Origin of the sequence: Paenibacillus illinoisensis NBRC 15959, from assembly GCF_004000925.1 — a bacterium.
Taxonomy (GTDB): Bacteria; Bacillota; Bacilli; order Paenibacillales; family Paenibacillaceae; genus Paenibacillus; species Paenibacillus illinoisensis.
Window position 1 is genome coordinate 173,015 of the sequence record NZ_BIME01000001.1, and the last position, 230,686, is coordinate 403,700.

Below are 230,686 nucleotides of genomic sequence, written 5' to 3' on the forward strand. Positions count from 1 at the left end.
ACGTATCTGGCAACGATCGGTTCTCCGCCTTCCGGCGTAATCAGCACTTGTCTTGCCTGCATGGATGAGATAATCTGATACGTTTGGCCTCCAGCTTGTTCCTTCTCATCCAGCACGAACGCATTAGCTCCTCGACCACCGCTGTATGCCGAAATAATATAGCCATAATCAACGACACCGTTTTCCTGCAATGCTTCAATCTCGAACGTATCGTTCGTGACCTGACTAACCTTCGTCATGTTTAATTTTGTTCCACTGCCTTCGAAGGAACCCGCATCTTGCCCTTTATAAGTAAGGTTATATACCTCGCCAGCTTTTTGAACAGATGTTGGAACGATGTAAGTTGCAATTGATCCTGTTTTCAGACGAGGCATATTGGTTAATGTCAATCCGCCACTTAGCGCAAAATCCGTTTGTGCTTTGGCAAATACTTCATCTGCTGCTGTAAGTGGTTTATCAAAAGTCACAATCAACGTAATGGCATTCAGTGATCGTACACTCTCGATCTTAGCCTGCTCGGAAGGAATGGCCTGGCGGGCCGTGTTCAGCAGCACCGCGGTTTCACCGCGAGTAGACGACCCATTCTCGGCATAGAACGTGCTCATCCAATGGTGAACGGATTTCACGTCACGCTGCATTGCTTTGGATACAACCTGCTCAAGTTCTACATCGGATACTTGGCTTTGCGGATTAAAGTGACCCTCATTTGCCTCCATGATTCCCAGTTCAACAAGCTTCGTTGCATAAGGAGCATACCATGCAGCCGGATTAACGTCCGTTAATTCTACGATTTCTCCACTCTTGTCTTCCAGACTGAAGGTTTTGTAAACCAGTGAAGCTAGTTCTGCACGGGTAATGGCTCTTTGTTCACCCATGGATTGATCGGCATATCCATTCATGATCCCCAAGCTGTTCAGTTCCTTGATGGCAGCGTCGATCTGCTGAATGCTAAGCTGTGCCGTAGTTCCGGCAGCGTTTGTAACGTATGTAGCTGCATGTACTTGGTTCGCAGCAAGCGGGAATACTGCTGTACCTAATGCAGTTATGGTCAGAAATGTTGCGATTTTTCGGGTTGTCGGATTCATGGTTGAATTCCTCCTCTATAGGTTGGTCTTGCTTGTATCTATAGAATAGAGGACAAAAAGAAACTCCCAAGGTCAAAATGATTAACAAAATATAAACTGAAGCTAATTTTTATCGAAACTTATACCGTAAACCGGTAGCCCGCACCCCATACGGTCTCAATGTAATCGGGATTTTTGGGATCTGTCTCCAGCTTACCGCGCAGCTTGCGAATATGAACCGTAACTGTTGCGATATCTCCGCTGGAATCCATGCCCCAGATCCGCTCGAACAGATCGGATTTACTGAACACACGGTTCGGATGACTCGCCAAGAACACAAGCAGATCGAATTCCTTGGTTGTAATCGCGACCTCTTCCCCGTTCAAGAAAACGCGGCGTGATCCTTTGTCGATATGCAGTCCACGAATGTGAATCTCATCCTGCTCAACCGGTTTGCTCATGCCCAGCAGTCTCTCGTAGCGGGTTAGATGAGCCTTTGCTCTAGCAACCAACTCGCTTGGGCTGAACGGTTTGGTAATAAAATCATCGACACCCAAGTTAAAGGTTCGGATCTTGTCTATCTCTTCTTTTTTGGCAGAGACGACCAGAATCGGTACTTCCTTCACCTCACGAATACGCCTGCAGCATTCGAAGCCGTCAAGCCCCGGAAGCATCAGGTCAACAATGATCAAACTGTAATCTCCCTCCAGAGCCAGCTTCAAGCCTTCCTCTCCGTTATGACAGAGCTCCACAGTGAATCCGTTAAGCTCAAAATAATCCCGTTCCAGTTCGGCAATTGTTGTTTCGTCTTCAATGATTAATATGCTTGTCACTGCCGCTACTCCCCTTTGTCCATCAGCCTTTTCAATTGAATATAAATCGTTGTACCTTCACCAGGCATACTTTCTGCCCAGATGAATCCTCCGTGTCCATCAATAATTTGACGGGCAATCGCCAGTCCTAATCCGCTTCCCCCGGTTGAGGAATTGCGAGATTGCTCTGCCCGATAGAAACGCTCGAAGATGTAAGGCAGCGCCTCTTCCGGTATACCTTTACCATTATCCTTAAACGCCATCGTAATCCATTCGTCATCTGCTTGAAGTGTAATACTGAATTGCTTGTGTTCATTCTCCATGTACTTCAGTGCATTATCGACTACATTGACGACAGTCCGTTTTAGTTTGTCGAGATCCACTGAAGCCATAACAGGACCTGACGACTGGTTATCCCAATCGAGTGCGACCCCGTTATCCTCCAGATCGTATCTCAGCTCTTCAATGCTGTCTTCAAGGAAATCAACAAGGTCTACGACCTTAAAGAGGAAAGGCTCCTGATTTAAATCCAGCTTGGAATAGAGGAACAACTCATCCACCAACTTATCCATGCTGACTGCCTTCGAGTGAATGATATTGACGTAGGTCTCCATTTTCTCGGGCGTGTTCGCCACTCCATCACGAATCCCCTCAATATAGCCTTTAATATTGGTGATCGGTGTCCTTAGATCGTGCGAAATGTTGGAGATGAGCTCTTTGCGATTGGCTTCGTCCTGCTGTCTGAGTTCATTGGAACGCTGCAGTTGGTTCCGCATACTCTCAAACGCTTCGCTAAGCTGGCCTACCTCGTCATTGGAATGAAGCTGGAGCTTGAAGGAGAGGTTCCCTTCCTTAATCTGCTCTGCGGAGTTCCTCAGCTTGTTCAACGGCTTAATGAAGCTGCGAGTAATCCAGCGGAACAGCAGCAGATTTGCAATAATGAGCACCCCGATGAGCAGGATTGACATCACGGGCAGCAGCTTACGGGTCAATTCGGCAAAAGGACTCCGTTCACGAATGACGAAGATGCTTCCCCGTTCCCCATTCGTGTACTTAAAGTCAAATTTGGCATAGGCATAAAAGCGTTCACCAATATTAAACGTACTGCGAATCTGGTAGTTGTTCAGATCATAGGCAGGCAGTGCCTGCTTCAGTTCAGGCTGGTTGAAGGTCAGTGATTCAAAGATCTGGCTGTTCTCACGTCTGACATAGAGACCTGATTTCTCGGCTCGAAGTTTCATGTCGTATTCACGCAGCAAATCTTTGTTTTGCAGCTCATCCGGTTCATTTTTGGCCATAAACTTCATCTCTTGAAAGATCGATTCTCCCTGTTCAGTCAGTGGGTTAATCTGATAATGCACCTTATAAATATCACGAAAACTCTGCAGATCTCCTGTTGCCGCAATCGTATACAGACTTGCCGTAAGCAGGATAAACAGCAAACTTATCACGAGCATGCCCGTGAAGGACAGCAGCATCTTTATTCGAATGGACATGGGTTCCCCTTTATCAGCATGGTATAGGATTAGTTAGTGCACATGTTAACACAAGATGGATTCACTTGCCCAGATGCAAAAAAGCCAATATGGAACGCTCTCCATATCGGCTTAGATTTATTTCTATCATCCCATCATGCAGATTTAGCTGTCTACCACGAATCTCAAAAATCAACAAGCTGTTACATAGATATGCGTTCTCAGCTTTCAATACAGCATAGGAGGTACTGCGAAACTTCAATGTTCTTGATCACCTTGGCTGGATTTCCTCTAACAACCACGTTGTCCGGAACGTCCTTGGTTACCACGGCTCCGGATGCAATGACTACATTATTGCCAATGGTGACTCCAGGATTGATGATCGCTCGTCCGCCTACCCACACGTTATCTCCGATTGTTACTGGCTTACCATATTCAGGGCCTTCATTTCTTTCCAAAGGATCTATCGGGTGTGTCGCTGTGTAAATATGAACTCCTGGCCCAAACAAGCAGTGACTGCCGATCCTCACCTCACATACATCCAAGATGGTGCAATCGAAATTGGTGTAGAAGTGATCACCCACATGGATATTGAAGCCATAATCGAAACGGATATTGGGCTCCATGCTCAGGTGCTCACCCGTTGTGCCCAGCAATTTTTTCAAGATGTCTGTTCGAAGGTCCTCATCCGTTTCGGTGCTCTGATTATACAAACGAGTCATCCGTCTTGCATACGCTCGATCACGCGTCAGTTCAGGGTCCCAAGCTTTATAGAGCTCTCCAGAGACCATCTTCTCTTTTTCCGTTTTCGTATCCATATCTAACATCCCTCTCCATATGGTAATAGTCTACGTTACCTCCGTTTTTCCACAAGCTGCAGCGAATATGAGAGGCTTTCCAGAGTCATTGATATTAATCCAAACATATAATTCTCATCCGGGTCATTCAATAGTCTCATCTGAGGCATATGCATCTCTGGTATGTACTTCAAACATTCATTCCGGATAATCTCTACATCCTCCGGCTGTACTAACGTGCCAGTCAATGCAAGGGTCTCGGGGTTCATCACAGCAATCAGACTTGATACGGCACGTGCTGCAATCGAATGGAATGTATTCCGATTATGGAGTAATCTGAACTGCTCATCATGGGAGAGACCGAATGGCAAAAAAGCGATCTCCCCGGCAAACTGGGTATTCCCCCTGTGAATATGCCCATCAATCATGATTCCTGCACCTGGTAAGGAGCCTTCAATGAAGGTCGCCACAATAATAGACTTCTCATTTTCATATTCCTGTTTCTGATATAGACCGTACACCGTCAGGTTCATGTCATTCTCTACAATAACCTCGACCCCATGTCTTTCTCGGATCGAATCGGCCAGTGGAACATGGACCAGCTCGGGGATATCCGACACATTAATGATGCCTTGATGAACAGCACCTGGAACACCGATACCCACAGCTCGGATCTGCGGATGGTTATCGATGAGGCGATCAATGAGCTGAATGATGAATGCTTCATTCATTTGATCCGTTTCCGTATGCAGTTCCCCTTTTTCCACAGTTTCCCCTGTCAGATTAACCACGCCATAGGTGATGGAGTGATGGCTGATTCCTGCCTTCACGATGAGACCAACAATGTAGGCATAGTTTTCGTTGTACTTATAGATCTGAGCAGGCCTGCCCCCACTCGATTCCTCCATATCCAGTTCCACAAGTTCACCTGCATTCAAGAGTTCGATTAATATGCTGCGGCAGGTAGCGATACTCAACCCTGTTGCTTGTGCAACCATAGATTTGGTACCTTGTCTCATTGTCCTTAATGTTTGCCGCACCAATTCCTCATTCATCTTCTTCACTCGCATGGTGTTGTTAGTAATAGGTCCTTTTGTAATCCTTCTCGCCCCTCACACTTATGAAAATACTTTCGTTAAGTATTAACATAATTGATTTTCATATCGCTGTCCACAAATTTCATCAAGCATCGTCTTAACAAAACGATTAAATTCCTTTTGCGCAAAATTACCCTTTGGGTAAAATTGCACAATGGGCAATGAGTTGATATGATAGAACCATTCACACATTCAATGCGGAACTGGAGGTGAGACCATTTGAAACAAAGCTTGCGAGCCATTAAAAAGGAAGCGACTGCAAGTGCCCTATCTGAAGCTGCATTCCAACTCGCATTAGAGCATGGAATGGACGGATTTGTGGTTGAGGATGTTGTGCAGCGTGCCGGATACTCGCGAAGAACGTTCGCCAATCATTTTTCCTGTAAGGAAGAAGCCGTCGTCATGGCCGGTGAGCACTTTCACAGGATGGAGGAATACTTCGATATGATCAGTCAGCTGCCTGAGGATACAACACCGCTTGAGGTGATGTATCAGTTCATTAAGATGCAGTTGACTGAAGAAGTCCTTCGTCGAATTTATCAGATTTTAGAACTGTCAAAGATCTATCCAAGCTTAATGCCTCATACGCTCACCCTGCTGAATCGCTTGCAAAACGGTGCTAAATTGATGTTAAGTGAATTATTCGGAGATCGTTACCCCGCGGGTTATAATCACTTTCTTGCTGGCGCTGTTTGTGCGGCAATTATCCCTATGCTGGATGGGAGTGTACACGTACAACTTCCTGGGCTTCCTTCAGGAGATAAGGAAGAATCTATTTCATTCGATGAGTACATAGATTCTATGTTTACGTATTTGCGAGATGGATTTTAGAAGAGGCGAACATTAGAGATAGAAGGAGAGAAATCATTTCGATGTCAAAATTACTCTACAGGCTGGGGAAAACAGCCTACGATAAACCGTGGTATTTCATTATGGGTTGGATTTTGGTGCTCGGCATCGTCGGAACGGCACTTGGCATAAACGGTGTGCACGTGTCTTCAGACATCAAACTTGAAGGAACCGCATCCCAGAACGTCTTGGACAAATTGGAAAAGGAGCTTCCTCAAGCCTCTGGTGGTCAGGGAAGCGTAATCTTTAATATCCCTGAAGGCGAGCGTTTGGATACGCCTGAGAATTTGGCAGCCATCAGTAAGGCAGTAAGTGAAGTTTACAAACTGGATTATGTCATTAACCCTGCTGAGCTCGCTGCTGCAAGTGGCGCGGATGCTTCAGCTATGCAGGAACAGGCCAGTCAGAGTGCTGCTGGAGCAGGCGAGCAAAGTGCGGATCCAAGCAACCTGCCTCTTTATGGACCACTCATGATTGAAGGAATGCCAGTACCTGGCGTGTTGATCTCAAACGCTGGAGATGTTGCTCTGTTCCAGTTCCAATTCACTGTGCAGCAAAACTCCCTGCCTAAAGGTGTCACGGATTCGGTTGTGAATGCAGTAAGCGAAGCCGAACAAGGTACAAACATCTCGGTTCTGCCAAGTGATTCCCTGAAAGAAGTGGGCATACCGATTGGAACCAACGAAATCTACGGATTGGTCATTGCGGCAATTGTGTTGTTCATGACACTGGGATCCGTTGTTGCCGCAGGTTTGCCGATTGTCATTGCCCTGTTTGGGGTTGCGGCTGGTGTTGGTGGAGCATTTGCTGTCTCCAACTTTGTCAGCATGACATCCTTTACCCCTGTACTCGCTCTCATGATCGGGCTTGCCGTTGGTATTGACTATGCATTATTCATCGTCAATCGTCAGCGTAGACTTATTTTCGACCAGAACCTGAATGCACGCGAAGCGGCCAGCAGAGCTGTTGGAACAGCAGGAAGTGCCGTGTTCTTTGCTGGATTAACGGTTATTATTGCACTTTGTGGAATGCTGGTTATTGGTATCACCTTCCTGAGCATGATGGCTATCGTCGCCTCGGTTACCGTACTGTTCAGCGTACTGATTGCCCTTACTCTTCTCCCGGCATTGCTGGGTCTCCTGGGTGAGCGCATCTGTTCTCGTAAAGCAAGAGAGAAAAATCTGGCGAACGCACACAAAAAATCAAACGGGTTTGCAAATCGCTGGATCTCTGGTGTCGTTAAATTCCGCTGGCTTGTCATTGTAGCTGTTATTGTCGTTCTGGGTACGGCTGCAATCCCGGTAGCCAAAATGGAACTGGGCATGCCTTCTGGCGCTACCGCTAACCTGGATACGACTGCACGGCAAAGTTACGATGCCATTACAAAAGGTTTTGGTGAAGGATTCAACGGTCCCCTGCTCATTGTTGCTGAACCTACTGATGCTTCCCAAACCGTGTCATTACAAACATTGGGCGCCATCGCCCAGGATCTGCAACAATTCGAACATGTCTCTGTCGTCACACCGGCTGGTGTGAGTGAAGATGGCAAAATGGCCATTCTAAGTCTTATTCCAGATTCGGGTCCAACCGACGCAGCAACCAAACAGCTGGTTGAAGAATTGCGTTCTCCTGACTCTACCATTGCAACCAATCACGATATGAAGCTTGGCGTTACCGGACTTACTGCGGTCAATATTGATATGTCAGCCAAATTGGCTGAAGTCTTCCCTGTATATATCGGAATTATCGTTATTCTGTCTCTGGTCATCCTGCTCCTGGTCTTCCGCTCCATCCTGGTTCCGATCAAGGCAACGATTGGATTCCTGCTTAGTATTCTGGCTACATTCGGTCTGACCACTGCCGTATTCCAGTGGGGTTGGGCAAAGGCGTTATTTGATTTTGACACGGGCGGTCCTCTGCTCAGTTTCATTCCGATCATGGTAACAGGAATTCTCTACGGTCTGGCTATGGATTACCAGGTCTTCCTTGTTTCTTCGATGAGAGAATCTTACGTACATGGTCATCGCGGGAATCAAAGCGTAATGAACGGCTATCAGATGGCAAGCCGAGTTGTCGTTGCAGCTGCCGTTATTATGGTATCCGTATTTGCAGGCTTTATTTTCACGCATGATATTATGATTAAACAGATTGGATTTGCCCTGGCCTTGGGTATTCTGATTGATGCATTCGTTGTTCGGATGGCGCTGGTTCCGGCAGTCATGTCTCTCTTCGGGGATAAAGCCTGGTGGCTGCCAAAATGGCTGGATCGTTCGCTTCCTAACCTGGATGTTGAAGGTGACAAGCTCATTGCTGAACTGAATGCTAAGGAAAAACAGTAAGACAATTAGGATCGGATTTCACCTGTCTATTGCATCATTCCTGGGCTAATCTCGTAGGTTATTTGCACTTCGTTTGTTGTATTTATTAGCAGTTTTCAAACCAAAATAAAGCACTTTCTTGGCCTCTACTTGTCGTACGACAAGCTAAAAGCCTTGAGAGTGCTTTATTTATGCATTTTTCTTGCGCTGTTAATATTCCTTCAATTCAATTATTTATAAAATGTTCATTCATTTTGATTGTTCATTACTTTTGCCATTTCAATTCACTCGCTGATGCACCAAATCTTTCTGAAAAGCAAGAACCCTGTCCCAGTCGCCACTAAAAATCGGAATGCTGTAATACCCTACTCTTTCATATAGCGCTGCAGCTTCTGGCTGAAGTGGCCCTGTCTGAAGCTTCAGATTGGTATAACCAAATTCCGCAGCAAGGCGCTCGGCTTCGGCAAGTATGGTCTGAGCAACTCCTTTACGGCGATAACCGGGTCTGGTGTACATACGCTTAACCTCAACGGATTGATCATCCAGCGGCCTAATGGCTCCGCACCCAACCGGATGCCCATCCAATCTGGCTACAATAAAGGCAGCACGAGGCGTTTCGACGTCCGATGGTTGAAAGCCTGCGGTTCCATCCCCGCCATATAACAAGCCCAGCTCACTGCTTAATTCCCGGATCAACTGTACTGAATCCTCGCTGCGTACGTCCTCAGCAGCCGCTTGTACAACCAACGACATATGTCAAATCCCCTTTACTCTATTGGTTTTATTGGCATTACGGATGTGTATAAAATAACACCTGGTGATCACAGCGTCAATCATTCCATCGATAGATCTTTTGTATAAGTCAGACAATTATTTCAACCATACAAAAACAGCAATAATTACTACGATAACCACGCCTGTACCGATCCATCCCAGACTACTTGCCAGTTCTCCCAGATTACCAAATTGCGCACGCTCCAATCCATTCTTGAACGTACCCGCTGCATGATCGTGCTGCTCTTCTCGTTGTAGTCGCTCTCTCATCATCTCGGGAGTTTCTTGATCTTTATTCATCATTTCCCCTCCAATGGTTCAGATCAATGACTTACTCTCATCAGAGTCAATGTTTGTGTATGCGTATAGGTAATCATACCATATGGAGTAAACTTCCAATTCTTTTTTCGCCAATCTCCCCTCTTCTGATATAGTCTCAGGCTATAGCTAGATATAATTTAATGGAATTACGTTATAACTTCACAACTGTGATAACTTTTCTGTAACACATTTGAAGAGGGGTTATGTAAATGACTAAAAGTAGTGTATTGGGTTACCCGCGAATTGGCGCTGATCGCGAATGGAAAAAAGCTCTGGAAGCCTTCTGGTCAGGCAAACTGGATGAACCCACGTTTCACACCCGTTTACAGGAGATCCGGTTAGACCATTTGCGCAAGCTGCATGATCAAGGAATTGATCTCATTCCAGTCAACGACTTCAGTTATTATGATCACATTCTTGATACTGCCGTGATGTTCGGTATCGTTCCCAAACGATTTACATATGATGGCGGGGCCGTTCCTTTGTCCGTGTATTATGGCATCGCACGAGGCACCAAGGACGCTGCAGCCAGCGAAATGACGAAATGGTTCAACACCAACTATCATTACATCGTCCCAGAGCTAAATGACGTAACTCCCGCACTTACCGAAAATAAACCTCTTATCGCTTACCGCGAAGCCAAAGAAAAGCTCGGGATTGAAGGCAAGCCGGTGATCGTCGGACCCTTAACCTTCCTGAAGCTCTCCAAAGGATACGACAAATCCGAGACGGAAGCCTGGCTGGAACGTTTGCTTCCACTCTACACGCAGGTGCTTCGCGAACTTGCAGAAGAAGGTGTACAGTGGGTTCAGATTGACGAACCTGTTCTGGTTACCGAATTAAGCAAGGATGACTTACAGCTTCTGCAAAACATCTATACGACGTTTGCAGCCGCAGTCCCTAACTTGAACATTTTATTACAGACTTACTTTGAATCTGTGGAGAATTATAGCGACATTATAAGCCTTCCGGTACAGGGAATTGGACTAGATTTCGTACAAGGGCTCTCCGGCAATCTGCAATCCATTAAAACTAAAGGCTTCCCGGCTGACAAAATTTTGGGCGCAGGCATTATTGATGGTCGTGGAATTTGGAAGGCTTCACTTCAAGAGAAACTGTCCCTGCTTGATGTGCTGATTGAGCAGGTCGCACCTGAACGTTTAATTGTGCAATCGTCCTGCAGTCTGCTGCATGTGCCTGTTACAACAAAACGCGAGTCGAACCTCGACCCTGCGCTCAAGAGCTCGCTCGCCTTTGCAGATGAGAAGCTGAAGGAAATTGCTCTTCTGACAAAAGCATGCACATCAAGACATGCCGACATTCTGGAGGCGATTGATAAAGCAGATGAGGCGCTGCTGCCTCTTAAGCAGTCACAGGAACGTAATCGCATTGACGTGCAGCAGGCTGTTGCAGCATTGCGTATACAAGAGCCAGTGCGCTCTCTCCCGTTCGCTAAACGTCATATTGCTCAGCAGGAAAAATGGAAGCTGCCTCTTTTTCCGACAACTACGATCGGCAGTTTCCCTCAATCTGCAGAGGTACGCAAGACCCGGCAGCTATGGCGCAAGAGTGAGTTGAGCAACGAGCAATATGCCCAGTTTATTCGCGAGCAAATTGATGCCTGGATTCAAATTCAGGAAGAGATCGGCCTGGACGTCCTCGTTCACGGAGAGTTTGAGCGTACAGATATGGTGGAATTCTTCGGTGAGAAACTCGCAGGATTTGCCTTCACTCAGTATGGCTGGGTACAATCCTATGGTTCCCGGTGTGTAAAACCACCGATCATTTTCGGTGACGTTGCGTTCGTTCAGCCAATGACGGTTGAAGAAACCAAGTACGCTCAGTCACAGACCCAGCAACCGGTAAAAGGCATGCTGACCGGACCGATAACCATTATGAACTGGTCCTTTGTCCGGGATGATATTCCGCGTGAGCACATTGCTTATCAGCTGGCATATGCACTCAGACAGGAAGTGGAAGCCCTTGAGCAGGCGGGTATTGGCATGATCCAGGTGGATGAACCTGCTGTTCGTGAAGGCCTTCCACTCAAGCAAAATGAGCAAGCTGATTATCTGGCCTGGGCGGTCAAAGCTTTCCGCATCTCCACATGTACGGTACAAGAAACAACGCAAATTCATACCCATATGTGTTACTGTGAATTCCATGACATGATCGATTCCATTGAAGCCATGGATGCTGATGTCATCTCCATAGAAACATCACGAAGTCACGGTGAGCTCATTCACAGCTTTGAATTGAATACGTACAAACTCGGCATAGGGCTTGGTGTGTACGATATCCATAGTCCTCGTATCCCGAGCGTGGAAGAAATGACAACCATGATTGAGCGCGCCCTGCGTGTGCTGGATCCCAAGCTGTTCTGGATTAATCCCGATTGCGGCCTGAAAACCCGTGGACGTGAAGAGACGGTCGCTTCCTTGCGCAACATGGTTCAGGCGACCCTAATCGCACGCGAACAACATCATGCCATCAAAACGCTTTAAATTGAAAAAGAGCAGGAACCCCCTTCCTTCTTATGGGGTGTCCTGCTCTTTATCATTTCTTGTTTTTACTGAAATCTTCAGTCCAGTTAAGCTTAACCCTGTAAAAAATCAATCAATGCTGCATTAAATTGTTCAGGGTGAGTCGCATTAAATCCATGTGGCCCACCTTCTACAACCACCAGACGGCTGCCAGGGATCGATTCATGTGTACGTTGTCCGCTCACTTCGAGCGGAACGATGGCATCGGAATCACCATGGATAACCAGTGTCGGAATACTGAATTTCTCCAGATCCTGACGGAAATCGGTAAGGGCAAAGGCAGCGATACAATCCAATGTCCCTTTAGGAGAAGCCAGAGCTGCAATGTCCCGGTTATAGATACGGAACGGTTCGCTCACAAGGTCCTTACGGTCTCCTGCGGCGAAAAAGTTAGTTGTGAAGCCTTCCAGGAATGCCAGACGATCCCCTTTTACGCCATTTTGGAATTCTGCAATCGTTGCATCATCCAATCCACCTTGAGGATTGTCTTCAGTTATATAGAGATAAGGAGGAACTGCTCCCGCAAATACGGCTTTGGAAACACGTTCGGTTCCGTAAGTTCCCACATAGCGAGCTACCTCGCCGCCTCCCATGGAGAACCCAACCAGTGTAACCTCATGCAGATCAAGGTGCAGAATCAATTTATGTAAATCCGAAGCAAAGGTATCATAGTCATAACCATCCCAAGGTTGGGAAGACTGACCAAAGCCACGACGGTCATACGTTATAACACGGTAGCCTGCTTCGATCAGGGAAGGTACTTGCTTCTCCCAGGATCGTCCGCTCAAAGGCCATCCATGAATAAGGATGATGGGTTTTCCCGCGCCATGATCTTCATAATACAGTTCAATTGGTTGTGCATTCTCTTCGCCTACATTTACTTTAGCCAAGGAAAATCCCTCCGTTAGTTATTATATTTTTGTTTGTTACTATTTAAATGTTACATATGTAAACGTTAATTGTCAATCGTACCCAAGAATTAGATGGAGTATGCCATTTGAACTGAATACAGTGAAAAACCTTTGAAATGACACCTGTCATTCTAGCAAAAAAAGCCGCCTGCTAGGCGACTTATCATGCAAACATATTCTTATTTCTGTTCGTATATATTGCTTGTCATGTTTAATGAGCGTTAGTAGTTGCAACGCCAGGTGCTGGTGCTCTATGCAAAGCCACACGTGCGCAGCTTATTCCCCATGTAACCAGTGCAATCAAAATAAGATTAATCACGATTGAAGTCACTGGTGCTCCGCTATAGATAAGTCGGACGTATCCCCGGACAGCGTTGGATGCAGGCAGGAAATCCCCGATATGACGATAGAATGGTGTGAGCATTTCGGTTGCGATAATGTTGCCTGCTGTCATGAGCTGGAAAGGAATCAAGGCTACGTTGAACAGTGCGCCCAATCCACCAAATAATACAAATGACATTTGAGTCAGGCATACGCAGGCGATGTATACGAGAATATGGAATCCCCACATTTCCCAGAAGGAAGCGACAGGTGTGACAAACAACATGGCTACAGTCGTTATAATGAGAGGCGCTACGATACACACCATCAATAACAGAAGCTGTCTGGCCCAGAAAATTTTCCATCGGTCGTACTTATGGCTAAGGATCATCGTTGAAAGATTCAATTGAATATTCATGGTCATCACTGCGATATATGTGATAAACCCAAGGATCATGGGCAGCATGCTGAGTGCAAAATTGGTGATGTTGTTAGACTTGACCACATTTGTCGTGACCACTTCTTTTTGAACGATTCCTGATAGCTGAGCACCTACGCTGGTAGATATCCCTTCAGCTGAACCTTCCAATATGGATCTGGAAACTTCCGAAGCTGCCTGATTGACATAATACGTTAATTGCCCTTCCCCTTTGTCCAGGTTCGCAGCGAATTGGGCAGGAATGCTTACGATCATACCAATATCCCCATCATTCATGACTTGCTCAGCTTCCTCAAGAGATGAATAGTTTTCTGTTTTGAAAGGGACTGTTTCCTGAATGATCTTTTCTATTCTCTGTCCATTCGCTCCGTCCGAGTTAATAATACCTATTTTAAGTTGGTCCACTCGTTCCGTTGCTCCGTTGTATCCCGTCAACCAGACAATGGTGAATATCAATGGAACGACCAAAGCAAAGACCAATCCGATCTTGGTTTGTAGAATTCTCATAAAATCTTTTAATACTGAAAAAACAGACATGTATTTCTCTCCTTCTTGGATATGGCTCCAATTTCAAATTAATAGGCTAACATATAATAGGCTATGCATGTATATCCGCAAAAAAAGTCAGCTGACGAATCAGCTGGAGATTCCTTCATAAATTTTGTTGAGCAGTACGGCAAGTTGTTCTGCCCCTTCCGGGGTAATTAACTCCCTCAATGACTGATCCATATCATTCATCAGAGGAACTACCTGTAAATAAAGCTCTTTCCCTTCCTCGGAAAGCCGCAGCAGGATGGCTCGCCGATCAACAGGATCGGTGCTTCGAATAATAAGATCCTTATGTTCCAACCGCTCCAATGTCTTGCCGACACTCGTTTGATCTTTACCGTGGAGTTCGGATAACTTCTTCTGTGTAATGCCTTCGTTCTGATACAGTTGTTCGAGCATCCCATATTGTTCAGGTGTTATGCCGTAATCCTGCAGTAGATGGGTAACTCTTTTTTTGTGGACAAAATAAGTTCTGGATAATAGCAATCCAATGGGATCTATCTCTTGATGAGTTGACATCAGGTTAAGCCCTCCCTGAAATACTAGCATAGCCTATTAATATTATTTAAGAAGAATATCCTTAATTTGAACCTTTGTCAATCTAATGTTTCTGAGCCATACGTCTTTCTCGTTTAAAAACGAAAAAGCCGCCTTGAAGGCGGCCCGCTGTTCTTCCGTTAGTAGGGTAAGCTATTTTACTCGAAGCGATACGTCCAGAATGCTTCTCTGCCGAACCTGCGCTGGATTTCTTCATCATCCAATTTCCGGTTACCGACCAGCTCTGCTGCCTGGAATTGCGAACGGTGAGCCTGAATGGCTCCCATTTTTTGCTCCAGATATCCCCTTACATCGACATGTACATCTGGCTTTCCGATGGCTTGCTCATGGTTTTTGGAGAAAGCAACACAATATACGATGGGTCTCTCTTCTGCCGGAAGCCGGGAAATCGTCCGTATGACTGCAGCACCCGTAGCATCATGGTCGGGATGCACGCTATAACCTGGATAAAAGGTAAATACGATGGTAGGTTTGAGTTCCTCTATCAAATCCATGATGCGGCTATCGAGCAGATGTGCATCCTCGAATTCGATCATCTTGTCGTGAAAACCAAGCATTCTCAAATCATGAATACCAATTGCCTTAGCCGACTCTTCGAGCTCCACCTTGCGGATCGCAGGCAGAGTGACTCTGTTTGCAAATGGCGGAATGCCCATATTGCGCCCCATTTCGCCTAAAGTCAGGCAGGCATACGTAACGTACGCACCGCCATCAATATATTTTGCAAGCGTTCCGGCAACGGAAAAAGCCTCGTCGTCAGGATGGGGATATATCACCAAAATGCGTTCATTTTCGTATGATTTATTGTTCATGCTGTTTCGATCCTCCGCTTCCATCAGAAACTCTCCCGACTAAGTTGAAAGGCCACAACCAATTTTCCCTGGCTGTCATGACCAGCCAAAATCAGTCGATCCTTTTCATTTTCATCAATATGGGTAAGGCCTTCCGCATAAACCCAACCCGTCGTCGTTTTTAAGCCTACCCGGTATGGGTTCGTACCTGAAATTGATCCCTGTGTGTATCGAATGGCCGCATTGGAAATGAAAGCCGAAGCAGGGTGACGTGTACTATCGTAGTGATTGGCGTACGCACCTGTCGTCATTTCGAGGTGTAAGTATAGATCCTGATCAATGAAACCATTGAGCCGGGCTTGGACATCTTGAGGTTGTATAAGTTGCATAGTGATCTCCTTATGTGGTCTGAAAGATAAATACTTCATCCATTTTACCATATGTCCATAGAGAATTAACAATTCGAAATCACCTGACCACTTACTTTACATCGGTGAGCACAAATATTCCCTCTAAATGAGCCTCTAAGTGAATAGGTTTATTGCATTACTTATGCTGTATACGTACCGAATTCCGCAGTGAATGTAATTGCGGTCCCGCGCACAGTCGGATCTTCCGCTTCAATATCAATTTCACCATTCATTAACTGTACAATCCGATGACATATCGCTAATCCGAGACCTGTACCTTCCGTCCGGCGAGTAACACTGTTATCAACTCGGTGAAATGGAATAAACAAATGACTCCGTTTATCCTGAGGAATTCCGATCCCTGTATCCCTGACTGTACATTGAAGCCGGATCCTACCAGCATCTATGGAGAGCAGTCTGGCCTCCAAGGAAATGTCACCTTCATCCGTGAATTTCACTGCGTTTCCCAGCAAATTAAGAATCACCTGTCTGAATCTTCCATCATCCCCAATCAGAATCTCTGGAATATCCGGATCAATGGAAACGTTAACTTGCAGTTTCTTATTCAGAATTCCAACCCTAAGAATATCCAGCGTATCCGTTACGGCTTCCCTGATGCTAAAGGCTTCCTTCAGGAGCTGTTCATGATTTGAATCCAATTTGCTGTAATCCAGAATATCATTGACGATACGCAGCAGAGACTTCCCGCTTTTTTGCAGTGTGGCTACATATTCCTTCTGCTTATTGGTAAGATCGGTTGCAGCCAACAGATCCGTGATTCCCATCACGCCATTCATCGGGGTCCGAATCTCATGATTCATGGTGGTAATAAACTCGCTCTTCACCTGGTTGGCCATTTCCATGGCTTCCTTCTCGATTAAGAGATGCTTCTGTTCGTTAAGCAATCTTCTCTGTACTGAAAGTGAAGGGAATACAACCTCGTCCGAAGGCAGATGGCTATATAAGGGTGATTTCACAAATTCCACGTCAGTCATCATATACTCATGCTCTCTCATCATCTTCAGCTGCAAGGACGAAGAAATGGCGGAAGCGTTATATGCGCATACAGATACCATCCCGTATTCACGGACTACGCCGCAAGTTTGTCGCTCATAATTGACCAAATTCCCTTGGATCTTGTCTTCGCTATGCTCCCCCCACGTCATTACATTGGCCCACGTACGAATGGACATGTTATTCTCTTGTACCATCCCCATTACATGGTGAAAATGAGTGAGAATATGCTCAAAACTAAAATCTCCCCGTGATCCGTAATAATCCACGTTGTTAGCATAATGAAGATACTGAAGCTGGTCACCGGAAATAACATCGTTGAGCTTGTTATAAATATCATGATATGTGTCTGCTTCTTCTATCAATAAAATGTGATGACCTTGGTCTATACCCGTTAGAATATAGGATACCGCATTATCAACATAACGATCGAAATCCTCGAACAAATAAATGATATGGCCTCCATCCGTGACACTGGTCAACGAATTTAACGGTACTGCTTGTTTGTTCATATAAGGACTCCTCGGATCTTGCTTTTATTTTCTACTATAAAGGATATAAATTCATACGTCACATCTATTATGGAAAAAATACGAAACTGTCGACGTAATCGAAAAAAAGCCGCCATATCGGCGACTTATTTCGTAGCTATCTTTGCTTCTTGTTGCTTATTGGACATCATATATCCTTCAATAACATGTCCTTGTTTATTCTCTGAACTCTGTCATGATTTTGATCAATTCCTCAAAATGAGGCTTCATTGTTCTCATAGTTAAAATCTTCAATTGCTCCGTGGTCGCAAACTGTCCCCATACCAACTCGTGTGCGGCCATTTCCTTGAACTGTAGAAGGGTGTCATCCATAGCTCGTAGCTCTTTGGCTATGGAAGCGAACGTATTTTTTGTTTTCTGCGGGATTTGCTTTGGCTTATCTTTCCAATAACTGTAACTGACTTCGTACATGATCGTGAATACATCCGCTTGCATTGCAAGGATAAACAAATCCTCCTGCTCCTTGGAAGTCATCACTGTTTGATTCACCATAAACTGAGGGGCAGTATCGTTCACATAATTATCACTAAACTCTACAAGCGTAATCAGAAATTGTGTAGCTTCGTCCGCTTGGCTCTTGGCACGTTCGATAAGCTTCTGCACTTTAGCAGGATCTTCCTGATCGGTTACTTTACTGATTTTCTCGAGTGTTTCGGCCAAGGGAATAACCGAATGTCCTTGTCTCAAAAGTGTCAGAAAACCACTATTATTTTTCGCTTGGTAAAGTTTCTTCAAATTTTCCGATTCTTCTCTCGCCGTATTGAGTTGATAGTTGTAAAACCCAACAATGAGTAAAATAAGGACTGCGAATATCCAGACCAACTTGGATTTTTTTGTAATCAAATGATCATCTGCCGTTTCTAGAGATATTATATGCCAGAATATGAATGCAATAATTGGCACATTTGAGAATTGTAGCATACGGGGCGGACCGTCTAATACAGGAGATTATTGCCATATGTTTTGTCTAAAAATAACAATCCTGACAACAAGATTGCCCAGACCAGTTTTCCTTATCGTAACTGCCCTACTTGTCATTCATGGTCACAATTAGCGTTCGTGGTGTCCCGTTCTTAACGTCGATTGAATAGCGACCCTCATTAAATTCAAATTTCTTACTTTCCAACGTCTCCACATCAATGTCCTTATAACTCTTCAGGATTTGATTAATGATTTTCTCACTTACGTTCAACGCATGTAACACCAAATCCTAATTTTCTCTCATGAAGAAAATTTTGTATATAGATTTAAACTAGTTTAGGTCATTTGACACGTGTATTGTATATGCCTAAACGAAAACAAGAAGAGATTCATCATTTAATTTCTCTTTTTTCTTCGGTTTCGTCTCTGTATGATTAACGGTAGCTCTACATATGTACTTATAGAAGGCAAATATGAATTTTAGGAATAGGCCCGGAAGGAGATCTCCCGATTTGAAAGCTTTTATTCAATTGTTGCATTTCGGCTATCATCAGGCGATGAGCTGCATTTTCCCTGTGGCCATCTTCGGAACCCTAGCCATCACCAGCGTGATCGAGGTTCCATTCTTTCATCGCTATGATGCCATTCTACTGATCTTGCTTGGTGTCCAATATCTCATGTACCGGAGTGGGTTGGAGACCTGGGATGAAATTAAAGTCATATGTGTGTTTCATATGATTGGCCTGGTACTTGAACTGTACAAAGTAAGCATGGGTTCATGGTCATATCCAGAACCTGGATTCACCAAAATATTTGGAGTTCCGCTGTACAGCGGCTTCATGTATGCGAGTGTGGCAAGCTTTATGTGTCAGATCTGGCGCAGATTACGCATGGACATGACAGGATGGCCTGGTTTTGCACCCTCCTTTCTGCTCGGAGGAGCCATCTATCTCAACTTCTTCACCCACCATTTCATTCCTGATTTTCGTTGGTGGCTCACGGCTCTGGTCTTTATCGTATTTTGGAAAACATGGATCATCTACCGGGTACGGACCAAGACATATCGAATGCCTTTATCGCTCGCATTTGTCATTGTAGGCTTCTTCATCTGGGCTGCCGAGAATATTGCTACATTCTTTAATGGCTGGAAGTACCCTGACCAGCACGATGCCTGGCAATTGGTTAGTTTCAGCAAAATCAGCTCCTGGTTCCTGCTCGTAATCATTAGCGTCATCATTGTCGCCCAGCTTAAATATGTCAAAGCCAATCGAACAAGCACTGGCCCCAACTAAGTATTAAGACTGACATTAGAAATGGTCTAACCGTCCAACAATTACTCCTTTAACAAAAATTAGGAGACTCATTCCAGTCTGAAACGTATAAGATGGATAGTCATTCTAGTCGAAAGGAGATTTTAATGGATGAAGCGACATTCTTGGCTCTTTGTGTTCATGTTGTTGTCTATCATTTTAATGATGACAGGGTGTCTTCAAACCGAGGCAACGAACGAAACCGAGCAATCCGTACCTAATGAAATTGCCATCATGACACCTACACAAGAAGCCACCATTGCAGCGGAAGTCTTTAAGACAAAAGAATATACGATCGGCGATATCCCGGAATCGCCCTTACCTGAAGATGTTGTTCTGGAGCGGTATGCTGCGATGGAGCCTTACTATGCTGAACGTTATGCAGATAAACCAGTGAATTATAGTTACGTATTGCTTGCTTTGAAGGCAGCACAGATACAACAAGCCTCACTTCAACCCGAAAATATGAAGTTCACTGTGTATCAGGAGCTCGAAAATTATGTCGATCTGGACTACACGATGGATCTCGTGTTGGATCAGCAAAACGGAAATCTGGAACGTGTTCCATTGGAAGGACGACTTTCCCTTATAAAAAAAGATGGTAAATGGCTAATACAAGCTGACGATTTCGACAGCAAAGCTTTCTTAAAGCTTATTCCTCAATAACATCACCAAAAGGGCGCCAATGCAGGCGCCCTTTTGGTAATTGAATTCCTTTGTAGAGATTAATCGTTATGTCTGACTCACTCAGATCGCTCTTCATGACAGTAATACAGCATTCATCACCGTTTAACAACGACTTTAACAGATGATCGTGATGTATTCCCTGCTTGATCTGCTGCCTCATAAGTAATTGTATACACACGGTCCTGACCTTTACCTTTTCCTGTACGTTCAGCCCGAAGCTTGAATTCGAAATCGGGAGTACCGTATGCTGCTCCCTGGATGTCAGGTGACTTGTTACCATGTCCCTTGCCTTTATCCGGTTGGTTGCTTGTAATGGATATGAGTTTGACAGAGGCTACCCCTGTTCCTTGATCGGTGGCATCCGCTGTAACACGGATAGTCTCCATTTTGTTTGCATTTTCTTTCAGAAAGGGTTTATTCACTTTGAGCTGCAGTACAGGTGGCGTGGTATCTCTAACGGTTTCCGTCCGGAAGTTGATAATATAGGATTTCACGCCACCATCTTGCCCCGTAACCTTGACCACGGCCTGACCCGGTACTGCCACAGCTTGCTTCACTTCCACGACCGATTTGCCGGATAGAGCATCCGCTGAAACAAGCGGCAGCGCGCTGCCTGTATTAACTTCAACCTCATAGTTCTTCTGATATGAGTTAAATTCTGACAGAGGCTTTCCATTCACGGATAAACTGGCCAGATCCCGATTTGCATGAACCAATGAAACGTCTAACGATGGATTCCATGCATCAGACCCTGCAAAATGCGTAGCCGGAAGGTATTTTTCCGCTTCTTCAGCAGTCAGCTGAGTGGACCAGTTACTTCTTCCTTTGGCATTGGCACCAGGTCCATAACTGGCATACTCGGCGAAACGTGCAGTCTTTTCATTATCAGGATTGCTCCAATTGTTCCATCCTGCCGGGCTGATATGATCATCCATATAACTGTTTATATAGGCAACACTCGCGTTCGGCCGCCACGGTCTACCAAGAGCCACATTGCCTGTCAATCCGGATTCGGCAGTAATTCGGCTGTTTAGAAAAACATACCCTGGCTTGCCTTCGGCTGTGGAGGCCGCAGTCACATAACCATTACTCAGACTATGAATGATGCTGTTCTCAAAGAGAGCAGCGGCGTTCCCAAATATGAAATCAACATCGCCTTCAATGTAACTGTCAACATAGTACTGTCTGCCGTCGTTGACATACAACGTGTCCTGCCAGCCCTTCAGGCTGACATCACGGAACACAAGGCGATCCCCGCGTGCAAAAAGGGCTACCGCTTGCCCGGCATTGTCACCCGCATCATTCTGTATCGTCAGATGTTCAGCTGTAAAGTCATTCGTTTGAACGCGGAAGCTGTAGCTGTTCGATGTACCAAGAGGATTGCCGTTCCCGTCTAGTGTGCTAGCCGAATCCCCGTAGACCAGGATGGTGCCTTCACGACTCTCTCCAATCATCCGTAGGTGGGTTTTACTCGAAGGCACATTCAACTTTTCACGATAGATCCCATCTTTGATTCGGATAATGGTAGGGATAGTCGCATGGTCAGGACTTGCATCTATGGCTTCCTGCACTCGCTTGAATTCCCCACTACCATCGGAAGCAACAGTCAAAGTGACCGCCGGAGTTTCGAATACGGGAACAGATGACATCCCCTCTCCAGCTTCATTATTTGCCGTAACCAAATAGTAGTACGTCCTCCCGTTGGTTAGCCCTGAATCGGTATAAGACGTTTCGGTCACCTCCGCAGCAATGGAAGCATACGGCCCATCAGGGGAGTCACTGCGTTTCACAGCATAGCTGTCTGCTCCCTGTAAGCCTTCCCAGCTCAAAGTAATTCCACCATCTTCCGGCTCTGCATGCAATCCTGTTGGAGACATGAGGGTTCCGTCATCAGCGGACGGTCTTGCTCCTGTTGGGGCAGACTCGAGACTATGCGTATCTCCGTTTACAGCAATAATTTTGTAATAGTAAGGTACACCGTTCGTGAGCCCTGTATCTGTGTATGAAGTTTGGGACTGCGCTTCAGCTACGACTTCATATGTTCCGTTTAATTCGGTGGAGCGCTTGATCTGATAAGTTGCCGCTCCCTCAATCGGTTGCCACTCCATCTCGATTGAATTCGGCTGCGGTTTTACGACAGGCTCAGGCGTAGACAACGCTCTTGATGGCGTAACCGCAACAGGCGCTGAATCCGCTCCTTCACCACCAATACCAGTTGCCGAAACTACATAATAATAGGTGACCCCATTATCCAGTCCGCCATCTCGGAAGGATGGTTGCGTCAGTTTCGCTGCTACAGAAGTAAATGGGCCATCTGCCTGAACGCTGCGTTTAACCGTGTAATGGCTCGCCTGTTCAATGGGCTGCCATGCCAATTCGGCCTGTGCATCTCTGGATTTCCCCTCCAGTTTCTCTGGTGCATCGGGTTTCACGGCATCCTCTGAAGGTGTGACTTCCACTTTGTTGGAAGGTCCGCTTTCTCCTGAAGCACCTAGTGCAGTGACGACATAATGGTACGTTGTACCATTTACAACCGTTTCGTCGATAAAGCTGGTGTCTGCGACTTCAGAAGCAATTAGTTCGTAAGCTGACTCATCCTCTGTGCTTCGTTTAATATTGTAGGTTGATGCTCCTTCGGCTTCGTCCCAATTGAGTTTAACCATACCGTTTCCTGGCTGTGCAGTGAGCCCTTTAGGTGCTGCCACAGGCTCAACGTAGAGATGAAGGTTATCATAATATATGGTCCCTTTGCCTGTGCCAGGTGTTTTGGCCAGAATGCGGCCAATTCCATCGGTGAGCACATCCGCCTGGAACGGAATGTTATCCGCTACTCGTACATTGTCGATATAGATATCCGCTTTTTGCATAGCTACATTGCCAGTAATCTTCAGGTTGTACCATTGATTGTTTGCTGGTGCATCCATCAGTTTGTGATCCACCCCGTCTCTCTTGTAAACGAGTGTATAGCTATCTTCTGCGGCGGGAGCAGCAGGTTTGCGTATTTCTATCGAAAGCGGCGTACGGTTTCCGGCGTTATTTTGCAGCTGCAATACATATGCTGTCCCTGGCCAGGAAGGTGACATGAGATCCGTTTCCAATACAAAGCTGCCGAGTTGAGGTTGAAAAGAACGTATAAATTGTGTTGTGCCTGGGGCATTATCATACAGTTTTAATGACTTTGTCGACGGATTACTGCTGGTTTCAGAAGGGACTTCCGCCACCTCGACCCGATGATCTGCATCCTGGGGATCAGGGAGCACGGCGTAACCAGGTGGTGTTTGGCTAATCTCAAGTCCTTCAAAGTCATCACGGATATACTCAATGGTTTCAAGCTCCCCTTCGGGTACTGCTTGCGCTTCTTCCGAGGAGAAGCTGGTTCCTTTCTCATTCACCGCTTTAATGACGTAATAATAGGTCTTTCCAACAGTCAGGTCAGAATCTGTGTACGAAGCAGATGTTATTCCGCTCTGCAGCTCCGTGTACGGACCACCGGATATCTCGGCTCGGAAAACCGAATACGAAGCTGCATTGTTCACCTCTTCCCAGGATAATACGACTGATTTCGGTCCTGCTTCTGCGATGAGTTGGGTTGGGTTCGTAGGGAAATCAGCATCCAGTTGCTGAACAGCAGCACCGGAGAAAACAGATGTATTCAGTTTATCCACTTCGTCGTCCGGTTTGGAGGCATCTGCCGCAAGTCCGACGTAAACCGTGCTGCTCACGGGAAAATCTGTCGTACTCACCACGGACCAGTCTGCTCCGTCTTTGGACACGAGTGATGTTACCTGATCACCCAGTCGGACCAGCTTCACCCAGTAAGGAAGTGTGATGAATGTCTCTGGTTCCTGAAAGGTGACATCTGCCCCTTGGGATTCACGCGTCAAATTTACTGCTTTTTGCCCGCCTTTGACATAGGACGTCATCAGCGCGATAAATGGCGAGGAATCGCCCAAGCTCTCACGGATCATTACACCTGCTTCTGCTCCGTCATCCGTGGCGGTCACCCGATCGACCCGAGCAACGATCTCGCCATTACCCTCCAGTGTCTGGTAGGCATAATGAAAATGATCCGAAGCACCAGCAATATCACCTGCAGATTTGACGATTACATCCGTTTCTGCAGCACCCAGCTGTGTATGGCCTGCAATGCCAGGTGTTCCGACGTCTGTTGAAGTCCAGGGCGAAATACTTCCTTCTTTATTAACATGAACGGAGACATTATCCGATTGCGTGGCCGTTCCCGTATTGTCAATTGCACGAACGGTGAGATAATGTGTACCGTCCTCTACACTGTCCCAGGTCAAAGAATAAGGAGCGGTATCATCTTCGCCCAATTTAATATCGTTTTGATAAAATTCCACCTTGGAGATGGTGCCGTCCGGATCGGAGGCCGAGGCCACAATTTCAATGGAATCCTCCTCTGTCGCAATCGTATGGTTGGAAGGAGAATCAATAGAGACTACAGGGTTCAATGATCCATTGCCTGTAATGCTGTTCAGATACATTTCAAGATGGGTATAACCCGATTCGTGAATTTCATTTCGGTCTGAGGCATCGTTCGGATTCAGCCCTTGAGCGACTTCCCATTCGTTCGGCATTCCGTCATGATCATCATCGGGCTGCGTGGATAACACCTCTTCAAACTCCAGATATCCTCCCACTTCTTTTTGGGAATTGATATGCTGACCGGAACGATTTTTAACATCATTAACGATTCTTGCATCAATCGCATCCCTTCTCGGCAGGACAGCACCAGCTTCGGCAAGAACACGGTCATACGCCGTTTCCGCATCATCCATAGGCGATGGATTCGCCATGACTACCGGAGAATCAAGCTGGGATTCAGGATTCGCGAGAGTCCCGACACCAAGCCAGTTATCCGCAGTAATCTCGGGAAATCCGTCTACGATATTGCCGCCTACATGGAGACGCGTATTGGCACTCACATCAAGGAATAGCTGGTCCCTCACGGAACGATACGTATTGGGGCCGTATTTGTAATAATTGTTCATCAAATTGTAGTTGCCTTCCTCACCGCCATAGGCAGAGAAAAAGCCCCAGTTGTACACGACATTGTTGTATGATTCGGTATTAAATCCGGGAGCCCCGGCAAATCTCGGATTACGGCTTACGTTGTGGGCGATGATATTATGATGAAATGAGGTATTATTTCCGCCCCAAATGCCGGCATATCCATGCCTGCCCTTTTGGTGGGTCGTCATCAGCATGCTCTCGGCAATGACGGACCACTGCACGGTTGTATTTTCGTTTACATACATGCTAAGGACTTCATCCACAGACCAGGTGAATGAACAGTGATCGATGATGATGTTTTTATGATATCGCCCTCCAAATACATCATCCTCACTTGGGTGTTTGTCTCCAAGCCTGAAGCGCATATGTCTTACGATAATGTTATCTGCCTGAAATGTGGTCCAATAATCGGAGACGGTGATCCCTTCTCCAGGCGCAGTCTGTCCAGCCAGGGTAAGATTGGAACCTGTTATAACCAGAGGAGCTTCCAGATGAATGGTTCCACCCACTTTGAATACGACGGTTGTATCATTTTGACTAACGGCTTCGCGAAGAGAGCCAGGGCCCGAGTCAGCTAGGGTAGTTACTTCGTAAACAGAACCTCCCCTGCCACCAGTCGTATACATCCCACCGCCCTCAGCTCCAGGAAAAGCAGGCAGCATACCTGAATCTCCTGTTTCTTCCGCAGCAGCCATTCCCGGCAAAACACTGAACAGCATCGATACGATCAAGATGAGCGACACAATCCTTTTCAATAAAATCTACCTCCTCCGGTTTCGTATACTCCAATTGGCAAATGCAGTACTGTGAGGCGATTAACCTTTCAGCAGACCCAATCACCCCCTTTATCCAATGTAAGCGTTATCACAATTGATCAAATTGAATAACCATATTGTCCTGTGAACAAAAAGGTGTAAGGAGTATGTTATGCCCGTATCATTTTGATTCATTTAACGGATACGGGCAATTTACAGGTGGAATGAACTAATCCTTTCGATTTAACAAATATTCATATTCGGTGCAGGCCAGCAAGAAAGCTCCCAGCCCCTTTTGATCGTTGGTAATGATCGGTTCACTGATATAATAAGCGTAGGTACCGTCCCGTCTCGGTTCTCCTCCAAGACCTGCAACCTGACAGTTTTTGTACAGATTGACCCAGCCTTCTTTGGTTTCCATGACAAATTCTGAAATTAAACCGGCATAGGCATGCATCAGCGAGTTGAGCCAGCTTTCGTCCTGTAGCCAACCCAGTCGAATGCCTTTGGCCATGGCATACACGATCATGCTGGAGGCAGAGGCTTCCAGATAATTTCCTTTTCGAGTTCCTTCATTAACCACCTGATACCATACCCCAGTAGAAGGGTCCTGGAAACTTCGAAGTGCTAACATCGACTCATTTAGAATCTCAATCAGCTTCGGGCGGTCCTGATGAGTGTCCGGAAGCAATTCCAGTACATCAACCAGCGCCATGACGAACCAACCCATGGACCGGCCCCAGAAGTTTGGCGATTGTCCGGTATTGGGGTCACTCCAAGCCTGCATACGCTTCTCATCCCAGGCATGGTAGAGCAGACCCGTTTGCCCGTCACGGTTGTGTTGTGCACAGAGAATAAATTGCCTTGTCACATCATCCAGATTCTGCTCGTCTTCCTGTTCGAACCGAAGCATATATTCAAGATAAAACGGCGCGCCCATATACAATCCGTCCAGCCAAATCTGATAAGGGTACACTTGCTTATGCCAGAACGCGCCTTCTGACGTACGGGGGTGACTGCGAAGCTGCTCCCTCAGTTGAGAGGCAGCCATCTTGTATTTTGCATCGCCAGTTAATTGGAACAATCCAAACAGCAGCTTGCCGTTATTCAGATGATCAATATTATGCTCATCCTGACGGTACCCGCGGATCGTTCCATCACTTTGTATAAAGTAATCCATATTCTCGCGGATGTACGCCGCATATTTGCTTTCGCCAGTCACTTTCCACAGCAGCTCAAATCCCTTCAGAATGACCCCGTAATCATAAGACCATTTCCCATGATACCCGTTTGCCTCATACAGTCTGGGCGTACGCTCCATAATGGTTTCTGCGGTATGCACTGCCCAAAGGCATGGAGACTGAATATCAATCATGGTTTCTCTTCCTCCTTCGATAAGTCATGATATTATTTGTTCTGCACAGCTTGGTACGCTGCCTCATATTCCGTTATAATCTTGTCGCCGCCGGACTTTCTCCAAGTCTGAACCGCGTCCTGGAATCCTTGCAGATCCAGCTTGCCGAGAATGTATTTATACGTGGCATCCGTGATGATTTTTTGCAGTTCCGATCCTTGCTCCGAGAACGTCGCAGATTCCAGGGAGTACATTGGATTAAGCACTGCATATTTCGTGTTTTCCTGAATCAAACGATCGGATTCCACTCGCAATGGGTCCGAATCATGAATATCATATCCATTCTCATTCGGACGTGAGGAAGAGAAGGGCTGCACTTCCTGCTCCCAGAGCTTGGTGTCGGTGATCGTTGCCGCATTGCCCTCCAGGCTGTAATGCACACCCTCGATACCATACGTCATCAACGTGTAGACCTCTTCACTCATGAGATCGTCCATGAATTTCAAGACCTGCTTTAACTCAGCCTCGTCCTTTACTTCCGATTTGGGGAATGCCAGCAGCCCGCCTACGCCATTGGATGTGGACCAGATTGCACGATCACTTTCTTTACCTGTTGAAGTAATGTCGTTCACCATGATCAAATCCATGTCATCCTGTACACCTTTGGCCAGATTGAGCAGGTTTTTGCTATCAAACAGCGCACCAACATAGATTCCTGCTCTTCCCTGTGCAAAGCCCTCCTGCTGATCTTTTTTTGCCGTTACTGCGAAATCCTGATTGATATATCCGTTATTGTACAGCTCCTTCATATAATCCATCGCCTTAACGTAACCTTCGGATTCAAACTCGGGTGTTACCTTCCCATCCTCACTGACCGCCCATCCGCTCGGAGTTCCAAAGTATGAACCCAGTGTCTTGAAAGCACCGAATACAAGATCGCTGCGATCAATAAAACCGGTCGTATCTTTGCTGCCATTACCATCAGGGTCCTGCTCGGTAAATGCCTTGGCGACTTCCATCAGCTCTGCAGTTGTTTTGGGTACAGGTAATCCCACTTTATCGAGCCAGTCTTTACGAATGATGACTCCATTACGGGAAACCTGCTTCTGCATCGGAATCCCATACAACTTGCCATCGATCGAAGCCGAGTTTCTCATGTCCGCGGAGATCTCTTTCAAATTCGGGAATTCGTCCAGGTAAGGCCCCACTTCCCAGAAAACACCGGCCTTCAATGCATTTCGAACCGACGAATTCTCCAGAATGGTGAGTGAAACAATATCAGCCAGAGAGCCGGAGGCTAAAGAGGTGTTCAAACGCTCCTCTTTCGAGGCATCCGGAATCCAGGAAAATTGAATATCCGTATTCGTCAGTTCCTCGATTTTGTTCAACACGGTATCCGTCGGCGGCGAAGCAGAATGCAGAATGTTCAACCAGCTAATAATAGGCTTTCCATCCGCATTCGTTTGTGGCTCTGCATTCTCTCCTCCGCAGGCACTAAGCAGCAGACTGCCACAAATGGTAAGCGCTATCAACTTTGCATAACGGAATTTCATGTTCATATCCCCTTTTTCATGTTTTAAGTTTTGCTGTGATCTATTACAGCGATTCTAAGCCAGGTTAATAGACCCCATCTTCACCAAACTTTTTGGCAAGCTTGTTGGCTATGATCACCAGAATCAATCCAACCAGGCCTTTGAACAATCCAACAGTAGTGCTGAAGCTTAATTGTCCGTTCTTCAGGCCGGCTGTGAAGATATACGTATCAAAAATTTCTCCGACCTCCCGATTGAGCGAATTCAGCAGCAGATACATGTGCTCAAAGCCAAGCTCAAGCGTATTACCGATTTTCAGAATCAACAACGTAATAATTACAGGGCGAATGGCTGGAAGAGTCACATGCCACATTTTGCGTAACCGGCTCGCTCCGTCCATATCTGCTGCTTCGTAGAGTTGCGTGTCCACCACCGTAATGGCAGCGAGATAAATGATGGTTGACCATCCGGCCTCTTTCCAGATAATCTGCAAAATGTACATGGGACGAAGCCATTCTGGCGAGGTGAGGAAGCTGATTTTGGTTCCGCCAAAAGCAGCAATCATTTCATTAACAACTCCGCCATCCACACTCAGAAATACATAAGTTATGGATACGATGATGACCCATGACATGAAATGTGGAATGTACACGATGGTCTGAATCGAATTTTTGAACATCTTATGCCTGACCTCATTCAGCATAAGGGCGAGAATAATGGGAATTGGGAAAAAAAGAATCAATTCAAGTGCAAATAACAGTAGTGTATTGCTGAGCAGCATGGCAAAGGTTGGTTCGGTAAACAGCCGTATGAAATGCTTGAAACCGACCCATGGACTATCCTTGATGCCGAGATACGGCTGATAGTCCTGGAATGAAATGATCAGTCCACCCATCGGAAAATACTTGAAGATTACGAAGTAGACAAACCCCGGAAGAATCATCAGATATAGAAGTTTGTTGGTGGCTACACTCCTTAATTGATGACCGATTCCCGTTTTTCGGTGCAGTTTGCCTTGTAACGAAACAACTGGGGAATTGGAATCTTTCACTGCTCGCTGACCTCCTTGATCGGTTAACATGTGTTCGAAGTCAAGCATATCCCCTGCGGTTCATTCCGTACATAATCATTAGCTATCATGCTTCCTGCAATCCGAATAGAAGGGCTTGTGACAAGGCTTTTTCCCGTATGGATTGTAGCTTATGATTATTAACTCGGTTAATGATTATCCTGTTAATCCCCCTGGAATTTCCCTCTCATACCTGCTGCAGCAAGGTCTTAGGATATGATTATATACGTTATACAGAACCCTTGATATGGTGGGAAGAGACCAATTATTAAGGAGGAACTCATCGACATGTCAAAAGCCGCACTCAAGAAGGAAACGCTCGGAAGCGTCATATTTAACGTAGTGAACTATACACTTCTGCTCCTCTTTGCCCTTGCCTGCCTCCTGCCTTTCATTAATGTGGTAGCCAGCTCGTTTGCGTCAACCCAGGAGATCGTGCAGAAGAAATTCATTCTGTTTCCAACGTCATTTTCGCTCGATGCCTATCGGTATATCCTGTCCACTCCGACCATCTTTAAAGGGCTCGGCGTTTCCATCTTCATCACCCTCGTCGGCACCGCAGTCAGCATGACACTTACAGCACTCATGGCATACGGATTATCCCGACGTTATCTTCTTGGGAGAAACGTCATCAACTTTATCGTCGTATTTTCCATGTTGTTCAGCGGTGGAATGATTCCCACCTTTTTAATCGTCAAAGCAGCCGGGTTGATCGACTCCTACTGGTCCATGATTATACCTACAGCAATTAACGCATTTAACCTGATTATCATGCGCAACTTTTTCCAAGCCCTACCGGACAGTCTGGAGGAATCGGCTAAAATTGACGGTGCAAATGACTTTCGCATATTGTGGCAGATCATGCTTCCACTAGCCCTCCCATCGATTGCCACATTATCTCTTTTTTACGGAGTCTCCTACTGGAATACTTATATGAATGCCATTCTGTATCTCAATGAATCCAAAATGTGGCCGCTGCAGGTTCTTCTTCGTCAAATCGTCATTGTATCAAGCGGAATGGAAGGCAATAGTTCAGCCGTTGATATTGTCCCTCCGTCCCAGACCATTAAGATGAGTGTGATCGTCGTGGCAACCGTCCCGATGCTCATTGCCTATCCTTTTGTACAGAAGCACTTTACAAAAGGAGCTTTGCTCGGATCGGTAAAAGGTTGATCGACGTGTTCATTTTGACATAAAACCAATCCCCTTAGGTCCTTGACCTAAGGGGATTCTTTTGCTGCATTGCCGCAATATGAAGCGGCAGGTTAGCAGAGCTCCCTTACCCTCACAGCTCGAGCTTCATCTTCCGATAGGCACCCGGCGTGACATGTTCTTGTTTGCGGAACGAACGAATGAAGTTCTGCGAATTCTGATAACCGAGACGTTCTGCGATGTCCTTGATGGGCATGTCGGTATCGATCAGCCATTTTCTTGCCACGTCAAGCCGGAATCCCATCAAATAATCACTGAAGGTCATACCGTATTCCTTGCGGAATATGCTGCTTAGATAGTTGGGCGTATAATGCAAACGTTCACTGATCGACTCAAGCGATAGCTCCTGATCATACTCGGTGCGCACAATCGATGCAATCTGATCAGCAACCGAACGAAATTGATGATTTGCCTTCTCCTGCATACTGACAACCATTGGATAGATGACTTCATGAACGAGAATATGTTCGATTTCCTCCGGGTTAAGTGTATTCAGGAGCCTTTGGTAGAGCGTTGCGTTGCTTTGAGTAAGCAGCACTTCTGCTCCAATCAGCTGCTCCAAATGGATCAGATTGTTCACAAAACGAATCAGAATAATTTCCAGATTCATCGGGTTCTGACTATGCTTCATCATGTCGGCGAGCAGAGGGTATAATGTTCGGGTTGCCTCATCCTTGTCACCAAGTCGGATGGCGTCAAACAGCTGCGATTCCAACTCCTTGGGATAACGCAGTAACATTGGCCCGCTACTTCCACGAGAGATATCTTCATAAAATATGACGGATTCCTTGCCCAGTTTCAGGCGTTGATATAATGCTTCAAGACTCATTGAACAGGCTTCACGGCTCTGCAGCAGATCCTCATATGGTGCACTGACCCCTACACTCACGGAGGCATTCCAATAATCTCTGGAAGAGAGGATTATATTCTTGGCATATTTTGCGATCAGATTCTGTATCTCCGCCACCTTGTCAGTGCTGCAAAACAATAACGTCGCTTGTGTACGCTCATTCAATACGACAGGAAGCATGCGTTCGGTTGCGGGAATAATCTCTTGCACCAACTGGTTCACGGTGAGCAAAAGCACATCTTTATCCGACCATGACCCTTCACCGCATCGGTCCACTTGGATCAGCATGGTGATGAAGACCGTGCTGCTGTCGATGTCATATCCAAACCGCTCCAGATTTTTCTCTACTTCTTCTCTGGTCAGACGGTTTTGCAGCAAATTAAGAACAAATTGGGCTTCGAGCTTTGGTTTTTCAAGCTGAATAAGCTGTTCCAGATCCTTTTTTTCGGATACGATTGAATCGATCGATTGAATAATCCAATCAACTTCGTCCTTGACCATTGGCTTAGAAGTATCTGCCAGCCTCTTTTGTATCTTGCGAAAAGGCTTAGTCAGATAGACGGAAAGGATATAGGCTATAATGACCATAAGCGCCATAATCACGATTCCCATCACAATAAGACCTATCCGGATCGGTGTTAAGGCTCCGCTGACTTCTTTTGCATCAAGCAGCGTAACATACGTCCAGCCATTGTAATCAGATCGTGCGTATAGGGCGATGATTTTATCTCCCGATGAACTTGGCAGTTCCAATTGTCCAGTCTGCGCTTGCTTGACGGTTCGCTCGCTGATGAGTTTCATTTGCTGGTTGGATAAGTGCTCTTGATCCGACTTCGTTGTGTACAATGGCTCGCCTTGTTTGTTTAAAATATAGATGGATGTATTTGGTTTAACCAGCAACGAACGATTAAGTGTTTGGAGGGAGATATCCGACAAGGCAACAGCTTGTTTTTTCTTGGAATGCACCGGAAGTCCTTGCAGCAGCCGGATACCATCAGACGTTTTCGTCCAGTACAAGCCGCTACCTTCCTGATCTGCAAACTGATTCTGTAAAAGCTCCGTCTCTTCGGAGGTCATTCGGGACACCGTACCGTTGGACAAACTCCACTTTTGCTGAAGGCTGACTAACGTATATTGAACCCCCTCAAGACCCATGGTCGCGATATAACCCAATTGAGATTTCAATTCCCGATAGGCTTCAAATTCCTGTTCCGTCATCGGGCTGTCGATGACCGAGCGAAATGAAGGCGTCGTGCTATAAGTCGCGAACGCATATTCAATGGTTTGAATTTTCTGCTCGAGCGTATTTCGGATCTGTGTAATGAGGCTCTGCTGACCGTCCCCAACCCGGTCCACGACTGAGTTGGTCGTTGAGATGTATATATAACTTCCAAAGCCGATAACAATTCCAACGCTAAGGAGCAGAACCGGAATAAAAATGTTGTAGAACGTTTTACTTTTTCTCAAAGCACAATTCTCTCCTTTCATATTTGTAAGCGATTACAACTGAAAGAGTTAAAACCCTTAGTTTCTTCCTCCATTTGGTAATATTTACTTGAATTTTAACACAGCAAATGATATGAGTTTAGACATAACGTATTAGAAATCAGCCAAATATTGCACAGGAGGGTTTGAATCATGCTGCCATTTTACGAGATCCGCAAAGATGATTTTACAATTAGCCGCAATGCAAGACAGATCGCTTTTCCCACGCATATGCACAGTGAAATTGAGGTATTATACGTCTACTCTGGCACGCAATCCGTCGAGATTAACGATGTCTCATATGAATTGCATCCCGGTGACGCAGCATTGATTTTTCCGGATATGATTCATCGATATTTCAAAAGTGGTCAACAAACTGCAAATGCCGTTCTGCTTATTATCAATCCGAAAGTATTTGAAGGCTTGTTCCCCGATTTCCTTCAACTTCAGCCGGTTTCTCCATGGATTTTGAAGAAATATGTACATAAGGATGCGGTATATGCATTCAAAAAAATAAAAAAAGAAGATAATTACGCCATCAAGCTTGGTTGGGCTCATATCATCATCTCGCACCTGTTATCTCAGGTCGAGTTGGAGCAGCGACAGCGCCCCCCGATCGTGGATATGCCTCAGAAAATTATGAAATACATGGCTAATCATTTTACGGAACCTCTCTCCCTGGACACTATAGCAGCCGAGTTTAATGTGAGCAAATATTATATTTCCCACATCTTTTCCACACGGATACAGATGAACTTTCGCAATTACCTCTCCATGCTGCGAGTCGAATATGCAGCAAAATTAATCCGTACTACGAATGTTTCCTTAACCACTGTAAGCAGCAGCGCAGGCTTCGAGAGCCAGCGAACATTTAATCGCGTTTTTCAAGCCATGTATGGGATTACACCCAGGGAATTTCGAAATAATGTGAGCAGCTATTTAAAATGACAACACAACAAATAGAAATTAAAAAGGCTCCCTATAAGGGAGCCTCTTCTTATTAGAATCTTATTTAGCCAGGTATCCGCCATCTACGAAGACGGTTGTTCCTGTAACGAAATCATTTTCAGCCAGGAATACAACTGCATGTGCAATTTCTTCCGGTTTACCCAGACGTCCAAGTGGATGTTTGGCAACCAGGCTATCATAGAACTCACCAAGAGCTTCTTTGTTGACCATGCCACTTTCCACAAATCCAGGAGCAACTGCGTTGACGCGGATGTTACGGTCAGCATACTCCAGAGCGAGTGATTTCGTAATTTGGTTGACCGCACCTTTACTAGCCGCATAAGGCATGGAAGTTGGTTCACCAACAGATCCCAGGATCGAGGAAGTGCTGATTACAGATCCTCCGCCCGTTTTCAGCATTTCACGGATCGCATATTTCGCACCGTAGAATACACCGTCCTGATTGATTGCAATGACACGTTTGTATTCTTCGTCCGTTAATTCATGCGAAGGCTTTTGAACACCAATGCCTGCATTATTGAAAATGACATCCAGTTTACCAAACTGCTTCACTGTCTCTGCTACCAGGTTTTCAACTTGTTTTTCGTCGGCAACATTAACTTTGATGAACACTACATCATCATTATATGTTTGTTTTAATTCCTGCTCGGCAGCTTTGCCGTGCTCTTCATTATAATCTGCAATAACAACCTTCGATCCTTTATCCAAGAAGGCTTTTACTGTGGCCAAACCAATTCCGGAAGCTCCGCCTGTAATGATAGCTACTTTGTCTTTAAGATTAGTCATGGTGATTCCTCCAGTAATTGTTGAATTTTAGACAAAACTAACGTGATTTTATATGTAACCATAATCATATTATTTAGTCATAACGTAAGTTTTGTCGTTTATTTGACACAATTAATCGTACTCCTGGTAATGAGTATTGTCAAGCTACTATATATTTACCAGTTAACATGCCGAGTAATATTAAGCGGAAATATTGAAGCAACTCAGCAGAGACACTTCATCCCACTACGGTTGTTAGTGTGTTCCAAATCTCAGGGATTATGTACCCCGCACGGGCGTGTGGTCTTTTTTTCTGTTACAATATGAAGCGGAAAGGAGTGAAACTCATGTTAGATTCAATTGATAGTCATATTTTACGAAGACTGGCTCAAAACAGCCGGATATCCTATACCGATTTGGCTAAAGAGGTTGGATTGTCTGGTGTTGCCGTCAAAGAGCGCATAGACCGGCTTGTCAATCAAGGAATCATTGAACAGTTCTCCATTGTAATTAGCGCCGAAAAGCTCGGCAAAAAGATATCTGCCTATTTGGAGCTTGAAGTGGAGCCAGCACATTTGAATGAGATCATAGAGGCGTTGAAACATAACGATAAAGTTGCTGTGTTATACGAAATGACTGGTCCCTGTATCCTCCATATACATATTCTTGTCGAGAGTATTGAAGAGATGGAACAATTCATGAACGAATCCATATATTCGCTGAAAGGTATCGTCCGCGCTGAAACGCAGATTCTGATGAAACGACACAAAAATCAGGATGGATTGAATATATAAAAAACAAGAACCGTCAGGCGTTAAGACCAACGGTTCTTGTTATTAATATTAAGGAATTATTGCTTTATGAAATGGGTTAGTTCGTCTTGGAAAGCTTGGCTTGATAGAAATCGACGAAGTACTCGCTTACCTCTGCTGACTTCTGGGCATTTAATTGAATAGGAGCAATCAGTCTAACGGTTTCTCCATTGAATGAAGCCTTCGTTTCTCCAAGTTTCGCTGTTAGTGTATTGCCATTATACAGGATTGAAACCATTTTCGTTTTTGGCTCCCATTCAATCTTGGCACCAAATTGTTCAAAACTGCTGCGTAATGGAGTCATATTCCGTTCAGCGTCCCCAAACAACTTCTTGTCAACAATTGCATGAACTCCCCAGTTCCCATCGACTACCTGTGTAACCCCAAAATCGGTGGTTACCGACATTAAAGAGTAAGCCTCGTCTTCGGTTAGTTCCATGCCTCTCATTAGAAAAGCCTTAGTTTTATGCGCAGCATCTTTCATCGCCTTGTCGAGGGAAGATTTATCGAAGATTTCCTTCTGGGCATCCTCACCCAGTTCTTCAAGATAGTTCGCGTAGCTGAAACCATGGACCACCCACTCGTTCTCATTTTCCAGCAATGGGAAGTTTAATGACCTTAATTTGTTATCCAGCTTATCTTTTTTATGAAGAATAATCTGAACATCTCCAGTTACTGAAGTTTCAATGGCTGTTCCATTTAATTCAGAGTCTCCTTGCCCTGCGTGTGGATCACCGATCGACAGCAGCGCTCCCGGGACAGAAACCGGATAGTACATGGTTGCTCCTTCCGTAACACGCCAGTCATCGATATTTCCGCCATAATAGGAAGGTGGGACCGAATCAACGATATCCGCTTCCTTCGGAGCTACGCTCATGGTACCGAAATGGAGTCGAACAGGCACTCGAACATCTTTCAGGACATTGTGATTTTCCTTCACCGTTGTATGATCGACGACCACACCAGGATAATCTATTGTAGGATGCACATTTCCATCCGGATCGGTTTGAGGAGTCCATCTATAGCTATATAGTGCCTTAGCGTAATCCGTACCGCCTTCAGAATCCATTTCGTAAATCGTCACAACCTCACGTGTCACCGGTTCTTCTTCCATCTCTCCATATAGAAACCCCCAGTTTGCAGCCACGTTGGAACCATATGTTTTCCCTGCATATTCGCCGTTACCATTAGGACGAAGTTTCATATCCAAAATCTTCACTTCCAGTACATCTCCCGGTTCCGCTCCTTCAACCGCGATTGGGCCTGTCATGATATGTACTCCCGGACCACGATCTGCTTCCGTCTTCTCGGATTCGGTCCAATGAAAAATATCTTCGACGCCAGCGTCACCTTTGATCATTCGTTCATAGTCATCGCCGGAATGGTGAGTAATCGCATCCACCGTAACGATATCTCCGGAGTTGACGGTGAGTACTGCTTCACCCTTGCCGATATTGCCCCACCGGACATTTTCGGAATTCGCCTTCAGAACATGCGTCTTTGGCTTCACGGACGCTTGATCGATGTCAGCATTGACTACATTCATACCTGGTATTAACAGTGAACTAATGGATAAAGCAGCGAAAACCTTCCATTTTAATCGATTTCCCATTCATAACTCCTCCTGTCATCTTCTCATGTCATATTAGTTAACTTGTTATGAACCGAAGTATAACAGACAATCTAAAAGTTAACAATATAAAGTTTTAATTACTTTTTGATTTATTTTCTTAATATAAACAATAGAAATATATTAGTAATATTAACTTTTACAAATCCACCCGAGATTCTATGATTTATAAAAACAATAAAGAAGCCGCCACTTGGGCGACTTCTTAAGTGTCTCATATTACTCCGTGTTCAGTTCCACCGACCACTTTTCCCCTTCTTCTAAATGAAGCAGGAATGTACCATTCTCCATGGGGAGTGGTTTATATTTCTTCTTGCCAAACTGTCTACATAAAGAGATGTCGACCCAGTCTGGGAGCTGAAGTTTCATGGACAATCGCCGAACGGCGGCTAACTCGGCTAGAAATACTCCTGATTTGCGGTCCCATGCAAGCGACAGAACGCCTCCGGGTATACGCCAATTCTGCAGCTCCCCTCGCAGCATTCTGGCAGGAAGTGCCGGAAGCAGCTTGATCCGTTGAGGCGAGACCAGCAGCAGCATTTCCTGTATGGCATTAACCCAGCCCATATTGGCATCCAGCTGAACTGGAGCTGCATCTAATGTCAGGCAAATTCCCATACTGCGCCAATCGTTATGGAGTGTGAATCCATTAGATAGAACACAGGACCGGGCAAGATGATCCAGGCTGTCCAAAGCCCGTTCTCCGTCGCCCAGCCGGGCATAGATCGATGACATGTGAGCCAGGGACCACCCACTCTGTGCTCCAAGTTTCCGCTGGTGTACTGCTTTCTCGAAGGCTTTGAAAAGCAGTGGGTCGTCTTCCCGACTGACTTCCTGTCCTGGAAAAACAGGATATAGATGGGACAGATGACGATGATCTTGCCGATCCTCAAACGCAGGATGAAGCCATTCCTTGACAGCCGCCTCCTCATTCAACATGTAGGAAGGCAGACGTGTAAGCATATCTTCCCACTCTGGTATTTTGCTGCTATTAACACCGATTATCCCACTCGCTTGTATGGTATGCTGCAATAATTCCTTGATGATGGCGACGTCCATTGTGGCATTAATGGCTGTAGGCATGGGATGTGCGAGTTGTTTACCATCCTGAGGCATGAAATTCTGCGGTGTGTTCTCGGGTGAAACGGATGGGTATACCATATACCATCCCTCTTCGTCCAGCACCAGAAAGTCTTCATAAAACTGTAACGCCTCTCTCATAAAGGGCAGCGCCTGCTCGCGCAGAAATTGCATATCACCGGTATACCAAAAATGCTCATAATAATGTCTGGCCAGCCACCCGGCTGCTCCGGTCCAGTTCATGATGACAGGAACAACCTGATTTGGGATGCCCATGCCTGGCGTAGTTCCAGCAGGTATGTAGATCCCGCGACAGCCATAGAGCTTGCGTGCATTTTCCTTGAAGACATCCATCAAACCGGTGTAATACCGAAACAAAGACAGGTTCATGCAGGTTAAACCGCCAACAGCCGAATGCCAATACATCATCTGAACATTTTCATTAGCCATGTGATGACCCCAGATTAACCGGTAATCTCCGCCCCATAGCCCATAAAGACCAAAAGGCATATTGCCTTCCTCAGAGGTTCCGCTAATGAATAAATATCGACCGAATGCCCACATCTTGCGAATCAACCCCAAGGGAGCTTTGCCTTCATAGGCATCTAACAGAAGCTCTTCATTACTGCGCCCGTCATCAGCCGCATCATCCAGATCAAGCTCTGCGGTGTGAAACAGCGGCTGATGTAGCTCCGTATGTCTGGATAGCATTGAATTATAATCAGTCTCCAGCCCTGCCAGCTCCTGCTTCAGTCGTAACCATTCCTCTTCCCGCTTGCCTGTAACAAACATTTTCACGAGAACGAGCACATCGCCCGACGTTTCGAACGGGAGCTCTGCGTGAATGGCTTGTTTTCCGCTGTCATCTCGCTGATCCTTGTCTGGAATGGTACCCCCTTTTCCCGGGAAATGTAATGCTCTATGGGAAGGCATTACTCTAGCCCCAGGTTCCTCTCCCCCTCGGATTAGACGCAAGACAGCACCATAATCCTGTCCATCATCATTTATGCCACCATAAAATACGTATTGCTCATCTTCATCCGTTCTGACCGTAACGGATATTTTCAGTTCCTTAAATTCTTCATCATCCCGCTCACGGTCACCCGGCGGAAATTGAAGACCCACACTTCCCGATATCACTGGCGTACTTCCTGATTCCCTAACCTGTACCGAATCGCTCGTGCTCAGTACTTCAGCGTTTATTCTGAACACAACACAATCATCTGCACGAGAGACAAAAAGACTTCTTGAAATCTTTCGTTCCCCTTCCTCCCAGCAGACATGAACTTCTCCCGTTTCCATATCCAGTTCCCTGCGATAATGGTGAAAAGCATTGTCACAATTCATGGTGAGTGTCAATTCAGCCAAAGGAAAACGGGAGGATAGTTTGGAATCATATCCTTCTGCTTGCACGGCACGGGTCAGATGCCAGCTGGCCTCCGAAAATTCCCCAGAGTTCATAAGTCGCCGGGTCTCCTGCAATGTGTGACTGACGTCGGGGAGTTCATCCTTTCTTCCCCAATGCCATAGTTCACCATGCTGCAGTAAAATCACTTCTTGATGTATACCACCTCGCACAGAGGCACCAATTATCCCATTACCGGAAGGAAGTGCCTCCCGCCACATCCCCTTCCACCATGAAGCGGGATACTTTAGAATCATCTTGTTTTTATCGGGTCTGCCCGCTTGAGATCCGTTTAATTTCTTCACGCACCTTCTGCTCCCCGCATCTCCATTTCAATACTGGCCAGCAGGAATGGTGCGACTCCCATCTGAGCATCGCTGACGATCTGTTCGCTAATATAGTAGGCATAAGAACCGTCACGATATTTCTTTCCTCCGAGTCCAGCCCCATGACAGATGCGGTGCAGGTGTACCCCCTGTTCATCCTCCGTAACAAAGTGACTGAGAATACCGGCATACGCCAGATCAACAACTTTGCGATCCAGTTCAGCCAAATAATGCAGACGCTGACCCTTGGCGAGGGCGTAGGTCAGCATGCAGGAAGCCGACGCTTCCAAGTAGTTGCCTTCCCTGCTGTTCTGGTCCATGACTTGATACCACAGTCCGCTCTCCTGATCCTGGGCATGGGCGATTGCATAGGCCATTCTCTCGAAGATGCCCATGATCTGACCGCGCTGAGGATGATCAATTGGAAAAAACTCCAATGCATCCACTACCGCCATCGCATACCACCCCATCGCCCTGCCCCAGACGTGGAACGATTGACCCGTGTCTTTGTCGCACCAGCGCTGTTCCCTGCTCTCATCCCATGCATGGTGCAGCAGACCGGTTCGCGAATCCCGGGTCTTCCGCTCAATCAGCAGAATTTGACGCGCGACTTCATTGAGGCTCTCAGGGTGATCGAACATATGGCCATACTCTGCCAGAAACGGAGAAGACATATAGATCCCGTCAAGCCACATCTGGAACGGATATATTTTTTTGTGCCAGAATCCGCCCTCACTGGTTCGAGGCTGCCCTTTCAGCTGGGCGACCAGTCGCAAGATGGCTTGATGGTATTTCTCTTCCCCAGTAAGCTTCCACATAGAAAAGAGATTTTTGCCTTCATTGATCATGTCCAGGTTATAATCCTCAAGTTGATAGTTCCTGATGGTGCCGTCTTTATCGATCAGGCCATCCATATGATGGAGAACCAGTTCACTATATCGAGGTTCACTATTCCAAACGGCCGCACGTTCGAGGGCCAGAAGCGTCATTCCGGCAACGTACCCCCATTTCCCGGCGATTTTGGGGTGATTCCCATCCCGGCATTCGGAAACTAGCGTATCCGCAATTTTGGCAGACATTCTGCGATTCTGAGTAGAGACCTTTGTTAACGTTTCAACCAACGTAATCGCTCCTTTTTCGCTCGCGTATTATTGCTCAAGCCAATCCCGACTACTCAAAGTGTGAACAAACGATCACCTATTCGGATCAGGTCAGGGGGTGCAGCCCCTCCCATAGAACTGACCAACTCCCGTCCTGCGGAAATCCCGGATTGTTCCCGCCTTCCTCACCGCTCCATCCGGCAGCCATCATTGCTACTGCAGTTAACAGTCCACCATTCCCAGGCAGATACACCCATAATCCTGGCCTTTGATAATTGTGTCCATTGGGCAAATAGGTGTTTTTGGTGGCATCCATCAATAAAAAGTCAACGGCTAGCTCAGGTTCTCCCAGCCTTGCCGCTGTCATCGCACACATCGGAAAGTCCCACCCCCATGCGGATTCCCAATCCCAGCATTCTTTCACTTTGAGAAGTGTATTTTTCATGATTTTGTCGTCGATCAGCGTGCCGGGAAGCAGGCCGAGCGCTCCGAGCATGGAAGGATGATCATGGTTCTTGGCAGTAAATGTGTCTGGACAATTCTCGTGCGCAAGATACACTCCATTCTCATGCACAGGACTTGCCATATGAGCCGCAACCTTTTTCCATTCCGGATTCACAGGCCGCTCCAGCCGCTCCGCCCACATAGCGGCGATTTCCAAGCCAAATTTCCAGTATTCCAGTTCATATGGCGGATTCAGACTTTCATTCATGGCATGATTCTCCTGAGCTGGAATCAACGGCGGCCCAAGTACATATGCCTCTTTTTCAGCATCCCAGTGGGCAAAGGAAACCATAAAATCAGCTGCCTCAAATACGATGTCCTTATACCGTTCCAATACAGACCTCTCAGGCCGGGCCAAGTAACACATCTCGGCAAGTGCCATCGGATGAGGCTGCTGCCAGATTAACCCTGGTGCTACTGGTGACGGGCTCTGCCCACCGTTATATCCAACCATTTTGGGCCAGCGCGCACCAGCATATCCCTGTGAACGTGCCAGTTCACGAGCCTTGGGCAAAATGGTGATATACCAATCCATACTTTTGCGAAGCAGATCTGTACGATCCCACAGGGGAAAATGTGCAGCATGCCACCAGTGCATTTCCAGGTGCATTTTACCGAACCAGCTATTATACATGTAACCCGTTTCCTGAGGCGGCATGGAGCCGCCACTGTGTACAGCACATAGGAACTGGGACAGCACAATTCGTCGCTCCAATTCTACTGCTCGGGGATCTTTACTGCCGGATAGATCCATGGCTGCTCCACTGTTCCAGAACTGCTCCCAGTAGACCGAGCTGGCGTGGAATACGGCCTCAGCTGGTTGAACTGATGGGTTCGACGCAGCAAAAGCAACACTGCAAGACCAGCTATCTGAAAGCTCCAATACTTCAGGAATAAGCGTAAACTCATGTGCTCCGGTCTGCTCCAGACGCCCCTTGTCCCAGATCCACCTCACACCATATTCGTCTTCATCCAAAATCCGTTTCAGTGAAGCTGAAACCGAATCGTTCGCCATTAGCTCGGTGCGATGTCTGCTGTCCTGTTCCCAATCGGGAAAAACGGACTTGGACCAGCTCCGATGTGTCATATCCGGACAGGGGAAAACAAGGAACAAATGCAGACGCCCCTTGCGGATTAATTCTGAATGTACACGAATGCCGATGCCATCGTTCTCCGGATCACAGGCAGTCTCCACCTGAACCCTGAACCCATCTACGGTGAACTCACTGTGAAGTGTACCTGTCCACAGATTTAATTCCTGTCGTACCGGATTCACATGTGACGTATCTGCTTCTTCTCCATCTTCTTTCAGTATGCGAAACGCGAGGCGCCCCAGTTGAAGACGATGCGGATTCTGCCGCAGCCAGTGATAGGCTTCTTCTCGGTTCTCAGGTTTCATGGGATACGCCACCTTCCGTCCATACGTTTCAAACGACTGGTAGACGATATCCTGATCGCCGAAAACCTCATGCCCTCCGGTATAATGCCATCCCCAGTTGGACTGCGTGCCAAGCGGGATTTCATAAGCCTCCGGAAAGGTTTGAAGGCCGGTAAAATCAGCACTAAACGCAAATTCGCCGTTGCCGACAGACAAAGGAGACCTGGGCTCAAGCTGGGTCAATACCGGATGGTTTCGAGTGACAATCGTTTTACGGTTCATGTAAGCTGTTCCTCCTTCTCTTCATTCAAATGGGGGACTAGGATTCCAATAAGGAATCCCTGCGGGCCCGCATCATCTCCCTGTATTTCCCCGGTGTAATATTCTTGGTTTTGCGATATACACGGATAAAACTATTCTCATGCTGATACCCCACCATGGAAGCGATTTCAGATATTCTGTAGTTGGTATCCCGCAGGAGTTCACAAGCCCGGTCCATACGGAGCTTCGTAAAGTAACCAAGAATGGTGTCGTTCATTTCTTGCTTGAACAGCTGACTTGCCAAACTGGAACCGATACCCGCATGCTCAGCAATGTCCTGAATGCTAACCGGGTCTTCCAGATGGTCACTCATGAATGCAATCATCGTTTGGCAAACGATATAATCCTTCCTGAGCAGCATGCTGTCATACCATGCTGCGAGCGCTTCTGCCTCATTGCGCAGCAGTGACCACGCAGACTCCAGATTCATCGTCCGCAAACCGGAAACTCGGAACCCGCATGCTTCAGGATCCTGTTTCATGCGGATTCGTTCCAGCGTCTCCGCTACAGACTCGAGATAAGATATCGCCGAGGACGGGTGCCACCGTTCACTCTTCATTCGGCTAAATGTTTTATCCATGATCCTGATTGCCTCTTCACCAATGCCGGCTTCGATCGTTTCGGTCAATTGGGACATGAGTTCATTTTCCTCTGCACGTCCAGGTTCTTGGTGACCGGAAATGTCCTCAAACCGAATCACTTGTTCATATCCATGGTACAATCTGAAACCCAGAGCGCTGTCCGCTTCCTGCATCGCCTGTTGAAGTTCCTTGAATCCGTCGTGGTCCTCGCTTACGCCTGCGGAGACCTGGAACTTAAGCAGTTTCGGAATCATCCTCAGTGCTTCACCAATCGAAGTGGCTGCATCCATATCTCTGCCGGGACCAAGCGGTTGTAACATGACTAGCAATCGGTCCCTGCCGAGATCTGCAGGAATGAGACGCCACTCTCCTGACAGAAGTTCTGCAATGATATTGGCAATGGCGAATTTTAAAAGGGATTGATCCGACTTCTTAAACCTTTCACACCATGCGTGATAATCATCAATAGACAACATTGCAACGGTCAACGGACTATCACTCCATTCCTTGAAGTATCGGTTCCACTTTTCACCAATTTCCCGGTAACCCGTCATGTGTCCCGCATAGATATCGGTCAGAAATTTGGAGGATGCCTCAGGAAGTGTTTGTCTGAGATTGATGGCTTGCTGTGCATGATCTGTTAGCAGCTGTCCTGTTATTTTCTCGAGATCAATCAGCTCTGGACTGATACGTTGACGGTCATACCCGCTGAGCAGTTGTCTCATCCGTTTCACCGGTTTAAAGGCTGCCCTGTTATAAAAAGCAATCGTGGCGGCTCCTGCGGCAAGTGCCAACAGTGAAACGAAGAACACAATGTCTCTAATCTTCTGGGCATTGGACAGTAAACTTTCCTGGGAAATAATTGAAAGATAACGCCAACCTGTATACGGGGACATTGTCTGTGAAGCGAGCAGCACTTGGCCCTCGTGTTTGAACTCACCAAGCTTTTCTCCTTCCAGAGTCGCGAGGACCTGGTCCACTGCTTCCTCTCCTACTGGATAATTACCAAGATCATACAACGGCTTATTGTCGGCATCCAGAATGAAACGATGATTATCGAGATCAGAGACGGAAGTAAGAAGCATGTGCTTGAACATTTGATCCGTTTTAAAATTGATGGCAATGATCCCTCTAAGTTGACCCGCCAGCATAATCTTGCGATAAAGTGTAATCTGGGAGGCAGGAACTCCTGAACCTGCAGCAATCTCCCGCCGCTTCACCAGCATGGGACGGTCATCTAATTCAGCAGCCACATCCACCCAGCCCGAATCGGGAAAATTGACTTTGCTTGAACTATACCCCTGAGGAAAAGCGACCATGCTCTCCCTTTCCACATCATAAATGTAAGCGCTCTTAATAAAGGGAGTACTACTAGTCAAGGTTTCAAGAAACTGTACCAATTCGGTGACATTGCGGTATGACCCCTGTACCTCACTCGTGAGAAATTTATACACATGGTTATTCAGTGCAATTTTCACAGCGATCTGGTCGCTTTCCCGAATGACTTCATCAATATCATTCATGCTGATGCGCAGCATCTGGTGCTGCGGTTCACTGAGCTCCTGCTGTAATACCGACTTGGCTGAATAATACGTAGTCATGCCTACTGCGATAATAATCATGAAGACAACAATGGTCAAAATAAGCAGCAGCCGGGTCTGGGTATTGGTGAAATTGAATTTTAACCACTTCAAAAAGGAAAGGGTCACAGTTATCTCCCACCTTATGTGCAATATACCGCAATTATACAGTTTCGACCTGCCCGGTGCGACCCGGCCTTACAGCCTATTTTGACTTCTTCGAGCAGCATGATCTCACACTTGCCCGATGTTTTGGCTGTTTTCACCATCATTTAATGTAATTAAATATTCACTCACTTCTCGGATTCTGCATAGACACCATATTCCCCCATCCGCCTAGCACCGCTTCTATGGATATGGGACGATGCTCGGAGACCGAACGCCATACGGCTTCCCCCGCAGCAACGGAGTACGCTCCATCCACGGCTCCGGACAGAATCCGGAAAGGACGGTGTTGATCTTCTCCAAGAAAGATATCCTCTAGAAGTAATGGATCACCTCCACCATGTCCGCCTTCCCGATGTACGACATGTATGGTCTCTTTGGAACCAAACAGGGGGAAATAGTCGATGGTCTGAACCGGCGTCGGAAAAGGAGTACGTGCCGGCATATGGTATTCAAGTGTTTCCAGGCGCCCCTTCGTACCGTTCACAGCCAGCCGATAGCCTTCATAAGGAAGGGAAAAATTGACCGAATAACTCATGAGTGCCCCGCCACTATATCTCACAGATGCTGTATACGTATCTTCGATCTCAATGGTAGAATCAAAAATGCATTGATCCGGACGGTATGCTGTGTATGGAAAGTCCGCAGCTGCCGAGCCTAGCAGGTTCAGATGATCATCCGGAACGCGGATCTGCCGACTGCGCGGTGTCCAACGGGAGTAGTACGCACAATCTTCCGAGACATTGCACGTCCGACAATTCCGCCCATCTTCCCGTGCCGGATTCCACTCTCCATCTGCACCATAATAATTGAGCGCTCCATAAGCAAATACTTCCACCGGCTTTTGGTTAATCCACCACTGGACCAGGTCAAAATGATGGGTGCTTTTATGAACGGACAGTCCACCCGAATAAGCCCGCTCACGATTCCAGCGTTTGAAATAGCTGGACCCGTGATGCGTATCAATATACCAGTTGAGATCGATGGAAGTGACTCGGCCAATCTTACCTTCCTGTATCATTTCCTTGATCCGCATGTGAATGGGCATATATCGATAGTTGAATGTTACGATGACTTTACCTTGACTCACCGCTTCAGCATCCAGTATTCGCCTGGCGTCCGCTCCGGTTGTCGCCATTGGTTTCTCGGTAATTACGTCCAAATCCCGCTTCAGTGCGGCGGTTATATAGTGGACATGGGTATCATCCCTGCCGGCGACAATAATGCAGTCTGGCTTGGTATCCTCCACCATGGACGCAAAATCAGAAGCTCCATACACAGGAACTTCGGAGTGATGCGGAAAGCGCGCTCGATAAGCTTCAAAACGCGCGGGATCCGTATCCAGCAGTGCCACGATCTCCGAATTGTGGGTGAACAACTCATGTATAGGCTTGGCGAACTGCCCCAAAGCTCTGCCGCTCACTCCGCATATAGCGTATCTTTTTTTCACTTCTTCACCTTCTCATACCACTCCTGGACCCGCTGGGTGACCACTTCTCCTCCTGAGGCATTCCATTTTTTCACGTATTCATCATAAGCCTCCAGAGGTAGCTCTCCGATAACAATCTTGGTCAATACTTCCTGAAACAGCTTGTGTGACTGGATATCAGGAAACCCTTCATACACGGAAGCCGGGAGACCGTCACCTGCAATTTGCCGGGCATCGGCTGTGCTCACAACGAACATGTCTTTCACCATCTGCTGTTGGTCCTCCGGATAAGTCTCTTCAATACGTTTGTTCATGTCCTCTGCAGTAGTCAGGTTCTTCATACCCAACGCAAGCGGTTTGTTGTCGGCAGGCGGAAGAATGACTTTTCGTCCGTCTTTGACTTCATGCTGCTCTCCTTCCAGGCCGAAACGGACAAATTCATCATTTTCAGGATTGTAGAAGAAATCAAGCAGCTTCAATGCATTGGGCGCATTATCCTGCTTCACGGCTGGAATCATCCATTCCGGCTCACCCATGCTCTTCTGCGTCACGAACGCTTCGAAGCCTTCGGCTTTGGGCAGTGGCATCGCTGCGATATAAGCATCCGGTGCCTGTGTCAGCATGGCGTTAAGACGATCGCGAACATTCGCCGGCAAGTGGTACCAGCTGCCCACCAGGTTATTGTTAATTTTGGCCTGCCATACTTCCCCTTTGTTCAAAAACGTTTCATTATCGAGCAGTTTTTCTTCATATAACATCCGAATGAATTTAATTGCTTCTCTCATGTTATCCGTTGTCCCGGCATACTGAATCTTGCCGTTGTATTCATCCCATTCCGGATATCCTTCCCACATGGCGACTCCGTACATGGCAAATAGATGGTCCATCCACCTTCCGAATTCCCTTCCGCTTGTGGGCAGTTCATCTGCTTTGCCATTGCCGTTCGGGTCCTTGTCACGGAAGGCTTTGAGCACTTCAACATAATCGTCAACGGTTGCTGGCATTTCCATGCCTACCTTATCCAGCCAATCCTTGCGGATCAAAGGTGCCCGTTCCGGGACAAGGAATACTTTGGGGACATAATAAATTTTGCCGTCAGGAGAAGCTGAGCGAACAATATCCCAGGCTTCCTGGGGAATACTTTCCCAGACGTGCGGAGCATACTCAGGGAGCAGATCATCCAGGGGCAGCGCTCCACCTTGTTGAATCAACGTTTGTTCAACGCCTCCGATCGGGCGCAGAATATCCGGCAGCTCATCGGAAGCGATCATCAGATTCAGATATTCCGATGGTTCCGAGCCTGGAGGCGTCGTAATCAGCTCATATTGGACACCTGTCTTATCTGCCACATATTTTACATGCGGATCATCAGCTGCGGGCATGCTCCCGATGCCCATATGACTCTTGAAAACTTTCACGATTGGGATACCGGAGTTCCCTTCAGCTGAACCGCTCCCTGAATCGCTGGTGTTGGAACTGCAGCCGGCAACTACCAGCATGGCCACACTGAGCACTATCGGTACAAACTTTTGGGTCAGTCGTCTTCTCATCGAATCATCCCCTTGATCATGATTTATTCTTTCAGCGATCCAAGCAGCGAACCTTTGACAAAATATTTCTGTAAATAAGGATACACCAATATAATGGGAACGCTTGCAAAAAGAATCGTTGCTGCTTTCAATGTGGTAGTGTTGAAGTCGTAATCATCAAGGAACATATTGACCTGAGCCAGTTCTTCCGGACTGGTCAAATAGGCACGCAGTTTCATCTGAAGCGGCCATAGATCAGGATCCCGAACGAAGAGTACGGCGCGTTGGAACGTATTCCAGTATCCTACGGCATAGAACAGGCTGACTGTGGCAAGAACCGGTTTGGATAGCGGCAGATAGATCTGGAACAGGATTCGAAAATCATGGCAGCCATCAATCCGGGCAGTATCATCCAATTCCTTCGGCAAGTTCATGAAGAAGGTGCGCAAAATGACCATGTTGAACGTACCGATGACCCCCGGTATTATCAGTGCCCATATGGAATTCATCATCCCCAGCTCTCTGACCGTCAGGAAGAAGGGAATCATCGGCGCATTGAAGATCATCGTGATGACTATCCCGAGCATGACCTGTTTGCGAATTAGAAACTCTTTGCGTGATAACGGAAAGGCGGTCAGCACGGAAAAGAGCATACTCAGCGCTGTTCCAGCGACCGTTATGAATACGGTTACGCCAAACGATTGCCATAAGCCTGAGCTCTGTAAAATATGTTTCCAGGAAGCCATGGTAAAGCCGACCGGCCACAGAAAAACTTCCTTGGAATCGGCGGCAACCGGGGAACTTAAGGAAACAGCGAGCAGGTGAAGCAATGGCAGGATCATGGTTAATGCCGCAGCTGTCAAGAACACATAGTTGGCGACTTGAAAGCACTTTTCACCAAAGGTTTGCTTCATCACCACAACCCCTCCCCTGTCTTTTTGGCCAATCGATTGAAGACCCCGAGCAGGATAAACCCGATGACGGATTGGAACAGTCCAATCGCCGTGGTGACACTATACTGCCCTTGCAGAACACCTGAACGGTATACATAAGTTTCAATAATATCTCCTACCGAGTAGGTCATCGGGGTCAGCAGGTTATAAACCTGATCGAAACCAAGCTCCAGGAAATTGCCGATATTCAGCAGGAACAGAATCAGGATCGTTGGGAACAGCGCGGGCAGCGTAATATAAATCGCCTGTTTCCACTTATTAGCTCCGTCCATGACAGCAGCTTCATACTGGGTTGGATCAACGCCGCTGATGGCTGCGAGATAAATAATGGTCCCCCACCCCACTTCCTTCCATATGGAAGACAAGACAACAATGGGCCGGAAATATTGCTCTTGCTGCATATACAGTATGGGCTCGTAGCCAAACCATCCACGGACAGCGTTTACAAAACCACCCGAGGCAAGAACTTCAAAGACGATTCCACCCACAACGACCCAGGAGAGGAAATGCGGCAAATAGAACAGACTTTGCAGGAAACGTTTGGCCAGCATCTTCCTTACCTCATTAAACAGCAGCGCAAGCAGGATGGGAGCTGGAAATCCGACGACCAGCTTGTAAAACGCAATCAGAGCTGTGTTCCGAAGTACATGATAGAAGTCCTGATACGTAAAAATAAACTTAAAGTTATCCAGCCCCACCCATGGGCTGCTCCAGATCCCTTTCATGATCTGAAAATTCTGAAAGGCAATGACGCTTCCTCCCAGAGGGATATACTTAAAAATAATGTAAAACAAAATGCCGGGCAGGATCATGACATACAACATCCAATGTTTCCTCATGTTTCGCAAATATCCTTTTTTGGCACGTTTGACGACTGTAACTCCGGGTTGCCGGGCAGGTGTTTCAGTCAGTTCAGCCATACGATCTCGGGCCCCCTTTAGCATTTAATAGTGTGAATGATGAGCAGGATCCTCTGTTCACATCATATGGGCGAGCAGCATGATCAACAATCGTGCAATCGGCCAAACAATGAACCAATCGCTTACACAGCAAGTTTCTGCAGGATCGGTTCATTCGCTGGAGAATCGGTTGGTACGGGTAATATCATCAAAAAGGCCGCCATGTGGCGACCAAAGATACGCAGCAGTATGCTCTTTGTTCCGGGATTGCATTTCTTAACAGGCTGAATGTAATCAGTCTTCAATCAGTAGAGACCCGATGTCGTTTGGATCCTCAATCTCCTTACTCGCAATAAGAATTCCTTCCTCGTTCAATGCCTTTATGTTGAATGGAGTGCTTGCAGTCGAGGGAAGCAATACAAACCATATGTTTCTTTCAGCCCCCACCTCAACCAATTTAGCTTCAGTAGAAATCTGTGTTCCATTTTCCTTCGTTTCGACCGTTATCCGCTTGATTGCAGGGTTCAGTACATTTCCGAATATGATGGGAAAAGGAGATTCGATATGTTCCAAGCGAGGCATACTCATATAGTCCATTGCGGACGGATTCGATGAAGATTTACTAATCCCGTATCCTCCTCCCCATCCCCATTTCCAACCCAATATTCTCTTTCGTGCATACTCCATCTGAAGATTACTGGATTCCGAGCTTGCTCTTTGTGTAAATAAAATCATGCCGCCTTCCACTGGTTCTACATGAATAATATGTGATGCAGCCTGTTCTGATCTAAACTTTTGAATCGCGCTTTCGGGAGTCTTCCCGATAGGGATGTGTATGGTCTCATCCATTCCCAACAATTTGGACATCCGTTGATCTGAGAACCCGCCAGGTCTATCGTTAAGATAGACATAAGTTAACAATGCGGAGATCGAGAGAAATACAGCTAAACATATCCCGATCCGTCGTTTTATTTGTATTTGCATTGTCTCATCCCCCATATTCATGATAACAACACATTAAGAACATAATTTGATTCTTCCAATATTACCATATTAATCAACTCAGTTCTGATTTGTAACAACAAAAAACCTTCAAGAACAATGTCTTGAAGGTTTTATTTGATCATAGCTTAAAGTACTTTTTCCAAAAAGCTGATGGTGCGTTCATGCTTCGGATTACCGAATATTTCGGCAGGCGTGCCCTGCTCTACAATGTATCCGCCATCCATGAAGATAACCCGGTCTGCAACTTCACGAGCAAATCCCATCTCATGGGTAACGATCATCATGGTCATTCCTTCGCTGGCGAGGTCCTTCATTACGCCCAGCACCTCACCAACCATCTCAGGGTCAAGCGCGGAAGTCGGTTCATCAAACAACATGACGTCTGGATTCATCGCAAGCGCACGGGCAATCGCCACACGCTGTTTCTGACCCCCTGAAAGTTTGTTAGGATAGCTATCCGCTTTGTCTGACAAACCTACCCGATCAAGTAAACGAAGAGCCGTTTCTCTAGCTTGCTGCTCGTTCAGCTTACCAAGCTCTCTTGGTGCAAACATGATATTTTTAAGCACGCTGAAGTGAGGAAACAGGTTAAAATGCTGAAATACCATGCCGATATTTTCACGTGCTTTATTGATATTGGTTTTCGGATCATTCAGATCCTGGTCATCCACGATAACCCGGCCTGCCGTGATCTCTTCCAATTGGTTAATGCAGCGCAGAAATGTACTTTTCCCTGAACCGGACGGGCCGATGACACAGACCACTTCGCCCTCGGCGACCGTCATATCGATCCCTTTCAGAACCTGATTCGAGCCAAAACTTTTCTTCAATCCTTCAACCTTAATTTTACCCACGGCGAACCTTCACCTCCAGATGGTCAGCGATTTTAGTCAATGTGATGATGACAATCAGATACATGATCGCAACCGTTAACCAGATGTCAAAAGAGGCAAACGTTCTTGCGATGACAATTTTACCCGATTGCGTCAGCTCTACCAGACCAATAACGGACAAGATCGACGTATCTTTCAGTGTAATGACCATCTGATTAATGAATGAAGGAATCATAACCCGGATGGCCTGAGGGATAACGATCTTCATCATCGCTTTGCGATAAGGAATACCCAGTGAACGGGCAGCTTCCATCTGTCCACGATCAATCGATTGAATCCCCCCGCGAATAATTTCGGTTACGTATGCTCCGGCATTCAGACTTAGCGTCAGAATAGCTGCCAGGAACAACGGCATGGTAAAGCCAAGCGCCTGCGGAATCCCGAAATATATAAAGAAGGCAAGGACGATCAATGGAATCCCGCGGAATACATCCACAAATACCGTGGCTACACCGCGAAGGAATTTATTTTGTCCCACTTTCATAAATCCGAAGATCAGACCCAGAATAAAGGCAAAGAACAAAGAAACAATGGTGTATAAGAGCGTGTTACCCAGACCTTTAATCAGGGATGGTAGGGATTTCTGAACCAACTCCCAGCGTCCCATATTGGCAGTTGTCGAAGCATTTTCACCAACATAGGTCTCAGTAATACGTTTATACTCCCCGTTTGCCTTGATATTTGTTAGTCCATCATTGAACATTTGCAGAAGTTCCTGATTCTTGCCTTTGCTTACGGCGAACCCATAAGAGCCTCCTATTTCGGGTTCTGTAACCGTTTTAAGACCGTTATTCTGCTTTACCCCGTAAGCAAGTACAGGATAATCTTCAAAACAGGCTACGGAGTTTCCGGTTTTGACATCATCATACATTTGTGATGAATCATCAAACGGTACAATGGTAAAGCCATACTTCGAGGCAATAGACTCTGCAAAAGTATAACCCTCTGTTCCCGTTTTAACGGCAACTTTTTTGCCTCGAAGATCCTCATAACTTTTCACGGTATCGTTATTTGCGCTTACGCCCATAACTACGCCTGAATCGAAATAAGAATCTGAGAAATCGAACTTTTGTTTTCTCTCATCGGTAATACTCATCCCCGCAATAACGCCATCCACCTGGTTTGACTCCAGTGCCTGCACGGCTGCGTTAAATCCAAGGGCTTTGATTTGGTACTTGAAATTTTGATCTTTGGCAATGGCATCAAGTAAATCCATGTCGATTCCGACAAAATCACCATTTACATCCTGAAATTCAAACGGAGCAAAGGTAATGTCTGTGCCGATGACATAGGTTTTGCTAGTGTTGGACTCTGCATCAGCCGCTCCCGCCCAACCGGATAATCCGGTCACCAAGAGCAGCATTAGCGAAAGTACAAAAAACGAGACCTTTGTTGTTTTCATATGTCCTCCCCTTCTCGGTCTACTACGTTACTGTGTTACATTTTTTTCAGACGTATTGCTCATTATACAGTCATAATCTTTTTGTGAAAATAAACAATTTTAAATTTTAAGTATTGATTTCTTTTCCAATGATGACGCTCACGGTGTCACTACATAAGTATGCTTTGCCTTCACTCTTTATTTACCGTTGTAAAGCGCACTCGTCATATCTTTCATTCCTTAACCCAAACCATTTTTTGGTGAAAGGTGAGTATGTGTTTTTTCATGCTGGATTCTTCCGCAATATGTTTATCATTTACAATAATCCCTCTTTCAATCAAAAATGTTTTGTCTCAACCATGTACTTATAACTGTCAACAGCCGCACCTTCCATTACCTTATTAAGCACTCGCTTGAAACATTTTTTCTTTACGTTCTCTCGATAATTGATGCTGCCGTGCCTTCCATAGAAAAGGGAGCCCCAGCACTGTTGCGAGTGCCAGCGGAACAAAGACGGAAACCCCATTCGCTGCCCCAAAATGGCCAAGAAGCAAACCTCCAAACACAGGTGCTATCACACTGCCCAAATGATTAAAGCCAATGGTTCCAAAATAGATCCCTTTGTTCTCCGGTTTAGCAATCCGGTCAATGAACAAGTCCATCATGGTAAACAGCAGCACTTCTCCAATGGTAAACAGGACGACGCTAATGAATAACAGCACCAGACCGTCCGCCCAACCGAACAGCAGCAAGCTTCCAGCGATAAGAATATTACCAAGAATAAGAGAGGAAATTGGGGAATAATGCCTGGCTGTCCGAACAATCGGGTATTGCACGAGGAGCACGGTCATGGCGTTAAGAGAGAACATGTAGGAGAAAATTCGGCTTCCGTCCTCTACATTCGGATTCAGGGTCAGATACTGAGCTAATGTTGAACCGAAATGTCCAAAGCCCAGTTCGCAGAACGTTGTTCCAATGAGGACCATCAGGAATACCCGGTCTCTGGTGGTTGTACTCAGAGCAGCCCTCAGGCTTGGTGCAAGCGTGTTGACTGGCTTAGAGAGATTGGTATGCCTAACACTAAACTGAAACAACAAGACCATGCCGTACATCACATATACCATGCCTGCTATGATAAACGGAAACGTCGATTCAGCCGATCCAAGGTAAAGTCCGATAATCGGGCCAAAAACAACACCAAGATTAACCGCAGCATAGCGCAGATTATAAACGAGCAGCTTGTGCTGTGAAGGAGTAATATCCGACAACAACGCGCGTGAAGTCGGTTCAAAAAAAGCACGGCATAAGCCATTTAGTGTGTTGGCAATGAAAAATACCCATAAATGCTGCGCCGATGAAAAGATAAAAAAAACGCCTGCCCAGCTAAACACCGAGACCAGCATAACAATTGGACGACCAATCCGATCCGAGATGTATCCTCCGTAGAAGCTAATTAGTACGCCAGCCAGCGAGCTTACTGCAACGGTTAGACCCGTTTCTGTCGGCGAAGCCTCCAATACGCGAGTTAAATAGATGGATAAGAACGGAATGCTCATGGATGTCACCAGACGTCCGAACATGGTACCGATAATGATGGTCCACGCCAAAGGGTGTATTTGCCTGAGAAGATGCTTCATAAGGTATATCTCCTATTCCGGGTGATTAAAAAAGGACTGCGCATGTCACTTTCATTAGTTATAATTGTAAGGATCAAAGGGGGAAATAAAAGTGTAAGCAATTCATTTTGCATTTCACCTTTTTTTAAAGGAGCAGACCTATGGATACATACATCACACACTACCTTCGGCTTGTCACATCAGAGCAGCTGTCGCTTAAAGTGAATGAACCTGCTGCGATAACCATAGAAAATCTCTCGACCGCGCTATTCTGTACTCCACGGAATGTCAAATTCATATTGCGTAAGCTGGAAGCAGCTGGTTTCATTGTTTGGCAGCCGGGAATCGGCAGGGGACATCATTCCAAATTGACACTTCTAAAGAATATGGACGAAGTAATGGAAGATCACTTTCTTGGCTTAATAAGCAATGGCAAAATGAAGGAAGCTGTCGAACTCATCGGTTCGCTGGAATCTTGGGACCTGAATGGCGTGGTCAGGCAGAGATTGCTGCGTTTGTTGAACCAGCAGATGGGTTTTCACAGCCATTTGGAAACAAGCTCGGGTCAGGATGTACTTCGAATGATGCGTTCACGCCGTCTGGGGAACCTGGATCCGGCTTCTGTCTACACGGCATTTGAGACTTATCTGCTTGGTCAGATCTGCAATACATTACTTACCTTCGATGCTCAGTCAGGAACATTTCAGCCAAGTCTTGCACATTCGTGGGAATGCAGTGAGGACCATAAGATGTGGGTCTTTTATCTGCGTAAGGGTGTCCGGTTTCATCACGGACGCATCATGACTTCAGCAGATGTGCAGTCAACGTGGCAGCGTCTGCACGAGGTCCAAAGTCCTTCGCTATGGCTGTTCCGGGACATCGAGTACACCGAATTAGATGGTGATTACTGCATTCGTTTTTATCTCCATCGGCCCAATCGTTTTTTTCTGCACCTGTTCAGCTGCATTCCCATGACGATTCTCCCCTATGATGTTGACAGTTCCAACCAACTGATCGGTACAGGTCCATTCCAGATTAGTGAACTTAATAATGAAGTGCTCGTACTTCGTGCATTTGACAGCTATTATGGGCTCCGTCCCCTCCTCGATCAGGTATATATCTGGTTTGTACCGGACTTGGGGAGCGAGCACCGGTATTACGAATTGCAAGGAACCGATCGCTTGAAGAAGTCTTCAAACGACGAAACGACAAAAGATATTGACTATCCTGCACTCGGATGCCAGTATTTGCTGTTTAACTTCCAGAAGCCTGGCATTCACCATCATCCCCATTTTCGACAAGCACTGAGAATGGTGTATGACTCTGCAGCACTGGTCGCTGAACTGGGAGAGAATCTGATTACACCCGCTAGCAGCTTTCTCCCATGGAGAAGTGCGCAGCAGCACTGGTCCGAAGCATCGCTTGATCATGCACATGAATTGCTGGACAGCAGCGGTTATCAGGGCGAACCCTTGATTCTGTCTTGTACCGTTAACAAGGATATGCGTGTTGCACATTGGATACAGCAACGTGCAGCAGCAATTGGACTGCACATTGAGCTGGCTGCTTCCATCGACAACCTCCAGCCTCAAGATACATCATTTGCGGATGTGATCATGGCGGAGGAGATTCTGGAGCAGGATTGGCAGTACGGCATGATTCATTATTTCAAGACGTCGTCCAATCATTTCAATGCCTGCATGTCACCTGAGCAGATGTCCATATTGGATGATAAGCTGGAGCCTTTTGCACAGTTGGATGAACCTGATCGGATAAGCCTGCTGAATGAAACAGAGGATATCTTACGCCGTAATTGCTGGATATTGCACGGAGCCCATGTGAACAAAAGGGCTCAGCTTAATCAGAGCCTTTCGGGCCTGCAGACGTCGGACTTCGGTTTTATGGACATTTCTAAGATATGGATTAAGCAGTAAAATAAAAAGAGGACTTCCGTCCAATGACGGAAATCCTTTTTTATTGTTATCTTCTCATCTGTTCTGGAACAATCCGAACCTAAGCTATATAAGAAACGGATCTACCCACCACCATCATTCAATCGGCTGCAAAGCTTGCTCTACGTCCTTTCTTAGCCACAGCTCCCGGAATGGTTCACAGTTCTGAATCAATTTATCGAAAGGTCCGTGACCGGCAATTTTTCCTTGGTCCATAACCACGATCTGATCGACCTGCCGGATGAAGTTCAATCGATGTGCCACGATAATGACCGTTTTGCCGCTGAACTCTTTCAGGATCGTTTCCATAATGCTTTTCTCCGTAATATTGTCCAGAGCCGACACTGGTTCGTCCAGAATCAACACGTTTCTGCGCTGTATCAGGATTCGGGCAAAGGCAAGCCGCTGACGTTCCCCGCCAGACAACTTTAACCCTCTCTCGCCAACAAGCGTGTTTAATCCGTCCGGCCATTTTAGAATTGTATTTTTCAGATGAACTTTATCCAACAAATCGTAGAGAACTTCATCCGAAACCGATTGATCAAAACAAATATTGTCCCGGATGGTCGCATCGAAGATTGGCGTCTCCTGTGATAAGTATGAGATATGGTCATAGTAGCTATTCAGCTTCAGCTCGTCGATATCCACGCCGTCCACCAGCAGTTTGCCGGTGTTCTTTTTTAACAGTCCGGTTAACAGCTTGATCAACGTTGATTTTCCGCTCCCACTCATGCCAACCAATGCTAAGGAAGACCCTTGAGGAATGGTCAGCGAGATATCATGTAAGATGCTGTTCTTACCATAACCGAATGACACGTCGCGAAAATCCACATCCCCCTTGAGTCCCATCACTTCATGACCACGATCCAGGTTGCGGTCCTCCGGAGCTTGAATGAATGCTTCAAACCGCTTATAGGTCACTTGATTCAGCCGATAATCCACGAACAGCACATTGAATATGGCGATAGGTGAGTAAATCTTTTCTATAAAAAGAAACAATGCCACAATAACGCCAATGGAGGAGTCTCCTGTAATAACACTGTTAACCCCAAAGAACAGGATGACAAGCTTAATGACGGTGATAAACACCTCAAATATCGCAAAAAAAGCTTCATGGATCATCCGCAGCTGCGCGCTTTTGTTAATCATTAGCCGTGCTGATGCGCTGAGTTTCGCCATTTCCTTCTCATATCGTTTGTTCGTCCGAAATACGACCAGTTCCATGAATCCGCGTATTGAATATCTGGAGATGGACTCCTGTTCATTCAATATCATTGATTTCATTCGGTACAGAAATTTCAAGATCAGGTTCGTTACTCCAAAAACGACGACATAACCCACCGCAATAACAATCATAATCCGTGGATCGTAGAAGCTGATAAACAGCAGACTGAACAAAATCGTCGGCAGCAGTTCATGCATTGTTTTAAGGTAAAAACCATAAATGATCTCATTCCCTGCTTCTGCACCATTTTCAATGACTTTGATCATTTGTCCAGTCCCCACGTTTTGGTAGGCCTGATAGTCGATTTTTGCTATTTTGGCTAGTGCCATGATCTTCAATTGCTCGGTCAACCGTTTGGACAGATAAACGCTCGGGTACTCATCCATGTAGTTCAGAATGACCGTCCCCACAAGAAATGCTCCGTAGATCATGATCAAATGGATCATCTCGTCCATCCGATTAACCAAAATTGCCGTATCCAATATCTTCTGGAAGAGGAATATCCCCAGGCTGCTGAATAGCTGAATGGCCCAGCCTAAGGCAATGTATAGGAAAATCCACCATTTTAATTGGAATAAACATTGTTTTAACACCGTTCTCCTGCCCCTTTATCTTTTAAAATGAAAAAAAGGCCAGGACGAGTTCAGTCACGGACCTGTGCAAGTCCTTCTCTATGAGAAGGTCATTGTAGGTTCCATAGATCTGATGTGTCCTGGCCTGCGAACAAAATGATTGCCTGGGCACCATCCAAAGTTTCCAGTTTCATGCGATCAAATGGGCAGACGTCCCCCTTGATAGCCGGTACGCGTTTTGATCCGGCCCGAAAACTAGTTACTTCGAACGATACGGTAAGACATTCATTTCACCTCAATTCAAAAGATATGGTCTAGTATAGCCGCTCATCTCCCTAAGAATCAACCAATGATTTCAAGTGAATCTTGCATGACTTATATTAAAACTTGCAACCCAACAAGGGAACAAGCTATGATCATGAGAGAATGAAAACCTATGTATATTTTCTGGAAACAACGTCAAGGAGGAGAAGATGGAAGACATTATTTTGTGGTTGAAGTATTTGTTCTTGGGTGTGGTCCAAGGAGTAACGGAGCCAATCCCAGTTTCTTCTAGCGGACACCTGATCATTGCACAGCGGCTGATGGGCATGAAACAAAACGGATTATCGTTTGAAATTCTAACCAACACAGCTTCACTAATAGCTATTGTTTTTATCTTTCGTGAAGATATCAAAAAGCTGATGGTTGGCGCAGTTCAATACCTTCGTACACGTGACCAACAATACAGGGCAGAATTTATGTTTGTGTTATACATTGTTATCGGCACGATTCCTGCAGCACTCGCTGCAGTGCTGTTCAAGGATCGTATTGAAGAAGTATTCGCTTCCGTACATACCGTTTCCATTGCTCTATTAGTTACCGGTGTTGCCTTATGGCTCATTCGCAATCTGCGCGGCCGTAAACGTGATGGAGATCTGTCTACCAAAGATGCGATTCTCGTTGGATTGGCTCAAGCCGTAGCCCTGATTCCGGGGATCAGCCGTTCCGGAGCAACCGTAATAGCTTCCATAGCGGTCGGCATGAAGCAGGAAACGGCCCTGAGATTCTCCTTTATGCTCTATATCCCAATTAGCTTGGGTGGTCTGGTCTTGGGAGCATCCGACATCGCAAACGATCCCAATCGGTCAGAGCTTGCCATTCCTTATCTGATTGCCTTCATAACGACACTCGTAGTCACGTATTTCTCAATGAGATGGTTCATGGGCATTATGGCCAAAGGAAATTTGAAATATTTCTCGTACTACTGTTTTATTGCGGGAACATTATTGCTTATCTTTTTGTAACTTTAAGATCTGTACCCTACAAAGGAACATCTGGCGTTCAGCCGGGTGTTCTTTTATATAGATCACCTCGGATCAAAAACTGCTTAAGTTAATATCTAATATTTAAGTATATGAACAAAGCGCATGACAAACCCCATAGTAGACATGATCATGTCCTCTATGGGGTCTGGTTCTACACGTTACAGATTAGTGCTGCAAGTTTCCACCTATTTGTGATGCAATCATGGATGGCGCGAACCCGTTCAGCATTTGCTGCATGTCCTGCTGAGGCAGTTGCGGCACCTGATAGAAACCATTTTTATTCTGATAAATGGAGATCTCATATGCCATCTCGATACAGTTTGGCAGCGAATCTGCCAGTACACGACGCACCACCGGGTTTGTCGATTCAAGCGCAGCCGTTGTTTTCATTACTGCTCCCGATTTCACAGCATTTAACATGCTCAAAGAGATGCTTTGATCACAAATTTCAGTTGCAGAGAGCATAGGCTTCTTCGGTTGGCTTGGTTTCATGCCATATGTGAAGTCGTTGTCTTGTGACATCTTATAGCTTTGCGTCGGTTTGGATGGATCTTGTCCTGTTCTGAAGCATTCCAGCGTTATGTTGTATTCTTCGGACATGAATTGCTTTTGACGCAGCAAAATATCGCGCAGTTCCGGATCTTGGACATGTTGACTCAGCATCGTATAGGTATTTAACGTATTGATGGCTCCAGCAAGCACCTCATGAACATCAAACATCTCATGACCGCCATGGTTGAGTTGTGGTGGGATCGTTCCTGTTTCAATGTTTTGATGATTTTGCAATTGCATGTTGAATTACCTCCAATTAATCTGTTATTTTTGGCTGTCCCATTACGCAGACTAATGTATTATGAAGTTTCGTTCCTCAAGATATTCGGCATAATTTTTGGTTAATGTGTGCGGCAAAAAAAGAAAGACTGTCACAAGAGACGGTCTTTCCTATATCCATTTTATTTAAACAACAGCTGATTCAATGCATTAACAGTCATATCGTGCGTCGGGTGAAAATCATCACTTTCCATATATTGCAGCAGACTGTGAATAAATTGTCGCCCTTCGATCTGACTAAGCAGCTGGTCATAATCCAGTGCCCCAACTAACACTTTGCCGCTGCCTACTTTGCACTCAAATAACAGTCCGAGCTTATGATTACGCTCAAAGTTATCGATCGTTTGCACAATCGGCTGTAAATCAGCCGGAAGGTCGTCCAAAATGATGGAGCTTGAATGGGTGACAATATTCCACCATGGGTAAGTGGAGTGCATCTCGCTCGGGAAATGCTGAAGAGCCGGATGATCATTCTGAATCAGCAAACCAAGTGTACCCACCGGAACAGGTTTATTCATGCTTTCCGAGATGGACCGGAACATGGGATAACACCAGAAATCAGTACTATATAAGCCCTCAATAGCGTTGCTAACCTGTCCGGGAGAAGCCAGCAGAAGAACTGAGCCTCCCTCTTCCAACCTCTGCAGCGCTGCATCTGTCAGCTCCTTGTACACAGGCGCATCAGCAAACTGACGATCCTCTTGCTCAGGGTAGACCCAAATGTTATAGGATTTATAAATGTCCGTATTCGATATGGACAACTTTAACGTTACCTGAGTCATATTCTCTACACTTGGCAGAGTTACTTGGATGTTCCCAAGCTTCTGGTAAGGCTTCATGTGATCCTCGGTAATGAGCTGTTTTCCTTCGGATATAACGTTGGTTCCTTGAGTACATTCCCATCGCAACGATTCCCCTTTCAGAGGGACCGGACGATAGTAACTCAATTCTACCGAAGCGTTGAATGTCTCACGAGCAGCATAGTTATACTTCTCAAAGCGAGCCAAAAGGACAGCATCCGAGCAGAAGGTTCGCCATTCTTCCGCACTAATTAAACCTTTCGAGTCCATAAATGCGTCCAATATGCCAACAAGAGCCGTCCCTTGTCCGCTAAAGTCCTGCAAATCAAGCAGTTGAAAGCCTGCAAGTCGCTCGGATCGGAAAGCTGCCTCAAGCTCTTCCTTGTAACAGTCTACGGCCAATTGACCTGAGGCACGGAAGAATGATTCAGCGAGATGCCCCATGCCCTTGGCCTGTAATCGTTCTCGAAAGATTTCAAAGTTATGTGCTTTGATCGAGCCTGTATACTTTTCAATCTCCGCAAAATCCGGATACATGGCATACTGTCCAATCTCGTGAGAGACCACAGGAAGATGCGGAATAAGCTCCTTGTCTGTTGCAGCCGCTTTCACGGTTTTGGAGACTGTTCCGTATTGGATCTGAATCTCCTGTTCCTGCGAATGGGAATCCTCTAGTCCAGAGTGCTGCTGAGGGTAGATGTGCTCATCATAATCCTTCATTGTACCAGGCAGATCGGTTTGAACATGACCCAGCGGAGCGTCACACATCGCATAGGAACCTCTGATCAACCGGTCGCGGGAGAACCGCACACCACTGAAGAAATCTTCTTCCTCCAGAATAACCGGGGTAAACTGAAAATTGTTGGAGCCTTGCGTGTATAGATGGCGCTGATCATATGCTTTATAGTCTTTCAGAATGGCACTTAGCTTTTCCTTGCTCCCCCACAACTCATTCCCCAGTGACATCATGACAAATGAAGGATGATTCCCGAAGCTGCGCAGAATGGCGAAGCCTTCCTCAATCAAATAATCCTGTTCTGCCTGGTTATGGTTCGCATCGCTCTCATCCGTAATCGTTCCCCAAAATGGCAGCTCGGGTTCCATGTAGATTCCCAGCAGATCGGCTGCAACAAATGCTGCTTCAGGTGGACAACAAGTATGGAAACGATAATGATTAATACCGTAGGATTTCGAAATGCCGAGGATTCTCACCCACTCGTTTACGTCCGTTGGTGCATAGCCCGTTAACGGGAAGATCAATCCATCATGCTTGCCGCGCAAAAAGGTTGGCCGATTATTGATTGTAAACTTGTCTCCACTAGCCTTGAAATCCCGCAGTCCAATTACGATGTCACGATCATCAATGATTCTCCCATTCTCTTCGCGCAACGTGATGGCAATCTTATATAAATGAGGTGCATCGTCACTCCATAAGAGCGCTTTATCCCCGAGCGGATAAGAGATACTCATCTCGTTATGATCAACGGGGTACATCCGCTCGGCAACTTCATGTACACCTTCTTCTAGGCCGGAAGTTTGTTCATCAATGGCGAAACTTTTGGCAGACACTGCAATTTCGGTGTTCTGTAGCACTCCATCCAATTTTACCGAAAGCGTTATCGATTTATGCATCGCATCAGTGTAAATTTGCAAATCACTCATACGTGCTTCATTGCTGAATTTCAATTCCAGTTTGCCCGTAATGCCGTTCCAGTTCGTCTGTGTATCCTTGGAGGTCATATGCCCGCCTTTGGTTGGGTAGCTCGTGTTGTCCACCTTGATCCTAACGGTATGTGTACCGGCAGAGAGCCCTTCCTTAAGCACATACTCATGGGGCGTATTGAGACTGTTACGTGTACCTAGTGGAATATCATCAACCCAGACTGTTGTAACCCGTGTTCGCTCCAGATGCAGACAGCAGTACTTTCCTTCCAATTCCTCCGGAACCTCGAACTCCCGCTCCAGCCAGAGCCAACCCTCGAAAGCGTATTCGTCTGTGAGCGCCCCAACCTCAGCCAGCTCGTTTCTCTTTCCCTTTCTGGCATGGGACGTTGTATTTGGCATGATAATCGTGTCGTCATACGGAAAATTAATTCCCAGCTTGTTCTCGTCAAGCTGCATTCTCCAGACTCCTTGCAAGTTAATAATGGGCAACATGATTTCAACTCCTAATTAAGGGTTAACCGCACTTGTCTATCATTGTATCAGAGAATGGATTACCTATCTGTGAAATTTAAATAGAAGGATCGTTTTGTTACACAAAAAAACCTGACCCCAGGTAAATAACCGTGCAGGGTCAGGCAGACTACCAACGAATATTTAGTTTTCGTCCAGAAGACTTAAGATTAATTTGACCGATTCAGCCCGCGTTGCCGTTTGCATTGGTGCAAATCGATTACCGCCTATACCGTCAATCAAGCCGGCCTCAACCATGGAAGCCACGTACGGCGCTGCCCATTCAGGAATCTGATTCCGGTCTTCAAAAGAAAGCGAAGCCGTGGAGCCTTCCGGTGTGCTGCTTGCACGAGCAATCATGGTTACCATTTCAGCACGGTTCAGTGGTTTATTCGGCTTAAAGGAGCCATCCGTGTATCCACTGATAATGCCTGCTGAAGCTGCTTCCACAATGTATGGAGCAGACCAGATTGGAATTTGTTTTGCATCGGTATACGTGGTTACTGTGCTGCTTGTATTCATTTTCATGGCTCTGCCCAGCATGGTAATGAACTCCGCCCGGGTTACTTTTTGATTCGGACGGAAGGTTCCATCGCCATAGCCTTGTACAAACCCTGCAGTCAAAGCTTGATCGATGAGCGACTTCGCCCAGTGTCCTTCCGTATCTTTCAGCTGTGGTACATTCTCATTGCCACCGCCAGATTGACCCGGATTGCTGGTATCCGGCTTGCCTCCCTGTTCTGTTCCGGACTGCGTCGTCTCAGAATCTGTTCCAGGTGTTGGGACACTGCTTCCGGACCCGCCATTGTTTCCAGAACTGCCACCTGAGCCAGGGTTGGATGTACCCGGTCCTGGATTCGGCGTTTCTGTATTCGATTTCTTGATCATGCCAAATTGATCAATAATAAACGGTTTTGCATCATTAATATTCTGATCAATTTCGTACGTTACCGCTGTAAGCTTGTTCCCGTCGATGGTGATGCCCACAAAGTTTTGAACCTGCCCCCGTTTCGGACGACGATCGTCATTTGGATCTGCTCCATACTTTGCAGCATGATTTTCTTCTGCCAACTCAAACAAGCTGTAATACGCATCCCCAAGAACAGGATCCTGATTTTTGTAGTACACTTTCGGTCCGGCTGTTGCTGGAATTAGATAAATGGTGCCATCCGGGTTCACCGCGTATTCAATCTTCTTACCGTTCAATGTCTCCGTAATCTTGACAGCATCTTTCGCTTTTCCGGTCTTATCAATCGGTTTGGTGCGGGCGTAAATATGATCATGCCCCTGTAACACAAAGTCGATTTCCAGTTCTGCCATCAGCGGAGCAATTTTGTTACGAACCCCGTTTGGTCCGATAATATCCGAATCTGTCGCATGATTGGACGTTGTATAAGGACCTTTATGAATATTGACGATGATCCAATCTGCTCCGTTTTTGCGAGCTTCTTTTACATCGTCCTGCAGCCACTGAACCTGTTCTGCCGAGAAATTGTTATACTCTTCTGAATCCTCGTTTGAATTCAGCACCACAAAGTGTGCGTTACTGTAATCGTACGAATAATAAGCCCCTGTTTCTGTTGCCGAGTTCTCCGGTACATCCAGGTTGAAATGATCGATAAAAGCGAAGTTTTCATCTTCATGATTACCCGCCGAAGGAACGATTGTTGTATTCAGAAGGCTTGATTGAGAATGACCAAGAAGCCAGTTCCATTGCTCTTCTTTAACACCTTTATCAACAATATCTCCATTGTGCACCACAAATTGTGCATTCGGAATGGTAGCAAGAGCCTTGTCCAGTGTCTCGGAGGAAAGGATCGCTTCATCCTCTTCCTTCGCCTGCGTATCGGCCAGATCAATAAATGTAAAGGCTCCTGTCTTCGGCGCTGTACGGAACGTGCCCGTCTTGCTCCACGTATTGCTGGAAGCTTCGCCCACTCTGAAGGAATATAGCGTATCTGGCTTCAGATTTGTTGCTTCCGCTTTGTGTACAACTTCAGTAGGCGAATTGACGGAGCGGTCGGAACGTCCTTCATAAGAGATTGCACTGGAGAAGTCAGCGATATTTGCTGTTTTTTCTACGACCTGAAGGTCACTTCCTGTGACTTGTTCGGATGTGTACCAGGCAAATCCTTTGCTAGTGGTTGGATCTCCATTAAACGTAACCGTAACCTTGCTCACTTGCTCATCATTGGATTGTGTGTCCTTGGTAATTCCGAATGTATCAATGACAAAAGGTTCAGCATTATTTTGGTGTTGATCGATTTCATAAACGATTGCTGTAAGTTTGCCGCCATCAACAGTCAGTGAGGTGAAATTCTGCACCTGACCTCTGGCTGCGCTCGTTGTATCTCCATACACGCGGGCATGATTCTCTTCTGCTCGATCAAACAGGCTAAAGTAAGCTTCACCCAGTTCAGGTTTCGTATTTTTGAAGTATACCTTGGCTCCTGCCGTACCTGGAATCATATAGATGGTTCCGTCCGGATTAACCGTGTATTCAATGCTTTGTCCTTTAAATGATTCCTCAATTTTGGAAGCTTCTTCTGCTGTTCCATCCTGCTTAATCGGTTTGGTCCGAGCATAGATGTGATCATGTCCTTGCAGAACAAGATCGATGCCAAGCACATTCATGAGCGGGGCAATTTTATTTCTAACCCCGTTCTCACCGATGATATCATTGTCGGTCGCATGATTGGACGTTGTATACGGTCCTTTGTGGATATTAACGATGATCCACTCAGCTCCAGCAGATTTGGCTTGCTCCACATCCTGCTTCATCCACTCCACTTGTTCGTTCGAGAAGTTCGCATAATCCGTCGAATTTTCATTGGAGTTCAGTACGATAAAATGTGCATTGCTGTAATCATAGGAATAATAAGCACCTGTGATCGTCGCCGCATTCTCCGGCTGTTTTACATTAAAATGATCATAGAATGCATAGTTTTTGTTCTCATGATTGCCTGGAGAAGGTACAATTGTCGTTCTCATCAGATCCTCTTGAGAATAACCAAGCAGCCAGTTCCATTCTTGTTCCGAGGTCCCATTCTCGACAACATCCCCGTTGTGAACGACAAACTCTGCATCCGGAACGGTAGCGAGTGCCTTCGACAGCGTAGCCGCGGATAAACGGGCCTCTTCCTCATCCTTCGCTTGCGTATCCGTTAAGTCAACAAAGGTAAATGCTCCGTCAATCGGAGCTGTTTTGAACTCCCCTGTTTCACTCCAGAGGCCTAGTCTCTCGTCACCTACGCGATAGTAGTATGAAGTATTTGCTTCAAGTCCTGTAGCTTCTGCTTTATGAACCATTTCTCCCGGAGAGTTTCTGGAGATTATAGCTTCACCATTAAACGTTTGTCCCGCGCTGAAATCAGGAGGTCCATCCTGTTTCTTGACCACTTGCACATGACTATTGGTCGAAGCAAGCGGAGTATACCAGGTAAATCCCTTACTTGATTTAGCATCACCATAGAACGTCGCTGTTACTTTGCTAATATCGATTGTCGGTGCCTCAGCTAACGCTCTCAGCTCCATATCAAAGTACAGATCCGAGCTTCCATCGCTTTGCTGATGGACCTCTACTGCAATGATATTCTCCCCGTCATGCAGGAGCGTTTGAAGCGGTTCAGTCAGATCCACATCGGTATACATAACCGGCAGATCCTTCGAAGATGTTGCTTTGGTAGAATAGTTAATCTCACCATCAGGCATGCCGAATCTGCGAACTTCCGTGCCATTAACATACAGAACAGCACCGTCGTCAATGCCGAAAGTACCCAGAATTTGACCATAATTTTGGATTTGTTCCTGGTTAACTGTCAGCGTTGTCCGAAAATATGTAGTCCGGTGTTTCAGATCTTCGTTTCCACCATAGTCCACTTCTGTCTGAAGCGGTCCGAAATATGTCGTTGTTATGCCGCTACCATTGTCTTTGTAACCATAAGGAGCATTGTCTACTGCCCATGTATTGTCTTCATAGACAGCCTGCCATACCGATTTTAAATCCTGACCTTGATCAAAATACTTCCACGTTGAATTTTTGCTAAGCAAGATGTCTGCTTGAGGTTCAACCGTCTCCGCTGCTTTAACTACTGGTGCTGAGCCCAGTCCCCCAAACCATCCAATAACCAGTGCGACTGATAGCAGGATGGCCAGAACCTTTTTGTACAATGGGTTAATCATCATGTTCTCCTCTCAATAAGCAATAATGTGCATCTAGCGCTATTTCATACATGATTACTAGATTAGCCAGCTATTATCATACGAGAGGAACATGTTGATTTTTGCATGTTTATGTAAATTACATGTAAATATATTCATATTTTCTTGAGAGCTATGGTCGCCATTTCTGCCGGAGACCGTCAGGGATGTGCTGCAGGATTGAATACAACCTATTCCAGCATAGGGAACATTTCTAAACCCTGTTTGCTGGACTACTGTTTGACAAACACATTCATATTCCTTATAGTGTTGGTGCACTTATTCTTGGGCTCGTCCTTGTCCTGACGATGCAAAAAAAACCATGTGAAGGAACAGGTTATCTCCTATGACTGAGAACTGGCACCAAAATTTTAAAAACAAAAACCGGGAAGCTCTGATTGCAGCAGCCAAAGAATTATGCATGAAGGAGAGCTTCCTTAATGTGAATATCAAAGATGTATGCAGCAAAGCCGGAATAAGCCGTGTTACCTTTTACAAGCACTTTCAATCCATGAACGAACTGATTCTGGCGGTCCAAGTGGAGATTCTGGAGAGTATGACCGGATACGTGAAGAATGCTGCTTCACCAGGAATGAGCGGCCAAGAGATGCTTGCTTCCATGCTTGAAGCCTGGGTAAATTACGCCTCCACTCATCTCGGTTATATCAAATTCGTATTATTATTCGACCTGCATTATGAAGCCTATAATTCAGGCCAAGAATTGAAAGAACAATACAATCTGTTTATCAAACGTAAAAAGGAACAACATTTCCTGTTAGATGCTCTGGAGACCGGATATAAAGATGGTACGTTGAAGCCTGATCCTGATCCCCTTAACACTGCCCATTTTATCTTTGTATCCATGATGAGTATGCTGCAGAAAATGAGTCTGGCTTCAGAAGAAGATCACGTTACCGTTCAAAGCGATCTGAAATTCGCCAAACGATTCGTTGAGATGCTCGTGCAGCACTTGAGTAACTAAAAAATTCCATGAACACTGTTAAGACCAATCCAACTGGATTAGGTCTTTTTTGTGTGTACAGCATCCATTTTAACCTCAGAGGTTCAGATCATTCAGTTGAAACCGGTTTATATCAGGGTCTTCGCTGTTTTCTAGGCAACTCATCTTCACCTATGTCAATATAAATCTAGGACTCATCTTCATTTCTTCCTTTCAATTTACGATAAATAGTATGGGGTTATACGAAAAACCCGTTGTTTTAACTACTTCCAAGGGGGAACAGAACGTGAGACAGACTCGCAAGAAAAAGATGGATTTAAGACTCAAACTGTATTTAATCATTCTGGTGCCTTTGCTGGCCATGGGCGGTCTCATCATGTGGACGACCATCGAATCCAGTGAAAATGCATCTGTAATGACCATACAGCATAAGAATCAGCAGTTAGCAGTAAACACCGCCTCCCTGCTGGGCCAGGAATCGGAATTGATCAAGACATTATCCTCTACGGCTTCGGAGGAAAGCGATGAATACAAAAGTCTTAGAGACGAACTCGTTAAAGTTCGGCTTCAATCGGGAGCCCTCTATGTATATATGTATAACAAAACGCCAGACGGGTGGATTTATACAGTAGATGGAGCAGATTGGGATGATACGGAATACAGCCCTTACGGAACGCCAATGGAATTCAATCCCCAGATTCAGGAACGCTTGCTAAGCGGTGAAGTCGTTACTACAGGCATTGTGGACGATCCGACCTGGGGGCAGCTTCTCTCCTCCTTTACACCAATCAAGGATTCACAAGGTGAAGTTATTAGCTATCTGGGCATTGATATTTCTGCTGCAGCAGTGAATCAAGTATCCGCTGAATCGGTGAATAGTGCGTATCGGATCATTATTCCGATTTTTGTGGTTGTATTGATACTATCGCTGGTCATGATGCTATTGGTGGTAAGAGGCATTCTCAGACAAGTGCGCGATATCAAATCAAGCCTCGAACAGGTCGCGGATGGGAATCTCACAGTGGTATCCAAACATCTGACCAACGATCAGCTCGGTGACATCAGTGACCTGATTAACGTTATGGCTTCGCAACTAACGAACATACTGATGGGAATACAGCAAGGGTCGAATACACTGCAGCAGTCCTCGGCAAATATTGCGGAAACCGCTCAGACAAACCAGCGCCAGACCGAAGAACTCTCCAGAGCAATTGAGGAAATCGCCATAGGCTCCATGAAGCAGGCTGAAGAGACAGAACACTCCGTTCAGCATTCGGAGAACCTCGGCAAGATTATGGATGAAGTCGGTTCATACGTGCAACAGTTTACCCATACTTCAGAGCAGCTATCTGCCGTACAAGTACAAGTTACACGTGAACATGAGGTTTTGCTTGAAAAGGGTCGGGAGAATGCCAAGCGTGTTGAGCATCAGCAGGAAATTTCCAGGTCTTTAACCACTCAATCGGAGCTCGCTTCTTCCATTAGTGGGCAAATCCACAATATCCTGAAACAAACCCAGATTTTATCGCTGAATGCTTCCATCGAGGCAGCCCGCGCTGGTGAGGCAGGTAAAGGTTTTGCAGTCGTTGCTGGCGAAATGGGCCAGCTCGCTCAGCAATCTGAACGTTCCATCCAAGAGATTGATGGGATTCTGAGTTCATTTGTACAAGAAATCCACCGGATGGGCAGTCATTTTGAAGCGAATATGGTAGCAGTCAAAGAGCAGGAAGAACAGATCGCTGATTGCCTTCAGGCATTCAGACAGGTTAGCCAATTATCGACTGAAGTGCACGAGCTTGCTCAGCGTTTGGAGAACCGCACAATGAGTATGCATTCCATTCGTCAGGAAGTGGAACAGCACCTAAGCTATATCGCTTCTGCAACAGAGGAAACTTCGGCCATGGCTGAAGAAGTCACGGCCAGTGCCGAGGAGCAGCAGCGATCCGCGAGCGAACTGTCGAACATTTCCGGGCAGCTCGCTGGACTTGCGAGCAACCTCAAATCATATTCCGACCAATTTCAGATCAAAGTCACGAAAGCTGATTCAAAATAATAAAGAACCCCGTTACCTGATGAATCAGGTGGCGGGGTTTTCTTAATATTATTTGCCTTATGTAATAAACCTGATTATATGCCATTCTCTCCTGTGGACTCTGCCTTCGTATCACTTGGCAAATGTATCGGTCATCCATTCATAGAATCTTTCCTTTTCTTCAAACTGTGGATAATGAGCAGATTCCTTGTAGGTAATGAACTCCTTTTGATCAGCATCAATCTGGTCAAAATACTGCCGAGCAGCATTCGCCGAAGTCATATAATCGTAATCTCCCATAATAAAATAAAATGGTAAATCAAGTTTCGTAACCCGTACTGGCAGTGGTTTCTCAAACACTTCTTTTATTAAGTCAGACTGGGATTGCTCCATACCTTTGATATATCGAATAACATCCAGCCCATTATATTCACTGCTGAAGATCATACGCATAATATTGCCATCAGGAGGATCAATGAGCCGTGCGGCACCACCATATTATATAACATAATGACGAGGAGTTAACGACTTGCCCTGCGCGACCTCTTCAGCTAACTGCTGCAATTCATTTACATCATCCCGATTTCCTGCTGCCCGGGCTTCGCTTAAGACGTAGTTTAAACTATCCATCTCGCTTCTTGCCGTATCCCCCATCTGACCAATCCCAATATAAGCTGCATATTTCGTCGGAGCTAGATAAGCTGCCTGAGTTGCAATATATGTGCCATATGAATGGCCAATCAGGATAACCTTTTGTTGCCCGAACCGCTCTGAAATATAATCCGTTAAAGCGAGCAAATCATTGACAAGCATGCCAGAAGACAGTCCAGCATAATCTTCACCAAAATGATAGGACTTGCCGCTTCCTCTCTGGTCGTAATTAACGATCGTAAAATGTGTCTCCAACAAATCCTGGTACCGACGTGCGTAAGGAATCTCAGAAGCTCCGGGGCCTCCATGAACATTAATAATTACCGGATTATTTCTGTCCTCGCCACGTATCATTATTTCATGAGTGGTTCCATTTAGTTTTACTTTTTGCAAAAGGCTTATGCTGTTATTTCCTTTGACTAAAGATGTCCACGTCGGGAAAAAAAGGATGATCAGTCCCAATGTCATAACGCTTAAGACTATGACTCCTGTCCATTTCAAAGTTCTTTTCATGTTGAATGAATTCCACCTTCCTAAGAATGTAATCCCATCGTACTGGTTTGCCCACCCTCTGTTATCCTTCGGAGGTCTGAAATCGCCTCGGTCTTCAGAAGAATTTCAGTGTGAAAAGTTAAAAAACCGCCAATCGGCGGTTAATTATTGATTTCATAATATAGTGAACAAATCCAAACTAGACAAATTTCCTATAAATCCTTTCTCGCAAACAAACGAGTGGTTAGAACATAGGATGCACAGAAGATAAATATAACTCCAATCGATATCATGGCTATAAGTTGCCCATCTAAACCCTTCTCACTGACCATGGTCATAAGTACTGCAAAAGGCTGCGCGAGAAGAATAAGTGCAACCATGAATATGCCATTGATTATTCCGGCTCCCTTTTTACTAAGTGCATAAAAGAGCGGCATATAGATGGATACCAGCACCATTACCATGCCTATGGAAACCATGATGTCCATGAGGCTGTAGCTTGGCTTGTTTAACTCAGGGAAATTCAAGTCAACCAGCCAGTGAATTCCGAACGAGGCGAACACGCCAAACAAGGTATACAGGATCGCCGATACATACTTGGCTTGCACGATTTTTTTGCGGCTGACCGGTAGGGTAACCAGGAAATTATGATTATGGTTTTTGATATCGATCATGGTTGCCAGGATTACCGAACCAAATGCGGTGTAGATCCCCACAAAATACATCGACATTTCACTCTTAGGTATAAAGGCCAAGCTAAACACAACAAGATATAATCCTATTGTCCATAATGAACTTCTTAATGCTATGAAGTCTTTGCGAAGCAGGTTAAGCATGTTTTCGTCCCCCTTTTGCCGTAAAGTAGATCAGATCCTCCAAGGTTGGTCTTTGCAAAAGGGCAAAGCTTCCAAACAACCGTGCGGCCTCTTCCCTATTGTCTGCCAGTGCCTCAAAACCAACATCTGTCTCGCGAATTCCGATAAATTGATTCCGGGTATCCCCATCTAACAGCTCCATATCTCCTTTAACGATCGTATATCTCTCAAGTACATCATCTTTCGTTTCGTTAAAAACAAGTTTTCCCTGATTGACGAATGCAATATAGTCCGCTATGCGCTCCAAATCTGTCGTGATATGCGTTGAGAAAATAATGGATCTTGTCTCATCCTGTATCAGATCCGAGAGCAAATCCAGAAGTTCTCTTCTAAATACAGGATCAAGACCGGATGTCGGCTCATCCATAATGAGAAGATCAGCATCGTGTGACAGAGCAATGGCCAGAGAGAACTTGATTTTCATCCCTTTGGACAAATCAGTGATTTTCTTCTTCGGCGACAATTCAAATTGCTCCAGGTAGCCATTAAATTTCTGCTCATCCCACTTCTTATAAAAGGGTGCAATCATTTTTTTCATTTCACGGATCGTCAGATGTTCATAATAAAAGCATTCATCGGATACGACACCAATACGCTGTTTAATGTTTACCTCCTGTGCGGGCATCCCCTGTCCCAGTGTCCTGATTGTACCTGAGTCTGGGTGGATTAAGCCGATGATCATTTTGATCAGGGTGCTTTTCCCCGCCCCATTCGGTCCAATGAGCCCAGTAATATACCCCTGTTTTACATCCAGAGATACATTGTCCACCTTAAATAAGGGATACACCTTGGTTAAATTACGCAGTTCAATGGCATTCATGATGAAGTTTCCTCCTCAGACAACATAGTAAAAAGATGAATTACATCTTGCTCCGTCATGCTTAATTCCTTACTTTCCCGAATAATCTCCAGCATTTTCTCTTCCAGCCGTTTCATCCGCTGCTCCCGAATAAAATCCTGATTAGCTCCTGAGACGAAACAGCCCTTGCCTACGACGGAATCAATTAATTTCTCTTTTTCCAGCTCTTCATAGACACGTTTGGTGGTAATCACGCTGACTTGCAGATCCTTGGCGAGCTGCCTGATGGAGGGAAGACTATCCCCGGCAACCAACTCCCCGCTTAAAATACTTTGCCTGATCTGGGTTAATATCTGCATATAGATGGGATCGCTCGAAGCGTTGGATATCAGAATTTTAATGGTCATTCACCTCATTGGTGTTTATTAAGTGCATAGTGTATATATATAATATATACACTATATACTCATTCGTCAATCCATATTTGCCCATCTTATAAGACACTTATGCACAGCAAAAAGGACGGAAAATATCCGTCCTTCTAAGCTCTATTTATTTTCCCTCATAGCACCACCCTTCAATCGCCTATTATTTCAGCGCTGCTGGAAGCTTGACGCCAATCAGCTTGCCTTCGGCCTGTATAATAATCATGCTCCCGGTCTTCAGCGTTGCCTCGTGCAAGTCAGCCCCGGTTTTCACACGGAATACAGGCTGGCTTGTCAGCATATTGATTCCAAGCAGTGTTCCGTTACGCTGCGCACGATAGATTCCTTTGCCATATATGCTAACCTGCGACACAGGAGCATCGCCATTCCATTGAACCGCACTGCCGTTTACCAGCTTGACACCCTTTAATTCACTATCTGTAACAGAGTCCCTGTAGATCAGACGTTCCTGAACAACCCCTACCAGATCGCCACTCACCCCGCCAGGAGGCTGAAAAGTCCTCGTCGGAGCATCACCATTCTTGTACGTATTCAGATCATATTCAGCAATCTTGCCTGCCTGTTCAATATATATCTTCCCATCATTAGCCAATACACTTCCTTGGCCGCGCTCATACGGCGGGTCGCCGGACATTTTCCAAATGAAGTCCATGCTTCCTTTACGTGTCCCTGTCTTGAGATTAAAGGCATTCACCTGTACTTTCCGGTCCGGGTCAGATTCATAATCTTGAAGCAGCGGAGTGTAGTAATCGACGGAATATACCAATCCATTTTTAAATTGAAGTGCCTCTCCTTGTCCAAACTCACTCCATAGCTTTTTCCCGGTTTTCTTGTCATATGCGTTCAATTGCACAGAAGTCAGTGCACCTTGCACGAAGAAGGTTCGAAGCACCACTCCATCCGATTCCTGCAGATACGATGTACCATTGCCTTCGGCTAATGCTTCATCAGCCTTCCACCGCAGCTTGCCTGTCTTCCGTTCAAAAGCATACGTGGTGCTTCCCTTGATGACATATAGTGTATCTGCAGTAGGAATTAATGCTTCGGTCCGCTCGCGCGTATCCATCCATGTGGAAGTGCCCGATTGCCATACAGCCTTTCCTGTCTTGGCATTTACCGCATATGGCTTATGGCTGGAGGTTAGACCATACAGAACGCCATTGTCATAAACCATGCTCGGGGTCAGATCTTTACCAAATGTCCAGAGCTGTTTGCCCGTTGCTGCATCCAAGGCGACCAGCTTGCGATTAGAAAAGGCAAATACTTTACCGTCTTCTGCAACAGCCTGTTGTCCTTGAAAGCTTTCATTCTGATTCGTATAAGAGTCTACCTTCACTGTCCAGGAAGGTTTAAGTTCAGGTACCGTTAATTTGGAATATGAATTCCAATTGTAGATGGAGATATCCGCTTTCTCCGCCAGTGCCTGAGAAGGCATTGCGGTGTACCCTCCGCTAACAGCAATCATAGCTGCAGTCAGCCCTGTAAGGGTGCGAACGTAGGGATGATATTTACGTTTCTCCGTTTGTGGTTCAGTCTGCTTGTTCGGCATGGAAATCCTCCTTCATGTTCATGTAAGCTCTTAAATCTACTTAATCTTGATTGCATAAAAAGTAAACATTTGGAACGAGTCTAGTATACAAGAGGATTAATCTGGGAGCAATTAACAAATCATATCTTGTCTTTAATTTGCTTAACTTAGATCATCATCGGGTAACGTTTAAGCTCCCTTTTTCTTAGTAAATCCTGAATATTTCACCAAACTGATTTGCATACTACTTCAAGTAATCCAAATGACAGCTATCCAGCAATTGCAGCAAATCGCTATTCTCGCTCAACAGCTTGCCAACACGACTTCTCAACATGTTTCATACTTAGAACAACCTTAGAACAACCCGAATGTCGGTATTACTGGGCAAACGTTCGGACAGTTTCCAAACCAGCATCGTCAATAACATATGTATAAAAAAAAAGGAACCCATGGATATGGGTTCTTTTTTTTTGCAGCTATGATTTCATGTAAGGTAGTGCTCAGGCATTTAAGTCATGCAGGCCCGGGCTATGCTCATTAGGTAGCTCTGGCATATATGGGAGCGGGAATCCCTGTGGAGGATCAGTAACTTTCAGTTCCCCGCCATTACGACTAGGTGATTGGCCGCTATATATTTCAGCAATTCGGGTATTGTCCAACCGGAAGTTAAACTGGGCATTATGGAAGCCAAGGTCAACGTATTTCTGGCATTCCGGGTATTTATTAATGTCGTAGTTCGGAACTGGAAACACTTTTCCCCAATTCACACCCAACGTTTCGAGGGCCTTCGCGAATGCATTTTGATGTGCATTATCACGAACGATCAGGAAACCCAACGTTTCACGGAACGCTTTGTTTGTACTCATTTCATAGATTCTTGTTTTTTGTAATACACCTGTCGATTCCAATACAACGTTGTCAAGCAAATTGCTGACCAGATTGCCATGATCATACACATAATTTCCAAGCCATGGGTTACCAGCAGCGTCTACAGGCAGAGAACTCTGAGCCCCCATAATATAATGATGCGGGTTCGCATGCTTGATGGCTTCGTCGAGTGGAGCTCCGTCCAGGCCGGCATCGCCTGCCCCCTCCGCTCCAGCTCCGGTCAACAATTGATTTATCGTTTGCTGGACCAACTCGATGTGGCTTAATTCCTCCAGAAATACACCACGAAGTAGGTCTCTGTACTGTGTTGCTTTTCCGCGGAAGTTGCTGCTCTGGAAGAAAAACTGCATCATTGTACGCATTTCTCCAAATTGTCCGCCCAATGTTTCCTGTAACACTTTGGCTGCAGCCGGGTCCGGCTTATCCGGAACAATCATATTAATCAGATCTTCTCTATAAAAAAACATGGACGTCCTCCATTCAAGTAAATTACGGCCTTAGTTTCTGCCTTCTTCCTGCATTTATGTGATAGCAAGCTCACCCAATGTTTGGATTCGAAGCAAGAATATAATTCTTTTATTAAGGAGAACCTAACCCGGTAAAACGACTGAATAATTGGAGGAATACAATAATGGGTATTTTAAGTGGCAATCCCAAAGATGAACCCATGCACTACGGAGAAATCTTTAGCGTGTGGCAATGCTCCATGGTGGCAAAAGGCTCCATTTCCTGTTACCAGGCGTACATGAACCATGCTGGAGATAAGGATCTGAAAAAAATCCTAGATGACCTGCTCGATCAGGCCAAACTGGAAATCAAAGAGTGCGATGCTTTGTTAACCGAGAATGGCATTGCTCCAGCCCCAATGTTGCCCGAAAGACCTCCTGTCAAATTGGAAGATATCCCCGCAGGCGCAAGGTTCACTGATCCTGAAATCGCAGCCAAAATCGCAGCAGACACCTCGTTGGGTCTGGTTGCAGCAAGCCAGGTTATGGGACAATCTATCCGAGAAGATATCGGTGCATTATTCGCCAAATATCACGTAACCAAGACGGCACTAGGCGTGCGCATTTTGCAATTGGTCAAAGAAAAAGGCTGGCTTGTTCCTCCTCCTCTTCAAATCAAAAGACCAGATTCGGACAAAGGCTAAGCAGAGACTAATTTAAGGAACATTTAATGCCCATTCAAGACAAAAAAGGAGCAGCATGCTGCTTCCTCTTTGTCTTTTTTTTGTGTTTCCTTTTGTTTAAATTTAATTGGACAGGTTATATAGATTTAGAATTAATCAACCATACCAATGGAGGGATTCACATGTTCAGACACCAAAAGGAATTACAATTTGAAGTGAAAGTAGATCGCCCGGATCCCGTATTCGCCCGTCAGGTCCAGGAAGTATTGGGAGGACAATTCGGGGAAATGACCGTAATGATGCAGTACCTCTTTCAAGGATTTAATTGTCGTGGCGAAGAAAAATATAAAGATATGCTTATGGATATCGGCACAGAGGAAATCGGCCACGTTGAAATGCTCTGCGCTTTGATAAGCCAGCTGCTGGATGGCGCCACACCTGCTGAACAGCAAAAAGCAGCTGAGGACCCTGTTACTGCAGCCATTATGGGAGGAATCAATCCTCAACATCTGCTGGTGAGCGGACTCGGCGGCTTACCTACGAACTCTACCGGCGTACCTTGGAACGGTTCATATATTGTGGCAAGCGGCAACCTTCTTGCAGATATGCGTTCTAACCTGCATGCCGAAAGCCAGGGCCGTCTCCAGGTTGCAAGACTCTATCACATGACTACCGATGAAGGCGTTCGGGCGACGTTCCGCAAAATGTTGGCACGTGACCGTTACCATCAGTACCAGTGGATGGCTGCCATTCAGGAATTGGAAGAAAAGAACGGCGTCGTGGTTCCTGCTTCATTCCCACCAGAGGCCGAGCAGGAATCTCAACCTGAAGCCTATGAGTTCTGGAATCTTTCCGAAGGCACAGAATCCAGTGAAGGCTTATGGGCGAAAGGAAGTGCTCCAGATGGTACAGGTGATTTTGTGTACGTATCCAACCCGGTTCCAAAAGGACAAGTCTACGAGCCTGTCATTCCTGCCACAGAACTTCATCACGACCTCGATGGAAAAGCGAGCGATAAGTAATCGTTAACCCATTGAATTATTCATTATATATCATTCAAAAAGTGCTTAAGGCCCAACTGGACACCGCAATTGATACGCATCAAAAAATCGCCGATTATTTGATCAAAAAATGAACTGTATCATCCTTACAATATTGAAGAACAAGTTGATCATGATTTGGAAAAGTCGGATACGGCGTTGAAATTAGCGGCCTCCAAATAAAATGTTAAAGTTAAAGCGACTCAGTGTTTACTGAGTCGTTTTATTGTTCGCTATTCCACATTTGTCACTATTACCAATCTGTATCTGATATTCATTCCAACTTCATGATCGCCTCAAAGCATCACTTATTTGTCTTCATTCTTTTCTTGATAAGAATAACAAATAATAATATGAGGGGAAGAAAAACCTGAAATATCGGAGAAGAATAGATTAGCGTAATGCCTCGCCCAACTTGCAGGTGCTCTGTGAAATTCGGAGACAAGAATGACATTCCATACATCATAAACCCTACTGGCAGTATCCATTTCCGGTAACTGGCTCCGGTGATTCTTTCAAGCCCAATTACAGCACCTTGGAAAAAAAAAGCGATCTTAATCCCTAATCCCAAGAACAGGAGCAGCGTGAATAGTGCGTCCATCCGTTCAAGCACCTCTGTCATGTCGATCAATTGAACGGTTTGCAGCAGAGGGAGCGTACTAAACATTGCGATATCGGGTCCCATAACGAAAATAATGAGTTGATTGATAAATGTTAGACTGACCGCGGTAGTCATATATGCTATGATCACCACTTTGTTCAGATTCTTTCCTTTACGGGCATAAGGATAAAAGACCAAAAACAAAACAACCTGTCCGAATGGAAAGGATACAATTTCTGGAATAGCAGCCTTGAATATGTTCCCCCACCCGTTTTCCAATACAGGCAAACTCAATTCAATATGGAAAAGACCAGTGGCAGGAATAAGAATACTAATTAACACGTAACCGAAAACCATTACAGGAAACAAAATCATGCAAATGAGGAACAGTACACGATATCCGTACCGCACGGTGTTGACTACAACCAGCAGACTGATTACACTGATCAACCACATGGGAGTTTTATTCAACAACGTCAACGTGGTAACCTCACTGAGATCCCGCAGATTCCGGGAAGCTTCATAAGCAAAATAACCGATAAATGATAAGCTTACTACTGTTCCCAGTATCTTACCCATGTAGCGTTTCAGCAGAAGGAACAAATCCAGTTCAGGTTCCTGGTGATGAATGGTTAGATGGATAATTAGCAGCAATAGGCCAGCAAATGCGCCAATCAGCATCGCTAACCATGCGTCCTGCTTCGCATCTCCGCCCATCAGAAACAAGGTTGTACTTCCAACTTCGAACAGGGAAAGACAAACGGCCAATTCGGATACACGAACAGATCCGGCTGAATTCATTATTACACATCTCCTTGGCGTTAATGTTCCCCTTCACTTTCTCCGCTTTCCTTTTGAAGCAACCGACTGAATGAATCCTGGAGCAGACCGGTTCGTTTTAGGCTTACGTCCACGTTTACGTTAATCTCCATCTGTGCCAACTCCTGCGGCCACTTTTCTTTTAATGTTTTCCAGTCCTTTGGATGTCTTTGATGAATTTTGTTAGCAATGCTTAACATATCGGCATGGAGCCGCTGACTTGCGTTCCACCCCTCCATCATCTGTGAGGTAATGATTCGCTCAGCTTGCAGCTGCAATTCGTCAATAATATGGGGGCTTGTAATATCTGCAAGTGTTGTACTCTCATTCAGTTCAGCTTTGACTTTAGCATTCACCTGAATGCTGTAATGATGACCCGACTTAACGGGCTCAACCTTGACGCTTGCTTTTTGAACCAAAAAAGAATTGACTTCACCATGTGTATTGACATAACTCAAATTAGTCCTGTTCACCCGGTCAGTTAGCCACGAAATGCCCATACTCTCTCTTTGATTCAATACACCGATTTCTTTATCTTTATAAAATACACTTAATCCTTGTAATCTCAGCTTGCTTGGTGTCGATGTCTGCTTAAAAATATCAATGGTTTCCAGTTGTCTAGGATCTTGCCCTGTTACTGTGAGGATGGGAATACCTGCTGAACCACTGTCGGAAGTTATTTTCAAAGCAACTTCATGCAGATTCATGACCGGATAATAGGATCCAAGCTCATGGTTACGTTCTATAATCTGAGATAGTGCCCGACCAGGTTGTTTTTCTGGTGGCACCAGTTTCTTCAGATAATCTTTCGCCTGCCCATCTGCGATGATCACCTTAACCGATTCCCTGGCATCGATATTGCGATAGTAATCATCCAAGATCTCTGACAGTCCATATTGTGCGGCTTCTTGGCCAATTAATATGACATTGGTATGTGAAAAGTATAACTTTTTGGGATTCTCCAGACTGCTTTTAGCTACCGCTTCCCGAATCGTTTTCCCTTGAGAGGAAAAGGTAGTCACCGAGGATTGAGATCCACCTGAAGATCCGTTTGTACTACTCGCAGGAGGAACAATAATCTGATAGGTAATAATCCAATTACCGTTCTGTCTGTCATATCCTGCAGCTGTCGTAATGCCCAGTTCATTCAGTTCAGTACGATTACCACACCCGGCAATGGAGATCGCTGAAACGAGGAGCATAAGGATGTAGAAACACCGGATCACAAAGAAGCCTCCTTCTTATCTGTCAGGTTCAGGTTCTTGAATATGTTCTACAGCATTGTTGGAGCCCAAAGGATATTGATGTGCCGACTGCCTTGTTTTGTTGGGCCCCGCTTTTTCATTTGGCCTTGTCTTCATCGCCCACCAAGGTACCCGCAAGATCAGATCCTTCATGTTTGACTTGTAAAATGGGCTGAAAGGCATCATATAATCCGCACCCAATGACTTGAGCGATATCAAATGAACCAACAATGGTACTGCACCTACCAATATACCGAACAATCCAAGGGTACCAGCCAGCAGCATGAACGGAAAACGCATCAAACGGACTGCTGTTGCCATGCTGAAGTAAGGAATAACAAAGTTGGATATGGCCGTGAATGATACGACGATAACCATCGCTCCGGAGACCAATCCCGCTTCCACTGCTGCTTGGCCAATGACCAATGCACCTACAATGGATATCGCTGGCCCAATCGCTCGTGGCATCCGAACACCTGCCTCACGAATGACCTCAAACGTAATTTCCATAAGCAACGCTTCAAGTAACGCAGGAAAAGGTACGCCCTCCCGCTGTGCGGCAAGTGAAATCAATAAGGTGGTAGGAATCATCTCTTGTTGGAATGTGGTTAATGCAATGAAAGTAGATGGAAGCAGCAAAGAGACCAAAAAAGACAATAATCGAATGGCTCTCAAAAAAGTAGAAATATCATAACGCTGGTAGTAATCTTCTGTCGTTTGAAAAAAGTTAAAAAAAGTGACTGGGCCAATAAGAACGAATGGTGTCCCGTCAACAAGTATCGCTACTTGTCCATCGAGCAAACTGCCTGCTACTGTATCGGGTCGCTCGGTATTGATCAGGGTTGGAAAAGGGGTGATCGGAGCGTCCTGAATGAATTCCTCTATGTAACCACTCTCGAGTATACTGTCCGTACGAATGGAGCTCAAACGCTTCGTCACCTCTGCTACCACTTCCGGCTTGGCGATGCCCTGAATATAAGCTACAGCAACCGATGTTTGTGTGTAGTCCCCAATATAATGCATTTGAAATTTCAAATCAGGAGTCCGTATTTTTCGCCGAATTAAAGTCATATTGGTATTGATTTCTTCTGTGAAGCCTTCTTTGGGTCCCCTAACCACAGTCTGAGAAGTCGGCTCTTGCACTGACCTTCTTTCTCCTCCGGGAATGGGAACTGCTATGGCATAACGTTCACCATCAACCAGAACAACCACATGTCCGGTTAAAATTGCTCGGTAAATCAGATAAGGTGAATCCAGATTTTCAATATGCCCCGTAGGTAAGATCCTTCTCACGACATCGTCCGCTCGTAATTCCTCATTAGATGGGGCTGTATTGACAAATTGAACGACATGTTGCATTAGCTCTACGAGCAGGACTGAGTCAGTTAAACCTTCAATATAGCAAACCGCTAATGGGATATCATAGGCTGCAGATTCAGCAAATTCACGAACCACAAAATCCGGACTATCCTTAAAAGCTTCTCTAATGGAGCTAAGTGTATTCGAAAGTGATGGATCCAATTTTTCATGTGGCTTTGTTTGATTTCGAAAGGATTTCTCGTTCTTCTGAGGTAGCGGTTGTGATTGAAATACTCTTTTCATCCAGCGGAACAGCATCATCTCACCTCCTTTATTTTCCGTTTAATATGGATCATATCCGTAAAGATTATGCCAAAATCTAGACATTGTCCTATTTAAGTACTACCTGGAATAAGCTGATAAAGTACATGAAAGGAGAGGACAACGTTCCATGATACTAGGGTATATCTTACTGGGGATTTCATTATCAGCCCCAATCGGTCCCATCAATGCTGCTCAGTTGGACAAGGGTGTTCGGGGTGGATTCATGCCTTCCTGGTTTGTTGGACTCGGCGCGATCGCTGCTGATATCATTTACATGCTGCTCGTCTATTTCGGCATCATTCATTTGCTGGATCTGCCTTTTGTAAAGGCTTTCTTATGGCTGTTTGGTTTTTTTGTGCTTGTGTATACCGGGGTGGAAAGCATCAAAAATGCAGGTACCCTTACGCAGTCGAATGTGAGAGGGGACGAAGCAGCGCTATCCAAATCGTTCATGAACGGATTCCTGATGTCACTGTTCAATCCCCTATCCATTATGTTCTGGCTTGGCATTTACGGATCCATTCTGGCCAAGGCCGTGAATGATTCATCCCTGGAGCAGACACTAATCAACAGCGGAGCCGTTATTCTGGGTATCCTGATCTGGGATATATTCATGGCCGCCGCTGCGAGTTTATTCCGCAAGTATCTTACCTTAGGCGTCCTCAAGGGTATATCCATCATTTCCGGCCTCTCTCTTGTCGGTTTCGGATGTTATTTTGGAGCGAAAGCCATTCAATTCCTTTTTTTCATTTAAGCTTGCTCTTACGAAGCCGAATCCCTGTAATGTGGAAGCTGGGACTTTCCAGGGTGTTATGCAGCTCTTCTTCCTGAGCTGTGCTGGTGGGCTCTTCCTTTTTCTTCTTCTTACGAACTCGTTGCACAATCATATCGCTAATTCCAATAAGTAAGACAAGCAGCAGACTGATAAAGAAGCCAGGTCGACTCAGCGGATGAAAAAGCGTACCTGTTACAGCGAGGCCAATCAGTACCAGTCCAATCCATCGTTTGACAACGCTGAACCTCCCTGCTTTCAGAAGTCGGCCAGAAGATAACAAGATGAACAACCAATTGTACATGAGCATTAATCCAGCCGCAGTTGTTACATATTCATACACCTTGCCAGGAAGCAGCAGTGACATGACAATGGTTGCGATAAGCCCGCATCCGATCAGTGAGAGTGCGAATAATGGATGCTTCTTCTTCCATTTTCGCGAGAATAACCGCGGAGCGTCTCCTTCCTGTGCCAAGGTCAGCATCATGGAGGTCACCGCATAGAGTGACGCCGTCATGGTAGAGAAACCCGCTACAATCAACACCCCATTGAACAAATGCGGAACAAATGTCAAATGATCACTGCTCAATGCCAGTACAAAGGGACTCTCTTTGGGATTAAAGGCACCAAGTGGGACCATGGTCAAAGCCAGTCCGATCGACACAACGTATACCGTTGAAAGCGAGATCAGCATCACTTTGCCTGCCTTGGGAGCCTCTTCCGGTTTTTGAAGACGGTAGGACATGATTCCGAGTACCTCAATTCCCCCATAGGCATAAAATGCAAATAGAAATGCAGACCACAGACCGATCCCGCCTTTCGGGAAAATTTCAGTCATGCTCAGCGGTACGTTATGCTCATATTTTGTTCCCCCAATCCATCCTGCTAGAAGTGCGATGGCAAGTACCAAAAACATAAGAATTGCTGCAATCTTGATTATGGCAAGTACATTTTCAACCCGGTCAAACCCTTTATTCCCGAAGAAAACGATGCAAAGACCGACAAGTCCAAATCCGGCAGCAAATATCCAGAGAGGAACATTCGGGAACCAAAAACGCGAAAAAATGGACAAGGCCGTCAACTGACTTCCCATAATTAGCAGCTCCGAAAACCAATACACCCACCCACTGGCAAAGCCTGCCCAGCTTCCGAATGCCTTCTTGGCATAAGAACGAAAAGATCCCTGCTCGGGGTGATCCGATGTCATTCTCGCCAAGGCATCAAAAACTACATATGTACCGAGTGCAGCCAAAATGTAAGCCACTAATACTGCAGGGCCACCGATCGAAATCGCGAGGCTGGAGCCCAGAAAGTATCCTGTACCAATGGTGCCTGCTACACCAAGCAAGCTGAGCTGCCACCACTTTAGTTTCTTTTCCTCCGTTGATGCCTCTGATGCTTTACTCATTTCTTCATTCCTCTTCTGTAATATTTTGGACTGCTTAAGGTATCCTTTCCCAATTGGCTCTTTTTCATGTTGAAGACGGGAAACAAAAAAAGCGAACGACAGGGCAAGCCCTTCATCCGCTAATATATTCACTCTGATTATTGATTTGGAATTAAACCCACAACCGGATGTGGCACATAGGGTTCTTCCAACCACGCAATTTCTTCTGCTGTCAGCTTCAAATCCATGGCAGCGACGGCTTCCTCCAGATGTGATATTTTCGTCGCACCAATAATGGGCGCTGTGACAGGTTGCTTCTGCATAAGCCATGCCAGAGCAATGTGAACTCGTGGTACACCGTGCTTACTTGCAATCTCTGCAACCTGCTCTACAATGAAGCGATCCGTATCGGCAGTAGAGTCGTATTTGGATTTCTGGACCTGATCCGTCTCGGAGCGATGCGTTGTTTCCGACCAGTCACGTGTCAGTCTTCCTGATGCAAGCGGGCTGTAGGGAATGACTCCGATCCCTTCCTCCTTACATAGGGGAAGCATCTCTCGTTCCTCTTCACGGTACAGTAAGTTCAGATGATTTTGCATGGAAACGAATTTGGTCCAGCCATTGCGCTCAGCGACAAATAAGGCCTTTTGGAACTGCCAGGCGTACATCGCAGAAGCACCGAGATATCTTACTTTTCCGGCTTTGACTACATCATGTAATGCCTCCATGGTTTCTTCGATTGGGGTATGGTAGTCCCAGCGATGAATTTGGTACAGATCCACATAGTCGGTTCCAAGTCGCATCAGACTCTTATCAATTTCGCTCATGATGGCTTTGCGGGACAATCCAGCGCCGTTCGGTCCTTCATGCATTCGTCCGTGCACCTTGGTGGCAATTACAACCTCGTCTCGTTTGGCATAATCCTTCAAGGCCCGCCCAAGGATCTCTTCACTTGCCCCCAGAGAATAGACATTCGCTGTATCAAAAAAGTTAATACCGAGCTCCAGAGCCTTCTTAATGACTGGCCGGCTATTTTCCTCGTTCAGTACCCATTGATGAATCCAGCGGTTGGCATCGCCAAATCCCATGCATCCCAGGCAAATTCTAGACACATCCAACCCTGTCTTCCCCAGCTTCACATATTCCATTTTCTCGTCCTCCTCGTTATTCTTTTCTTAAGTTCCGTCGTCTATATTCCGTTGGCGATAGATCAAAGCGCATTTTAAACACCTTGGAAAAGTGAGTCGTATTTTCGAACCCGCAGGCGTAACAGATATCCGTTACCGATTGTGTCGTCTCGAGCAGGAGCTGACTGGCCAGATCCAGTCTGCGATTACGGATCCATTTTAATGGAGAAGAGTTATACAATGCCCGAAATTCCCGCTTGAACGTCGAGAGGCTTCTGCCAGTCAAATAGGCCAGATCTTCGATGGAAACGGGATTGGTCACATTCTCTTCTACAACTTGTTCAATCTGACTTCGTTCAGTAGGATGGGGATACAGCAGCTGTTGCAGCAAGTTCGTGTTTGTTTCAGCAAGATGAAACAGCAGCTCCATGAACTTGACGCCTACCAATCCGTCGCTGATCGAATCAGATTGGTTAAAATATAATTTTAGGGAGTCAATATATGCTCTCATTGGGGCGTTAACTGAAATGACAGATACCGGGGCGACCTCATTGATGGAATGAATGGTCTTCCAATCTGCAAAATCTGCGAACTTCTGAAGTATATCCCCGTTCAGATAAAACATCATATAATCCAGCAAATATTCCGTACCGGGCTCACCCGACTTTTCGTAGTCTACCTTGATCGCTTTGTGCAAGAATATCATTTCATTGCTCCGCACCGTATGCTTTTCGTTCTTGTACTTAACCGTGTATACACCTGATTTAACGAACAGCAGTAGATGATCTTTCAGGAAAAAGCTTCCTCTGGTTCCCTGCGTATGCAAACAAAACTGGATGACTGTCAGCCCATTCCATTTCAAGCTTCCCTCTTTGTCTGGTGCCTGTTCCATTCCTTTGGGAGCATGAATTAATTTTTCAGTTCGTTGTACATCCATTCTTCTTCCTACCTTCTGTCATCTCCTGCAAACTTAACAATAACGCTTTTCTGCAAGAAGTACTTTGCTCTAAAGCTCAAGTCATGTGATTATTTCGTTCATTCTTCTGAAGGGAATGCATCCGTCAACGCCAAATCAATGAAACTAAAAACGGGTTCCAGTAAACTGGCTCCCGTTCTCTCTTCTATTCTCTTGGGCTATGACCAATTTACCCTCTAGGGTATTTATTTTTATCCGCTTCCGTAATCGCTCGAATGACTCTGCATGGGTTGCCTGCAGCAATGACTCCTGCCGGTATATCCTTCGTCACTACGCTTCCCGCGCCAATCACCGTATTGTCTCCAATCGTTACACCTGGCAGCACAGATACACCTCCGCCAATCCAGACATTGTCCCCTACTGTAATCGGGAGGGCAATCTCCAACCCTTGATTGCGCTGTTCAGCATCCAGGGGATGACCAGCAGTGTAAAATCCGCAATTCGGTGCAATGAACACATTGCTGCCAAAGGTAATCTTCGCTGCATCTAACATCACTGCATTATGATTACAATAAAAGTTTTCTCCAATCTCAATGTTGTATCCTTGGTCACAATAGAAAGGCTGTTCAATCCAAAACTTCTCTCCTGTTTTCGCCAAAAGTTTTTTCATAATGGCTTCTCTTTCGGATATCATGCGCGGACGAAGCTGGTTGTAGTCGTAGCACAGCTCTTTTGCTTCAAGGCGTTCGTTTACCAATTGCGGATCGTTGTTATTGTCATATAAGAGCCCTTGTTGTGCTTTTTCTTTTTCGGTCATCGTCATTCGTGTAAGCTCCTTCGTTGTGTCTATTTGGGTAGCCAAAATTCTATGTATGGACGCAGCAATGTACAATACAATCTATTATAAATTCATCTGTTAGCAAAATACAAAAAAACATGAGTGACCTCTTGGATCACTCATGTTTCATTCAGATGCCGCAGTCTCTCTATTCATTCAATGCTGTCTTAATTAAGGCATTAACCCGTGAATTGAAGAGCAAACCGATATGGGAAACCAGCGAAACCTGTATGTTATTCGCTCCGCTCAAACGGGAAAGTGCAGGAGATACGATCGTGTCACTGGTAGAGTAGATGGAAGTAACCTCAACTCCCTGTGGGGCTGAAGTTGTAGTCAAACGATTGGCGCCCCCCAAGGTGACCAGCTTGTCCACTTTGGTAGAGCCCCCGCGGTTCAATATGTAATATAAACTATTAGCCCCGCCCATACTATGAGCCACAATGTTGACTTTGCTATGGCCTGTTTCCCGAAGTACATTGTCTACGAATTGACTGATAGCTGCTGAATTCAACAGCTGATTCCCCTGCTTGCTGGGCAGATCAATCGCAAACAGCTCATCTCTGGACCAACCTTGACCACGCAGATAACTTTCAATATAAGTGAAATTGCTATCAGAACCTGTTAATCCATGAACAAAAACAACAGGTGTCCGTTCTGTCGCAGCGAATGTCTTTGAGCTTTGACCGATACCAGGTATCGAAATGGCTATCAGTATGCTCATGACCATGGCAAAAAACATTTTACTCTTTTTCACATCATTCACTCTCCTAAAATATAATTTACACTATATATAATATAAGTGAATAATTGGTATATAAATGGATCTTTAGTCTCAAATTTAATAGATTAAATCGTTAGTAAAGATTTCCTTTAGCCATCCATCCCCTTCTCTGTTATGCTGAATGACGGCAAATTTCAATTTACAGGAGGAACTTCCTAGATGAGACAAACGATTAACCGCTTCACTCTTTTCTTCATCGCCATGATCCTTGTGGTATTCCCTTTTTCGTGGAGCAAAGCCCATGCTGCCGCTTCGTACAAATCGCTAGATTTGTATTTCCCGACAGATATTGATGGCCACTGGGCGTACGATACGCTTGACAATTTCGTTAACGCTGACCTCCTTAACGGTTACAGTCTGGGCAATGGCGAGGTCGCTCTTAAGCCCAATCATCCCATCACTCGTGCAGAATTCGTAGCTATTCTTGTTCAGGCTACAGGACTACATAGTACAGCTCAAGGAAAATCCTTCAGTGATGTAAAAGCAGGCAAATGGTATGCTGAGTCCATTCGGATTGCCAGTTCACTTGGCGTCGTCGGGGGTGTAAGCAGCACTGAATTCGGACCTGACCTCCCGATCACACGCGGCGATATCGCAGTAATGGTCGTACGTGCGTTCTCCGATACGGTGGAGTTTAAAGGTGCATCCAAAACCTTCAAGGACGTTCCAAACTACTATGCAGCTTCCGCCATTACCAAAGCGAGCCAGGCTGGTATTGTTTCAGGAATGACAACGACTACGTTTCAACCTTTCGCAAAAGCTACACGTGCTCAAGCTGTAGTCATGCTTGAACGTGCTTTACAATTGGAGCAAACCGAGCTGCCGGATACATCTGAACTGACGGCACTTGCTTCCACTGCTACGGAGTCGGAGATTCAAGCTATGACGGATCATAAATATGATCAGTTGTCTGTAACCTATGCAACCTATTACACAGGGTATCAGCTTTCATCCAATTTTACGTCTCTGGAAGATATCACTTCTGCAGTAGATGAGGAAACCACAATGGATATTGAAATGCTCTCCCAACCGAATTTTACTGTCATCGAAACCTCTAACCGTTTGGCTGTATTAGAAGCAGAAGGCGGCAAGATGAAAGTAACGATCCATTCGGGTAAAGAACAGCAGGAAGAAACGGTTTCCATGGACGGATTGTATAAACTCAAGAAAATGAATGATAACAGCTGGAAAATCTATGCCATCCTGCCTTATGAAGAATAGGCTCTAATCTATCATTTATTTCATTAACACCAAAAACCACTGAATCCTAATTCAGTGGTTTTTGTATCTATTCGTTTATATTCAAATTCCCATGATCATTTGATTTAGCCATTCAGCAGATTCATCTGCTCCTTCAGATATCGGGTACCATGTATCCCATTTTTGGGGCTTACATTTTCAATGCGTACCAGATCTTCAGGAGTTAACTCGATATCTAATGCTCCTACATTTTCCTCCAGATATTTGATCTGTTTCGTTCCAGGGATCGGCAATGCCCCATTCGCCAGCGTCCAGGCAATGGCAAGCTGAGAAGGTGTGCAATTCTTTTCGCTGGCTATTTTTTTGATTTGATCCACGATCTCAACATTCTTTTGAAAGTTTTCACCTTGGAAACGAGGCATATATCTGCGAAGATCATCCGCAGCGAGATCCTCAAACGTACGTAATTCACCTGTGATAAAACCACGGCTTAGCGGGCTATAGGCCACATGAGTAATGCCCAATTCTCTAACGGTTGGAAGAATTTCATCTTCAATATCCCGGCTCCAGAGAGAATATTCACTTTGTAAAGCGGATATGGCATGTACCGCATGCGCTCGGCGAATAGTCGCTGCAGATGCTTCCGAAAGTCCAAGGCAGCGAACTTTTCCAGCCTGCACTAATTCGGACATTGCACCAATCGTCTCCTCGATAGGAACATTGGGATCTACACGATGCTGGTAATAGAGATCAATATATTCTACGCCTAATCGATTCAAACTTTCATCCACTGCTTTTTTAACATAATCAGGATGACCACTGATTTGCTCATAATTCGGTGTGTATGAAAATTTGGTAGCAATAATCGCCTGGTCGCGCCGACCTTTGAGCGCCTTGCCCAGAAGTTCTTCGTTATGGCCATTTCCATATACATCAGCCGTGTCCAGCATCGTTACACCCATTTCCAGAGCACGATGTATCGTTTTGATAGAAAGCTCATCGTTAATCTCACCGTACATGCCCGGAGACATCCCCATTAATCCCAGTCCTACCGAAGACACCTCCAAATTACTGTTTCCCAATGTTCTAATAGACTTCATCCTAATCTTCCTCTCCTATTTGATTAAATGTGTTTCAAACTGGACATTTCCTGTAATAATTTATTTTCTGAATCCTCTTTGCCTTTTTCCATATCATCATAGATTGATAATTTTTGATTCACCGCTTCTAAGGCTTGATTAAGATCGTTTTGTCGTTGATGCAATTCTTTTTTATATTGCGTGAGCATTGCTTTTCTGAGCGGTATTGTTGAAGCACCTTCCATGGCAAGATTGACCATCTGCTTCAATACGGACACTTTCATGCCAGTAGCTCGAAAACAGGACATCACTCTCATCCACTCCAGATGCTCCTCTTCAAACAAACGATTTCCGTTCTGATCCCTGTTGATATATGGGAGCAAGCCTTCTTTCTCGTAATAACGAATTTTATGTGCCGGGCAACCTAGCCGTTCCGATGCTTCTTTTATGGTAAAGCTCATATCGTTATTCCTCCTTTGGATTCTCGTGTCCGGCTGGCTCTTTCACATCATAAGTATTAATGTGCACTTTAAGTCAACCATCTATTTTTTTGAATTTCTCCTAGGCTTTTCTCCTATTAAAAGGGGTTCAACCTGATGTCTAAACCACCTGTCCGGAACAAAATATAAGAACCTTGAATTTTCAAGGTTCTTATGATCAGTAAGTCAGAAGACTATCGTATATTGTTATAGAAAAGGATAGTTTATCTTCTATCCATCAATTCGTGACTAGCCTTTTACGCCAGCTTTCTTGCTTTGAGCGCCAATTCGAAGGCGTCTCCCCTTCCCATAGCCGGAATGCCCGATAAAATGAATTCTGGTCTTCATACCCTACAAGAAAGGCCACTTCTTTGATATCCAGTGACGGATCAGCTAGGTATACTCGAGCCTGCTCATGTCTGGCTTGGGTCAACAGCTGCTTGAAGCTGGTGTTCTCATCGGTGAGTCTGCGCTGTAGTGTACGATCACTTACGCCTAACTCCTGCGCTACGATTTGGATATCGGGACGTCCACCTGTTAGGCTCCGTTTAAGAATCCATACGACCGCTTCTGTCATGGATTGAGCCTGTTTCTGTTCATCTAGCGAGCGATCAAGTATGGGTGTCAGCACCTCAAGCAGCTCTTCGTTATAAGAGATGAAGGGCAGATCCAGATCCTTTTGACGCAAAATCAATCGATTGCTTGGTGCACCCATCCGGATATTGCAGCCGAAGTAAGCTTCCAGAGCCTTCACATCCCCCATGGGCTGTGAGAATTCGACCTGCAGTGCATTCAAAGACAGCCCCGTACCACGACGTCCTAGCTCCAGAAGAAAGGCCAGCGTAATTCCAACCAGGACGGGAGGTCCGGACGGTCCACCATTCATCCACTCCAGTTCAATAATGCAGCGATCATCCTCCTCGGTAATGTGCAAGCCTTCGGGAGGACACATCCGTTTGTACCGAGCCATCCGATATAGCGCATCACGGTAGTCACGAGCATGGTAGGTGGCTAATACACTTGGTGGATAGTGGGCTGTTTCAAAAGCGGTTGCCAGTTTGATGATTCCTTCAGCCGTATCGCCCATGAGGTCGGAATAAGCCTGCCAGATTGCAAAATATTCGTCTGTATTGACGATCGTATTCGTAATCTTGGTGAGTGGCAGTTGTGCTCTGCGGGCTACGACATGGGTGTCGATCCCCAATTGCTCCAAGCCTGCCCAGAATCCGGCTGGAATCTTAATACGTTCTATGGAATGCGGCTTCATCTTTCGGTCTCCTTCAATTAATCATAAGTATAAACAAGAATACTCCTTCGTTCACCAGATGTCTAATCTCCTGGTCACGTCAACTTGAAGAATAACCAAAACCACATTATTACATAAACTGACCTATCCGAATTGCCTTCACAAAATAAAAAAGCCGCCATGATGGCGACTTATTTATCTTGCAATTTGGAAGCAGGTTTACTTCCTATTATTTCTTAATAATTCCTTGCTTGAGCAGCTCGTTCACATTAAGCGATTGGTCATAAGGGACATCGATCTTGCCTTCATTCACCAGTTTAATGATCTCATCCCGATAAGGGCTAGCGAGATCGATTCCAACGATCTCCCAGTTATTGTCCACTTCCGGGGAAATCTCCTGATGTTCTTGAATATATTCAACTAGGTAATCCCGAATGCTGCGTGGTGATTCCCAATCGCGGTTTGCTTCTACCAATTTGTAAGCTTTCAGTGCGCTGCTGTATCGGTAGTTGTTTACAGCAAGCTTCAGTTCTTGTGTATCAGCCAGAGGCTTGCCTTGATACATTACATCGACGATACGCTGCCCTGCAGGCTTGGACAGGTCGATTTTGTAGTCTACGCCAGCAAACATGTCATACAAATAACCTGGAACCTCAGGATCGAAGCTGATCGAAACGTCTCCCTCTTTCCACTGGTTGTAGTGTGAAGCAGACCATTCCATATACGCCTTCAGTTCTTTACCCGTAACCTTAACGGTATAGAGCACATTATCGAATTTGTAAATATCGAAAATATTCGCATATGTGATATTACCTTTTTTTAGATTGGAGGTGTCTTTGAAGAGTGCAGCAGCCGAAACATCCGCTCCGCTCACTTCCATCTGAACCTTGTTGATGAGATCAACCACGGCTGTATCTTGAAGCTTGCCTTCAGGAATCCCATTAATTTCATTCACAGGCTGGAAGTCCTCGGTTGCTTGACCGAAGATACCACCCGACGAGCCTTCCGCTCCGGCAGAACCACCACCTGTAATGAATTGGATCGTAGCTTCGTGCTCTTCCTTCACTAGGTCACGAATCGCCGGATCAGGGGTGTAGGAAGCCATGTCTACTACTTGAACCTGACGGTCCGTCACTTTATTTTTACCTTGATCTTTTTTCACTTCGATATCAAAACGCACAATGTCACGGCCAAGGTTGCGAGGGCCACCGATCACAGTTTGTCCGATTTTTTCGTTAACCACGATGTGCATGTGCCCAACCAGCATGGCATCAAGTTCAGGCACCATCTTTACAATTCGTTCAGCCGAGTCTGAAGCTCCATCTTCGTCGAACTCAGCAAACATGCCTGCATGCGCGCTCGCGATAAGTACATCCACTTTTTCTTCATTTTTGAGGTATTGTGCATATTTTTTCACCGTTTCACCCATATGCTTGAACGTAAGGCCGTCTACTTTATCGCCGTCCCAACGAGGTACATTGGGTGTCGTTACACCGATAATCCCTACTTTTATGCCATCCACATCGATAATCGTGTACGGCTCGCCAAGCGTCCCGCCATCTTCTGTCTCGATGTTGGCTCCAAGTACGGGGAAGTTCAGTTCTTTCATAATTCGATCAACATGATCCAGTCCAAAATTGAATTCATGATTACCAAAAACCATGGCATCATACTTCATGGCATTCATGGCTTTGGAAACAGGATGAATGACATCTGTGTTTTTACGATAAATATCATCTGTTAAAATATTGCCTTGATATGTGTCCCCATTGTCAATCAACAGCACGTTAGGGGAGGTCTTCTTCACTTCATTGACATATGTAGATATCCGTGCGAGCCCGTTATTCGTTGTTTCCGCACTATCTTCATAAGTATAGCCCCACAGATTCCCGTGCACGTCAGAGGTGCCCAGAATAGTGATTGTAGTGGAGTCGGCTTCCTCTTCTTTTTGAGGAACCTCACTCCCAGTGGACGGCTTCTCAGGAAGCTTTAACTTTTGGCCAATTTGAAGGACATTCACGTTTTTCAATCGATTGAGCTTTTGCATCTCTGCTACGGTTGTCCCATTTGTTTTGGCGATGGTCCACAACGTATCTCCTTTTTTAACGGTGTACGTCTCGGCAGCCGCAATTCCACCAAAAAGAGTAGAGAACACCAAAACCATGATGACAATCCAGCTGAGCTTACTACGATGCTTCATAAATCCCTTTCACCTCTTGTCTTATGTTGTGTGTTACCAATTCTATCCTCTAGATCATAACAAGATAAATGAAATAATTGGAGATTAAATTTACGTTTTGAACTAAATTATTACATTTTGCAACACATTCTTGTTGTTTCGGCAAGTTCATTACATATTTTATTGATAATAATCCAATATTTAGGTGGTATACGAATCATTGTATTGTCATAAAAAAGCCTGATCCACTTAAGGACCAGGCTTCAAATGAACTATCCCTCCACAATATCTGCTTGCAGAGCAGTCGCGACTTCAATCATCTTGGGAACCACAGCTTCACTGGAAATGGCCACGTACAAATCCCCTGAATATAGCCGGAAAGGAATGTCCACGTTATCCTGCTTCCACATAAAGAAATCTCCATCAATGGACATGGAACTTTCGGTTCCCTGAACCGTGTAAACCTGTGAATACGTAAAGTCAGGCTGGGTTGCAAAGTATGCCTTGCACTCTTCCAGAGTGATGGATGGTTCCCCATTTTGTTCTTGCATGGTTCGGGTGATACGGAAACGCTGATTCATTGATATGCCTCCAGATTGATTAATTCAAGTATATATTATCATTCATAATAGCAATTTACGTATCGTTTCGGCAAGAAAGGCGCTTGGCAGCCGCCAAGGATATTAATTTTTCTATATAGGCGTGCGCTCTATTCGTTGCTGGTTTGAATGGAAAAGAACCTCCCTCGGGAGGTCCTGATGATCTTCATATAAACCCTATTGTTGAACCGTACCTTTGCCAGTTTTTACAGTCTGGACTTCATACATATTTACGGTTGTGCTGATCAGATATTCAGGTTTTTCCTGTCCTCTTTTGTTGCGATGGCCCTGGATGTGTGCATCGCTTTTCTCCCAGTTTTTCCACGCTTCCTCCGATTCCCAACGAATCATAACCATAACCTCTTCATGTTCCTTGCTCTTCTTGTTGACCATGACACTGAAATCAATCAGACCAGGCATATCCACCACTGGGGTTGGGCCATTGAAACGTTCCAGTACCTTGTCACTATGCCCTTTTTCTATAACCATACTGCGCGTTTGAATCAACATCATTATTCCTCCTGATTGCAGTCACACTGGATACCCTCCAGCCTAACCGCATTTTGGTTTACTCTTTCCACTATTGTAGCCCAATTGAAAATGATTATCAATAAAGCCAAGTTTGGTTCATCTTGTAATTGGAACTCTATGAAAATTTTGCTATACTACACTATGCTAGATTACTGTCCATACGTCCTTTTTCTACTATTTTATGAATGTGGAGGAATATACAAACATGGTTCGTAAACACATAGGTAAAACCATTGCTGCCACCTTGATTGGTTTGTCCTTGCTTGGAACGACGGTAAACATCGGTGATGTGCATGCAGCACCTGCCATATCGGTCAAGTTGGATAATGTAGCACTCCAATTTGATGCTGCCCCGCGAGTCGATAAAGGCGTTACTTATGTCCCCTTCCGTACCGTAGGTGAAGCATTGGGAATCCAGATTACGTGGAACAGTAAAACCCAAACCGTCAAAGCCGTAGGCAGTGTAAAAGGTCAGGCTACAGAGGTACTTCTTCAAGTGGGGAATACCACAGCCACCGTCAATGGCACCAAAGTGAAGCTTGCCGCAGCCCCGGTTCAGCGAGAAGGACGCGTACTCATTCCGCTCAGTTCGTTCAGCAGCCAATTCGGCGTGGGTGTGAAATGGGATCAGGCCACACGTACAGTTTCTCTCGTATCCCCACAGCGTGAAATGCATTTGAGAGCATTTTATGCTGTGCGGGCATTTCATGAAATCGATCTGGTCCCATCCATGAACTCCGTAGCTTTTGGCTGGAGTCGAATCGACCGGGATGGCCAATTCACGCTTCAAGGGAAGGAGTATTATTTCCCTGAGGCAGCAGGTGAAGTGACCCCTCAGACCATCGTGGCGGATGCTGCAGATCAAAATATCAAACCGTACCTTATGGTATACGCACTGGATGGGCAAGGCGAGCTAACCAAAGTTTTGAGTGACAGCAGTCTGCGCGAGAAATCGATTCAGGGCATTAACGATGCTGTTACTGAGAATGGATTTGGTGGCGTTGTTCTTGATTTTGAAGGCTTGGGTTTCAAACTGGATGCCAAGCAGCAACAGAAGCTGCTTAACGACTATGTCAAACAGTTAAAAGCTTCCTTGCCTCGTGACATTTCGATATCACTGGCTGTACCGCCTCTGAATAGTGCATATAAAGGCTATGATTACAAAACGCTCGCTTCCTTGGCAGACGATCTTATTATTATGGCTTATCAATATAACCCTGCGGGTACCAAGGCACAGATTCCTGAGCCTAACAGTCTCGTTGACCAAGCCATCCAGCTTGCACTTAACGCAGGTGTTCCAAAAGACAAGCTGCTGCTTGGTATTAACTTAAACAGCGAAACGGGAACCTCCGTTGATGACAAGCTTGGATTGGCCAAGAGATATGATCTCAAAGGGGCAGCATTCTGGCGCCTTGGCTTATTCCGTGAATTCAACAATAATATGGTAGAAGCCGTGAATTCGTCAGTGATCAAAGAGTAAAAGACATTCATTTTTATGAGCAGGATGTGATGAAGGATCTCCTGCCCTGCAGGAGTATGTCCACGCAAACTTGTCTTCTATGAATATACTATTCTATCTTATCGGATAGGAGGTATGCAGAATGACTCAGTTTCTGGATGCAAGAGTCTCGATCAATGCAACGTCGACCAACTCCATCTCTGTACCCATACCCGTAATCAATACGCCTACGTTATTTGCCCAAATTGGTCTTATTACTGCGGGTACAGGGGCTAATCCCAGAGTTCAACTCAAAGGGACGATTACGGTTCAGTTACCTCTGGCGCTTTTTGTAGTGAGAGTTATCATTGTGAGAGGTACGCTGGCGACAGATCCTATCATCTATTCGGCAAATAGTACCTATGGATTGAGCGGTTTACTCGCACCTGAAATCATTACTTTTTCAGCGAATGACTTTAACCCTCCCATTACACCACAACTAACGTATTCAGCGTTTATCAGTACGAACTTGCTCGGGACAGTTCGAGTCGGACCCGAAAATTTTGACGGCGTCCTCGTATCAGATTGATCATCGTGATTTCCATTCAAAAACCCTACCGCTGCAATTGCGGTAGGGTTTTTGAATGAAGAAAAGCCCCCTCACAGTTGAAAGGGCTAGATGCCACTTCAGCTGCACAGGGAGCTACCCAGATCAGACGTTATTAAGAATACTGCTTCAATACCTGCCCCAGAATTTCAATCCCCTTCACAATCTGTTCATCGGAAGGTGTGGAGAAATTCAATCGGATCGCATTGCAAGGTTCACTCTCATCAACGAGGAAAGCCGTGCCTGGAACAACGGCTACGCCGCTGGCTGCAGCTGCCTTGGCATAATCCAGCATCGGAATATGAGCCGGCAGATCACACCAGAGGAAAAGACCACCATCCGGTTGGGTAAACGTAATGGAATTCCCCATGTGTTCCTTGAGTTTGTCCATCATTAAGGCAGATTTTCTGCGATATATTTCACGAATACTGCTGATATGTTCTGCATACTGGTATTCTGCCATGAACTTGTATGCCAAGATCTGTGGAAGCATCGCCGTATGTACGTCTTCCCCCTGTTTGGCGACCACCATCTTCTGCACGACTTCGTTCGGTGCCAGCACATAGCCAACACGCAAGCCGGCAGACAGAATCTTGGAGAAGGAGCCCACATAGATCACTAGTCCCTCTTCGTCCATGGATTTGATGGTAGGTACATCTTCTCCACTGAATTGAAGCTCACCGTATGGATTATCTTCCAGAATCATCACACCATACTGTTTGGCAAGAGCATAAATGGCTTTGCGTTTCTCCAGACTTGTCGTTACTCCCGTCGGATTTTGGAAACTCGGAATCAGGTAGATCAATTTCACATTCTGCTCCGTCTGCAGTGCCAGTTCCAGCTTGCCGATATCAATACCGTCGCTTTCCATTGGAACGCCAACCAGCCTTGCACCTGAGGCCCGGAAGGAGTTTAACGACCCTATGAAGCTTGGGCTTTCACAGATGATCGTGTCTCCCTCGTTGCAGAATACTTTGCAGGCAAGCTCAATGCCTTGCTGTGCACCCGAGACAATAAATAGCTCGTCCGATGCTGTGCCTGTGTTATAGTTCGTCTTCAGGTGATGGGTCAATGTATCGCGCAGCGGGGCGTAACCCTCAGTTATCCCGTATTGCAGAGCCGTAACTGGATCCTGCTCCAGAATGGACTGAGTGAATGTCCGAATGGCTTCAATGGGAAACGTCTCCGGAGCGGGATTTCCCGCAGAGAATGGAATAACGTTCTGGCCAGAGGATGCCTTCAGGATCTCACGAATAATGGACGGCTGCAGCGCAGCAATCCGGTTTGAAAATGAATAGTTCATCTTAATATAATGCCTCCCTGCTTCAAATCTGACGCTCAATACTACTTCTACATTCTTTTCTATTATACGAGTACTTGTCTGTTTTCAAAATGGTCTGCTACAAATTCGTCAAAAACAATAAGAAAGAGGTCGACATACGCCGCCTCTTTCAGATCCATCAATATGCATGTTTTCCCACATTACCCGCGAGCAGCGTTCATCTCTGATAACCTTGTAGCCTTGACCAGATATGTTGCCAAACCAGGAAATAAGCGAGCTAGCGCGGGGTAATATTTGTTGGTTTTGGCAAAAGCCAGCTTCTGGATTCTCCGTGCACGCCGAAGCAGCTCTGTAAATTCATCGCTCGCGTCTTTCGTATATCCTTCCTGCCACTGCGTAAATCCAATGTCCTTCTGCAAATAACGGTTGGTCCACTCCGCACACAGGATGGAAGAACGCAGCGCAATGGACATGCCGTCACCGCACAGGGGAGGAATCATCAGCATCGCATCTCCAATATGCGGGAACTGGGACCAAGGTTCAGGCACGTTCGACAAGTGAAGCGGAGCTATGGAAACCTGAGTTCCCTGAACAGGCTCTCCATCTGCCAGTCTTGCTGCGAGTCTGCCATTGGTTTCAGAGGCTGCATTCAGGATATCGGTTACAGACTTGCCGCTTCCCTGCACCGTATCCAGCGTTAACAAGGCTGCTACATTCGCATAGCCATTCTCAATCGGTGAAATGCCGACGTATCCTCCCTCACAGAAATAGAGTTCTACTCTAGCAGGCATGTCAAGTCCGCTGTAATGAGACTTTATCCCAACATATACAGTTTCATCCCTTATTTCAGGCGGCGACGTCATTCCACGCGGCTTTTTGGTCCCATATGCTCCGATGACAGCCTTCGTTCTATAGCTTAATCGTTCATTCCCTTGTTTGACCTGTACCTCGTAATGATCATCTTCAAGCAGTTGAATACCAACAATCTTTGCTTTTGTTATAATTTCGGCTCCCGCAGCCTCAGCTTGCTTGTGGAGAATGCGGTCCAGTTCATGTCGACTGATGCCATAAGCGGGTCCTGGCAAGGGAGCTTCAATCTGACCGCCCTGAGGCATAATGATCTGTGCATGATCCATCGTGCTGGGCTTCACTTCCTGAAGCTGAATATTTAGATACTCCAGCATTTCTTTGGTCTCTGGTGACATGAATTCACCGCAGGTTTTGTGCCTGGGAAATGACTGTTGATCCAATAGAAGCGTACGATGACCTTGTCTGGCCAGCTGCAGGGCGCACGAACTGCCAGCGATTCCAGCACCTAGTACAATGACATCTAATGATTCGGACACATAGCATCCCCTGCCTTTAAGTTGAATTTTGCGCAGCCGTGACTATAATGCCACCTTCATTAAACTGCCGGGTGATTCGGTATCACGACAGAGTAGCGGAACAGCGGTTTCCATTTATAGGTCATGGTGTCATGGTTCAATTGCTGTTTTAACTCCTGCCAATCCTTTGCCGTGAAGCCTTTGGCAACAGACAGCGGACCATCATGACGGATATAACGATTCCGCGAGATCATCCGGGTTGTTAGCCAGACCGCGGTATAGGATACCGGGTGGCGGTGGATATCGTTAATCACAACACCATATCTGGAGACACGCAGCATATGTGAAATGATATCAAGCAGCAGCTGTCCGTCAAAATGATGTACAAACTGCGATCCTGTAACGATATCTGCCGATACATCCGGCAGTTTCATGACATCGGCACGCTGTACATTGACCCTTGGTTCATTTTGAAAGAGCAGTCTTGCCTCTTCGCAAGCTTCCTCGGTCAGATCAACCAACGTAATCGTGAGGTCAATCCCCTTCTGTTTCGCCCAATGAAGCAGCTTCTGATTCACGTCTCCTGAGCCTGCCCCCACATCCATAATGCTCAGCTTAAGAGGTCTACCGACAGATATCCACAATTTCTCAACACCATCAAGAGTAGGGCCGGGAGCGGCAAATATTTTATTGAGCAGCCGTAAGTGCTGCAGTGCTTCACGCAATTCTTCCCCGCCCATGGAGAAATCATCCATCAATTCATCTTCCTTCGCCCGGATCGACAAGTTTCTAAAGAAGGACATGATCCTTCTCCTTCAGCGCTGGCGTATAGGACGGAACGTAAGTAAATTTCATGAGCTCGGCGGTCAGCCCAGGTCCAAAAGCCATCGCCACACCCTCCGTTACAGATTGATTACGGGCTTTCATATCCTCACGCATGGCATGAAGTACAAATAAAATGGTATTGGATGATAGGTTGCCTACGGTTCTAAGAATTTCCCTGCTGTACATCGTCTGTTCTGCTCTTAAATTCATGACTTCCTGGACAGAGTCAACGATCCCCCGTCCACCTGGATGAATAGCCCATAGTTCGGGTAAACTGTCGCTCCCGAGCAATTGATAGAGCTCGTTCTCCAAGTGAGCACCCAGCAGTTTGGGGATGCGAGGCGATAAGTACAGATCGTAACCTTGATTGCCCACCTCCCATGTCATATCCTCCGTTGAATCAGGAAGCAGAACGGAATATCCGGTTCCAAGATCGAGATAATGCCGCTGCTCGGATTCCGGTGCTCCAACGATACAAGCAGAAGCTCCGTCCCCGAAGAATGAGGCTGCAAACAGCGCCCCTCTCTCCTTAACTGGTTGAAAATGCAGGGTACAGAGTTCAACGCACACGACCAGCACTTGTGCATCAGGCCTTCCCTGGACGACATCACGAGCCATCTGAATGGCTTTTAAGCCGGCAGCACAGCCCTGGAAAATAAGCGGTAACCGGTTTACGCGGGGAGATAATCCTAAATCGCGAATAAGCATGACATCCAGACCAGGCAGATATTGTCCTGTGCAGCTGACTGTTATGATATGTGTAATCTGTTCAGGAGACATGCCCGCATCCTTCAAAGCCTTTTCGGCAGCCTCCATTCCAAGCGGGAGGGCTTCCCGTTTGTATGTATCCATTCGTTCCTGCGTGGACGGAATCTGAGAATGGTCCCCCGAAGGCAGGTAACGACAGTCCTCAAGTGTCCCAAGATAACTGGGTTCAACGGTATAGCGTGTTTCTACGCCGCACGACCTGAACACTCTTTTGGCAAACCGGGCCAAATCCTGTTGATCCTCAAGCGATGAGGCAATGAGTTCAGCAATATCGGACTGGGCAACTTCATGAACAGGCAGTGCAGTTCCCATGCCCAGGATGGCGATATCCGTATGGTTATACAAGGGTTGATTCATTTTAAACCTCCTATGGTGGATGAGTGATATCCTTTAATTAACAACACTTACCCTTAAGAGCGTCGTTGTAATCTGTCGTATCCTTTATATTCATTTATATGGTTTATGCTGACCCACATTCTCCATTCAGGTGCTCTTCTTCGGGAAAGTGTAAAAAAAGAAGCCGCCCGAAGGCGACTTATCGAAAAAGTGTGGACTTACGTCCAATTATTTATTCAATTCATCACCAATGATGACGACTTCCGTTTCCAAATTCACATTAAACTGGCTTCGCACCTTCTCCTGAATGAGCGCAATCATATCGATGTAATCCTGCGCCGTAGCATTATCCACATTCACGATGAAGCCCGAATGTTTGCGAGATACTTCGGCACCGCCGATCCGAGTCCCCTGAAGTCCGCAATCCTGAATCAATTTGCCGGCAAAGTAGCCTTCAGGACGTTTAAAGACACTTCCGCAGGAGGCATATTCCAGTGGTTGCTTGGACTCTCTGGCATAAGTAAGTTCATCCATCTTCGCCTTGATCTCTACCGGATCTCCCGGCTGCAGCTTGAACTTCACCTCGATGATGATATCCCTTTTGCCCATAAATACACTTTTGCGATAACCCAGCAGCAGCTCCTCGCTCTGCATGGTGATAATTTCGCCTGCCTCTGTCACGACAATGGCAGACTCGACCACATCGGACATCTGTCCTCCGTATGCTCCTGCATTCATATAGAGTGCGCCACCTACCGAGCCCGGAATGCCGCAGGCGAACTCGAGTCCGGTAAGACTTGCATCTAACGCCTGCCGGGATACATCAATAATTGCTGCACCGCTCTGTGCTGTCATCGTATGACCATTCACATGGACCTGATTAAGATTCTGCAGCGACATGGTAATCCCCCGAATGCCGCCATCTCTGACAATCATGTTGGAGCCGTATCCCAGTATAGTCAGCGGGATATCATGCTGAACCGCCAGCTTCACAATTTTGGCTACTTCATCTATGGTCTCGGGGAATATCAGAATATCTGCTTCCCCGCCGAGTCGCGTGTACGTATAATTTCGGATCGGTTCGGAATATCGAATGCGGTCTTCGTGAAAGTTGTCAAACAGGGTTTTGCTTAATAACTGATATGAATTCATGATTTTTCTACCACCTTGTCTTGATTGCATCGTATAGGTTATTTTACTCTGAATAGCTCCATTTTGTCGCAATTAATTCGAATTAATCATTAATTATTTTAAATAGTGGTGCAGGACCGGAAAAAGCCGCCATATGGCGACTTGGTAAATCGTTGCTTTGGCCTTACTCATTATAACTCATTTCAAGTAAGTGAGCATAATGCCTGCTGTCTTCCTTTTTTTCATTCTTATAAAAGCACAAAAAAAGGGCACTCGGCCCAGAAGTTAATCTTCTATATATAAGGTACCTATCCCTTCACAGCTCCCAACGCAACACTCCCTATAATCTGCCTAGAGAAGATTGCAAAGACGATGATGATCGGCAGGATGGAAATCGCAACTCCCAGATAGAGCAGTCCATAATCCATGCCATAATAGCCTTGAACCAGAGCCACGAGGACAGGAAGCGGGTATTTATCCAATGAGAAGAACAAAACAAGCGGTGTGAGGAAGTTGTTCCATGAGCCGATGAACGTAAATATGCCAAGTGCCGAAATGGCAGGTCCCAGAATGGGCAGCACAATCTGATTGAATGTTCGAAACTCTCCTGCACTGTCCACACGTGCCGATTCAATGATTTCGTCAGGGATACTGCTCTCCATAAATTGTTTGATAAAAAATACGTTAAAAGCATTCGCAGCCGCTGGTAAAATAATGGCCGCATAGCTGTCCAACAGCCCCAGTGTACTGAACAGCCGGTACATCCCGATCAGAGCCAGCTGCCCGGGCACCATCATCGTGGCCAGCAAAAACATGAACAGCCAGGTACGTCCCTTAAACTTGAACTTGGCAAATCCATATGCGGTTAATGAACCGATATACAGTGATAGTACAGTTGAAGTGCCGGCAATAAAAAGACTGTTCGCAAATCCGCGCCAAATGTTGATTTTGGAGGCCATGTTTAAGTAATTATCCGCTACAAATGGTCCGGGAAGGAAAGTAAAGGTGGATGCAATGGTCGCATTATTATGCGTGGAATAGATAATCATTAGATAAAACGGAACGATGCAGATCACAGCCAGACCAGTTAGGAACAAGTAAATAATAACTTTGCCGATCGTAAGTTGCTTCGTACTGGCATATTGCTGGATGGCTGCATTCGGTTGCTCAATCGATTTTGCGGTTTGCATAGTACTTCCCCCTCCCTATGAACGACTCTTCCGACTGGTCATGATGAAGGATACAACGGATAAGAGAATGATGATAACGAACAGACAGAAGGCGATAGCTGCGCCGTAACCGAAGCGTGTGCTCTGGAATGCTACATTATAGAGATACATAATACTGGTCATGGCAGCACGGTCCGGTCCACCATTTCCATTGGTGAGCGTGAACGGCTGGTCGAAAATCTGAATGCCTCCAATAATGGAGGTAATCATCTGAAACAGAATGATCGGTCGCAGCATTGGAACGATAATATGAATGAAAATGTGCTTCTTCTTCGCCCCATCCATCTGGGCCGCTTCCTGTAGAGCCGGGTCTATTCCCTGAAGCCCCGCAAGGTAAATGACCATTGAATATCCGAAATATTGAAAGAACAGAATAGCTGACACAATGAGTCTCATAAACCACGGATCATTCTTCCAGTTGATCGGATCATCAATTAGCCCAATCTGCACCAGGAAGTGATTCAGACCGCCAGACTGCCAATCGAAGATCAGACTGACAAGCAATCCAAGTGATGCTGCTGTAACGATATTCGGGAAAAAATATACGGCTCTGAAGAAATCTCTTCCCTTAAGCAGCTTGTCGTTCAGGATAAAAGCAAGAACAAGAGAGACGGTAAGCTGCGGGACGACAGATACCCCCCAGATAAACAACGTGTTGAACAGCGTTTTATAGAACAGCGGATCTTGCAAAACAGCAATATAGTTTCCGATCCCAACGAATTCAGGGGTCGTAATGCCATCAAAGTTGGTAAAACTGATATATAGGGAATATAGAATAGGATAGAGTCCAAAAATAGCGAAAATGATAAAGAATGGGGCGATAAAATAATAGCCATAGTGGTCTTTGCGGATCGATTTGGCAAACATGATGTGTTCCTCCAGTCATCGGATGATTAAAAGTTTCGTTCTCCTCGGCTAATCCACTTCCAGCTCAGGAAATCTCAATTTCACATCGCGTTTGATTCGCTTCACCGCTTCTTCTTTGGTCTGGATGTCATTATTGAGATACAACTGAAGGACATTTTTATAAATGTCATTATTAATAATGGAGTCATACTTTGTTCGCTCGTAGACCGGAACCTTTTTGGCTGCCTCGGAGAAAAACTCGAAATGCTTTTGCCCTCCCAAATAAGCTGAAGTAACGGCTGGTGCCAGCTGGTCATTCACGACCATGTTGCTTGTAAAATAATCCTGTTCCTTCGCCAGCTCAGACAGGAAATCATGGTCAAAGTTATAAAACTCAATAAACTTCCAAGCCGAATCCTTTTTTTCACTCTGACTGTACATCGCGATATACGTGCCTCCTGCGCTAAATGAAGACGGACCAGGTGCAAGCCCCCACAACCCTTCGGTGTCCGGCGCATTCGCCTTGAAGGTATATTGCAAAGCCCAGGTTGCACCAGGGTAGAACATCACTTCCCCTTTTTGCATCGAAGCAGCGTGCCCCGCACTTCCTTCTTCATACTCCGCAAGTACCTTGCGCTGTCGAGCTTCCCGCACAAGGTCCAGTACCTCCATATACGTTGGATCGATGATAAGCTTGCCATCCTTAACCCAAGGGATTCCATCATAGGAGTTGGATATGGCATTCCAGTTTGCCAGTGCATGTACTTTATTTCCGCTCTCCTGCTGCACCCTCTCTCCAATCTCAAATATGTCTTCCCATGTACCAATCTGCTCGCCCACTTTCACGGGGTCGTCCGTTCCCAAATATTCTTTGGCCAAATCCCTGCGATAATAGATGCCTCCTGGTGTCCCCTGATACCCAATGGCGCGAATATGGCCTTCACTGTCCTTTTCATTCGCCTGCACAAATGGATATTGTTCTGGAATCAGCTCATTCGCGTTATACGGGGATGAAGACAGATTCTCCAGATAAGGTACATCAATCAGCTCTCTGATGTTTGCATTTTCAATCATAAATACATCAGGTGCTTTCGACGTGGTCTGCAGTGCGGATTTTAATTTGGTAATGTAAAAGTTTCCGGGGATATTCACGAAATTCACCTTGATGTCTGGATACTTTTCTTCGAACTTCTCAATGGCATAACCGGCCTCATCCGTAAAACTCCACACTGTAATTTCTTCCTGCTTGGATGCCTGCTCTCCCTTGGACTGACAACCGGATACGATCATCATTGCACTTACAAGTGCAATAATGGAGAGATACTTCAATTTAAATGTCTTCATGGGCCCCCTCCTTCATAAAAGGAAACGCTTACATTTTATTCGAGTATAGTGATTTTGGAGAGGGCTTTCTCCTCAAATATTGTGAATCATCCTTCATATTTTGTGATATGGGTCTGATGCTTCTTCCTGAATTCAGAAGGTGTACAGCCATTATATTTTTTGAACAGTCGGTTATAGGAGTTCACATTGTTAAATCCATGCCCGATGGCGATATTCAAAATGGAGGTCTGACTAAACAATAATGCCCATTCCGATTTGATAATACGAAAGTGGTTCAGGTACTCCATCAACGTGACTCCCTTAGTTTCCTTAAACAATTTGCATACATGAAATTTGCTGAATTTAATATGCTCAGCCACATGATCCAGCTTGACGGGTTCAGCGTAATGTTCCTCCAAATATTCACAGACCGATTCAAGGAATTCGAATCTTTTGGCTCCGTTACAAGTCTCTTTCGAAGCACATGATTCCGTGGTTGGTTCCTTGGTCCGAAGCAGGTGGACAATGAGATCGTACAGTCTTGCTACCATCAACCAGCGGTATCCCGGCTGCTTCCTTTTCTCCTCTTCGGAAATGGCCTTGATATATCGGTCCAGATTCTTCTCATTACAGATGGGAGACGGAATCATGGCCGTTTTATGAAAAAGTTCGCGGAGGTCATGGGATTCAGGATCTGCTGCCACATTTCCCGTTACCCACTCCAGCCGAAACAGGATAATGGTTAAATACTCGGTGCCTGGCAAAAAAAAGTGCACATCCCCCGGCTTGATCAGCAGAACGTCTCCTTGTACAAGCTCATAGACCTCGTTGTTCACTCCAATTCTCGCGCGTTCTCCATTCACAACGACCAATTCAACCTCTTCATGCCAGTGTGCAGCAAAATTAAACTGTTCACCCGTGTGAATTACCCGGATCGGAAACCCTTCTGTCATATGACCTGTTTCAAGAAACGTTGGAACTCCCATCAGATCACCCTTTCCATATTTTCCAATTTCCAAGCCCTAGTAATCATATTATGCATGAAGAGCAGGATTCCTTTCGAATGGAGCAGGAAAATAAATTTCACACATGAAAAAAGCCGCTCTATAGGGCGGCTAAGCATGTCTCCTCGGCAATCCTGTTTTATAGAAAAAGGTACTGATCCGTAATTTCTACCTGATCAGTACCTTTAAGTTATTACTTTAAGCCTCTTATCCCCTCTTCCAGAATACCCATCACCGTTAATGTTTCTTCATCTTTGATGACTTTATCCTTGCCGTGAATGATGGCCCCATAAATATCATCGTACACACGGGCATAATCTCCCTTTTCAGAGACGACCTTCTCTTCATGGTACACACCTTCTTCATCTATATAAGTTAGTGTGCCATATGCTGGGGCAAATCCACACCAAAATCAGCATGTCCTTTCGGTAGGTAAAATAATTTCAGATGTTCCTCCTGACGATCTTCCGTTTGTTTGACAAACACTCCTTTTTTACCATATACAACCAGGCTCGGGCGTGGTTTCAAACGGAAAAAGCTCGATTTAACGGATACCTTCAAGGTTGAATAATAAAAGTCCAGATCAAAGTAATCGTTCATTCTGCCAGCACCGAGTAATTGACGCACATCAGAATGAATCTTGTCCGGTTGACCAAAATAGGATATCACTTGATCAATCGTGTGCACTCCATGTCCGTATAGGTAACTGTTGTAAGGAGAAAACTGCGTTGTGCCGTTCGGAATTTCCGGGCGATAATAATCATAGTGCATCTCCACTTCAAGCAGATCCCCAAGCTTCCCGGATTCAATGACTTTTTGAGTTGTCAGAAAATCCGAATCATATCTTCTATTCTGATAACATTGGATGACCAGATTCTTTTCTTTGGCGTATTGAAATATGGATTCCGCTTCCTCTTTGGTTAACATGAACGGTTTCTCAACAAGCACATGTTTACCATGGTCGAGTGCCATCTTGGCATAACTATAATGAGATTCTGTATGCGTACAGATTACAACTAACTGAATCTCTTCATCATTCATCAGGCACGAAATATCATCCGTATAGTGAATCCCTGGCACCTTGTCCCAATCCGTTTTGTCCGGATTCCGGGCATAGATCGTTCTTACGTTTAAGTGTTCCCGATTCAATGAAAATGGAAGATGATAACGGTTTGTGCTTTTGCCATTGCCAATATAACCAATTGTTAACACGGTTGTTCCCCCTGCTGCTCTTTTTCTTTTATTATAGAAGAAGAGTGCGGTGCGTAAAGGTTATCCATGCATTATGGTACATTTGACCAAAGTTCAGTTACTATGGCACATTAATATTGGGCAAAATGTTCAATTAAACATCATTTTGACTCAAAAGAATGATAGAATCCGGGGTGAACCGATTGAAACTGCTGATGCAATTGTCAGAAATGCAGCATTTTACACCTAACGAACAGAGCATTGCATCTTATATTTTGAGTCAGCGGGAACGCATGCTTCACTGCAATATTCAGGAGCTTGCTCAAGTTACATATACATCGCATTCTGCCATAAACCGTCTAACGCGCAAACTTGGGATGACGGGTTACAAGGAATTTATTATTACCCTTGCCCGTGAATTCCAGCAAAGTACCCAGAATGGTTCCAACCACGTTGATGCCAATTATCCATTCGGTGTCGGTGAACCCACTCTTCAGGTAGCTGCAGAGATTGCCGATTTGATGAAAGAAACGATCTCAAAAAACGCTGCCATTCTGGACGAAGGCCTGCTCACCCAAACGGCACTGCTGCTGAACCAAGCAGATCGAATCTTCATCTATGCCTTGGGCGATTCGCAGATCCGGGCCAAAAGCTTCCAAAATAAATTGTTTAAACTCAACAAGTATGCGATCATTGCGACAGAACTTTCCGAGTGGGCGCACCATACCATCAATGTAACTTCAAAAGACTGTGCCATGTTCCTGACATATCACGGGAAGTCATTAAGCTACATCAAGGCAGCACGTCACTTCAAACGTGAAGGTATTCCGTTTGTTACAATAACAGCAACGCCCCAGAGTGAGTTGGCTAAATGGAGTACTTTATGTTTACAGGTTGCCAACGACGAGGAGAAGTTCGCCAAGATTGGAACCTTCTCTTCGCAGATTGCCCTGGAATATGTGTTAAACGTGTTGTTCTCCTGCATTTACAATATGGACTATGCCAAAAATAAACAAACGGCCACAGAGTCTCTTCAGAAATTTGCCTTGAGTGACATGATGAATGATATATAAATAAACATACGAAAAGAATGAGGTGCCCGCATTGAAATTTAGTGAATATGTTGTAGGTCAGCGCTACGAAACCAAATCGATTAAACTGTCCAAGACCGATATTATGGAGTTTGCGAAGATTTATGATCCACAGTACATGCATTTGGATGAGGAAAAGGCCAAAAAAGGACGTTTCGGCAGCCTGATTGCTTCCGGCATGCAAACGATGAACATCTCCTTCAAGCTGTGGATTGAAGTAGGCGTTTACGGAGAGAATGTTGTCGCAGGTACGGGGATGAATCATATCCAGTTTATCAAGCCTGTATTTCCGGATGATGAGCTGCGCGTAGTTGCGGAAGTGATTGAACTGCTCCCAAGACGGAGAGGCAATGGCATTGTTACCGTCCTGCTCACAACTTATAATCAAAATCATCAAAAAGTATTTCAAGCAGAATTAAGTGCATTGATTGATAATTAAAAAACTTGCAAGGGTAACAGAATCAAAATGTTGGGGATTGGCATCCAATTGTTAATGGTCTATCTTTGGTTGAAGAAGAACCGACTCCGTACGAGTCGGTTCTTCTTCACCATTTTATGCAACAGCTTAGCGTACATAAAGCCTGCTCATCGCCCCATACATATCTCCTGGTTCCAGACTGAATAATCCAACTTCATCAGCCTGCAAATTCAAATTCCCATTCCCCATTCAAACTCATCCAGTTTTGTCGCACAAATTGCGGCCTTGGGTAATCTTCACGTAACATTGTGATCTACACTCCTGTTCCCCATGAATCTGTAATGTATACTTGAGCCTTTATGCCAGATTGATTTTGCGGATGACTTCCAGCGGCACTTTCGGCTGACGGTCTTCAGTTAACAGACCATTAATCTCCTGCTGCACATCTGTGACCTGTGTATAACAATAGCCCGAGATATAAGGAATGGCCTTGATCGCTCCCGTGATTGAACGAAAACGTTCAACAAAGGCTTCAACGGAGTCCACCTGATTGCCATAGCCCCAGCCTTCATCCGATTGAAAGGCAATGCCCCCGAATTCACTGATGATAATGGGCTGTCCTGTATACTCGTAACCTTCCGCAAAAGCAAACTTCCATCGATTAGAGGAGATCTTGTTGTTTACAATCATCTCCTTATCCTGATAACGTTCCAAAAAGACATCTCCTGACTCCACATAATCATGGATTGTCAGAATATCCGATACCGTATGCTCCCATCCGTCATTGGTAATGACCGGACGATAAGGATCAATGGCTTTGGTCAGATGATAAATGGATTGCGTAAACTGCTGCTGTGCCACCTCATGAGCGATTGTCGGTATTCCCCATGATTCATTAAACGGAACCCAGGTGATCACACTTGGATGATTATATTGTTGTGGTACAATCTCGAGCCATTCCTTGGTGAAACGGCTAACCGCTTCATCATTGAACTCGAAGGTCGCCGCCATTTCCGACCAGACCAGCATCCCTTTTACATCACACCAATATAAAAAGCGGGGATCTTCCAGTTTCATATGTTTGCGAATGCCGTTATATCCCATCTCGGCAATTTTATCAATATCTTCGATCAGCGCTTCCACCGATGGAGGAGTCAAATGGCTTTCAGGCCAATAACCCTGATCCAGAATAAGTCGTTGATAGAGCGGAGCATTATTCAGCAGAACCTGCCCATTTTCAATCGATATTTTTCGCATGCCGAAATAGGAATGCACCCGATCGATTTCCTTCTCATTTTCGTACATAACAAACTCAATATCGTACAGATTCGGTGAATCCGGAGACCACAACGACTGTTTCCACGGGCCGCCCGCCTCATGTTTGACACTGGCCTCTACCGTCATCCAAGGTCTATCCGGAGACAAGCTGATGGTTTGCACATGCTGACCCTTCAGCTCAATCTTCGTTTCCAGACGCAAGTTGTTCCTGCCTTCAACCCCATTCAATTGAAAGTCCAAACGAATCATATGACGGTCGATATCGGGCGTCATCTTGACCGTTTCAACCCTTGCTTCACTCACATGCTCCATCCAGACATTCTTCCAAATTCCGGTGCTTTGCACATAAAAGCATTCAAAATTTTCATCTACCCAGCGCTGTTTCCCCCGAGGCTGCATTGCACTCTGACTGTCCGCTACTTCAAGAACAATATTGTTCTCCGAACCGTAAGTGATATAAGGTGTAATGTCGAAGAAAAATGCTGCATATCCCCCCTCATGCTCACCCGCAACCTTTCCATTCACCCAGCATTTGGCGCGATAATCCACCCCTTGGAAATGAAGAATAGTTCTCTTGCCCTTAACCTCTTGAGGAATGGTCACCAGCTTGCGGTACCAAACCAGTGGATGAAATGTCTCGATTCCGATTCCGCTTGCCTGAGTTTCATAGGTAAAGGGAACTTTAATTTTGAGTCCTTCCGGAAATTCAGCTTGATCATACCAATGTTCACTTTCACCTACCTGATGGTCATCAAAACTAAAATCCCATTCGCCATTCAAATTCAGCCAGTCATTACGTACAAACTGCGGTCTTGGATAATCCTTATTGTAAAATTGGGTTGTCATATCGTTTCTCCATTCTCCCTTGAGCTACATTGGGCTCGCTGGCCTGACATAGCCGTTTTATTGTTTTATGAAATTCAGACTTGCTCACATTACCCCTTAATTCCAGACATGCTGATTCCCTTGACAATCTGCTTCTCGAAAATGATAAACAAAATAATGATAGGTACCGAAGCCACTGCATTAATAACCATTGGTTTGACATAATCCTCAGAATATTGACCCATCAGCGTAGGAATACCCATTGGCAGTGTAAATAGATTTTCGTCGGTGATCGAAAGGAACGGCCACAGGAAGTTGTTCCAGGAACCGATAAACGTCAGAATGGCCATAGAAGCCATTGCCGGACGGGTGAGGGGTAACATGATGCTGGTGAATATTCTCCAGAAGCCACCCCCATCAATCTGTACACTTTCGAGCAGATCATTGGGAACACCGTCAAAGAAACTTTTGAGTACAATGACAGCTACGGGCGAAGCAAGAGCCGGAATGATGAGTCCGCTGTACGAATTCAGCAAATGAAGATCTTTTGCCACTTGATAGAGCGGAATAATGGTAGCTTCCCCCGGAATTAACAGGCCTCCAAGGATGAAAAAGAAAACAATAGTACGATAGCGAAAAGGTACCTTGGATAGCGCAAACCCCGCCATTGCTGCAAATATGACCGTAAGCACCGTTACAATCACGGCCACGAACAAGCTGTTGGCAATCCATTGAGACAATTTGGTCGTCGTTAGAATCTCTTCGTACACAGCCAAAGAATACGGAGGCTTAAACCAATCCAGAACTGTAATGATCTTCATGCCTTCTTCCTTGATTGATACAACAAGCATCCAGACCAACGGTGCCGCAAACATGACAGCCATCAATGCAGAACTTATTCGAAACAGCCACTTCATCAGCTATCCACTCCCTTCCGGTTGTTCATCCAGTATTGCAGCACGGATAACACCAGGAGTATGAAGAATAAAATATAGGACATCGTCGCGGCATAACCGAGGTTATTATTTTTAAATCCGGTTTGATAGATTAACTGGATAATCGGACGTGTCTGATCCAGCGGGCCTCCGCCTGTAATAACATAAATCTGCATGAAAACCTTGTATGAAGCAATAATTTGCAGCATCGTAATGGTTTTGGTGAGTGGGGATAGATATGGAAGGGTAATTCTCCAAAATATTTGAGAGTCACTCGCTCCATCCAATCGTGCTGCTTCATAGATCTCATCCGGTATTTCCTGAAGCGCCGACAAATACAAAATAAAGTTAAAACCTACCGTCCACCACAAAGTTACAACTGTAATGACGATCCAGGCCAGGTTTGTTTCGGTCAGCCAGAAAATTTCGGCGTTTTGGGGTAACAGGCCAATGAGATGCAGTACAGAATTGACAAACCCGGTATAAGGCTGGAATACGAACAACCCCAAATAAGCTGCGACAGCAACCGAGAGTACACTTGGAATAAAAAAGATAATCCGGTAAAACTTTTGCAAAACCGATTTTCGATTCGCAATCAGAGCCAGCACAATGGCAAGTATGATCATGGTCGGAGTACTTAGAAAAACAAAGAAGGTCGAGTGCCATATCGCTTCCCAGACTTCCCTGTCCTGAAGTACCTTGCGGAAGTTATCCAGGCCAACAAAGTCCATTTTCTTAATGAGTGTCCATTTGTAAAAGGTCATTTCAATGCCTTTAATCATCGGCCAAATGGTAAACAATACATACACAATTAGGAAGGGAAGCAGAAAGACAAGCGCCTGCATCTCCGTCCTCATTTTTTTGAACTTCATACCCGTCTCCCCTTTGATTGACACGCAAGCCAACGTTAATGCTTACACATGCGCAAGCTTGCGTGACCCGTCTTCCTTCTATTCACTCAGTATTTTCTGAATGCCTGCCTCCATGTTGTTCATGGCATCAGCCGGAGTCATTTTATTGACCCATACTTCATTCAAAAATTTAAAGGCGACTTCTTCACGGATTTGGGCAGATTTGGTTGATTTTTTGCTGAACTTAACGACACTTGCTACTTCAGAATAATCGCTGCGGTAAGGCATATCTTTAAATTCCTGTTTTTCCAGAACGGATGGTTTGGAAGGAATATGGCCGGCTTTGGCCCATACCTGGCCATTATCTGCAACCCAATCGGCGAAAATCATCGCCGCTTTACGTTTTGCTTCGTCTTCATCCTGAGTCAAAGGCAGAATAATCGTGTGAGAGTCTCCCCATGTTGCTTCCTGATCGTAAAATTTAGGTATCGGCATCGCACCAAACTCAAAATCTTTAGTGGATTCCCATGTTCCTGTCGTCCAGACACCCGTCATGGTAATTGCTGCTGTTCCGCTTTGGAAATTTTTATAAAAATCCGGATCATTTTTCTTAATGTAGCCTTCGGTATACAACTTCTGGATGTATTCGGCTGCTTGGATCCCCTTTTCTTTATCAATAGCCGCAGATTTCAGATCGTCCGATATTACATCATTTCCACCCAATTGCGAATACAATGACCACCATAGACGGAAAGGATCATCATTGTTATTGGATAGTGCAAATGGAGTAACCTTGGCTGGCAACTTTTCTTTTAATGTTTTAAGGAAACTTACAAAACCATCAGCTGATTGTTCCAACACGGGTTTTCCGTCTTCGCCGAGCAGACCAGCTTCTTTCAGCAGCTTTTTGTTGTAGAACATGATAAAAGCATGTGTATCAATGGGTACTGCATAATGCTGATCGTCTACTGTAACCGCACTCAAAAGATTTTGATTGTAGGAATTCCAATCTACCCCTGCATCTGCAGCGGGTGTATCGAGTTCAGTGACTACCCCCTGATCAATCAAATCGGGCAGCCTAGAGGAATGGGATATGCCGATGTCCGGTCCGTTGCCGTTACCCACCGCGGTGACAAGTTTGGTATAATACTCGCCCCAGGCAAGCTTGGTATTTTTCACTTCGATGTCCGGATGGGTTTTGTTGAATTCATCAACTAATGCCTGCATGTTTGCCCCATCGCCACCATCGAACAATGTCCAGAAGGACAAGCTCACTTTCCCTTCACTTGCGGCATCACCGTCGGCACCACCACTGTTTCCACTGCATGCACTTAAAACCATAGACACAGAGAGAAGTAATGTTAGTGCCAACAAGCCCACTCTTCTTTTCATGCGAGTATCCCCTTTATTCTAATATTATAGATACAAACAATATACTTGATTTATTACATTATTATTGTATCTATAGTGGGATTATAGCCACCCAATCTTTTAATGTCAACGCTTTCAATTATATTTATTGTAATTATTCAATCAAAAAAAGCCTTAGTTACAATTTATCCGCAACTAAAGCTTTCTCTTCAATCCCCATCGGGATTCATTACGTAATTTATGGTCATTTTGATGTTCTGATCGTGATCTCCAAATTCTCTGCCAAACAGGTTCATCCCACCTTGGTGAACAGCTTCTGGTTTGATGCCCACCCGCAAGCGCAATTTGTGACTATCCAGGAGGTTCAGTTGATTTAATGTAACAGGGGAAACCTTCTCCATATCAAGCGAAGTCTTCTCTTTGTCTACTCGCCATGTCTTTAGCAAACCATATTGGGTAGACCACTCATACCACCAGGCTGGATTAAGATTTCCCCTTCTGTCACCAAAGTCCCCAGGACATGTCCACATGCCAATCTCCACGCCATTAATCCAGACCGAAATATCGGAAGGCCAATTGTGATCGTAGTTAGGTGCCTCAGAACACATTTCCATAGATACTTCAAGCGATTCAATCCTTGCTCCGGACGGTAATTCCAGTGGCATCAAATATTCAACATATCCTTTTCGAAACCACATAATCTGAGCTCCAATATGCTTAGGGTGAAAGAAACTGGCAGGTTCATCCTCGCGTATAATCATTCCATCCGCATTGGCCATGCCACAGGTTGGAGATACCTCGCAATCGCTATAATGACCTATGGGCATGTCTACCTCATAGACTTGAACACCTCCTCTGGGACCTGCCTTTTCCAAATTCAGTGCAATGTGTATATCATCATAATTACGACTGCATACTTTCATCGCGCCGCGAGAAGCCGGCAGCAGCTCTGTATTAATTAATCTTGCAGCCTCCAAAATCTTGATATTGTTGGCTACGGTGGATACCGGAAGCTTAAGAGCTTCAGCAATCTCCACGATATTTAGGTTTTTGGAATTAAGGAGGCGGAGGATATCTACCCGGGAACGTGTAGATAAGGCATGAGTAACCGTTACCAGCTTCTCCGGGTCATCAAAACTAAGCTCAAGCATTGCGTAATCCACCTCATTCTAAGATTGTATTTCAATAATTTTACTTGTATGTTACCAAAGAGTCAAATTTGCTGTATTAAACCTTTTATTTTGTATTAAATGATTTTTATCGAATGCCTGCTTCAACTTCACTTCAAAAGTATTATTCACTCTAATAACCAACGCAACGCAAAAACACCTCAAAACGGTCCTCCATCTGATTCAATACGGAAGGTTTATTGAGGTGTTTGACTTGCCAACGATTCGGGGACAGTTCACCTAAGTAATTCTGCCCGTTTGTTAAATCGTTTTTTTATTCACTTTACTGCTTTTGGATTTATTTGGTTTGAAATTACTGCTTTGTGCTTTCCCCGGCTTGGTAAACCATTCGGACTTGGGTTTGCGCGCGGGGTTCTTCTTAGCCTTAGCCGGTTTATTGGTCATGGAATTGTTGGCTGCAGCCTTCGATCCCTTACTGTTTTTTATAAATACAGGAGCACTCGTCATCAGATAAGGATGATCTTTGACTTCGGGAATGCTCTTCTTGATTACCTTCTCAATATCCTTGAGGAACGGCATTTCTTCCTTATCGCAAAAAGAGATTGCCATACCACTATGCCCTGCTCTGCCTGTGCGGCCAATTCGGTGTACATAGGTCTCCGGAATATTAGGCAGGTTAAAGTTGATGACATGCGAGAGCTCTTCCACGTCAATTCCTCTTGCCGCAATATCTGTCGCTACGAGCACCCGTGTGACTCCGCTTTTGAAATTGTTCAGCGCTTTTTGTCGATCATTCTGAGACTTGTCACCATGAATGGCTTGAGCAGTCACATTTACCTTGGTCAACTCTCGTGTAACACGGTCAGCGCCGCGCTTCGTGCGGGTGAACACCAGTGCCGAAACAATGGACTTATCCTGCAAAATATGATTCAACATATGTTGTTTCTTGCCATTCTCCAATAAATACACTGACTGTTCAATTCGGTCTACCGTAGAAGACACCGGTGTAATTTCAACTTTCACAGGATCTACGAGTAACGTTTTGACCATTTTTGTGATTTCCGGAGGCATCGTAGCTGAGAAGAAAAGGGTTTGTTTCTTGCTCGGCATCTTGGAGATGATTCGCTTCACATCATGAATAAAGCCCATATCCAGCATCCGGTCAGCTTCATCTAATACCAAAATCTCAATGGATTTCAAATCAATACGTTTTTGGTTAACCAGATCCATCAATCTGCCTGGCGTGGCGATAATAATATCTGCACCTTGGCTCAGCGCACGTTCTTGCACCTTCTGTGAAACACCACCAACGATAGCGGCGCAGCGAATATCCGTATATCGGCTGTATATCTTAATGTTATCCGCAATCTGGATAGCCAGCTCTCGGGTTGGACTTAAAATCAAGGAGCGAATACGGCGTCCTTGTCTGGGACCACCTGACTTTTCGCTTAACAATTGAATGATCGGTACCGAAAATGCTGCCGTCTTCCCTGTTCCTGTTTGCGCACAGCCAAGCAAATCTCTGCCTGCCAATACGGCTGGAATCGCTTGTTCCTGAATAGGTGTTGGGTTCGTATAGTTCGCTTTGTTCAATCCTTCTAAGATTGGGGGTATAATATTCAAGTCTTTAAAGTTCATTGAGTCTCCTTCATGACGTCCATATCTATTAGATGTGTCTTGTTATCACACGTAACGAATAAGGATACCATTAAAAAGACGATCTGTATATTATCTTTTAATCCCAATGTCAGCTCACCAGTTTCAACCCAACCGCAGATCCAAGCACCATGGCAATAAACAATATTCGAAGTGCGTTTCGGGATTCTCCATAGAAAATCATGCCAAGAATCGCTCCTCCGGAAGCACCTATACCTGTCCACACGGCATACGCCGTCCCCATGGGCAGTGTTTTCATAGCCAGAGACAGCAGCCAGAAGCTCAACCCGAAACCTGCAACTAACAACAGAATGGATATCAGGTTACGGTCCTTGTTCCATTTATTAATCATCAGTACACCCATCATCTCGAATAGACCTGCCATAATAAGAAATATCCAGCTCATGAATGATGCGCCTCCTTCGTTTTCTGCTTGCTTACCATTTTCAGTCCGATTACTCCGAGCAGTAACACACCAATGAGTATCATTTTTCCAGCCTGGACTGCAGCCCCGAATAACAGGATCTCTGCCAGCACCGTACCAGCCGTACCCAATCCAACAAATACTGCGTATACCGTTCCGACATCGAGTGTACGGGAAGCCGCGATCATCAAGGAAAAGCTGACACCAATGGCGATCACCGTTGCTCCCCATTCCAACAGACCACTCGCATGCTTTAAGCCAATCACCCAACCCACTTCAAAAAGGGCTGCAATCACAACAGACAACCAGGTTTTGTTCATTTTGATCTACTCCTTTTGGTATCCAATTTCATACAACAACGATTAGGTTGTGTCTTAGAGAGCAAATAAAAAAAGCCCGGGAAACAAACTGCATTCAAGCAGTTTATCTCCCAGGCTTTTATCCCTCCGTGGCATAACCATCAGGTTATGAGCTTTCTCTCGGACCAGGCCGATCTCACTCGCGGAACCCTAGAAAGCATGTCGTATGATTTTATGTTACCTATTATACACACTTCTCCCCTTGGGGCAAGTCTTTTATGATTTGATCACAATTCCCATTAATCCGACGAAGGTCGCCGCTTGATAAGGTGAAATAACACAGCCATTCAGATCCTCCATGTTCAATACGAGCGAGTCAAATTGGCAATTGCTAAGATCCAAACCCTTTAATTTCGTACCTGTCATGAAAGCCTGATCGATATTACAATGGTCCAGCAGGATTTTTTGCAAGGCTAGATAGGCAAAGTCAGCACTAATTAATGAGCATTCAGCAAAAGCAACTTGTTTAAGGTGGGCAAATCTAAAATTGGAGTAGTCCCCCACACACTGAGCAAATTGAACGTTTTGCATTCTGCTGGTGGAAAAATCCGTGCCGACAAATTTGCAGTTGGTCCATGCGGCCCGGTGCATGATAGCACCTGAGAAATTGACGTTGGAGAAATCACAATTTTCAAAAACAACATCTGTAAATTCAAATTGTTCCAGTGAGGAATCAGAGATCGTCACATTTCTGAAAATGACATTCTCAAAGGATACTTTGAGTGCTTCCTGGTTATCCAGTGAGATCTGTTCAATAAGTTGATTCCGGTATTCCGTTTTGGACTCCAATACCTGAATGGGTTCTATGGTCATCGATTGTTCCTGAATTTTCGGGATATCTATTTTCATACGTCTTCCCCGCTCCTTTATAAGCTACGATTTGACTGGTATCCAGAAACCATTGCAATTACGCTTAAGTTGCTGCTAAATCTTTGTCTCCACAGATCACTCATGAGTTCAGAGCGGCATGAGAACGGCAGTACTATGAGGTATAGACTTTTTTCTAGAATGCTTCATCGTTCTGCATAAACGGTTTTTTCCCCAGGATGGACTTTTTCACATATACAGTAAACAGCAGTAAGGCTACAAAAACAGATAAGGCACTGACACTAAATAAAACACTATAGCTCGTATATTCCGAAACCACTCCCAGCAAAATTGCACCCAGACCGATTCCCAGATCCGTGGCCGTCGAAAAAAAGGCATTGGCAGCACCTTGACGCTCCTTGGGTGCCATACGTAGCGTTATGGCCTGAAGAGCAGGCTGTGCAGATCCAAACCCGACACCGTATAGAACAGCAGAACACAATAACCCAAACAAACTGGTTGAGAAGCTCAAGACAAGCAGTGCCGCCATGGTAATGATAAGAGCCGGCACTATCACAGACACCTCTCCGATTCGATCAGAGAGTTTTCCTGCAATTGGACGAGAAAGGGCAAGCGTTGCTGCGTAGATTAGAAAAAAAGTTCCGGAATTGACCTGTATCTCGGCTGCAAATAGCGGAACAAACGTTGTAATTCCTCCATAAGCAATAAAAAGAAAAAATATAGGAGCCATCACAGGCAAGACGGATTTCTCGAAAATTTGAATCTTCTTGTGACCTGCAGTTGGTGTAAACGGCATTTTAGCTGCAAGAGTTAATAGCAGTGCAACTACAGACAGAACAACTGCAAACAGGAACATTCCCTGATCGGATTGGCCTTGCATGATGCTTAATCCGATCATGGGACCAATCGCCATGGCGAAGGTCATGGAGGTACTGAACCACCCCATCCCTTCCCCACGACGATTAGCCGGAATCATATCAGTGACGGCAGTCATCATGGAAGTCGTCGACATTGCCCAGCTTATACCATGAATGATTCGGAGCCCCATCAGCACCAAGATGCCACCTACACAGTTATACATATACATCGATGCGATAAAAACGAGCAGCCCCCCAATCATAAATGGACGTCTGCCGAATCGATCCAGCAGTCCACCGATTAAGGGCCTGAATAGGACAGAAGATAACATCAATGCCCCCATTGCGAGGCCCACTTGCTGTTCATTGCCGCCCATCTCCTTAATAAATAGCGGCAGCGTGGGATATAGCATATAAAAGGCAGTGAATAAAAATAGCAATCCCAATGTCATCAAAATAAAGGACCTGGTCCATAAACGTTCCAACCATTCTCCACTCCTTATCAGTCAAGACCGGATTTAACGATGAAAGAAGTCGCCAGCAAGGCGACTTCTCTCATCTTCTTTTAGCTCTAACTGAGATTACCCGTCACCGGATGAGGGATATAGGCTTCCTCCAGGTAACTGATTTCTTCTGGTGTCAGCTTCACTGAAAGCGCAGATACCGCATCTTCAAGATGATGAATCTTGGTTGCACCAATAATGGGTGCGATTACTTCATCTTTTTGCAACAGCCAGGCCAGAGCAACCTGTGCTCGTGCAATCCCCCGTTTTCCAGCCACCTCAGCTACACGTTCGACCACCCGGCGATCGGCTTCAACCATTGTACTCTCATAGAACGCTTTTCCAACTGGATCAACCTCCGAACGGGGAGTCTGTTCGTTCCAATCCCGTGTCAGGCGCCCCTTGGCCAGCGGACTCCACGGAATCACACCGATCCCTTCTTCAAGGCATAGGGGCAGCATTTCACGTTCTTCTTCACGATATAACAAATTTAAATGGTTTTGCATGGAGACGAATTTCGTCCATCCGTGTCGCTCGGCAGTATGCTGTGCTTTCATGAACTGCCAAGCGTACATGGAGGAGGCACCAATGTATCTGACCTTCCCAGCCTTCACCACATCATGAAGTGCCTCCATCGTCTCTTCAATGGGCGTTGTATTATCCCATCGATGAATCTGATACAGATCCACGTAATCCGTACCCAAACGCAAGAGACTATTATCGATTTCGTTCATGATCGCTTTTCTCGACAGCCCTGCACCATTGGGTCCCGGCGTCATCCGGAAAAACAATTTCGTTGCCAGGACAATCTCATCCCGGCGGGCAAAATCCTTCAACGCACGGCCAACGATTTCTTCACTGGTTCCGTCTGAATAAATGTTCGCCGTATCGAAAAAATTAATACCCTCCTCCAGCGCTTTTTGGATAAACGGGCGGCTCTGCTCTTCATTCAGTGACCAGGGAGCCATTCCACGTTCCGGCACACCGTAACTCATACACCCAAGACACAATTTCGAAACGTCCAGACCTGTTCGTCCAAGTTTAACATATTCCATGTCTCACGCACTCCTAGCATTTTTTATTTGTCGATGAGGTAACTTTTATTTCTTCCGAACTTAACTTAAACCAATAACTAAGGTATGCCTCCTTGAAAACTGGATTTTCTTCCATTTTGATCTGGCACTCCAGTCTGTCGGTTAAGATCTGCTTCAAGCTTTTCAGTAATTCCTTGATCACTTTATTCACCCGACTTTTTTTATCAAATCACCTTTAACTTAAGGGCAGCAGATTATTCTCCCGCCATCTCAAAACTGTCACAGACCTGTTCTTCTCTCCAGTTCTTCCGTATATCGGGCACCCACCAAAGTGATCTTCGACGCTGCCTCATTAATGCTGTGTACATCTTCAGACTTGAGCTGAAGATCTGCCGAGTTCAGATTTTCTTCCAATCTGCTCAATTTGCGCGTGCCTGGAATCGGCACAATCCACGATTTCTGGGCAAGCAGCCATGCAAGCGCAACTTGGGCTGGGCTGGCTTGTAGTTCCTCTGCTTTTTCTTTAAGCAAATCAACCAATACCTGGTTCGCTTGCAACGCTTCAGGCGTAAAACGAGGTAGAATGTTACGCAGGTCGCCTTGTTCAAATGTTGTTCCCGCGTTGAAACTTCCTGTCAGGTATCCTTTACCCAGAGGGCTGAATGGGACGAAACCAATTCCAAGCTCCTCCAAAGCAGGGATCAACTCCTCTTCAGGGCGTCTCCACCAAAGGGAATATTCACTCTGTACTGCTGCAAGAGGCTGCACGGCGTGTGCACGACGGATCGTTTGCACTCCTGCCTCGGAAAGTCCCCAGTGTTTTACCTTTCCTTCCCGGATCAAATCTTGGATTGCTCCTGCTACTTCCTCGATTGGCACATCCGGATCGACCCGGTGCTGATAATACAGATCAATCGATTCAATCTGCAGACGCTGCAGCGACTCTTCCGCCACTTTGCGAATATGTTCGGGCCGACTATTCGTACCGCCCTGTTTGCCGTGCTGTATATCGAAACCAAATTTGGTGGCAATGACGACTTGGTTTCGAACGCTTCTTAGTGCTTCGCCCACAAGTTCTTCGTTGGTGTATGGACCGTATACTTCAGCGGTATCGAAGAACGTCACACCTCGTTCCACAGCTTTTTGAAGAACGGAGATCATCTCATTCTTCTCGGAAGCAGGACCATACCCGTAGCTCATTCCCATACAACCAAGGCCAATGGCCGAAACCTCCAAACCGCTGTTTCCCAATTTGCGTTTTTGCATCATTCATCATTCCTCCTCATTTGAATATCTATCATCTAAGACAATTCAAGTACTCTTACCCACACGCTCTCACTTGCTTGATTCTGTGAGCTTAATCTCATTATGCCGAAGCGTGCTCACCAAGCGGTATATCATTTATCTTAATTGATTGCCTAATCCTATCAGGGGTTCTTTTGAATTCGATGATTAAGTCGTATAATAAAACGAGGTTAGAGCCGTGAGGAGGAGTCCAAATGACTGAGGATTTATTTCAACAGAAAAGGGAACTGAGCGAGTTGGTTGAGCGTCACTCCGTACGTAACGGTGCAACGGAAACGCCGATCCCTTCCCTGTTTTTCTATCATCATACGAGTATTACTGAACCGGCATACAGAGTTTATAAGCCTGCTTTTTGTGTTATCGTGCAAGGCTTAAAGGAAGTATTGCTCGCGCAGGAGCGCTTTGAATATGGACCATCCAATTATTTGATTGCTTCCATGAATCTTCCGGTAATCGGGCAGATTATCAAGGCATCCGCTGATGCACCCTATCTAAGTATTAAGCTTGAGTTTACGAAGAATCAAATTCTGGAAGTACTGAATGAATGCAATATCCAAGTCACTTCCAAAGAAAACGCCAGACGAGCCATGTTCGTGGGACAGATGGAATCTTCCATTCAGGATGTTGTGCTTCGCCTTATCGGTTTACTGGATACTCCGGAGGAAATCCCTTTCCTTGCCCCATTGTACACAAAGGAGATTTTGTTTCGTCTTCTTCAGGGACCTTACGGAGGCGAGTTGGCCCAGATCGCGGTAGAAGGAAGCAGTACGTACCGAATTAGGGAAGCAATCGAATATATCGTTCATCACTGGGAGCAGCCTCTACGCATTGAAGATCTTGCAGAGACCGCCAGCATGAGCGTATCCTCATTTCATCGGCACTTCAAAGAGATCACGGCCATGAGCCCGCTGCAATTCCAAAAACAGCTGCGACTACAGGAAGCCCGGCGCCTTCTGATGGCTGAGTCTGGCGATGCGGCTGATGTAGCATTTCGGGTTGGCTACGAAAGTGCATCTCAGTTTAGCCGTGAATATTCACGCATGTTCGGCGCACCACCCAGAAGTGATATTAAACGATTGAAGGAAAAATACGACCTCATCTTGAGTGAATAGCTTCTCCACTGTTTCAACGAAAACTCAACAAAAAAAGGACGACAATATGTCGTCCTTTTTCAGTATATCGCAACTATCATCCTACATCTTCATAGTTTAAACCAGTACTTCAGCAAGTACCCGTGCTTCACTTGATTCTTGCATTAATCGAGCGATATCACGAGCCAGCGCATCCACATTCTCCTGCTCCGTTGCCCAACTGGTGCAAAAACGGACTGCACTATGTGTGGCGTCTACCTTTTCCCAGAATGTGAAGGTATATTGACTGCGTAATTTCTCAAGCAAAGCATCAGGCAAGATCGGAAACTGCTGATTGGTTGGTGATTCGTACAGGAAGCGGATATGCTGTTCTTCAAGCGAATCATGAATTCGCATGGCCATATCAATGGCATGACGTGAAATTTCCAGATACAATCCGTCTTCGAACAACGTTTCGAACTGAATGCCCAGCAATCTGCCTTTTGCGAGCAGACCGCCCTTCTGCTTGATCATGTAACGAAAATCAGGCTTCAGTGCATCATTCAGGATGACTACAGCTTCCCCCATCAGTGCACCGATCTTGGTTCCTCCAATATAGAACACATCACTTAAACGGGCGAGATCAGCAAGGGTCATGTCACAATCCGGGGATGCAAGTGCGTATCCGAGCCTTGCCCCATCCACAAATAACGGGAGTCCGCATTTCTTACTTGTCTCAAATAATGACTGCAATTCGGCCTTACTATACATCGTACCGTTCTCTGTTGGCTGGGATATGTAAACCATTCCTGGCTGTACGCAGTGCTCAGGAGAAGACTCACTCCTATGCGCTTCATAGACTGCCTTCACTTGGTCAGCTGTGATCTTCCCGTCTTCACTGGGAACGGTAAGTACTTTATGGCCAATTGCTTCAATTGCGCCCGTTTCGTGAACAGCGATGTGGCCCGAAGTCGCTGCAATGACACCTTGATAGGGACGAAGTATGGATGCAATGACCGTTGTGTTGGTTTGAGTGCCTCCGACCAGAAAATGCACATCAGCCTGCTCACTGTCACACGCTTGACGAATTAGAACTCTCGCCCGATCACAGTGGGGATCTGTGCCATAACCGCTCGTTTGTTCCATATTGGTCTCGATCAGTCTTTGCAGAATGCGTTCATGCGCACCTTCGTTATAATCACATTCGAATCGTATCATCGTGTTGTCTCTCCTGCTTTCTTCGTTAACTTCTCTTGTATGTTCATCATGGAAGCATAGACCTCTTGGATCTCTTCCTCATCCAGATTCTGCATTAACTTCAATATTTGCTGGTCAGACCTATCGTTTAATTCAGCGTAAAGTTCCTGACCTTTATCCGTCAGGCGAATGAGACTGACCCGGCTGTCAGCTTCCGAATTCACTTTGATGAGCAGACCTTCCTTGGACAGCTTGTTCACAATCCGGCTCATATAACTGCGATCAATGGTCAGTGTATCCACCAGATTGTTGGCAATACTTTCTCCACGAATACCAATTTCAATGATGACCCTTACCTCGGCAAACGAATACCCCGTACCAAGGATGTGCTTATCCAATACGCCAAGAATATTGGTATAAAAACGGTTGAAACGCCGCATGTCAGCCAAAATATCAGAATGTATATGCTGAGAGTCGATGCGAAACCCTCCCTTTTAGTGGACATTGTCAACATTATAATAAGTTGATTTAGTGGACGTTGTCAACATAATGATCGTGCCTGCCGAAAAATAAACCGATTGCAGCCTATTGGAGGCAAATTATACAGCAAAAAACCGCGCAAATTGCGCGGTTCAGCCTCAAAAACCTTTTTCTATGAATGACTGTACTGCACCTGATGTAGTCGACTGTAGATCCCACCAGCTGCAACCAGCTCATCATGATTCCCCTGCTCGGCAATGCCATCCGCGTTCACGACCATGATGCGGTCCGCATTCTTGATGGTTGTCAGGCGGTGTGCAATGACCAGCGTAGTTCTGCCCACAGACAGTTCTGCGAGAGATTTCTGAATTAGAGCTTCCGTTTCCGTATCCAGAGCCGATGTAGCTTCGTCAAGGATCAGAATCGGTGGATTTTTCAGGAACATGCGGGCGATGGACAAACGCTGCTTCTGCCCTCCGGATAGCTTAACGCCACGTTCACCGATGATCGTATCGATGCCGTCCGGCAATGTGAGAAGTAACTCCTCCAGCGATGCCCGGCGGGCAGCATCCCAGATTTGCTCATCTGTTGCCGTGAGATCCCCATAGGCGATATTCTCCTTGATGGTTCCCGAGAACAGGAATACATCCTGCTGAACGATACCAATGTGCTTGCGAAGGGATTGCAGCTGCACATCCCGAACATCAACGCCATCCACCGTGATTCTTCCCTCTTCCACTTCGTAGAACCTTGGGAGCAGACTGCAGATGGTTGTTTTTCCTGCACCGGAAGGTCCAACGAATGCAACGGTTTCTCCCGGTTTTATAGACAGACTGATATTATTCAGTATACGGCGGCTGGATTCATAACCGAACGATACATTCTCGAAACGGATATCGCCCCGAACATGTTTCAGCTCAACTGCGTTTTTGGCATCCGCGATTTCAGGCTCCGTATCAATAATTTCCAGGTAACGCTTGAAGCCAGCAATTCCCTTCGGATAGCTCTCGATGACTGCGTTAATTTTCTCGATCGGACGGAAGAAGATGTTGGAGAGCAGCAGGAATGCCATGAAGTCACCCATATCGATTTTGCCGTCAATGAAGAACCATGCACCGCTAATCATCACAAATACAGTGACCAGTCTCATCATCATATAACTGACCGATATGCTCTTCGCCATCGTTTTATAAGCAAGCAGTTTGGTTTGACGAAAGTTTTCATTGTCAACGGAAAATAGTTTTTTCTCATGCTCTTCGTTCGCAAATGATTGAACGACACGAATTCCGCCCACGTTATCTTCGATCCGGGAATTGAAATTACCCACGTTGCCAAAAAGACGCCGATAGGTTTTAGTCATGCGGCCACCGAACACAATGATGACCCAGGCCATAATCGGAATGATAATAAATGTAATCAGTGCCAGTTCCAGATTAATATTCGCCATGAGCCAGAATGAACCAATCAATGTCATAACGGCGATGAAGACATCCTCCGGTCCATGGTGAGCAACCTCTCCGATATCATTCAGATCATTAGTTAAATGACCAATCAGATGGCCCGTTTTTCGATTATCAAAGAAACGGAAGGATAACTTCTGCAAGTGAGCGAACATTTTCTCACGCATGTTGGTCTCAATGTTGATACCGAGCATGTGACCCCAATATGTAACAACATAATTCAAGGCTGTATTAAGTGCATAAATGGACAACAATACAACACAAGCCAAGATAATGAGCGGCCAGTCCTGACCTGGCAATAATTCATTAATAAACTTGCTGACCGCAAGTGGAAATGCCAGTTCCAGCAGACCTGCGATAACTGCACATCCAAAATCAATGACAAACAGTTTCTTGTAAGGTCGATAATACGAAAAGAAACGACGAATCATTCTTATTCACTCTCCAAATCCTTATTAGGGCTCTCATCTTCATCTTGAAGCTCGAAGAGATGAATATATTCATCAATAACCTGGTCGATCGCTTTTAATTCACCACTAATCATCGGACGAATATGCTCATATTCCGCTTGACCCAGCTGTCTGGCCAAAGTCGTTCTTCGATTTTGCATTTGCTCCAGAAAAACCAGAATGCGGCCACGCCGAAACGTTTGCGCTCCGTTCCCCCGCTTACCGTGATGTTCACCATGTCCTCTGCCCCTTCTGGACCGTTCACCACGCTGCTCTTCTTCTCCGCGTCCACGTCCTGAACGCACATTTTGACGTTCTGCAGATTCATTTGCGTATGGTTCTCTCATTTAAAGAACACCTCCACATCGTATACATTTGTATACGATTTAATATGTATACGATTGTATACGTGATATGCGCATCTGTCAACCGTATTTTTCCAATTCGTACAAACAATCATGTAATTGTTTACAACCAAAAAAAGCCGCGATTACCGCGACTTGTTATTGGATTTTTTAAATTTTTGAAGGCATTTATGCGGTCATAACCGCTACAATTCTTGTGGATCTATAAACTTCACCTCTGGATACATGTCGCTCGGTCCCTGAAGCAGATTGCCACCGGTTCCTTTCAGCTGCTTATTAAAGAAATCGAGTACATATTGATTTACGATATTTGATCCTCTTTTACCATTGATGTCTCCTGTGATCCCGGACAGTTTAACCAGCTCCGAATAGAATTGAAGATCCGTGAAATTGAAGTGCTGGGTTCCTTCTATATAAATCACATTTCCCCCATGTTCGATAACATTTTTCATAATGTGCAGCTCATCTGAAAGAAATTTATTTACTTCGTTATCCGAATTTCTATCCTTTTCAAAATTGACTAACCAGTCTTTAAAACTTCCCGATCTGATGAACATAAACGGTTTGTTTATATCATCTCTATTTTCTACTTCATTCAGAGAGCCATCCATATTAACCCCGGCCTTAATTCGATGATCCAAATACGTTGCATTAAACGCCGTTGCACCCCCAAAAGAATGCCCCATCGCACCGACGTTATTTAAATCCATTTTCCCTTTGAATTGACTTTCAATTGCACCTGAATTCAGCTTTTCGATTTGATTGATCACAAACTCCACGTCTTTTGTCCATATATCCCCAATTTCTCTGCGGTCATCTATGGTTGTCATCTTTGTTGTATAGCCCGTTACACGGCCATCAGGAAAAAGGGTAGCAAAGGTGCTGTACGTATGATCGATTGTCACTACGATAAACCCATGACTGGCCAGATTCTCCGCCTGTGATGCTTGTAGAACTCTACTAGTTCCCATACCATGAGATAGCAGTACCACGGGATAAGGACTTTCAGAAGGTAATATTTCTACATTTTCATAAGAGTTGGTTTGACTATACTTCCAGTAGTCGAGCATAAATTCGGGCAGTTTTAAAGAAGTAGAGAAGCTCTGAATATACTTTTTGAACATTTCTTTATCTTTTGGAAACAGCGTGTCACGCTTGTTGTTATTCATGTTCTCAGTAGGATACCAGAATTGGACCATTAACTCCCTCTTGTCGCTCTGATCTTCAGTTAAGACTTCGTCTCTGTTCTGATCCGTAAAATGAAAGGTTTGAGTACCCACTTTCTCCGGACCATCCGGCTTCGGCAAATTAAAGACAGGTAAGTATACAGACAAGGCAGTAGATATCACAAGTAGAATGACGATTAAGGAAGATAGACTATATTTCAACAACTTCCCTATTTTTAGATTCACCATCTTTTCGGAATGTCTGAGTAAAACAATAAGTATGAATAGAGCCGTCATGATATATACCAAGAGCAACTGCCATCTGTATCCCTCAACCAAAAAATGAGCTACGAGTATGACGCTGCTTCCTATCCCCAAACCCAAGCCTGTTTTCTTTGCACTTCTTTTAATAAATAGTAGGTCTACGAGTAACGCGAAACAGGATAGAACTAAAAGTATCTCAAATAATCTCATGTTGAATGCCTCTCTCTTTCATCACGGACATCGTCCGAATTAGATATATTATGGAAAAGCCGCCCCGTAGGACGATTTCTCATATTCGTTCATACACACTTGTTAAGTTAAAGAGTGTACGTCTACACCACATTTACTTCGCTTCGTTCATAAAAGCTCTAACGTCTTCAGCAATTTTTTTGAATTGAGTATGATGTAAATAATGTGAACCATCCATTGTAATTACTTTCCCATGTACCGAATTTTTGATCTGTCCTTCATGCAGCGGGATCCATCCTTCTACCTCTTCATTATTTGCTTGTACAAAGAGAAGAAGTGGAAGATCTTCAGGGAAGGTTAAACCTTGAGCACCTTTAAAATTGGAATAAATATGCTCCATCTCGTTTAATGACGTGGGATTATACATGTTTTTATTCGAGATCATTTTCATCTGCTCAACCATGTGATCATCAAATGCCAGTCCCTCATAGGGGTCTGCACTCACTTTCATCATTAATCTTAAAAGACCTGTATTTCTAAGAAGAGCAAACGTTTTTAATGGGAACTTCGCATCTGTAATACTCGGTTGGGTGGAAACACTACTGTCAATACCGACAAAAGCAGTCACCTCATCGGGATATTTGTTCACATAATCAATGCTGTAAATGCCTGCAATAGAGTGACCCATGAGCATGTACTGATGAATATCAAGTTGTTGCAGAACTTCATGAACTTCACTTACGATATTCTCTGTGGTTCTTTCTTTTTCAGTTTCATCACTTAATCCATAACCGAATGGCTCAACAGCAACAACTTTGTAATAAGGAGATAATTCATCAATAAGTAACTTGAAATCAAGCGCTGGGGCAGCTGTTCCATAACCTGGCAGAAGCACAATCGTTTCCTTGCCTTCGCCTTGAATGAACACATTCATATTTTTCCCGTCTACAGATACGTGCTGACCGTAAGATTCTATCTTTTTCGCCTCTGAATTACGGCTAGTTACATTCGTGATATAAACAATGGATAGAAAAAGAACTATGGCGATCGCGATTGCAGCTATAATTTTAAGTAGAATGTTTCGCACTTTCCTTATCTTCAATTCCTTCCTCGTTTTCTTTTTCCATTGATGTGACATATCATCTTCTCCTATCATAATTTGTCCACTGCCAAGCAAGCCGCTATAGCAAGTCTAACTAACCAAAATGTCCTTACCGTGACGTCAATATGAACGGAGTATGAACCAAACAAAAAAATGCTACGGCCACATACAAGAGTACTTGTACGTTAGCCGCAGCATGGTGAAGCTTTATTGGGGCAACGGATGGACATTCTATAAATCTAACTATCGCTTGGTGTAGAGATTGGTAGAGTGACAATAAAGGTGGTTCCTTGCCCTGGTTCACTTTCCACCTGAATGTCACCTTGATGAAGCGATATAATCTGTTTGACGATGGCAAGTCCCATACCGCTACCATCATACTTACGGCTGTGGGAACGATCCGCCTTGAAAAAGCGCTCGAATATACGCTTCTGATCTTTCAGGGGAATACCTATGCCCGTGTCGGATATATGGACAGTCACGTTCTTGATATCCCGGATCATGCTGACGGTAATCACTCCGCCATCTTCAGAAAATTTGATGCCATTACTGAGGATATTCGTCCATACCTGATTCAACTGATCATGGTCAGCCATGACTTTAACGTCCTCTAGATCAAGCTCAAAATGAATGTTACGAGCAGACCATTGTGGTTGGAGCGCCACAATCACCCGTCTGATCTGTTCATCCAGGCTAAACGTAAGTAGCCGCAGCTGCTGTGACTGAGATTCCAGCATGCTCAGTTTAAGCAGGTTATCACTCATTTTGGACATCCGCTTGGCCTCAGAGATAATAATGTCAAGATAACGACTTCGCTCGTGATCTGTGAGATTAACTTGCTTGATAGCTTGAGCGTAACCTGATATCGAAGTAAGAGGAGATTGAACCTCATGCGACACATTAGTTACAAATTCCCTACGCATCTGCTCCAGGTGCTGCAAATCGTGCATCATCTCTTCGAAGCTGCGAGCCAATGTCCCCAGTTCACTCGTTTGCTTGATATTCAGCTTAACGCTGAAATCGCCAGCTGCAATCCGTTTGGTCGCTTTGGTCAACTTTTTGATCGGTCTCACCAGAAATATAGAGGCAACCAGAATCAGCAAACTTCCTGTAATCAACGAGGAGGTTGCGAAGATCAATGCCCATTTGGCCACAAAAGAAGCGGCAGGCGGTGAAAGTGTTTCCAGGAACATCGCTTTTGTTCCCATGTCCGTCTTGATAGGCAAGCCCAGAAGAACTGTGGCTATACCGTTTGGCGTATCCTGAACAACACCTCCATCTATTACCTTTTTAAGCTGTTCTTTTGTTACCGCAACAGACTTATGTTGGTTACCCTTTCCATAAGATTGGAACTGACCTGTTGCTTCATAAATTCGAATATAGTAAGAATCGAGTTGCTTCATTCCACTTACGAAAGACTCCGCTTCCTCCGGCGGAAGGGTTTCGTAGATCTGCACGACATCTTGGCCGAAGTTGCGTATGTTGATGTGAGCATTCTCGTTCAGTTGATCTTCAAAAATCCAGGTAGACATAAAAAAAGAAATAACGGTTCCTGCGATGACGGAGACCAGGAAGGTAAGGACCACACGGATATATAAAGATCTCATCACTCGTAAACCTCAAGCCGATAACCAAGACCACGAACTGTTTCAATTCGAAAATCCGTTGAAGCCATAAATCTTTCCCGCAAGCGTTTAATATGTACATCAATCGTTCGATCATCTCCGGCATAATCAATTCCCCAAATTTGATCGATCAGTTGTTCTCGCGTATACACCTGTCCAGGTGTTCCCGCAAGTTTGTATAGAAGCTCGAATTCCTTCAGCGGCAGCGTAAGAGATTCCGTGCCATTCATGATTTTATAGGTTTGCTTATCTAATATGAGCTTGCCCAGCTGAATCGTTTGTGTTGAACCGATCCGGTAGCGCTTCAGCAGTGCTCTAACGCGAACCGTCAATTCCAGCGGATCAAACGGCTTGGTCAGATAATCATCTGTTCCCAGTTCAAAACCCTTGACCTTCTCCCATGTTTCACCTCGTGCAGTCAACATAAGCAAGGGAAGGTCAGGACTTGCCCTGCGCAGTTCCTTGCATAATGTCCAACCATCCATAACTGGCATCATAATGTCTAGCACAACCAGATCCACAGGTGTCGATGCATACACGGCCAAGGCCTCCTTGCCATCTGCAGCTTCTACCGTGGTGAATCCGTCATTTTTCAAAAATAAACAGACAAGTTCGCGAATGTTCGCATCATCGTCAGCAACAAGTATTGTCGGCATGTGCTTCTCCTTTTCCTCCAATGCAATCTAAGTAGTCTTAACCATTATACTATTAATTTACTTGGTTGACCCCCTGTGTGATGTTTATCCAGACTGCTGCTGGAGACTCTCATTGCTTTTCATAGGCAGGAGAAGTTGTATGGAGGTTGCTCAATCTATATTGCATGTCTGCCTTGTTCTGTTGAAATTGTTTGAGCCGATAACCGTTAGCACCGGACGGATGGGGGAAGCCCCATAATATCCTTGTCTCACGTATTCGTTTCTCCTCAAGCAATTGACGAAGCACAGCTTCAACTGACTTCCCAAGCGGAATAACTAAGGGTTCGTCCAGTTGACTCCACTCAGGCAGAAAAGACCCAAGTACAGCATCATATAGAAAAGGATTGTGGGTAATGGCAGGTTGATGTCCCGTATAATTTTGCTGCTTCACTAAGATTGGATACCGAATCAGGGAAGTGGTGTGCAGAAGCGAGCACTCCGAATCAAAAAGCATACTCACATGACGTACATTTAAAAATTGATGCAGGCCTATCTCCTGAAGCATTTGGATTACGTTTGTTCGCATGACTCCAGCCATTCTGGCAGCAAACTTTGCTTCCTGACAGGCTGTTTCGTAGGTTGCCTGATGCTTCAAGGCTTGGATAGCTGTGCGATAAGCAATCTCCATCTGCTGCCAACCGGGTGTAATGCCAACAAGCATGACTTTGGCGGAGGAATTGATATAGTCATTATGCGGAGAATAGTACATCTCAATGTTTCCTGCTGCTCCCAATTTCAGATCATTAATTAACAGATCCGCTTTTGTGTACCTCTGTTTCAGGGGAAGTGACTTCATGAACTCAATCAGACGTTTATGTTGGATAGAATCTATTAGCAAAACGTTCCCTCCTCGCCTTCTAGCATTTTGTCATTTGAAAAAAACCGCCCATGGGCGGTCTTGTAATGGTGTCCGGGATGACCTACTCTGTAACCAAGACGGCTTTACGATCATACGTGCTATCGTTCACATGTTTAAGCATAAAATCAGCCAAATTGGCTCGCGACAGCTTGAGTTTCCGAGACTTGTCCGGGTGGATCTCCGCTTCGTGAATATACTTTCCATTATAACGATCCATAGTGAGCATGGGAGGTTGAACGAGTATCCAATTCAGCTTGCTGCTGGTTACGAGGTTGTCCTTGTCCAGGTGATCGCGAAGCAGATTGGTCATGACGTTCGGGATGACATATTTATATAAGAAACCGAGCTTACCGGTCTCTTTGTGAGTACCAATAAACGACACATGAATCAATTTGCCTGCTATGTTGTTTTCCATCGCCTGGATGATGTTTTTCAGGGCATCGATAAGAACGAGATCTCTTTTGAACATGCTCTTCGCACCAAGCACCGAAAAGACTGCGTCAAATTTTTCTTTTTTCAGGACATGATCGACATCCGTATACTGGGTTACTTCTCCCTGTACAACCTTTAATTTCGGATCAGAAATGCCCAGTTTGGAAGGATTGCGGACAAAAGCAGTTACGGTATGCCCTTCATCAAGTGCACTCAGCAGCAGCTCCTTGCCCGTTCTTCCAGTCGCTCCAAATATGATGATGTTCATGCGTCTCACATCCATTCTTTGTTGTTTTTTTTACATGAGTCCTTTGTACGAATACGAGCGAATCAATGAGAATTGTTTGGCCAGAAAATGTGGGGCATAAGGCATGTCATTACGAAGCCAAGCCACAATGGTTCCGATCAGTGCCGAAGAGCTGTACCAAATCGCAATTTCCTTATGGATGCCTGCCTGTGCAAACACACTTTCCATTTCCAACTTTTCTATTTTCTCTGTAATGAGTCTGGTTAACAATTTCAACAACCGTTCAGTGAAAATAGGCGTACGTTTGGATGCGAGCACCACCCGATAGAATTTGGGATGATCGGCAAAATGCTCAAGCACTTTCACCAGAACCGGCCAGGCCTCCTCTGTCTCATTATTGTCAAACCGGTGATACTGATCTACGATCCGTTCAATATGTTCATTCATCTCGTCCGCCATCTTCTCCATCATATCCGTAATATCACGATAATGAAGATAGAAGGTTACCCGGTTAATGGTTGCACGTTCGGCAATCCGGTTCACCGTTAATTTTTCGATATCCACTTCCTGCAGCAGATCTACGAAGGCATCCCGGATGAGCTGCCTTGTCCGGAGTATTCGCGGATCGGTAGCGGACTTGTTATCGTTTTTCATTCTATTCACTCCTTCAATTTGAGAAAATTACAATTTTAAATAATGAGTCGTTTTTTTTCTAAATAAGCTACAAATTTATTGATTCTGTAAAATAAGCAACGAAAATAGCCAGAAGTGTAAATTGTAATCTGCGGGAATATGTATATAATTCAATAAATACAATGTAAACTATACAACACGTTGTAAATTTAGTCACGTGTAGATTGAAAGGATGGAATGGACTTGCGTCAGGCTCGATTAGATGATGAGAAAAACATCAAAAAAGGTCCCATACTGTTTGTCATGATTCTGGGTGCATTTCTGGCCACATTGAATCAAACCCTAATGAGTGTTGCCACTCCGGAGTTGATGGGTGATTTCAATATCTCCGCTACAACTGCGCAATGGCTAACCACCGGCTACATGCTGGTAAATGGAGTACTTATTCCAATTACTGCGTATTTCATGCAGCGCTTCTCGACAAGGCAGCTCTTTCAGGCTTCCATGTTCATTTTCTTGATCGGTACGATCATATCGGCATTAGCCACCAACTTCGGTACACTGCTTACAGGTCGTATGGTGCAGGCTGCTGGAGCAGGTATTATCATGCCGCTGCTGATGCATGTCATTCTCACATTGTTCTCCCCTGAGAAACGAGGAGCTGCCATGGGGATGGTCGGCTTCGCAGTCATTTTCGCCCCGGCAATCGGGCCTACCCTCGCTGGATACGTGCTCGAGAACTATTCGTGGCAAACGATGTTTTACGGCATGATCCCATTGACGGTCATTGTTATCGGATGTGCATTTATCTATCTGAAAAATGTATCGGAGCGCATTGACACCAAATTCGATACGCTTAGTGTCACATTATCGACCATTGGTTTTGGTGCACTGCTGTATGGTTTCAGCCGCGCAGGAAGCCTGGGATGGTCCAGTGCGGAAGTGCTCATCTGTCTTGCGGCAGGAATCGTGGCCCTCGCCTTGTTCACTTGGCGTCAGCTCGTTTCTGCAACCCCGCTGCTCGACCTTCGTGCGTTCAAGTATAATATGTTCTCCTTGACCACGATCATTAATATCGCAATTACGATGATCATGTATGCAGACATGATGCTGCTGCCTCTGTATCTTCAAAATGCACGTGGTTACACCGCACTTGAATCCGGATTATTGCTGCTTCCAGGCGCTCTCGTCATGGGATTCCTGATGCCGGTAACCGGACGTTTATTCGACCGCTTCGGAGCGAAATGGCTTGCCATCATCGGTATGGTAATCACAATCGTAACGACGATTGGCTTTATCGATCTGACCGATTCGACCAGCTACACTTACTTGGTTCTGATGTCTACTGGACGCCGGATTGGTATGGCTCTGCTCATGATGCCAATTCAAACAGCAGGTCTGAACCAGCTGCCACCAAGACTCGGTCCTCATGGTACAGCCATCTCCAATACGGTCAGACAAGTCGCTGGCGCGGTCGGTACTTCATTGCTCGTGAGTGTCATGACCAGTCGTACATCGACACATGTACAGGATATGATCGCAAGTGGTGCTGCGAACGGCTTGTCCCGGGAACAATTGGCGATGGAATCCATGATTCAGGGAATCAACGACGCTTATGTCGTTATTATCGGCATAGCGGTAGTAGGGCTCGCACTTTCCTTCTTCATCAAACGTACGAAGCAGGCAACCGAAGAAGAAGTCAAAATGCCTGTTAGACAGAAAGTTTCCATGAATTCGAACTAAATTGGGAATGATAGCAAACAAAAAAAGCGGCAGATCAGGACGAACTTCATGTCCTGTCTGTCGCTTTTCACTTGAATTATCATTAGCCTTGCCTTATTCGAACATCTTCAGCGGTAAATGCGTCAAAGACTGTCCTGGAGCAGAAGTGGACAGATTTTGTTCAAGTTCAAACGTGTCCACAGCTTCGATACGATCAACCTTCTCCACAAAGGCAGTTAATACAAGAGTTAGCTCCATTCTTGCCAGCGGTGCCCCGAGACAAAAGTGCGGACCATTGCCAAAAGTGAGATGTTTTTTATTGTTGCGACGGTGAATGTCAATTTCAAACGGGTTATCGAACATTCGCTCGTCCATATTCGCCGCGCTCATCCAGGAGATGACGACATCCCCTTTTTTCAGATCAACACCAAGCAGCTGGTTGTCCTTCTTGACGGTTCGATGTCTTTTCGCATTATGGAATCGGTATCGTAGCATTTCTTCCACAGCAAGCGGAACCAGTTCCGGGTTCTGTCTTAACTGGCTGTATAGATTCCCCTCGTCGTACAAAAAAGAATAAAATGTGCTTGAAACCATATGGCTTGTCGTTTCTATGCCAGCACCAAGCAGGAGCATCGTTGTCCGAACGACTTCATCTTCCGTAAATTTCTCTCCCTCAACGTCGACATTCAACAAATCGGTAATAATATCTTCTCCGGGATTCTCCCGCTTCTTCACTACAAGTGGATACAGAAATTGATAATACTCCTGAGCAGCAGCCTGTTTCTTTATTTCACTTTCTTGTGCGTTCTCTTCAGTGGTAGGTTGGAACAGGATGTCCACCCAGCTCTTAAACCGGTGGCTGTCCGTCAGCGGAATCCCGAGCAAGTCCGCCATGACCATGGCAGGCAATGGAGCGGCAAGCTTCTCGACGATATCTATAGTTGCATTAAACTCAAGGTCGTCCACCAGCTGCTTCGCAATATTGCGTATTCGAGGTTCCCAGTTTTTGAGACTGCGGGGTGTAAAGGCTGCAGATAACAATGAGCGGCTTTTTTGATGTCTTGGCGGGTCAATACTTGAAATGTTTAATTTGTCCGGGGGTGTGCCTTCCTTGTTTTTCGCCCCAACAGCTATGGTTGTTCGGGTTCCCTCAGCGGAAAAATATTCATGATTGCTTAGAACCTGTTTAACATCATCATACCTGAATACATTCCAGGTATCGGTATCCTCATGGTAGTGCACTGGGCTTTCGGACAACATTTTTTGATACCATTGGATGGGAAAAAACTCCTCGGATCTGGATTGAAATTTGGTGATATCCTCAACTCGAATCACTTCTTTGTACATGCTGACGCCACCTCCTGGAATATTTTTTGTTTGAATGCTAGTCGTGTCAAAGGTTCTTGCTTGGAATATCGTAAAGGCCACTCCTCCTTCTTCGGTACATGAATTGACAGTTCAGCACCTAGTTAAATTTTATACAATTCGTCTATTTTATAATATAAACCATTTGAACTAAATTAAAAAACCCTCTATATAAGAGGGTTTAAATTATACGATTCGTATATTAAGTAGTTTGATGTGTTGTTTACCAGCTATTTTGCAGTCTTGATCATTCCATTCATTTCAATAAACCACCAGCATGACTGAGCAATCGTTCTGGATTGCACCTGTTCAGATCCGGAATCAAAAGCAGCTTGAAAGGCTGTTAATGTAATCCTCAGCATTGAAAAATTAAGCGTATCTTCCCGAAACAGGGACCATAGTCCTTGGGTTAATTCTTTGGCCTGGATGGATACGTGCGATTTCTGAATAGATCGATTGAACTTCTCCAGCTCAGCAAGCAGATGTTGCTTATCCGGTACAGTCTGCTTGAATTCAGGATCGATAACAGCCAGATTTGCTGCATCAATCATATGCTCCTGCTTGTCCACCATGTTTCTAAGAAGAACCTCGGTATAGTTCAGAAGCTTCGGCACAAGTGCTCTCCAGTGAGGCTGGTTCAGATGGAAGTTTCTCCACGTATTCGAGATCTGGTGAACCATCCCGAAACAAAAAATGGCCCCTTCGCAGGCATACGGCCTTACCTCTTCACCAAATAACTGCACAAGTCGTCCAGCAAGCCAGTTCAACTGGATTCGTGTGAGATTTTCAACATCAAATTCCCCTGAATAAAATCCTGTCCAGAACAACTCAACCACTCGCTGTTTGTCCGGGGATATCATCGGGACCACGATCTGTTCTACCAGCAAGTCAAAGTCAGAGTTATGATTTTGTGCCTCGAGTTCCTGACGAATCATCATATCTTCCTGGATTCGCTGCTCAAGGATCGCAAGAACACAATCATCCTTTGAACTGAAAAATTTATAAAATGTGCCTTTCGATACACCTGAATGATCAAGAATCATCTGGATCGTTGTATTAGACACGCCATTTTTCTCAAAAAGCATAAGTGCCGTGTCCAATAGCAGTTGTTTTCGTTTATTCATTAGGTAAGGACCTCTCAATCTGCCAACTTCTCCATATCATCCTGCAATTGAATTAGCCGTGTACGGATTGCTTCCATACGACTCTTCACTTCGGCTATTTGAATCTGCAGTTTTAGCTCCCTGTCGGTGTCCCGTGGTGAAATGGAACTTGATTCATTCTCAAGAGACGTCCTGAGCTGATTCAGTTCAGACTCGTATATGATCTGCTGCCCTTCGGTTTGTTTCAATTCCTCCTCCGCTGCACCGATCTGATACTCCAGATAGGATATATCGGACGAGCTAGCTTGGGTTAATCGCTGTGAATAGGTCATGGTTCACCTCCACTTTTCCTTTTTAGAATGCATCCATCGCTTTGGCAAGATCATATGGCTGAATATCAATATCCAGCTCCTGATTCAGAGCCAGCTTCGCTAACTGGCTGCCGATAAAGGGGCCCATCGTTAAGCCTGAAGCACCAAGTCCGTTGGCTGTGATCAGTCCCTTCCATCCAGGAACAGATCCCATTACCGGAAGAAAACCTGGCGTGAACGGCCGGAATCCAACTCTTACCTCCTGAAACGTGCTGTTCGACAAACCTGGTGCGAGCTCCAGTCCTTTATTCAAAATTTCCTGCATACCGCCCGGCGTGATTCTGGTATCGTAACCTTCAATTTCATTCTCATGTGTGGCTCCGATCACGATTTTGTGCTCGCCAAAAGCCAAAAGATATTGATCAGAAGGTGGCATAACTACAGGCCAACTTCCTGTCTCTTCCTGATCGGATACCTGCAAATGCATAATTTGTGCTTTTTGGTAATGAACCTTAAAGTGAATACCCAAAGGCTTCATGATCGAATTGGCCCATGCACCGGCACATACGATCACTTCATCCGCCAGGAAACGCTCACGATCAACCAACACTCCTGTTACCCGCTCAGAATCGAATAAAAGAGCAGCATCCCCATGAATGAGGACGGCTCCATTCCGCTGCGCGGATCGAATTAAGGCATCTCGCAGGGCACGACCATCTATGCGCGCTGCGCCGCTAATGTATACCGAATGATATTGTTGATCCAACAACGGAAACCGTGCATGCGTTTCTTCTTCGTTAAGCCTTGTAATATCCCCAACTTCCGGTGCATCTGCTCTTCGAAGATGAGCACGCTCCTCCATTTTGCCGATCTTTTCGATATCCGAATGAATACTCAATGCCCCCACTCGGGCATATCCGGTTTCGGATTCTCCCTCGCTTTGCAGTTCTTCAATGAGTCCGGGGTAAAAGCGTGCACCGGCCTTGGCAAGCTGGTACCAATCCTGATTACGCCTTTGCGACAACCACGGGCAGATGATACCTGCGGCAGCATCCGTAGCTTGTCCGATATCACCACGATCCACAAGGATGACTTCCGCACCCCTTTTTGCTAATTGATAGGCTGTCGAAGCCCCCAGTATTCCTGATCCTACTACGATGACTTTCTTCATGCTTGCATCCCTTTCCTCTATCACTGCTTCCATTATAGCGTATACTGTTTCGCATCCGATTAGCAAGAGATGCCCATTTCAGTACGCCAAACTAAAAGGTTTTCGATCTCTGTTTCAATGTTGCAATCGTGTCGTTTAAAATAATGTTAATTATGTAATATAATCCTAATTAGGTTTCTTTTAACGCTGTATCCGCGCCATTAATGCACAAGATCCTTTAACGAAAAGAGGAATAACTCAACGATGCCGAAACCTAGCATGGAGAATCCGCTGGATGCCGATATGCCACTAATGATTACAGGGCAGATCCAGATGAATGCTGATGAATTCAAGCATTGGAGCGACCATTCACGGGATTACACCATTGTACAATGCATCGGAGGAACCGGGCGTATCGCAGCCAAGAATCATGAATTCCTGATCCGTGAAGGAACTGCTCTTATTATGTTCCCTGAAGTTACCTATCGTTATCACAATCTGAGTGATTCATTGTTGTTTGATTGTCTTACGTTTAATGGCTATTTGTTGCCCCGTTTCCTGCATACCTTGCAGATCGGGGAGCTGCGCGCCTTCAAGCCGGATGGAATGCTTCATATCCTGCTGCATGAAATAACACTGGCGCTGCAGTCCCGGCACAAGGATCAGATCTGGCACGTATCCGCATTGCTCTACATGCTTTTGGTCAGATTGACGATCGAAGGAGATCGTTATGGTGCTTATGAACGCTCCGATGCACGCCTAAAGCTTGGCGGACTCGTTACTTTTATCAAACAGAATTATCATGAGGATATCTCGCTTTCCATGCTGGCCCAGCAGATGAACGTCACCGAACAGCACTTAAACCGGATATTCAAGAAAGAATTTCAAATGACTCCACTTGAGTACCTGACACGATATCGTCTGCTGAAAGCCAAGGAAATGCTCATCCAGAATGATGCCATTACCGCTCATGATATTGCCAAAGCAGTCGGTTTCAACAGTGCCAGTTACTTTGGTTCCGTATTCAAGAAATACGAAGGAATCTCTCCGATTGAGTTACGCAAGCAATACCTGGGTTAGAGAATGTCCACATCGATCTCAGCCAGCGAGGATAACCGCAGATCATGCAGCTGGAACTCCAGATCACGAGTTACCTCGTTCGGCACAATGACACAGCGAATCCCCGCAGCCTTGGCTGCTTTTAGCCCATTAGGCGAATCTTCAAAAACAACCGCTTCCGAAGCCTCAATTCCCAGACTGTGCAGAGCCAGAAGATATAATTCCGGATCTGGCTTGACCCGCTTGACATCCTCAGCCGTGTGAATGACGGCAAATTGTTCGAATATACCCAGCTTGTGCAAATAACCATGCACCCAATCGCGCGTGGAGCTTGAAGCGACGGCAAGCTGAATCCCTTTCTCTCGGGCTGACTGAAGTAATTCGTGCACTCCTGGCAGGATCGTTGCCTGTCCCAGGTAAGATGTATATTTCTGTTCCGATAACAGCTTGATCTGATCATGATCAATCGATTTTTGCAGTGCCTGTTCCAAGTACAGAAACGGATGAAACTCTTCGAAATCCGTTCCCACATTTTTGGACCAGAGATCCAGTCCCAGTTCAATTCCATGCTCCTGGTAAATATCCCGGAAGGCATAATACCAGGGCGTCTCCGTGTCCAGGATCAGTCCGTCAAAATCCAATATAAAGGCTTTTATCATTAACCTCTTCTCCCTCCATTAATCGGCAGGGGAAACGGCTTAGAAGCGTGCAGTCAAGTCAGGGCTTGTAACTTCCAACGACAAAAAGCGGCAGGTACAACCTGTTCCCGTTGGTGACTGTGCAACCACGCCAGCCTGAATCTCCCCCTGAAGCGGCATGCCGAAGTAGCGAATTAGTTTCCACTCTTTCCCATCAGGTGAATAAAAAAATGAAAAGCAGCCCTCCACCTTGCGAATGCGCAGGTATGGATCGGGTACGGGAACTTCAACCGAATTGCAATCATCAGATGAACCGTCCCGGGTAACCACCGATACAATGGTTGCCGCATTCCCGTCATACTCAAAACAAAGCTTGCACCAGTTGCGTTCATCTGCCATGACCATCAGACATCCGGAGTCATACTGGTGTTTCATGTCCACGGTTAATTGGGTGGTCAGTTCAAAATCACCTGGAACAGGGATCGCCAGAAATGGTGCGGATGCACGGACGTTAATGCCCGCGGGGTCCTGGAAAAAGTCTGTATCTGCCTGAGCCTCCACAATAAGTACACCCTCTTCTGTGTAGGACCAGTTTACAGGTTCATTCATCCACTTCATTTGGCTTCGCTTTTCTGTTGCAAATACGTTAGACATCTCGTAACCTCCCAAGTTTGTTTTCTGTATTACATATTCTTCCGATATACAGAAAACCCCTTCTCCTACATATTTTTGTAAGTTTCGATCACTTGGGTATGTTTCTGTGGATCAGGCAGGAATAACATAATGACCATCAGGATAACGTACAGTGCAAGAATGACGCTGAACAAAAGTACGGGATGATGATGGTACAGCAACCCTGTTAGGTAACCTGATGGAATGGCAGTGAGTGTCATAACCGTCTGTACGGCAGAGAACATATCGGCTTTTTCATGTGTGCCCAGTCTGTTCATGAGCAGGGAATCCCGGTACGTCTGCAAAATAAAATTACCAGCTGCAAGCACAATCAGGGTCAGGAACAGCATCGCTATGTTTCCAACAGGTATCAACAGAAACAGCACGGCTCCGATTGTACTTAATATGATGGAAAACCCTACATACTTCTCCTCTGATCGTTGTTTCAGGCGTGGAATGATGACCAGATACAGCAGCATGACTGTTAATGCCGTCACTACCGGGATAAACGAAATCACACGATCATCAAACTTGAGCTGTTCCTTGAAGAAGATGACCTGAAAAAAGTTCAGCTGCAGAATCAGATTGGAAAGCACGGTAATCAATATGATCGGAAAAAGTCTTCGTTTATAAAACGATCTGCCGAACAGTCGCAAACTTGAAGCAAGACTGTGCAGCACCCTCGTTTGACTATGCATGCCCATCAGCTCTTTTCCAACCTCGGTTTCATCGGTATACCGGTTGCGAATGAAGAACATCGCGGTCATCAGAATTCCTCCGACGAAATAGATGCTGGCCAGCGTTGGCACAATACCAACATCGGCAATAACTACGCCGGCAATCGGCGTTAATACCCCCGCTGCCGTGATAATCATGTTAAGAATGCCGAACACTCTGGATCGCTTATGTTCCTCGACATCCTCAATGATCAGACAGTTGAAGGATACCGTCACGAATTTTGAGGTGGCATTCAGAAGATAAGCAATTAGAAACAGCCAGAAATTATGAGAAAACGCCCAGATGAACATCGGAATACTCCACGCAACCAGATCAAAGATCAGCGTCGTCCGTTTCCGGCCCAGCTTGTTCGTAATTGAACCGGCAAACAATTGAAATATAAAGGCAAAATATAGATTTACCGAATTGATCAAACCGATTTCGATGTCCGAAAGTCCGGCTTCCTTCATATATAAAGGAGCATAAAACAGGACAATTGTGCCCGGGATGGCCCATACCGGTTCAAGTAAAATGGAATACCGTGGGTTTCTCGGCAAATCCTGAAGCAGCTTCACTCCACATCCCCCTCTTTCTGCGGACCTTGCCGCTGCGGATGGTTATGCATCGCAGCGGCAATCCCGAGACTTCTATACTGCTATAAAATGAGAGCTGTTTTGACGGAATTCATCGGCAGGGGCTCCCCGGTACGCAGATGATACCCCACTGTACCGTTGAATGCCTCCTCGTAATCAGACAGCAACTCCTTGGCTGTCACCATGCGTTCCAGTTCCGGAATGCTTTGCGCGAATTTCAATGCCGTACTAATCATCGAATGTACGGCTACGGCGCCAATAATGCTGATTCCATCATTAATAACATCCGTTGATTTGAATGTCACCTTATAGCTGTCGTCATAGCCCATGGGAATGATTCTTCCCCCTTTGGCAATCATCTCAAATCCAACATGAAGCTGATTCCCTACCGCATCGACTACGATGTCGAACTTTTTGTTGTTATTGATTTTATATACATTATCGAGAGTCAGTTCCTGAGGATAGAACACATGATCAGCAATGCCTGAAGCAAACTCTTTGCGGTACGGATCTACTTCAGTGCCAACGGTGAGCCGTGCCAATCGTTTGCTTACGAGCTGACACAGGGAACCAATAGCGCCTGAACCCAGAACGAGCACCGAATCACTTGGCTTAACCCCTGCTTTCATAAACGTCTGCAGCACACAACCAAGCGGCTCAATCATCATCGCTGTCTCCCAGCTCATGGAATCCGGAATTGGGTAGATATATTTCTCATCTCCCACGTAATATTCCGCAAATGTTCCGTGCGTGGTCATGCCTACCTGATAGTCATCGAAGTTTTCGCAATAGATGAACAATCCTTCGCGGCAGTAGGAGCAGGTTCCACAGGATTGAGTGGGATCAATCAGAACGCGGTCCCCCACCTTAAATCCACGGACTTCAGGGCCGACCTCCACAACCGTACCCACGCCTTCATGGCCGATAATCGTTCCCTTGTTTGCCGGGACTTTGCCTTTGACAATGTTCAGATCCGTGCCGCAGATGCCTGAACCATAAATTTTGACTTTAACCTGGTTCGGTTTCTGGATGCTTGGTTGTTCAACATCAAGTAACGCTACCTGTTTATGATCCTGATATACGAGTGCTTTCATGGATGATTCCTCCTAGTCGATTCCCTGTAGGGATGAAGTTATAAACGTTTTCGAACACGTTATCGAGCAAGATGCTCCTGTTTACGCAGCTCTTTCCAGTCCGAAAGGGTCTGCAAGAGTGCTTCTTCCACCCATAGCAATTCTTCTCGAGTATGGGCATCCGAGAAAATAAAGTATCCTTTGGTGAAAATGCCGAAGTGTGCCATTTTCTTTACGATAAACTCACGGAAGGGATCCGATTGGAAGTTATCCTCGGTAATTGAGTGAATGTAGAAGCTTGCATAGGTACCCTTCAAGGCCAATTGGTCCGTCAGCCCAAGAAGCACAAGTTCTGCCTCGATCAGATCCATGATTCGGATGGTGGCATCCCTCCAGCTTGGCCATACCTTTGCAGCTTGCATCAATCGTTCACATGCGATGGCTGCTGCAAGTGCAGTGGTCTCACTGGAATGCGCATTGCTGAATTTGACTTGTCCTGCCAAGGACATCAAATGCTGGGGTCCCATCACGGCAGCGAGGGGCAGTCCGTTCGCCATTCCTTTGGAGATACACAGCAGATCCGGCCAGATGTCATACTCTCCTGCTGTGGCCTGCTTGCCCATACGAATGCCCGAAGTGACTTCATCAAAAATCACAATGATATCCAATGATCGGCAGAGGGAAACGACTTGCTCCAGCTGTTCACGCTTCCATTCATTGGGACAAAGCACAATGCATGCGATGTCTTCGGGTGACGCTGTGATCTGAGCTTCAATTCGCTCTGGTGAAGGCTTGTCCACCCAGATCGTTGTACGTTCAATATCTACTGGTATACCGCGCTCTTTCGTTTCCCGACCATAATAACCATAGGCTGACCAGTCATGCCACCCGTGATAGGCTGTTGCAATCACTTTGCTTTTGCCGCTTCCTGCCCTAGCCAGACGTACGGCTCCACTGACAGCATCCGCACCGCTCTTCGTGAACCGCAGTGAAGGATATCGCCCACCAAACCGCTGGAGGATCAAGTCAGCACACTCCAGTTCAATGTCAGCCGGAATGGAATAGCTTGTCCCTTTTTTCAACTGATGAATGACGGTTAATTGAACTTCATGCCGTGCATGTCCCCAAGGAGCGGTACCCATGGCCATCTCGCAATCCAGCCATTCATTCCCATCAATATCGATAAAGCGGGAATTCCGTGCTTCCGCACAACACACGGGCGTGTAGCCTGGAAACAACCGTTCAGGCGCTTTGGCAAGTGTACTGCATCCGCTCGGAATAACCTTTTCGACGTGCGCAAGCCACTCCAGATTCCGGGTAAACCTTACGGCACGGTCCAGCATGCTCTCTTTTGATTTCACCTATAGTACCTCCCTGTACACTTGGTTTAATGGTTAACGAACCTTGGTTCCAGGCCAGCAGCCATCATAGATGCGATCCATCGTAATGACATTGCCATACAAATCGATAATCAGATCCTTGGCCCGGTGCGCATGTCTCATCTCGATCCAGTACCGGTTTTCCAGCAAACGGGCGAAATTGTCTACCAAAAACAGCAACCGGTTTTCACTGTGAATGAGTTCCTTGCCCAGTACCTGCGGCAGCCAGATGGCCCCGTTCGAATTGAAGCGGTTGGAATAATCACGTACCTCTGTAATAGGTGCAATCTCAGCTTCCTCAAGCTTGGTCCAGAACGTATCGGCATCACTGCGTACTTCAGCGAGATCAATGCCGACGATCGGCAGATGTTGGTGCTCGGGTTGGTTATTCAACTGTTCTTTCAAGTGGCTGAACACAAACGGCCAAACATCAGCCTCGATCTCACTACCCCACTTTTTCCAGAAGCGGGCCAGATTGTTTTTCCGGTTGAAATTCCGATGAATGCCGCTGCTGCGCTCCCAGTGATAAGCGCGAATGTTCGGGTTAATGACCGTATCATATCCGGCTGCACGTGCGCGCATCTGGTAATCAAAATCCTCGTATCCATTGAAGAATTTCTCATCCAGGGTACCGATCGTCTCGTAGACTTCCCGCTTCATACCGAACATGGCGAATACAACCAGCTGCACCGAGAACGTCTCTTTCGGAATATCCTCAGGGGATGCATTCAAGAAAAGGTGTCTGCCGATGGTGTCCGCAAAAGCAATACCGCAGTGCTGCACGCCCCCGGTTTGCGGATACAGCAGCACACCGCCAATCATGCCGATGGTAATATCGCTATCCAGCGTCTCTCTCATCATGGACTGCCAATCCGGCTGTAAAATCGTATCGGAATCCAGGAAGAAAATATAATCTCCCTCAGCTCGCCGCAGTGCACTGTTAATGGATACCGCGCAACCTAGTGGAAAATCATGCTGCAGAATTTCAATCGTTACCCCTTCCCGAACTTCCTGCTTCAGTCTCTCCAGATGTTGAAAGACTGCCGAGCCGGAGCCATCATTGATGAAGATAATCTGTGTGGACGGGCTTACCGTCCGAAGCAGTGAATCGGTGAACAGGTTCAGAATGTTATAGTCCTGGTTAACTGGCACAATAATCGTATAAAGCATGGGATCCCTCCTATTGGATGTGATGGAATGCGATCAAGCTGTTAACTCTGGAAAATATGTCTGGATACCAGCCTCCTTGTTCCGAATTTGCTGTCTCAATTTGGTAATGTTTTGGATCTACTAGAAATTTATATCATTTCTTGTAATTATGAAATCTCAAATTCTGAACTCTATTAATATATGAATATGATCCAAAAAAACACCCCCGAAGAGTTTCCGCACTGTGGATGCGGCTGACTCTCCAGGGGTATTTTTCAGAATTCGATAAGCAGATTAGTTTCTGCCGTAATACAGCTTGCGATTGGTGATATCCACCAGGTACAGAATGTCGACACCATTGGCATTGCGCTCAACACTGAGCCTCTCAATCGGCTTGCCTGGAGCAATCGACGTTTGGGTCCATCCGCCATTGCCGTCCGGAACCGCCATATATGCACGGTCGGTGCCACTATATTTCGCATAATAGACCCGAACTTCTGACCCCGTCCACGTAATATCAATTCCCGCTCTTGTTGCCGTGGCATTATATACGGTCTGCTGCGTCCATCCACCTGCATCATAAGAAGCATATTTCACGGAGAAGTTCGTGCTTCCTTCCTCACGGTAACGGTAGACAATCTTCGGATTGCCTGCTGAATCTACAGCCAGTTTGGCGCTTTGGATTCCCGGTCCCCCTGGATCGCCTCCATCCTTGACATAGGCCTCGGTTGGAGCAAACGGCTGGACAATATCCACATTACTTAGCGATACGGGTGAAGCTATGACACTGCCATCTGCTTTATAGAAAGTACCTGTTGAAGGTCTGTATTTTACGTAAGACAAATCATGACGGAGTGCGCTCGAAACAAAAGTAGACCATTCAAACAGGATGTGTAAGTCGCCTTGCGCATCGAAAACCAGATCATTGGGATAGAATGAACGACCCGCGTTCGCACCGACGATCGCCACTTGGCTCCAGCTGGACTGGGCATTGTTCCAGCGATACAAAATTCCAGGACGATATCCTGTCGTATCATCGCTTGATCGGATCAGAAGATAGACATCACCATTTGGTGCCGTTGTCAACACGGGATATGTCCCCTTAAACGTAGAGAAGGCAGGCATATCGGAAGAATGATTTTGCGGGGCGCCTCCTACGGTATCCGACCTGAAGTAACGCCAGCTATCGTTGTGCATGGAGGCAAAGACATGAAATCGACCGCTGCCGTCGCGGGCTATGGAAGGTTGGTTGTGCCCAATGTCATCGCTGTACTGGGCAACAGTACTGCCATTCATCACCGGAATGTTGGACCACGCTCCCGATCCATCCCGTCTTGCGATATTTACCGTATGTGTGTTCTCTGAGCCTCCCGGTCCGTTGTAAGCCAAGTAGGCATACTCATTTCCCGTGCCATAGGTCTCAAGCGGCGTCCACCATCCCGCCTGATTGCTAGAATCCATGGCATAAGGTACTTCCGTGAGTGCTGCTGCGGCCATACCAGTGCTCGTTGGCAGTATCGATATGAGCAATGCGGCAGCGGCGCCTATCTTCCAGAACCTGCTTTTTCCCAAGATCATTCGCCTCCTTCATGATTGTTGTAACATGAATTCGTAGAGAAAGAATCCCCGGCCGGGAATAATTAAAGCGCTTACAGTTTACTGGGTGCTTGTTAGCGCCATCACCATGGTAACATGAGTTTTCCGCTGTACGTCATATACAAAATCATGCTTTTAATAGAACAAAAATTTGATATTTAAGCTTCAAGATAAAATGGAATAGAACATTTCATCACTTCCGGTTTTGCTAAACGTTTTCGAAATATTCCATCACCAAAAAGACCGAATGGTTTACCATTCAGTCTCCTTGGCTCCGAGGTTCGTGACAAATTGGCGCAATGCATGAGATACCCATTTTCGGGTGTGAATGACTAACTGGATTTCGAGTCTGAATTCGCCATGCTCCAGTGGCAATACGGTGAGTTCCTCCCGCCGGATCTCATCGAGGGCGATCATTTGAGGCAAAAGCGAGATACCCGATCCTGCCATAATGCTTCGTTTAATCGCCTCAGGGCTTCCGAGCTCCAGACCTACTTTATAAGAAATACCGTTAGCCCTCAATACTCTCTCCAGCAGCTGTCTGTAATTGCAGGTATCCTCGGGCATAATCCATTCTTCGTCAGCCAGATCGCTCAGTTCGATTTTCTGCTTCTTCGCAAGGGGATGATCTGTGTTAACGATGAGCACCAGCGGCTCTTCCCGGATGGTGATCCACTGCAAGCCTGATTCGGATGAAGCATTCGCGAGAATAAGTCCCACATCGGCTTCTCCCTCTTTTACTTTCTGCAAAATCATGTCTTCCCGATCGGTCTGCAGCCGAATACCCAGTTCAGGATACTGCTTGCGCGTCGTCTGAATCGGGGCAGGAAGAAAATAGGAAGCCAGCGAATCCATCGTTGCGATGGTAAGCGAACCTCCGCCCTGTTTGGTCAGCTTTTCCTGCGAATGTTCATATATCTCCAGGAGTTGTCCGGAGAGCTTGAACAATTCTTCCCCTGCTGAAGTAAGTCGGATTTTATTGTTATTGTAACGTTCGAATAATTTGACCTGATAGATTTTTTCCAGCTTTTGAATCTGTGTCGTTACACTCGACTGTGCGTAGCCAAGCTCTTCTGCCGCCTTGGTGAAACTTTGCCGCACGGCCACTTCACGAAAGGTTTGAAAATAATTCAAATCCATGTTCCTGATACCTTCCTTATCAAAATAATCGATAACACCCATCATCTATTATAGTTAACTATGATGCCAATTCCCATGGTAAAGTGAATTTAATGTCATTTCAACATAAATGGAGGCCATATTATGCTAACCGAACAACAGATTCAAGGTATTTATGTACCGGTAATCACCCCTTTTACGAAGGATAATCAGCTCGATATCCCTTCCTTTCGGAACTACATCACACATATGGCGAATAGCGGAATTCACGGTTTAGTTATTAACGGCACTACAGGAGAGTCACCTACGGTTTCATGGGATGAAGTGGAACAGCTTGTTCAAGTCACGAAGGAAACCTTGCAAAGCATAAATAAAACAATACCCATCGTCGTTGGGACCGGAACCAACGATACAGCATCAACGGTCAAGCGAACACAAATGGCTGGTGAACTCGGTGCGGACGCCGTTCTTGTTGTAACTCCCTACTACAACAGACCAACAGAGGAAGGCATTTATGAGCATTTTCGTGTGACTGCCGAAGTGGGAGTACCCATGATTGTATATGAAATCCCTGCACGCACGGGTGTCCGTGTCTCGGTGGATACGATGAAAAGAATAATGAACTTAGACGGGGTTATTGGCCTTAAGGACAGTACCAATGGTGTGGAACTAATGTCGGAACTGGTACGAAGCGGATCCAAACCAATCCTGTGCGGGGATGATGCATTCTTTTACGATATGTTAAGTGAAGGTGCTGCTGGCGGCATGCTTGCATCTGCCAATATTAACACGGAGCAATTCATTGAAGTGTACGATCGCTTTAAAAATGGGGACAAAGAGGGCTCGCGTGAGCTGTTTACTCGTGTGGCTCCTTTTATTGACCATCTCTTTGCAGAGCCCGCTCCTGCCATGATCAAATGGCTGCTTGTCAATCAAGGAATCATTACTTCCGATCAACTGCGCCTGCCGCTGATGCCGGCATCTGAGCAATTAAAAGCGAAGATGGATCAATACATGGTGAGCAGTAACGCAGTAAGCTAGACACATCATTAACTACAGTGAATAGACATTGAAAAAGCCGCAGATTGGTCATAACCCTGTCAAGTAGACAGTACAAAAAAAAGACAAGATTTAAGTTACGGCCGCTTCCCGGTATTCAACCGGGGAACGGTCGTTTAACTTTTTCTGGAATCGGTTTTGGTTGTAAAACAATAGGTATTCACTCGCTTGCTGTTCAACCTCTATCCGCCCGAAACTGGCACTCAAGCCGATTTGGGTATGCTTTTTCTCCACTTGTAATAACCCGAGCGGGAAACTGCAGCTAACTTCAAGAGCCAAACCAGACGATGGCGTGCCTTTGACCAGCCGAACTGCCTCCAATTTCAATTCCAAGGAGTACCGCCGGAAAGTTTGCCCTTTTTAGCCATGAAAAAATCCCCTTCGTTTGACATGATTAAGTTCATCTTACCAGATGTCTTTTTTCTCATGTCTACTAAAAGGGGATAATACCAATATCGCGGCTTCTTCTGAATTAAACCAATATGGAAATGAGGATTGGCAGTGAGATCAATGACAGCACGGAGCTCATGACAAAGGATGACGCTGTCTCCACCTCAAGTGTATCGAACCTGGATGCAATCATCGCAGCTACGGCTGAACCTGGGAAGGATACCAGCAGGATGACCATAGTCATGTCGGTGGATGAAAGTCCCATCAATAATGCAAACATGTACGTAAACAATGGCAGGGCAATCACCTTCAACAGCGAAATGCTGATGGCATTCAGGCTGAATTTGATCCGGTTAATGCCCACCGTTACCCCGATTGCAAACAGGGCTGCTCCGGATGTTATGCTACCGATCTGGTCAAAAGAGCTTTGCAGCAGCTGAGGTGACTGGAAGCCAACAAGTGTCAGGATCACACCTAGAAGCGGAATGCAGGCAAGCGGTTCTTTCAGACCATGGATGATGGAATGGATCGTAAGTTTAAGCAAGCTTTCGCCATGACCACTCTGCTTGCCCTCTTCCGTTTTCTTCCCCACAGAACTGACAATGGTCGCGATTGGATCAAGCAGCGCATTAACTACGATGCCCGTGATTGCAATTGGAATGGTGACTTCAGCCGCACCGAACAGGTTACCCAGGACCGGAATTCCCATAAATGCAAATGAAGGTTGAGTAGCATTTAATGAAAAGATCGATGACTGACTAAGATTGACTTTGAAAATGAAACGCATCACTAACAGCAGCACAACATAGAAGCCGATAATCCCCAGGAATATGGTCATGAAGAATGGCCACTTGTCAATCAGGGTCTCTTTTTTCGTCGTAGTGATACCAATGAACAAATGCGCCGGCAGCGCAAACTTGGTCACCAGTGTATTCAGACCTTTGGAGGATGCGGAGTTAAATACTTTGAAATAGCCTCCAAAAAAACCGAGTAAAATTACGAAAAATATAGGAATTAATATAATGAAAATGTCACTTACTGACATGCTGGTCAAACCTCCATTTATGATCTGAGCATTTGCAACACTTCAACAAATGACAAAAATTTTGATCATATGATATGTTATTTTCAATTTTGGACACAGCCAAGGAATACCTGTACGGATGGACAGGTATTCTCTCGGTGTGACGTATTGTCATATTCAAACCATAGCGTGTTCACAATTATTAAACTGCTGCAAGGATCGGTCTATATACAGGGTGCCACATGGCTTCCTTAATCGCCTCTTCCACGTTTTCAAGTTGACGGCGGGCGACACCGTCTTCGATTGCTGCTTTCGCTACAGCCACTGCCACTTTGTAAGAAACATCCTGCAATTCTTTCACCCTTGGCAGCAGTGGAGCTCCTGGTTCAGAAGAATCTACTGCACCTGCTACCGCGATTGCCGCTGCTGTAAACATATTCTTCGTAAATTTTGAAGCTTTGGCTACAATCGCTCCCAGTCCCAGACCAGGGAAAACAAACGCATTGTTGGATTGACCGATTTCGAACTGAATGTCATTATACATTACAGGTTCAAACGGGCTTCCTGTTGCGATCAATGCTTTGCCATCCGTCCATTCAATCAGGCTTTTTGGAGCTGCTTCAGCAAGGGAAGTTGGATTGGACATCGGCATGATGATTGGACGTTCCACATGCTTGGCCATTTCCTTAACAACCTGTTCGTTGAAGGCACCTGTAACACCTGATGTACCGATCAGAATGGTCGGTTTAATACGAGTAACAGCTTCAAGCAGATTAACCTGCCCCTGTTCATCCCGATTCCAGTCTTGGATCTCGTCCGCTTTGCGTACATATGGCTTTTGGTACTCGAACAATCCTTCGATCTCGTCCGTCAAAATACCGCGATAGTCGTATGCCCAGAACCGGTTTTCCGCTTCCTCCTGCGTAAGTCCTTCTTCCATCATAGCATCTCTAATCTGATCCGCATTACCAATACCGGCAGCCCCTGGGCCAAATACCAGTACGCGATGCTCACGAAGTGGTACACCTGTAACCTGAACGCCTGACATTACAGCAGCCAGTGTGACTGCACCCGTTCCTTGGATATCATCATTGAAGGTGAGCAGCTCTTCTCCATATTTATGGATGATGTTTCTGGCATTTACGCTGCCCATGTCTTCCCAGTGAAGCAGAACGTCGGGGAACCATTTGGTCGTTTCCTTCACAAAAGCTTCAATAAACTGATCATACTTCTCACCGCGGATACGTTCATGACGATTCCCTACATATAATGGATCATTCAGCAAAGTAGGATTATTCGTTCCAACATCAAGTACTACAGGAAGTACTCGGCTAGGATCAACCCCTACGGCAGCGGTGTACACCGCCAGTTTACCGATGGCAATGTTAATGCCGCCCACACCCCAGTCTCCGATACCGAGAATGCTTTCCGAGTCGGTTACCACAATGAGATCCACGTCTCCAGCTTGCAGACCACTGTTCCGGAATGCCTCCTCCAGGCCTTTCATATCGTTAATGGAGAGGTACACACCACCAGGTCTGTGGTATTGATGGCTATATTCCTGAATCGCTTGCCCGACCGTAGGTGTATATACAATCGGGAGCATTTCACTAAGGTGTTCTTTCAATAATCGATAAAATAAAACAATGTTTCGGTTAAACAAGTCATTTAGCATGATGCTTTTACGCAAGTTATCAGACTCATTTTGCAGCTGCTGATAAACCCGGCTCACCTGTTCTTCAATATTTAAAACCATCGGCGGCAAAATGCCGTTCAGGTTAAGTTCTTTTCTCTCTTCTTCGGTAAAGGCGATACCCTTGTTCAGAATTGGATTGGATAGAACTTCTTTACCTCTTAATTGTGTTTTCAGATTCCCGCTCGGATCAACAAAAAATGTGTTCATTACGAATAGCCTTCTTTCATGATGTCTCTTTAGTTTCTTTTTAACACTAGGTAACTTTAAGTTAGTTGTTAACCTTCCGATGACAATTATATGACTTTTTCACTATGATGTAAACGAAGTTGTGAAACTTTCATGAAAGGAATTTAGTTGTTATTCGATAAATAATATTTATCAATTTGTTATTTTTCAAGAAAATCATTTTATAGCATTCTTTGGATTCGACTTGAGGAATGATGACAATCCATAGACATAAGAAAAAACCGCATTGCTGCGGTTTTATAGGATAATTTGTTTGAAATGAATTGTTATGGGATGTAAGCGTCCACAACCTCTACCTTTTTCGCTGCCCCATCCTCTATGTATTTCACATCTATTACGCTTCCTCTCTGAAATTTGGGGACATGTATGATTGGAATATACGTCTTCACAATGGTTTGAAAGATCTGACCATCTTCCTGGGTAACTAACAGATCAAGACGCACGCCAGGCCGTCCATCCATGCTGGATGAAGTCTCAGCGATATCCTGGATGATTGCTTCTGCAGGCATTCCGAATTTCAAAATCTCTTTTTTGTTCTGCATCTTCTCTTGACCCGTTCGCAGCCTTTTAGTGACATTTAAGACCAGAATCAATCCTGTGGTCAGCCCGAACACAACAATTACTATACCAATGATTACGGTTATTAAAGCTGTCGTCATTTCATCCTCCTTAAATGAGACTTCATACAGATTACTTCAAGATTAGATATGATATTCCTGCAAATGTTTGAATCCGTGAGCCTTGATCTGGTGTCTTCACCAGGTTTTATTTCAGAGTTATCTTCAATCACTCGATAGTTTAATGGGGCGCTCACAGGAGCGCCTATTTACTTCATGGATGTCGCCATTTAGATTTCCTTGTCTGCGAATGGGCGAAACTGGTCTGTAACGGTGAGTAGTTTACTGCCCTGCAGATAAAACGCATCATCTGCTTTCCACGTATGGCTTTTCTTGTTCTGCCTCCGGTGATAGACATAGTTATAGGGTGAGGTCGCATATGTTTTGAACCCTTTCTTCCTGCATTGCCTCAGAAAGGTAACATCTTCACCCACGGAACGGTCGGTGAATCGAACCTTCTTGAGGACTTCCTTTTTGAACAGAATCGTGCCCCCCTGCACAAACTCTACGAATTTACTGGCTTCCTTAGGGGATCTGATCAGTAGTTTTTTCGAAGCGCCGAGATATACCAGACAGGAATGTTTGCCCACGATATCACTTCGGGTCCGTTTTAATGCCCCTACTTGTTCTTTCAAATAATGGGAAGAATAATAATCATCATCATCAAACTTAGCAATTAACGAGAAGCGGGCACGTTCAATCCCTGCATTCAAGCATTGTCCCAATGAGATTCTCTCAGGAACCTGATATACATGAATATTGGCGTGGCCTCGAACACGGTTTCGATATGATTCCAGATCCATGCCGTCATGATTAAGAATGATAATCAACTCTTTGCTCCGGTACCGCTGTCTCTTAAAATTCGTCAGAATGTTATCAAAAAACTGTGACCGGTTCGTACATACAATAATGGAAACCCCATGTCCACCCTCTGTATTGTTCAAGGCTTAACCTCTCTTCTATGAATGATCTTTCATCATATGTAGAAGAATAGATCAGGTGTAGGCTAATAGAAAAGAATTATAGATTGAGCCCTGGCTGACCTGCCAAGGCTCCCCAAGCATGGTTACGTACCAAAATACACGTCCAGTTTTCCTGTTGGTGGCGTGGTCGCCATCCAAACGGCAGCCAGATTATCAGGAGCGGCGGTAGCAGCCGTAATATAATCCCCAATGAGCGGTGTTGGAACCGGATTATTTCCATTCGGATTAAAAGAAGTCGTCGTGAGTCTCCGATTACTGAACGTAACCCCACCGTCAAAAGATTCAGCAACGAATACATCCAGAAGGAATCCGTCGATCCGGTTGGTCATATAAATGATCCGAATCGTTCCGGCAAATGGGGACACGGTTATAAATGGGAAGAAGTTCTGTGTACCTGGAGGGGCACCCGTTATACTTACAGGAGCTGACCAGAGCAGTCCATCAGGTGATTCGCTGAGGAACACATCCGTGTAACCATTTCGGGCATCGTTCCAGACTCCATATACGGTTCCACTGTTAGGTCCAATGGATATATCAGCACCCAGACACAGGTTGGTTTGAACTCGAAATGCGTAATTGGGTACAGGCAATGGCGAAGGCGCAGGTACAACGGATGAGATGAACGTGGGCTGTCGCTCAACGGGAGGCTGATAATTGATTCCGCCATCATAAGATATCCTGAGCAATGCAGAAGGGCTCGCAGGGCCAGTAAGAATATATCCAGCATATACTTCACCAGAGAACCCAACGGCTAGAGCAGCACGGTCATGTATCCCGCGTGGGTTGGACTGTCGATCTGGCGGATCCCAGGACAGGCCCTGCGTTACAGATCTTTGGGTGAAAATGGCCGAAGAAGTTGTAGCAAGCGGAGTATACCCCACGTAAGCATGCCCTCGGTAAGGACTGCCTGGAGACCGGTCGACGGCAATAAAGGGTTCGTCATTGTGAACAACTGTACCGTAACCCGCCTGAACGATTACAGGTGGTTGCCACGTTAGCCCATCATCAAAAGAAGTATAACTGACAATTGTACCGTCGTTGATCCCGTTAAATACGTGAGCCGTCACAATAAAGGTGTTCGGAAAAGTATAGTCAATAGTAGGTGCTTCTGCCCCGGAATATCCCGCAGGCTGCGGAAGCACCGTGGTCGACCAGGTATTGCCACCATCAATGCTGCGGTAGAAGCCAGTTAGCGTTGGCCCTGTGCTGGTGTCTACCGCTACGACGCACATAATATTCGGATTTAACGTATTTACAGCGATGGAGGGTTCAAACTGGTTGCCTGCCAAGGCTCCCGTAATATTAACAACTGGCAATGTAATCACCTCAAGTTTTTAAGGGATATTTGTAAATCGGTCTATGATGGACATTTCCGACTGAAGGACACGTTGAATCACCTGACCTGTAGAGTCTACACCGTAAACATTGATCATAGTACTCGTTGCACTGAAAAAGTCACTTTGAACCTCAAAAAATGCGGCATTAATGAGTGGATAGATGATCGTTCTGGTAATTTGCGGGCCTAATGCAAACAAATCATGACCAACCGGTACACGTACCGTTTGCGTTGTGTCCCATCTGAATATTTCAAGTTCAATATTAATTGTCGTATCCAGGGAATCATTAATGCAGGTTACAAGAACCTGAGTGGATTGCGTCGCTCCATTGACCGGGTTATAGATCATTCCTGTGCTATTTGGCAAAACATTTCACTCCCTTCAGCAGAAAAAGATACTATCCTTCCCGTTTAGACTATACTATGTTCCTGTCTATCAACCGCCACGGCTAATATAAGTGCCCCATCGAATGATCCTGTTCCTTTTTTATGCAGCGCATAATCGTGCGCATCTTGCCTTTTCGCTCAACAAAATAAAAAAAGCCCTGGTAAACTCCTCAGGACCATTCCATATAAGATTGCAATTTATATAGGTTGAATTATTGATATTTTAGTTTTATCCCCACGAGAGTGAGAGTATCGGTTGAGAGCGCTGCACCTGCCTCATTATTTTCTTCTTCAACAACGTCCCACTGCCGGCCAATAAGCATGCGCAGCAATTCTATCTCTTGAGCGCTTAATTGGATATGCCGCAAGGTTAACTCCTCTTGGCTGTAGTCCCGATCAATCTTACGATCAAAACGAAAGTCCAGCACCCTTTTTAATCCGTTGATATGCAAAAACTTAAACTCGTATCCGCTGCGAAGAGCCTCCGCCCAATCCTCTGCAGCTTCTTCTGCCGTCTGCAACCGTTCTTCCAAATCCATGGTTGGTTCCTTGATCTTGGACAGCAAAGGTGCGAGATCTCTCCGCTGCAAACGATCGATAATAATCTCAATCGGTTCACCACTCGTCAAAACATTCTCCACCAGCATCCCTACAGGAATTGAAAGCCGCACCTGACTCATGCTCAGACCGCCTCATCTCGAAGATACTGATTGAACCAGGCATTGATCTGTTCGAAACTGTCGACTCGTAGTGAAGGCTTGCCGCTTTTGAGCAACGAGTGATTGGAACCAGGGTAGCGAATCAGTTTGGTTGTTTTGCCGTAACGTTTGAGCGTGGTATAGAGCTCCTCCGCCTGGGCAATCGGAGTCCGATAGTCCTGCTCCCCATGCATGATAAGAAGCGGTGTGTCGATCTTATGTGCGTGAGCCAGCGGTGAACGGGACCATAACAGCTCGGCATTCTCTGCCGGATTGCCCCCAATGACTCCCTCAACATAAGATATGCCTATATCACTGGTACCGTACATGGAGAGCCAATTGGAGATGCAGCGCTGGGTAACAGCTGCCTTGAACCGATTGCTGTGGGCAACGATCCAGTTCGTCATAACCCCTCCGTAACTACCGCCTGCAACACCCAGACGTGATTCATCAAATGTTTCGTAAGTGTCCAGGGCATGGTCGACCGCCTCCATTAAATCTCGGAAGTCTCCACCCGCGAAATCACCACGGCAAGCTCTGGCAAATTCCTGTCCGTATCCCATACTCCCTCGCGGATTCACCCATAAAACGGCATAACCTTGTGCTGCAAGTGTCTGCATCTCAAAACTGAAAGTGCCTGTATACATTGCATGCGGGCCTCCGTGGATTTGCAAAATCAGTGGAGTTTTGGCACTCGAATCCTGCCTCGCAGGCTGCAGCAGCCATCCCTGGATGCGCCAGCCGTCTGTGGATGAAAATTCAATCCGTTCAGGGACATTCACTTGGAGCGCGTTGATCCATTCGTCGTTTCTCCGGGTGAGCCTGATCATTTCGCCAGTCTCAACATCCACGCGGTACAGCTCCGCAGGGTGATCGACTGTCAGAGCAGCAACGACGAGTGTGGTTCCATCCGGTGACAACGTGTATTGATACACATCCTTTTCACCTTTTCCGGTCACGGGCTGACAGTTTCCATTTTCATGGATGCGGTATACATCCACGCTTCCATCATGCGTACCGAGTACAAACATGCCTCGTTCAGGATGTTTGGCATCCCAGAGCGGAGATGGAGTCGGACTGGCGGACTTCATATCTCCGAGTGCCGCGTTGCCTAACTGCATATCGAGTCCCGTTGTGATCGGCTGTGGCGTTCCTCCTTGAACCGGAACTGTGTATAATCTGTTATGGCTGCCACTGCCGAATTCCCGGTCGCTGGCAATCAGGTTCAGTACCTGACCATCGGGAGAATAGGAGAACTGGCTCACCAGCAGACTGGAGTCTGTCACTTTGGAAGGCTCACTTTCTCCCAGCCGAATAGTGTATACGTCAGTGAAGTACAGCAGATCCGCATCGGCCTCCTTATCCTCCACCTGCTTCGAGATAAAAGCAATGCTCCGGCTATCCGGGGACCATGTGGGTCCACTGACATTCCAAGGTCCGGTGGTCACTGATGTGATCTCTCCACTTTCCACCTCATAAACGAACAGATGGCTGTAGAGACCGTCCCACCAGCCGGATCCCTCCGCTTTCGGCGTTGTACGTTCATACACTTTGCCACGCAGCTCAGATGCCGTTTCATTCTTCGGCTCATCTTTGTCACCTGCGTCTTTTATCTGCACTTTGCAGGTGAAGGCAACATACTGGCCGTCAGGTGACCAAGCGTAATCCACTATTTTTCGCTCTGGCGGAATAAGATTAACAGGTTCGTCCTCTCCTGCCGCAAGCGTCCATAATCCTTTGCCGCCCTCTTCCAAACGCAAGAAAGCAAGCCGTGTTCCGTCCGGTGTCCAGTTCGGCGCTGTGTCCTTGGTGCCATTCGTGAGCTCGACATCATTGCTGCCATCTAGCGAGATTCCCCGAATCCGGGTGTTGTACTCGTTCTTTTGCCGATCTATGGTCTGCTCTACGTAAGCCACCTGTCCATTCGGATGGATTACGGGTTGGCTAATGGAACGATAGTGATATAAATCCTCCGGCATGATCGGTCGTTTGTTCATATGAAGGTCCCCTTTCCCAGTCCTGTTATTTTTTATTCGTTTCCGTACGTGGATCAAGTACATCGCGCAGCCAATCCCCGAGGAAAATAACGCCAAGCACTGTGAATGTGATGGCTAGTCCCGGGAATGTGGCTACCCACCAGCTTGTGGCTACATATTGTCTTCCATCACTGAGCATGCCTCCCCATGAAACGTCCGGCGGCTTAATGCCCAGACCAAGGAAACTGAGCGAAGCTTCCATAATAATGGTCGTTCCGACGTTCATACCGCAGATGACGATAAAGGAAGACAGGATGTTTGGCAGAATGTGTTTTACAATCAACCGTCCATTCTTGGCTCCTATGGACCTGGCAGCATGAACAAAGTCACGCTCCTTGATGCTAAGAACCTCACTTCGAACGATACGGGTAAACGGAACCCAGTTGGTTACGCCGATGACAAAGATCAAGGTCGTTATTCCCGGGCCAACGATGGCCATCACAACGAGCATGAACAGAATGGTAGGAATGGCCATGAAGGCATCTCCCACCCGCATGATAACCGCATCCAGCCATTTCCCATAAAATCCGGATAGCAGTCCCAGGATGGCTCCGATCACTCCTGAGACAATGACTGCCCCCATACCTACGATTAATGAAACACGTGCACCATACACGATTCGGCTCCACATGTCTCGGCCCAGGTTATCCGTACCAAGCCAATGTTCCGAGGCTCCTCCGTCCAGCCAGGCAGGAGGTTTAAGGCGATTAAGCGGATCGACAGCTGCAGGATCGTGACTCGTTAGCAGAGGTGCACATATGGCGATCAAAACGACCAACAAAACGAGCACAGAGCCAAGCATCCCGGTCTTGCTGATGATCAGCTGTTTCCATATATAGCGAAATCCCCCTTGCGTACGTGAACTCTCCTTCTCCTGTTCCGCACCCGGAATTGGCATTTCATTGCTCCCTGTCATAGGTTGCACCTCCTTCTAGTCGAATTTAATGCGCGGATCAAGCAGCCGGTAAGCTACGTCCGTCAGAATATTGGTTATAACTACGATTAATGCAATGACAAACACGGCTGCCTGTACAATCGCCATGTCATGTGTATTAACGGCGACGACCAGAAGCTGTCCCAGCCCCGGCCAAGAGAACACCGTTTCCGTAATCAGTGTTCCGCCGATCAGACTCGTAAATTGCAAGCTCATAATTGTTACAACCGGGATCAAGCCGTTCCGGAACGCATGTTTCCCAATCACGACCATCCGGCCAAGCCCCTTGCTGCGTGCCGTACGAATATAATCCTGACTTAGAATTTCCAGCATGCTGGAACGAATTAGACGAGTCATCTGTGCGGCCAGACCTACGCCAAGGGTAAATGCGGGCAAGATCAAGTGCGACAGACCACCCCGACCCGAAACGGGCAGAACGCCCAACATAACGGAGAACAACAGGATCAGCATGATGCCCATCCAGAAGTTCGGCATCGCCTTGCCGATCACGGATATCCCCGAAATGATCAGATCGGTAAACGTATTACGTTTAACCGCCGAAATGACACCCAGCGGCACTGCCATCAGAACGGCAAAAAACATGGCTGCTACAGCCAGTTCAAAGCTGGCAGGCAATCTCTCCAGAACAAGCTGCAGGGCTGGTTGTCCATAGCGAAAAGATTGACCGAAATCGCCCTGCAACGCACTGCCCAGGAATTTCATGTATTGCGTATAGAGCGGTTGATCCAGCCCAAGCGCTTCTGTAAGCACCGCGCGATCTTCCGCTGTGGCAGTCTCGGGCAGCATCAGGGCAACAGGATCACCCGTGACCCTGACCAATATAAACACAATCAGCGATACAATAAATAATACCGGTATGACTTGCAGTAAAGATTTGAATACGTACTTTCCCATCCTCATTCACCTCCATGCGATACAAAAGAACGGCAGGAACTTGGTCAACCCAGTCCCTGCCGTTCACGGCCTATCGTTGCAATGACCAGTTCTTCTGCCGGGTCTTACTGTGCTGCAGGTGTAATTTCGTCGGCATAGAACATTTCATCACTGCGCGGCGTGAAGTTCACGCGTGCATTCGTTCCGTAGACCCCTTCCATCTGGTACAGATACACGGCTGGACGTTCCTCTGCGAAGATTTGCTGTACTTGCTGGTACTCTTTTTCACGAGCCTCAGGGTCCATGTTCACCAATGCAGATTGAAGCAATTTCTCCACTTCCGGATTATTGTAATCCGATTCTCCTTTAGCTTCTTCCAACATGTAACGGTTGTAGTTATTGGAAGCGTCGAACAAGGAGTTACCGATACCGATCATGAAGATTTCCTTGAATGATTTGGAGCTGTAACGTTCACTGAAAGCACTTGGCTCAAGCACGTCCATATTAATTTTGAAGCCTGCTTGCTCCAGCATGGCAGCAACAACTTCAACCTGTTCCTTATATTGCGATGAAACGGAAATGGTCATCTCGGCTTCGCCTTCAGCGTAACCCGCTTCATTCAGGAGCTGCTTGGCTTTTTCCAGATCATAAAGCGATGTTTTGTATAATGAAGGATCTGCACCAAAGTTACCTGGCGTTACAGATGTACGGGTGACGATACCTGCTCCGCCAGCAATGCTGTCGACAATACCTTGTTTGTCGATGGCAAGATCAATGGCTTCACGGACTTTCGGATCAGCTGTAATGCTGCCTTCTGTCTGACGGAAGATCAGCTGCAGCACGCGCTGGATTGGTGCTTTGACAATTTTCTTGTCTGCTTCACCTTCAATACGGGCGATGTCTGTAGATGGAATCGATGCAGCTACGTCAACTCCACCTGCGAGCAGTTCGGATACCCGCGTGGAAGCCTCAGGGATTACGCGGAATACGACTTCATTCCATTTCGGTTCATCGCCATAGTAGTTCTCATTCTTCACGAGTACCACACGATCATCTTTGGTCCATTTGCTGAATTTATAAGGTCCGGTTCCTACCGGCTGTTTCAGGAAAGCATCCATGCCATTATCCTCGATATATTTGGCAGGCAGGATGCCTGCTCCCATCTTGGAGAGGCGGTTAAGCAGGAGCGGATCCGGTCCGTCTGTAATGATATCCACGGTATGCTCATCAACCGCTTTGACTTCAACGATATTTTTGAAATAGCTGTTTTGTTTAAGCGTTTCATCTTTGGCTACTCGCTCGAGTGTATATTTGACGTCTGCTGAAGTGAATGGATCGCCATTATGGAACGTAACCCCTTTACGCAGCTTGAAACGCCAGGTGGTGTCATCCACTTGTTCCCAGGATTCAGCAAGTCCAGGCACTTTATTTTGTTCACTGTCGTTTTTGATCAGATAATCGAATACGTTAACCAGAACCGCCTCACTGGATGTATTGTTGTTGTTATGCGGATCGAAGCTCTCAATATCGGTAGCAGCTGCAATCGTAAGTGTTGTGCTGGCAGCTCCGCCGCCTTCGGTTCCACTTGATGCCGAGTTGCTGTCTGTGCCTGTACCTGTTCCACCGCATGCGCTGAGCACCAATGCTACAGCCAGTAATGTAATCCACATGCCAGTCCATTGTCTTTTTTTCATTTGGAACGTTCCCCCTCAGAAGTCGTGTGTCTTGCCAAAAACTCAAGCGCTATGGATGACAGCATGCCTACACCATAAGGCATTGCCGTTTCATCCAGATCAAACATCGGATGATGAAGCGGGTATCTTGTCCGCTCTTCCTCATTGCCTGAACCAAGACGGAAGAAAACGCCAGGAATCTGTTCGCAATAGAAGGCAAAATCCTCACCGCCGGTAGAAGGCGGAATGCTGCTCCATCCTTTTGCCCAATCCAATCCATCAACAGTTTCGGTAAGCAAATCCACCATCGCATGATCGTTCACCACGACCGGATATCCATCGCCATAAACAACTTCATGCCCTGCGCCGAAGGAAGCGCACACCCCGCTAACGACTTGTTCAATCAATGCAGGCATGCGTTCACGAAGGGTGGGTGACAGTGTGCGGACCGTACCGATCATCTCCACCTCTGGCGCAATGGCTGTGCCCATATACCCGCCAGTGATTTTGCCAATGGTGACTACAACGGGCTCCAGCGGATCCACCAAACGACTGGCGATATTCTGCAGCGCTGTGATGACCTGAGCTGATACGGCAATCGCATCGATGCCTTCATGCGGCCGTGCAGCATGTCCACCTTTGCCGAATACACGAATCACCAGACGGTCTGCTGAAGCAAAAGCAACCCCTTTACTCACACCAACGGTACCCATATCCTGGCCAGGCGTCACATGCAAACCTGCAATCGCATCCACTTTCGGATTCTCCAGTACACCGTCCTGAATCATGGCCCGTGCACCGGCTAGCCCCTCTTCTGCTGGCTGGAACACAAACTTGATGTTGCCCGACTTCGGTCTGTCAAGACCGGTAAGCAGTTCAGCCGCCCCCATCAAAATGGTGGTATGAGCATCATGACCGCACAAGTGAGCCTTGCCTTCAACCTGGGAACGATACTCCGCCGATTTCTGATCCTGGATCGGAAGAGCATCCATATCTGCCCGGAGTGCAATGGTTGGACCATCCGTTTCCCCGCGAAGCAAACCGACAACCCCGGTCCTGCCAACATGACGGGTCACTTCAAGCCCCAGGTTCTCCAGATGGTCGGCCACAATTCCTGAAGTCCGCACCTCTTCGTATCCGATTTCCGGATGGCGATGGAAGTCCCGACGCCAGTTCGTGAGCTTCGGCTGCAGCTGCTGTGCTAGTTCAAAAAGTTTTGCTTGTTCCATTAGTGCTCATCTCCTTCTTGTTCCATTGTGACCAACCTTGAATAGATGGCATCAGCGGAATATGCAATGTGGCGTTTCATCGTATCTCGTGACTTCAGCGGATCACGGGATTTCAGTGCTTCAAGAATTTCGGTATGTACCCCTTGATTAAGAACCCGAATGTTTTCATCGTATGGCATCAGATCCAGCGCAGGATTGATCTTGGTACGAATCTGTCTGACTGCCGTTTCCAGGTAAGGATTCCCTGACGCCTTGGCAATCGTCAGATGAAACTTGACGTCCAGTGCCCTGAACCATTCCCGGGTACATTCTGGCTCGGTACTCTGTTTGATGTAACCTTCCAGCAGCTCCAGTTCGCCTGCGGTGATCCGCTCAGCAGCCAGAAAAGCACCTTCCGGCTCCACGATTGTCCGATATTCAAACACATGTAACATCTGATCCCAGTCACGCATGATTTCTTCCTTGGTTCTTTTATGTGCATTAGCCGTGATGGGGAGTACGAATGTTCCTCCCTTGGCACCAACACGTTTTTCAATCAATCCCTTACGCTCAAGAGCAGATAAGGCTTCACGAACGGTAATTCGGCTTGCATTGAACATTTCGGCAAGTTCACGTTCCGAAGGGAGCTGATCTTCACTCATGATTTCTTTAAGGATAATAGCTTCCTCTAACTGTTCTCTGATAAACTCACTAACCTTTATTGCAGAAACTTTCTCAAACTGGAAAGTCGCTTGGTTGAACATATCAACACTCCGATCGATATAATGTCTAAACCTTATACCATTAAACTCTTATTCATAATATAATTCCGAGTAAACAGATATGCAATCATTTTTTTTCAAAATATCACAAATATTTTTTAATCCGACGAAAATGCTTAACTTAATAACGAAAAAGACGCTGCAAAATAACAGCAGCGTCTTCTCATCGTTTAATTGGTGTTGCTTCGAAAGAATTAGTTTTGCTCGTTCAAGTACACCGCTTTTCCCGTGCGGGCAGATTCATAGAGAGCTTCAAGAATTTGCGATACAACCAGAGCTTGTTTAGGAGTAACTACAGGCTCTTGATCCTTATCGATAGCTTCAATCCATTTTCTCATCTCCACATCCGGCGCACTTTCCGACTTCCCGTCGTAGAACGCTACGCCGTCTGCACTAAGCGAGATCTCATTCGTATAGAGACGGCTGAATTTCTCGCCGTTAATGCGCAGGCCATTCTTCATGTCGGCTCCGGCTTCCGTTCCGCTAAGACTGCATTTTGCTTCATCCACATCCAGCGAATTCAGCGCCCAGCTGGATTCCAGCATGATGGTCGCACCATTTTCCATTACGATCATGCCGAAGGCCGAATCCTCAACCGAGAATTTCTTCGGATCCCACGGGCCCCATGCATTTGCTGCATTTTCCTTTTGGGAGAGCTCATGATACGTTGTGCCCAGAACCACTTTGGGTTTGTAATTGTCCATCATCCAGAGTGTCAGGTCCAGTGCGTGTGTACCGATATCGATCAGTGGTCCGCCGCCTTGTTTTTCTTCATCGAGGAAAACACCCCACGTCGGTACGGCTCTTCTGCGAATCGCATGTGCCTTGGCAAAATAGATCGATCCCAGCTCGCCTGCTTCGCACATCTTCTTCAGGTACAAGCTGTCTTCTCTGAAGCGGTTATTGTATCCAATGGTCAGCTTTTTGCCTGTGCGTTCAGCTGCTTCAAGCATGCTCTGTGCTTCGGCGGATGTCTTCGCCATCGGTTTTTCACACATGACGTGTTTGCCGGCTTCAAGTGCTGCAATGGAGATTTCGGCATGCGAAATATTAGGGGTGAGTACGTGAACGATGTCAATCGTTTCATCCTTCAGCAGCTCCTGATAATCCGTATATACTTCGGCTTCGGCACTGCCATATTTCTCTTTGGCTTCCTCAGCCCGTTCAGGAACAATATCACAGAATGCAACCAGTTCAACATTATCGAGCTTGCTCAAACTCGGCAGATGCTTGCCATTCGCAATCCCGCCACATCCAACAATTCCAATCCGATACACTTTACTCATATCCATTCACCCTCACTTTTGATTTGGTTTGTTTCATCTTCCGAAAAGCAGACGGGGTCATCCCTAGGCGCTTGCGGAAGACGGCATGCAAATAGTTGGCATTGGTAAAACCGGAGACAAGTGCAATCTGTTCAATCGATCCGTTGCTCTCCTCCAGATTGCGGCACACCGCGCCAAGGCGAATATCTTCCAGCACACGGCTGAACGGCATGCCTGGCTGCACCTGATAAAATATCCGCTGCAGTTGTCTGGTGCTGATATGTAGCTTCTCTGCCACATGTTCCAGTGTGACGACATTGGAATAATTGGCCTCCATATACTGCACAGCATATTCATACCTGTACATGGACATATCCCGCTCCGGTGCTTCAACCCGGATTTCGCCGTTATCATGGGCACGAACGGTTCTCAGCAGAATGCTGATCACAAGCTGTTTAATGGATGTGTAATACCCGATCAGTTTACGATCACATGCTTCATACGCTTCCAAAAAACAGTTCATGGCCCGGTGATAATCATGCACCGGAACGAGGGGCAGCGCCTTGAGCTTGGCGATCGTCTCCTCGGATTCTGCGGCTTCCCAAGGATCTACATCCTCTCTGGGCTGCTCGACAATATCCACATGAAGACATAGTTCATCCATGTCCTCTTCGGCATCGGCCTCCTGATAGTGAACGACGCCAGGCCCGGTCAAATAAAGCATGCCTTCGGACAAGGAATGCATCTGGTCTCCCAGAATAACTTTCCCCTTGCCCCGCGGTATAAAATGAAATTCAAATTCCGCATGGTTATGAAAATCAACGATTCGACCTGCCGGAAATGACGTCAAGTGAAATCGTAAAACCCGTATTTCGTAATGTCCCCAAGCAATGGTTATGTCCAAACGCTCGAGGAGATCCTGTCGTTCAAGCATTTTTTCAAAAGGATATCGGTTCAATATCGTACCTCCCCAACCAGCCTAACCTTGCAAATCACTGAGGGAGATCCTGCGTCCTTCCTTGGCAGAGGTGTTGGCAGCTTCCATCAGGCGTGTCAGCTCGGCGGCAATCTGCAGATTCTCAGCAGCCAAGGAATCATGCTGAATATGGGAAACCCACTGATTGAATGCGCTTTCTCTTTTTTCCAGCAACGGAAGCTCAGTCCACTCCTTAATCGCCTCTGTACCCGCATTGCTCCGGATCAGCAGCCTGTCGTCAGGTGTACCATACAACAAGGTCCCTTCCGTTCCATGAACCTCAATGGTAAATGGAGAGTGACTGTTCACGAAACCGGCCTCAACCACGCCGATCGCTCCAGAATCCGTAAATAGGGTTGCAACGGCATTATCTTCTACCTCTTTGCCTGTGACATAGCCGAAATTGGCACTCACACCTGTCACTTCCTGGCCCAGAAAGAGTCTGGTTAGATACATCGGATGGCATCCCAGATCAATCATAGCACCTCCCTGACATTCCTCCAAGTTATAAAAGTGCTGAGGCAGCCAGTCGGCAATCGCTCCGTTATGAGACAGGCGAACCCGGACATAAGTCACTTTTCCGAGCAAACCTTGCTGGAGCACATCCTGAATGGTTAGCGTATATCCATCATTTAAGCGAGGTAAGGATACGGTCATCTTGACTCCCTGCTCACCGACTTCAGCCAGGATGGCATTCACTTCTTTTACCGTTGAAGCAATGACTTTTTCCGTAAAAATATGTTTACCTGCTCTTGCAGCAGCGGTGATAACGTCCTGGTGGTCACGAGTAGGTGCATCCACAATCACGGCGTCGATATCTTTCTGTCCCAGCATCTCTTCAAGAGATGCAAAGTAGGGTACATTCAGTCGTTCGGCAGCTTCCTGCCCGCGCTGAACATTGTCATCCCATACGGCTGCAATTTCAGTGTCCTCATGTTCCTGGACTTGCTTGATATAATCCCATGCATGCACATGCCACAAGCTTATTTTACCAATTCGAATGGTCACGATGTCTTACCTCCTAGTATATAATATCCTGACATTTAAATATAAGTTATCACAGACTTCGTTTCATTTTAATAGAAACAAGCGACAACAAATATATAAAATTACGACATACTATTAGGAATCGACATTCCGATCTCAACAATACAGGAAGGCAGTCCCTCCACGATATTGCGTGCTAGAAGCCGTAATGTTTGGATTACAAGACTTGCCATGGAAATTTAAAAAACCAGGTGCTCATGCATATGCACGGCACCTGGTCTTGATCAAATAACAGACTGTGACTCATGATATTATTCGAGATTTAAGGAAGCAAATTAGCTTCGGTCGGTGACTCAGGTTCTGATTCTGGTGCTGGTTCAGGTTCCGGAGTGTTCTCTTCCCCGGCAGTTACGTATAACCGGCCTGGTGCTTCGGTCTCGATTTTGTTGCCCGCTGCATCCTGAACGCGAATAACAATGACTCCACCCTCAAGGACTAACGAGGAAGGTGTAGTATATGTGCCCGTATAATGACCGGGCTCTGTCTCCACCAGTGGAATCTCCGATCCGCCTTCCGCATTCAGATTCAGCGGCAGCTGGATTCGGAATGAAGCCTGCAGACCTGGAGCACTGTCGAAGGAGACCGTTACGGTTTCTCCGGACGCAATTCGCACATCTTCGGCAGGTGCAATATTGGTCAACTCCGGCAGCGTTGTTTCCACGTAGACTTTACGGGTTACCGTTGTTTTATTGCCCGCGACGTCCGTCGCAATGACTGTAACCGTGTTTTCGCCTTCATTGACGAGAATACGATGACTGAAGCTTCGGTCTCTCTCCAACTTGACTGTCTCGCCGTTTACCGTAACCTTGTTGAGGAATTGATCCACTGCGCTGCCTGTAACATGCACCACTTCAGCGTTGGTTCGGCTTCCTTCCTCAGGCGTAAGAAGAGTTAATTGCGGCGGCGTCAGATCCTGGATAATGACAACGGGAAGTGAGCGATCCGTTACTTTACCATCAATGATTGCCTCTGCAGTAAAGGCATTGACTCCTGAACGAAGTTTGGCGTCAAACTTGAACGTTCCGTTAGTTACCGTTGTTGTCCCTGATACATCTTTGCCATTGTAAATTTTGATCTGAGCTCCATTCGCCGGAGAAGTACCTGATACGGTGAATGTCGTTTTATTGGAATAGGTATTGCTTGGTGCCGTAAGTACTGGTGCGTTTACCGGGTATCTTACCACCGCCCGAATCATATAGTTACCTTCTTCTGCAGGGGCTGTGTCCCATACGCCGCTTACGCGCTGCCAGCTTCGTCCGGCATTGGTTCCGTTCTCATCGGTAGCGAGTCCCGGAGCACTTGTTCCTGCAACCGATTGTACATACACGATATAGAAATCTCCGCTTGTGATGACCGGTTCTGGGAATTCAACGCTGGTCCACTGATCGTTGCGCAGTGCTGTTCCCTCAAACGGTCCTGCCAGCAAACGCCCCGGTGCTCCATTCGCTCCGGAAGCATCATAGACAGCATATTGGAATGCGGTTCCACCAGGCACAGGCCACTCTGAGTTCCAGAACCGGAACGATGCGCCTGTTACTTGCGCGGTTGCTTGCTCAGGTGTCATCCGGACTGCCCAGGCATTATCTGCGGCTACAAATGCTCTTGCATTCTCCGCTGTACCGTCATCATATGCGATCTCTCCAGGGAAACCAATAAACGGCTTCAATGCCACACTTGCATCCGCAGCACCATTCCCTGGTACCGTCACATTAACGGTTTTACTGTAATAATCTGCAGCTCTGACGGAGACGGTATAACTTCCTTCCAGCACATCCAGTACGAAACTGCCGTCCGACCCGGTACGAACCTCGCCTACCTGGGCATCTTCCAGTACCAGAACGGAAGCATCGGCCACCGGTTCGCCTGTCCGCTCGTCGGTAACGATACCTTCAATCGTACCATGAGGTATAGCTTCCAGATTGAAATTGGCTTTTGCACCACTACCGTCGGTAATGGTTACTGCTTGTGTACGCGGATAATAACCATAAGCCTCCGCTTTCAATGTATAATCACCCGCCACATGAGTGAAGCTGTACTTCCCTGTGGATGGATCAGTTTTCACCGAACGTCCGGTTTCAATGACCGTAACCGTTGCACTTGCAGGCAGGCTTTGTGGATTAACGGAGCCTGTTTCCGGTTTCTCAGCCTCAGGCTGCTGCTGCTTGGATTGATTGAATTCTGCCTTATCGGTTCGTGTAACCTTGTACCAGGAGTTGTCATATTCCGGTTTTGGCTTGTCACTGCTGAGCACTACCGAACTATCCTGTGTAACCGTCTCTGGAGCAATGCTCAAGATGCGGAAATCGTCAATATACCAACCGGTCTTGACCACACTGCTATCTGAGGTCAGGCGGAATCGGAATTGAACTTCGTTTCCAGTCAGCGAACTCAGGTCATAAAAGACCGGTGTCCATTGCTTGCCATTAGAATTGTGAGAGAACTTGCCCAGCTCTGACCAGGTGCTTCCACCATCAGATGAAGCTTCCACATAGCCAAAATCATATCCGCCCTCAATTTCATACCAGTGGTTGAATGTCAGGGTAGCATCATTGGTATCCGTCAAATCCACAACGGGTGAAACCAGTGAATAGTTTGAACCATTCTCATACGTACTGTCCAGATCAGTTGCCCAGACATTTGGCGGAGAAACAGCACTCGCTGGTCCATTAACTGGAACCCCGCGTTCCCATTCATCCTTCGTTCCAGAATGGGTCCAGCCATTATCGTCACTACCGTCAAATTGGTCGACGTAAATGTCCTCCGGCACCTCAACAGAGATGGATACCTCATTCGACTTTTCACTCTCATTGCCGCTATAATCCAGAGCCGCAACGGTGTAATAGTACGTTGCATCCGTTACTGTAGCTGTATCTGTAAATGTTGTCGCTCTTGTATTTCCGATCGCCTCGTATTCGGCACCCGAAGTTGTCGAACGATACACAACATAAGACTCCAGATCCTCATCGTCAGGTCCATTCCAGGATAACGCCACATTACCCAGAACGTCAGCTGTAGCGCTCAGCTCTACAGGTGCACCCGGAGCGATATCATCTGGTGATTGTACAGAGAAGTCATCGATATACCAGCCTGCCTTCTGTACAGTGTTGTCACTGGTCAGATTAAACTGGATGAACACCTGTTGTCCTGCATATTCACGCAGGTCCACATACTGGGTTTTCCAATCACCGCCTGTGCCCGTAAAGCTTAATAGTTCTTCAAATACATAGTCACTGTCTTCCGTCGCGATGTATACCTTACCGAAGTCAATATTGCTCTCCAGATCAAACCAGTGTTTGAACGAGAGTAAAGCCCCTTCAGGACTTTCGGTTAGATCTATAGGTGGTGCGACCAGATAGGCGTTGCTATTTGCTGCATAAGTACCCTCCAGGTTGGTGGCAATGACCTTTTCGCCGGAGGCTGCACTGCCAGGTCCGCTGATTGGTGCACCCCAAACCCATGTGCTTCCTATACCTCCGGTTGTGAAGCCCAACTGATCTTCTTCAAAATCCTGAACATATCCAGGCTGGACCCCATTGGATACAGCCACTTTGTACACCTGGCTGTCAAATCCGTTGTTGCCGTAATCGTTAACCCGGATATAATATTCCACACCTTCAGGTTCGATCAAGAATGCTGGAATGGAAGTGGAATAGGTTCCATCCTTACTGTCCCCCGCTATGCGGTTCATCGGCAGATAGACATACTGGCTTGTTCCCGTCGTTTTGGCAAAAGCCTCTACGGAGACCACTCCCACATTGTCCGTTACATGAGCCGTCAGCGGAATATCGAGTCCGGTAAAAGCTGAATTCACAGGTGTATGCTGGAGTACCGGTTCTTCCAGATCATCACCTGCGGTAACCACTCGTCCCGACACTGTTCCAATCCCTTCAAGTACAGAACCAACAGCATCCAGCGCATTAATAATGCCATGACCATAGCCATTGTTTGGCGATGTTGGATATTGACTATCCGTTCTCGGAGTTGCTGTATCCATAATGATCTGTTCCAGCTGATCTACAGTCAGGGAATGATTGGCCTGAAGCAGTAGTGCTGCAAGTGCTGTGGTATGCGGGCCGGCCATGGATGTTCCGTCCCAGCCTCCCTCATATACTCCACCTGGAACAGAGGAACGGATATTGACCCCTGGTGCCGAAACTTCCGGCTTAATCTCGTCATATGGAGATGGACCAAGGAGTGAGAAGGAAGCCAAATTACCGTTTATATCCGTAGCGCCTGTGGCGAAGCTTTCAGGATAATTGGCTGGGTTCGCGACCGAACCCGGGCCACCAGGATTCGTCAGTCTCACATTACCGGCAGAAAACTCGGGGAAAATCTGTGCATCCCGCCAGGCTTGTACCATAGGTCGGAACCACTCGTCCAGTCCTGCACCGCCACCCCAGGAGTTGTTAACCACATCCGGGGCGAGTTCAGGGTGAAGGTTGCCTTCGGCATCCACGGGTGCGATCAGCCACTGTCCACCATCCAGGATAATGGCATCCGTGGTCTCCGGATTAAATATCCGTACACCGATCCATTTTGCACCTGGAGCAACCCCGATCTGATTGCTTCCATCTTCTTCTGAACCTACCATTGTCCCCATCGTATGTGTACCATGCCCATCCTCATCGGCGGGCAGGGAAGCGTTACTATGTGGATCATACCAGCTGAGCTCTGGATCGACGATATTGCCTGAGGCATCGAGTCCTCTCCATTTGCTGCGAAGAGCTGGATGATTGTAATCAACCCCACTATCCAAGTTGGCAACGACGATGCCTGTTCCATCGATTCCTCTCTCCCAAACTGCGGGTGCATTGATATAATCGATATTCCATTCGACATTTTCTGTTGCCAGATTATCCTTTGATGCAGCTTCCGAGTCCTTGGAAGTTGCTGCATCTTCCTTGACCGGTGTTTTTGCAGGATCTGCAGCCGGAGCCGCACTTGCCTTTTCTTTGTTCACCTCAGCTTTTTGCAAGTAACGCGTTTCGTTAGGGAGAACTTTCTCCACTTCAGGCAGCAGAGCAATCTGTTCCATGACTTCCTTGGTACTCGTTACGGCGAGTGAATTGACGATAAAATAGCTTTTATATTCTTTGACATTTCCTTTGTCAATTTCTTTCTCGAGATAGCTTTCGAGCGTGTACTGCGTCCGCGAAGCCGTTTCCCGGAGAGAGCTGACAACCGAATTGCGTACGGACAGCTTGGTCGCTGAAGCCGTCTGTTTCTCAATCGTCGCCTTTTCCATGGCCTGTTTCGAGACCGCTGACGTGTCGACCTGCTCCTTCATTTTCACGAGATAGGTGACATAGTCGCTATCCTCAAACTGTTTGGTCAATTTCGCGTTGACTTTGGATGTCGAGACCTTGGCCAGGCTTGATTTCATGTCGATTTTTTGTGATGTGGAGTTTTCAGCTGAAACCGGATGTACAATCGAAAATGCAAGGAGAAGCGAGAGGCCCATGGAGATGGGCTTGCGTAACCGATTACTCTTAATCAAACTTTTCCACTCCTTTTACCCGGTTTTTGGATTATTTTGATGCTTAAGCCCTTCTCAATTAAAATCAAAATGGAATTACAGCCTTTTGAGGACACCAATAGACGCCCGAATCATTACATAGAGCCTCACCTCCTTTAAAGGTCTGGTTACACAGGCGATATGAAACGGTAGCAGCAGATTGTAAGTCTTGGAAGTTTAGAAATGGAAGAATGATAGGCCCAAACATGAGAGTGAATGTCGATAAGCATTCATATAGGAGGGTAATCACGAGCGTTAGCAGAAAGCTTGCCAGGGAGTGAATGAAACGTTCATTTGCGATTTGTTCGAGTGATGTAGGAATCTCTTTAAATTACATGTAATAACCAAATTGCAATTTAACTGGATTTTTATGGAATAGTATATCGTCACCATTTGATATGTACAAGCACTTTTCTAGAAAAATATAGAAAATAAGACTTTTTAATGCTTTTATATGTCTGATGTCTCTCTTAACTTGAAATCGTTTTTTCATAATTGCGCACCATTGGTGTCGCCATAGATTGAAATCATGTCTTTATGACTAAGACTTGCTGTGTAAGAGACAACTGAAATGCATAGCACACCCTCGTCACAACCATGAATAACAAAAAGAACCGACAATGCTGCCGGCTCCATCCTTCACTTAGTCCATTTCAATCTTGAATACGACAGGCGATTCGCTCTTCACATTTGTTGTTGTGATCGTCAGCGCATCTGCTGTTCTTACCCATTGAGGGCGTTCATCAAATCCCAAAATCTCAATGCTTTTGATTATTCCTTGGAAGTGATGTGAATTCTCTTTCAAGGATCGAATACGAACCTCTCCGTTGTCCGGATAGACAAGAACCGTGGCGTAGAGACTGCTGTCTTTTACTGTAAAACGAATATCTTCACTGGTAAACATCTTGGTATCTCCGTCTGTGAATTGGCCTTCCTTCACTTCTGTCGGACCTTCGCCGTAAGTACGCCAGAAGGAAGTATCATAGATCGCCTCTCCGTTCACTCCGAGCCACTCACCTATGGCTAACAGAATATCCCGGTCTTCCTCCGGTATGCTGCCATCCGCTTTGGGTCCAACATTGAGAAGCAGATTGCCGTTTTTGCTCACAATGTCGACCAGATCCCTGATGATTTCATTCGCTGTTTTGTAGTTATTATTTTCCGTGTAGCACCAGGAGTTTTTGGCGACGGCCGTATCGGTTTGCCAGTAGTAGGGCTTAAGGTCGGCAAACTGCCCTCGTTCCACGTCGGGAACGGCACAGCCCAACACAAACGCATCATGTTTGTAGTTAATGACTACAGGAATTCCCCACTCTTCTCCTTTGTTATAGTAATACGCGCTGAATTTTTTCAGATAGGGCTTGAAGGCTGCATTCTGAATCCACCAATCAAAATAAAAGACTCGCGGCTGATATTGATCAACCAGCTCACAGCAGCGAACCAGCCAGTCTTCCAGAAATTCCTTGGAAGGAGGTGAGCCATACAGATCATGATGGTCCGGCTCAGGCATGGCAGGCCAGTAAAAATCTCCGCGACTAAGGGGCTCCTGGATATCCGATTCAAATTCCTTCCCGTGGGACATGAAGAACCAGTGCTCTGCCCGGTGCGAGGAGACGCACAATGTAAGGTCTTGCTTCTCATAAGCGGTCTTCATCTCCCCCAGAAGATCGCGTTTGGGTCCCATTTCAACTGTGTTATAGTGGGAAATGGAGCTTTTATACATTTGAAATCCGTCATGGTGCTCAGCGACAGGCATCACGTATCTGGCTCCAGCCTTTTTGAATAGTGTGGCCCATTCGTCAGCATCGAACTTTTCCGCACGGAACATGGGAATGAAATCCTTATATCCAAAATCCTTCGGGTGCCCATATACTTCAAGATGGTGTTCATGGGCTTGGGAACCCTGGATATACATATTACGTGAGTACCACTCACTATCATAAGCCGGAATGGAATACAGTCCCCAGTGAATGAAAATGCCGAACTTGGCATTCCTGTACCAATCCGGGACCTGATACGCACGGAGTGACTTCCAGTTATCCTTGAATCGCCCTTCAGCAATGGTGGCTTCAATCTTTTGCAAATATTCGGTATGCTCCATCATCTGTTCTCATCCCTTTCGTTATCCTGTTCCCTTGTATTGTAGCGGTAGGATGAAGGGATAGACATGCAGAACACTAACTTTTGGATGCACAATAATAACCTTGTAAGGAGATACGCTCATGAATCATCAGACGTTGCTTACGAACTACCTGTCCAACCTGCAGGTGGAACTGTTCATGGTCAACTATAATCGGTGTGATGCCGACTGGCGTGATCTGGATTACACCCCCGACTACAGCAAATTTTATTGGATCAGCGAAGGAGAAGGATGGTTGAAGATTGGGGATCAGGAGTATTATCCTGTACCTGGACAGCTTTTTTTGATGCCTGAGGGGGTCACTCAATCCTATTCAGTCATTAGCGATCAGCCTTTTCTGAAGTATTGGTGTCATTTCAGCGCTAAGGTCGGGGGAATTAATTTATTTCAAATTTTGAAGTTCCCTCACTTTTGTACTATAGAACGCCCTGAATTGGTCAATGAAATCTTCAATCAAATTCTTCTGTATGCGAGATCCGGTGAGGTATATGCTCACATGATGGCCAAAAGCAAACTGATGGAGCTGATATCCCACTATCTGATGAATCTGGATCTGGAACAGATCACGTATCTGAATATACCCGTCATGGAGAAAATGTCTGCCATACTTGCCTATATCGATGCCCATATTGAAGAAAATATTACCGTTCAGGATCTGGCGCAGATCGCTTATATGCATCCCAACTATTTCATTCGCTTTTTCAAGCAGCAGGTTGGCATACCGCCCATTCACTACATTACGGGTAAAAAAGTGGACAAAGCCAAGGAGCTGCTCAGCTGTACGCCGAACACCATTACCATGATCGCTGAACATCTCGGATTTCGGGATTTGTATTATTTTTCGAGGCTGTTCAAGAAACATACCGGGTTAACCCCGACTGAATTCCGCAAACAAACGACACGATTGGTAACATAATACTGGTTATGTATCCCTGTTCCTGAGCATCAAAAGGAGTTCCCTGACTAAGGAACCCCGTGAGTTACAACAGCGTGGTATGAATTTCAATGACTCCTTGATTGGATGAGTTTCTTGATTTCTTTCAAATAGGCATATCCGTACACTTCATCCGGTTCAAGGTATGCCCCTTCCGCCCACTCGTTCCAGGCATTGACGAACAGGAATTCACTCTTGTACCCATGACGGCTCCGTTCCAGCTGCCTTGACAGATATACCCCAAATTTCTCCGGAGTCGAGCCGATGGTACTCTGCCCGTCCATGCCCCGACGAGGTGTATTATCCCAATTTACAAAAGCACCAGGGTAGATGATCTCTCCGTTTCGATGCGGTGATCTTTCCAGAATGGCAGACCATACTTTATCGTAGTTCACCACAATATGCTTGTGACTGCCGATATTCAGCTCGATCCAAATTTCGTTTGTGTGACCATGGGCAAAGGTATAATGCGGCTCAAATTCCATGCTTGCGTCAAACACCTGACTGTTGTAAGTCGGGAAACCGCCTATCGTTTCAACAAAATGAATACCCTCAAGCCCGTGCTTCACTGCGAGCTTGCGCCAGTACCGAATCATATCCTCACAACGGGGGATGCTGGCAGGCCGATAAATAAGGAACATGGGCTTGCCGTCCACCCGGATATACCGTTTGTCTTTAAATGCCCTCACCAAATATTCGAAATGTTCCTTCCAGTCGTTCTCGTCCCCATAGTCCTGTGAAATGAGAACGTCCGATTCCTGACCATCCCATTTACGTGTCCAGGTTTCATTTGCCCACGACAGGCAAAATGGAAAATCAGGTTCTCCGGTTTGTATAATCTCATCAAACGGCTTTTCGAGCAGACGCTTGCCCTTAAACCAATAGTGATAGTAACAAAATCCGTATATCCCGTGATTCCTAGCTGTATCTGCCTGCCATTTGCGCACTGCAGGGTCGGTCAGATCATAGTAATTCTCTTGTAATGGTTTCCTTGGCTGAACATGCCCTGAGTATAAGGGAATGGACTTTTTCACATTGGTCCATTCGGTGAAACCTTCTCCCCACCACCTGTCATTCTCGGCAATACGATGAAATTGAGGTAAATGCAACGCAATAAGTTTCAATCGGGATTCCTCCATACGTCAGCCGGATTTATCGGAAGATTCGGTCCAGAAGCTGCAGGCTACTCTGAAGATAGGAATGATTGTATTTGACATAAGCCATTGCCCTGGAAGCCGCCAGTCTTCGCTGATCCACCCGGTTCCAGTAGAAGTCAAACTTCTGGGTAAGCTCCTCCTGCGAGTTATAGCTTTGGAACACGTCCGTATCCAGATTCCTATTGGTCAATATCGAATTTAGCTGAAACGTGCCGCAAGCGGCTACCTCCAACACGCTTCTAACCGAAGAGTTGTCCTGAATAACCATTTTGCTGCCATTGTATAACGCAGCCCGATCCTCCTGAGCATGCACGGGAATAAACGAACCGAATCGCTTCCACCCTTCCCCCTCCACTCGAACCACTTTACCGGATAACAACGCATGATTCGCCAAATCAACAAGGCTGCTGCCCGGCTGAGCATCTCCAATGATATAGACATCCGACTCATCTTGCTTGAGTACAGACTGCGGGTAATATACGTTAGGATTTGGCGGAAAAGGAACCTCATAACATCGTGCATTACTCATGCGTCCATAGGTTGGAATGTTCTCCGCTTTCTGTGTAAACACATAGTCAAATATGGAAATGAATGCTTCCGAATGCTTCACACCGGATAGGTCGGTTAACCATAAAGCCTTTTTGACCGTTGAAGTCCTTAAGGCTTCCATGCTCTCCTCTGGCAGAATCTCTCCCTCTTCCCCGCCCAGTACGAGAACCAAGTCCGTTTTGGAACGTTCCAAATAAGGTCCAACAGGCTGAATCGCCTTAATTTCATATATACTTTTCACCAGATGCCTCAAACTCTGTTCCACGAGAATGGAAATGGAAGAGGATGCTCGATCATTACAAGGCGTAATGAAGAGAACATTCAATTGTTTGTAGACGACATCCTGAGGAACTTCCTTGGGTGGATGAATGACATCCTGTAGAGTTTTCATTAAATACTGCTGCAGATCCGCCTGTTGGGCGGTCAGATGATGCTGAATTGACTTCAGTTTCCGATTCAAAGTGGCATTCAACTGTCTTACCAACATTCGGTTGGGTTGCTCTGCAATCAGCTTGTTTTTTTGAGATTTGACTTGCAGCCGTTTCTTTTTAGTGATGACCGATCCCTCCCGTCTCAAGCGGATTGACGCTCACTGCCTACAATATGCACGGAAGACTGGCTAGGTTTCTAGAGTCGTATTTTTAGGTATTCAACCAGGAGTGATTGGGAAATCTCCTCATAAATGTGCCAGAACCCCGTGTCCATCCGGTTCTTGTCCTCATAGAATATATCAAGACCAGATAGGAGTTGATATGTTTGCCAACATTTGATAGCGTCCTCGTTACGGGAAACCAGACCATTAATCAGGATCTGCATGTGAATGGTAATGAAACGATCGACCTTGACCTGCAAGTGAACGGAAACCAGACCATTGCCGGCCATCTTCAAATTAACGGCAGTGGTTCACTTACAAGCAATCTCGGAGTCGGCGGAGTTATCGATGCAGGGGACAGTGTAAAAGCCGCCACCCAGATCATGGCGCTTAATCAGCCAACGCTTCCTGCTGTCTTGCCAGCAGTGCAGCAGTTGTTATACTACAATCCAGGTGTCTTGAACCAACCGGGCCTTGTTCTGACAGGAACGAGCGGTAACCAATATGTGTTGTTTATCGACGATAGCGGAGGAACACCCAATCTTGCTATTCAGATGTTGTAATTCAGATGTTGTAATTCATGCAAAGCGTGCAAAAGCCGATCTGCAGGGATGATTCACACTGCGGATCGGCTTTTTTTGAATACTAATTATCGACTGGGAATCAAAATGGTCAGTGCACTTTTGGATTCCATGGATATGCTTAACAGTTCCTCATCACGAAGCTTCAGCCGGATATTACCAGACTCTTCCCCATCATTGAATAGAACTACGGCAATGGAACCGTCCCTGTTGCTGAAGGCCACGTTGGGTATGGAGGCATGACTGGAAGTAGATTCAATACGAACGGCCTTTGGGCGAATGAATGCGCTAAAATGTGCCAGTGCATAGTAATCGAGTGTATACATAAGCTCACCCGTTTGCTGATTTACCTGCACGATGCCGCGACAAGTACTGCGACCGAACCCAGGCACCGTTGGCCCGTTGTTCTCATCAAGTGCCATATTCCAGAGCACCATAGACTTGCTGTAGTTCCGAAGAATCTGAATTCCTGTTCGCATGACATTGGAAAAAGCCTGCTCAAAGGGAGGAATCCAATCTCCTCCTGATCCTTCTGTAAAATGTACTTCCTTTCCGCTGAATGCTTGATACACCTTTGTTTGTGCCGATGCTTCGCCCCCATACCAGTGCCAAGCCACGCCATCCACATCCTCTCCCGCCTGTTCCAGCACGGTAAGTGGATAACCCGGTTCATCCCAGTTGTGATCATAGCAGAGAATCTTGGTCTGAATACCTTGGCTGACAAAGGTAGGTTTCAGATGATTCTTGATAAAATCCGCCTGTGCTTCCGCAGGCATCAGCATGCCTGGATAATGGCCCGGTTCATACAATGCCTCATTCTGCGGTGTCACTGCATGGACTGGCAGTCCATGTTTCGCGTATGCTTTGATAGTTTGGGCAAAATATTCGGCGTACACCGGATAATACTCATGCTTCAGTTGTCCCGTAATCATGGACCCGCTTGTTTTCATCCAACCCGGAGCACTCCAGGGCGAAAGAAACAGCTTCAGATCCGGATTTAATTCGAGCGCTTTCCGGGTTAAGGGGATTACATCCTCCTCATCATGCGCAATACTGAAACGGGCGAGAGACAAATCAGTGTCCCCTTCAGGCAGATCATTATAGCTGTATACCGTTCTGGCATAATCGGATGCGCCCATTGGATTGCGAATAACCGACAAGCCGATGCCATCCCGCGGGTGAAATAGCCTGATCATTAGCTCTTCCCTCTGTTCTTCACTCAATATCTGATGAATCAGATACGCTGACGAATCGGTAAATGAAGCTCCGAAACCATCCATCTCCTGAAAAGTATGCTGATCATCCAGCCTGATTTCAATTGGCTCCCGGTCCGACTGAAGCGATTTCAATTGTTCCTCTGATACAGACTTAAATAGTTCATGTTCTCCTGTTGATCGATAGATCGTAAATTGGCTCATCTGATCCCCTCCGGTTTTCTTTTATTGGATGCCTAATTTCTCTTTATTCTGTTTCATCTTCTCACTGCGGACCTTCACGATCTCATCCCAGCGATTTTCATCCAAGAATGACTTGTAAGCGGCAAGTGCACCATCAAATGCAGCATCATCCTTCGCTCGAACCATACTTACCAGTGTCGAATTCCATTTGGTGTTGATGGCAGACAAGGCTCGTGCTTCCTGTGTTCCTTGATCCGGATTGATATTCTCCTGAATAAAATGAGGTTTCAGCTTGCCTTTGCCCCATTCCTGCATTTGTTTAATCGACTCAGGAAAAGCATCCGCACTTAACGCTTTATGACGATCGTGACCGAAGAACATGAATTCACCCATGCGATAATCCTTTTTGAACTTATCTGCATTGTTGAGCTGCAGATCCTTCACGGCTGGCAGCAATTCAACCGTACCGTCCGCTTGGGTCTGGTAGGTTTCACCTTCGATACCATAGTTCATCAGTGTCTGGCCTTCCTCACTGAGCAGATACGTGAAGATCTGAATGGCTTTGGCCGGATCCTTGCTGTCCTTGGAAATAAAGTTGATCATCCAGCCCGTTATGCCGGATTGATTCAACGTTGGGGCATGGCCTTTGGTACTCTGTGGACCGTCAATTGCAATATACTCCTTGCCAGGGTTAGCACTCATATAAATTTGAAGATTGCCTCCTTGCTGTGGTGTGCCGTCCAGCAGCATCGTTGCATATTTTCCCGATTTCACTTTTTCCTCGAACGCCGTACCGTCATCTGCAAAACTGTCATCACTGATATTGCCATCTCTGTATACGGTGTTCAGTGTTTTCAACCAAGCGAGATAGTCTTCATCCAGATTACGATCGTAGAATTCGCCGTTCTCGCTCTCCAGAGGTACACCGATGAAATCCTGCAGCGTATCTCCGAGCGAACCTGTACCCTCTCCAATGGCGTTAAATCCGAATGGGATCAACGTTGGAAACTTTTCTTTGATCTGCTTCATTACGCTCTGGAATTCTTCCGGTGTTCCAATAACTGGACTTCCCAGTGCCTCATAGACATCCTTGCGGATGATAAATGCAGTTTTGGCCGGAATGTTACCGCTATCATAATCGGCTTGTGTATTGGAATAGTTCGGATATCCGTAGGTCTTGCCATCAGCCAGCTGGAACCAGTTAAGGGTATCTGCCGCAGCCACCTTGTTGAAATACGGATCGTATTTCTCAGCCAGATCATTCAGCGGCAGTGCCCAAGTTGCAGCCTTTTGCACGACAGGAGAGTTCGAATCGAATACGGTGAGCAGGTCGGGCATCTCCCCACCGGCAAAAAAGGTATTTAGTTTCGTGTCATCCCCTGTAATGAATTTGATGTTGATGTTCAGGTCCTCTTTGATTTTCTTCGTGACGATGTCTTTGCCAAAATCGGTATTCCACCAGTCCGCGTTAACGTACCAGGTTAGATCCGTTACCTCTTCTTTTTTGTCCAGCTGCCATGCAGGAGTCTCCGGATCAACCGTGTATCGGTCTTCAATGGAAATCCAGTTCCCCTCACCGGTGCCACCTGCTCCTCCTCCGCATCCTGTAACCAATACTACTGCTGTCAGCAGGGCAGCACTCAGTTTAACACCCGTTTGACCGATGGCCTTCTTCATGTTCAACATAGGGATTCCTCCTCAGAATGTGGTGAATACCTGGACAGGCATTCAAAAACCTTTATAGATCCAACTTGAATTGGCACTACTCTTTGACAGCACCCAGCATCATTCCTGATATAAAATATCTCTGAAGGATGGGATAGATCAGCACGATTGGCAAAGTGGTAATGACGATCGTGGCGAGCTGCACACCTTTGGTCGTTGTTTCAATGACCGCAGAGCCTCCGATATTTTGCATGGATTGCGTCTGGGATTGCACAATAATTTCATATAACATCATCTGAAGTGGATATAATGACTGATCCGTAATGTACAACTTGGTTGTCATAAAGTCATTCCATTGCCCCACTCCATTGAACAGCGCAATGGTAGCCATGGCCGGCATGGAGAGCGGGATGAAGATTTTGAGGAAGATATGCCAGTCTCCAGCGCCATCGATTTTGGCTGACTCCTCCAGAGAATCCGGGACGTTCCGGAAGAAGTTCATCAGAATGACGACATCATAGAAGCTGAACAGCGCCGGAATGATATATACCCAGAAGCTGTTGAGCAGGCCGAGTGATTTGATCAATAGGTATGTTGGAATCATCCCGCCCGAGAAGAACATCGTGATAACACCCATGGCAACATATAGCTTCCGGCCCCGTATGTATTTTTTGCTCAGGCCGTAACCCACCATGGCACAGAAAAATACGTGAGTAACCACTCCAATTGTCGTTTTGGAAACCGAGATGAAGAAGGCTTGCCAAATACTCGAATCATTAAATACAGCGCGGTAGTTCTCCAGCGAGAACTCCGGCGACCAGAAGATGAACCCGCCTTCCGCCAGCGCCTTGCCGGAACTAAAGGAAGAGATGACCACATTCCAGAGCGGGACCACAATAACAATGGTACATATGACCAGCAAAATAATATTCAGCGTATCAAAGATCCGGCTATCGAGATCTTCTTTTGCCACCTTTCCATTCACGTGTTACGCCTCCTTCTACAGCACAGATTGATTATCGTTCAGCTTGCTCGTGATCTTGTTTGCGGTAACCAGCAAAATGACGGACACAATCGAGACACCGAGTCCAACCGCAGTCGCATACGAAAAGTCACCCTGAGACATCCCCATACGATATACATAAGAGTTGATGACTTCTGCTTTTTCACGGTTTTGCGAGTTCATCAGAACCAGTGTCTGATCCAGGTTGGAGCCAAGTAAACCGCTTACCGTTAAAATCAGATTCAAGCTAATGATGGATCTCATGTTCGGAAGCGTGATGTTCCAGATCTGTCTAAGCCTACTAGCACCATCAATTTTGGCAGCTTCATAGTACGTGGGGTCAATCTTCGACATGATGGCCAGGTACAAGATGGTCCCCCAGCCAGCCTCTTTCCATATATCCGATAACGTAGCAATCCACCAGTACTTTCCGGCATCCAGCAGGATGTTTTGCGGCTGCGAGATCAAGCCCAGACTGAGCAGGATCTGATTGAATAGCCCCGTCGTAGAGAACCAGGTGATGAGCATGCCGCCAAGTACGATCCAGGACAAAAAGTGCGGCAAATATGAAACCGTTTGCACAAATTTCTTGAACCGTCCGCTGTTCAGCTCGTAGATCATGATTGCAAGAATAATGGGAATGACGAAGCCGATCCCCAATTTGAGAAAACTGATGCCCAGCGTATTCACAACCGCGTCCCAGAAATATTTATCCGACAGGATAATTCTGAAATTCTCCAAGCCTACCCACGGTGCGGTAGCGAGCGTATCAATGACCGTGTAATTCTTGAATGCAATCGTTAGACCATAAATCGGAATGTAACAAAAAATGATCATAAAGATAATGCCCGGTATAATCATGGACTGAATTTCCCACTGTCTGCGATAGTCGATGACGAACTCTCTAACTCGCTGCCCTAGCGGCTTTTTTTGTTTAGGACCCGACCCAATCTGCGTATTCCCGGCTGCCTTCTCAACAGCTAATTTACTCACGTTCCATAGCTCCCCTCTGACTTTCCATACTTATAAAAACGTTTTTATTTTTGTGCATAAAAACCCCCTTATTCTGCTTCCATCATTTAAAAAAAGACCGAACTGATCCTACACAACTATGCTTCGATATCATTCCGGCCGATCTTTACGTGGCTTGAACCCCTGACGATTAGTTCACCCGATAATTTTTGAGCTGCACCTTGCTCTTTCTTCTTGATCATGCCAACCAATTGGTTAATGGCCAGTATTCCTTGCCTTGCAATCTGATTCCTTACCGTCGTGAGCGGCGGTGAAAAATACGGAGCGATATCAATATCGTCAAAACCCACCACACTTACATCTTGAGGAACCTCATACCCCTCGGATTTTAATGCATGAATGCAGCCAACCGCACTCAGGTCATTCCCCGCGAGAAATGCATCGGGACGCTTGCCTGGATGCAGGTGCAAAAAGGACTTAATGGCACTGTACGTGCTCTCTTCCTCAAAATAACCCTGAATGATATAATCATCATCCACCGGAAGCTGGTATTCACGCAAAGCTGCCAGATACCCGTCCCTACGCTGCACGCTGTCAAACATCGTATCCACACCGGAGATGTAAGCAATCTTCTTGTGTCCAAGTGAGATCAGGTACTTCGTTGCTTCGTAAGCTGCCACATACGAGTCGAATATGACGCTTCCCATCGTTTCACTCTGATAGACACGGTCCAGGAAGACTGCCTTGATCTTGTCTTTTTGCATGGACAGAATATCCTGCTCATCAATTCGCAGCTCTTCATAAATAATGACACCATCCACGCGGCGCCCCATGATATTGCTCATGATGACCTGCTTATCCTTGGTGACAAATACATTCAGCCCATATCCGAGACGGTCACACTCGCGCGACATGGACTCAACCAGTTTGTAAAAATACGGGCCTGATACACTGGTCGTGAAGAAGCCCAGCATTTTGGTTTGTCCGGATTTTAACAACTTGCCATTCAGATTGGGAACGTAATTTAACCGCTCAGCCACCTTCAGCACATGAGACTTGGTCTCCGGATTAAGCACGTCCACACCATTCAGAGCGTTGGAAACGGTGGATATGGAAACGCCTGCTTCCCTTGCAACATCTTTGATCGTAATCTTAGCCATAATGATTAGTCCTTTACTATAAAAACGTTTTTATATTGTTAAATTAGCATAAAACCGCTTTCAGCACAACACTTTAATTTTTTTACACTGAAGCTTTATGCTTTTTTTATGCGTATGAGCTGTAAATCTGCTCCAATTGTTCTGCCAAACGATCCAGACGAACAAACCGATCTGCCCGAACAACTTCTTTCTGCTCCACCAGAACAAGCATAATCGGAACGGTGAAAATGAGGAACTTCGATGCCACCTCTTCCACCTGATTCGCATCGATGTGTCCCAGAGCAATCGAAGGATAAGGCAGGAGCAATTCTCTGATCTTGGGCAGTAAGGCATGACACACACTGCATTCCTGCCTGGAGACGTATAGAAAACTCATTTCGTGCTGCTCGATAAACGAATTAACCATGTCCATGGATGTTAACTCATGTATTTCTTTCATTTGCGCCTCCGCCTCCATCCAAAATGATATAGCAAGTATGAGTGTACCATGAATACCGGCACTTATAAAATGCACAATGGAGTGGATTAACTTTTCATTACCAGGCGGAGTTCGATGAATCATAAATTTTCACTTTCCAAAATACCCCAATCTGGATTACACTGGATAAGTATAACCATCTTATATGAAATGAGGTTTATCTATGAAAAGAAAAAGCATGTTATTCCTCGCTGCCTGTCTGTTCGCTTCATTCGCCGCTTCTGCCTCCGCTTCTTCGGTTGACAACGGGTTCAGCCTACTTTCAGATCGAGAAACGGGTACAGTTAAATAAGCGCTTTTTAACGTATTGACAAATTCTCAAAAGCTAACTTCTTAGTGATTACATATAACGAATTGGTTTCATGATGGCATGAAAATGGACACAAACCTGTGGATTCATACGGGTTTGTGTCCATTTCATTTGGTGTCAATCAACCTTTGCGCCATATGAACGCATGAACAAGACGGCCTGTTCCCTGTCTATGCGTGCGCCCTTGACATCCAGGGATTTCAAATCGATTCCTTCCAGGTTTGCTCCGCGCAGATCTGCTCCCATGAGTTTGGCTCTGCTTAGCGTTGCTCTGCTCATGTCACAGTCTCTTAGATCTGCCTTACCAAGATCCGTATCGGAGAAGTCCGTTTCGTAGAAGCGAATGCCCCGCAGATCCTGTTTGCCCAGCTTCGTGTGTCTCAAATTCGTATAGGACCAGTCTCCCTGAATAAGGGTAACACCGTCCATCTGTGCTCCTGAGAAATCAGAACCGGTCATTTTACAGGACGTAAATTTGGAGACAAACAGGTTAGCTCCGCTAAATGTACAGTTCTCAAAAGCAGATTCGGTATGAAACGAACCGTTCATGCTCGCTCCTCTAAAGTCGCATTCGATAAACCGGCAATTGCTCGTCTCGATCTCTTCCATGGAAGCATTCATAAAGGTACACTGCTTGAAAACACAGCGCATCAGCTCTCCGTATCTCAAGTCGTGCCCGTCAAAATGCACAGCTTCATATTCCTGATCCTTGTATTGGTACACGATTAAACCTCCCGCTTATATCTACATTCTATGAATCCAAACTTTTTATACTATACCATACCCCTGTCAAGTACCTGCCTAAGTGACCGTAAAAGTCAAGGTATTTAATTTGCCACAATCACAGATAACAAAAAAAGGCGTCTCTTCTGCTACTGTGCTTTACAGTAGGCTGATCGCCTTTTTCATCATGTGTTTAACGTTTAATTCCAATCTCTCTTCTTCAAATAAGATTCAAAAACAAAGGTTCCAAATGGCAGCAAACCAGCTACGACACCCATGAACCAGCGTGCCGCCTTCCACCTGTTTACAACAGCCAAATGTACCAGTGCAATAAGATACAGAGGGAATAGTATCCCGTGAATCATGCCCATAATGGCCACCGGAGAAGATATATCCGCAAAATATTTCAAAGGCATGGCAATAAGAACAAGCAAGAGCAAGGAAACGCCTTCGCATATCCCTGCAATTTTGAATCGGCCGATCACTGTCTTCATCAGATTCCATCTCACCTTTCCAATCCTGGTTTGTGAATTATGTAACGTTCTCCACATTCAGTATAACGCATGGCTTGGAAGCAAAAATGGTTCAAATTTGAATAATTATTGAATCTGCATCCGCATCATTAATCCATTCCTTTTCAGTAAGTACACGGGACAAACGATTCACGTAATCTGAATGATGTTAGGCTCAAGCTCTTTTAAGGTTAACCACCGCATGCCCACTTCAAAATGCTCCTGAAATGATTCATTTAAAATCACTTCCGGGAAAACAGGCATGAGCTGCTCCGCCCGATACGATTCCCAGCCCCGAATAAACGCCTCTGCTTCTACTTGATTTTGATAAACAACGACCCTGTCCGGTGCGAGGATCGCATTTACAGTATGAATGATTTGATATACCGTTTCAGCAAACACCTCTGGCTCCATTGGACTGTACCAGTCCATTTCCAAGGGAAGAAATTTAATTTCCCCAGCCATACCGTTCTTGCCTTTAACGACTTTTCCATTAAGGCAAATGCCCATGCCCGGAGGATAATGGGTCGGGAAGTAAATTCCGATCACACTGTTTCCCTCATCCAGTTCCTGCTGAGAACAATAACCACTAACTGCAGCATTTACGTCATTTTCCACCATGACTGGAAGTCCAAATCTTGCTTCAATCTCTTCAGCCATTCGGAAACCCTTCAGCTGCTGATGACTGCTTACCGTGATCTCTCCGTTCACCGTTTGCCCGGGAATCCCGATACCAATGCCTTTAATAGAAGGATGCTGAGTGAGAATAGGTTCAATGATTCCGAGAAATTGTGTTTGGTCAAATTCAGGCAGTGTATGTTCTTCTTTCAGCAAAATGGTATTCTCCAAATTGACGACGGTTGCCGTAATGACATCCTGTCCTTGCTTGTCATTCATATAGATCACCAAGGCCAGGCTGAAATCATAATTGTAACGGTAAGTTAGCGCGGGCCTCCCCCCGTTGGAGGGAATTGTCTCATCCTCGTACAGTTCCCCAAGCTCGCACAATTCCTTAACCAGTGAATTCACCGTAACTACACTCAATTTGGTCAAGGACGCAAGTTGTGGCTTGGTCGCTGTCTCCACCTGTTTCATGACTTGGCGCACGTTGTTTATATTAATCTCTTTCATCAAATTAGCGTTTGCTATTTTCATAAGCGTTCCAGCCTCCAAATTTCGAACGTCAATGTAACCACTATACAATATCTTGAAAGTGATTAAAAACGGCTGCTATAAAAACAAATCATTAACACGACACTCATTCTTCGTTATTTCAGGTTTACGAATTACAAAAAGAGCACACCGTCTACTTTGATGCAATAGACTGGTGTACTCTTTTCGTATCATTCTTATGCAGTGGCCTGAACCGATTGTTCCTTGCGACTAATCGCATATATGGCCGAGGCCAAGCCCAGAAGAATTAGAATCGAACCTACCCAGCCGTTATACAGAATGGTGGAATGATCTATCACCATCCCGCCAACATACGTGCCGAGGGCAATCCCTGCGTGGGCAATTCCCGAATTGGTGCTGATCAGTGATTCCGCTGCTTCTGGAGATGTTTTGATAATCAGACTATTCTGCACTGGCGTAACCGTCCAGCTCAAGGCACTCCAGATGCTCAGCAGGATGAGGAATGCAATTAAAGGCAGTTCAACACTGAATGGGATTACAGCCATGCTCACAATAAAAGGAATTAACACAATGACGATGGCTTTTGCCGGATGCAGGCGGTCCGATAATACGCCCCCAAGTCCCCCACCGGCAACAGCCGCGATGCCAAACATCATATAGATAAAGGTAACCATAGTCGAACTTGCGCCGATCGTTTCCTGGAGAAATGGTGTGAAATATGCATATAACGTCAAATGACCCGCCAGAACCAATAAAGTTGTCGCATGAATCGCCAGCATCCTCGGATTCCACAGTGCAGCAAACTGACGCTTCAAAGAGACGACAGGCACCGGCTGAACCCGCTGCATGACAAGACCAATGGCTACCATGACAATTGCAGTCAATATGGCAATAAAAATAAAGACTTCACGCCATCCAGCCAGATTACCCACGAATATTCCGAGCGGCACTCCGAGAATGAGTGATGCACTCCCACCCATCGTAATGATCCCAACCGCACGTCCTTTGTACTGCGGCTCCACAATGCGAGCAGCAAGTGTCAGGGACAATACAAAAATGAGCGAGCCTGTCGCAGCCCCGAGTGCCCTGCCTGCCATCAGCATATAAAAGTTGGCACTGAAAGCGGAAATGAGATTGCTGACCAGGAAGATCAGCAGGGTATACATGTATACCTTTTTACGTTCAAATCTGGCCGTTACGTTTAACAGAATCGGTGCAGATATGGCATATACCAATGAAAAGATGGATATTAAATAACCGGCTTTCGCCAGAGTCAAATGAAGATCTGCAGCAATCAGATCGAGAATACCGCCCAAAATAAGTTCCACGGTTCCAACCACAAAAGCCGCAATCGCAAGCAAATACACTTTTTTATTCATTTCATGAATCCTCCTCAAAAGTTACAACTACGATAGTAACCTAATAAGAGTAAAAATTCAATAAAAAAAACTATTCCATAAAAGAATAGCTTTCTAATAAATCAACCGGGCCAGCAGCTTGGATATTTCTTCGTCTTGCAGCAGTTGATCTCCATATTTTTTGGTGATTTGAGTGAGGGCAATATCATGATAAAAATAATCCGTCATCGCTTTGACAATCGGCTTGGACATGGTCTTAATCGCTTTCCAGGAATCATTTTCAATGCCTGCGAACAGCAGATAGGCATGGTCTACAATCAGCAGCTGCAATGGTTCCAGCTTGTCCAGCATGGGAATTAAAGCGTACTTGTTCGTTAAGGATGTCTCTAATCCTCCCACCGACAATACCTCAACATGCACTCCTTGCTGTTCTTTTTGTTCCAAGAGCGTACGGTAGTTCTCCATCTTCTCATTCCAGGCCAGAAACAGAATGGATGTATCGGCCTCTGCCATAAGCTGCTCAATATTGGAACCAATCGATGTTTCATCCTTCAGTGTCCAAATATGCTCATCCGTAAACGTTCGTTTGATTTTATAAGCGTTCAATTCCTCGATATCCTTCTCAAAATCCGCTTTGATCTTCAAAATAACGGACTGGAGATCCACGGCTGTATACAATTTTTTCTTGCCATGCATGGTGGTCAATACAATTCCTTTATCGATAAGCCGGTTTAATACTTCGTAAATTTTGGCTTTGGGCACATTGGAGTGATTGACGATGGATGATGCATCGAGTGGTTCCTGTTGAGCGAAGATCGCCTCGTACACCTGACTTTCGTATTGCGTAAAACCGAATTTCTGCAACATGTTTGGACCCGCGCTCCTTCTTATTATGTATCCTTTTGTATGTTTTTAGTTTAGACATCGGCCCTGCCCTTGTCCAGTTTCATATAACGGACTTCGGGTGGTTATATTAAGATCCGGGTACACATTTTGATTATAAAGGAGCTGTATCGTCCATGGAAAGCACCCATGAATTTGTACAAAAGGTAAATGAGAACGCCGAAAAGGCCCGTCACAACAAGAACAATGGTAAAGGAACACCCAGCGATAAGCTGCCAACCAAACAGCACGGAACCAAAAAGTAAGTTGACTGACTGAATTGTAGTCATTCCGACTAAGCTTCCTTCGTAATCATTGTTCCCGTAAGAGAAAGGATCTCGCGATAGAGGTCCTTTCCTCTTTTCTCTATTAAACCGGCTTCACTTTCAAGCTTTCTTACTTGGTATAAGCCTGTTTATATCGCATGGAGTAGTTCGTCCAGCACATCCTATCACTACTTTTCATTTAATATAGAGAACCTATTATTAATAGAAAAGAGATGATACGATGACTTGTCGAACTTGTACAAAAGCACTACGCCAACCTGATCTCGTGTTAATCTATTGGTCCAGAAACCCGCTTGTACCGGGATCTGCTCGAAGAATCAGAAGTGTTCGTGTGATTGGAAATACATCACCATGCACATTCTCCCTGGTACCTGGTGCTCTGTTAATCAATGCTCTAAACTGTTTGCTGGATCATGACATCGGCTTTAAAGTCGTATATCGTAAAAACACATCGGCGATCTCCGGGGTTATATTGTTGAAACGCAAATGAGAAATGAAGCTTTAACCACATGGAGCACACTATTGTCCTAATATGTTTCAACGAATAATCAAGCACCAAAAGTGCCACAATACAAATTCAATTGTACTGTGGCACCTCTTGTTTATTTATTGGCATTAATGACTTCATTGACTTCCTGTGTAATCTGATCTCCGCCAAGTTTTTTCCAGTTGGCCACAAAGTTATCAAATTCATCAATCGACAGGTTGCCATAGATAATCTTCAAAAATGTCTCCGCTCTAAGCTTATCCAGTGTAGCCTGCTTCGTATTCATGGTTCTGGTTGGTGCATAAATAAATTCATTCATCACGATAAGGTCATTGTCACGGTAGTACTTAATCACGCCTTGTGAGCTCTCCGGTCCAAAGATGCGTTCCATATGCCATTTATCCAGATTGCCGTTACGGTAATCCATAATATCATCATAGAACAGTTTCGCTTCAAGCCCAAGCCCAGATATGTCTCCCGTTTTCAGGGCCTGTTCCACTTCATCCTGGGCCTTTACGTTTTTGTTGGCAGGCAGATTGGACACCGTTGCATTATGAAAACCAAGCCCGGTTAAACCATTCAAATAATCTGCGCGTTCCTTCTCGGCAGATTCTCCGAACATCTTCTCTGCCTGGAAATTCAGCAATTTAATGAGTGCTTCCGGATGCTCATACCCTTTGCGGACAGCGAAAATGCCGCCCAGGCTAAGGTGATTTTGCGTTTTGGCTGGCTGATCATCAATGGATTGTACCGGATACGGCATCCAGTCTACGTTCTGATCTTTCTTAATCATGCTGCTAACTTGGAACGGTGCCCATTGCGGCAAAAAGAACATCCCAGACTTCCCTGCGTTCACGTCTTCCATCATTTTCGCAAAATCTTTCACCCCAAATTCGGGATCCAGCACGCCTTTTTGATACAGGTTCTGCAGTTCTCTCAAGCCTTCCTTCACTTCAGGCTGGATAGTACCATTCACAACCTGACCCGATGCATCCTTGATCCAGGTTTCGAGATACCCATGATACCCCAGCAGGAACGCATTGATTGGCAAATCCTTGTTCAGCGCGATCCCGTACGTATCATCTTTACCATTGCCATCCGGATCTTCGAACGTGAACGCTTCCGCAATTTGGATGACATCCTGCATCGATTTTGGCGCTTCAAGCCCTACCTTTTTCAGCCAGTCCTGTCTGATCCAAATCATGTCCGATGAATCAAGTGAACCGGGAAAACTCACCATCGCGTAAATCTTGCCATCTTTGGTCACCGGTTTCAATCCTGCTCCGTCTTCTGCAGACATAAATTCCTTGACCAGATCCGATGCGTATTTATCATATACTTCCGTTAAGTCCTCAAGCATGCCCGCTTCATGTAATTGCTCGAACTGCACCGCACTTACTTTCAATACGTCAGGCAAATCTCCGCTTGCAAGGGTCACATTCATTTTATCGTTGTAATTGGCATCCGGCACAATCCAGTCATACGTAACTTCAATGCCGAGCTCGTCCTTGTAACCGCGGGTCCAAATATTGTTCGCGTGTGTATCCCCTTGAGCAAGTGATTCCTTACCCGTTTCGTTCATCGTCGAGGTTAATTTAATTGGCGGGTCATACTTGGTGAGTGGTCCTCCCGCATCCTGCTGGGTACTGGGCTTGGTTTCGCTCTCTGCATTACCAGCACCTGATGAACAGGCTGCAAGAGTCCCTGCCAGGATCATGCTAAGCGATAACAATGAAAGCCTTTTGAATGACATATTCATATGATGAATCCCCCTTTTTGTTCCTCCCGTGAGGTATGTGTTCATTGTATAAAGAAAGCGCTATCAGCACGAGTGGATCTCGTTTACATCTGGTATCTTTGATTTACCATTTGACACGTATTTTAACTTTTTTGATCCCTGTACTCCTGAGGCGTGCAGCCGATTGCTTTTTTGAAAAAACGATAAAAGTAATGCTGGTCACTGAAGCCGACCTTGGCGGAAATCTCATGCATTTTACACGAAGAACCGAGCAGCAGTTCCTTGCTTCGTTCAATGCGGCGATCATGAATATATTCCGAGATGCCTTTGCCCGTGATTCGTTTATACCAACGAGACAAGTACGAAGGATTGAGAGAGACTTCCTGTGCAATACGGGTAAGAGAGAGATCATCCTCCAGGTGATGCTTGATGTATTGATGGATTGAGATCAAGATTTGAGACTGATCATTCAGCCGGGTATCGCTCCGCTTCGATATCATCCATTCAAAGGCAGACTGATAGAAGATAACGAGTTCGGGCCACGGTGTATGGATATCAAAATGCAGCATGCGGGAGAGACCCATCTCTTCCTTCGCAGATTCGTATAAACCCAATTCATGAAGCAGTTCAATCAAGATATTCCCTGCTTCGGTATATACCTTCATTCGAAAGAACGGATCTTGAAGCCCCTCCTTCGAACTCTCAGTCCATTTCTGAAAAGAATTCATCCATTCTCTGTCCCCTGCTGCGACATGCTGCTTGACCTGATCCAGATGCAGCGACGCAACCGCCTGCTGGCTCAGTGGGTTTGGTAGCAAGTTCATATCCGGCTGCACGTTGACACGAAGCAGCTTTTCCATCCCGAGTCCAGGTCCTTCATGAATGGATAATCGCAACTGCGCGATGGCCTGATTCAGATCTATCCAAGCTACAGCCTGTTCACTCACCATGATCGATACAGAGAGGTTAAGGCAATCTGCACAAGATTGCTGCACAGACTCGAGCGTTCCATAGACAAAGCGAAGCGTTTGCTCCCACTGTTCCTGTGCATTCCCACGATACGCTGTACTTTCCGCAGCTGGCTGGATCAAACAAGCAATGACCTGATAATCCAGATCAATCGCCTTGACTGTCGACTTGTCCTGCAGCAGCTCCTCTGCCACATTGGCCACAGCATACCTGATTAAGCTCCGATCGGCCTGCGTCTGATAGTTGTTCCAATCCTCCACCCTTATAATGACCGGAAGAACGGGTTCCCCAGAATGAAAGGGAAGCTGCACGGCATCCAGTTCCTCCTGAAGCGAGGCGATATCATGCCTTTCCGTTCGCTTCATAAGATCGAGCATTAACTGACGCTGCAGCTGGGGCAGGGCTCTGGGCAGCTTGCTGCGAAACCAGGCATTCTGGTACCTGAAATCATTTTCTTCCGAAATTTGAGCCAAAGCGCGTTCTACTGCCGTACGTATATGATTCATGCCCTCCGTCTTGAGGAGATAATCCACCACACAGGGATTACGTATCGCCTGATGTGCATAATCGAATTCATTATGGCCTGTCAGCAGCAATACTTTGCATCTGGGCCATCGGTCCATGATTTTCTCAATGAGCTCCATGCCGTCCATTCCAGGCATACAGATATCGCTAAGCACAACATCCACCTTTACCGAATTCAACCACTCGATTGCTTCGAAGGCAGATTGGGCCTTAATAATCTCCATGTCCTGAAAATTCGCCTTCTGGAAGAAGGCATATAGTCCGTCCAAAATCACCGGTTCGTCATCAACGATCAGCATCCGCTGCATGAGGCAGCTCCCCTTTCCATGGAACATTCACGACAATGCATAAACCACCCAATTCACTACGTCTTGCAGCGAGACCGTAATCTGCACCAAACTTGATTCTCAGCCTTTGGTTTACATTGATAAGCCCCGTAATTTCTTCATCTTCCTGTCGCTGCGCAGGCTCCCCAAAGGACTGATCAAGTTCAGCTAACATCTCATCCGTTAACTGATCACCATCATCTTCAATCCGAATGGACAGCCTGCCCTCTGCGGCCTGATAAGAGAGTTTAAGGATACCTCCCTGACTTCGTTTGGCAAGTGCATGTTCGAAGACATTCTCCACGATTGGCTGAACAATGACTCTCGGAATCGCAATCGATCTGTACACAGGGTTCATATCCTCAATGAGCAATTGTACTCTTGACCCGAATCGGATCTTCTGAATCGCAGCATAGACCATCGCATGGTCTACTTCTTCACCGAGAGAGACTTCTGTCCGAGAGTCACGGGACATATACCTGAAGTACTGACCCAGATAATCGGTAAACTCCTGAATTAATTCAACGTTCTCCACCTCCGCCATCTGTTTAATACTGAACAGACTGTTGTATAGAAAGTGAGGCTGAATCTGGGATTGAAGATGTTTGAGCTCTGCTTCACTCGTTCGTATTCTGGCAACATAATTTTCTTCAATCAAAAGATGTAAGCGCTCTATCATATGGTTGAAACGAGAGTATAAATATCCGAATTCATCCCGTCTTGAATGCGGAATACGGATGTCTGGCTGCCCTTGCTCCACCAGTCTGAATCCTTTGACAAGTGCAGATAACGGCTTGTGGATCGATTTATAAACAGATAATGAGAAGATGATAATAATGACCACCGACATCACGGTTAACATCCATAACCACAGCTTATATCGTTCCAGTGGCGCCTGAAGCACTTCTTCAGGAATGCTGGAGGTTAATGTGAATGAATGATCCGAATCATAGAGAGAGTAATACAAATGATGATCGGAGTGGTATCTCGTTACCTGCAGCGCATCCTGCGATTCCGTTGGAAGCATCTGTAATAGTCTTTTAGAGACAGCCTGCTCTGAGGAGGAAATGACGACTTCGTGCTTGTCACCAAAGCTCAGCGTGATATCACTGCCGCCCGTTTCCGACAGCTGCTGCAGCCTTTTCTTCAGCTCATCCGCAGATAAGCGTATTCCCAATATAAAATTGGGCGGCTCCTCGTGATTCATATTGTACGGATTGCTCTTCAGGAAATAGAGATCATCTGCCGAAGTCGATAACTCCCCATTCAGATTCCCCATCGTTGCAAGCAGATCTTTCCACTCGTCGTCCTCAACGCTGCGGATGCCATCCACTGCACTTACACGCTTTTGTAGGGCCGGTACATAGTACACGACATCACTGATATATGGGCTTGTCACCATGATCTGACCGAGCTTCTTATGTATGTCGTTCAGACTGGAAGTAATCTCATACCGGCTCATAATGGGCGCTCTCGTGCTAAGTGTGGACATCGGTTCATCGAACGAAAATTCATTGACGAGACTGCTCATTCGTTCCAATTCGAATTGCAGATGATTGTGGTAGAAGTGCAGCTTGGAATCATGCGCATTTTCCACTTCGGTATGCATTTGCTTCGAGCTAGTATGTGTAATTACAATGCTGCTTCCATACAACGGGAGAATAACCAATACAAAAGCAATCATCAGTTTAACCACAATGGAGTTGGTCTTCCAGCTCCCTCCCAATAATCTCATTGCCCCTTCCACTCCTCTCCTCAAGCAGCAAAAAAGGAGCCGGAAATCGGCTCCTCTACTCGGTTTTCCTCCTACCGATCTTATCCCTTTACACTGCCGACAACAAGCCCATGAACGAAATACCGCTGCAGAAATGGATAGACGAGCAGAATGGGAATCACGGATAAAAAAATCTGGGACGCCTGGGTCGTTCGATCGGACACCTGGCTTAACAGCGTTGCATCCTCCAGCGTCATCATTTCACTCTGGATCATCGTCACCTGCTGCAGCATGGATTGCAGATACGTAGCGAGCGGATAATGCTCCGGGCTTTTCATATAGATCATGCCATCAAACCAGGCATTCCAGTGTCCGACCATGGCGAACAGCGTGATGGTTGCGATGCTTGGCAGGGAAATGGGCAGATAGATGCTCCATAGTGTACGGAAATGCCCTGCCCCATCCATCCATGAGGCTTCTTCCAATTCTTTGGGCAATCCTCTGAAGAAGTTCAGCATCAGCAGTACATTGAAGATGGGTACCGCCCCCGGTAATATCAGTGCCCAGATCGAATCCAGGAGACCTGCTTCCTTGACGACCAGATAACCTGGAATCAGCCCTCCACTGAACAGCATCGTGAAAACAAATATCCAGGCATAGAATGTTCTGGAACGAAACCTTGAAGCTTCTTTGGAAAGAGGAAAAGCCACGAGAATTGTAAAGATCAGATTCGTGGCAACTCCCAACACCACACGAAGCAGACTCGTGCCAAACGAGTTAAGGAACTGTTGATTTTCCAAAATGTACTTATAGGAAGATAACGTGAAATCCACGGGCCAGAACGTAACATTCCCTGCTTTGACTGCATCACTCGAACTGAAGGATATCGCCAATATATTCACGATCGGAAACAGGCAGAGCAAGGCAAGAATCGTCAGGATAACGTAGTTAAAACCTAAAAACCAGCGATAGGCTCTCGATGCATGGTGCATGATTCTGCCTCCTTTCTAAAATATGCGATAATTGGCGAACCGATAGGCCAGGAAATAACCAAGTCCGATAAAGATGAATGAAACCACCGACTTAATGAGGCCAAGTGCCGTAGAAACTGAATATTGGGCATCCTGTAAACCGATTCGATAGATCATCGTATCCAGGATATCACCGGATTCATAGACGAGCGGGTTGTACAGATTAAACACCTGATCGAACCCGCCATTAAGTACGTTTCCAAGACTCAGAGTAACCATTAGAATGACAATCGGACGAATTCCGGGCAGCGTAATATGCCAGGTCTGCTTCCATCGCCCTGCCCCGTCCATGACCGCGGCTTCATAGAGAGACTTATCAATGCTGGTCAGTGCTGCCAAATAAATGATGGTGCCAAAACCGAACTCTTTCCATTGATCAGTAATGACAAGTATGTACGGAAACCAATCGTTGCTGGCCAGAAATTGAATGGGCTCCATCCCGAGTGCCTTGAGCAGCATATTTACAATCCCACTGCTCGGGGATAACACATCCACGATAATGCCGGCCAGAATTACCCACGAAAAAAAGTGAGGCATATATATTACCGTTTGTATCGTTCGTTTAAATCCGGTTTTGCGTACTTCGTTGAGCAGTAGGGCGACGAGTACCGGAATCACAAGGCCGGATATAATTTTCATGACAGAAATGAATACCGTATTCCACACAACCTGGCCAAACCCCGGAAGATCGAACAGGTATCGGAAGTTATCCAAGCCTACCCAGTTCATGTTCTTAAATCCGGCAATCGGAGAGAAATTCTGAAAGGCGATCGAGAGACCTGCCATTGGAATGTAACCGAATACAATAATGATGATCAAACCTGGCAGAATCATAAGATGAAGCGGAATGTTTCTGATAAATTGTTTGTAGTTGGAACGCATGAGCTGTCTCCTCCTTCAAAATTTATTATAGGAGCAGGCATGCTGATGAAATAGTGTAGGTTATTTACTTTGGGTATCTTCTGTTGACTCTCCATCTGGAAACACAAAAAAACCGCGATTACTCGCGGTTTCTTCATGAATACTGTTCTCTTCCGGGGTAGAAGCATAAAAGAAATTACAAATCCAGAATCAATACATTGACTGAATGAGCGGGCAACTGAAGAATCACGGATTGACCGTCCAGTCCAATCTCCCGTTCCTGTGGAACCACCTTCTCATCATTCTTCTGGTTCACATTCGGAACATGAACCAAGGATTGATCTCCGCTGAGTGTGATCAACCGTGCTGCAGATTTCACATTCAGATCCTCAAGATGGACGTGTGTGGATTTGTCCACACTATCGGCATTCACCATTTTTACATATACATGCTGCTGATCTCTCGTCACGCAATGGAACACCTCACGGTTATATGCTTCGAGCTTGTAATCCAGCACTTTGCTGGTTGTATGTCCGTCTGTGTAGGAGCAGATCAAGCTCTTCCCTGTAACGCCGCCATAATTGACAGTGATCGTATAATCGGTACCGCTCTCCAGCGTTTCATAATTCGCAGCTCTCAGGTTACCCGCTGCGGAACTTGAAGAATAATCACCGAGAGTATATCCTTCGATACCTTGTTTGTACACTTTTACTCCCGTTGCATCACCACCGTAACCAATCGCATATTCAATGACATCCTTCTTGTCAGATGAAATATCCGTAAGTCCCACACCAACATAGAAACCGTCATCACCCGCCAAGCGCTTGGTTTCCACCTGCACCTTGTAATTCGTCCATTCTTCATTCAGAAGATATATCCCGTTCAGGCCGCTGGTTTGCCCTTTCAGCACAAGTCCGTTACCGGCTTCAAGTGTATATCCGTTCGAACCAGGAATCAGACCCCACGCCTCATTCAGCTTCGTCTGCTCCCTGAAATCTTCACTCAACAGCACGCTGCCATCCTGATTGGATGTGACCGTAACCCGTTTCACGACGATGTCTGCATTACCGGTTGCAATCTCGATTCCTCCATGAGGGATGAGCTCCACCTGTTTTCCTTTGCTGTACGTCTTAAACGAAGTGCCGACCACTTGATCTCCAACGTATTTCGCAAAAAGGTGCTGAACGTAGTAGTTCGGTGTATACCATACTGTTTCATCATCAAACCAGATGCAATCCGGTGTCCAGCGATAGGTTCCATCCGTCAGCACTTTATTGAACAATGGCGCATAGGCAGCCAAACGAACGACATCTGCATTGTTTTCGAAGCCGGTCATGATTGCTGCTTCTGCAACGGCACCTGCAAGTGTGTTTTTGTCCGTGGATGCGTACTCTCCGACAAAGACCTTGGAAGTCTCTTTCCAGTTGATTTGCCCATCTTCAAGATATGCCCGATGGTAGTAGTTATAACGATCCACGTTATTCAGCAAGTAATCATTGGAGCGGTAATAGTGTTCGTCTGCAATGGTATCCATGTAATCGTCCTGCTTCTCATACCAGGTTACCGTTTCTTCAATGACCTTCTGTCCATCCGCAAACGCGATTTGGGCCGAACCCGTAAGGTTACCGCTCAGGAACTTCCAGCCTTGTTGGTATGCATCATCGTCCGCTTGTGCACCAACAGTTGAAATGATATGCAATTCATGATCCGGATAGTGCAGCTTCATATATTCATCAATGGATGCTTTGAAAACCTCAAAATTGGCGAAAAATTCGGTTCCCCAGTTTTCATTGCCCACGCCCAGATAGTGTAGATCAAACGGTTCAGGATGCCCCATTTGGCTTCGTATTGCGGCCCATTCGTTATGTTCAACATCTGTACTCAGGGCAAAATCGATCAAATCAGTGAAGTTTTTGATGTAATATTCTCTTAATGCGCCGCCAGCCGGATGTGCATAATCCGAACGTGCCTGACACAGAACTCCACAGGCCATAACGGGAACCGGAGCGGCATTCAAATCTTCCGCGAGCTGGAAGTACTCCATGTATCCAAGCCCCATCGTCATCATGTAACCCCAGACATTGTAGTTCTCTTTGCGCAGCTCAACCGGACCAACGGAATCCTTCCAGTCGTACACATTATCCCATATGAAGGACCCTTCCGAGATGCAGCCTCCCGGAAAGCGCAGAAACTTGGGGTGCATATCAACGAGAGCCTGAACCAGATCCTTTCTCAGTCGATAGTTCGGATTCCCCTTGTAGTTAGCGTGTGCTGATGTGGAAATGCCGGCTTCATCAGGAACTGCGCCCCATACGTCCCGTGGGATCAGAGACACCATATCGATGGAAATATCTCCTTCAAACGTAAGCGCGAGCTGCCCAAGTGCTGTCTCTGTTCCGGTAAGAACAAGAGCCTGATTTCTCGTTTCCGAATCCACCCTGACTGCACCATACTTTTTCCAGGTACCTCCTCCATCTACATGAACCTTGACGGAATCACTAATTACAGTTTCCGAGCCATCCTGTAGTTGTATGGTTATCGTACCGGCCGAATTTGCCTTTGCCCAGATGGTGAAGTCGTATTGTTCACCTTTTTTGATGGACATGGCACAATGCTGATTGGTATCGGAAAAACCGCGATTTCGTATCGTTGCTCCATCCTGAACCGTCACATAGTAAGCATTTGCATCCGGGTCTTCGAGTTTGAAGTGTTCATTCAATCCACCTTCGTGATGCACATTCATTTTGCTGGTATCGCCAGACCAGGCGAATAATGGATCCCGGTTCCTCCCCGTCGAACATCCGCATTCACCGGAGGTATGTGAGTATGTATCAAATGCAAAAGATTCAAATGAACGATTCTGAACCAGCTCGGCATAGATTCCGCCATCCGCCGCATTGTTAATATCCTCGTAGAACAGACCGTACATGACCTCACTAATATCAGCGACTTGCTGATCGCCGTGGATTGTTATGGTATAAGGCGGCAGCTCCTCCGGCAATACGGATACGTCAAAACTTTTGCTCAGCGTGCTTTCACCTTTACTCAAAATTGCACTCAGGCTTGCTTCCTGTGCCGAGGTAATGGACTGCACTTTCCCATCATGTGACAGCACTTCGGGACAATTGGACTGCCAGTGGACCTTCACTTTCCCACCTAGCAGGTCAACAGGCAGCGAAATATTCTTCGTAATGATTCGGGTCGGAAATGACAAATATTTATCTCCTGCCAACGTAACAATCTCTTCATCGGTTAATGATTCACACATGACTTCGATGACTTCATCTATGGTTAATCCGGCCTGATATATCCGAAAATCGGACAGTGATCCGGCAAAATCCAAATCGGCTGCATACTGAGAGCGACCAATGTAATTCTGGCTGTAATTGGCCGAATCCGTGAAGGAATCGAACCATCTGCGCAGCTGCGCATAATTACCACTGGACGTCTGACTGATGGACCCATCCGCTATTTTCTCTCCATTCACATAGACGATCGGGCCAGCACTGCTAAGCGTACCTCCTTGAGTACCAGCTACCGACAAAGCTATATGCATCCATTCCCCTGTAGCAAATCCTCGGCCCGGATCCACAACCAGATCCCCTTCGGCAGACATCGTTCCTCTCAGCTGTCTCGTCAAAAACAGATATGGGCCCTGTTCTCCTTTTCCAAAGTCAAAAATGCGTTCCCACACATTGGAGCCCTTGTTCAGATGTACCCAGGCTGCCACAGTGATGCCTGTTTTATCGCTTACATTTTGAAATAGATCTGAAGGTAACTGAAGATACGATGTCCCATTCTCCCCCCCTGCAAAAGTAGCCGCATTCCTTCCACTCACTCTCGCCACCGATGGTACCGAATGACCTCCAGCAATGCCATCCTTGCCTTGGCCGGAATAATCCTTACCGATGTTGCCCGCATCCTCAAACTTGTAATGTGCAATAATTTGATCTTGATAACTGCTCATCATTATGCCTCCTATGTAGATCATCAATTAATTCATGAATATATGAATCATTAATATATTTATAAATATCTTATATACACGTTATAGTACTCATTTCGAATTGGATTTTCAACTAAAAACTTCAAATCGGTAGTAAATTCAAAATAAATTCATACTTTAGTCATTCATTTCGCTTTTTATAACTCGTTTCAACAACATGGTTTACAAAAATATAAATTAATTGATATTATAGCAAATGTAAGCGCTTGATTCGAGCATTAACTGAAAGGAGGACTGCACTACCACGTTCATCTTTGTATTTTTAACTTGTTTAATAATTTGTGAATGAAGAAAGGGGACACGTATGAAGCGTTATTTGGTCATTGCACTTAGTACGGCATTGCTCTCTACTCCAGCTCTTTCGCCAGTCTCCGCTTTGGCGGACAATACAGCCACAACGGCTATCAATTCGCAAAGTTCCACCATATCGAACAAAACTCAGGTACCTGAGTTTAAGGACGTTTCCGTTCATGATCCTTCTGTCATCAAGGTAGATGATACGTATTATGTATTCGGCTCACATCTACAGGTGGCCAAGTCCAAAGATTTAATCAGCTGGGATTCCGTCGCTTCAGGCGTTACGGATGACAATCCCGTCGTTCCCAATGTAACCAAGGAATTCGCTGAAGCTCTGCAATGGGCTCAGACGGATACGCTCTGGGCAGCAGACGTCATTCAACTGGCAGATGGCAAGTTCTATATGTATTACAATGCCTGCAAAGGGGATTCTCCCCGGTCTGCCCTTGGAGTCGCCGTAGCTGACAACATTGAAGGCCCATACAAGGATCAGGGACTTTTGCTGAAATCAGGCATGTGGGATGAAATTAGCGAAGATGGCACCATCTATGATGCGACCAAACATCCCAACGTGGTCGATCCGGATGTATTTTTTGATAAAAACGGCAAGCTCTGGATGGTGTACGGATCTTACTCCGGAGGGATTTTCATTCTGGAAATGGATGAGACAACCGGCAAACCACTGCCTAATCAAGGTTATGGCAAGAAGCTGACCGGAGGCAACCACAGCCGAATTGAGGCCCCTTATATGCTCTACAGTCCCGAAACCGATTATTATTATCTGTACTTGTCTTATGGTGGACTTGATGCTGTCGGTGGATATAACATTCGTGTGGCCCGTTCCAAGACTCCGGATGGCCCCTTCTACGATGCTGAAGGCAACGATATGATCAAGGTTATGGCAGATAAGAATAAGCCGTTGTTTGATGACGAATCCATTGAGCCATATGGCGTGAAACTGCTCGGAAACTACCTGTTCGAGAGACAGATCGGCGACCCCGGCATCGGCCAGGGGACAGGATATGTATCTCCTGGACACAACTCCGCTTATTATGATGAAGAGACCGGCAAGCACTTCCTCATCTTCCACACACGCTTTCCGAATCGCGGAGAAGAGCATGAAGTACGGGTTCATGAGATGCATATGAACTCCGAAGGATGGCCTGTCGTCTCTCCTTACCGCTATGCAGGTATCGAGAGTGATGCGGTACAAGTGACGGAACAAGATGCTGTTGGTTCTTACAAATGGGTCAATCACGGGAAGGATATCACAGCCGAGATCAAGCCGTCCCAGATCATTCAATTTGCGGCAGGTGGCCAGATTACTGGTGCCGTTACAGGGACATGGAGCCTCCTGGAGGACAACAAGGTACGAATAACGACCAATAATATGGTATACGAAGGCGTCTTCACCCAGGAATGGGATGCGGAATCCCAGCAGAACGTGCTGACCTTCAGTGCACTCTCTTCATCCGGTGTAGCCGTCTGGGGAAGTCAGATGAACGCTATGAAGGATCAGGATGTGGTACAGGCGGTGAAAAAGGATCTGACCATTGGAAATACGGAGAATATTTTCTATGACCTCTCCCTTCCCACCACAGGTACACGGGATAGTCAGATCACATGGAAATCATCTCTCCCCTCTGTCCTATCGGCTGATGGAGCAGTAAATCGGCCACGCAGCGGCAAAGGGGATGCCAAAGTAAAATTGACCGCAACAATCCAAAAAGGAACGGCCACAGCCAGCAAAACGTTCCAAGTGACCGTGCCTGAACAGGCAGCTGGCCCACTGCTGGGCGAGTATACGTTTGACAACAAAAAGCTCGCTAAAATCGTACAGGATTCGAGTAAAAACGGTTATCATGGCCAGGCCTTTAATGTAGTAAGCTCAGCAATTGGCACGAAGAATCAGGCTGCTGCTTTTAACGGAAAAGACAGCTACATTCAGTTGCCTGGACTTCTGACGGACACAACAGACTTCACCTTCAGTGCCTGGGTAAATTGGGACGGGGGCGGAGCCTGGCAGCGTATATTCGATTTCGGCAATGGTTTGACTAAACATATGTTCCTTACGCCAGCCCAGCATACTGGCGCTCTCCAATTTACCATCCATGATCAGGGTCGTGATCAGAGTCTAATTGCGGCTGAAGCGCTGCCTACAAACCAGTGGGTTCATGTCGCTGTCACGTTGCAAGGAGACACAGGCACGTTGTATGTAAACGGTAAATCGGTTGCGAGCAGCTCTGAAATCACGTTCAATCCGAAGGATCTACAAGCTTCGGAAGCCTATCTGGGCAAGAGCCGATATGCTGCCGATCCGTTCTATCAAGGCAAATTGGATCAGGTTAGAGTGTATGACAAAGCGCTAAGCGCCAAAGAAATCCAGCGTCAAGCAGAAGTCCAGCCTTGAACGGTTGAACTCTAATGTATCAACATATTAATTAATTAAAAATAATACCACCTAAAGCAGCCACCTAAGAACTCCCCTCTTAAATTTAGACTAATATATTTATGCAACTTGTTTGGCATGTTCTCGGTATTGTACCGGGATCATGCCTTTTATTTTGACTTGATACGTTTGTGATTGTAGTAAACCATGGATCGTGCTAGTTCTTTTTGAAATGTTCTACACTTCAGACTCATGAAGATAAAGAAACTCTGATTTCATAATGCCATATATCTACGTTGATATGTTCAGTGAGATTAAGATCACCTCTACTTTCACCTACAAAAGAGTCCTTTCTAAGAATGTAACCTCTTTATTTTTAATCTACTTTTGAACTCAGCTGTGATTGTCTTCCGTGTACATATTAGCATTCATTTTAGTGAATGAGTTACACCCCCCCCCCACTGCATCGTTTACTAGTCAAAATGCTTATATTTCATGAATAGTTATCTCCTAAATGATATGTATTCTAATAATTCTCCTAAAAATTTCAATTCCACTGTAACATTAGTCTCCCTGCCCCGTTGTCTAAATAGAAGGAGGAGGAAACTTGAAATGAGGAGTGATCTATATACAGAACTATTCAAGCAGTACCAGTCCTCCCTGTATCTCTATCTATTCCGAATGTGTGGATCTCCGGAGACAGCTGAAGAATTAGTTCAAGAAACCTTTTACAGAGCTATGGTTTCCATGAAAGCCGAGCATGCAAAATATGCTAGAGCTTGGTTGTATAAAGTAGCTCGGCATTTATTTATCGATTGGTACCGTAAATATCGTGGAGAAAAGCAAATGAATCAAGAGTTGGAGAAGCAAGGCGTAGAAAATACATATCGGACTCCTGAGGAAGTACTGACTGCTCGTGAACATACCATTCGTATTCAACAAGTGATGAAGAAACTGCCCGAACAATATCGAACCATTTTGTTACTACGAGAAATGAACGAGTTATCCTATAAGGAACTTTGCGAGATTCTGGATATGAATATGAACCAGGTTAAGGTCACTCTTTTTCGTGCCAGAGAACGATTCAAAGCAGAGATGCTTCAAATGAAAGGAGACGTTTGAGTATGTCTAAAATACCACATGATGAGGAACGTTTATTTCAGGAAGAAGATTTTGAACATCAGCATCCTGAATGGGGTCATAAGCAGTTTAAACGAATGGTATGGAAAACAAGATGGAAATTTTTCCTTAATGCAGGAGGAGCGCTTTTTCTAGTTTTTTTGGTCTATCACATCTACGTCTCAGCTCTCCATATCTATTTTGATCAATCAGAGGTACGTAATAATTTCTTACGTTCCATTATGTCTGTCGTTGAAATGCATGGTGATGGACTTCGTGTAGAAAAAAGAATATCTGTTCAACCTTTTGAAGTAACTCCGTTTTTAACTCAGAAAGCTAATTTGAAATTATATCGACACGTGGGTTCATGGGAGGTAGTCACAGGTGAGATTCAAGCTACGCTCAGTATAACCGGTAAGTTCAGCTATTCAATTACCAATACAGGAGCGTATTTGAATGGCAATAATCCCGGCCCTTTCTATCTACCTTACTCATTGGTCAATGGTAAATCTGATCATAATGATTCTGAGGAAAATAGTAGCCTCAAACGGCTAGCTGAAATTGATGATGGACATGTCGCAGAGATGTCATTATCCTTGAAAAACCTAGCATCTCCCAATCAACTGATGAAGCTTCTTTCAGATTACGATGTTGCGGTGACTGCTATGCCGATTTATTCAGGCGAATTCACCCAGCCCGATGCTTCCTATTCACGAGCAGGTTTGTTTGACTATAATATTCCACATCTTACCCTTAAACCTCTTTATGAATTTAATTTGAAAGGCGCAAGGTGGTTTAATTACTTCGTCCCGGAAGATGCAGGACAAATGCAGGAACAGATTGACGCCATGTTGACTGAACTAAAATGGATGATTAATCATCTTGATTACAATGAAGCTGAACAAGATAAACAGCGTCTTGCCTACCTAGACGAGAATGGAGTTCAAGTATATGGTGCGGTTGTTACAGGCCCTGTGCGAGAGTTGGAGAAACTTACAAAGTTAGCTGAATTCCATCATTTCCAGTTGAGCCGCGTAGAAGTCTGGAACTGGAATTGAAGCAGGTAGTTGACTAATCCTATAGTGCGGTTATTTCTCATTTAAAGAAGAGATGATACCTGTTATTCCAAGGTAACATCTCTTCTTTATAATTAATAATGTTTCTATACTCTTCTTCTCTTCTGTGTTTAAGCATTTTAAATATGAATTGTAAATGTCGGAGTGCCTACAAAGCGCCAACAAAGACGATCCTCTTTAACTCGAAAAAATCGAAACCAATTTACCCTGGATAATGAATAACCATGCTAAGTCGGTTCTCCGAAACTCCAGAGTTTATATAACGATGCGGCTTGTCTGCTCGAAAGCGAATAGACTCTCCCCGCTTCACCTTAAGATCTTCTCCCCCGACATGAATCGTCATTTCCCCTTCAAAGACGGTAATAAACTCCTCTGTTCCGTCAATGTGCGGCTCTGCACTCCATGAAGCTGCCTCATCCATCTCCAGGACATACATTTCGAACCGACGGCCCTCTTCAAAGGGAAAATGCGGATAAATCCGTACTCTTCCGTTTTCCTCCGTTAACACGTGAATATCATCAACCGTCACGATCGACGCATCCGATTTCGGCTCATGAATCAATGCGGTGAACGACACTTTGAGGCCGTTTGCAATTTTCCAGACGGTTGCGATGGAAGGGTTCGATTCTCCCCGTTCAATCTGACCTAACATGGTCTTGCTGATCCCTGACATTTCGGCAACTTTATCCAAACTAAGCTTTCTTTGCTCCCGGATCTGCTTCAGATTTTGAGCAAGTACAACGTTGATATTTTCCAACCTGTAACCACCTCTTTAAAAAATCGGTATTGTGCAATATACAGTCCATATCGTACAATGATAACGCACAAACGTTATAACGTACATTTCATGCAATTATAGCACACAACAAACTTTTTGCGGAGGACAATCATGATTATCCCTTTATTGACGTATGCCATTGTCGCATCATTTACACCGGGTCCCAATAACATTATCGCCATGACCCAAGCTAGACATCGTGGATTTGCCAAGACATTTCCATTTGTTGGTGGAGTAGCCGCGGGTTGCCTGCTGATTATGTTTCTATCCAGTTATTTCAATCTCGTTCTGCAACAGTATATTCCGAGACTCAGACCCGTTTTGAATGTGTTGGGATGTGTCTATCTGATCTATCTGGCATTCAAAATTATGCGTAGTACGTCTGCACACCAGGAAGAAACTCGCACCAATCCCTATTCATTTTGGTTTGGCTTCACTCTACAGTTCATGAATCCCAAAGTCATTTTGTATGGTTTAACCGCAATCTCGGTGTTTGTCTTGCCGCTTGCCCAGTCACATGCTCACATGATGATATTCTCTGTATTGTTAACGATTGTGGGGATCAGTGCCAATATGACATGGGCGTTATGCGGGGTGATATTTCAGAGTGTACTCGTGAGATATGAGCGTCCATTTAATATGGTTATGGGCATCCTCTTAATTTGTAGTGCAATTTCAATGTTAAAATAAACAAAAAGCGTCCACTCATGTGCTGAGTAGACGCTGTAAGATTACTAGAAGCCGGATTTCCACCAATGTTCCGTTGGATAAATTCCGGTACGGATCTGAACCTTTTCTCCAATCTTCGGAGTTGTGATATCGATATTGGCGCCGCGTGCTGCCTGGGTAATCCGTTCAACCGGATCGGTCCAAGCATGGTAGGCTAGGGTGAATGCTCCCCAATGAATGGGAATGAGCAGCTTTCCTTTTACATCCAGATGGGCTTGTACGGTTTCTTCCGGCATCATATGTATGTTGGCCCATCGTTCGTCATATTGTCCACATTCCATCATCGTTAAGTCGAATGGCCCATACTTGTCACCGATCTCTTTGAAGTGAGGTCCGTACCCACTGTCTCCACTAAAAAACACCTTTGTCTCGTGTCCGGAGATTACCCATGAGCACCATAGCGTGGAGTTACGATCGAATAATCCTCTCCCCGAAAAGTGCCTTGCAGGCGTGCATGCCAGTGTCAGGCCCTTGAACGGAAGCTCATCCCACCAGCCATGCTCCGTAATTTTATCCGAAGGCACACCGATTTGAATCAAACGCCTACGTACGCCAAGCGGTACAATAAACCGTTCGGTTTTATTCATCAATCTCCGAATGGAGGAATAATCCAGATGATCATAATGATCATGAGATAAGACGATGGCATCCAGTGGGGGAAGATCTTCTGGCGAAACTGGCAAATTAACGTTGTAGCGCTTCGTCCCCACCCACGATACCGGAGATGGACGGTTACCCAGCATGGGATCAAAAAGCAATCGGGTTCCTTCCATTTCAAGCAGAAAAGCCGAATGTCCGAACCATGTCACTTGTGGATGATCATCAGCGTTCAATATTTCGCTAAACTCACTTTTCACGTTCGGTATATGACTCAGAGGTCTTCGTTCCTGACCACTTTTAAGGGAATCCCGAAGCATGCTCAGCATGGCCTTCAAGCTCATATTCATCGATGTTGGAATCTGATTTTCGTATTTGGTCATCTTATTACCTTCTGTTCTTCATAATGGCTGGTTCACTATGAAATAATGGATTCATTAACCTGGGATTGGAACTGCTCCAATGCGTGCTTAACTTCTGAAGCTGTAAGGCCATGCCGAAACAGATATTCCTGTAATTCCTTCACTTCTGCTTCATCACCCGCCAGAACTCCATTGATTTTACGGATCACCGCTTCTTCCATATCTTTTCGCTCGGGTCCTGCAGGCTCACATAGCCAAAAATCAGTTCTTTTCACATTTCCCTCGCCCGTCCAGAGCAAATTTTCATAACGTATCACATCCCAATCCCGATACCCAGACTGAATCTGCTGAAGTTCGGAATATAACAAATCGTAGATCAGGTTGCACGGAATATGTCCAAAGTACTTTCGATACTGTCTCAGATTATATCCATCAATCCATTCGGTCAAGATAAAATGTCCTGGAGAGTAGGCATACAGTTTTGGGACATGGCGGTTGCTTTGCATGGACATGATGGCTTCGCCCTCGAGTTCTCCACCGATCTTCCCACGCTTGGTGTACACTTTGAGGCAGTATTCCTGTACTTTATAGACGACAGACTGTTTACCCAGCAGCGAAGCCTGCATGTTCAGGTGCCCGTTCCGTTCATAACGCAATAGCATATCTTTCAGATGTGGTGTTAATGGTTGAATGATTTTCATAAAAGAGTTCTCCTTGATCGATTATCAAAGCTAAAACGTTTTCCACTCTGTGATGAATCTTACTTCACTTCACTATTATTGTCGCTAAACTAGAAGTTGAACATATCCAATTTCGCCAGAACATGAACTATTTGCTTTCATATTCATATATGTGACTTTTGACGTACTGGATCTGACTTTTTTCCACTCTAATGGATGGAACACGTTTCATGTCGAGGTGTCAACATATAAAAAAACGATGTCCCCCAGCCGCAGCTGGAAGAACATCGTCTAATGTTAAGTGATATCGAATTAATGCATAGGGCCTTGTTGACCTTGTTGTGATCCAACCTTCACCCGTTTAACAAAGAAAGAGATCACCAGACCAATCACGGCAAGAACCAGTGCAAACACAAATGCATTCTGTACCCCTGACGTGAAACCAGCGAGCTGATTTTCCGGGCTCTCCGGGTTAGTTACATTGCTCAAGAAGCGAGTCTGACCCGCGCTCAGAATACTTACGGCAACCGCAGTACCGATCGCACCGGATACTTGCTGCAATGTATTCATGATTGCCGTTCCGTGAGGATAATACTCTGGCGGCAGCTGATTCAGACCGTTCGTTTGAGCAGGCATCATGATCATCGAAATCCCGATCATCATGAATACATGCATGGTAATGATTGTACCCAAAGCCGTTGTCGGCGTAATGCCTGTGTACATGAACAGAACAACTGTCACGATCGCCAGGCCAATGATAACGAGCCATTTGGGACCAAATTTGTCAAACAAACGTCCCATAACCGGAGACAAGAATCCGTTCAGCAAGCTGCCCGGCAGCAGGACCAGACCTGCAGTCAGTGCTGTAACGGCCATACCTTGCTGCAGATACATTGGAAGGATCAGCATGGAAGACAACATCATCATCATACAGATGAAGATCAGGATCAAGCCGATCGTAAACATTGGATATTTGAATGCGCGCAGATCCATCATTGGCTGCTTCATCCGTAACTGACGGATGCTGAACAGCAGCAAGGACAATACCCCGATAACCAGGGTAACTACCACGACTGGACTGGTCCAGCCTCCGCCTGTATCCCCGTGTCCACCCGCACTGCTGAATCCATATACAATACCGCCAAAACCGAGGGTAGACAATATAATGGAGATAACATCAATTTTCGGCTTCGTCAGCTTCGAAATGTTCGGCAAGAACAACAAACCACACACCAGCGAGATAATGAAGAACGGCAATGAAATCCAGAAAATCCAGTGCCAGCTCAGATTAGCCAAGATCAAACCGGAAATACTCGGACCGCTCGCTGGGGCAAACATAATTACGAGACCGATTAACCCCATGGCAGCACCACGTTTTTCAATCGGGAAAATAACCAAAATGGTGTTAAACATCAATGGCAGCAAGAGAGCTGTACCTACAGCCTGCAATACCCGTGCAACCAAAAGCAGTTCAAAACTTGGTGCAATTGCAGCAACAATGGTTCCCGCAATCGAAAATATCAGAGACGTTGTAAACAACTGTCTTGTTGTAAACCATTGTAATAACATACCGGAAACCGGCACCAAAATACCCAGTACGAGCAGATAACCTGTCGTCAACCATTGAATCGTTGTTGGTCCAACTTCAAGCAGGGTCATCAGCGGCGTCAGTGCCACATTAAGCGCTGTTTCACCGAACAGGCCAATGAATCCGCTCAATAGCATCGCGAACAGTATGGGCAGTACCTTATATTGCTTTGTTTCTTGTTGGTCCTGTACAGAACCAGCTTTCATGGAAACCTCCACGATCCCATCCTCCTCAAACGTTTATAACTGTTTCTCTCTTTGTGCAGACTTATTGAATCCCTCTAGCATTCTTAGCCACACTCGACAAATAATCAGCAGCCGTCAGCAGAGGCTGCTTATCCTGATTGGTCAGACTGATAATCAGTGCTCCCTCCATTAAAGAGATGACCAAAAGACCCGTTTCTCGTGCTTTCTCCTCACCAACGCCCTCCATCAACAGATGTTTCGTAATGATGTTCTGCCAATTGGCGAATACACCCTGGCATGCCACACGCAGTTGATGACTGATACAGGAAGTCTCCACGGCTGCCCAAAAGCTGAATGGCAGAAACCCCGTGAAACCAGCCGCTTCCGTTTCATCAGCCATGTCATGAATAAACCTCTGGATGGCATCTCCTGTGCTCTCATGGGCTGCGAAGGTATCCTCGAATTTCTGCATGATCTGTTCATTGGCTTTCTGGATGCACTCGTGAGCGAGCTCTTCCTTGCCGTGCGGAAAATAATGATATAACGATCCTTTTGGCGTACTGCTCTCCTTAATAATCTGATTAAGACCGGTCGCATGATATCCTTGTGAAAAAAACAGTCTGGCTGCTGTGCTGACAATTTGTTCTTTAGCATTAGACTTTTCACTCAATGGAGCCACTTCCTTAATCTGAATTATAACAATCGGTCTACATAATTAAACCCGTTTCCAATAAGACTGTCAATAACTTTATCAAAGAAATGTTATGGAAACGCTAACAGTTTGTTATCTTCATATTAAAAGCTGCGAAGAGACTGGATTATGGGCTAAGAATATAAAAAGACGGCTTTTCGCCGCCTTGATCCTAATAGGTCTGCTCGTGCTCGATCTCTGAAACTTGGAGAACATTTCTTCATTTCATTAAAACCAGTCTGACCTACTCTACTCAACTACAGCATTTATAACTTTCCTGAATTATCCCAGGCCTCGGCGTTCAGCTCACTATTCATGCTAACGGCCGCGAGCGCGCCCAACGAAGCGGCAGTAATCGCCTGATATATTTCCGATGCAGCATCTCCCGAACTGAATACACCTGGTACAGACGTTTTGGCAAACTCATCTACCTTAACTGTCCCCGACTCCGTTACTTCGCACCCCAGTGTTTTAGCCAGATCCGAACCGATGACAAGCTTTGGTGCGAAGAAAATGCCTGTACACTCCACGGTATTTCCGTCCTCCAGCACAATCTGCCTAACCATTCCTTCCTCCGATTCAATGGATTGGATCGGCGTGTCCAGTACAGACACCTGATGCTGTTTCAACTCCTCACGCTGTTCCTCCGTCATTCCAGTTCCGTTCGTTAGTATGGTGAATCGGTTCGTCCAACCCGATATTACTTTGGCCATGTGTACGGCTTTATCACCACTCACAATGATGCCAAGGGGTTGATCCCTTAATTCCCAGCCATCACAGTATGGGCATACAAAGGCACTCTTGCCATATACCGCGGACAGTCCTGGAATGTCGAGAGGCTGGTCTTTTTTACCGATTGCAAAAAGAAGCTTCCGGCCTCTTACCATCTTTCCTTCTACCGTTGTTACTTCAAATGAACCTTCCGTTCCTGTGACGGCAGCGGCTGTGTCCTCCATGACATGTACAGAAGGATAGGCGCGAATCTGCTCTTTGGCGATTTGGCGGAATTCACTAGGCGTTGCCCCGTCTCTTGTCAAGAAACCATGAGTTTCACGAGTCACCATATTACGCGGTCGCCCTTCATCGATCACTACAACCTCTTTTCTGGCTCTTCCGAGGACCAATGCGGCATTCAGACCGGATGGTCCCCCGCCTATGATAATCACATCTACTATTTTAATCATTTTAAACACCCTTTCCAGATACTTAAAGTCCTTAATTGATCCAAAAAAAGATTCTCTTCTTCACAGCCTATGGTTTAACACAGTAAACCCTGACAATAACAACCAGATAGGCTATAATAAAGAGAATGAAATTAAAAACAATTAAAGACCCTTTATATCTACAATAGACCCTTATTTTCAAAAATGCAAGTATAATTTTCTCATTTATTATCATATCTTTGTTTTTTTTATGAATTCTGTAGCACAGAAATTCAATTTTAACAATTAAAAAAAACCTTGTTTTTAAATTGTTCACAATCAATTGACAGTATTTTTAAACAAAAACGTGTTTTAATTCACATAGTAAACTAAATGCTATAATAAGGGCACGAGATATATAAGTATAGATATAGGAAGTGAGCATTTGAAAACACTGAATAAGGGGTCACAACCCAAAATTGAACTAGAGTATAGCTCCATTCCGAAAGTATTCTTTGATACGATCAAAGTCGGAATCATCAAGTCCAATCTGATCGCCATGCTTGCCGGTTTGTGTCTGGCATTGTATGTATTTGATGCCTCATTCATAGCCAACATTGTGCCGATCATACTGTCTGTCATCGGTTCCTCCCTGATCATCGGGGCTGCTGGTGTGTTCAACAACTTGTACGACCGGGATATTGACGCGATTATGGAACGTACAAGAACACGTCCAACCGTTACGGGTCAAGTTGATACCAAGTCCGGACTTATTCTGGGGATCACGATTACGGTGCTCGGGGGCATTCTACTGTATATTGCTTCACCTTCAGCAGCCGTATTTGGTATCCTGGGATTGTTGCTTTATGTCTTCCCATATACCATGTGGACCAAACGTACAACAATATACAATACGGAAGTAGGCAGCTTGTCCGGTGCCGTTCCACCACTGATTGGTTGGGCAGCAATCTCACCGGAACTCGGACATTTTGAAATCTGGGCTTTGGTTGTTACCATGCTCTTGTGGCAAATGCCTCACTTCTACGGTATTGCCATCCGCAGATTTGACGAATATAAGGCAGCTGGTGTCCCAATGCTTCCTGTTGTCAAAGGAATCAGACGCACATATATTCAAACGAATGTCTATCTGGTATTGTTATTGCTCTCCAGCTTTTTATTCTGGCCGCTTAGCCCGTTAGTGGCGATTGTCGCTTTCTTGGTCAGCTTGGCATGGCTCATTCTTAGCGTGGCAACATTTGATCGTAACCAAACCAAGAAATGGTCACATAAAATGTTCATTTTCTCCATCAATCACATTACGATTGTATTCCTGGTGATCATCGCTTATTCCCTGATCGCACAGCTGCTCAGATAAAGAATTGCAGCAATCTTGAATATAAACAAGCCGTACAGACAAACTCTTGTAAAGAGTTAACTGTACGGCTTTTTATATGGTTGTTAATCTGAACTTATCCCACTTTCACAGGCGCTTGTTCTCCCTGCCAGAGCAATTGCATTTCTTCACTGGTCGCAAGCAGCTCGCTCAAGCTTCCTTCTGCTTCAATACGGCCATCTTTTAATACGATAATATGATCTGCCTTAGCCAGTGCTGCTCGCCGGTGTGAAACGGCAATACATGTCACATGCTGCTCGTTGGATAACCCCTCCCACACCTGCTGTTCCGTTTCCACATCCAGTGCACTCGATAGATCATCGAAGATATACAGATCCGCTTCAGTCATTAGCATCCGTGCCGTGGCTGCACGCTGAATCTGTCCACCAGACAGCATGACACCCCTTGGACCAACGGAGGTTTCCAATCCCTGTTCGAGGTGTTCAATATCCTTTTTCATTACAGCCAGGCGAATGGCACGTGCGAGCGATTCGCCTACTCTACCCTTTTTGCCTTGCACAATGTTCTCCTTCAATGTATCACTGAACAATCGGGGGACCTGAGGCGTGTAAGCCGCACGAGGCGGCATCAAGAATGTTGCGGGATCTACCTCTTCCCCGTTCCACCGAATATCCCCCTCCTGTTTCGGCAATAATCCAAGCAGCGTCCTCACCAGTGTAGATTTTCCCGATCCGATTCGTCCGGTAATCACAATAAATTGTCCGCGTTTCAGTCGGAGGTTAATATTCTGAATTCCTTTTGGAGAATTAGGATAATGGTATGTCAGATTCCTGACTTCCAGCTCCCTAAGTTTATCGTCCTTTTCTCTCTGTAGTTCAACTGGTTCCGGCGGATCCTCATACAGATAGATCTCTCTTGATTCGATGATGCAATCTTCTTCACCAGGACGAAACAGCTTGCGCATGCGGTCAAATGAGACCTTCAGTCGTTTATGCTGGAATACCATATACCCGAATAAGGAAATGCTAAAGCCAATGTTAGCAAGATACGATGTAAACAAGGCAAAGTCACCTACAGTGAATTGTCCGGTTCTCATTTCGGCTGCACACATCAGCAGGATTAACCCTGTACAAATGCTGAGCACATGCTGATTCAGGGATCTCATCCACTGTTTGAACAGATTATCCCTTAAGGCTGCTTGACGACGATCCTCATTGAGTTGATTGAACCGGGCTGAAACATGCTGCTCGGCCTGCCCCAGTTTCAAAGCCTGCACTGCACCAAACGTTTCCGCTATAAAACTCGTAATCCGCCCTGTCGCTTCCCGATTTTTCTGGGCGTATTTACGTGCGCGATTCCCTGACAGATTGTTCAGCAGCGTAACCACAAGTAATGGCATGACGGCAACCAGTGTGATTTTCCAGTTGATGCTCGCCATAATGACGATGGATACAATGGCAAACACAAGCCTTCCCCAGAAGTCTACCCAGGACTCAACATACTCGACAACTTCGTCCACATCATCACGAAAGCGACTCATCGCTTCTCCGGGTGATGCTGGAAGATTACGTCCAGGCCAGCGCATAATACCTGCCAGCATGTTGGTACGAAGAATGGCCTGAATGTGAAAGACATATGTAATCCACGCATAGAAAGCGGCAAAGAACGTGCCTACTCTGGCTAATCTTACTAGCGCAATGAATATTAGCGGCACTGCCAGCCATAAGTAATCACTGGAGCCAATCGTCACCCGGTCAAAAAACCACTGCATCCCAATACCAATAGCTAATGGCAAGGAATGAAACAAGCACCACAACAAACCGTTAATGATGAATAATACCGTTCTAAATCGAAACAGCCGTCCAATAAATCCTGCAACATTCATGCAAGTTCCTCCTCTCTGCCCGTCATTCGCAGCCGTGCATAATGAGAATTCGGATTGTTCGCCAGGTCTTCCCTCGCACCGAATTCCAATATCCGGCCATCCCCCAGTACCATGATCTGATCTACCTGTTCAAGCGTAGCCAGACGATGAGCGATAATAATTCCCGTACATTGCTGCATCAACTGGTTGACAGCCGACTGGAGCAAGTGTTCCGTAGCGGCATCCAGACGTGAGGATGGTTCATCCAGAATGACCAAACTCGGCTCAGTCAGAAACACCCGGGTTAAAGCAAATAATTGCGCTTCCCCAGCGGACAAGGATGAACCACCCGCCGTCAAATGGGTATCCAGTCCATTTGGCTGGGTATCAATCCATTGACGCAGACCCAGTCGATCCGTCGTTTCCAGGATCATGTCATCGGGCACCTCCTGATTGAACAATGTCAGGTTATCCCGAAGTGTACCATCGAACAGCTGAACATCCTGCGTAACCATGCCCACCCGTCTGTACAGTGCCTTCAAGCTGAGCTTGGAAATATCCATACCACCAACGCGGATAACACCGCGGTCCAGATTATATAAACGAAGCAGCACCCGGCTCAGGCTAGACTTTCCGCTACCTGTTCGACCAATAATTCCAAGCCTCTGACCAGGCTCAATCTTAAAATGAATATCCTGTAAAACAGGCTTATCATTGTTATAGCTGAAGTGTACATGATCAAATTCAAGACCAAGCGCTCCATTCGGAAGCTGTTCCTGGTCTCCGTCTTTGATTTCACTGCTCAGGGCAAGCAGTTCCCTGGAACGAAGCATACCGGATTTCGCTTTTTGAAACTCCTGCACCTGATCTCCCAGCATCTCAATCGGATCATTCAGCATCTGGGTATATTGATAGATCAGAAACAAGGTTCCGATGCTAATCGCCCCTTGCATAAAATAATGAACTCCCAGCAAGAGAACCACTGTAACAGCAATGGCGAATAAAATGACGGTGGTATTCCACGGAATTACGCGGAGCATCCAGGCTCTCCGGCCTTTCAGGAATACCGTGCGCATTAATTTGTAGAAACGGCTCATGACATACGGCACGTGCCCGTTCGCCTGTACATCTTCAATTCCGGCAATCCGTTCTTCGATCATGCCGAACAGGGATGCACTTGCTTCTCGCTCATTTTTGGAGGATTGTACGCCCAAATTACGGATAAATACCATAAATAAAATCGATAATAACGTAAACACGGTCATGACGATTGCAATAGGTACATTCACCGTGAACATAAATCCGAGTATGCCGGCAAGCAATACAAAACTCCCGATAACCTGAACAATAAACATGGCGAAAAAATTGGAAATGCTCGTTACATCTCCATCGACACGTTCAATCATCTCCCCGGGTGTTTTTACATTGTGAAAACGCATATCCAGCTGCAGACAATGTTTAAGCAGATCTCCCCGCAGCTGATTGGTTGCACGCCAAGACACATCATTGCCAAAATAACTGACTGCCACCGTAATCAACTGATTACATACAGCAACGACCAGAAAGAGCCCTGCGAGCTGAATCAGACTTGCGAGCATTCCACCGCTTGCGGCTGTATCAATAAAGCGCTGGATGATCTGCGGATTCAGCAGCTGCAAGCCGGTAGAAGTCAGCAGCATTACCAGCAGCAGTGCGAGTCGCCCTTTTACAGGCTTCAGATAACGGAAGAGCCAGGTCATGGATCTTTTTTCTTGTTTGGGCATGCTGCCCACCCCTTTACGTCGATTTAAATTCCTTTTTCAATGAACTTCAATATGCCTTTCATGTCGTATGGCTAAGACGAATCATGCAGAACTTCATGAAATACCATCTCTTGCACCCAAACATCATATTTGACTTGTAATTTTACCATCTTGTATTCTCCCAACCCTTCTGGCAATCTTCCCGGAACCTTTGTACCCATTGCTCGGATATCTCATCTGCGATAGGGTCAAAAGCCGGGGGCGCAACGGTAACGTCAGCAGACGAAACATCCAAGTACTCCAGCACCTTCCGGACGGTCCCCTCGTAATTTTGTACGAAATCCTCGTATACAATCGTCAAAGGGACGATGCCCGACTCCGAAAGGAAATCTTCGATGGCAGCTTCACACATACTGCTCTCAACAAGCAAATGTTTAATGGCATCAAAACGGTATTGATCTGCAATATCTTTCTCTTCAGCCTGAGCACCATGCTGACGATGCCACTCACCTGAAACAATGGCCCGCCACCAGGAGACAGCCAACCTCACTTTGTTTCGGCGTGTCATGTAAATATGCTTCGTGCAGTTGGGGAAACCTGTACTCCATACTTCCGGCCTCGGCGTTTCGGATGGCAGCTGATACAGTTGGCGAATGGCATCGATCCAACGCTGTTCAAAATTGATTTTGATGCCGAATACCCCATTAGGTGTTGTACCCATCTCCCAGATTTGCTCCAGATCTGCACGCTTCAATGTTTCCGGACTCTTCTGCTGGAAATGCAGCCATTCACCAGGTTTACCTGCAACGCCTGTTGAACCTAAAGCTTCACCAAGCAGTGTACTGCCTGTGCGTTGGGAAAACCAAATCGTATAGCTTTGAGAAGGTTTATTCATTCCTTTACCAACTTTCTTCCCTTAGGATATAAATCAATTGAAGCCCAGACCTACAAGATCTCCTTTCCATGTGAACCGCGATTGGCGGGATGCATGCAAAAAAGCCATAGATGAACTAATGTTCATCTACAGCTTTGTATCAACAAGAGAACCATATGAAATCAAAATCGTTTCCGGATTTCTCCTCTGCATCGCAATAATGAATAGTGTCCACGACAGGGGCTGCACAAGCACGACTGTCTATACACTGACATTCATCCTAAGATCGTAGCTATGCTCATGCTTATTCAGTTATTGAATGTATATCCCATATTGGCATGAACATATTAATCTACCCACCTGTTACACATATTTGTTGTTTATTGTATTCGCTCCACCACATTACGTCAAGAACATTTTGTCTGAATTGTTATTTCCTACATGTTGATCATCATATGATGTAAGCTTAACGATCATACCCCAGATTAGGAATTGTTCTGTAGGCAAACTTTATTTGATTGACCTTCCATACACCTTCACGGTATACAAGTACAATGTTTCGATCATAGACGTAGTGTGATTCACCTGTTAGCGTATTCCCAAGAACGAACGATTGAGATAATGTTCCTGTTGTAGAACTTGTATAATAAACGGAGTTCTCAGGAACATCATACTGAATCCATTCATTTTGCAGCTCCTGCCCTCCAAGAATGGAACCGATCAACTTCTCTGTAAAATAGGGTTTGAAATACGTCTGTATATGTTTAATCTCAGACAGCTTGGACGTTTCGTTCAATTTTTCCGACAATAAAATTAACCTGGCTTGGCTTATTTTTAGAGAATCGGTTATTCGGGATTCATCACTCTGGACATGCACAACCACCGTCTGACCATTTGACCTTATTGTAGCCTGCTTGTGCTCACCATCCCAGTTCAGCTTGGCTCCAAAAACCTGACTTACAAATTTCAAGGGAACATACGTCACGCCTCCAATTAATAACACGGGCGAATCCGTCGGAATTATCGTGTCATTTACGCGCGCATTTTTGAAATTAACAGCCAGCAAAATCTCTTTCTCTTTTGTGTTAATCTGTATATATCTATCTTCCGGATACCACTTTATATCTCCCCCTAGATTGCTGGATACAACTCTTAAAGGGATTAGAACCCGATTATTGGACAGTACTCCATCCTCAACCTCTACTATAGCTTCTTCTTCTTCAGCAAAGGCCGGTGCATTAAATGAGGCAATCATCAAGATCGCCAGCAAGGATAAAGCCCATTTTTTTAATTTCATGTGACATCCTCCCATGGAACAAATGACGTAACCATTCTTTCTCGAATAGTTAACGTTATTTGACCATTGAAAGTTGGCACTTCACATAAAAAAACGCTGGAATGGTTACCAACGTTATAGCTATGTTTTACCTGGATTGACTGCTATCTGTAATGTCATTTACTTGTTTATCGTTCTTGTCATAAGCGAAAAGCCTTCCACACGTTCTTCTTTTTTATTCAAATTGGAATGGACATAGAACATCAACAGCGCTGCAAAGGACGACATGGTTCCCAAAAAGATGACTGGCACGATCCCCCACCAATCATAGACATTTCCAAACATCAGAGGACCAATCATTCGGCCAATATTCGCAAATCCACCTGCAAGCCCCATGTAAAAAGGTGCGTTCACCCCCGTTCGCTCGGACAGGAATGTAGGAATGGTGGGTAGTAACATCATTTCTCCAAGGGTAGCAAGAATCATGCCCAGCACCAGGTAAATGTAATGCTCGTGAAAAAACAAAATGAAAGTAAACGCCGAAACTGAGAACAAAGCACTCACAAACATCTGCCTGACGATACTTGGCGCAAATCGCTGCTTGATCCATGAAGTAAAAGGCTGCCCCAGCAAGATAACCAATCCATTGATCGTCCAGAGCAAACTGTAAAACTTGAGGTCCATTCCCTGCTCATTAATATACGGAGCAATGCCCGTAGACCATAGTGAGAATGAAATCCAGAAGAACATGGCTCCCAATGAGAGAAATAGATAAATGCTTACATTTTTCAGCAAATTATTTCGATTCGCATGCATATCGTTGAATGCCGTTTCGTTTTTCCCTTCTATTTTATTTTGGTCAGATCCATGTTCTAAATTCATTGATTTATACGAATCTAACTGGCTTGGCAGACGCATGAACAGCAATAGAAAGACAGCAAATAATAAAGTGGTTGTTCCCGTAAATAGATATGTCAGCGTAAAGGAGATCGACGCAATCAATCCGCCAACCATCGCGCCGATCGACAGGCCGAAATTGTTACAAACATACATCAGATTGTAGAGTGTTCTGCGGTGCTCTTTCCAGCGAAAACCCACATAAGCATTCAATGAAGGCAGAGCAATCCCGTTTACGAATCCAAGCACGCAAATGAAAACAATATACGCGGGCCAACTGTCGGTCATGGCTATTGCAAATAACATAGTGGCGGAAATCAGGAAAGATCCGGTAATCAGAACCTTCGGACCCAAACGATAATATAGATTCCCCCCTACCAGTTCCCCGAAAACACTGCACAGTGCTTGATAAAGAACGATTAACCCAGCTTCTCCATACGATCTCCCCATTACGTTGTGCACATACAATGTAGTCAATGGCCACATGATGGCCTTGCCCGTAGAATTTACGAAGCTCGCGGCGATAAATAGCAGCGCATCCTTGGGATAGTTCCGAAGATGCTTTAATTGGTTCCAAGACGATAGCTTGGAAATTAACGTTCTGTTCATGTTCCCTCTTCTCTATGCGCTGGTCCTGCGAGGATCCATTGCATCACGAATACCATCACCGATAAAATTGATGGATAAAACCGACAGAATAATGATTAGTCCTGGTGGAATCCATAGCCAAGGCTGACTCGTCAGAGCCGTAATGGATTGTGCCGCATTGAGCATATTACCCCAACTGGCGGTTGGCGGCTGAACACCCATTCCCAAAAAACTCAACGAAGATTCGGACAGGATGGCGGCCGCAGCACCAAATGTGGCATTGACCAAGATTGGCCCCAGAGCATTCGGCAAAATATGTCCAAAAATCAGGCGGAAAGAACCGAATCCCAGCGCCTGTCCTGCCTTTACAAACTCCGTTTGCCGAAGAGTTAGTACGCTGCCCCTTACCAGGCGGGCAACCGCAGGCCAACCCAGCAGGGCCAGTACGATGATAATGTTGGACAACCCTGTGCCAAGTACGGTAACCAGCACGAGAATCACCATCAAGCTTGGAAAAGACATAAACACATCGATGATACGATTAATTAACATATCTACCCATCCACCGACATAGCCAGCAACGGCCCCTACAACCGTTCCTACACACACGTAGAGCAAAACTGTAACTACACCTACAGCAAGAGATACTCGAGTCGCATAGATTAGTCTGCTCAAAACATCCCGCCCCACCTGATCCGTACCCAGCCAATGCTGACTGGAAGGCGACGCGGCAAAGGCACCCGTAATTTCATTGGGATCATAAGGAGCAATCCATGGTGCCAACACACTGACCAGGATTAGAAATCCAAGTACGATCAGCCCGGCTACCGCAAGCTTGTGTTGGGCAAAGCGCTGACCGATCATTTTCCAATAACTTTCACGTTCAAAACCTGGCGTAATGGTTGCCCCAGAACCCGCAACCAGGTCAGGAGAAGCAGCTGTACCAGACTCCAGTTTTAGCGATGGCATAATGCGCGCTCCTTTCATTAGCTGTATTTAATTCGAGGATCCACAACTGCATACATCAGATCAGACCACAGATTGGCAGCCAGTACAGATAGGGCTGCAAGCATGTTTACACCCATAAGTAACGGAAAGTCACGTGAAAAGATGGCCTGAATCGTCAAGTGTCCCATACCGTTCCATTGAAAGATGCTTTCCGTAATAACAGCCCCCCCAATTAAGACTGGTATATCAAGGCCAGCAATCGTAATCAGTGGGATAAGTGCATTTTTCAACGCATGCTTATGAATCACAATAAACTCTCTGACTCCCTTGGCTCTTGCGGTTCGCAGATACTCTTGTCCAAGCACTTCAATAACACTCGCACGAACATAACGAATCATGCCGCCAGAGATGGAAGTTCCAAGCGTTATTGTAGGCAGGATCAAGTGGATCAGGGTATCCACAATTCCAGTGTCCCCCCCCATCGTGCTCATGCCTCCTGTCGGAAGTACACCCAAAAGAACGCCGAAGATATATATGAGGCCCAAGCCCAGAAAAAAATTCGGAATGGAAACACCCAGTAATGAAGAGGTTGACATCAAATAATCAAACTTGGAGCCCGATCTCACAGCACAGTAAATACCAATGGGGATGGCAATCAGATACCCAAACAAAATCGATGCTCCGACCAGCAGTAAAGTGGGTCCTATTCGTTCGGCGATAAGACTGGTCACAGGTTGGAAGGAACTGAACGAATGTCCCAGATCACCCTGCACCAAATTCACAAGCCATTTCCAGTACCGGATCATAAAGGGGTCATTTAACCCCAGGGCTTCTCTCCTTAGTTGCTTGTCCTCTTCACTCACATCCGGATTCACATACATGTCCACTGGATCTCCTGGAGCCAGATTAATCAGAACAAAATTTAGAAATGTTACTCCAAACAGTACCGGAATGGCGATTAATAGTCTCCGAAGTACATAATTCAACATAAAAGGCCCCCTCTCTCCATACGTGATTAAAATGTTTATCCAAGCGGATTATGGCAAGCATACAAGTGCCCTGTGCGGAATGTTTCCTCGGTGAGGAGTGGCTCCTCCTGCTTACATTTGGTACTGGCGAGCGGACACCGGGTATGGAAACGACAGCCTTGCGGAGGCGATGCAGGACTTGGTACATCCCCTTCGAGAACTATTCGCTCCTTATTTCTCAAATGGGGGTTCGGAATGGGATAAGCATCAAGCAATGCTCGGGTATAAGGATGTCTTGGTGTGGAAAACAAGTTTTGAGCCGGACCGAGTTCCACCACTTTACCGAGATACATTACGGCAATGCGATTACTCATGTACTTAACGGAGCCAAGGCCGTGACCAATAAACAGGTACGTTAAATTGAACTCCCGCTGTAACTCTTTAAGCAGATTCAGAATTTGAGCCTGGATGGAAACATCCAGTGCCGAAACGGGCTCATCACATATAATGAGCTTGGGCTTTAACGCTACCGCCCGTGCGATCCCGATACGCTGACGCTGACCTCCAGAAAACTCATGCGGATATTTCCCTAAACTTTGGGCTGATAATCCCACAATCTCCATTAACTGTGCAGCTTGTTGCAAAGCATCAGCTTCTGACATGCCTCTTAATACGTGAAGAGGTTCCGTAATGAGATCAACTATCCGCTTTCTGGGATTCAACGATGAATAGGGATCCTGGAATATCATTTGGATGTCCCTGCGTAACGTTCTCATCTCTGTGTTGGA

185 protein-coding genes, 2 pseudogenes and 1 riboswitch (2 of these 188 cut by a window edge) are annotated in these 230,686 nt (G+C 45.8%); of the genes and pseudogenes, 33 read left to right on the top strand and 154 right to left on the bottom strand.

Going from position 1 to position 230,686, the window contains the following annotated elements; all coding sequences use genetic code 11:
* From PIL01S_RS00730 to PIL01S_RS00750, 5 genes are all read right to left on the bottom strand, one after another.
* Nucleotides 1–1,085: the 5' portion of an S-layer homology domain-containing protein gene (locus tag PIL01S_RS00730; RefSeq protein WP_127535825.1), read on the bottom strand. The gene continues 424 nt to the left of window position 1, outside the view; the window shows 1,085 of its 1,509 coding nt (coding positions 1–1,085); its start codon is at nucleotides 1,083–1,085; its stop codon lies off the left edge, out of view.
* A gap of 119 nt (nucleotides 1,086–1,204) precedes the next feature.
* On the bottom strand, nucleotides 1,205–1,897 hold the full coding sequence (locus PIL01S_RS00735; protein WP_127535826.1) for a response regulator transcription factor: 693 nt from the start codon (nucleotides 1,895–1,897) through the stop codon (nucleotides 1,205–1,207).
* Between the two features lie 5 nt (nucleotides 1,898–1,902).
* Nucleotides 1,903–3,372, bottom strand: coding sequence for a sensor histidine kinase (locus PIL01S_RS00740; RefSeq protein WP_127535827.1), 1,470 nt, complete (start codon nucleotides 3,370–3,372; stop codon nucleotides 1,903–1,905).
* Nucleotides 3,373–3,572: 200 nt separating this feature from the next.
* Nucleotides 3,573–4,169 carry a sugar O-acetyltransferase gene (locus PIL01S_RS00745; RefSeq protein ID WP_127535828.1) on the bottom strand — a complete coding sequence of 199 codons (597 nt, stop codon included), beginning with the start codon at nucleotides 4,167–4,169 and terminating at the stop codon, nucleotides 3,573–3,575.
* A 35-nt stretch (nucleotides 4,170–4,204) separates the two neighbouring features.
* Nucleotides 4,205–5,203 carry an ROK family protein gene (locus tag PIL01S_RS00750; protein ID WP_246058051.1) on the bottom strand — a complete coding sequence of 333 codons (999 nt, stop codon included), beginning with the start codon at nucleotides 5,201–5,203 and terminating at the stop codon, nucleotides 4,205–4,207.
* A gap of 261 nt (nucleotides 5,204–5,464) precedes the next feature.
* Here PIL01S_RS00750 and PIL01S_RS00755 point away from each other — a divergent pair, with 261 nt between their 5' ends.
* A complete protein-coding gene (locus tag PIL01S_RS00755; RefSeq protein WP_246058052.1) occupies nucleotides 5,465–6,076 on the top strand; it encodes a TetR/AcrR family transcriptional regulator in 612 nt (203 codons plus the stop codon).
* A 41-nt stretch (nucleotides 6,077–6,117) separates the two neighbouring features.
* Nucleotides 6,118–8,433, top strand: coding sequence for an MMPL family transporter (locus PIL01S_RS00760; RefSeq protein ID WP_127535830.1), 2,316 nt, complete (start codon nucleotides 6,118–6,120; stop codon nucleotides 8,431–8,433).
* 258 nt (nucleotides 8,434–8,691) lie between these two features.
* Here PIL01S_RS00760 and PIL01S_RS00765 read toward each other — a convergent pair whose 3' ends face one another.
* Both PIL01S_RS00765 and PIL01S_RS00770 read right to left on the bottom strand, forming a co-directional pair.
* On the bottom strand, nucleotides 8,692–9,165 hold the full coding sequence (locus PIL01S_RS00765) for a GNAT family N-acetyltransferase (protein ID WP_110822259.1): 474 nt from the start codon (nucleotides 9,163–9,165) through the stop codon (nucleotides 8,692–8,694).
* Between the two features lie 117 nt (nucleotides 9,166–9,282).
* Nucleotides 9,283–9,486, bottom strand: a complete 204-nt coding sequence (locus tag PIL01S_RS00770) for a DUF6366 family protein (RefSeq protein ID WP_127535831.1) — start codon at nucleotides 9,484–9,486, stop codon at nucleotides 9,283–9,285.
* A 230-nt stretch (nucleotides 9,487–9,716) separates the two neighbouring features.
* On the opposite strand from PIL01S_RS00770, the gene metE reads away from it, so the two are divergent.
* Nucleotides 9,717–12,011: a 5-methyltetrahydropteroyltriglutamate--homocysteine S-methyltransferase gene (metE, locus tag PIL01S_RS00775; RefSeq protein WP_127535832.1), complete on the top strand. Its 2,295-nt coding sequence runs from the start codon at nucleotides 9,717–9,719 to the stop codon at nucleotides 12,009–12,011.
* A 92-nt stretch (nucleotides 12,012–12,103) separates the two neighbouring features.
* Here metE and PIL01S_RS00780 read toward each other — a convergent pair whose 3' ends face one another.
* The 7 genes from PIL01S_RS00780 to PIL01S_RS00810 form a co-directional block, all read right to left on the bottom strand.
* Nucleotides 12,104–12,940, bottom strand: coding sequence for an alpha/beta fold hydrolase (locus tag PIL01S_RS00780; RefSeq protein ID WP_127535833.1), 837 nt, complete (start codon nucleotides 12,938–12,940; stop codon nucleotides 12,104–12,106).
* 232 nt (nucleotides 12,941–13,172) lie between these two features.
* Nucleotides 13,173–14,258: a YhgE/Pip domain-containing protein gene (locus PIL01S_RS00785; protein ID WP_127535834.1), complete on the bottom strand. Its 1,086-nt coding sequence runs from the start codon at nucleotides 14,256–14,258 to the stop codon at nucleotides 13,173–13,175.
* A gap of 99 nt (nucleotides 14,259–14,357) precedes the next feature.
* Nucleotides 14,358–14,789 carry a MarR family winged helix-turn-helix transcriptional regulator gene (locus PIL01S_RS00790; RefSeq protein ID WP_164764145.1) on the bottom strand — a complete coding sequence of 144 codons (432 nt, stop codon included), beginning with the start codon at nucleotides 14,787–14,789 and terminating at the stop codon, nucleotides 14,358–14,360.
* Between the two features lie 176 nt (nucleotides 14,790–14,965).
* Entirely contained in the window at nucleotides 14,966–15,640 is a 675-nt protein-coding gene (bshB2, locus tag PIL01S_RS00795; RefSeq protein WP_127535836.1) for a bacillithiol biosynthesis deacetylase BshB2, read from the bottom strand.
* Nucleotides 15,641–15,663: 23 nt separating this feature from the next.
* On the bottom strand, nucleotides 15,664–16,008 hold the full coding sequence (locus tag PIL01S_RS00800) for a YojF family protein (RefSeq protein WP_095287272.1): 345 nt from the start codon (nucleotides 16,006–16,008) through the stop codon (nucleotides 15,664–15,666).
* A gap of 161 nt (nucleotides 16,009–16,169) precedes the next feature.
* Nucleotides 16,170–17,555 carry an MEDS domain-containing protein gene (locus PIL01S_RS00805; protein WP_127535837.1) on the bottom strand — a complete coding sequence of 462 codons (1,386 nt, stop codon included), beginning with the start codon at nucleotides 17,553–17,555 and terminating at the stop codon, nucleotides 16,170–16,172.
* Nucleotides 17,556–17,750: 195 nt separating this feature from the next.
* Nucleotides 17,751–18,437, bottom strand: coding sequence for a hypothetical protein (locus tag PIL01S_RS00810; protein ID WP_127535838.1), 687 nt, complete (start codon nucleotides 18,435–18,437; stop codon nucleotides 17,751–17,753).
* 590 nt (nucleotides 18,438–19,027) lie between these two features.
* On the opposite strand from PIL01S_RS00810, the gene PIL01S_RS00815 reads away from it, so the two are divergent.
* The gene (locus PIL01S_RS00815) at nucleotides 19,028–19,807 is read left to right on the top strand and encodes a DUF817 domain-containing protein (protein WP_127535839.1); all 780 of its coding nucleotides are present in this window, start codon (nucleotides 19,028–19,030) and stop codon (nucleotides 19,805–19,807) included.
* A 129-nt stretch (nucleotides 19,808–19,936) separates the two neighbouring features.
* The gene (locus PIL01S_RS00820) at nucleotides 19,937–20,491 is read left to right on the top strand and encodes a hypothetical protein (RefSeq protein ID WP_127535840.1); all 555 of its coding nucleotides are present in this window, start codon (nucleotides 19,937–19,939) and stop codon (nucleotides 20,489–20,491) included.
* Nucleotides 20,492–20,607: 116 nt separating this feature from the next.
* On the opposite strand, the gene PIL01S_RS00825 is transcribed toward PIL01S_RS00820, so the two are convergent.
* The 4 genes from PIL01S_RS00825 to PIL01S_RS00840 form a co-directional block, all read right to left on the bottom strand.
* A complete protein-coding gene (locus PIL01S_RS00825; protein ID WP_127535841.1) occupies nucleotides 20,608–26,301 on the bottom strand; it encodes a pectinesterase family protein in 5,694 nt (1,897 codons plus the stop codon).
* 229 nt (nucleotides 26,302–26,530) lie between these two features.
* A complete protein-coding gene (locus PIL01S_RS00830; RefSeq protein WP_246058053.1) occupies nucleotides 26,531–27,676 on the bottom strand; it encodes a glycoside hydrolase family 88/105 protein in 1,146 nt (381 codons plus the stop codon).
* Nucleotides 27,677–27,708: 32 nt separating this feature from the next.
* Nucleotides 27,709–29,208 carry an extracellular solute-binding protein gene (locus tag PIL01S_RS00835; RefSeq protein ID WP_127535842.1) on the bottom strand — a complete coding sequence of 500 codons (1,500 nt, stop codon included), beginning with the start codon at nucleotides 29,206–29,208 and terminating at the stop codon, nucleotides 27,709–27,711.
* A gap of 64 nt (nucleotides 29,209–29,272) precedes the next feature.
* Nucleotides 29,273–30,130, bottom strand: a complete 858-nt coding sequence (locus PIL01S_RS00840; RefSeq protein ID WP_246058089.1) for an ABC transporter permease — start codon at nucleotides 30,128–30,130, stop codon at nucleotides 29,273–29,275.
* A 414-nt stretch (nucleotides 30,131–30,544) separates the two neighbouring features.
* Here PIL01S_RS00840 and PIL01S_RS00845 point away from each other — a divergent pair, with 414 nt between their 5' ends.
* Nucleotides 30,545–31,429, top strand: coding sequence for a carbohydrate ABC transporter permease (locus tag PIL01S_RS00845; RefSeq protein ID WP_095358198.1), 885 nt, complete (start codon nucleotides 30,545–30,547; stop codon nucleotides 31,427–31,429).
* A gap of 112 nt (nucleotides 31,430–31,541) precedes the next feature.
* On the opposite strand, the gene PIL01S_RS00850 is transcribed toward PIL01S_RS00845, so the two are convergent.
* Nucleotides 31,542–33,785 carry a helix-turn-helix domain-containing protein gene (locus tag PIL01S_RS00850; protein ID WP_127535843.1) on the bottom strand — a complete coding sequence of 748 codons (2,244 nt, stop codon included), beginning with the start codon at nucleotides 33,783–33,785 and terminating at the stop codon, nucleotides 31,542–31,544.
* 171 nt (nucleotides 33,786–33,956) lie between these two features.
* Between PIL01S_RS00850 and PIL01S_RS00855 the strand changes: the two genes are divergently transcribed.
* Nucleotides 33,957–34,751, top strand: a complete 795-nt coding sequence (locus PIL01S_RS00855) for a helix-turn-helix transcriptional regulator (RefSeq protein WP_127535844.1) — start codon at nucleotides 33,957–33,959, stop codon at nucleotides 34,749–34,751.
* 60 nt (nucleotides 34,752–34,811) lie between these two features.
* Here PIL01S_RS00855 and PIL01S_RS00860 read toward each other — a convergent pair whose 3' ends face one another.
* Nucleotides 34,812–35,558, bottom strand: a complete 747-nt coding sequence (locus tag PIL01S_RS00860) for an SDR family NAD(P)-dependent oxidoreductase (RefSeq protein WP_127535845.1) — start codon at nucleotides 35,556–35,558, stop codon at nucleotides 34,812–34,814.
* A gap of 326 nt (nucleotides 35,559–35,884) precedes the next feature.
* Between PIL01S_RS00860 and PIL01S_RS00865 the strand changes: the two genes are divergently transcribed.
* A complete protein-coding gene (locus tag PIL01S_RS00865; protein WP_127535846.1) occupies nucleotides 35,885–36,331 on the top strand; it encodes an Lrp/AsnC family transcriptional regulator in 447 nt (148 codons plus the stop codon).
* A gap of 76 nt (nucleotides 36,332–36,407) precedes the next feature.
* Here PIL01S_RS00865 and PIL01S_RS00870 read toward each other — a convergent pair whose 3' ends face one another.
* From PIL01S_RS00870 to PIL01S_RS00930, 13 genes are all read right to left on the bottom strand, one after another.
* Nucleotides 36,408–37,961: an acetamidase/formamidase family protein gene (locus tag PIL01S_RS00870; protein WP_127535847.1), complete on the bottom strand. Its 1,554-nt coding sequence runs from the start codon at nucleotides 37,959–37,961 to the stop codon at nucleotides 36,408–36,410.
* A gap of 237 nt (nucleotides 37,962–38,198) precedes the next feature.
* Nucleotides 38,199–40,769, bottom strand: a complete 2,571-nt coding sequence (locus tag PIL01S_RS00875) for a glycosyl hydrolase family 95 catalytic domain-containing protein (RefSeq protein ID WP_246058054.1) — start codon at nucleotides 40,767–40,769, stop codon at nucleotides 38,199–38,201.
* Complete coding sequence (locus tag PIL01S_RS00880) at nucleotides 40,766–41,869, bottom strand: glycoside hydrolase family 88/105 protein (RefSeq protein ID WP_127536578.1); 1,104 nt, start codon at nucleotides 41,867–41,869, stop codon at nucleotides 40,766–40,768. Before PIL01S_RS00880 ends, PIL01S_RS00875 begins: the two co-directional genes overlap by 4 nt.
* A 127-nt stretch (nucleotides 41,870–41,996) precedes the next feature.
* Nucleotides 41,997–44,054 carry a glycoside hydrolase family 65 gene (locus tag PIL01S_RS00885; RefSeq protein ID WP_127535848.1) on the bottom strand — a complete coding sequence of 686 codons (2,058 nt, stop codon included), beginning with the start codon at nucleotides 44,052–44,054 and terminating at the stop codon, nucleotides 41,997–41,999.
* 37 nt (nucleotides 44,055–44,091) lie between these two features.
* Nucleotides 44,092–46,383, bottom strand: coding sequence for a helix-turn-helix domain-containing protein (locus tag PIL01S_RS00890; protein WP_127535849.1), 2,292 nt, complete (start codon nucleotides 46,381–46,383; stop codon nucleotides 44,092–44,094).
* Nucleotides 46,384–46,543: 160 nt separating this feature from the next.
* On the bottom strand, nucleotides 46,544–47,869 hold the full coding sequence (locus tag PIL01S_RS00895) for a Gfo/Idh/MocA family protein (RefSeq protein WP_127535850.1): 1,326 nt from the start codon (nucleotides 47,867–47,869) through the stop codon (nucleotides 46,544–46,546).
* Nucleotides 47,866–49,398, bottom strand: a complete 1,533-nt coding sequence (locus PIL01S_RS00900; protein ID WP_127535851.1) for an extracellular solute-binding protein — start codon at nucleotides 49,396–49,398, stop codon at nucleotides 47,866–47,868. The genes PIL01S_RS00895 and PIL01S_RS00900 overlap by 4 nt, the downstream gene beginning before the upstream one ends.
* Nucleotides 49,399–49,421: 23 nt before the next feature.
* Nucleotides 49,422–50,291: a carbohydrate ABC transporter permease gene (locus PIL01S_RS00905; protein WP_095287290.1), complete on the bottom strand. Its 870-nt coding sequence runs from the start codon at nucleotides 50,289–50,291 to the stop codon at nucleotides 49,422–49,424.
* Nucleotides 50,291–51,169 carry an ABC transporter permease gene (locus PIL01S_RS00910; protein ID WP_246058090.1) on the bottom strand — a complete coding sequence of 293 codons (879 nt, stop codon included), beginning with the start codon at nucleotides 51,167–51,169 and terminating at the stop codon, nucleotides 50,291–50,293. The genes PIL01S_RS00905 and PIL01S_RS00910 overlap by 1 nt, the downstream gene beginning before the upstream one ends.
* Nucleotides 51,170–51,523: 354 nt before the next feature.
* Nucleotides 51,524–52,213 carry a hypothetical protein gene (locus tag PIL01S_RS00915; protein ID WP_127535853.1) on the bottom strand — a complete coding sequence of 230 codons (690 nt, stop codon included), beginning with the start codon at nucleotides 52,211–52,213 and terminating at the stop codon, nucleotides 51,524–51,526.
* A 146-nt stretch (nucleotides 52,214–52,359) separates the two neighbouring features.
* Nucleotides 52,360–53,088 (bottom strand): amino acid ABC transporter ATP-binding protein, encoded by a 729-nt coding sequence (locus PIL01S_RS00920; RefSeq protein ID WP_127535854.1) that lies wholly within the window; start codon nucleotides 53,086–53,088, stop codon nucleotides 52,360–52,362.
* The gene (locus tag PIL01S_RS00925) at nucleotides 53,081–54,529 is read right to left on the bottom strand and encodes an amino acid ABC transporter substrate-binding protein/permease (RefSeq protein ID WP_127535855.1); all 1,449 of its coding nucleotides are present in this window, start codon (nucleotides 54,527–54,529) and stop codon (nucleotides 53,081–53,083) included. Before PIL01S_RS00925 ends, PIL01S_RS00920 begins: the two co-directional genes overlap by 8 nt.
* A 380-nt stretch (nucleotides 54,530–54,909) precedes the next feature.
* Entirely contained in the window at nucleotides 54,910–56,145 is a 1,236-nt protein-coding gene (locus tag PIL01S_RS00930; RefSeq protein WP_127535856.1) for an MDR family MFS transporter, read from the bottom strand.
* Between the two features lie 140 nt (nucleotides 56,146–56,285).
* On the opposite strand from PIL01S_RS00930, the gene PIL01S_RS00935 reads away from it, so the two are divergent.
* Nucleotides 56,286–58,058, top strand: a complete 1,773-nt coding sequence (locus tag PIL01S_RS00935) for an ABC transporter substrate-binding protein (protein WP_127535857.1) — start codon at nucleotides 56,286–56,288, stop codon at nucleotides 58,056–58,058.
* A gap of 114 nt (nucleotides 58,059–58,172) precedes the next feature.
* Here the strand turns inward: PIL01S_RS00935 and PIL01S_RS00940 are convergent, their stop codons facing one another.
* The gene (locus tag PIL01S_RS00940) at nucleotides 58,173–59,894 is read right to left on the bottom strand and encodes an ABC transporter ATP-binding protein (RefSeq protein ID WP_127535858.1); all 1,722 of its coding nucleotides are present in this window, start codon (nucleotides 59,892–59,894) and stop codon (nucleotides 58,173–58,175) included.
* Between the two features lie 452 nt (nucleotides 59,895–60,346).
* Here PIL01S_RS00940 and PIL01S_RS00945 point away from each other — a divergent pair, with 452 nt between their 5' ends.
* Entirely contained in the window at nucleotides 60,347–61,159 is an 813-nt protein-coding gene (locus PIL01S_RS00945) for an undecaprenyl-diphosphate phosphatase (RefSeq protein WP_127535859.1), read from the top strand.
* Between the two features lie 186 nt (nucleotides 61,160–61,345).
* On the opposite strand, the gene PIL01S_RS00950 is transcribed toward PIL01S_RS00945, so the two are convergent.
* The 3 genes from PIL01S_RS00950 to PIL01S_RS00960 form a co-directional block, all read right to left on the bottom strand.
* On the bottom strand, nucleotides 61,346–61,972 hold the full coding sequence (locus PIL01S_RS00950; RefSeq protein ID WP_127535860.1) for a spore coat protein: 627 nt from the start codon (nucleotides 61,970–61,972) through the stop codon (nucleotides 61,346–61,348).
* Between the two features lie 161 nt (nucleotides 61,973–62,133).
* Nucleotides 62,134–64,968: a glycoside hydrolase family 2 TIM barrel-domain containing protein gene (locus PIL01S_RS00955; RefSeq protein WP_127535861.1), complete on the bottom strand. Its 2,835-nt coding sequence runs from the start codon at nucleotides 64,966–64,968 to the stop codon at nucleotides 62,134–62,136.
* Between the two features lie 162 nt (nucleotides 64,969–65,130).
* Entirely contained in the window at nucleotides 65,131–69,168 is a 4,038-nt protein-coding gene (locus tag PIL01S_RS00960) for an S-layer homology domain-containing protein (RefSeq protein WP_127535862.1), read from the bottom strand.
* Between the two features lie 364 nt (nucleotides 69,169–69,532).
* Here PIL01S_RS00960 and PIL01S_RS00970 point away from each other — a divergent pair, with 364 nt between their 5' ends.
* Nucleotides 69,533–70,168 (top strand): TetR/AcrR family transcriptional regulator, encoded by a 636-nt coding sequence (locus PIL01S_RS00970; protein ID WP_127535863.1) that lies wholly within the window; start codon nucleotides 69,533–69,535, stop codon nucleotides 70,166–70,168.
* Between the two features lie 265 nt (nucleotides 70,169–70,433).
* Entirely contained in the window at nucleotides 70,434–72,200 is a 1,767-nt protein-coding gene (locus PIL01S_RS00975; RefSeq protein WP_127535864.1) for a methyl-accepting chemotaxis protein, read from the top strand.
* Nucleotides 72,201–72,311: 111 nt separating this feature from the next.
* Here the strand turns inward: PIL01S_RS00975 and PIL01S_RS00980 are convergent.
* The 6 genes and pseudogenes from PIL01S_RS00980 to PIL01S_RS01005 all read right to left on the bottom strand — a co-directional run bounded on the left by PIL01S_RS00980 (nucleotide 72,312) and on the right by PIL01S_RS01005 (nucleotide 78,325).
* Nucleotides 72,312–73,343: pseudogene (locus PIL01S_RS00980) on the bottom strand (alpha/beta fold hydrolase).
* A gap of 191 nt (nucleotides 73,344–73,534) precedes the next feature.
* Nucleotides 73,535–74,158 carry an ABC-2 transporter permease gene (locus PIL01S_RS00985; RefSeq protein WP_127535865.1) on the bottom strand — a complete coding sequence of 208 codons (624 nt, stop codon included), beginning with the start codon at nucleotides 74,156–74,158 and terminating at the stop codon, nucleotides 73,535–73,537.
* Nucleotides 74,151–75,017: an ABC transporter ATP-binding protein gene (locus PIL01S_RS00990; protein ID WP_127535866.1), complete on the bottom strand. Its 867-nt coding sequence runs from the start codon at nucleotides 75,015–75,017 to the stop codon at nucleotides 74,151–74,153. Before PIL01S_RS00990 ends, PIL01S_RS00985 begins: the two co-directional genes overlap by 8 nt.
* Nucleotides 75,014–75,397, bottom strand: a complete 384-nt coding sequence (locus tag PIL01S_RS00995) for a GntR family transcriptional regulator (RefSeq protein ID WP_095358656.1) — start codon at nucleotides 75,395–75,397, stop codon at nucleotides 75,014–75,016. The genes PIL01S_RS00990 and PIL01S_RS00995 overlap by 4 nt, the downstream gene beginning before the upstream one ends.
* Before the next feature lie 187 nt (nucleotides 75,398–75,584).
* On the bottom strand, nucleotides 75,585–76,991 hold the full coding sequence (locus PIL01S_RS01000) for a PQQ-binding-like beta-propeller repeat protein (RefSeq protein WP_127535867.1): 1,407 nt from the start codon (nucleotides 76,989–76,991) through the stop codon (nucleotides 75,585–75,587).
* Between the two features lie 479 nt (nucleotides 76,992–77,470).
* Nucleotides 77,471–78,325 carry a manganese catalase family protein gene (locus PIL01S_RS01005; RefSeq protein WP_095287309.1) on the bottom strand — a complete coding sequence of 285 codons (855 nt, stop codon included), beginning with the start codon at nucleotides 78,323–78,325 and terminating at the stop codon, nucleotides 77,471–77,473.
* Nucleotides 78,326–78,489: 164 nt separating this feature from the next.
* Here PIL01S_RS01005 and PIL01S_RS01010 point away from each other — a divergent pair, with 164 nt between their 5' ends.
* Together PIL01S_RS01010 and PIL01S_RS01015 are read left to right on the top strand one after the other, a co-directional pair.
* A complete protein-coding gene (locus PIL01S_RS01010) occupies nucleotides 78,490–79,008 on the top strand; it encodes a DUF3231 family protein (protein WP_127535868.1) in 519 nt (172 codons plus the stop codon).
* A 161-nt stretch (nucleotides 79,009–79,169) separates the two neighbouring features.
* Nucleotides 79,170–80,009: a manganese catalase gene (locus tag PIL01S_RS01015; protein ID WP_095287311.1), complete on the top strand. Its 840-nt coding sequence runs from the start codon at nucleotides 79,170–79,172 to the stop codon at nucleotides 80,007–80,009.
* 322 nt (nucleotides 80,010–80,331) lie between these two features.
* Here PIL01S_RS01015 and PIL01S_RS01020 read toward each other — a convergent pair whose 3' ends face one another.
* Genes PIL01S_RS01020 through PIL01S_RS01030 form a run of 3 tightly spaced genes read right to left on the bottom strand, consistent with a single transcriptional unit; the run spans nucleotide 80,332 to nucleotide 84,308 of the window.
* Nucleotides 80,332–81,429: a GerAB/ArcD/ProY family transporter gene (locus PIL01S_RS01020; RefSeq protein WP_127535869.1), complete on the bottom strand. Its 1,098-nt coding sequence runs from the start codon at nucleotides 81,427–81,429 to the stop codon at nucleotides 80,332–80,334.
* Nucleotides 81,430–81,449: 20 nt separating this feature from the next.
* Nucleotides 81,450–82,673 (bottom strand): Ger(x)C family spore germination protein, encoded by a 1,224-nt coding sequence (locus PIL01S_RS01025; protein WP_246058055.1) that lies wholly within the window; start codon nucleotides 82,671–82,673, stop codon nucleotides 81,450–81,452.
* A gap of 15 nt (nucleotides 82,674–82,688) precedes the next feature.
* Nucleotides 82,689–84,308: a spore germination protein gene (locus PIL01S_RS01030; protein WP_127535870.1), complete on the bottom strand. Its 1,620-nt coding sequence runs from the start codon at nucleotides 84,306–84,308 to the stop codon at nucleotides 82,689–82,691.
* A 133-nt stretch (nucleotides 84,309–84,441) separates the two neighbouring features.
* Here PIL01S_RS01030 and PIL01S_RS01035 point away from each other — a divergent pair, with 133 nt between their 5' ends.
* Nucleotides 84,442–85,068 (top strand): LysE family transporter, encoded by a 627-nt coding sequence (locus tag PIL01S_RS01035; protein WP_127535871.1) that lies wholly within the window; start codon nucleotides 84,442–84,444, stop codon nucleotides 85,066–85,068.
* Here the strand turns inward: PIL01S_RS01035 and PIL01S_RS01040 are convergent.
* The 5 genes from PIL01S_RS01040 to PIL01S_RS01060 form a co-directional block, all read right to left on the bottom strand.
* Nucleotides 85,061–86,494, bottom strand: coding sequence for an amino acid permease (locus tag PIL01S_RS01040; protein WP_127535872.1), 1,434 nt, complete (start codon nucleotides 86,492–86,494; stop codon nucleotides 85,061–85,063). The two genes, PIL01S_RS01035 and PIL01S_RS01040, sit on opposite strands and share 8 nt — an antisense overlap.
* A gap of 137 nt (nucleotides 86,495–86,631) precedes the next feature.
* Nucleotides 86,632–87,621 carry an aldo/keto reductase gene (locus PIL01S_RS01045; RefSeq protein ID WP_127535873.1) on the bottom strand — a complete coding sequence of 330 codons (990 nt, stop codon included), beginning with the start codon at nucleotides 87,619–87,621 and terminating at the stop codon, nucleotides 86,632–86,634.
* 16 nt (nucleotides 87,622–87,637) lie between these two features.
* Entirely contained in the window at nucleotides 87,638–88,537 is a 900-nt protein-coding gene (locus tag PIL01S_RS01050) for a helix-turn-helix domain-containing protein (RefSeq protein ID WP_127535874.1), read from the bottom strand.
* 208 nt (nucleotides 88,538–88,745) lie between these two features.
* A complete protein-coding gene (locus tag PIL01S_RS01055; protein ID WP_127536580.1) occupies nucleotides 88,746–89,333 on the bottom strand; it encodes a sugar O-acetyltransferase in 588 nt (195 codons plus the stop codon).
* Nucleotides 89,334–89,502: 169 nt separating this feature from the next.
* Nucleotides 89,503–90,108: an esterase/lipase family protein gene (locus PIL01S_RS01060; protein ID WP_371859907.1), complete on the bottom strand. Its 606-nt coding sequence runs from the start codon at nucleotides 90,106–90,108 to the stop codon at nucleotides 89,503–89,505.
* A gap of 186 nt (nucleotides 90,109–90,294) precedes the next feature.
* Between PIL01S_RS01060 and PIL01S_RS01065 the strand changes: the two genes are divergently transcribed.
* Nucleotides 90,295–91,356, top strand: coding sequence for an S-layer homology domain-containing protein (locus tag PIL01S_RS01065; protein WP_127535875.1), 1,062 nt, complete (start codon nucleotides 90,295–90,297; stop codon nucleotides 91,354–91,356).
* Nucleotides 91,357–91,460: 104 nt separating this feature from the next.
* Here the strand turns inward: PIL01S_RS01065 and PIL01S_RS01070 are convergent, their stop codons facing one another.
* The 6 genes from PIL01S_RS01070 to PIL01S_RS01095 form a co-directional block, all read right to left on the bottom strand.
* Nucleotides 91,461–92,435: an aldo/keto reductase gene (locus PIL01S_RS01070; RefSeq protein ID WP_127535876.1), complete on the bottom strand. Its 975-nt coding sequence runs from the start codon at nucleotides 92,433–92,435 to the stop codon at nucleotides 91,461–91,463.
* 23 nt (nucleotides 92,436–92,458) lie between these two features.
* A complete protein-coding gene (locus PIL01S_RS01075) occupies nucleotides 92,459–92,875 on the bottom strand; it encodes a MerR family transcriptional regulator (protein WP_110822305.1) in 417 nt (138 codons plus the stop codon).
* Between the two features lie 256 nt (nucleotides 92,876–93,131).
* Nucleotides 93,132–94,160 carry a helix-turn-helix transcriptional regulator gene (locus PIL01S_RS01080; RefSeq protein ID WP_127535877.1) on the bottom strand — a complete coding sequence of 343 codons (1,029 nt, stop codon included), beginning with the start codon at nucleotides 94,158–94,160 and terminating at the stop codon, nucleotides 93,132–93,134.
* Nucleotides 94,161–94,368: 208 nt separating this feature from the next.
* Nucleotides 94,369–96,339 (bottom strand): 5'-nucleotidase C-terminal domain-containing protein, encoded by a 1,971-nt coding sequence (locus PIL01S_RS01085; RefSeq protein WP_246058056.1) that lies wholly within the window; start codon nucleotides 96,337–96,339, stop codon nucleotides 94,369–94,371.
* A 251-nt stretch (nucleotides 96,340–96,590) separates the two neighbouring features.
* Nucleotides 96,591–96,899 (bottom strand): hypothetical protein, encoded by a 309-nt coding sequence (locus PIL01S_RS01090; RefSeq protein WP_127535878.1) that lies wholly within the window; start codon nucleotides 96,897–96,899, stop codon nucleotides 96,591–96,593.
* 195 nt (nucleotides 96,900–97,094) lie between these two features.
* Entirely contained in the window at nucleotides 97,095–97,427 is a 333-nt protein-coding gene (locus PIL01S_RS01095; RefSeq protein WP_127535879.1) for an antibiotic biosynthesis monooxygenase, read from the bottom strand.
* Nucleotides 97,428–97,653: 226 nt separating this feature from the next.
* On the opposite strand from PIL01S_RS01095, the gene PIL01S_RS01100 reads away from it, so the two are divergent.
* Together PIL01S_RS01100 and PIL01S_RS01105 are read left to right on the top strand one after the other, a co-directional pair.
* Nucleotides 97,654–98,928 carry a stalk domain-containing protein gene (locus PIL01S_RS01100; protein ID WP_127535880.1) on the top strand — a complete coding sequence of 425 codons (1,275 nt, stop codon included), beginning with the start codon at nucleotides 97,654–97,656 and terminating at the stop codon, nucleotides 98,926–98,928.
* A gap of 121 nt (nucleotides 98,929–99,049) precedes the next feature.
* Nucleotides 99,050–99,475, top strand: a complete 426-nt coding sequence (locus PIL01S_RS01105; protein ID WP_127535881.1) for a hypothetical protein — start codon at nucleotides 99,050–99,052, stop codon at nucleotides 99,473–99,475.
* Nucleotides 99,476–99,608: 133 nt separating this feature from the next.
* Here the strand turns inward: PIL01S_RS01105 and PIL01S_RS01110 are convergent, their stop codons facing one another.
* The 10 genes and pseudogenes from PIL01S_RS01110 to PIL01S_RS01155 all read right to left on the bottom strand — a co-directional run bounded on the left by PIL01S_RS01110 (nucleotide 99,609) and on the right by PIL01S_RS01155 (nucleotide 110,774).
* Nucleotides 99,609–100,796, bottom strand: coding sequence for an aminotransferase-like domain-containing protein (locus PIL01S_RS01110; RefSeq protein WP_127535882.1), 1,188 nt, complete (start codon nucleotides 100,794–100,796; stop codon nucleotides 99,609–99,611).
* 179 nt (nucleotides 100,797–100,975) lie between these two features.
* A complete protein-coding gene (locus PIL01S_RS01115; RefSeq protein ID WP_127535883.1) occupies nucleotides 100,976–102,121 on the bottom strand; it encodes an NAD(P)/FAD-dependent oxidoreductase in 1,146 nt (381 codons plus the stop codon).
* Between the two features lie 59 nt (nucleotides 102,122–102,180).
* Nucleotides 102,181–102,903, bottom strand: a complete 723-nt coding sequence (locus PIL01S_RS01120; protein WP_127535884.1) for a methyltransferase domain-containing protein — start codon at nucleotides 102,901–102,903, stop codon at nucleotides 102,181–102,183.
* On the bottom strand, nucleotides 102,890–104,050 hold the full coding sequence (locus PIL01S_RS01125) for a type III polyketide synthase (RefSeq protein WP_127535885.1): 1,161 nt from the start codon (nucleotides 104,048–104,050) through the stop codon (nucleotides 102,890–102,892). Before PIL01S_RS01125 ends, PIL01S_RS01120 begins: the two co-directional genes overlap by 14 nt.
* A 207-nt stretch (nucleotides 104,051–104,257) precedes the next feature.
* On the bottom strand, nucleotides 104,258–105,181 hold the full coding sequence (gene murB / locus PIL01S_RS01130) for a UDP-N-acetylmuramate dehydrogenase (protein ID WP_127535886.1): 924 nt from the start codon (nucleotides 105,179–105,181) through the stop codon (nucleotides 104,258–104,260).
* Between the two features lie 287 nt (nucleotides 105,182–105,468).
* Nucleotides 105,469–106,350, bottom strand: a complete 882-nt coding sequence (locus PIL01S_RS01135; protein ID WP_127535887.1) for a carbohydrate ABC transporter permease — start codon at nucleotides 106,348–106,350, stop codon at nucleotides 105,469–105,471.
* A 15-nt stretch (nucleotides 106,351–106,365) separates the two neighbouring features.
* Nucleotides 106,366–107,256 (bottom strand): carbohydrate ABC transporter permease, encoded by an 891-nt coding sequence (locus PIL01S_RS01140; protein WP_127535888.1) that lies wholly within the window; start codon nucleotides 107,254–107,256, stop codon nucleotides 106,366–106,368.
* A 48-nt stretch (nucleotides 107,257–107,304) separates the two neighbouring features.
* Complete coding sequence (locus PIL01S_RS01145; RefSeq protein ID WP_246058057.1) at nucleotides 107,305–108,579, bottom strand: ABC transporter substrate-binding protein; 1,275 nt, start codon at nucleotides 108,577–108,579, stop codon at nucleotides 107,305–107,307.
* 86 nt (nucleotides 108,580–108,665) lie between these two features.
* The gene (locus PIL01S_RS01150) at nucleotides 108,666–109,544 is read right to left on the bottom strand and encodes an AraC family transcriptional regulator (protein WP_127535889.1); all 879 of its coding nucleotides are present in this window, start codon (nucleotides 109,542–109,544) and stop codon (nucleotides 108,666–108,668) included.
* A gap of 211 nt (nucleotides 109,545–109,755) precedes the next feature.
* A pseudogene (locus PIL01S_RS01155) lies at nucleotides 109,756–110,774 on the bottom strand (Gfo/Idh/MocA family oxidoreductase).
* A gap of 182 nt (nucleotides 110,775–110,956) precedes the next feature.
* Between PIL01S_RS01155 and PIL01S_RS01160 the strand changes: the two are divergent.
* Nucleotides 110,957–111,826 carry a MurR/RpiR family transcriptional regulator gene (locus PIL01S_RS01160; protein WP_127535890.1) on the top strand — a complete coding sequence of 290 codons (870 nt, stop codon included), beginning with the start codon at nucleotides 110,957–110,959 and terminating at the stop codon, nucleotides 111,824–111,826.
* A gap of 31 nt (nucleotides 111,827–111,857) precedes the next feature.
* Nucleotides 111,858–112,283, top strand: coding sequence for a MaoC family dehydratase (locus PIL01S_RS01165; RefSeq protein ID WP_127535891.1), 426 nt, complete (start codon nucleotides 111,858–111,860; stop codon nucleotides 112,281–112,283).
* Between the two features lie 336 nt (nucleotides 112,284–112,619).
* Here the strand turns inward: PIL01S_RS01165 and PIL01S_RS01170 are convergent, their stop codons facing one another.
* The 12 genes from PIL01S_RS01170 to PIL01S_RS01225 form a co-directional block, all read right to left on the bottom strand.
* Nucleotides 112,620–114,386, bottom strand: coding sequence for a glycoside hydrolase family 2 protein (locus PIL01S_RS01170; RefSeq protein WP_127535892.1), 1,767 nt, complete (start codon nucleotides 114,384–114,386; stop codon nucleotides 112,620–112,622).
* 89 nt (nucleotides 114,387–114,475) lie between these two features.
* Nucleotides 114,476–115,282: a carbohydrate ABC transporter permease gene (locus PIL01S_RS01175; RefSeq protein WP_127535893.1), complete on the bottom strand. Its 807-nt coding sequence runs from the start codon at nucleotides 115,280–115,282 to the stop codon at nucleotides 114,476–114,478.
* On the bottom strand, nucleotides 115,282–116,172 hold the full coding sequence (locus PIL01S_RS01180) for a carbohydrate ABC transporter permease (RefSeq protein ID WP_127535894.1): 891 nt from the start codon (nucleotides 116,170–116,172) through the stop codon (nucleotides 115,282–115,284). Before PIL01S_RS01180 ends, PIL01S_RS01175 begins: the two co-directional genes overlap by 1 nt.
* 78 nt (nucleotides 116,173–116,250) lie before the next feature.
* The gene (locus PIL01S_RS01185) at nucleotides 116,251–117,543 is read right to left on the bottom strand and encodes an ABC transporter substrate-binding protein (RefSeq protein WP_127535895.1); all 1,293 of its coding nucleotides are present in this window, start codon (nucleotides 117,541–117,543) and stop codon (nucleotides 116,251–116,253) included.
* Nucleotides 117,544–117,731: 188 nt separating this feature from the next.
* On the bottom strand, nucleotides 117,732–118,673 hold the full coding sequence (locus PIL01S_RS01190; protein WP_127535896.1) for an ArsR/SmtB family transcription factor: 942 nt from the start codon (nucleotides 118,671–118,673) through the stop codon (nucleotides 117,732–117,734).
* A 279-nt stretch (nucleotides 118,674–118,952) separates the two neighbouring features.
* Nucleotides 118,953–120,290 (bottom strand): DEAD/DEAH box helicase, encoded by a 1,338-nt coding sequence (locus tag PIL01S_RS01195; RefSeq protein WP_127535897.1) that lies wholly within the window; start codon nucleotides 120,288–120,290, stop codon nucleotides 118,953–118,955.
* 109 nt (nucleotides 120,291–120,399) lie between these two features.
* Complete coding sequence (locus PIL01S_RS01200; protein ID WP_127535898.1) at nucleotides 120,400–120,714, bottom strand: DMT family transporter; 315 nt, start codon at nucleotides 120,712–120,714, stop codon at nucleotides 120,400–120,402.
* Nucleotides 120,711–121,052 (bottom strand): DMT family transporter, encoded by a 342-nt coding sequence (locus PIL01S_RS01205; RefSeq protein ID WP_095358261.1) that lies wholly within the window; start codon nucleotides 121,050–121,052, stop codon nucleotides 120,711–120,713. Before PIL01S_RS01205 ends, PIL01S_RS01200 begins: the two co-directional genes overlap by 4 nt.
* A gap of 105 nt (nucleotides 121,053–121,157) precedes the next feature.
* A riboswitch (guanidine-I (ykkC/yxkD leader) is annotated at nucleotides 121,158–121,256 on the bottom strand.
* A gap of 51 nt (nucleotides 121,257–121,307) precedes the next feature.
* Nucleotides 121,308–121,940: a pentapeptide repeat-containing protein gene (locus tag PIL01S_RS01210; RefSeq protein WP_127535899.1), complete on the bottom strand. Its 633-nt coding sequence runs from the start codon at nucleotides 121,938–121,940 to the stop codon at nucleotides 121,308–121,310.
* Between the two features lie 154 nt (nucleotides 121,941–122,094).
* The gene (locus tag PIL01S_RS01215; RefSeq protein ID WP_127535900.1) at nucleotides 122,095–123,261 is read right to left on the bottom strand and encodes an MFS transporter; all 1,167 of its coding nucleotides are present in this window, start codon (nucleotides 123,259–123,261) and stop codon (nucleotides 122,095–122,097) included.
* An 86-nt stretch (nucleotides 123,262–123,347) separates the two neighbouring features.
* Nucleotides 123,348–124,334 carry an aldo/keto reductase gene (locus tag PIL01S_RS01220; RefSeq protein ID WP_127535901.1) on the bottom strand — a complete coding sequence of 329 codons (987 nt, stop codon included), beginning with the start codon at nucleotides 124,332–124,334 and terminating at the stop codon, nucleotides 123,348–123,350.
* Nucleotides 124,335–124,592: 258 nt separating this feature from the next.
* On the bottom strand, nucleotides 124,593–125,579 hold the full coding sequence (locus PIL01S_RS01225; RefSeq protein WP_164764172.1) for an aldo/keto reductase: 987 nt from the start codon (nucleotides 125,577–125,579) through the stop codon (nucleotides 124,593–124,595).
* A gap of 233 nt (nucleotides 125,580–125,812) precedes the next feature.
* Here PIL01S_RS01225 and PIL01S_RS01230 point away from each other — a divergent pair, with 233 nt between their 5' ends.
* Complete coding sequence (locus PIL01S_RS01230) at nucleotides 125,813–126,730, top strand: AraC family transcriptional regulator (RefSeq protein ID WP_127535903.1); 918 nt, start codon at nucleotides 125,813–125,815, stop codon at nucleotides 126,728–126,730.
* Nucleotides 126,731–126,826: 96 nt separating this feature from the next.
* Here the strand turns inward: PIL01S_RS01230 and PIL01S_RS01235 are convergent, their stop codons facing one another.
* From PIL01S_RS01235 to PIL01S_RS01285, 11 genes are all read right to left on the bottom strand, one after another.
* Nucleotides 126,827–127,906, bottom strand: a complete 1,080-nt coding sequence (locus PIL01S_RS01235; RefSeq protein WP_127535904.1) for a threonine aldolase family protein — start codon at nucleotides 127,904–127,906, stop codon at nucleotides 126,827–126,829.
* Nucleotides 127,903–128,325, bottom strand: coding sequence for a MarR family winged helix-turn-helix transcriptional regulator (locus tag PIL01S_RS01240; RefSeq protein ID WP_127535905.1), 423 nt, complete (start codon nucleotides 128,323–128,325; stop codon nucleotides 127,903–127,905). Before PIL01S_RS01240 ends, PIL01S_RS01235 begins: the two co-directional genes overlap by 4 nt.
* A 212-nt stretch (nucleotides 128,326–128,537) precedes the next feature.
* Nucleotides 128,538–130,256 (bottom strand): ABC transporter ATP-binding protein, encoded by a 1,719-nt coding sequence (locus PIL01S_RS01245; protein ID WP_127535906.1) that lies wholly within the window; start codon nucleotides 130,254–130,256, stop codon nucleotides 128,538–128,540.
* A 2-nt stretch (nucleotides 130,257–130,258) separates the two neighbouring features.
* On the bottom strand, nucleotides 130,259–130,621 hold the full coding sequence (locus PIL01S_RS01250) for a hypothetical protein (RefSeq protein WP_174818653.1): 363 nt from the start codon (nucleotides 130,619–130,621) through the stop codon (nucleotides 130,259–130,261).
* Nucleotides 130,622–130,824: 203 nt separating this feature from the next.
* Nucleotides 130,825–132,279 (bottom strand): alpha/beta hydrolase family protein, encoded by a 1,455-nt coding sequence (locus tag PIL01S_RS01255; protein ID WP_127535907.1) that lies wholly within the window; start codon nucleotides 132,277–132,279, stop codon nucleotides 130,825–130,827.
* Nucleotides 132,280–132,412: 133 nt separating this feature from the next.
* Nucleotides 132,413–133,396, bottom strand: coding sequence for an alpha/beta hydrolase (locus tag PIL01S_RS01260; RefSeq protein ID WP_127535908.1), 984 nt, complete (start codon nucleotides 133,394–133,396; stop codon nucleotides 132,413–132,415).
* A 203-nt stretch (nucleotides 133,397–133,599) separates the two neighbouring features.
* Complete coding sequence (locus tag PIL01S_RS01265) at nucleotides 133,600–134,970, bottom strand: sensor histidine kinase (RefSeq protein WP_127535909.1); 1,371 nt, start codon at nucleotides 134,968–134,970, stop codon at nucleotides 133,600–133,602.
* On the bottom strand, nucleotides 134,967–135,641 hold the full coding sequence (locus PIL01S_RS01270) for a response regulator transcription factor (protein ID WP_127535910.1): 675 nt from the start codon (nucleotides 135,639–135,641) through the stop codon (nucleotides 134,967–134,969). Before PIL01S_RS01270 ends, PIL01S_RS01265 begins: the two co-directional genes overlap by 4 nt.
* A 109-nt stretch (nucleotides 135,642–135,750) precedes the next feature.
* A complete protein-coding gene (locus tag PIL01S_RS01275) occupies nucleotides 135,751–136,518 on the bottom strand; it encodes a hypothetical protein (RefSeq protein ID WP_246058058.1) in 768 nt (255 codons plus the stop codon).
* Nucleotides 136,519–136,600: 82 nt separating this feature from the next.
* Nucleotides 136,601–137,239, bottom strand: a complete 639-nt coding sequence (locus PIL01S_RS01280; protein WP_164764146.1) for an NAD(P)-dependent oxidoreductase — start codon at nucleotides 137,237–137,239, stop codon at nucleotides 136,601–136,603.
* Nucleotides 137,240–137,269: 30 nt separating this feature from the next.
* A complete protein-coding gene (locus PIL01S_RS01285; RefSeq protein WP_127535912.1) occupies nucleotides 137,270–137,872 on the bottom strand; it encodes a TetR/AcrR family transcriptional regulator in 603 nt (200 codons plus the stop codon).
* 216 nt (nucleotides 137,873–138,088) lie between these two features.
* Between PIL01S_RS01285 and PIL01S_RS01290 the strand changes: the two genes are divergently transcribed.
* Nucleotides 138,089–139,594, top strand: coding sequence for a DHA2 family efflux MFS transporter permease subunit (locus tag PIL01S_RS01290; RefSeq protein WP_127535913.1), 1,506 nt, complete (start codon nucleotides 138,089–138,091; stop codon nucleotides 139,592–139,594).
* A gap of 93 nt (nucleotides 139,595–139,687) precedes the next feature.
* Here the strand turns inward: PIL01S_RS01290 and PIL01S_RS01295 are convergent, their stop codons facing one another.
* The 4 genes from PIL01S_RS01295 to PIL01S_RS01310 all read right to left on the bottom strand — a co-directional run bounded on the left by PIL01S_RS01295 (nucleotide 139,688) and on the right by PIL01S_RS01310 (nucleotide 143,523).
* Nucleotides 139,688–140,920, bottom strand: coding sequence for a cytochrome P450 (locus tag PIL01S_RS01295; RefSeq protein ID WP_127535914.1), 1,233 nt, complete (start codon nucleotides 140,918–140,920; stop codon nucleotides 139,688–139,690).
* Between the two features lie 248 nt (nucleotides 140,921–141,168).
* Nucleotides 141,169–142,062 (bottom strand): TetR/AcrR family transcriptional regulator, encoded by an 894-nt coding sequence (locus PIL01S_RS01300; protein ID WP_127535915.1) that lies wholly within the window; start codon nucleotides 142,060–142,062, stop codon nucleotides 141,169–141,171.
* A 14-nt stretch (nucleotides 142,063–142,076) separates the two neighbouring features.
* The gene (locus PIL01S_RS01305; RefSeq protein ID WP_127535916.1) at nucleotides 142,077–142,373 is read right to left on the bottom strand and encodes a hypothetical protein; all 297 of its coding nucleotides are present in this window, start codon (nucleotides 142,371–142,373) and stop codon (nucleotides 142,077–142,079) included.
* Between the two features lie 22 nt (nucleotides 142,374–142,395).
* Nucleotides 142,396–143,523 (bottom strand): NAD(P)/FAD-dependent oxidoreductase, encoded by a 1,128-nt coding sequence (locus tag PIL01S_RS01310; RefSeq protein ID WP_127535917.1) that lies wholly within the window; start codon nucleotides 143,521–143,523, stop codon nucleotides 142,396–142,398.
* Between the two features lie 243 nt (nucleotides 143,524–143,766).
* On the opposite strand from PIL01S_RS01310, the gene PIL01S_RS01315 reads away from it, so the two are divergent.
* Nucleotides 143,767–144,582, top strand: coding sequence for an AraC family transcriptional regulator (locus tag PIL01S_RS01315; protein WP_127535918.1), 816 nt, complete (start codon nucleotides 143,767–143,769; stop codon nucleotides 144,580–144,582).
* Here PIL01S_RS01315 and PIL01S_RS01320 read toward each other — a convergent pair.
* The 8 genes from PIL01S_RS01320 to PIL01S_RS01355 form a co-directional block, all read right to left on the bottom strand.
* Complete coding sequence (locus tag PIL01S_RS01320; RefSeq protein WP_127535919.1) at nucleotides 144,579–145,220, bottom strand: HAD family hydrolase; 642 nt, start codon at nucleotides 145,218–145,220, stop codon at nucleotides 144,579–144,581. The two genes, PIL01S_RS01315 and PIL01S_RS01320, sit on opposite strands and share 4 nt — an antisense overlap.
* 39 nt (nucleotides 145,221–145,259) lie before the next feature.
* The gene (locus PIL01S_RS01325; protein WP_127535920.1) at nucleotides 145,260–145,853 is read right to left on the bottom strand and encodes a DUF1349 domain-containing protein; all 594 of its coding nucleotides are present in this window, start codon (nucleotides 145,851–145,853) and stop codon (nucleotides 145,260–145,262) included.
* A gap of 65 nt (nucleotides 145,854–145,918) precedes the next feature.
* Complete coding sequence (locus PIL01S_RS01330; RefSeq protein ID WP_127535921.1) at nucleotides 145,919–147,163, bottom strand: MFS transporter; 1,245 nt, start codon at nucleotides 147,161–147,163, stop codon at nucleotides 145,919–145,921.
* A gap of 80 nt (nucleotides 147,164–147,243) precedes the next feature.
* Nucleotides 147,244–148,275: a zinc-dependent alcohol dehydrogenase gene (locus PIL01S_RS01335; RefSeq protein WP_127535922.1), complete on the bottom strand. Its 1,032-nt coding sequence runs from the start codon at nucleotides 148,273–148,275 to the stop codon at nucleotides 147,244–147,246.
* Nucleotides 148,276–148,334: 59 nt separating this feature from the next.
* Nucleotides 148,335–149,615, bottom strand: coding sequence for an aminotransferase class III-fold pyridoxal phosphate-dependent enzyme (locus PIL01S_RS01340; protein ID WP_127535923.1), 1,281 nt, complete (start codon nucleotides 149,613–149,615; stop codon nucleotides 148,335–148,337).
* Nucleotides 149,616–149,648: 33 nt separating this feature from the next.
* Entirely contained in the window at nucleotides 149,649–150,803 is a 1,155-nt protein-coding gene (locus tag PIL01S_RS01345) for a glycosyltransferase family 2 protein (RefSeq protein WP_127535924.1), read from the bottom strand.
* A 273-nt stretch (nucleotides 150,804–151,076) separates the two neighbouring features.
* Entirely contained in the window at nucleotides 151,077–152,354 is a 1,278-nt protein-coding gene (locus PIL01S_RS01350) for a BNR-4 repeat-containing protein (RefSeq protein ID WP_218029802.1), read from the bottom strand.
* Between the two features lie 276 nt (nucleotides 152,355–152,630).
* Nucleotides 152,631–153,518: a LysR family transcriptional regulator gene (locus PIL01S_RS01355; RefSeq protein ID WP_127535925.1), complete on the bottom strand. Its 888-nt coding sequence runs from the start codon at nucleotides 153,516–153,518 to the stop codon at nucleotides 152,631–152,633.
* Nucleotides 153,519–153,641: 123 nt separating this feature from the next.
* On the opposite strand from PIL01S_RS01355, the gene dapA reads away from it, so the two are divergent.
* The gene (gene dapA / locus PIL01S_RS01360) at nucleotides 153,642–154,538 is read left to right on the top strand and encodes a 4-hydroxy-tetrahydrodipicolinate synthase (RefSeq protein ID WP_127535926.1); all 897 of its coding nucleotides are present in this window, start codon (nucleotides 153,642–153,644) and stop codon (nucleotides 154,536–154,538) included.
* A 90-nt stretch (nucleotides 154,539–154,628) separates the two neighbouring features.
* Here the strand turns inward: dapA and PIL01S_RS01365 are convergent, their stop codons facing one another.
* The 19 genes from PIL01S_RS01365 to PIL01S_RS01455 all read right to left on the bottom strand — a co-directional run bounded on the left by PIL01S_RS01365 (nucleotide 154,629) and on the right by PIL01S_RS01455 (nucleotide 180,367).
* Nucleotides 154,629–154,889: an IS3 family transposase gene (locus tag PIL01S_RS01365; protein ID WP_127535927.1), complete on the bottom strand. Its 261-nt coding sequence runs from the start codon at nucleotides 154,887–154,889 to the stop codon at nucleotides 154,629–154,631.
* Between the two features lie 139 nt (nucleotides 154,890–155,028).
* Nucleotides 155,029–155,991, bottom strand: coding sequence for an AEC family transporter (locus PIL01S_RS01370; RefSeq protein ID WP_127535928.1), 963 nt, complete (start codon nucleotides 155,989–155,991; stop codon nucleotides 155,029–155,031).
* A 181-nt stretch (nucleotides 155,992–156,172) separates the two neighbouring features.
* Entirely contained in the window at nucleotides 156,173–157,873 is a 1,701-nt protein-coding gene (locus tag PIL01S_RS01375) for an NAD-dependent malic enzyme (protein WP_127535929.1), read from the bottom strand.
* A gap of 305 nt (nucleotides 157,874–158,178) precedes the next feature.
* Nucleotides 158,179–158,571, bottom strand: a complete 393-nt coding sequence (locus PIL01S_RS01380; protein ID WP_127535930.1) for a hypothetical protein — start codon at nucleotides 158,569–158,571, stop codon at nucleotides 158,179–158,181.
* 188 nt (nucleotides 158,572–158,759) lie between these two features.
* Nucleotides 158,760–159,473, bottom strand: coding sequence for a glycosyltransferase family 2 protein (locus tag PIL01S_RS01385; RefSeq protein ID WP_127535931.1), 714 nt, complete (start codon nucleotides 159,471–159,473; stop codon nucleotides 158,760–158,762).
* 122 nt (nucleotides 159,474–159,595) lie between these two features.
* Nucleotides 159,596–160,828 (bottom strand): beta propeller repeat protein, encoded by a 1,233-nt coding sequence (locus PIL01S_RS01390; RefSeq protein WP_127535932.1) that lies wholly within the window; start codon nucleotides 160,826–160,828, stop codon nucleotides 159,596–159,598.
* A gap of 18 nt (nucleotides 160,829–160,846) precedes the next feature.
* On the bottom strand, nucleotides 160,847–161,215 hold the full coding sequence (locus tag PIL01S_RS01395; RefSeq protein ID WP_127535933.1) for a hypothetical protein: 369 nt from the start codon (nucleotides 161,213–161,215) through the stop codon (nucleotides 160,847–160,849).
* A 232-nt stretch (nucleotides 161,216–161,447) separates the two neighbouring features.
* A complete protein-coding gene (locus PIL01S_RS01400) occupies nucleotides 161,448–161,915 on the bottom strand; it encodes a hypothetical protein (RefSeq protein WP_127535934.1) in 468 nt (155 codons plus the stop codon).
* 2 nt (nucleotides 161,916–161,917) lie between these two features.
* On the bottom strand, nucleotides 161,918–163,930 hold the full coding sequence (locus tag PIL01S_RS01405; RefSeq protein ID WP_127535935.1) for a S9 family peptidase: 2,013 nt from the start codon (nucleotides 163,928–163,930) through the stop codon (nucleotides 161,918–161,920).
* Nucleotides 163,931–163,955: 25 nt separating this feature from the next.
* The gene (locus PIL01S_RS01410; protein ID WP_127535936.1) at nucleotides 163,956–164,885 is read right to left on the bottom strand and encodes an ABC transporter permease; all 930 of its coding nucleotides are present in this window, start codon (nucleotides 164,883–164,885) and stop codon (nucleotides 163,956–163,958) included.
* Between the two features lie 15 nt (nucleotides 164,886–164,900).
* On the bottom strand, nucleotides 164,901–165,818 hold the full coding sequence (locus tag PIL01S_RS01415; protein ID WP_127535937.1) for an ABC transporter permease: 918 nt from the start codon (nucleotides 165,816–165,818) through the stop codon (nucleotides 164,901–164,903).
* Between the two features lie 104 nt (nucleotides 165,819–165,922).
* Nucleotides 165,923–167,491, bottom strand: coding sequence for an ABC transporter substrate-binding protein (locus PIL01S_RS01420; RefSeq protein ID WP_127535938.1), 1,569 nt, complete (start codon nucleotides 167,489–167,491; stop codon nucleotides 165,923–165,925).
* The gene (locus PIL01S_RS01425) at nucleotides 167,488–168,699 is read right to left on the bottom strand and encodes a M20 metallopeptidase family protein (RefSeq protein ID WP_127535939.1); all 1,212 of its coding nucleotides are present in this window, start codon (nucleotides 168,697–168,699) and stop codon (nucleotides 167,488–167,490) included. Before PIL01S_RS01425 ends, PIL01S_RS01420 begins: the two co-directional genes overlap by 4 nt.
* Nucleotides 168,699–169,442, bottom strand: a complete 744-nt coding sequence (locus PIL01S_RS01430; protein WP_127535940.1) for a FadR/GntR family transcriptional regulator — start codon at nucleotides 169,440–169,442, stop codon at nucleotides 168,699–168,701. The genes PIL01S_RS01425 and PIL01S_RS01430 overlap by 1 nt, the downstream gene beginning before the upstream one ends.
* A gap of 212 nt (nucleotides 169,443–169,654) precedes the next feature.
* The gene (locus tag PIL01S_RS01435; protein WP_127535941.1) at nucleotides 169,655–170,746 is read right to left on the bottom strand and encodes a Gfo/Idh/MocA family protein; all 1,092 of its coding nucleotides are present in this window, start codon (nucleotides 170,744–170,746) and stop codon (nucleotides 169,655–169,657) included.
* Nucleotides 170,739–171,683, bottom strand: coding sequence for an AraC family transcriptional regulator (locus tag PIL01S_RS01440; RefSeq protein ID WP_246058059.1), 945 nt, complete (start codon nucleotides 171,681–171,683; stop codon nucleotides 170,739–170,741). Before PIL01S_RS01440 ends, PIL01S_RS01435 begins: the two co-directional genes overlap by 8 nt.
* 21 nt (nucleotides 171,684–171,704) lie before the next feature.
* Nucleotides 171,705–172,709 (bottom strand): Gfo/Idh/MocA family protein, encoded by a 1,005-nt coding sequence (locus PIL01S_RS01445; protein ID WP_127535943.1) that lies wholly within the window; start codon nucleotides 172,707–172,709, stop codon nucleotides 171,705–171,707.
* 301 nt (nucleotides 172,710–173,010) lie between these two features.
* The gene (locus PIL01S_RS01450) at nucleotides 173,011–178,245 is read right to left on the bottom strand and encodes a S8 family peptidase (protein ID WP_127535944.1); all 5,235 of its coding nucleotides are present in this window, start codon (nucleotides 178,243–178,245) and stop codon (nucleotides 173,011–173,013) included.
* A 661-nt stretch (nucleotides 178,246–178,906) separates the two neighbouring features.
* On the bottom strand, nucleotides 178,907–180,367 hold the full coding sequence (locus PIL01S_RS01455; RefSeq protein WP_246058060.1) for an alpha-L-fucosidase: 1,461 nt from the start codon (nucleotides 180,365–180,367) through the stop codon (nucleotides 178,907–178,909).
* 118 nt (nucleotides 180,368–180,485) lie between these two features.
* Here PIL01S_RS01455 and PIL01S_RS01460 point away from each other — a divergent pair, with 118 nt between their 5' ends.
* On the top strand, nucleotides 180,486–181,319 hold the full coding sequence (locus PIL01S_RS01460) for an AraC family transcriptional regulator (RefSeq protein WP_127535945.1): 834 nt from the start codon (nucleotides 180,486–180,488) through the stop codon (nucleotides 181,317–181,319).
* Nucleotides 181,320–181,405: 86 nt separating this feature from the next.
* Here PIL01S_RS01460 and PIL01S_RS01465 read toward each other — a convergent pair whose 3' ends face one another.
* Together PIL01S_RS01465 and PIL01S_RS01470 are read right to left on the bottom strand one after the other, a co-directional pair.
* A complete protein-coding gene (locus PIL01S_RS01465) occupies nucleotides 181,406–182,461 on the bottom strand; it encodes a glycosyltransferase WbsX family protein (RefSeq protein ID WP_127535946.1) in 1,056 nt (351 codons plus the stop codon).
* Between the two features lie 28 nt (nucleotides 182,462–182,489).
* On the bottom strand, nucleotides 182,490–183,620 hold the full coding sequence (locus tag PIL01S_RS01470) for a glycosyltransferase family protein (protein ID WP_127535947.1): 1,131 nt from the start codon (nucleotides 183,618–183,620) through the stop codon (nucleotides 182,490–182,492).
* A gap of 179 nt (nucleotides 183,621–183,799) precedes the next feature.
* On the opposite strand from PIL01S_RS01470, the gene PIL01S_RS01475 reads away from it, so the two are divergent.
* The gene (locus PIL01S_RS01475) at nucleotides 183,800–184,198 is read left to right on the top strand and encodes a hypothetical protein (protein WP_127535948.1); all 399 of its coding nucleotides are present in this window, start codon (nucleotides 183,800–183,802) and stop codon (nucleotides 184,196–184,198) included.
* Between the two features lie 86 nt (nucleotides 184,199–184,284).
* On the opposite strand, the gene PIL01S_RS01480 is transcribed toward PIL01S_RS01475, so the two are convergent.
* The 6 genes from PIL01S_RS01480 to PIL01S_RS01505 all read right to left on the bottom strand — a co-directional run bounded on the left by PIL01S_RS01480 (nucleotide 184,285) and on the right by PIL01S_RS01505 (nucleotide 190,852).
* Nucleotides 184,285–185,634, bottom strand: coding sequence for a glycoside hydrolase family 30 protein (locus PIL01S_RS01480; RefSeq protein WP_127535949.1), 1,350 nt, complete (start codon nucleotides 185,632–185,634; stop codon nucleotides 184,285–184,287).
* Nucleotides 185,635–185,655: 21 nt separating this feature from the next.
* Nucleotides 185,656–187,299 (bottom strand): type 2 periplasmic-binding domain-containing protein, encoded by a 1,644-nt coding sequence (locus PIL01S_RS01485; RefSeq protein WP_174818654.1) that lies wholly within the window; start codon nucleotides 187,297–187,299, stop codon nucleotides 185,656–185,658.
* 76 nt (nucleotides 187,300–187,375) lie between these two features.
* Nucleotides 187,376–188,263 (bottom strand): carbohydrate ABC transporter permease, encoded by an 888-nt coding sequence (locus PIL01S_RS01490; RefSeq protein ID WP_127535950.1) that lies wholly within the window; start codon nucleotides 188,261–188,263, stop codon nucleotides 187,376–187,378.
* 15 nt (nucleotides 188,264–188,278) lie between these two features.
* Nucleotides 188,279–189,274 carry an ABC transporter permease gene (locus tag PIL01S_RS01495; RefSeq protein ID WP_246058061.1) on the bottom strand — a complete coding sequence of 332 codons (996 nt, stop codon included), beginning with the start codon at nucleotides 189,272–189,274 and terminating at the stop codon, nucleotides 188,279–188,281.
* Nucleotides 189,275–189,390: 116 nt separating this feature from the next.
* Nucleotides 189,391–190,413 carry a LacI family DNA-binding transcriptional regulator gene (locus PIL01S_RS01500; RefSeq protein ID WP_127535951.1) on the bottom strand — a complete coding sequence of 341 codons (1,023 nt, stop codon included), beginning with the start codon at nucleotides 190,411–190,413 and terminating at the stop codon, nucleotides 189,391–189,393.
* Nucleotides 190,414–190,519: 106 nt separating this feature from the next.
* The gene (locus PIL01S_RS01505; protein ID WP_127535952.1) at nucleotides 190,520–190,852 is read right to left on the bottom strand and encodes a thioredoxin family protein; all 333 of its coding nucleotides are present in this window, start codon (nucleotides 190,850–190,852) and stop codon (nucleotides 190,520–190,522) included.
* Between the two features lie 202 nt (nucleotides 190,853–191,054).
* Between PIL01S_RS01505 and PIL01S_RS30005 the strand changes: the two genes are divergently transcribed.
* On the top strand, nucleotides 191,055–191,183 hold the full coding sequence (locus PIL01S_RS30005; RefSeq protein WP_281280758.1) for a hypothetical protein: 129 nt from the start codon (nucleotides 191,055–191,057) through the stop codon (nucleotides 191,181–191,183).
* A gap of 135 nt (nucleotides 191,184–191,318) precedes the next feature.
* Here PIL01S_RS30005 and PIL01S_RS01510 read toward each other — a convergent pair whose 3' ends face one another.
* From PIL01S_RS01510 to PIL01S_RS01530, 5 genes are all read right to left on the bottom strand, one after another.
* Nucleotides 191,319–191,924, bottom strand: coding sequence for a pentapeptide repeat-containing protein (locus PIL01S_RS01510; protein ID WP_127535953.1), 606 nt, complete (start codon nucleotides 191,922–191,924; stop codon nucleotides 191,319–191,321).
* Between the two features lie 200 nt (nucleotides 191,925–192,124).
* Entirely contained in the window at nucleotides 192,125–192,418 is a 294-nt protein-coding gene (locus PIL01S_RS01515; RefSeq protein ID WP_127535954.1) for a DUF3817 domain-containing protein, read from the bottom strand.
* Between the two features lie 168 nt (nucleotides 192,419–192,586).
* Nucleotides 192,587–193,591, bottom strand: a complete 1,005-nt coding sequence (locus tag PIL01S_RS01520; protein ID WP_127535955.1) for an ROK family protein — start codon at nucleotides 193,589–193,591, stop codon at nucleotides 192,587–192,589.
* 194 nt (nucleotides 193,592–193,785) lie between these two features.
* Nucleotides 193,786–194,949, bottom strand: a complete 1,164-nt coding sequence (locus tag PIL01S_RS01525; RefSeq protein WP_127535956.1) for an MFS transporter — start codon at nucleotides 194,947–194,949, stop codon at nucleotides 193,786–193,788.
* Nucleotides 194,950–195,042: 93 nt separating this feature from the next.
* Entirely contained in the window at nucleotides 195,043–195,795 is a 753-nt protein-coding gene (locus tag PIL01S_RS01530) for a TrmB family transcriptional regulator (RefSeq protein ID WP_127535957.1), read from the bottom strand.
* A gap of 152 nt (nucleotides 195,796–195,947) precedes the next feature.
* Here PIL01S_RS01530 and PIL01S_RS01535 point away from each other — a divergent pair, with 152 nt between their 5' ends.
* Entirely contained in the window at nucleotides 195,948–196,076 is a 129-nt protein-coding gene (locus PIL01S_RS01535) for a DUF4023 family protein (protein WP_095358309.1), read from the top strand.
* 623 nt (nucleotides 196,077–196,699) lie between these two features.
* Here the strand turns inward: PIL01S_RS01535 and PIL01S_RS01545 are convergent.
* From PIL01S_RS01545 to PIL01S_RS01570, 6 genes are all read right to left on the bottom strand, one after another.
* Nucleotides 196,700–198,343 (bottom strand): extracellular solute-binding protein, encoded by a 1,644-nt coding sequence (locus PIL01S_RS01545; protein WP_127535959.1) that lies wholly within the window; start codon nucleotides 198,341–198,343, stop codon nucleotides 196,700–196,702.
* Between the two features lie 122 nt (nucleotides 198,344–198,465).
* A complete protein-coding gene (locus PIL01S_RS01550; protein ID WP_127535960.1) occupies nucleotides 198,466–200,124 on the bottom strand; it encodes a response regulator in 1,659 nt (552 codons plus the stop codon).
* Nucleotides 200,102–201,877, bottom strand: coding sequence for a sensor histidine kinase (locus PIL01S_RS01555; RefSeq protein ID WP_127535961.1), 1,776 nt, complete (start codon nucleotides 201,875–201,877; stop codon nucleotides 200,102–200,104). Before PIL01S_RS01555 ends, PIL01S_RS01550 begins: the two co-directional genes overlap by 23 nt.
* A gap of 80 nt (nucleotides 201,878–201,957) precedes the next feature.
* Nucleotides 201,958–202,848: a carbohydrate ABC transporter permease gene (locus PIL01S_RS01560; protein WP_127535962.1), complete on the bottom strand. Its 891-nt coding sequence runs from the start codon at nucleotides 202,846–202,848 to the stop codon at nucleotides 201,958–201,960.
* Nucleotides 202,849–202,863: 15 nt separating this feature from the next.
* Nucleotides 202,864–203,769, bottom strand: coding sequence for an ABC transporter permease (locus PIL01S_RS01565; protein ID WP_127535963.1), 906 nt, complete (start codon nucleotides 203,767–203,769; stop codon nucleotides 202,864–202,866).
* Nucleotides 203,770–203,944: 175 nt separating this feature from the next.
* Nucleotides 203,945–207,715, bottom strand: coding sequence for an alpha-L-arabinofuranosidase C-terminal domain-containing protein (locus tag PIL01S_RS01570; RefSeq protein ID WP_127535964.1), 3,771 nt, complete (start codon nucleotides 207,713–207,715; stop codon nucleotides 203,945–203,947).
* 343 nt (nucleotides 207,716–208,058) lie between these two features.
* Between PIL01S_RS01570 and PIL01S_RS01575 the strand changes: the two genes are divergently transcribed.
* The 3 genes from PIL01S_RS01575 to PIL01S_RS01585 all read left to right on the top strand — a co-directional run bounded on the left by PIL01S_RS01575 (nucleotide 208,059) and on the right by PIL01S_RS01585 (nucleotide 212,617).
* The gene (locus PIL01S_RS01575) at nucleotides 208,059–210,461 is read left to right on the top strand and encodes a LamG-like jellyroll fold domain-containing protein (protein WP_127535965.1); all 2,403 of its coding nucleotides are present in this window, start codon (nucleotides 208,059–208,061) and stop codon (nucleotides 210,459–210,461) included.
* A 591-nt stretch (nucleotides 210,462–211,052) separates the two neighbouring features.
* Nucleotides 211,053–211,562: an RNA polymerase sigma factor gene (locus PIL01S_RS01580; RefSeq protein ID WP_127535966.1), complete on the top strand. Its 510-nt coding sequence runs from the start codon at nucleotides 211,053–211,055 to the stop codon at nucleotides 211,560–211,562.
* 2 nt (nucleotides 211,563–211,564) lie between these two features.
* On the top strand, nucleotides 211,565–212,617 hold the full coding sequence (locus PIL01S_RS01585; RefSeq protein ID WP_127535967.1) for an anti sigma factor C-terminal domain-containing protein: 1,053 nt from the start codon (nucleotides 211,565–211,567) through the stop codon (nucleotides 212,615–212,617).
* Between the two features lie 220 nt (nucleotides 212,618–212,837).
* Here PIL01S_RS01585 and PIL01S_RS01590 read toward each other — a convergent pair whose 3' ends face one another.
* Nucleotides 212,838–213,392: a helix-turn-helix domain-containing protein gene (locus tag PIL01S_RS01590; protein ID WP_127535968.1), complete on the bottom strand. Its 555-nt coding sequence runs from the start codon at nucleotides 213,390–213,392 to the stop codon at nucleotides 212,838–212,840.
* 132 nt (nucleotides 213,393–213,524) lie between these two features.
* Here PIL01S_RS01590 and PIL01S_RS01595 point away from each other — a divergent pair, with 132 nt between their 5' ends.
* Entirely contained in the window at nucleotides 213,525–214,103 is a 579-nt protein-coding gene (locus tag PIL01S_RS01595; RefSeq protein ID WP_246058062.1) for a LysE family transporter, read from the top strand.
* 44 nt (nucleotides 214,104–214,147) lie between these two features.
* Here the strand turns inward: PIL01S_RS01595 and PIL01S_RS01600 are convergent, their stop codons facing one another.
* The 5 genes from PIL01S_RS01600 to PIL01S_RS01620 form a co-directional block, all read right to left on the bottom strand.
* A complete protein-coding gene (locus tag PIL01S_RS01600; protein WP_127535969.1) occupies nucleotides 214,148–215,122 on the bottom strand; it encodes an MBL fold metallo-hydrolase in 975 nt (324 codons plus the stop codon).
* 35 nt (nucleotides 215,123–215,157) lie between these two features.
* The gene (locus PIL01S_RS01605) at nucleotides 215,158–215,802 is read right to left on the bottom strand and encodes a protein kinase family protein (RefSeq protein ID WP_127535970.1); all 645 of its coding nucleotides are present in this window, start codon (nucleotides 215,800–215,802) and stop codon (nucleotides 215,158–215,160) included.
* Nucleotides 215,803–216,093: 291 nt separating this feature from the next.
* Entirely contained in the window at nucleotides 216,094–217,575 is a 1,482-nt protein-coding gene (locus PIL01S_RS01610) for a DHA2 family efflux MFS transporter permease subunit (protein WP_127536589.1), read from the bottom strand.
* A 61-nt stretch (nucleotides 217,576–217,636) separates the two neighbouring features.
* A complete protein-coding gene (locus PIL01S_RS01615) occupies nucleotides 217,637–218,224 on the bottom strand; it encodes a TetR/AcrR family transcriptional regulator (protein WP_127535971.1) in 588 nt (195 codons plus the stop codon).
* A gap of 287 nt (nucleotides 218,225–218,511) precedes the next feature.
* Entirely contained in the window at nucleotides 218,512–219,429 is a 918-nt protein-coding gene (locus PIL01S_RS01620) for an NAD(P)/FAD-dependent oxidoreductase (RefSeq protein ID WP_127535972.1), read from the bottom strand.
* A gap of 403 nt (nucleotides 219,430–219,832) precedes the next feature.
* On the opposite strand from PIL01S_RS01620, the gene cyoE reads away from it, so the two are divergent.
* Nucleotides 219,833–220,762 carry a heme o synthase gene (cyoE, locus tag PIL01S_RS01625; RefSeq protein ID WP_127535973.1) on the top strand — a complete coding sequence of 310 codons (930 nt, stop codon included), beginning with the start codon at nucleotides 219,833–219,835 and terminating at the stop codon, nucleotides 220,760–220,762.
* Between the two features lie 94 nt (nucleotides 220,763–220,856).
* On the opposite strand, the gene PIL01S_RS01630 is transcribed toward cyoE, so the two are convergent.
* From PIL01S_RS01630 to PIL01S_RS01665, 8 genes are all read right to left on the bottom strand, one after another.
* Nucleotides 220,857–222,626 (bottom strand): ABC transporter ATP-binding protein, encoded by a 1,770-nt coding sequence (locus PIL01S_RS01630; RefSeq protein WP_127535974.1) that lies wholly within the window; start codon nucleotides 222,624–222,626, stop codon nucleotides 220,857–220,859.
* Nucleotides 222,623–224,368 carry an ABC transporter ATP-binding protein gene (locus PIL01S_RS01635; RefSeq protein WP_127535975.1) on the bottom strand — a complete coding sequence of 582 codons (1,746 nt, stop codon included), beginning with the start codon at nucleotides 224,366–224,368 and terminating at the stop codon, nucleotides 222,623–222,625. The genes PIL01S_RS01630 and PIL01S_RS01635 overlap by 4 nt, the downstream gene beginning before the upstream one ends.
* A gap of 142 nt (nucleotides 224,369–224,510) precedes the next feature.
* The gene (locus PIL01S_RS01640; protein WP_127535976.1) at nucleotides 224,511–225,242 is read right to left on the bottom strand and encodes a Stf0 family sulfotransferase; all 732 of its coding nucleotides are present in this window, start codon (nucleotides 225,240–225,242) and stop codon (nucleotides 224,511–224,513) included.
* A 445-nt stretch (nucleotides 225,243–225,687) separates the two neighbouring features.
* Entirely contained in the window at nucleotides 225,688–226,518 is an 831-nt protein-coding gene (locus PIL01S_RS01645; RefSeq protein ID WP_164764147.1) for a copper amine oxidase N-terminal domain-containing protein, read from the bottom strand.
* Between the two features lie 159 nt (nucleotides 226,519–226,677).
* Entirely contained in the window at nucleotides 226,678–228,003 is a 1,326-nt protein-coding gene (locus tag PIL01S_RS01650; RefSeq protein ID WP_127535978.1) for an MFS transporter, read from the bottom strand.
* Nucleotides 228,004–228,015: 12 nt separating this feature from the next.
* Entirely contained in the window at nucleotides 228,016–228,951 is a 936-nt protein-coding gene (gene opp4C, locus PIL01S_RS01655; RefSeq protein ID WP_127535979.1) for an oligopeptide ABC transporter permease, read from the bottom strand.
* A 17-nt stretch (nucleotides 228,952–228,968) separates the two neighbouring features.
* Entirely contained in the window at nucleotides 228,969–229,919 is a 951-nt protein-coding gene (locus PIL01S_RS01660; protein WP_127535980.1) for an ABC transporter permease, read from the bottom strand.
* Nucleotides 229,920–229,954: 35 nt separating this feature from the next.
* Nucleotides 229,955–230,686 carry the 3' portion of an ABC transporter ATP-binding protein gene (locus PIL01S_RS01665; RefSeq protein WP_127535981.1) on the bottom strand. 282 nt of this gene lie beyond the right edge of the window, so only the last 732 of its 1,014 coding nucleotides appear in the window; the start codon falls outside the window, past its right edge; the stop codon is at nucleotides 229,955–229,957.

Excerpts from the sequence above, each read along its gene's own strand:
- PIL01S_RS01355 (WP_127535925.1), bottom strand. The coding sequence starts at position 153,518 with ATGGATTTGAATTATTTTCAAACCTTTCGTGAAGTGGCCGTGCGGCAA.
- PIL01S_RS00985 (WP_127535865.1), bottom strand. The coding sequence starts at position 74,158 with ATGCTTAACCTGCTTCGCAAAGACTTCATAGCATTAAGAAGTTCATTA.
- PIL01S_RS00820 (WP_127535840.1), top strand. The coding sequence starts at position 19,937 with ATGAAGCGACATTCTTGGCTCTTTGTGTTCATGTTGTTGTCTATCATT.
- PIL01S_RS01235 (WP_127535904.1), bottom strand. The coding sequence starts at position 127,906 with ATGATACGATTCGAATGTGATTATAACGAAGGTGCGCATGAACGCATT.
- PIL01S_RS01255 (WP_127535907.1), bottom strand. The coding sequence starts at position 132,279 with ATGAGATTATTTGAGATACTTTTAGTTCTATCCTGTTTCGCGTTACTC.
- PIL01S_RS01515 (WP_127535954.1), bottom strand. The coding sequence starts at position 192,418 with ATGAAGACAGTGATCGGCCGATTCAAAATTGCAGGGATATGCGAAGGC.
- PIL01S_RS01405 (WP_127535935.1), bottom strand. The coding sequence starts at position 163,930 with ATGAACAAACGACCGATCATGCCGGAGGATTTATATCACTATCGTTCC.
- PIL01S_RS01530 (WP_127535957.1), bottom strand. The coding sequence starts at position 195,795 with ATGTTGCAGAAATTCGGTTTTACGCAATACGAAAGTCAGGTGTACGAG.
- PIL01S_RS01295 (WP_127535914.1), bottom strand. The coding sequence starts at position 140,920 with ATGTACAAAGAAGTGATTCGAGTTGAGGATATCACCAAATTTCAATCC.
- PIL01S_RS01140 (WP_127535888.1), bottom strand. The coding sequence starts at position 107,256 with ATGTTTGCCAAATCGATCCGCAAAGACCACTATGGCTATTATTTTATC.
- PIL01S_RS00790 (WP_164764145.1), bottom strand. The coding sequence starts at position 14,789 with ATGTCAACTCATCAAGAGATAGATCCCATTGGATTGCTATTATCCAGA.
- PIL01S_RS01520 (WP_127535955.1), bottom strand. The coding sequence starts at position 193,591 with ATGAAAATAGCAAACGCTAATTTGATGAAAGAGATTAATATAAACAAC.
- PIL01S_RS00785 (WP_127535834.1), bottom strand. The coding sequence starts at position 14,258 with ATGTCTGTTTTTTCAGTATTAAAAGATTTTATGAGAATTCTACAAACC.
- PIL01S_RS01125 (WP_127535885.1), bottom strand. The coding sequence starts at position 104,050 with ATGAATCAACCCTTGTATAACCATACGGATATCGCCATCCTGGGCATG.
- PIL01S_RS01345 (WP_127535924.1), bottom strand. The coding sequence starts at position 150,803 with ATGCTTTATACGATTATTGTGCCAGTTAACCAGGACTATAACATTCTG.
- opp4C (WP_127535979.1), bottom strand. The coding sequence starts at position 228,951 with ATGCCATCGCTAAAACTGGAGTCTGGTACAGCTGCTTCTCCTGACCTG.
- PIL01S_RS01325 (WP_127535920.1), bottom strand. The coding sequence starts at position 145,853 with ATGTCTAACGTATTTGCAACAGAAAAGCGAAGCCAAATGAAGTGGATG.
- PIL01S_RS01090 (WP_127535878.1), bottom strand. The coding sequence starts at position 96,899 with ATGAATCAGCGTTTCCGTATCACCCGAACCATGCAAGAACAAAATGGG.
- PIL01S_RS00805 (WP_127535837.1), bottom strand. The coding sequence starts at position 17,555 with ATGAACAAACAAGCAGTACCGTTAAATTCGTTGACCAGTGTCACGGAT.
- PIL01S_RS01045 (WP_127535873.1), bottom strand. The coding sequence starts at position 87,621 with ATGGAATATGTGAAGCTGGGGAAGACAGGGTTGGATGTGTCTAGAATT.
- PIL01S_RS01175 (WP_127535893.1), bottom strand. The coding sequence starts at position 115,282 with ATGAAGTGGCTGTTTCGAATAAGTTCTGCATTGATGGCTGTCATGTTT.
- PIL01S_RS00960 (WP_127535862.1), bottom strand. The coding sequence starts at position 69,168 with ATGATTAACCCATTGTACAAAAAGGTTCTGGCCATCCTGCTATCAGTC.
- PIL01S_RS01195 (WP_127535897.1), bottom strand. The coding sequence starts at position 120,290 with ATGAACTTTAAAGACTTGAATATTATACCCCCAATCTTAGAAGGATTG.
- PIL01S_RS01415 (WP_127535937.1), bottom strand. The coding sequence starts at position 165,818 with ATGGGAAAGTACGTATTCAAATCTTTACTGCAAGTCATACCGGTATTA.
- PIL01S_RS00840 (WP_246058089.1), bottom strand. The coding sequence starts at position 30,130 with ATGATTCTTCCGGGGTTTGTCTACTTCGTAATCTTCAAGTATTTTCCG.
- PIL01S_RS00910 (WP_246058090.1), bottom strand. The coding sequence starts at position 51,169 with ATGAGGAAACATTGGATGTTGTATGTCATGATCCTGCCCGGCATTTTG.
- PIL01S_RS01550 (WP_127535960.1), bottom strand. The coding sequence starts at position 200,124 with ATGCAGCGGATGCTGATCGTTGATGACGAACCGGTGATTTTGGACGGA.
- PIL01S_RS01200 (WP_127535898.1), bottom strand. The coding sequence starts at position 120,714 with ATGAGCTGGATATTTCTTATTATGGCAGGTCTATTCGAGATGATGGGT.
- PIL01S_RS01335 (WP_127535922.1), bottom strand. The coding sequence starts at position 148,275 with ATGAAAGCACTCGTATATCAGGATCATAAACAGGTAGCGTTACTTGAT.
- murB (WP_127535886.1), bottom strand. The coding sequence starts at position 105,181 with ATGAATTCATATCAGTTATTAAGCAAAACCCTGTTTGACAACTTTCAC.
- PIL01S_RS00855 (WP_127535844.1), top strand. The coding sequence starts at position 33,957 with ATGCTGCCATTTTACGAGATCCGCAAAGATGATTTTACAATTAGCCGC.
- PIL01S_RS01310 (WP_127535917.1), bottom strand. The coding sequence starts at position 143,523 with ATGAAGAAAGTCATCGTAGTAGGATCAGGAATACTGGGGGCTTCGACA.
- PIL01S_RS01270 (WP_127535910.1), bottom strand. The coding sequence starts at position 135,641 with ATGCCGACAATACTTGTTGCTGACGATGATGCGAACATTCGCGAACTT.
- PIL01S_RS01460 (WP_127535945.1), top strand. The coding sequence starts at position 180,486 with ATGAATCATCAGACGTTGCTTACGAACTACCTGTCCAACCTGCAGGTG.
- PIL01S_RS01370 (WP_127535928.1), bottom strand. The coding sequence starts at position 155,991 with ATGTCAGTAAGTGACATTTTCATTATATTAATTCCTATATTTTTCGTA.
- PIL01S_RS01075 (WP_110822305.1), bottom strand. The coding sequence starts at position 92,875 with ATGAGCTTTACCATAAAAGAAGCATCGGAACGGCTAGGTTGCCCGGCA.
- PIL01S_RS01560 (WP_127535962.1), bottom strand. The coding sequence starts at position 202,848 with ATGCACCATGCATCGAGAGCCTATCGCTGGTTTTTAGGTTTTAACTAC.
- PIL01S_RS00885 (WP_127535848.1), bottom strand. The coding sequence starts at position 44,054 with ATGAACCGTAAAACGATTGTCACTCGAAACCATCCGGTATTGACCCAG.
- bshB2 (WP_127535836.1), bottom strand. The coding sequence starts at position 15,640 with ATGAACAATAAATCATACGAAAATGAACGCATTTTGGTGATATATCCC.
- PIL01S_RS01500 (WP_127535951.1), bottom strand. The coding sequence starts at position 190,413 with ATGGCTAAGATTACGATCAAAGATGTTGCAAGGGAAGCAGGCGTTTCC.
- PIL01S_RS01180 (WP_127535894.1), bottom strand. The coding sequence starts at position 116,172 with ATGAAGTTCAAAAAAATGAGGACGGAGATGCAGGCGCTTGTCTTTCTG.
- PIL01S_RS01100 (WP_127535880.1), top strand. The coding sequence starts at position 97,654 with ATGGTTCGTAAACACATAGGTAAAACCATTGCTGCCACCTTGATTGGT.
- PIL01S_RS00865 (WP_127535846.1), top strand. The coding sequence starts at position 35,885 with ATGTTAGATTCAATTGATAGTCATATTTTACGAAGACTGGCTCAAAAC.
- PIL01S_RS00900 (WP_127535851.1), bottom strand. The coding sequence starts at position 49,398 with ATGAGAAGACGACTGACCCAAAAGTTTGTACCGATAGTGCTCAGTGTG.
- PIL01S_RS01420 (WP_127535938.1), bottom strand. The coding sequence starts at position 167,491 with ATGAAAAAAAGACAATGGACTGGCATGTGGATTACATTACTGGCTGTA.
- PIL01S_RS01000 (WP_127535867.1), bottom strand. The coding sequence starts at position 76,991 with ATGCCGAACAAGCAGACTGAACCACAAACGGAGAAACGTAAATATCAT.
- PIL01S_RS01425 (WP_127535939.1), bottom strand. The coding sequence starts at position 168,699 with ATGGAACAAGCAAAACTTTTTGAACTAGCACAGCAGCTGCAGCCGAAG.
- PIL01S_RS01070 (WP_127535876.1), bottom strand. The coding sequence starts at position 92,435 with ATGAAGTCTATTAGAACATTGGGAAACAGTAATTTGGAGGTGTCTTCG.
- PIL01S_RS01315 (WP_127535918.1), top strand. The coding sequence starts at position 143,767 with ATGCCGAAACCTAGCATGGAGAATCCGCTGGATGCCGATATGCCACTA.
- PIL01S_RS01105 (WP_127535881.1), top strand. The coding sequence starts at position 99,050 with ATGACTCAGTTTCTGGATGCAAGAGTCTCGATCAATGCAACGTCGACC.
- PIL01S_RS01320 (WP_127535919.1), bottom strand. The coding sequence starts at position 145,220 with ATGATAAAAGCCTTTATATTGGATTTTGACGGACTGATCCTGGACACG.
- PIL01S_RS01150 (WP_127535889.1), bottom strand. The coding sequence starts at position 109,544 with ATGGGAGTTCCAACGTTTCTTGAAACAGGTCATATGACAGAAGGGTTT.
- PIL01S_RS01555 (WP_127535961.1), bottom strand. The coding sequence starts at position 201,877 with ATGAGATTATTGGGAGGGAGCTGGAAGACCAACTCCATTGTGGTTAAA.
- PIL01S_RS00760 (WP_127535830.1), top strand. The coding sequence starts at position 6,118 with ATGTCAAAATTACTCTACAGGCTGGGGAAAACAGCCTACGATAAACCG.
- PIL01S_RS01005 (WP_095287309.1), bottom strand. The coding sequence starts at position 78,325 with ATGTTTTTTTATAGAGAAGATCTGATTAATATGATTGTTCCGGATAAG.
- PIL01S_RS01085 (WP_246058056.1), bottom strand. The coding sequence starts at position 96,339 with ATGAAGCATCGTAGTAAGCTCAGCTGGATTGTCATCATGGTTTTGGTG.
- PIL01S_RS01260 (WP_127535908.1), bottom strand. The coding sequence starts at position 133,396 with ATGTCACATCAATGGAAAAAGAAAACGAGGAAGGAATTGAAGATAAGG.
- PIL01S_RS01305 (WP_127535916.1), bottom strand. The coding sequence starts at position 142,373 with ATGACCTATTCACAGCGATTAACCCAAGCTAGCTCGTCCGATATATCC.
- PIL01S_RS01020 (WP_127535869.1), bottom strand. The coding sequence starts at position 81,429 with ATGAATTCAGCCGGATCTGTTCGTGTATCCGAATTGGCCGTTTGTCTT.
- PIL01S_RS00765 (WP_110822259.1), bottom strand. The coding sequence starts at position 9,165 with ATGTCGTTGGTTGTACAAGCGGCTGCTGAGGACGTACGCAGCGAGGAT.
- PIL01S_RS01040 (WP_127535872.1), bottom strand. The coding sequence starts at position 86,494 with ATGAGTAAAGCATCAGAGGCATCAACGGAGGAAAAGAAACTAAAGTGG.
- PIL01S_RS01605 (WP_127535970.1), bottom strand. The coding sequence starts at position 215,802 with ATGAAAATCATTCAACCATTAACACCACATCTGAAAGATATGCTATTG.
- PIL01S_RS01190 (WP_127535896.1), bottom strand. The coding sequence starts at position 118,673 with ATGCTTGAGCTTAGTTTTGATGACCCGGAGAAGCTGGTAACGGTTACT.
- PIL01S_RS00745 (WP_127535828.1), bottom strand. The coding sequence starts at position 4,169 with ATGGATACGAAAACGGAAAAAGAGAAGATGGTCTCTGGAGAGCTCTAT.
- PIL01S_RS01610 (WP_127536589.1), bottom strand. The coding sequence starts at position 217,575 with ATGAAAGCTGGTTCTGTACAGGACCAACAAGAAACAAAGCAATATAAG.
- PIL01S_RS01380 (WP_127535930.1), bottom strand. The coding sequence starts at position 158,571 with ATGACGACAGCTTTAATAACCGTAATCATTGGTATAGTAATTGTTGTG.
- PIL01S_RS30005 (WP_281280758.1), top strand. The coding sequence starts at position 191,055 with ATGAAAAGAAAAAGCATGTTATTCCTCGCTGCCTGTCTGTTCGCTTCA.
- PIL01S_RS01080 (WP_127535877.1), bottom strand. The coding sequence starts at position 94,160 with ATGAAGCCGCATTCCATAGAACGTATTAAGATTCCAGCCGGATTCTGG.
- PIL01S_RS01565 (WP_127535963.1), bottom strand. The coding sequence starts at position 203,769 with ATGCGTTCCAACTACAAACAATTTATCAGAAACATTCCGCTTCATCTT.
- PIL01S_RS01410 (WP_127535936.1), bottom strand. The coding sequence starts at position 164,885 with ATGACAGGGAGCAATGAAATGCCAATTCCGGGTGCGGAACAGGAGAAG.
- PIL01S_RS00915 (WP_127535853.1), bottom strand. The coding sequence starts at position 52,213 with ATGCAAATACAAATAAAACGACGGATCGGGATATGTTTAGCTGTATTT.
- PIL01S_RS01210 (WP_127535899.1), bottom strand. The coding sequence starts at position 121,940 with ATGAAAATAGATATCCCGAAAATTCAGGAACAATCGATGACCATAGAA.
- PIL01S_RS01640 (WP_127535976.1), bottom strand. The coding sequence starts at position 225,242 with ATGAATAAACCTTCTCAAAGCTATACGATTTGGTTTTCCCAACGCACA.
- PIL01S_RS00925 (WP_127535855.1), bottom strand. The coding sequence starts at position 54,529 with ATGAAAACAACAAAGGTCTCGTTTTTTGTACTTTCGCTAATGCTGCTC.
- PIL01S_RS01135 (WP_127535887.1), bottom strand. The coding sequence starts at position 106,350 with ATGCAAACCGCAAAATCGATTGAGCAACCGAATGCAGCCATCCAGCAA.
- PIL01S_RS00990 (WP_127535866.1), bottom strand. The coding sequence starts at position 75,017 with ATGAATGCCATTGAACTGCGTAATTTAACCAAGGTGTATCCCTTATTT.
- PIL01S_RS01505 (WP_127535952.1), bottom strand. The coding sequence starts at position 190,852 with ATGAAAGAAATACATGAGTTAACATCCATGGACATGGTTAATTCGTTT.
- PIL01S_RS01575 (WP_127535965.1), top strand. The coding sequence starts at position 208,059 with ATGAAGCGTTATTTGGTCATTGCACTTAGTACGGCATTGCTCTCTACT.
- PIL01S_RS00945 (WP_127535859.1), top strand. The coding sequence starts at position 60,347 with ATGGAAGACATTATTTTGTGGTTGAAGTATTTGTTCTTGGGTGTGGTC.
- PIL01S_RS01280 (WP_164764146.1), bottom strand. The coding sequence starts at position 137,239 with ATGAACATCATCATATTTGGAGCGACTGGAAGAACGGGCAAGGAGCTG.
- PIL01S_RS01485 (WP_174818654.1), bottom strand. The coding sequence starts at position 187,299 with ATGTTGAACATGAAGAAGGCCATCGGTCAAACGGGTGTTAAACTGAGT.
- PIL01S_RS00955 (WP_127535861.1), bottom strand. The coding sequence starts at position 64,968 with ATGTTGCCCATTATTAACTTGCAAGGAGTCTGGAGAATGCAGCTTGAC.
- PIL01S_RS01285 (WP_127535912.1), bottom strand. The coding sequence starts at position 137,872 with ATGAAAAACGATAACAAGTCCGCTACCGATCCGCGAATACTCCGGACA.
- PIL01S_RS01120 (WP_127535884.1), bottom strand. The coding sequence starts at position 102,903 with ATGTCCTTCTTTAGAAACTTGTCGATCCGGGCGAAGGAAGATGAATTG.
- PIL01S_RS00880 (WP_127536578.1), bottom strand. The coding sequence starts at position 41,869 with ATGTCTGCCAAAATTGCGGATACGCTAGTTTCCGAATGCCGGGATGGG.
- PIL01S_RS00830 (WP_246058053.1), bottom strand. The coding sequence starts at position 27,676 with ATGATTGATATTCAGTCTCCATGCCTTTGGGCAGTGCATACCGCAGAA.
- PIL01S_RS01570 (WP_127535964.1), bottom strand. The coding sequence starts at position 207,715 with ATGAGCAGTTATCAAGATCAAATTATTGCACATTACAAGTTTGAGGAT.
- PIL01S_RS01375 (WP_127535929.1), bottom strand. The coding sequence starts at position 157,873 with ATGAACACATTTTTTGTTGATCCGAGCGGGAATCTGAAAACACAATTA.
- PIL01S_RS01055 (WP_127536580.1), bottom strand. The coding sequence starts at position 89,333 with ATGACCGAAAAAGAAAAAGCACAACAAGGGCTCTTATATGACAATAAC.
- PIL01S_RS01430 (WP_127535940.1), bottom strand. The coding sequence starts at position 169,442 with ATGTTCAACCAAGCGACTTTCCAGTTTGAGAAAGTTTCTGCAATAAAG.
- PIL01S_RS01645 (WP_164764147.1), bottom strand. The coding sequence starts at position 226,518 with ATGAAATTAAAAAAATGGGCTTTATCCTTGCTGGCGATCTTGATGATT.
- PIL01S_RS01015 (WP_095287311.1), top strand. The coding sequence starts at position 79,170 with ATGTTCAGACACCAAAAGGAATTACAATTTGAAGTGAAAGTAGATCGC.
- PIL01S_RS00950 (WP_127535860.1), bottom strand. The coding sequence starts at position 61,972 with ATGCAATTGCAAAATCATCAAAACATTGAAACAGGAACGATCCCACCA.
- PIL01S_RS00845 (WP_095358198.1), top strand. The coding sequence starts at position 30,545 with ATGTCAAAAGCCGCACTCAAGAAGGAAACGCTCGGAAGCGTCATATTT.
- PIL01S_RS01595 (WP_246058062.1), top strand. The coding sequence starts at position 213,525 with ATGATTATCCCTTTATTGACGTATGCCATTGTCGCATCATTTACACCG.
- PIL01S_RS01030 (WP_127535870.1), bottom strand. The coding sequence starts at position 84,308 with ATGCTGTTCCGCTGGATGAAAAGAGTATTTCAATCACAACCGCTACCT.
- PIL01S_RS00870 (WP_127535847.1), bottom strand. The coding sequence starts at position 37,961 with ATGGGAAATCGATTAAAATGGAAGGTTTTCGCTGCTTTATCCATTAGT.
- dapA (WP_127535926.1), top strand. The coding sequence starts at position 153,642 with ATGCTAACCGAACAACAGATTCAAGGTATTTATGTACCGGTAATCACC.
- PIL01S_RS01650 (WP_127535978.1), bottom strand. The coding sequence starts at position 228,003 with ATGAACAGAACGTTAATTTCCAAGCTATCGTCTTGGAACCAATTAAAG.
- PIL01S_RS01290 (WP_127535913.1), top strand. The coding sequence starts at position 138,089 with ATGGACTTGCGTCAGGCTCGATTAGATGATGAGAAAAACATCAAAAAA.
- PIL01S_RS01035 (WP_127535871.1), top strand. The coding sequence starts at position 84,442 with ATGATACTAGGGTATATCTTACTGGGGATTTCATTATCAGCCCCAATC.
- PIL01S_RS01245 (WP_127535906.1), bottom strand. The coding sequence starts at position 130,256 with ATGATTCGTCGTTTCTTTTCGTATTATCGACCTTACAAGAAACTGTTT.
- PIL01S_RS01480 (WP_127535949.1), bottom strand. The coding sequence starts at position 185,634 with ATGAGCCAATTTACGATCTATCGATCAACAGGAGAACATGAACTATTT.
- PIL01S_RS01400 (WP_127535934.1), bottom strand. The coding sequence starts at position 161,915 with ATGAGTCAGGTGCGGCTTTCAATTCCTGTAGGGATGCTGGTGGAGAAT.
- PIL01S_RS01010 (WP_127535868.1), top strand. The coding sequence starts at position 78,490 with ATGGGTATTTTAAGTGGCAATCCCAAAGATGAACCCATGCACTACGGA.
- PIL01S_RS00770 (WP_127535831.1), bottom strand. The coding sequence starts at position 9,486 with ATGAATAAAGATCAAGAAACTCCCGAGATGATGAGAGAGCGACTACAA.
- PIL01S_RS01455 (WP_246058060.1), bottom strand. The coding sequence starts at position 180,367 with ATGATGGAGCATACCGAATATTTGCAAAAGATTGAAGCCACCATTGCT.
- PIL01S_RS01110 (WP_127535882.1), bottom strand. The coding sequence starts at position 100,796 with ATGAACTATTCATTTTCAAACCGGATTGCTGCGCTGCAGCCGTCCATT.
- PIL01S_RS01630 (WP_127535974.1), bottom strand. The coding sequence starts at position 222,626 with ATGAATGTTGCAGGATTTATTGGACGGCTGTTTCGATTTAGAACGGTA.
- PIL01S_RS00970 (WP_127535863.1), top strand. The coding sequence starts at position 69,533 with ATGACTGAGAACTGGCACCAAAATTTTAAAAACAAAAACCGGGAAGCT.
- PIL01S_RS01240 (WP_127535905.1), bottom strand. The coding sequence starts at position 128,325 with ATGCGGCGTTTCAACCGTTTTTATACCAATATTCTTGGCGTATTGGAT.
- PIL01S_RS01050 (WP_127535874.1), bottom strand. The coding sequence starts at position 88,537 with ATGGATGTACAACGAACTGAAAAATTAATTCATGCTCCCAAAGGAATG.
- PIL01S_RS01435 (WP_127535941.1), bottom strand. The coding sequence starts at position 170,746 with ATGAGTAAAGTGTATCGGATTGGAATTGTTGGATGTGGCGGGATTGCG.
- metE (WP_127535832.1), top strand. The coding sequence starts at position 9,717 with ATGACTAAAAGTAGTGTATTGGGTTACCCGCGAATTGGCGCTGATCGC.
- PIL01S_RS01620 (WP_127535972.1), bottom strand. The coding sequence starts at position 219,429 with ATGATTAAAATAGTAGATGTGATTATCATAGGCGGGGGACCATCCGGT.
- PIL01S_RS01065 (WP_127535875.1), top strand. The coding sequence starts at position 90,295 with ATGAGACAAACGATTAACCGCTTCACTCTTTTCTTCATCGCCATGATC.
- PIL01S_RS01095 (WP_127535879.1), bottom strand. The coding sequence starts at position 97,427 with ATGTTGATTCAAACGCGCAGTATGGTTATAGAAAAAGGGCATAGTGAC.
- PIL01S_RS01585 (WP_127535967.1), top strand. The coding sequence starts at position 211,565 with ATGTCTAAAATACCACATGATGAGGAACGTTTATTTCAGGAAGAAGAT.
- PIL01S_RS01145 (WP_246058057.1), bottom strand. The coding sequence starts at position 108,579 with ATGAAGACATTTAAATTGAAGTATCTCTCCATTATTGCACTTGTAAGT.
- PIL01S_RS00835 (WP_127535842.1), bottom strand. The coding sequence starts at position 29,208 with ATGAAATTCCGTTATGCAAAGTTGATAGCGCTTACCATTTGTGGCAGT.
- PIL01S_RS01535 (WP_095358309.1), top strand. The coding sequence starts at position 195,948 with ATGGAAAGCACCCATGAATTTGTACAAAAGGTAAATGAGAACGCCGAA.
- PIL01S_RS01220 (WP_127535901.1), bottom strand. The coding sequence starts at position 124,334 with ATGGAATATGTTAAACTTGGACGAACAGGTCTGGACGTTTCGAAATTG.
- PIL01S_RS01300 (WP_127535915.1), bottom strand. The coding sequence starts at position 142,062 with ATGAATAAACGAAAACAACTGCTATTGGACACGGCACTTATGCTTTTT.
- PIL01S_RS01635 (WP_127535975.1), bottom strand. The coding sequence starts at position 224,368 with ATGCCCAAACAAGAAAAAAGATCCATGACCTGGCTCTTCCGTTATCTG.
- PIL01S_RS01660 (WP_127535980.1), bottom strand. The coding sequence starts at position 229,919 with ATGTTGAATTATGTACTTCGGAGACTATTAATCGCCATTCCGGTACTG.
- PIL01S_RS01230 (WP_127535903.1), top strand. The coding sequence starts at position 125,813 with ATGACTGAGGATTTATTTCAACAGAAAAGGGAACTGAGCGAGTTGGTT.
- PIL01S_RS01225 (WP_164764172.1), bottom strand. The coding sequence starts at position 125,579 with ATGCAAAAACGCAAATTGGGAAACAGCGGTTTGGAGGTTTCGGCCATT.
- PIL01S_RS00740 (WP_127535827.1), bottom strand. The coding sequence starts at position 3,372 with ATGTCCATTCGAATAAAGATGCTGCTGTCCTTCACGGGCATGCTCGTG.
- PIL01S_RS00800 (WP_095287272.1), bottom strand. The coding sequence starts at position 16,008 with ATGCAACTTATACAACCTCAAGATGTCCAAGCCCGGCTCAATGGTTTC.
- PIL01S_RS01185 (WP_127535895.1), bottom strand. The coding sequence starts at position 117,543 with ATGAAAAGAAGAGTGGGCTTGTTGGCACTAACATTACTTCTCTCTGTG.
- PIL01S_RS01250 (WP_174818653.1), bottom strand. The coding sequence starts at position 130,621 with ATGAGAGAACCATACGCAAATGAATCTGCAGAACGTCAAAATGTGCGT.
- PIL01S_RS01170 (WP_127535892.1), bottom strand. The coding sequence starts at position 114,386 with ATGACAACCCAATTTTACAATAAGGATTATCCAAGACCGCAGTTTGTA.
- PIL01S_RS00905 (WP_095287290.1), bottom strand. The coding sequence starts at position 50,291 with ATGAAGCAAACCTTTGGTGAAAAGTGCTTTCAAGTCGCCAACTATGTG.
- PIL01S_RS01525 (WP_127535956.1), bottom strand. The coding sequence starts at position 194,949 with ATGAATAAAAAAGTGTATTTGCTTGCGATTGCGGCTTTTGTGGTTGGA.
- PIL01S_RS01205 (WP_095358261.1), bottom strand. The coding sequence starts at position 121,052 with ATGAACAAAACCTGGTTGTCTGTTGTGATTGCAGCCCTTTTTGAAGTG.
- PIL01S_RS01545 (WP_127535959.1), bottom strand. The coding sequence starts at position 198,343 with ATGAATATGTCATTCAAAAGGCTTTCATTGTTATCGCTTAGCATGATC.
- PIL01S_RS01600 (WP_127535969.1), bottom strand. The coding sequence starts at position 215,122 with ATGACCAAATACGAAAATCAGATTCCAACATCGATGAATATGAGCTTG.
- PIL01S_RS00935 (WP_127535857.1), top strand. The coding sequence starts at position 56,286 with ATGGATACATACATCACACACTACCTTCGGCTTGTCACATCAGAGCAG.
- PIL01S_RS00750 (WP_246058051.1), bottom strand. The coding sequence starts at position 5,203 with ATGAATGAGGAATTGGTGCGGCAAACATTAAGGACAATGAGACAAGGT.
- PIL01S_RS01580 (WP_127535966.1), top strand. The coding sequence starts at position 211,053 with ATGAGGAGTGATCTATATACAGAACTATTCAAGCAGTACCAGTCCTCC.
- PIL01S_RS00930 (WP_127535856.1), bottom strand. The coding sequence starts at position 56,145 with ATGAAGCATCTTCTCAGGCAAATACACCCTTTGGCGTGGACCATCATT.
- PIL01S_RS00860 (WP_127535845.1), bottom strand. The coding sequence starts at position 35,558 with ATGACTAATCTTAAAGACAAAGTAGCTATCATTACAGGCGGAGCTTCC.